Annotated in this window: 202 protein-coding genes, 3 tRNA genes, 3 rRNA genes and 2 pseudogenes (2 of these 210 cut by a window edge); 112 read left to right on the top strand and 98 right to left on the bottom strand. The window is 59.5% G+C overall.

The window, feature by feature from the left end; all coding sequences use genetic code 11:
* The 6 genes from AC0IXS_RS25545 to AC0IXS_RS25520 all read right to left on the bottom strand — a co-directional run.
* Window positions 1-1,146 carry the 5' portion of a TolC family outer membrane protein gene (locus AC0IXS_RS25545; RefSeq protein ID WP_057411216.1) on the bottom strand. 204 nt of this gene lie to the left of the window's left edge, so only the first 1,146 of its 1,350 coding nucleotides appear in the window; it begins with the start codon at window positions 1,144-1,146; the stop codon falls past the left edge of the window.
* 1 nt (window position 1,147) lies between these two features.
* The gene (locus AC0IXS_RS25540; RefSeq protein WP_471826013.1) at window positions 1,148-2,485 is read right to left on the bottom strand and encodes an HlyD family type I secretion periplasmic adaptor subunit; all 1,338 of its coding nucleotides are present in this window, start codon (window positions 2,483-2,485) and stop codon (window positions 1,148-1,150) included.
* Entirely contained in the window at window positions 2,482-4,278 is a 1,797-nt protein-coding gene (locus tag AC0IXS_RS25535) for a type I secretion system permease/ATPase (RefSeq protein WP_471826011.1), read from the bottom strand. Before AC0IXS_RS25535 ends, AC0IXS_RS25540 begins: the two co-directional genes overlap by 4 nt.
* Before the next feature lie 79 nt (window positions 4,279-4,357).
* Window positions 4,358-4,741: a protease inhibitor Inh/omp19 family protein gene (locus AC0IXS_RS25530; RefSeq protein WP_057411228.1), complete on the bottom strand. Its 384-nt coding sequence runs from the start codon at window positions 4,739-4,741 to the stop codon at window positions 4,358-4,360.
* Between the two features lie 57 nt (window positions 4,742-4,798).
* Window positions 4,799-6,238, bottom strand: coding sequence for a serralysin family metalloprotease (locus AC0IXS_RS25525; protein WP_449121378.1), 1,440 nt, complete (start codon window positions 6,236-6,238; stop codon window positions 4,799-4,801).
* 496 nt (window positions 6,239-6,734) lie between these two features.
* Window positions 6,735-7,406 carry a Bax inhibitor-1/YccA family protein gene (locus tag AC0IXS_RS25520; protein ID WP_004884720.1) on the bottom strand — a complete coding sequence of 224 codons (672 nt, stop codon included), beginning with the start codon at window positions 7,404-7,406 and terminating at the stop codon, window positions 6,735-6,737.
* 121 nt (window positions 7,407-7,527) lie between these two features.
* Here AC0IXS_RS25520 and AC0IXS_RS25515 point away from each other — a divergent pair.
* From AC0IXS_RS25515 to AC0IXS_RS25485, 7 genes are all read left to right on the top strand, one after another.
* A tRNA-Ser gene (locus tag AC0IXS_RS25515) sits at window positions 7,528-7,615 on the top strand.
* A gap of 139 nt (window positions 7,616-7,754) precedes the next feature.
* A complete protein-coding gene (gene tusD / locus AC0IXS_RS25510) occupies window positions 7,755-8,147 on the top strand; it encodes a sulfurtransferase complex subunit TusD (protein WP_025993112.1) in 393 nt (130 codons plus the stop codon).
* A gap of 1 nt (window position 8,148) precedes the next feature.
* Entirely contained in the window at window positions 8,149-8,511 is a 363-nt protein-coding gene (tusC, locus tag AC0IXS_RS25505; protein WP_004884708.1) for a sulfurtransferase complex subunit TusC, read from the top strand.
* Window positions 8,511-8,807, top strand: a complete 297-nt coding sequence (tusB, locus tag AC0IXS_RS25500) for a sulfurtransferase complex subunit TusB (protein ID WP_029244548.1) — start codon at window positions 8,511-8,513, stop codon at window positions 8,805-8,807. The genes tusC and tusB overlap by 1 nt, the downstream gene beginning before the upstream one ends.
* Window positions 8,804-9,139, top strand: coding sequence for a TusE/DsrC/DsvC family sulfur relay protein (locus AC0IXS_RS25495; RefSeq protein WP_029244549.1), 336 nt, complete (start codon window positions 8,804-8,806; stop codon window positions 9,137-9,139). Before tusB ends, AC0IXS_RS25495 begins: the two co-directional genes overlap by 4 nt.
* Complete coding sequence (locus tag AC0IXS_RS25490) at window positions 9,136-10,137, top strand: glycosyl transferase family protein (protein ID WP_122668989.1); 1,002 nt, start codon at window positions 9,136-9,138, stop codon at window positions 10,135-10,137. The genes AC0IXS_RS25495 and AC0IXS_RS25490 overlap by 4 nt, the downstream gene beginning before the upstream one ends.
* Window positions 10,138-10,244: 107 nt before the next feature.
* Window positions 10,245-11,243, top strand: a complete 999-nt coding sequence (locus tag AC0IXS_RS25485; protein WP_122668990.1) for a glutathione S-transferase family protein — start codon at window positions 10,245-10,247, stop codon at window positions 11,241-11,243.
* A 46-nt stretch (window positions 11,244-11,289) separates the two neighbouring features.
* Here the strand turns inward: AC0IXS_RS25485 and cysG are convergent, their stop codons facing one another.
* The 6 genes from cysG to ftsK form a co-directional block, all read right to left on the bottom strand.
* Entirely contained in the window at window positions 11,290-12,684 is a 1,395-nt protein-coding gene (gene cysG, locus AC0IXS_RS25480) for a siroheme synthase CysG (protein ID WP_025993118.1), read from the bottom strand.
* Window positions 12,685-13,965 carry a serine--tRNA ligase gene (serS, locus tag AC0IXS_RS25475; RefSeq protein WP_004884697.1) on the bottom strand — a complete coding sequence of 427 codons (1,281 nt, stop codon included), beginning with the start codon at window positions 13,963-13,965 and terminating at the stop codon, window positions 12,685-12,687.
* A gap of 16 nt (window positions 13,966-13,981) precedes the next feature.
* On the bottom strand, window positions 13,982-14,356 hold the full coding sequence (gene crcB / locus AC0IXS_RS25470) for a fluoride efflux transporter CrcB (RefSeq protein WP_057411209.1): 375 nt from the start codon (window positions 14,354-14,356) through the stop codon (window positions 13,982-13,984).
* A complete protein-coding gene (locus AC0IXS_RS25465) occupies window positions 14,356-15,678 on the bottom strand; it encodes a replication-associated recombination protein A (protein WP_057411208.1) in 1,323 nt (440 codons plus the stop codon). Before AC0IXS_RS25465 ends, crcB begins: the two co-directional genes overlap by 1 nt.
* A 19-nt stretch (window positions 15,679-15,697) precedes the next feature.
* Window positions 15,698-16,321 carry an outer membrane lipoprotein periplasmic chaperone LolA gene (gene lolA, locus AC0IXS_RS25460; RefSeq protein ID WP_004884692.1) on the bottom strand — a complete coding sequence of 208 codons (624 nt, stop codon included), beginning with the start codon at window positions 16,319-16,321 and terminating at the stop codon, window positions 15,698-15,700.
* Window positions 16,322-16,390: 69 nt separating this feature from the next.
* Window positions 16,391-18,793, bottom strand: a complete 2,403-nt coding sequence (gene ftsK, locus AC0IXS_RS25455; RefSeq protein WP_050562187.1) for a DNA translocase FtsK — start codon at window positions 18,791-18,793, stop codon at window positions 16,391-16,393.
* 479 nt (window positions 18,794-19,272) lie between these two features.
* Here ftsK and aat point away from each other — a divergent pair, with 479 nt between their 5' ends.
* The 3 genes from aat (at window position 19,273) to infA (ending at window position 21,039) form a co-directional block, all read left to right on the top strand.
* Window positions 19,273-19,962, top strand: a complete 690-nt coding sequence (gene aat / locus AC0IXS_RS25450; protein ID WP_122689808.1) for a leucyl/phenylalanyl-tRNA--protein transferase — start codon at window positions 19,273-19,275, stop codon at window positions 19,960-19,962.
* 49 nt (window positions 19,963-20,011) lie between these two features.
* The gene (locus tag AC0IXS_RS25445; RefSeq protein WP_122668993.1) at window positions 20,012-20,719 is read left to right on the top strand and encodes an arginyltransferase; all 708 of its coding nucleotides are present in this window, start codon (window positions 20,012-20,014) and stop codon (window positions 20,717-20,719) included.
* Window positions 20,720-20,820: 101 nt separating this feature from the next.
* A complete protein-coding gene (infA, locus tag AC0IXS_RS25440; RefSeq protein ID WP_093113882.1) occupies window positions 20,821-21,039 on the top strand; it encodes a translation initiation factor IF-1 in 219 nt (72 codons plus the stop codon).
* A gap of 113 nt (window positions 21,040-21,152) precedes the next feature.
* Here infA and clpA read toward each other — a convergent pair whose 3' ends face one another.
* Together clpA and clpS are read right to left on the bottom strand one after the other, a co-directional pair.
* Window positions 21,153-23,426, bottom strand: coding sequence for an ATP-dependent Clp protease ATP-binding subunit ClpA (gene clpA / locus AC0IXS_RS25435; protein WP_122418458.1), 2,274 nt, complete (start codon window positions 23,424-23,426; stop codon window positions 21,153-21,155).
* A gap of 30 nt (window positions 23,427-23,456) precedes the next feature.
* On the bottom strand, window positions 23,457-23,819 hold the full coding sequence (clpS, locus tag AC0IXS_RS25430; RefSeq protein WP_004884680.1) for an ATP-dependent Clp protease adapter ClpS: 363 nt from the start codon (window positions 23,817-23,819) through the stop codon (window positions 23,457-23,459).
* 222 nt (window positions 23,820-24,041) lie between these two features.
* Here clpS and cspD point away from each other — a divergent pair, with 222 nt between their 5' ends.
* Window positions 24,042-24,311, top strand: coding sequence for a cold shock domain-containing protein CspD (gene cspD, locus AC0IXS_RS25425; RefSeq protein ID WP_057411226.1), 270 nt, complete (start codon window positions 24,042-24,044; stop codon window positions 24,309-24,311).
* Window positions 24,312-24,393: 82 nt separating this feature from the next.
* Here the strand turns inward: cspD and AC0IXS_RS25420 are convergent, their stop codons facing one another.
* Together AC0IXS_RS25420 and AC0IXS_RS25415 are read right to left on the bottom strand one after the other, a co-directional pair.
* A complete protein-coding gene (locus AC0IXS_RS25420; RefSeq protein ID WP_057411206.1) occupies window positions 24,394-24,624 on the bottom strand; it encodes a hypothetical protein in 231 nt (76 codons plus the stop codon).
* A 26-nt stretch (window positions 24,625-24,650) separates the two neighbouring features.
* Window positions 24,651-25,000: pseudogene (locus AC0IXS_RS25415) on the bottom strand (isocitrate/isopropylmalate family dehydrogenase); the annotation flags it as partial.
* 439 nt (window positions 25,001-25,439) lie between these two features.
* Between AC0IXS_RS25415 and AC0IXS_RS25410 the strand changes: the two are divergent.
* From AC0IXS_RS25410 to nuoN, 22 genes are all read left to right on the top strand, one after another.
* The gene (locus AC0IXS_RS25410) at window positions 25,440-27,665 is read left to right on the top strand and encodes an NADP-dependent isocitrate dehydrogenase (RefSeq protein ID WP_057411205.1); all 2,226 of its coding nucleotides are present in this window, start codon (window positions 25,440-25,442) and stop codon (window positions 27,663-27,665) included.
* Between the two features lie 135 nt (window positions 27,666-27,800).
* A complete protein-coding gene (locus AC0IXS_RS25405) occupies window positions 27,801-28,247 on the top strand; it encodes an NUDIX hydrolase (RefSeq protein ID WP_004884674.1) in 447 nt (148 codons plus the stop codon).
* 60 nt (window positions 28,248-28,307) lie between these two features.
* Window positions 28,308-29,438 carry a tRNA 2-thiouridine(34) synthase MnmA gene (gene mnmA, locus AC0IXS_RS25400; RefSeq protein ID WP_057411203.1) on the top strand — a complete coding sequence of 377 codons (1,131 nt, stop codon included), beginning with the start codon at window positions 28,308-28,310 and terminating at the stop codon, window positions 29,436-29,438.
* Entirely contained in the window at window positions 29,438-30,058 is a 621-nt protein-coding gene (hflD, locus tag AC0IXS_RS25395) for a high frequency lysogenization protein HflD (protein WP_029241633.1), read from the top strand. The genes mnmA and hflD overlap by 1 nt, the downstream gene beginning before the upstream one ends.
* Before the next feature lie 130 nt (window positions 30,059-30,188).
* Window positions 30,189-31,559 carry an adenylosuccinate lyase gene (gene purB, locus AC0IXS_RS25390; RefSeq protein ID WP_025993065.1) on the top strand — a complete coding sequence of 457 codons (1,371 nt, stop codon included), beginning with the start codon at window positions 30,189-30,191 and terminating at the stop codon, window positions 31,557-31,559.
* Window positions 31,560-31,620: 61 nt separating this feature from the next.
* The gene (locus AC0IXS_RS25385; RefSeq protein WP_004884664.1) at window positions 31,621-32,787 is read left to right on the top strand and encodes a ribosomal protein uL16 3-hydroxylase; all 1,167 of its coding nucleotides are present in this window, start codon (window positions 31,621-31,623) and stop codon (window positions 32,785-32,787) included.
* Window positions 32,780-33,202, top strand: coding sequence for a GNAT family N-acetyltransferase (locus AC0IXS_RS25380; RefSeq protein ID WP_004884663.1), 423 nt, complete (start codon window positions 32,780-32,782; stop codon window positions 33,200-33,202). Before AC0IXS_RS25385 ends, AC0IXS_RS25380 begins: the two co-directional genes overlap by 8 nt.
* Before the next feature lie 185 nt (window positions 33,203-33,387).
* Window positions 33,388-34,119, top strand: coding sequence for a secretin N-terminal domain-containing protein (locus AC0IXS_RS25375; protein ID WP_025993063.1), 732 nt, complete (start codon window positions 33,388-33,390; stop codon window positions 34,117-34,119).
* 529 nt (window positions 34,120-34,648) lie between these two features.
* Window positions 34,649-35,974 (top strand): isocitrate lyase, encoded by a 1,326-nt coding sequence (gene aceA / locus AC0IXS_RS25370; protein ID WP_029241631.1) that lies wholly within the window; start codon window positions 34,649-34,651, stop codon window positions 35,972-35,974.
* A 453-nt stretch (window positions 35,975-36,427) separates the two neighbouring features.
* On the top strand, window positions 36,428-36,841 hold the full coding sequence (locus AC0IXS_RS25365; RefSeq protein WP_002554011.1) for an NADH-quinone oxidoreductase subunit A: 414 nt from the start codon (window positions 36,428-36,430) through the stop codon (window positions 36,839-36,841).
* A 10-nt stretch (window positions 36,842-36,851) separates the two neighbouring features.
* Complete coding sequence (locus AC0IXS_RS25360) at window positions 36,852-37,526, top strand: NuoB/complex I 20 kDa subunit family protein (RefSeq protein ID WP_004884656.1); 675 nt, start codon at window positions 36,852-36,854, stop codon at window positions 37,524-37,526.
* A 74-nt stretch (window positions 37,527-37,600) separates the two neighbouring features.
* The gene (nuoC, locus tag AC0IXS_RS25355; RefSeq protein ID WP_057411199.1) at window positions 37,601-39,382 is read left to right on the top strand and encodes an NADH-quinone oxidoreductase subunit C/D; all 1,782 of its coding nucleotides are present in this window, start codon (window positions 37,601-37,603) and stop codon (window positions 39,380-39,382) included.
* A 2-nt stretch (window positions 39,383-39,384) separates the two neighbouring features.
* On the top strand, window positions 39,385-39,882 hold the full coding sequence (gene nuoE / locus AC0IXS_RS25350; protein ID WP_004884646.1) for an NADH-quinone oxidoreductase subunit NuoE: 498 nt from the start codon (window positions 39,385-39,387) through the stop codon (window positions 39,880-39,882).
* The gene (gene nuoF / locus AC0IXS_RS25345; RefSeq protein ID WP_004884644.1) at window positions 39,879-41,237 is read left to right on the top strand and encodes an NADH-quinone oxidoreductase subunit NuoF; all 1,359 of its coding nucleotides are present in this window, start codon (window positions 39,879-39,881) and stop codon (window positions 41,235-41,237) included. Before nuoE ends, nuoF begins: the two co-directional genes overlap by 4 nt.
* Before the next feature lie 139 nt (window positions 41,238-41,376).
* Window positions 41,377-44,094 (top strand): NADH-quinone oxidoreductase subunit NuoG, encoded by a 2,718-nt coding sequence (gene nuoG, locus AC0IXS_RS25340; protein WP_004884643.1) that lies wholly within the window; start codon window positions 41,377-41,379, stop codon window positions 44,092-44,094.
* Window positions 44,091-45,098, top strand: coding sequence for an NADH-quinone oxidoreductase subunit NuoH (nuoH, locus tag AC0IXS_RS25335; protein ID WP_004884642.1), 1,008 nt, complete (start codon window positions 44,091-44,093; stop codon window positions 45,096-45,098). The genes nuoG and nuoH overlap by 4 nt, the downstream gene beginning before the upstream one ends.
* Before the next feature lie 11 nt (window positions 45,099-45,109).
* Window positions 45,110-45,658 (top strand): NADH-quinone oxidoreductase subunit NuoI, encoded by a 549-nt coding sequence (nuoI, locus tag AC0IXS_RS25330; protein ID WP_004884641.1) that lies wholly within the window; start codon window positions 45,110-45,112, stop codon window positions 45,656-45,658.
* Window positions 45,659-45,668: 10 nt separating this feature from the next.
* Window positions 45,669-46,178 (top strand): NADH-quinone oxidoreductase subunit J, encoded by a 510-nt coding sequence (nuoJ, locus tag AC0IXS_RS25325; RefSeq protein WP_004884640.1) that lies wholly within the window; start codon window positions 45,669-45,671, stop codon window positions 46,176-46,178.
* Window positions 46,175-46,483: an NADH-quinone oxidoreductase subunit NuoK gene (gene nuoK, locus AC0IXS_RS25320; RefSeq protein WP_002554020.1), complete on the top strand. Its 309-nt coding sequence runs from the start codon at window positions 46,175-46,177 to the stop codon at window positions 46,481-46,483. The genes nuoJ and nuoK overlap by 4 nt, the downstream gene beginning before the upstream one ends.
* The gene (gene nuoL, locus AC0IXS_RS25315; RefSeq protein ID WP_471825997.1) at window positions 46,480-48,333 is read left to right on the top strand and encodes an NADH-quinone oxidoreductase subunit L; all 1,854 of its coding nucleotides are present in this window, start codon (window positions 46,480-46,482) and stop codon (window positions 48,331-48,333) included. Before nuoK ends, nuoL begins: the two co-directional genes overlap by 4 nt.
* A 39-nt stretch (window positions 48,334-48,372) precedes the next feature.
* The gene (nuoM, locus tag AC0IXS_RS25310; protein WP_004884638.1) at window positions 48,373-49,905 is read left to right on the top strand and encodes an NADH-quinone oxidoreductase subunit M; all 1,533 of its coding nucleotides are present in this window, start codon (window positions 48,373-48,375) and stop codon (window positions 49,903-49,905) included.
* Between the two features lie 7 nt (window positions 49,906-49,912).
* Complete coding sequence (nuoN, locus tag AC0IXS_RS25305) at window positions 49,913-51,382, top strand: NADH-quinone oxidoreductase subunit NuoN (RefSeq protein ID WP_004884637.1); 1,470 nt, start codon at window positions 49,913-49,915, stop codon at window positions 51,380-51,382.
* 57 nt (window positions 51,383-51,439) lie between these two features.
* Here nuoN and AC0IXS_RS25300 read toward each other — a convergent pair whose 3' ends face one another.
* The 7 genes and pseudogenes from AC0IXS_RS25300 to AC0IXS_RS25270 all read right to left on the bottom strand — a co-directional run bounded on the left by AC0IXS_RS25300 (window position 51,440) and on the right by AC0IXS_RS25270 (window position 56,994).
* Window positions 51,440-52,504, bottom strand: a complete 1,065-nt coding sequence (locus tag AC0IXS_RS25300; protein WP_122411401.1) for an AI-2E family transporter — start codon at window positions 52,502-52,504, stop codon at window positions 51,440-51,442.
* Between the two features lie 95 nt (window positions 52,505-52,599).
* Window positions 52,600-53,355: a methyl-accepting chemotaxis protein gene (locus AC0IXS_RS25295; RefSeq protein ID WP_424481793.1), complete on the bottom strand. Its 756-nt coding sequence runs from the start codon at window positions 53,353-53,355 to the stop codon at window positions 52,600-52,602.
* A 102-nt stretch (window positions 53,356-53,457) separates the two neighbouring features.
* Window positions 53,458-54,189 (bottom strand): annotated as a pseudogene (locus AC0IXS_RS25290) (cache domain-containing protein); the annotation flags it as partial.
* A gap of 204 nt (window positions 54,190-54,393) precedes the next feature.
* A complete protein-coding gene (locus AC0IXS_RS25285; protein WP_025993057.1) occupies window positions 54,394-55,716 on the bottom strand; it encodes a sensor histidine kinase in 1,323 nt (440 codons plus the stop codon).
* A complete protein-coding gene (locus tag AC0IXS_RS25280; RefSeq protein ID WP_057411193.1) occupies window positions 55,713-56,381 on the bottom strand; it encodes a response regulator transcription factor in 669 nt (222 codons plus the stop codon). Before AC0IXS_RS25280 ends, AC0IXS_RS25285 begins: the two co-directional genes overlap by 4 nt.
* Window positions 56,381-56,686, bottom strand: a complete 306-nt coding sequence (locus AC0IXS_RS25275) for a PepSY domain-containing protein (protein ID WP_004884624.1) — start codon at window positions 56,684-56,686, stop codon at window positions 56,381-56,383. The genes AC0IXS_RS25280 and AC0IXS_RS25275 overlap by 1 nt, the downstream gene beginning before the upstream one ends.
* The gene (locus AC0IXS_RS25270; protein WP_057411192.1) at window positions 56,686-56,994 is read right to left on the bottom strand and encodes a PepSY domain-containing protein; all 309 of its coding nucleotides are present in this window, start codon (window positions 56,992-56,994) and stop codon (window positions 56,686-56,688) included. Before AC0IXS_RS25270 ends, AC0IXS_RS25275 begins: the two co-directional genes overlap by 1 nt.
* Before the next feature lie 216 nt (window positions 56,995-57,210).
* Between AC0IXS_RS25270 and queD the strand changes: the two genes are divergently transcribed.
* Window positions 57,211-57,567 carry a 6-carboxytetrahydropterin synthase QueD gene (gene queD, locus AC0IXS_RS25265; protein ID WP_004884620.1) on the top strand — a complete coding sequence of 119 codons (357 nt, stop codon included), beginning with the start codon at window positions 57,211-57,213 and terminating at the stop codon, window positions 57,565-57,567.
* Between the two features lie 121 nt (window positions 57,568-57,688).
* Here queD and rrf read toward each other — a convergent pair.
* The 5 genes from rrf to AC0IXS_RS25240 all read right to left on the bottom strand — a co-directional run bounded on the left by rrf (window position 57,689) and on the right by AC0IXS_RS25240 (window position 62,905).
* Window positions 57,689-57,804 (bottom strand): 5S ribosomal RNA (rrf, locus tag AC0IXS_RS25260).
* A 151-nt stretch (window positions 57,805-57,955) separates the two neighbouring features.
* A 23S ribosomal RNA gene (locus AC0IXS_RS25255) occupies window positions 57,956-60,848 on the bottom strand.
* A gap of 227 nt (window positions 60,849-61,075) precedes the next feature.
* Window positions 61,076-61,151 (bottom strand) — tRNA-Ala (locus tag AC0IXS_RS25250).
* 44 nt (window positions 61,152-61,195) lie between these two features.
* Window positions 61,196-61,272 (bottom strand) — tRNA-Ile (locus tag AC0IXS_RS25245).
* Between the two features lie 96 nt (window positions 61,273-61,368).
* A 16S ribosomal RNA gene (locus tag AC0IXS_RS25240) occupies window positions 61,369-62,905 on the bottom strand.
* Together the 16S, 23S and 5S rRNA genes with 2 tRNA genes alongside form the textbook arrangement of a ribosomal RNA operon.
* Before the next feature lie 651 nt (window positions 62,906-63,556).
* Between AC0IXS_RS25240 and rhtA the strand changes: the two genes are divergently transcribed.
* Window positions 63,557-64,444 (top strand): threonine/homoserine exporter RhtA, encoded by an 888-nt coding sequence (gene rhtA / locus AC0IXS_RS25235; RefSeq protein WP_057409644.1) that lies wholly within the window; start codon window positions 63,557-63,559, stop codon window positions 64,442-64,444.
* A 172-nt stretch (window positions 64,445-64,616) separates the two neighbouring features.
* Complete coding sequence (locus AC0IXS_RS25230) at window positions 64,617-64,931, top strand: hypothetical protein (RefSeq protein ID WP_057409625.1); 315 nt, start codon at window positions 64,617-64,619, stop codon at window positions 64,929-64,931.
* 24 nt (window positions 64,932-64,955) lie between these two features.
* Here AC0IXS_RS25230 and AC0IXS_RS25225 read toward each other — a convergent pair whose 3' ends face one another.
* Both AC0IXS_RS25225 and AC0IXS_RS25220 read right to left on the bottom strand, forming a co-directional pair.
* Window positions 64,956-66,764, bottom strand: coding sequence for an aminopeptidase P family N-terminal domain-containing protein (locus tag AC0IXS_RS25225; RefSeq protein ID WP_471825993.1), 1,809 nt, complete (start codon window positions 66,762-66,764; stop codon window positions 64,956-64,958).
* A gap of 57 nt (window positions 66,765-66,821) precedes the next feature.
* Window positions 66,822-68,000: a cysteine desulfurase family protein gene (locus AC0IXS_RS25220; RefSeq protein WP_057409627.1), complete on the bottom strand. Its 1,179-nt coding sequence runs from the start codon at window positions 67,998-68,000 to the stop codon at window positions 66,822-66,824.
* Window positions 68,001-68,965: 965 nt separating this feature from the next.
* Between AC0IXS_RS25220 and AC0IXS_RS25215 the strand changes: the two genes are divergently transcribed.
* From AC0IXS_RS25215 to ssuE, 16 genes are all read left to right on the top strand, one after another.
* Complete coding sequence (locus AC0IXS_RS25215; protein WP_057409628.1) at window positions 68,966-69,766, top strand: hypothetical protein; 801 nt, start codon at window positions 68,966-68,968, stop codon at window positions 69,764-69,766.
* A 45-nt stretch (window positions 69,767-69,811) separates the two neighbouring features.
* On the top strand, window positions 69,812-70,933 hold the full coding sequence (locus tag AC0IXS_RS25210) for a DegT/DnrJ/EryC1/StrS family aminotransferase (RefSeq protein ID WP_057409629.1): 1,122 nt from the start codon (window positions 69,812-69,814) through the stop codon (window positions 70,931-70,933).
* A 5-nt stretch (window positions 70,934-70,938) separates the two neighbouring features.
* Window positions 70,939-72,453: a lipopolysaccharide biosynthesis protein gene (locus tag AC0IXS_RS25205; RefSeq protein WP_471825991.1), complete on the top strand. Its 1,515-nt coding sequence runs from the start codon at window positions 70,939-70,941 to the stop codon at window positions 72,451-72,453.
* 3 nt (window positions 72,454-72,456) lie between these two features.
* Complete coding sequence (locus AC0IXS_RS25200; RefSeq protein ID WP_057409631.1) at window positions 72,457-73,398, top strand: glycosyltransferase family 2 protein; 942 nt, start codon at window positions 72,457-72,459, stop codon at window positions 73,396-73,398.
* Window positions 73,388-73,840, top strand: a complete 453-nt coding sequence (locus tag AC0IXS_RS25195) for a low molecular weight protein-tyrosine-phosphatase (protein ID WP_471825990.1) — start codon at window positions 73,388-73,390, stop codon at window positions 73,838-73,840. The genes AC0IXS_RS25200 and AC0IXS_RS25195 overlap by 11 nt, the downstream gene beginning before the upstream one ends.
* Complete coding sequence (locus AC0IXS_RS25190) at window positions 73,841-76,057, top strand: polysaccharide biosynthesis tyrosine autokinase (protein WP_471825988.1); 2,217 nt, start codon at window positions 73,841-73,843, stop codon at window positions 76,055-76,057.
* Window positions 76,058-76,101: 44 nt separating this feature from the next.
* Entirely contained in the window at window positions 76,102-76,890 is a 789-nt protein-coding gene (locus AC0IXS_RS25185; RefSeq protein ID WP_057409634.1) for a WbqC family protein, read from the top strand.
* A 5-nt stretch (window positions 76,891-76,895) separates the two neighbouring features.
* Window positions 76,896-77,408: a transcription/translation regulatory transformer protein RfaH gene (gene rfaH / locus AC0IXS_RS25180; RefSeq protein WP_057409635.1), complete on the top strand. Its 513-nt coding sequence runs from the start codon at window positions 76,896-76,898 to the stop codon at window positions 77,406-77,408.
* Window positions 77,409-77,538: 130 nt separating this feature from the next.
* Window positions 77,539-78,540 (top strand): glycosyltransferase, encoded by a 1,002-nt coding sequence (locus AC0IXS_RS25175; RefSeq protein ID WP_057409636.1) that lies wholly within the window; start codon window positions 77,539-77,541, stop codon window positions 78,538-78,540.
* On the top strand, window positions 78,537-79,787 hold the full coding sequence (locus AC0IXS_RS25170) for a glycosyltransferase family 4 protein (protein ID WP_137203303.1): 1,251 nt from the start codon (window positions 78,537-78,539) through the stop codon (window positions 79,785-79,787). Before AC0IXS_RS25175 ends, AC0IXS_RS25170 begins: the two co-directional genes overlap by 4 nt.
* 88 nt (window positions 79,788-79,875) lie before the next feature.
* A complete protein-coding gene (locus AC0IXS_RS25165) occupies window positions 79,876-81,252 on the top strand; it encodes a hypothetical protein (RefSeq protein ID WP_471825985.1) in 1,377 nt (458 codons plus the stop codon).
* A gap of 18 nt (window positions 81,253-81,270) precedes the next feature.
* A complete protein-coding gene (locus AC0IXS_RS25160) occupies window positions 81,271-82,386 on the top strand; it encodes a glycosyltransferase family 4 protein (protein ID WP_057409639.1) in 1,116 nt (371 codons plus the stop codon).
* A 73-nt stretch (window positions 82,387-82,459) separates the two neighbouring features.
* Window positions 82,460-83,680: a glycosyltransferase family 4 protein gene (locus tag AC0IXS_RS25155; protein ID WP_057409640.1), complete on the top strand. Its 1,221-nt coding sequence runs from the start codon at window positions 82,460-82,462 to the stop codon at window positions 83,678-83,680.
* 12 nt (window positions 83,681-83,692) lie between these two features.
* A complete protein-coding gene (locus AC0IXS_RS25150; RefSeq protein ID WP_122689908.1) occupies window positions 83,693-85,102 on the top strand; it encodes an undecaprenyl-phosphate glucose phosphotransferase in 1,410 nt (469 codons plus the stop codon).
* A gap of 163 nt (window positions 85,103-85,265) precedes the next feature.
* Complete coding sequence (locus AC0IXS_RS25145; RefSeq protein ID WP_122410370.1) at window positions 85,266-86,354, top strand: polysaccharide biosynthesis/export family protein; 1,089 nt, start codon at window positions 85,266-85,268, stop codon at window positions 86,352-86,354.
* Window positions 86,355-86,826: 472 nt separating this feature from the next.
* Entirely contained in the window at window positions 86,827-87,408 is a 582-nt protein-coding gene (gene ssuE / locus AC0IXS_RS25140; RefSeq protein ID WP_057409643.1) for an NADPH-dependent FMN reductase, read from the top strand.
* 223 nt (window positions 87,409-87,631) lie between these two features.
* Here ssuE and AC0IXS_RS25135 read toward each other — a convergent pair whose 3' ends face one another.
* The 3 genes from AC0IXS_RS25135 to AC0IXS_RS25125 all read right to left on the bottom strand — a co-directional run bounded on the left by AC0IXS_RS25135 (window position 87,632) and on the right by AC0IXS_RS25125 (window position 89,648).
* Window positions 87,632-88,240 (bottom strand): LysE family translocator, encoded by a 609-nt coding sequence (locus AC0IXS_RS25135; protein WP_057409741.1) that lies wholly within the window; start codon window positions 88,238-88,240, stop codon window positions 87,632-87,634.
* A 134-nt stretch (window positions 88,241-88,374) separates the two neighbouring features.
* The gene (locus tag AC0IXS_RS25130) at window positions 88,375-88,656 is read right to left on the bottom strand and encodes a hypothetical protein (protein ID WP_004887062.1); all 282 of its coding nucleotides are present in this window, start codon (window positions 88,654-88,656) and stop codon (window positions 88,375-88,377) included.
* Window positions 88,657-88,754: 98 nt separating this feature from the next.
* On the bottom strand, window positions 88,755-89,648 hold the full coding sequence (locus AC0IXS_RS25125; protein WP_004887059.1) for a LysR family transcriptional regulator: 894 nt from the start codon (window positions 89,646-89,648) through the stop codon (window positions 88,755-88,757).
* Window positions 89,649-89,774: 126 nt separating this feature from the next.
* Here AC0IXS_RS25125 and AC0IXS_RS25120 point away from each other — a divergent pair, with 126 nt between their 5' ends.
* From AC0IXS_RS25120 to AC0IXS_RS25110, 3 genes are all read left to right on the top strand, one after another.
* Window positions 89,775-90,476, top strand: a complete 702-nt coding sequence (locus AC0IXS_RS25120; protein ID WP_025994722.1) for a CoA transferase subunit A — start codon at window positions 89,775-89,777, stop codon at window positions 90,474-90,476.
* 59 nt (window positions 90,477-90,535) lie between these two features.
* Window positions 90,536-91,192 carry a CoA transferase subunit B gene (locus tag AC0IXS_RS25115; protein WP_471825980.1) on the top strand — a complete coding sequence of 219 codons (657 nt, stop codon included), beginning with the start codon at window positions 90,536-90,538 and terminating at the stop codon, window positions 91,190-91,192.
* 227 nt (window positions 91,193-91,419) lie between these two features.
* Window positions 91,420-92,838, top strand: a complete 1,419-nt coding sequence (locus tag AC0IXS_RS25110) for a short-chain fatty acid transporter (RefSeq protein WP_029241263.1) — start codon at window positions 91,420-91,422, stop codon at window positions 92,836-92,838.
* 16 nt (window positions 92,839-92,854) lie between these two features.
* Here the strand turns inward: AC0IXS_RS25110 and AC0IXS_RS25105 are convergent, their stop codons facing one another.
* The 4 genes from AC0IXS_RS25105 to AC0IXS_RS25090 all read right to left on the bottom strand — a co-directional run bounded on the left by AC0IXS_RS25105 (window position 92,855) and on the right by AC0IXS_RS25090 (window position 95,549).
* A complete protein-coding gene (locus tag AC0IXS_RS25105) occupies window positions 92,855-93,346 on the bottom strand; it encodes a MarR family winged helix-turn-helix transcriptional regulator (protein WP_471825977.1) in 492 nt (163 codons plus the stop codon).
* Between the two features lie 121 nt (window positions 93,347-93,467).
* On the bottom strand, window positions 93,468-93,788 hold the full coding sequence (locus AC0IXS_RS25100; RefSeq protein WP_025995610.1) for an antibiotic biosynthesis monooxygenase family protein: 321 nt from the start codon (window positions 93,786-93,788) through the stop codon (window positions 93,468-93,470).
* Complete coding sequence (locus tag AC0IXS_RS25095) at window positions 93,785-94,507, bottom strand: CTP synthase C-terminal region-related (seleno)protein (RefSeq protein ID WP_471825975.1); 723 nt, start codon at window positions 94,505-94,507, stop codon at window positions 93,785-93,787. The genes AC0IXS_RS25100 and AC0IXS_RS25095 overlap by 4 nt, the downstream gene beginning before the upstream one ends.
* Before the next feature lie 109 nt (window positions 94,508-94,616).
* Window positions 94,617-95,549, bottom strand: a complete 933-nt coding sequence (locus AC0IXS_RS25090; RefSeq protein ID WP_471825972.1) for a 2-hydroxyacid dehydrogenase — start codon at window positions 95,547-95,549, stop codon at window positions 94,617-94,619.
* A 321-nt stretch (window positions 95,550-95,870) separates the two neighbouring features.
* Between AC0IXS_RS25090 and AC0IXS_RS25085 the strand changes: the two genes are divergently transcribed.
* On the top strand, window positions 95,871-97,025 hold the full coding sequence (locus tag AC0IXS_RS25085) for a glycerophosphodiester phosphodiesterase (protein WP_088235526.1): 1,155 nt from the start codon (window positions 95,871-95,873) through the stop codon (window positions 97,023-97,025).
* Between the two features lie 53 nt (window positions 97,026-97,078).
* Here AC0IXS_RS25085 and AC0IXS_RS25080 read toward each other — a convergent pair whose 3' ends face one another.
* Window positions 97,079-99,268: a TonB-dependent receptor gene (locus AC0IXS_RS25080; protein WP_471825970.1), complete on the bottom strand. Its 2,190-nt coding sequence runs from the start codon at window positions 99,266-99,268 to the stop codon at window positions 97,079-97,081.
* A 450-nt stretch (window positions 99,269-99,718) separates the two neighbouring features.
* On the opposite strand from AC0IXS_RS25080, the gene pssA reads away from it, so the two are divergent.
* Window positions 99,719-101,062 carry a CDP-diacylglycerol--serine O-phosphatidyltransferase gene (pssA, locus tag AC0IXS_RS25075; protein WP_122667768.1) on the top strand — a complete coding sequence of 448 codons (1,344 nt, stop codon included), beginning with the start codon at window positions 99,719-99,721 and terminating at the stop codon, window positions 101,060-101,062.
* Window positions 101,063-101,118: 56 nt separating this feature from the next.
* On the opposite strand, the gene AC0IXS_RS25070 is transcribed toward pssA, so the two are convergent.
* Genes AC0IXS_RS25070 through ku form a run of 3 tightly spaced genes read right to left on the bottom strand, consistent with a single transcriptional unit; the run spans window position 101,119 to window position 105,705 of the window.
* On the bottom strand, window positions 101,119-102,105 hold the full coding sequence (locus tag AC0IXS_RS25070) for an aldo/keto reductase (protein ID WP_471825968.1): 987 nt from the start codon (window positions 102,103-102,105) through the stop codon (window positions 101,119-101,121).
* A gap of 43 nt (window positions 102,106-102,148) precedes the next feature.
* On the bottom strand, window positions 102,149-104,749 hold the full coding sequence (ligD, locus tag AC0IXS_RS25065) for a DNA ligase D (RefSeq protein WP_449122004.1): 2,601 nt from the start codon (window positions 104,747-104,749) through the stop codon (window positions 102,149-102,151).
* A 20-nt stretch (window positions 104,750-104,769) separates the two neighbouring features.
* On the bottom strand, window positions 104,770-105,705 hold the full coding sequence (ku, locus tag AC0IXS_RS25060; protein WP_069144403.1) for a non-homologous end joining protein Ku: 936 nt from the start codon (window positions 105,703-105,705) through the stop codon (window positions 104,770-104,772).
* A gap of 273 nt (window positions 105,706-105,978) precedes the next feature.
* On the opposite strand from ku, the gene ssuD reads away from it, so the two are divergent.
* Entirely contained in the window at window positions 105,979-107,118 is a 1,140-nt protein-coding gene (gene ssuD, locus AC0IXS_RS25055) for an FMNH2-dependent alkanesulfonate monooxygenase (protein WP_025995890.1), read from the top strand.
* Entirely contained in the window at window positions 107,118-108,224 is a 1,107-nt protein-coding gene (locus tag AC0IXS_RS25050; protein WP_081021833.1) for a sigma-54 interaction domain-containing protein, read from the top strand. The genes ssuD and AC0IXS_RS25050 overlap by 1 nt, the downstream gene beginning before the upstream one ends.
* A 65-nt stretch (window positions 108,225-108,289) precedes the next feature.
* Here the strand turns inward: AC0IXS_RS25050 and AC0IXS_RS25045 are convergent, their stop codons facing one another.
* On the bottom strand, window positions 108,290-109,696 hold the full coding sequence (locus AC0IXS_RS25045) for an FAD/NAD(P)-binding protein (RefSeq protein ID WP_122573737.1): 1,407 nt from the start codon (window positions 109,694-109,696) through the stop codon (window positions 108,290-108,292).
* Window positions 109,697-109,742: 46 nt separating this feature from the next.
* A complete protein-coding gene (locus tag AC0IXS_RS25040) occupies window positions 109,743-110,312 on the bottom strand; it encodes a helix-turn-helix domain-containing protein (RefSeq protein ID WP_057408505.1) in 570 nt (189 codons plus the stop codon).
* Window positions 110,313-110,417: 105 nt separating this feature from the next.
* Between AC0IXS_RS25040 and AC0IXS_RS25035 the strand changes: the two genes are divergently transcribed.
* The 7 genes from AC0IXS_RS25035 (at window position 110,418) to AC0IXS_RS25005 (ending at window position 117,580) form a co-directional block, all read left to right on the top strand.
* A complete protein-coding gene (locus tag AC0IXS_RS25035) occupies window positions 110,418-111,341 on the top strand; it encodes a DMT family transporter (protein WP_025993050.1) in 924 nt (307 codons plus the stop codon).
* Between the two features lie 157 nt (window positions 111,342-111,498).
* A complete protein-coding gene (locus AC0IXS_RS25030; protein ID WP_057408506.1) occupies window positions 111,499-114,417 on the top strand; it encodes a monovalent cation/H+ antiporter subunit A in 2,919 nt (972 codons plus the stop codon).
* Window positions 114,417-114,761 (top strand): Na+/H+ antiporter subunit C, encoded by a 345-nt coding sequence (locus tag AC0IXS_RS25025; RefSeq protein ID WP_004883771.1) that lies wholly within the window; start codon window positions 114,417-114,419, stop codon window positions 114,759-114,761. Before AC0IXS_RS25030 ends, AC0IXS_RS25025 begins: the two co-directional genes overlap by 1 nt.
* Window positions 114,758-116,443 (top strand): monovalent cation/H+ antiporter subunit D, encoded by a 1,686-nt coding sequence (locus tag AC0IXS_RS25020; RefSeq protein ID WP_004883772.1) that lies wholly within the window; start codon window positions 114,758-114,760, stop codon window positions 116,441-116,443. The genes AC0IXS_RS25025 and AC0IXS_RS25020 overlap by 4 nt, the downstream gene beginning before the upstream one ends.
* Complete coding sequence (locus AC0IXS_RS25015) at window positions 116,440-116,928, top strand: Na+/H+ antiporter subunit E (protein ID WP_004883773.1); 489 nt, start codon at window positions 116,440-116,442, stop codon at window positions 116,926-116,928. The genes AC0IXS_RS25020 and AC0IXS_RS25015 overlap by 4 nt, the downstream gene beginning before the upstream one ends.
* Window positions 116,925-117,203 carry a K+/H+ antiporter subunit F gene (locus AC0IXS_RS25010; RefSeq protein WP_004883774.1) on the top strand — a complete coding sequence of 93 codons (279 nt, stop codon included), beginning with the start codon at window positions 116,925-116,927 and terminating at the stop codon, window positions 117,201-117,203. The genes AC0IXS_RS25015 and AC0IXS_RS25010 overlap by 4 nt, the downstream gene beginning before the upstream one ends.
* Window positions 117,200-117,580 (top strand): Na+/H+ antiporter subunit G, encoded by a 381-nt coding sequence (locus AC0IXS_RS25005; RefSeq protein ID WP_471825962.1) that lies wholly within the window; start codon window positions 117,200-117,202, stop codon window positions 117,578-117,580. The genes AC0IXS_RS25010 and AC0IXS_RS25005 overlap by 4 nt, the downstream gene beginning before the upstream one ends.
* A gap of 18 nt (window positions 117,581-117,598) precedes the next feature.
* Here AC0IXS_RS25005 and AC0IXS_RS25000 read toward each other — a convergent pair whose 3' ends face one another.
* Window positions 117,599-118,066, bottom strand: a complete 468-nt coding sequence (locus AC0IXS_RS25000) for a hypothetical protein (protein ID WP_122689570.1) — start codon at window positions 118,064-118,066, stop codon at window positions 117,599-117,601.
* A gap of 434 nt (window positions 118,067-118,500) precedes the next feature.
* Here AC0IXS_RS25000 and AC0IXS_RS24995 point away from each other — a divergent pair, with 434 nt between their 5' ends.
* Window positions 118,501-118,737, top strand: a complete 237-nt coding sequence (locus AC0IXS_RS24995) for a DUF2789 domain-containing protein (RefSeq protein ID WP_004883777.1) — start codon at window positions 118,501-118,503, stop codon at window positions 118,735-118,737.
* A gap of 45 nt (window positions 118,738-118,782) precedes the next feature.
* Here the strand turns inward: AC0IXS_RS24995 and AC0IXS_RS24990 are convergent, their stop codons facing one another.
* The 15 genes from AC0IXS_RS24990 to AC0IXS_RS24920 form a co-directional block, all read right to left on the bottom strand.
* Window positions 118,783-120,267, bottom strand: coding sequence for a T6SS phospholipase effector Tle1-like catalytic domain-containing protein (locus AC0IXS_RS24990; protein ID WP_057408509.1), 1,485 nt, complete (start codon window positions 120,265-120,267; stop codon window positions 118,783-118,785).
* A 276-nt stretch (window positions 120,268-120,543) separates the two neighbouring features.
* Window positions 120,544-122,121, bottom strand: coding sequence for a methyl-accepting chemotaxis protein (locus AC0IXS_RS24985; protein ID WP_471825961.1), 1,578 nt, complete (start codon window positions 122,119-122,121; stop codon window positions 120,544-120,546).
* Window positions 122,122-122,302: 181 nt separating this feature from the next.
* Window positions 122,303-122,707, bottom strand: a complete 405-nt coding sequence (locus AC0IXS_RS24980; RefSeq protein ID WP_004883780.1) for a TraR/DksA family transcriptional regulator — start codon at window positions 122,705-122,707, stop codon at window positions 122,303-122,305.
* A gap of 302 nt (window positions 122,708-123,009) precedes the next feature.
* The gene (locus AC0IXS_RS24975; protein WP_025993042.1) at window positions 123,010-124,035 is read right to left on the bottom strand and encodes an ABC transporter permease; all 1,026 of its coding nucleotides are present in this window, start codon (window positions 124,033-124,035) and stop codon (window positions 123,010-123,012) included.
* Between the two features lie 60 nt (window positions 124,036-124,095).
* Window positions 124,096-125,673: a sugar ABC transporter ATP-binding protein gene (locus AC0IXS_RS24970; RefSeq protein WP_471825959.1), complete on the bottom strand. Its 1,578-nt coding sequence runs from the start codon at window positions 125,671-125,673 to the stop codon at window positions 124,096-124,098.
* Window positions 125,674-125,735: 62 nt separating this feature from the next.
* Window positions 125,736-126,665: a sugar ABC transporter substrate-binding protein gene (locus tag AC0IXS_RS24965; RefSeq protein ID WP_025993040.1), complete on the bottom strand. Its 930-nt coding sequence runs from the start codon at window positions 126,663-126,665 to the stop codon at window positions 125,736-125,738.
* Between the two features lie 78 nt (window positions 126,666-126,743).
* On the bottom strand, window positions 126,744-126,914 hold the full coding sequence (locus AC0IXS_RS24960) for a hypothetical protein (protein WP_155516685.1): 171 nt from the start codon (window positions 126,912-126,914) through the stop codon (window positions 126,744-126,746).
* A 237-nt stretch (window positions 126,915-127,151) separates the two neighbouring features.
* Window positions 127,152-128,171 carry a Gfo/Idh/MocA family protein gene (locus AC0IXS_RS24955; protein ID WP_137203314.1) on the bottom strand — a complete coding sequence of 340 codons (1,020 nt, stop codon included), beginning with the start codon at window positions 128,169-128,171 and terminating at the stop codon, window positions 127,152-127,154.
* A gap of 83 nt (window positions 128,172-128,254) precedes the next feature.
* On the bottom strand, window positions 128,255-129,265 hold the full coding sequence (gene iolG / locus AC0IXS_RS24950) for a bifunctional inositol 2-dehydrogenase/D-chiro-inositol 1-dehydrogenase (RefSeq protein ID WP_471825957.1): 1,011 nt from the start codon (window positions 129,263-129,265) through the stop codon (window positions 128,255-128,257).
* Between the two features lie 57 nt (window positions 129,266-129,322).
* Entirely contained in the window at window positions 129,323-131,260 is a 1,938-nt protein-coding gene (iolD, locus tag AC0IXS_RS24945) for a 3D-(3,5/4)-trihydroxycyclohexane-1,2-dione acylhydrolase (decyclizing) (RefSeq protein WP_471825955.1), read from the bottom strand.
* 37 nt (window positions 131,261-131,297) lie between these two features.
* A complete protein-coding gene (locus AC0IXS_RS24940) occupies window positions 131,298-132,125 on the bottom strand; it encodes a TIM barrel protein (RefSeq protein WP_057408513.1) in 828 nt (275 codons plus the stop codon).
* A 32-nt stretch (window positions 132,126-132,157) separates the two neighbouring features.
* On the bottom strand, window positions 132,158-133,660 hold the full coding sequence (locus AC0IXS_RS24935) for a CoA-acylating methylmalonate-semialdehyde dehydrogenase (RefSeq protein WP_122667776.1): 1,503 nt from the start codon (window positions 133,658-133,660) through the stop codon (window positions 132,158-132,160).
* 26 nt (window positions 133,661-133,686) lie between these two features.
* Complete coding sequence (iolB, locus tag AC0IXS_RS24930; RefSeq protein WP_025993035.1) at window positions 133,687-134,496, bottom strand: 5-deoxy-glucuronate isomerase; 810 nt, start codon at window positions 134,494-134,496, stop codon at window positions 133,687-133,689.
* 13 nt (window positions 134,497-134,509) lie between these two features.
* Window positions 134,510-135,409, bottom strand: coding sequence for a myo-inosose-2 dehydratase (iolE, locus tag AC0IXS_RS24925; protein WP_043304454.1), 900 nt, complete (start codon window positions 135,407-135,409; stop codon window positions 134,510-134,512).
* A gap of 45 nt (window positions 135,410-135,454) precedes the next feature.
* The gene (locus AC0IXS_RS24920; protein WP_057408516.1) at window positions 135,455-137,392 is read right to left on the bottom strand and encodes a bifunctional 5-dehydro-2-deoxygluconokinase/5-dehydro-2-deoxyphosphogluconate aldolase; all 1,938 of its coding nucleotides are present in this window, start codon (window positions 137,390-137,392) and stop codon (window positions 135,455-135,457) included.
* A gap of 265 nt (window positions 137,393-137,657) precedes the next feature.
* Here AC0IXS_RS24920 and AC0IXS_RS24915 point away from each other — a divergent pair, with 265 nt between their 5' ends.
* A complete protein-coding gene (locus AC0IXS_RS24915; RefSeq protein WP_004883792.1) occupies window positions 137,658-138,566 on the top strand; it encodes a MurR/RpiR family transcriptional regulator in 909 nt (302 codons plus the stop codon).
* 62 nt (window positions 138,567-138,628) lie between these two features.
* Here the strand turns inward: AC0IXS_RS24915 and AC0IXS_RS24910 are convergent, their stop codons facing one another.
* Genes AC0IXS_RS24910 through AC0IXS_RS24900 form a run of 3 tightly spaced genes read right to left on the bottom strand, consistent with a single transcriptional unit; the run spans window position 138,629 to window position 141,680 of the window.
* Window positions 138,629-139,639 (bottom strand): lysylphosphatidylglycerol synthase domain-containing protein, encoded by a 1,011-nt coding sequence (locus AC0IXS_RS24910; RefSeq protein ID WP_004883793.1) that lies wholly within the window; start codon window positions 139,637-139,639, stop codon window positions 138,629-138,631.
* Entirely contained in the window at window positions 139,636-140,898 is a 1,263-nt protein-coding gene (gene clsB / locus AC0IXS_RS24905; protein ID WP_057408517.1) for a cardiolipin synthase ClsB, read from the bottom strand. Before clsB ends, AC0IXS_RS24910 begins: the two co-directional genes overlap by 4 nt.
* The gene (locus tag AC0IXS_RS24900) at window positions 140,895-141,680 is read right to left on the bottom strand and encodes an endonuclease/exonuclease/phosphatase family protein (RefSeq protein ID WP_004883795.1); all 786 of its coding nucleotides are present in this window, start codon (window positions 141,678-141,680) and stop codon (window positions 140,895-140,897) included. The genes clsB and AC0IXS_RS24900 overlap by 4 nt, the downstream gene beginning before the upstream one ends.
* 185 nt (window positions 141,681-141,865) lie before the next feature.
* Between AC0IXS_RS24900 and AC0IXS_RS24895 the strand changes: the two genes are divergently transcribed.
* Window positions 141,866-142,324, top strand: a complete 459-nt coding sequence (locus AC0IXS_RS24895) for a hypothetical protein (protein WP_320470996.1) — start codon at window positions 141,866-141,868, stop codon at window positions 142,322-142,324.
* 184 nt (window positions 142,325-142,508) lie between these two features.
* The gene (locus AC0IXS_RS24890) at window positions 142,509-143,048 is read left to right on the top strand and encodes a cytochrome b (RefSeq protein WP_471825951.1); all 540 of its coding nucleotides are present in this window, start codon (window positions 142,509-142,511) and stop codon (window positions 143,046-143,048) included.
* A 55-nt stretch (window positions 143,049-143,103) separates the two neighbouring features.
* Here AC0IXS_RS24890 and AC0IXS_RS24885 read toward each other — a convergent pair whose 3' ends face one another.
* From AC0IXS_RS24885 to psrA, 3 genes are all read right to left on the bottom strand, one after another.
* Window positions 143,104-143,844 (bottom strand): S-methyl-5'-thioinosine phosphorylase, encoded by a 741-nt coding sequence (locus AC0IXS_RS24885; protein ID WP_025993439.1) that lies wholly within the window; start codon window positions 143,842-143,844, stop codon window positions 143,104-143,106.
* Window positions 143,845-143,853: 9 nt separating this feature from the next.
* A complete protein-coding gene (gene nagZ, locus AC0IXS_RS24880) occupies window positions 143,854-144,864 on the bottom strand; it encodes a beta-N-acetylhexosaminidase (RefSeq protein WP_025993438.1) in 1,011 nt (336 codons plus the stop codon).
* Between the two features lie 91 nt (window positions 144,865-144,955).
* Complete coding sequence (gene psrA / locus AC0IXS_RS24875) at window positions 144,956-145,675, bottom strand: transcriptional regulator PsrA (protein WP_057408521.1); 720 nt, start codon at window positions 145,673-145,675, stop codon at window positions 144,956-144,958.
* Window positions 145,676-145,945: 270 nt separating this feature from the next.
* Between psrA and lexA the strand changes: the two genes are divergently transcribed.
* Window positions 145,946-146,554 (top strand): transcriptional repressor LexA, encoded by a 609-nt coding sequence (gene lexA, locus AC0IXS_RS24870; RefSeq protein WP_004883801.1) that lies wholly within the window; start codon window positions 145,946-145,948, stop codon window positions 146,552-146,554.
* A gap of 9 nt (window positions 146,555-146,563) precedes the next feature.
* On the top strand, window positions 146,564-147,034 hold the full coding sequence (gene sulA / locus AC0IXS_RS24865) for an SOS-induced cell division inhibitor SulA (protein ID WP_004883802.1): 471 nt from the start codon (window positions 146,564-146,566) through the stop codon (window positions 147,032-147,034).
* 28 nt (window positions 147,035-147,062) lie between these two features.
* On the opposite strand, the gene AC0IXS_RS24860 is transcribed toward sulA, so the two are convergent.
* The 7 genes from AC0IXS_RS24860 to AC0IXS_RS24830 form a co-directional block, all read right to left on the bottom strand.
* Entirely contained in the window at window positions 147,063-147,296 is a 234-nt protein-coding gene (locus AC0IXS_RS24860) for a hypothetical protein (protein ID WP_025993436.1), read from the bottom strand.
* A 64-nt stretch (window positions 147,297-147,360) separates the two neighbouring features.
* Window positions 147,361-147,882 (bottom strand): DUF6586 family protein, encoded by a 522-nt coding sequence (locus tag AC0IXS_RS24855; protein ID WP_004883803.1) that lies wholly within the window; start codon window positions 147,880-147,882, stop codon window positions 147,361-147,363.
* Between the two features lie 94 nt (window positions 147,883-147,976).
* Window positions 147,977-150,589, bottom strand: coding sequence for a type I DNA topoisomerase (gene topA / locus AC0IXS_RS24850; protein WP_057408522.1), 2,613 nt, complete (start codon window positions 150,587-150,589; stop codon window positions 147,977-147,979).
* A 113-nt stretch (window positions 150,590-150,702) separates the two neighbouring features.
* Window positions 150,703-150,939, bottom strand: a complete 237-nt coding sequence (locus tag AC0IXS_RS24845) for a DUF1653 domain-containing protein (RefSeq protein WP_004883805.1) — start codon at window positions 150,937-150,939, stop codon at window positions 150,703-150,705.
* 122 nt (window positions 150,940-151,061) lie between these two features.
* A complete protein-coding gene (gene fadA / locus AC0IXS_RS24840; protein WP_004883806.1) occupies window positions 151,062-152,237 on the bottom strand; it encodes an acetyl-CoA C-acyltransferase FadA in 1,176 nt (391 codons plus the stop codon).
* A 22-nt stretch (window positions 152,238-152,259) separates the two neighbouring features.
* Window positions 152,260-154,407 (bottom strand): fatty acid oxidation complex subunit alpha FadB, encoded by a 2,148-nt coding sequence (fadB, locus tag AC0IXS_RS24835; protein ID WP_004883807.1) that lies wholly within the window; start codon window positions 154,405-154,407, stop codon window positions 152,260-152,262.
* Window positions 154,408-154,997: 590 nt separating this feature from the next.
* Window positions 154,998-155,435: a hypothetical protein gene (locus AC0IXS_RS24830; protein ID WP_057408524.1), complete on the bottom strand. Its 438-nt coding sequence runs from the start codon at window positions 155,433-155,435 to the stop codon at window positions 154,998-155,000.
* 125 nt (window positions 155,436-155,560) lie between these two features.
* On the opposite strand from AC0IXS_RS24830, the gene AC0IXS_RS24825 reads away from it, so the two are divergent.
* On the top strand, window positions 155,561-156,001 hold the full coding sequence (locus AC0IXS_RS24825; protein ID WP_004883809.1) for a universal stress protein: 441 nt from the start codon (window positions 155,561-155,563) through the stop codon (window positions 155,999-156,001).
* 62 nt (window positions 156,002-156,063) lie between these two features.
* On the opposite strand, the gene AC0IXS_RS24820 is transcribed toward AC0IXS_RS24825, so the two are convergent.
* Window positions 156,064-157,974, bottom strand: coding sequence for an ATP-binding cassette domain-containing protein (locus tag AC0IXS_RS24820; protein ID WP_122689568.1), 1,911 nt, complete (start codon window positions 157,972-157,974; stop codon window positions 156,064-156,066).
* 203 nt (window positions 157,975-158,177) lie between these two features.
* Between AC0IXS_RS24820 and AC0IXS_RS24815 the strand changes: the two genes are divergently transcribed.
* Window positions 158,178-160,106, top strand: a complete 1,929-nt coding sequence (locus tag AC0IXS_RS24815) for a transglycosylase SLT domain-containing protein (protein ID WP_137203317.1) — start codon at window positions 158,178-158,180, stop codon at window positions 160,104-160,106.
* A 218-nt stretch (window positions 160,107-160,324) separates the two neighbouring features.
* Here the strand turns inward: AC0IXS_RS24815 and AC0IXS_RS24810 are convergent, their stop codons facing one another.
* Both AC0IXS_RS24810 and AC0IXS_RS24805 read right to left on the bottom strand, forming a co-directional pair.
* Complete coding sequence (locus tag AC0IXS_RS24810; protein ID WP_137203276.1) at window positions 160,325-161,134, bottom strand: MOSC domain-containing protein; 810 nt, start codon at window positions 161,132-161,134, stop codon at window positions 160,325-160,327.
* A gap of 93 nt (window positions 161,135-161,227) precedes the next feature.
* Window positions 161,228-162,157, bottom strand: coding sequence for a chemotaxis protein CheV (locus AC0IXS_RS24805; RefSeq protein WP_004882618.1), 930 nt, complete (start codon window positions 162,155-162,157; stop codon window positions 161,228-161,230).
* A gap of 578 nt (window positions 162,158-162,735) precedes the next feature.
* Between AC0IXS_RS24805 and AC0IXS_RS24800 the strand changes: the two genes are divergently transcribed.
* From AC0IXS_RS24800 to AC0IXS_RS24790, 3 genes are all read left to right on the top strand, one after another.
* Window positions 162,736-163,167 (top strand): hypothetical protein, encoded by a 432-nt coding sequence (locus tag AC0IXS_RS24800; protein WP_057411148.1) that lies wholly within the window; start codon window positions 162,736-162,738, stop codon window positions 163,165-163,167.
* Between the two features lie 400 nt (window positions 163,168-163,567).
* On the top strand, window positions 163,568-164,458 hold the full coding sequence (locus tag AC0IXS_RS24795) for a sensor histidine kinase (RefSeq protein ID WP_057411149.1): 891 nt from the start codon (window positions 163,568-163,570) through the stop codon (window positions 164,456-164,458).
* Window positions 164,455-165,117, top strand: coding sequence for a response regulator (locus AC0IXS_RS24790; RefSeq protein ID WP_057411150.1), 663 nt, complete (start codon window positions 164,455-164,457; stop codon window positions 165,115-165,117). Before AC0IXS_RS24795 ends, AC0IXS_RS24790 begins: the two co-directional genes overlap by 4 nt.
* Here AC0IXS_RS24790 and yegS read toward each other — a convergent pair.
* Complete coding sequence (gene yegS, locus AC0IXS_RS24785; RefSeq protein ID WP_057411151.1) at window positions 165,101-166,033, bottom strand: lipid kinase YegS; 933 nt, start codon at window positions 166,031-166,033, stop codon at window positions 165,101-165,103. The genes AC0IXS_RS24790 and yegS overlap by 17 nt on opposite strands.
* Before the next feature lie 519 nt (window positions 166,034-166,552).
* On the opposite strand from yegS, the gene AC0IXS_RS24780 reads away from it, so the two are divergent.
* The 11 genes from AC0IXS_RS24780 (at window position 166,553) to AC0IXS_RS24730 (ending at window position 180,858) form a co-directional block, all read left to right on the top strand.
* A complete protein-coding gene (locus tag AC0IXS_RS24780; RefSeq protein WP_004882624.1) occupies window positions 166,553-167,989 on the top strand; it encodes an undecaprenyl-phosphate glucose phosphotransferase in 1,437 nt (478 codons plus the stop codon).
* A complete protein-coding gene (locus tag AC0IXS_RS24775; RefSeq protein WP_057411154.1) occupies window positions 167,989-169,446 on the top strand; it encodes a mannose-1-phosphate guanylyltransferase/mannose-6-phosphate isomerase in 1,458 nt (485 codons plus the stop codon). The genes AC0IXS_RS24780 and AC0IXS_RS24775 overlap by 1 nt, the downstream gene beginning before the upstream one ends.
* Before the next feature lie 153 nt (window positions 169,447-169,599).
* Window positions 169,600-170,376, top strand: a complete 777-nt coding sequence (locus AC0IXS_RS24770; RefSeq protein ID WP_057411155.1) for a polysaccharide biosynthesis/export family protein — start codon at window positions 169,600-169,602, stop codon at window positions 170,374-170,376.
* Between the two features lie 17 nt (window positions 170,377-170,393).
* The gene (locus tag AC0IXS_RS24765) at window positions 170,394-172,385 is read left to right on the top strand and encodes a GumC family protein (protein ID WP_191957779.1); all 1,992 of its coding nucleotides are present in this window, start codon (window positions 170,394-170,396) and stop codon (window positions 172,383-172,385) included.
* The gene (locus AC0IXS_RS24760; protein WP_471825943.1) at window positions 172,385-173,563 is read left to right on the top strand and encodes a glycosyltransferase; all 1,179 of its coding nucleotides are present in this window, start codon (window positions 172,385-172,387) and stop codon (window positions 173,561-173,563) included. The genes AC0IXS_RS24765 and AC0IXS_RS24760 overlap by 1 nt, the downstream gene beginning before the upstream one ends.
* A 1-nt stretch (window position 173,564) precedes the next feature.
* Window positions 173,565-174,878, top strand: a complete 1,314-nt coding sequence (locus AC0IXS_RS24755) for a cellulase family glycosylhydrolase (protein WP_057411158.1) — start codon at window positions 173,565-173,567, stop codon at window positions 174,876-174,878.
* Between the two features lie 2 nt (window positions 174,879-174,880).
* Window positions 174,881-176,104, top strand: a complete 1,224-nt coding sequence (locus tag AC0IXS_RS24750; RefSeq protein WP_137203272.1) for a glycosyltransferase family 4 protein — start codon at window positions 174,881-174,883, stop codon at window positions 176,102-176,104.
* The gene (locus AC0IXS_RS24745) at window positions 176,088-177,188 is read left to right on the top strand and encodes a glycosyltransferase family 4 protein (protein WP_471825941.1); all 1,101 of its coding nucleotides are present in this window, start codon (window positions 176,088-176,090) and stop codon (window positions 177,186-177,188) included. Before AC0IXS_RS24750 ends, AC0IXS_RS24745 begins: the two co-directional genes overlap by 17 nt.
* Complete coding sequence (locus AC0IXS_RS24740) at window positions 177,188-178,603, top strand: O-antigen ligase family protein (RefSeq protein ID WP_449125967.1); 1,416 nt, start codon at window positions 177,188-177,190, stop codon at window positions 178,601-178,603. Before AC0IXS_RS24745 ends, AC0IXS_RS24740 begins: the two co-directional genes overlap by 1 nt.
* Window positions 178,600-179,421 (top strand): acyltransferase, encoded by an 822-nt coding sequence (locus AC0IXS_RS24735; protein ID WP_057409349.1) that lies wholly within the window; start codon window positions 178,600-178,602, stop codon window positions 179,419-179,421. The genes AC0IXS_RS24740 and AC0IXS_RS24735 overlap by 4 nt, the downstream gene beginning before the upstream one ends.
* 15 nt (window positions 179,422-179,436) lie before the next feature.
* A complete protein-coding gene (locus tag AC0IXS_RS24730) occupies window positions 179,437-180,858 on the top strand; it encodes a lipid II flippase MurJ (RefSeq protein WP_122667794.1) in 1,422 nt (473 codons plus the stop codon).
* Between the two features lie 231 nt (window positions 180,859-181,089).
* Here the strand turns inward: AC0IXS_RS24730 and AC0IXS_RS24725 are convergent, their stop codons facing one another.
* Complete coding sequence (locus AC0IXS_RS24725; protein ID WP_057409347.1) at window positions 181,090-181,986, bottom strand: LysR family transcriptional regulator; 897 nt, start codon at window positions 181,984-181,986, stop codon at window positions 181,090-181,092.
* Between the two features lie 126 nt (window positions 181,987-182,112).
* Between AC0IXS_RS24725 and AC0IXS_RS24720 the strand changes: the two genes are divergently transcribed.
* Window positions 182,113-183,273 carry a TDT family transporter gene (locus AC0IXS_RS24720; RefSeq protein WP_122689560.1) on the top strand — a complete coding sequence of 387 codons (1,161 nt, stop codon included), beginning with the start codon at window positions 182,113-182,115 and terminating at the stop codon, window positions 183,271-183,273.
* Here AC0IXS_RS24720 and AC0IXS_RS24715 read toward each other — a convergent pair.
* Entirely contained in the window at window positions 183,270-184,184 is a 915-nt protein-coding gene (locus AC0IXS_RS24715; RefSeq protein WP_122689559.1) for a LysR family transcriptional regulator, read from the bottom strand. The genes AC0IXS_RS24720 and AC0IXS_RS24715 overlap by 4 nt on opposite strands.
* 145 nt (window positions 184,185-184,329) lie before the next feature.
* On the opposite strand from AC0IXS_RS24715, the gene AC0IXS_RS24710 reads away from it, so the two are divergent.
* Both AC0IXS_RS24710 and AC0IXS_RS24705 read left to right on the top strand, forming a co-directional pair.
* Window positions 184,330-185,262: a hypothetical protein gene (locus AC0IXS_RS24710; protein WP_471825938.1), complete on the top strand. Its 933-nt coding sequence runs from the start codon at window positions 184,330-184,332 to the stop codon at window positions 185,260-185,262.
* Between the two features lie 58 nt (window positions 185,263-185,320).
* Window positions 185,321-185,656 carry a DUF7693 family protein gene (locus tag AC0IXS_RS24705; RefSeq protein WP_449121991.1) on the top strand — a complete coding sequence of 112 codons (336 nt, stop codon included), beginning with the start codon at window positions 185,321-185,323 and terminating at the stop codon, window positions 185,654-185,656.
* Here the strand turns inward: AC0IXS_RS24705 and rtcA are convergent.
* Genes rtcA through AC0IXS_RS24690 form a run of 3 tightly spaced genes read right to left on the bottom strand, consistent with a single transcriptional unit; the run spans window position 185,630 to window position 188,732 of the window.
* Window positions 185,630-186,655, bottom strand: a complete 1,026-nt coding sequence (gene rtcA, locus AC0IXS_RS24700; protein ID WP_471825936.1) for an RNA 3'-terminal phosphate cyclase — start codon at window positions 186,653-186,655, stop codon at window positions 185,630-185,632. The genes AC0IXS_RS24705 and rtcA overlap by 27 nt on opposite strands.
* Window positions 186,652-187,458: a nucleotidyltransferase domain-containing protein gene (locus AC0IXS_RS24695; RefSeq protein WP_471825934.1), complete on the bottom strand. Its 807-nt coding sequence runs from the start codon at window positions 187,456-187,458 to the stop codon at window positions 186,652-186,654. The genes rtcA and AC0IXS_RS24695 overlap by 4 nt, the downstream gene beginning before the upstream one ends.
* A gap of 47 nt (window positions 187,459-187,505) precedes the next feature.
* Window positions 187,506-188,732 carry an RtcB family protein gene (locus AC0IXS_RS24690; RefSeq protein WP_057409341.1) on the bottom strand — a complete coding sequence of 409 codons (1,227 nt, stop codon included), beginning with the start codon at window positions 188,730-188,732 and terminating at the stop codon, window positions 187,506-187,508.
* 248 nt (window positions 188,733-188,980) lie between these two features.
* Between AC0IXS_RS24690 and rtcR the strand changes: the two genes are divergently transcribed.
* The 4 genes from rtcR to AC0IXS_RS24670 all read left to right on the top strand — a co-directional run bounded on the left by rtcR (window position 188,981) and on the right by AC0IXS_RS24670 (window position 193,198).
* Complete coding sequence (rtcR, locus tag AC0IXS_RS24685; RefSeq protein WP_137203266.1) at window positions 188,981-190,594, top strand: RNA repair transcriptional activator RtcR; 1,614 nt, start codon at window positions 188,981-188,983, stop codon at window positions 190,592-190,594.
* A gap of 286 nt (window positions 190,595-190,880) precedes the next feature.
* The gene (locus tag AC0IXS_RS24680; RefSeq protein WP_043304406.1) at window positions 190,881-192,095 is read left to right on the top strand and encodes an aldose 1-epimerase family protein; all 1,215 of its coding nucleotides are present in this window, start codon (window positions 190,881-190,883) and stop codon (window positions 192,093-192,095) included.
* A gap of 165 nt (window positions 192,096-192,260) precedes the next feature.
* Entirely contained in the window at window positions 192,261-192,938 is a 678-nt protein-coding gene (locus tag AC0IXS_RS24675) for a type 1 glutamine amidotransferase domain-containing protein (protein ID WP_025994546.1), read from the top strand.
* 119 nt (window positions 192,939-193,057) lie between these two features.
* Window positions 193,058-193,198: a hypothetical protein gene (locus AC0IXS_RS24670; RefSeq protein ID WP_004882646.1), complete on the top strand. Its 141-nt coding sequence runs from the start codon at window positions 193,058-193,060 to the stop codon at window positions 193,196-193,198.
* On the opposite strand, the gene AC0IXS_RS24665 is transcribed toward AC0IXS_RS24670, so the two are convergent.
* The 3 genes from AC0IXS_RS24665 to AC0IXS_RS24655 form a co-directional block, all read right to left on the bottom strand.
* Entirely contained in the window at window positions 193,199-194,134 is a 936-nt protein-coding gene (locus AC0IXS_RS24665) for a LysR family transcriptional regulator (RefSeq protein WP_122667801.1), read from the bottom strand.
* A gap of 67 nt (window positions 194,135-194,201) precedes the next feature.
* The gene (locus tag AC0IXS_RS24660; protein ID WP_137203265.1) at window positions 194,202-195,431 is read right to left on the bottom strand and encodes a cyanate transporter; all 1,230 of its coding nucleotides are present in this window, start codon (window positions 195,429-195,431) and stop codon (window positions 194,202-194,204) included.
* A gap of 107 nt (window positions 195,432-195,538) precedes the next feature.
* On the bottom strand, window positions 195,539-196,654 hold the full coding sequence (locus tag AC0IXS_RS24655; RefSeq protein ID WP_057410795.1) for an MBL fold metallo-hydrolase: 1,116 nt from the start codon (window positions 196,652-196,654) through the stop codon (window positions 195,539-195,541).
* Between the two features lie 220 nt (window positions 196,655-196,874).
* Between AC0IXS_RS24655 and AC0IXS_RS24650 the strand changes: the two genes are divergently transcribed.
* Both AC0IXS_RS24650 and AC0IXS_RS24645 read left to right on the top strand, forming a co-directional pair.
* The gene (locus AC0IXS_RS24650; RefSeq protein WP_057410796.1) at window positions 196,875-197,495 is read left to right on the top strand and encodes a TetR/AcrR family transcriptional regulator; all 621 of its coding nucleotides are present in this window, start codon (window positions 196,875-196,877) and stop codon (window positions 197,493-197,495) included.
* Between the two features lie 30 nt (window positions 197,496-197,525).
* Window positions 197,526-198,989 (top strand): N-acyl-D-amino-acid deacylase family protein, encoded by a 1,464-nt coding sequence (locus AC0IXS_RS24645; RefSeq protein ID WP_471825930.1) that lies wholly within the window; start codon window positions 197,526-197,528, stop codon window positions 198,987-198,989.
* A gap of 15 nt (window positions 198,990-199,004) precedes the next feature.
* Here the strand turns inward: AC0IXS_RS24645 and fahA are convergent, their stop codons facing one another.
* Both fahA and hmgA read right to left on the bottom strand, forming a co-directional pair.
* A complete protein-coding gene (fahA, locus tag AC0IXS_RS24640; protein ID WP_057410798.1) occupies window positions 199,005-200,291 on the bottom strand; it encodes a fumarylacetoacetase in 1,287 nt (428 codons plus the stop codon).
* The gene (gene hmgA / locus AC0IXS_RS24635) at window positions 200,291-201,595 is read right to left on the bottom strand and encodes a homogentisate 1,2-dioxygenase (protein WP_122667806.1); all 1,305 of its coding nucleotides are present in this window, start codon (window positions 201,593-201,595) and stop codon (window positions 200,291-200,293) included. The genes fahA and hmgA overlap by 1 nt, the downstream gene beginning before the upstream one ends.
* Before the next feature lie 135 nt (window positions 201,596-201,730).
* Between hmgA and AC0IXS_RS24630 the strand changes: the two genes are divergently transcribed.
* On the top strand, window positions 201,731-202,519 hold the full coding sequence (locus AC0IXS_RS24630) for an IclR family transcriptional regulator (RefSeq protein WP_057410252.1): 789 nt from the start codon (window positions 201,731-201,733) through the stop codon (window positions 202,517-202,519).
* A 40-nt stretch (window positions 202,520-202,559) separates the two neighbouring features.
* Here AC0IXS_RS24630 and hppD read toward each other — a convergent pair whose 3' ends face one another.
* The 3 genes from hppD to glcC all read right to left on the bottom strand — a co-directional run bounded on the left by hppD (window position 202,560) and on the right by glcC (window position 205,310).
* Window positions 202,560-203,636, bottom strand: coding sequence for a 4-hydroxyphenylpyruvate dioxygenase (gene hppD / locus AC0IXS_RS24625; protein ID WP_057410251.1), 1,077 nt, complete (start codon window positions 203,634-203,636; stop codon window positions 202,560-202,562).
* A gap of 143 nt (window positions 203,637-203,779) precedes the next feature.
* Window positions 203,780-204,415, bottom strand: a complete 636-nt coding sequence (gene maiA / locus AC0IXS_RS24620; protein ID WP_057410250.1) for a maleylacetoacetate isomerase — start codon at window positions 204,413-204,415, stop codon at window positions 203,780-203,782.
* A gap of 127 nt (window positions 204,416-204,542) precedes the next feature.
* A complete protein-coding gene (gene glcC, locus AC0IXS_RS24615; RefSeq protein WP_057410249.1) occupies window positions 204,543-205,310 on the bottom strand; it encodes a transcriptional regulator GlcC in 768 nt (255 codons plus the stop codon).
* A gap of 295 nt (window positions 205,311-205,605) precedes the next feature.
* On the opposite strand from glcC, the gene glcD reads away from it, so the two are divergent.
* The 5 genes from glcD (at window position 205,606) to AC0IXS_RS24590 (ending at window position 212,171) form a co-directional block, all read left to right on the top strand.
* Window positions 205,606-207,105 carry a glycolate oxidase subunit GlcD gene (glcD, locus tag AC0IXS_RS24610; RefSeq protein WP_471825927.1) on the top strand — a complete coding sequence of 500 codons (1,500 nt, stop codon included), beginning with the start codon at window positions 205,606-205,608 and terminating at the stop codon, window positions 207,103-207,105.
* The gene (glcE, locus tag AC0IXS_RS24605; protein WP_471825925.1) at window positions 207,105-208,163 is read left to right on the top strand and encodes a glycolate oxidase subunit GlcE; all 1,059 of its coding nucleotides are present in this window, start codon (window positions 207,105-207,107) and stop codon (window positions 208,161-208,163) included. The genes glcD and glcE overlap by 1 nt, the downstream gene beginning before the upstream one ends.
* 3 nt (window positions 208,164-208,166) lie before the next feature.
* Window positions 208,167-209,393, top strand: a complete 1,227-nt coding sequence (glcF, locus tag AC0IXS_RS24600; RefSeq protein ID WP_471825923.1) for a glycolate oxidase subunit GlcF — start codon at window positions 208,167-208,169, stop codon at window positions 209,391-209,393.
* Window positions 209,394-209,423: 30 nt separating this feature from the next.
* On the top strand, window positions 209,424-209,831 hold the full coding sequence (locus AC0IXS_RS24595; protein WP_004882661.1) for a heme-binding protein: 408 nt from the start codon (window positions 209,424-209,426) through the stop codon (window positions 209,829-209,831).
* Window positions 209,832-209,987: 156 nt separating this feature from the next.
* Window positions 209,988-212,171 (top strand): malate synthase G, encoded by a 2,184-nt coding sequence (locus AC0IXS_RS24590; RefSeq protein ID WP_471825921.1) that lies wholly within the window; start codon window positions 209,988-209,990, stop codon window positions 212,169-212,171.
* A 123-nt stretch (window positions 212,172-212,294) separates the two neighbouring features.
* Here AC0IXS_RS24590 and AC0IXS_RS24585 read toward each other — a convergent pair whose 3' ends face one another.
* Together AC0IXS_RS24585 and gntR are read right to left on the bottom strand one after the other, a co-directional pair.
* Window positions 212,295-213,224: a YncE family protein gene (locus AC0IXS_RS24585; protein WP_193557055.1), complete on the bottom strand. Its 930-nt coding sequence runs from the start codon at window positions 213,222-213,224 to the stop codon at window positions 212,295-212,297.
* A 346-nt stretch (window positions 213,225-213,570) separates the two neighbouring features.
* A complete protein-coding gene (gene gntR, locus AC0IXS_RS24580) occupies window positions 213,571-214,587 on the bottom strand; it encodes an HTH-type transcriptional regulator GntR (protein ID WP_471825919.1) in 1,017 nt (338 codons plus the stop codon).
* 282 nt (window positions 214,588-214,869) lie between these two features.
* On the opposite strand from gntR, the gene AC0IXS_RS24575 reads away from it, so the two are divergent.
* The 6 genes from AC0IXS_RS24575 to AC0IXS_RS24550 all read left to right on the top strand — a co-directional run bounded on the left by AC0IXS_RS24575 (window position 214,870) and on the right by AC0IXS_RS24550 (window position 219,889).
* The gene (locus AC0IXS_RS24575) at window positions 214,870-215,358 is read left to right on the top strand and encodes a gluconokinase (protein ID WP_122503037.1); all 489 of its coding nucleotides are present in this window, start codon (window positions 214,870-214,872) and stop codon (window positions 215,356-215,358) included.
* Window positions 215,359-215,461: 103 nt separating this feature from the next.
* Window positions 215,462-216,814 carry a GntP family permease gene (locus AC0IXS_RS24570; protein WP_029243774.1) on the top strand — a complete coding sequence of 451 codons (1,353 nt, stop codon included), beginning with the start codon at window positions 215,462-215,464 and terminating at the stop codon, window positions 216,812-216,814.
* Between the two features lie 590 nt (window positions 216,815-217,404).
* Window positions 217,405-217,593 (top strand): carbon storage regulator CsrA, encoded by a 189-nt coding sequence (gene csrA / locus AC0IXS_RS24565; RefSeq protein WP_002554157.1) that lies wholly within the window; start codon window positions 217,405-217,407, stop codon window positions 217,591-217,593.
* Between the two features lie 249 nt (window positions 217,594-217,842).
* The gene (locus tag AC0IXS_RS24560) at window positions 217,843-218,622 is read left to right on the top strand and encodes a hypothetical protein (RefSeq protein ID WP_122689542.1); all 780 of its coding nucleotides are present in this window, start codon (window positions 217,843-217,845) and stop codon (window positions 218,620-218,622) included.
* Complete coding sequence (locus tag AC0IXS_RS24555; protein WP_057410241.1) at window positions 218,622-219,041, top strand: phage holin family protein; 420 nt, start codon at window positions 218,622-218,624, stop codon at window positions 219,039-219,041. Before AC0IXS_RS24560 ends, AC0IXS_RS24555 begins: the two co-directional genes overlap by 1 nt.
* Window positions 219,038-219,889 (top strand): DUF3618 domain-containing protein, encoded by an 852-nt coding sequence (locus AC0IXS_RS24550; protein WP_122667814.1) that lies wholly within the window; start codon window positions 219,038-219,040, stop codon window positions 219,887-219,889. The genes AC0IXS_RS24555 and AC0IXS_RS24550 overlap by 4 nt, the downstream gene beginning before the upstream one ends.
* 82 nt (window positions 219,890-219,971) lie before the next feature.
* On the opposite strand, the gene AC0IXS_RS24545 is transcribed toward AC0IXS_RS24550, so the two are convergent.
* The 5 genes from AC0IXS_RS24545 to AC0IXS_RS24525 all read right to left on the bottom strand — a co-directional run bounded on the left by AC0IXS_RS24545 (window position 219,972) and on the right by AC0IXS_RS24525 (window position 224,890).
* Window positions 219,972-220,211, bottom strand: coding sequence for a DUF465 domain-containing protein (locus tag AC0IXS_RS24545; RefSeq protein ID WP_057410239.1), 240 nt, complete (start codon window positions 220,209-220,211; stop codon window positions 219,972-219,974).
* Between the two features lie 57 nt (window positions 220,212-220,268).
* The gene (locus AC0IXS_RS24540; RefSeq protein ID WP_122667815.1) at window positions 220,269-221,207 is read right to left on the bottom strand and encodes a ketopantoate reductase family protein; all 939 of its coding nucleotides are present in this window, start codon (window positions 221,205-221,207) and stop codon (window positions 220,269-220,271) included.
* A 92-nt stretch (window positions 221,208-221,299) separates the two neighbouring features.
* Complete coding sequence (locus tag AC0IXS_RS24535) at window positions 221,300-222,697, bottom strand: pyridine nucleotide-disulfide oxidoreductase (protein ID WP_122667816.1); 1,398 nt, start codon at window positions 222,695-222,697, stop codon at window positions 221,300-221,302.
* Between the two features lie 706 nt (window positions 222,698-223,403).
* Window positions 223,404-223,682, bottom strand: coding sequence for a DUF1652 domain-containing protein (locus tag AC0IXS_RS24530; RefSeq protein WP_004882673.1), 279 nt, complete (start codon window positions 223,680-223,682; stop codon window positions 223,404-223,406).
* 725 nt (window positions 223,683-224,407) lie between these two features.
* Entirely contained in the window at window positions 224,408-224,890 is a 483-nt protein-coding gene (locus AC0IXS_RS24525) for a GNAT family N-acetyltransferase (RefSeq protein WP_057410236.1), read from the bottom strand.
* Between the two features lie 439 nt (window positions 224,891-225,329).
* Between AC0IXS_RS24525 and AC0IXS_RS24520 the strand changes: the two genes are divergently transcribed.
* From AC0IXS_RS24520 to AC0IXS_RS24510, 3 genes are all read left to right on the top strand, one after another.
* On the top strand, window positions 225,330-226,274 hold the full coding sequence (locus AC0IXS_RS24520) for an alpha/beta hydrolase (RefSeq protein WP_163033353.1): 945 nt from the start codon (window positions 225,330-225,332) through the stop codon (window positions 226,272-226,274).
* 95 nt (window positions 226,275-226,369) lie between these two features.
* Window positions 226,370-226,810 (top strand): GNAT family acetyltransferase, encoded by a 441-nt coding sequence (locus tag AC0IXS_RS24515; RefSeq protein ID WP_191954363.1) that lies wholly within the window; start codon window positions 226,370-226,372, stop codon window positions 226,808-226,810.
* A gap of 141 nt (window positions 226,811-226,951) precedes the next feature.
* Entirely contained in the window at window positions 226,952-229,024 is a 2,073-nt protein-coding gene (locus AC0IXS_RS24510; protein WP_471826295.1) for a TonB-dependent siderophore receptor, read from the top strand.
* A 39-nt stretch (window positions 229,025-229,063) separates the two neighbouring features.
* Here the strand turns inward: AC0IXS_RS24510 and AC0IXS_RS24505 are convergent, their stop codons facing one another.
* Together AC0IXS_RS24505 and AC0IXS_RS24500 are read right to left on the bottom strand one after the other, a co-directional pair.
* Window positions 229,064-229,642, bottom strand: coding sequence for a hypothetical protein (locus AC0IXS_RS24505; protein ID WP_122436247.1), 579 nt, complete (start codon window positions 229,640-229,642; stop codon window positions 229,064-229,066).
* Between the two features lie 14 nt (window positions 229,643-229,656).
* Window positions 229,657-229,820 carry the final stretch of a hypothetical protein gene (locus AC0IXS_RS24500; RefSeq protein ID WP_025994571.1) on the bottom strand. Its footprint extends 442 nt past the window's final position, so 164 of the gene's 606 nt are visible here — the last part of the coding sequence; its start codon lies beyond the right edge, outside the window; it ends in the stop codon at window positions 229,657-229,659.

The following is a 229,820-nucleotide window of genomic DNA, read 5'->3' as shown; positions in this document are numbered from 1 at the left end:
CTCGACCAGCGCCTGCGCCGACACCAGCGCCTTTTGATAGGCGCGCAGTTTATTCACCCCGGAAGTAGACGCATTGAATTGCCGACGCAGTTCGATCAGGGTTTCCCGGGTCTTGCCTTCCAGCTCGTACTCCGCCTGCGCCCTCACGCTGTTGGCCTGACGCACCGAAGCGCTGGTTCCGCCGCCTGCGTACAGCGGCAGGCTGACCTCAATGCCCACCGTGTTGGTGTCGTACCGCTGGTTATAGGTATTGCCGCTGTCGGACTCGTTCTGGCGAATGCTCGCGTAGGCATTGACCCGTGGCAGATGCCCGGCGCGGTTACGCTCTACTTCGTAACGAGCCACTTCCAGCGCCTGACGTTGGGAGGCAAGAATCGGACTGTTCGCCATCGCAAGCGCATGCCACTCGCTGTAGCTCGACGGTTCCAGCACCATGGCCTGAAAACTGTCCCTGAGCGGATCCAACTGCTCAATGGAGATCGCCTGTTCACCCAGTAGCGCGCCCAGTTCACGCAAGGCGGCATCCTGCTCATCGCGGGCCTCGATCTGTTCGGCAATCGCAAGTTCGTTGCGCGATTCGGCTTCGAGAATGTCGGTACGAGTACCTTCGCCTTGCTGAAACATCTGTCGGTTCTGTTCGAACTGGCGCTCGAAAGCCTGTTGCTTGGCCTGGGCGATATTGATCTGGTCCTGAGCGAACAATGCCTGGGTGTAGGCCGTCAGAACCCGAACCAGCAGTTCCTGACTTTTGCCGCGAAAGGTCTCGTCGGCAAACAACGCCTGAGCGACGCCTTTGCGGTAATTAGCGTAGGCCTCGTAATCGAGCAAGGGCTGCTGGATCGTGAGGCTGGAACCGAAACTGTTGTAATGACGATGATCGGTGGTGTCTTCACGCCCGCCCTTCAAGGTCGCTTTGGAGTCGTTACGCCCCTTGTTATAGTTGTACGACACTCTGGGCAGCAGGCCTGCGCGGCCAATGGCGCGATTTTCCAGCCCCGCATCACGCTCCTTCAGCGCACCCAGAAAAACCGGATCATTGCGCAGCGCCTGCTCGTAGATCTGAAACGGCCCCAGGGCATGGCTTGCGGGAGAGACGCAGAGCAACAGGGCTGCCAGCGCGGCAGCCTTACGGGTCAAAAGGATCATCCTATTCCTCGGTCAACGCGGAGCCGGCACGATCCAGCAAAGGTTTGAACAGATAATTGAGCAGCGAACGCTCGCCGGTGCGCACGAACATTTCTGCGGGCATACCGGGCTTGATCACCAGACCGTTGAGCTTCTCCATCACCGCATCACTTACAGAGGTGCGCAGGACGTAATAAGGCTGACCGGTTTTCTCGTCTTCCAGTTGGTCGGCCGATATGAGACTCACCTCGCCCGTTACCCGGGGCGTGCTGTTCTGGTTGAAGGCTGTGAACAGAATGTCTACGGGCAGATGACTGCCGACCTTGTCGATCAGGTTGACCGGCAAGCGGCCTTCGACTTCGAGCCGGGTGCCTTGCGGAACAATTTCCAGCAGCGTCTGACCGGCGCGCACCACGGCGCCTTCCGTGTGCACGCCAAGGTTCACGGCAATGCCGTCAGCAGGCGCTAGAATCTCGCTGTGCTGCAGACTGAAACCTGCCGAGGCCAGTTGTTGCTCAAGGGTCAGGGTTTTGACCTGCGCGTCGGCCCACTGCGTGCGCACCTCTTTCTGGTATTCCTCACGCTGTTGCTGCAGGCGCAGCCGTGACTCGACGATGCCCTGCTCGATCCGCCCGGTTTCCCCGGTGTTCTGCGCCATTTCCTGCTGGACCTGGGACAACTGGCGCTCGTATTCCAACAAGCGGTTGCGCGGAATGAAGCCGTTTTGCGCCAGCGGTTGCAGGTTGCTCAACTGCTGGCGCAACGAATCGGCCTGTGCCAACAGATCAGAGCGCGCCCGACGCATGCCGGCCAGTTGCGCGCCTGCACCTTCGATGCTGGCTTGCAGCCCGGCCTGTTCACGCGCAAGGGCCTGCCTGCGGCTGCTGAACAACTGGCGCTGCCCTTCGAGCACCATTGCCAGCCGCGGATCAGGATCCTGTCCATGCCCGGCAGCGATCAGCTCCGCAGGAAAGTTCACCTCGCTCAGGTTATCGCGTTCACTCTGCCAGCGCGCCAGACTTGCCCAGGCCATGCGGTACTGGGCGCGCAGCGACTGCACATCTGCTTCGACCTGAGTCTGATCCAGACGAAACAGCGGCTCGCCTTCTTTTACAGCCTGTCCTTCAGTGACCAGAATCCGGCTCACTACGCCGCTGTCCAGCGACTGCACCGCCTTGCGCTTGCCCGATACCACCACCGTGCCCTGCACTGCGATGCCTTGATCCAGTGGCGCAAGACTTGCCCATAAAAAGAAACTGCCGGCACCGACGAGCGTCAGCAGCCAACCGGCACGGGTAAAGAACTGCACGCTGCGTTCCTTGCCCGGAACGGCGTAATCGTTGAGGAGTGGGCTGCTCATGCTTCGGACTGCCTGTTCTGTGTGCCGTACTGGCGGCTCATGGAAAGCCCGACGGCCGGACGCGGTGATGACGGTGGTTGCGGTTGCACGGAAGGTTGCGGCTGAGGAGCCTGCCCGGACAGGGCCTGAAGAACCTGTGCGGTAGGCCCGAACGCTTGCATACGTCCTTCGTTGAGCACCAGCAATTGGTCGGTTTGCGACAAGGACGCGGTTCGATGGGTGACCAGCACCACCGTGCAGCCACGAGTCTTGAGTTCACCGATTGCTCGGGTCAGTGCGGCCTCGCCTGCGGTATCCAGGTTGGAGTTGGGTTCGTCGAGCACCACCAGCTTCGGTTCGCCATAAAGCGCGCGGGCCAGTGCCACCCGTTGCTTCTGCCCGCCGGACAAGCCGCCGCCGTCGTCGCCCAGGCGCGTGTCGTAGCCCTGCGGCAGACGCAGAATCAGCTCGTGCACACCCGCCAGTTGCGCCGCAGCCACCACCTCACTGGCGTCACCCTCACGGAAGCGCGCGATGTTCTGCGCCACGGTGCCGCTGAACAGTTCGATGTCTTGCGGCAGATAACCGATGTAAGGCCCGAGCGCTTCGCGATCCAGACGGTGCATGTCGGCACCGTCGAGTCGCACCGTGCCACCGAGCACAGGCCAGATGCCGATCAACACACGCGCCAGGGTCGATTTCCCGGAACCGGACGCCCCCAGCACGCCGAGCACTTCGCCAGCTTTCAGCTGAAAATTGACCTGATGCAAGGTCGGCACGGTCACACCCGGCGGCGCGGCGCTGACCTGTTCGAGCCCCAGTTGACCGCGTGGCACCGGCAACGCCATGCGTTGTGCGGGTTCGGCATAGGTCTTGAGCAACTGATCCAGCCGTCCATACGCCAGACGCGCCGAACTCCATTGTTTCCAGACGGCAATCAGTTGATCGATCGGACTCAATACCCGCCCCATGAGGATCGAACCTGCGATCATCATGCCGGGGGTCATCTGGCCACGAATGACCAGAAACGCACCGAGGCCCAGTACCAGCGACTGCAGACACAGACGCAACGCCTTGCTGATCGAACTGATCACCGCCCCGGTATCACTGGCGTCATTCTGACGAGCCAGAAAACGCCCGTGGACATCGAACCAGCGTCGGCGCAAGGCATCGAGCATGCCCATGGCCTGGATCGCCTCGGCCTGCTGCAGATGACGGGTCGCCAGTTGCGAGGACTGCTGCGAAAAACCGCTGGCTTCGCCGAGAGGCTTGCGGGTCAACCATTCGTTCAGACAGGCCAGCGCCACCAGCAACGCGGCGCCTACGGTGGCCAGCAGCCCCAGCCAGGGATCGAAGAGAAAAATCACCGCCAGATAGATGGGAAACCAGGGCGCATCGAAAAACGCGAACAAAGCCGGACCGGTCAGAAACTGGCGAATGAATGTCAGATCACCCAGAGCCTGGCCTGCCTGACGTTGCCCCGCATGCAGATTGCTTTCGAAGGCCGCCTGATAGACGCGCAGGTTGAAGCGACGCTCCAGCTCACTGCCGATGCGGATCACCACAAAGCTGCGGATCATTTCCAGCAGGCCGATGAAGGCAAAGAAGCCGACCACCATCAAGGTCAACATGACCAGCGTGGTCTGATTCTGGGAGGTCAGGACGCGGTCGTAGACCTGCAACATGTAAATGGATGGAGCCAGCATCAACACGTTGATCAGCGCGGTAAAACAACCGACGCCGATCAGCGCGCGTTTGTAGTGCCCCAGGGCTTTATAAAGCGGAGGGTGGGCACCCAACGGCAACGCACTCATGATTCTTCCTTGAAGGCCGCGTTCGCAGCCGGGTGACATCGGTAAAAGTTATCGGTTTACGAATCCGTACGGCACAGCCCTACTCGACCAGGCGCGCCAGTGTGAGCAGGTCGCCTCCAGGCAACCGGGCCTGATACAGCTGATTGCCCATGTGGTTGAAATGGATCAGACCGGAGCCTTCCTTGTCGGTAAACGCCAGCCCGTCAGGCGTGGGAAACCATCCCGTTGGCGTATCGCTCAGCCAGCGCGAGGCGCAGGCCGGGTCTCCGCCCAATTGCGGCGCGTCGGTATTGAGTTGCAACTCACACACCTCGCTCGGCCGGGCCTGAGCGAACAGTCGCCACTTGCCGCTGAGTTCAGCGGGGCTGGGTAACTTCAAACTCGTCGCCATACTGACTCCAGAAATCGCTGCCAGCAGCGCAACGGCTGCCGCAATGTTTCGAAAAAGGTGATGGATGATCATGATGGCCATATTCCAGAACATGGGCGGCTCATGCGAGCCACCCATGAGTACTACTGTTTACACCACGATATCGGTGGCAACCGCCTGGCCGACAGTGCCGACCAGGAAGTCAGCGACGCCTTGACCGGTGAAGTCAATGGCGAGGCTGCCCAGATTGGTGCTCTGGGTGTAGCTCAGGATCGCTTCGCCCGCATGACCGCTGAACGCGTTCACAAACTGCAGCGAGGTCAGCGACGAGATGGCCGACACGTCGATCTTGTCCTGACCGCGGGTGAAGTCACGGATCGTGTCTTGCGCTGCCCGATTGGAATCGGAACTGGCACCGAACACGAAAATGTCCGCGCCCGCGCCGCCCCACAGGGAGTCAGCACCGCCACCGCCGTAGATGATGTCGTTGCCGGCACCGCCCTTGAGGTCGTTGGCCGCAGCATTACCGACCAGCAGATCGTTGCCCGATCCGCCCACGGCGTTTTCGACAAGAACGCCCTTGGCGATGGAAACGTTGCCCACCATACCGCCGACGTCCGAGAACGACGCTTCGTTGAGGTTGATTTTCTGGTTCTGAGTGAAACCGGAGAAATCCAGCGTGTCCTTGCCGCCGCCATCCCAGACCGAAAACACCACCTTGGAAGAGGCGGAGGTTGCGCTGTAGAAATCACGACCGGCAGTGGAGTTGAAACCGTACACCGTATCACCGGCACGGGTGCTCATGTTGGCACCGTAGAGTTGCTGGATGGCTGCGATATCATCCATCAACGGCCCCGACGAATAGGTCGGCGAGCCGCCCTTGACGAAGTTCTGATCGGTGTTCGACTCACTCCAGTAACTCATGACGCTGTAGCCACGCGTGTCTTCTGCGTAGCTGACATCGTTATAGGTCGGGTTGCCTTCGCCGGCGTTGTAATCGCCAGGGTGAGACAGGCCCAGGGAGTGGCCGATTTCGTGGGTCAGTGTCTGGCGACCGTAATTGCCGTTGTCTGGCGTCAGGTTGACCGTGTAGGAGTTATTGGTCAGGTACCAGGACTGGCCATCGTACCGGCTGTTGCCGCTTGGCAGGTAAGCGAAAGCCGCTCCGCCGCTGCTGCCGTCGCTGTAGTTGCCGAAGGTCATGTGCCCGTCACCGCCGGAAGCGGCCTGGGTGAACGTAACCTTGGCGACATCCGCCCAGGATTGCATCGACAACACAGCTTGAGCCTTCTGCTGCGCGTTGAATGCACTGAAGGTCCCAAGCGACGTATCAAACCCGGAAGGTCGAGCCGTCAGGAACGTATAGGTGAGATTGATGGTGCCGTTGCCGTCACGATCCACCCATGCAGCGTCGTCGCGGAGGATGTAGTCAGCAGCTTGATCGACAGAATACGACGGTTTGCCATTGATCGTGAGATTGCCACCGCGATCGTAGGTATGGACAAAAGTATCGATCTGGTTGAACGTCGAGCTTCCGGTTGCCGCCAGTTGCACGGCCGAGAGAGCAGCATTTTCTTTAACTTTCGACATGTCACTTCCTTGTCTACAGATAGAACAGTTTGATACGACAGCCTCCCTCGGGTAGCGAGAGAGTCCTGTCACTCGCTTTTGAAGCGTAAGCAAACTGACACATTTGGAAATCCTGTGTCTATCCCTCGACGATGATGTCAATTAGCCAAAAGCAGGAAAATGCCTACAGACGCTGGGGAATAACCTGATAATTATTTTAGTGATATGCCAATGCGCCATAAGCCGCTGAAAGACTTGTAACAACCTTGATAAATATGACCGATCGGTCATGGATTTTTTGATCGAAGGGTCAGGGATTTTCACAGCGTATCAAGGCTGACCTGGACCCTTCCGGAAGGTGCTTGAGGTTCGAGTGCCCTGCTCTTCAGCGGGACCAATCGCCCACTTTCCGATTTCACAAAAGCAAACGCCCCGACAAGTCGGGGCGTTTGTTTATTGCGTGGCAAACCTTGTGTTCATTCAGCAGAAGCAAACCTCTATGAGCGACAAGCCGTTATCAGTCGTCGCGGCTCATGATGCCGAAGATCTGCAGCAGGCTGACGAACAGGTTGTAGATCGAAACATACAGGCTGACCGTGGCCATGATGTAGTTGCGCTCGCCGCCATTAATGATGGCGCTGGTCTGGAACAGAATGCAGACCGACGAGAACAGCACGAAACCGGCGCTGATCGCCAGCTGCAGGCCACTGATCTGGAAGAACATGCTGGCCAGCACCGCACCCAGCAGAACAAAGAAGCCTGCGGTGATGAAGCCACCCAGGAAACTCATGTCCTTGCGAGTGATCAGCACGTAAGCCGAAAGACCACCGAACACCAGCGCGGTCATCGCAAACGCAGAGCTGACCACTTCAGCGCCGCCCGCCATACCCAGATAACGGTTAAGGATCGGGCCCAGCAGGAAACCCATGAAACCTGTCAGGGCGAAGGTCGAAACCAGACCCCATACCGAGTCACGGAGTTTGTTGGTCAGGAAGAAAAGGCCGTAGAAACCAATCAGCACCACGAAAATGTTCGGGTAGCCGACGCGCATCTGTTGAGCCATGAACGCCATGACACCGCTGAATGCGAGGGTCAGGGCCAGAAGACCATACGTATTGCGCAGGACACGACTAACCTCTAGCTGGTCGGCCTGCATGCCGGTTTTAAGGGCGTAATCCTGTTCGCGCATTGCGAAACTCCTTACTGATGAAATGTTGAGTTGCAAAGATCATAACAGAGGCGCTGCAACTGGCTAGTCAGAGAGTTTGACAGCTTGTTTCATTCCGGTATTATGGCGCCCGCAACGAAGTGGAGGTATGGCCGAGTGGTTTAAGGCAGCAGTCTTGAAAACTGCCGACTGTAACAGGTCCTAGAGTTCGAATCTCTATGCCTCCGCCATATTTGGTAGCGCAAAGCCCTGATCATTCAGGGCTTTGTCGTTTCTGGGGTTTGGCCAGCGCGCCTTCATCGTCCGCAAACTCACACCCCCGCCCTCGAATTCTTTATCATTGCGCATGTTTTGCTGGCAGAGCCGACAATGAAATTCGCCATCTCCCTTTTTTCTGCAGGCCATGCGCCCTCTTCCCGGCGTGCGCTGCTGTTTGCCCAGGCGGTGCTTGCGGGCGGGCACGAGATTGTCCGGCTGTTCTTCTATCAGGACGGCGTGCATAGCGCGTCGGCCAATGCCGTTACGCCTCAGGACGAACAGGATGTGCCGCGTCAGTGGCGCGACTTTATCGTCGAGCACCAACTCGATGGCGTGGTGTGTATCGCCGCTGCGCTGCGTCGCGGCGTTCTGAATCAGGAAGAAGCCGAGCGTTATCAGCGCCCCGCGGCCAACCTGCTGGAGCCGTGGGAGTTATCGGGGCTGGGTCAGTTGCATGACGCCGTGCAATCGGCAGACCGACTGATCTGTTTCGGAGGGCCTTGAAATGCCCAAGTCACTTTTGATTGTCAGCCGCCAGTCGCCTTGGTCCGGGCCCGGCGCGCGTGAAGCGCTGGACATCGTGCTGGCGGGCGGTGCATTCGATCTGCCCATCGGTTTGCTATTTCTGGATGACGGCGTGCTGCAGCTGCTGCCGCAACAGAGCGCAGCAGCCTTGCAACAGAAAGACCTGACGGCCAATCTCAAGGCATTGTCGATGTTCGGCGTTGAAGACCTCTATGCCTGCGCGCAGAGCATTGCCGAGCGCGGCGTCCCGAGCGATGGCCTGGATGACGACATCTGCCTGCTGTCCGGCCGGACCGAGCTGTCGGCCTTGTTCGAGCGCTATGACCAAGTGATTACGATCTGATGAGCACTTTGCACGTTCTTTCCCATTCCCCCTTTACCGACAACCGTCTGGACAGCTGCCTGCGTTTGCTGGGCGACAACGACGGCATTCTGCTGTGTGGCGACGCCACCTACGCCCTGACGCCGTCGAGCCCTGTTTCGCAGAAGCTGCAGCAGACCGGTTCGCAATCGCTGTTCGTACTGGACGAAGACCTCAAGGCCCGTAACCTCCCGTTGCCAGCCGGTATTGTCAGCGTGGATTACGCAGGCTTCGTCGAGCTGTCTATCCGTTTTGACAAAGTGAACACCTGGCTATGAAACAGTTGATCGTCGCCGGGCGCACACTGGAACTCGACAAGGACGGGTTCCTCACGGACCTGAACGACTGGTCAATGGACATCGCCCATGCACTGGCTGGCGAGGAAGGCCTGACGCTGACGCCTGAACACGTCGAGATCCTCGAACTATTGCGTGGCTTTTATGCAGAGTTTCAGCTGTCTCCGGCGACCCGGCCACTGATCAAATACACCGCATTGAAACTGGGTGCTGAAAAGGGCAACAGCATGCACCTCAATCGCCTGTTCAACGGCACCCCCGCCAAACTTGCCGCCAAGCTGGCGGGCCTGCCAAAGCCGACCAACTGCATATGAACGACTACGCCCCGCTTGTCACCGAAACACCTGAAGAACATCCTTTTGCCCAGTTCGTCCGCATCCTGGGCAAAGGCAAACGTGGCGCACGCAACCTGACGCGCGAAGAAGCGCGCGAGGCCATGGGTATGGTGCTTGATGAAAAGGTCGAGGACACCCAGCTCGGCGCTTTTCTGATGCTGCTGCGCCATAAAGAAGAAAGCCCGGAGGAACTGGCCGGTTTCACCGAAGCCGTACGCGAACGCCTGAATGCGCCACCGATCACGATCGACATCGACTGGCCGACCTACGCAGGCAAGAAACGTCACCTGCCCTGGTATCTGCTGGCCGCCAAGTGCCTGTCCCAGAACGGCATCAGAATCCTGCTGCACGGCGGCGGTGCTCATACGGCCGGTCGGCTGTACACCGAACAGTTGCTCGGCTTGCTGAATATTCCGCTGTGTCGCAGCTGGTCGTCGGTCGAAACAGCGATGGCGCAGGGCAATCTGGCGTTCATGCCGCTCGCTGATTGGGCGCAGCAACTGCAGCGCATGATCGATCTGCGCAACACGCTTGGGCTGCGCTCGCCGATTCATTCGCTGGCGCGGATTCTCAATCCGTTGCAGGCACGCTGCGGGCTGCAAAGCATTTTCCATCCGGGTTATCAGAGCGTTCACCGTGATGCCAGCAGCCTGCTGGGTGACAACGCCATCGTGGTCAAGGGCGATGGCGGAGAGATCGAGATCAACCCGGACACCATCAGCCATCTGTACGGCACGACCGGCGGACAGCCCTGGGATGAGGAATGGCCAGCCCTCTCGCCGCGACGCCATATCAAACCCGCCACGCTCGACCCGGCGCAACTGGTCGGTTTGTGGCGCGGCGAACTTGAGGACAGTTACCCGCAACTCGCGCTGATCTCGACCATGGCCCTGGCGTTACGCGGCCTCGGCATGGCGCGTGATGAAGCGTTTGTGCAGGCGCAGACATTCTGGGAGCGCCGCGACAAGGTTCTGTGACCGATCGGCTTTATCGATAATGATCGGTCAGAATTTGCGTTTTTCGGTCGAACCGATGTCACTAGACTGATCTCCAAGATGTACTAATTCAAAATGGGGATTCAGACATGGGCCTTCTGGTCGAAGGACGCTGGCAGGACCAGTGGTACGAAAGCAGCAAAGACGGTGCCTTCCAGCGCGAAAACGCCCAGCGTCGTAGCTGGGTTACAGCCGACGGAGCACCGGGACCGTCAGGCGATGGCGGTTTCCAAGCACAGGCAGGCCGCTACCATCTGTATGTTTCCCTCGCCTGCCCATGGGCGCATCGCACGCTGATCCTGCGCAAACTCAAGGGACTGGAGAGTCTGATCGACGTTTCGGTAGTCAGTTGGCTGATGCTGGAAAACGGCTGGACCTTTGATCAGCAGAAAGGCTCCAGCGGCGATGCCCTCGACAACCTGACCTTCCTGCATCAGCGCTACACCGCGGATGACCCTCAATACACGGGCCGGGTCACCGTGCCAGTGTTGTGGGATAAACAGCAGCAGCGCATCGTCAGCAACGAGTCGGCGGAGATCATCCGCATGTTCAACTCGGAATTTGATGAACTGACCGGCAACCGCCTGGATTTCTATCCATCAGCGCTGCAGGCGACTATCGACGAGCTCAACGAACGCATCTACCCCGCCGTCAACAACGGCGTGTATCGCGCAGGCTTTGCCACCTCGCAGCATGCCTACGAAGAAGCGTTTGATGACGTATTTGCTGAACTGGGCGAACTGGAAAACCTGCTGGGCGAGAAGCGCTATCTGGCAGGCGAGCACCTGACCGAGACCGACGTGAGGCTCTTCACTACCATCGTGCGCTTCGACGCGGTTTATTACAGCCACTTCAAGTGCAACCAGCGGCGTATCGCGGACTACCCGAACCTCAGCAACTGGCTGCGCGAGCTGTACCAGTGGCAGGGTGTCGCCGAGACGGTGAATTTCGAGCACATCAAAGGCCACTATTACGCGAGCCATCGCACCATCAATCCGACCGGGATCATTCCCAAAGGCCCGGCATTGAACCTTGAGGCCAGCCACGATCGTGAACGGCTGTCCGGCATGGGCGTCTGGGAAAAGTAATACATGTGAAGATGGATAGCCCGAACGGGCTATCCATTAACTGCAATCAGACGGTCGCCTGATTGCCTTCGAACCAGGCCAGCTTTTCACGCAGCTGAACCACTTCGCCAATGATAACCAGCGTCGGCGCATGCACTTCGTGCTCGGCCACCAGTTGAGGCAGGTTGGCCAGCGTGCCCGTGAACACTCGCTGATTGGTCGTGGTGCCCTGTTGAACCAGCGCCGCTGGCGTGTCCGCAGAACGACCATGCCTGATCAGTTCCTGGCAGATCACCGGTAAACCGATCAATCCCATGTAGAACACCAGAGTCTGAGCAGGAGCCACCAGATCGGACCACGGCAAATCGGTGGAGCCATCCTTGAGGTGACCGGTGATGAAACGCACCGATTGCGCGTGATCGCGGTGGGTCAACGGAATACCGGCGTAGGCCGCACAACCGCTGGCGGCTGTAATACCGGGAACCACCTGAAACGGAATGCCGTGGGCAGCCAGTTCTTCGATTTCCTCGCCACCACGGCCGAAGATGAACGGATCGCCGCCTTTCAGACGAACCACCCGCTTGCCCTGCTTGGCCAGATCGACGAGTTGCTTGTTGATCTGATCCTGCGGTACGGCATGTTCGGAACGGCGCTTGCCGACATAGACCCGTTCCGCATCACGACGGCACAGATCGAGAATGGTCGGCGCCACCAGACGGTCGTAGAGCACCACGTCCGCCTGCTGCATCAGGCGCAAGGCCTTGAACGTCAGCAAGTCAGGATCGCCAGGACCTGCGCCCACCAGATAGACCTCGCCGGTTTCCGCTGGCGGCTCGCCTGCGATCTTGGCGATCAGCAGGCGCTCAGCCTCTGCGCCCTGCCCGGCCAGTTGTCGATCGGCAATGGCACCCTGAAAGACATCTTCCCAGAACGCACGGCGCTGCTGCACGTTCGGAAACAGCCCTTTGACCTGATGACGGAAGCGCGCAGCCAGACCGGCCAGTTGCCCGTAGGTCGAGGGAATCCAGGTTTCCAGCTTGGCGCGGATGAGTCGCGCCAGCACCGGCGCATCGCCGCCACTGGACACGGCAATCACCAGCGGTGAGCGGTCGACGATGGCCGGGAAGATGACCGTGCACAGCGCAGGTGCATCCACCACGTTGACCGGCACGCAACGCGCACGGGCATCGTGGGAAACCTGAGCATTGAGCGGTTCATCGTCGGTCGCGGCGATGATCAGCACGCAACCGTCCAGATCATCTTCGTGATAGCCACGCAGAATCAGCTCACCGCCGCTCTGGACGACCAGTTCGCGCAACTGGCTTTCGATTTCCGGTGCGACGACTCGAATAACGGCCCCCGCCTCGAAGATCAGCCGGGATTTGCGCAGGGCGATTTCACCGCCGCCGACCACCAGCACGCGACTGCCACGCAGGTTATGGAACAGCGGCAGAAATTCCATTTAACCGATGACCTCAAGGCCGCCCATGTAGGGCTTGAGAACGTCAGGCACACGAATCGAACCGTCTGCCTGCTGATAGTTTTCCAGCACCGCGACCAGCGTACGCCCTACCGCCAGACCGGAGCCATTCAGCGTATGCACCAGTTCCGGCTTGCCGGTTTCCGGGTTGCGCCAGCGAGCCTGCATGCGACGCGCCTGGAAGTCCCCGCAGTTGGAGCACGAGGAGATTTCACGGTACTTGTCCTGGCTCGGAATCCAGACTTCAAGGTCGTAGGTCTTCACGGCGCTGAAACCCATGTCGCCGGTGCACAGTGCCAGTTTGCGGTAAGGCAGCTCCAGCAGTTGCAGCACGCGTTCGGCGTTGCCGGTCAGCGATTCAAGGGCGGCCATGGACTCGTCCGGCGCGACGATCTGCACCATCTCGACCTTGTCGAACTGATGCTGGCGAATCATGCCGCGAGTGTCACGGCCCGACGCGCCCGCTTCGCTGCGGAAACATGGCGTGTGGGCGACGAATTTCATCGGCAGCTGTTTGGCGTCCAGAATCTCGCCCGACACGATGTTGGTCAGCGACACTTCAGCAGTCGGAATCAGGTAAAGATCGGCTTCGCCTTCACGGGAGATCTTGAACAGGTCTTCTTCGAACTTCGGCAGTTGACCAGTGCCCTGCAGCGCAGGCGCCTGAACCAGATAAGGCGTGTAAGCCTCTTCGTAGCCATGCTCGTTGATGTGCAGGTTGATCATGAACTGGGCCAGCGCACGATGCAGTCGTGCGATAGGGCCACGCAGCAGGGCAAAACGCGCGCCGGACAGCTTGGCGGCGGTTTCGAAATCCAGCCAGCCGTATTGTTCGCCCAGTGCGACGTGGTCCTTGACCTCGAAATCGAAACGGGTTGGCGTGCCCCAGGTGCTCACCTCGACGTTGCCGTCTTCATCGGCGCCTACCGGAACCGATTCGTGTGGCAGGTTCGGGATATTGAGTACCAGCGCGTCCAGTTCAGCCTGAATGCCGTCCAGTTCGACCTTGCCTTCGCTCAGCTCGGTGCCCATGCGCTCGACATCCGCCATCAAGGGCGCAATGTCTTCGCCACGCTGCTTGGCCTGACCGATGGATTTGGAACGGGCGTTACGCTCGGCCTGCAACTGTTCGGTGCGGGTCTGCACAACCTTGCGCTGGGCTTCCAGCGCTTCAATACGGGCCACGTCCAGTGTAAAGCCACGGGAGGCCAGGCGATCCGCTACGTCCTGAAGTTGAGTACGTAACAGTTTGGAATCGAGCATATCGTTCTCTCGTCTATCAAAGTCTGGTCAGGGACAGGCCAACCCAGGTTGCGAGCAGCCCGCCGAACACGCTGATACCGGCATAGCCCAGGGCCAGCGGCAGTTGCCCGCTTTCCAGCAGGCGCAGCGTATCCAGTGAAAAGGATGAAAAGGTCGTCAGACCCCCTACAAAACCGACGATCAGGCCGGCTCGAATTTCGACGGGCACTTCAGGGCGCAGCAGAAACAGCCCGTACAGTATGCCGATGATCAGGCAGCCGACGATGTTGACCGCCAGCGTCGCCGTATAAAAATAGCGCGGCCAGTGGGCACTGACCCAGGTACCTGCCGCGAAGCGCAATAATGTACCAGCGATACCGGCGATCGACACCGCAAGAATGGTCTGAATCACTACTTTCTCCGCTTGCGGGGGCTGGCTTCATCCAGCGCGTTCAGGTGCCTGAGCTTTTCGCCGATCTTGAGTTCGAGTCCACGAGGTACCGGCTGGTAATACTGGCGCGGTTCCAGCTCGTCAGGAAAGTAATCTTCGCCTGCGGCGTAGGCATCGGGCTCGTCATGGGCGTATCGGTATTCTTCGCCATAGCCGAGTTGCTTCATCAGCTTGGTCGGTGCATTGCGCAGGTGCAACGGAACCTCGAGCGACCCGTGCTCGGACGCTTCGCGCATGGCGCTCTTGAACGCCATGTACACCGCGTTGCTTTTAGGCGCGCAGGCCAGATAGACAATGGCCTGAGCGACCGCCAGCTCGCCTTCCGGACTGCCGAGGCGCTCCTGAACATCCCAGGCCGACATGCACAGCGGCAAGGCGCGTGGATCGGCGTTGCCGATATCCTCGCTGGCCATGCGCACGACACGGCGCGCCAGGTACAACGGGTCACAGCCGCCGTCGATCATACGCGCGAACCAGTACAGGGCAGCATCCGGGTTGGAACCGCGAATCGACTTGTGCAGCGCGGATATCTGATCGTAGAACGCTTCACCGCCCTTGTCGAAACGACGTCGGCTATCGCCGAGCAGGCTTTGCAGCAATTCGGTGCCGATCTCACTGCCATCTTCGGCCAGATCGGAAGCATTCTCCAGTAGATTGAGCATGCGACGCCCGTCACCGTCGGCGGCCGCCATGAGAATCGCAAAGCCTTCATCGCTCAAGGTCAGCTGACGTTGACCCAAACCGCGATCCTCGGTCAACGCGCGATGAACCAGCTTGCGCAGTGCGGTTTCGTCGAGGCTCTTGAGCACATAGACCCGTGCTCGGGACAGTAAAGCGTTGTTCAGCTCGAAGGACGGGTTCTCGGTGGTCGCACCGATGAAGATCAGGGTGCCGTCTTCGACATACGGCAGAAACGCATCCTGCTGTGACTTGTTGAAACGGTGCACTTCGTCAACGAACAGGATCGTGCGTCGACCGTACTGGCCTGCCTGCTGCTTGGCGACCTCGACGGCCTGGCGAATTTCCTTTACCCCGGCCAATACGGCGGAAACCGTTTCGAAGTGTGCGTCCGACACCTTGGCCAGCAGCCGGGCGAGCGTGGTCTTGCCCACGCCCGGCGGCCCCCAGAAGATCATGGAGTGCAGCGCGCCCTGCTCCAGTGCCTCGCGCAGAGGCTTGCCATGAGCCAGCACATGCTCCTGACCGACGTATTCGTCCAGATTGGTCGCACGCAGACGTGCGGCCAGTGGCTGGGCGATGGGTTCACGGCTAAACAGGTCCATGGTTCGGAATCAGGCCTTCTTACTCTTGAATGACATCAGCACCCTTGGGAATCTGGAACTGAAACTTGCTGGCAGCGATAGGCTCGTTGGCCTTGACGCCGGTGAACAGGATATTGGTGCGCTGGCCGACGCTGTCGACCAACTGCATGTCGTTGATGATGCCGTTACGGAACGACAGGCGCAGGCTGTCGAACAGCGTGTCCTTGGTCTTGGGCTTGAGCACGAAGTCGATCACGCCGCCCGCTTCCTTGGCGGTGATGTCAAAGCTTTCGCTGATCTTCGACACGTCACCGGACAGCAGCAGCGCCGGGGTCTGGGTCAGGCGCTGATCGAGGGTCTTGATGGTGACCTGCTCGAGATCCGGGTCCCACAGCGAGACTTTCTTGCCGTCGGACACCATCAGTTGTTCCTGAGGTGCGTCAGTGTGCCAGTTGAACAGGCCGGGGCGTTGCAGCGCCATTTCACCCGTGGTTTCCTGCAATTGGGTGCCGCCACCATCCAGCGTCAACTGGGAGAAGCGTGCGGTCAGGGTGCGGGAGTTTTCCAGCAACTGGGTCAGGCGTGTCACGTCCTTGCTGTCTGCATGGGCGGGGATCACGGAAAAAGTCAGCGCGGTTGCCAGCAGCATGCGGATAAGACGCATGGAATTCCTCTTTGCAGTCATTGGATGTCACGACAGCGGGCAGAACCCGCTGTCGACGCAGTTTTGCAATCAGTCACGCATCGGGCCGGGCGCAATGACTTCACGGGAGCCGTTGGTGTTCATGGACGTCACGACACCCGCCATCTCCATCGCCTCGATCATGCGCGCCGCGCGGTTGTAGCCAATCTTGAGCTTGCGCTGTACAGCGGAAATCGACGCACGACGACTCTCGAGTACGAATTTGACGGCTTCGTCGTAGAGCGCATCACTTTCGCTGTCCTCACCGCCTTCACCGCCACCGCCATCGAAGCCGCTACCGGCCTCTTCGACGCCAGCCAGAATATCGTCGTTGTAGTCCGGGGTGCCGCGCAGTTTCCACGCTTCCACCACGCGGTGCACCTCTTCGTCGGAAACGAACGCACCGTGCACACGAATCGGCAGGCTGGTGCCCGGAGGCATGTACAGCATGTCACCGTGGCCCAGCAGCTGCTCGGCGCCGCCCTGATCGATGATGGTCCGTGAGTCGATCTTGCTCGACACCTGGAACGCCATGCGCGTCGGGATGTTGGCCTTGATCAGACCGGTGATCACATCCACCGACGGCCGCTGGGTCGCGAGGATCAGGTGAATGCCCGCAGCACGGGCCTTCTGGGCGATACGGGCAATGAGTTCTTCAACCTTCTTGCCGACGATCATCATCATGTCGGCGAATTCGTCCACCACGACCACGATGGTCGGCAGTTTGGTCAGCAGCGGCGCTTCGTCATGAATGCTTTCACGCTTGTACAGCGGATCCGCCAGCGGCTCGCCGGCGTCCTGAGCGTCCTTGACCTTCTGGTTGAAGCCCGACAGGTTACGCACGCCCATCTTGGCCATCAGCTTGTAGCGACGCTCCATCTCGGCCACGCTCCAGCGCAATGCGTTGGCAGCGTCCTTCATGTCGGTCACCACCGGACACAGCAGGTGCGGAATGCCTTCGTAGATCGACAGTTCCAGCATCTTCGGGTCGATCATGATCAGCTTGGCATCATCCGGCCCGGACTTGAACAGGATCGACAGGATCATCGCATTCACGCCCACCGACTTACCGGAACCGGTCGTACCCGCCACCAGCAGGTGCGGCATCTTGGCCAGGTCGGTAATGACCGGTTTGCCGCCGATGTCGTGGCCGAGCGCCAGCGTCACCGGGGACTTGGCGTTGTCATATTCCGGCGTCGAAAGAACCTCGGAGAAACGCACGATCTGGCGGTCCTCGTTGGGAATCTCGATACCCACGGTGGTCTTGCCGGGAATGACCTCGACCACACGTACGCTGGTCACTGCCAGCGAACGCGCAAGGTCCTTGGCCAGGTTGGAAATACGGCTGACCTTGACGCCCGCGGCCGGCTGGATCTCGTAGCGAGTGATCACAGGACCCGGATGAATGGAATCCACCGTGACCTCGACACCGAACTCCTTGAGCTTGATTTCCAGCAGATGCCCCACGGCCGCCAGGGACTCGGGGGAATAATTGAGCTGCTTCTTCTCCGCCGGATCAAGAATCGAGATCGGTGGCAGGGTGCCTTCGACTGCGCTGTCAACGAACAGCGGGGCCTGCTTTTCCTTCTGCACGCGCTTGCTGGGCTCGGGCGGACGCGAAGGTGCAGGAGCAATGACCGCAGGCACATGCTTTTCACGCTCGGTCATGTGCTTGCTGAGGGACACTTCACGCTCGATGATCCGCTCGCGGGCCTTGGCCTGCTCACGGCGATCGGACGCCGCAGGCGCGACCACGTCATTGACCTGCATATCGACTTCACGCAATTGCGCGACCATTTGCTTGCGCTCGACACGGGCAGCCCACCAGCGATTGGCGGCGCCCTGAAACAGCTCGAACAGGTCCAGGGTGATCTTGCCGGTCACGTCCATCACCTTGAACCAGGACAGGTCGGTGAACACGGTCAGACCAAACAGGAATAGCGCGATGAACAGCAAGGTGCTGCCCTGGATGTTCAGTGCCTTCTTGGCCAGGTCGCCCAGGACTTCACCCAGCACACCACCGGCAGAACCGGGAAAGCCTGCTGCGAAGTGAAAGTGTATGTGCGCCAGCGCAGCACCTGCCAGGACCAGAAACACCAGACCGATCAGGCGCCAGGAAAACAGCCAGCCGCTCCACTGCCAGGGTTCGTGACGATGACGAAACACCTGCCAGGCCTTGATGGCCAGCAGCAGCGGAAAGATATAGGCGAAGTAACCCAGCACCATGAACAGGATGTCGGCACAGAACGCACCGGCACGCCCGGCAGCATTCTGCACTTGCGCGGCGCTGCTGGTATGGCTCCAGCCCGGATCGCTCTGATCGTAGGTCAATAACGCCATCATCAGGTACAGGCACAGGGCGCCGAAGGCGATCAAAGCACCTTCCTTGAGCCGGTAATGCAGTTGCTGTCGCCAAAGCGGAACAGCGCTGGGTGCTGGTGTGGATTTCTTCAAAACGCTTTATTTCCTGCGCTGGAGCGCGAACATCTCGTTGATTGACGTTGAACGGCTGCCGTCGGCACCGGCTGCGCCCTGATAAAAAAGGCCACAGCCCGCTGTGAGGCCTGATCGAGAACCGTTTGAATGATAATGCGCAAAGCTGGCATTGTAAGGCCTTAGAGGCCTTGAGGTCTGTACGAAAACTCGCTTGACCGGTTTCATGCCTGATAAAAAAGCCTGCGTAGAGGTCGACCATCTTCATGGATCGCCGACAGCGTTCAATTTGAGCATGCATTTTCTTTTGTGACAAAGGCTTATGGCAGGATTCTGCCAACAGCCCGCAACACAGCGCTCATGACCCCGCCATCCTTTGCGCGCCCTACCGCAAGCAGCCGACAAGCGCCATAATGACGACCGCTTGTGACCGCGTTTGCCGCACGGAGTTGCAAACACGCATCGCATGCGCCCTCCCCTTCCGAAAAGTCGTGATGCCCATGCTGACCTGGTTACAACGCAACAGCCTCGATTTTCCACCACTGGACAAAGCCCTTCGCGAGCCAAACGGACTGCTCGCTGCCGGTGGAGACCTTTCTGCCGACCGCCTGATTCGCGCCTACCGTCACGGCTGCTTTCCGTGGTTTCAAGACGGCCAGCCCATCCTGTGGTGGTCGCCCGACCCGAGAACCGTGCTGCTGCCTGAAGAGCTGCACGTCTCGCGCAGCCTCGGCAAGATTCTGCGCCAGGCTCGCTACACCGTCACCTTCGACCAGGACTTCGCGGCCGTCATACAAGCCTGCGCTGCACCTCGCAGTTACGCCAATGAAACCTGGATAACCCGTTCGATGCAGGACGCCTACCTTGAGCTGCATCGCCGCGGACACGCCCACAGCGTCGAGGTCTGGGAAAACGATGTTCTGGTCGGCGGCCTTTATGGTCTGGCGATGGGGCAACTGTTTTTCGGTGAGTCCATGTTCAGCCGCGCAGACAACGCTTCCAAGGTCGGATTCGCCACGCTGGTGGAACGCCTGCAAGCCTGGGGCTTCGTTCTGATCGACTGCCAGATGCCGACTCAGCACTTGCACAGCTTCGGCGCCCGCTCGATTCCACGGCAGGCCTTTGCCGATTATTTGAACCGTCATCTGGATCAACCGACTAACGCAGACTGGTTGCCTAGGCGAGTTTGACAGGCTGGCATACACTCATGATTAAAGGTTTTTCGACAAGGGGGCGATCATGACGGAGCTGGCGCGGCTTAAGTTTTATGCCACTCAACCCCACACCTGCAGTTACTTGCCTGAAGAGCAGGCGACGACGCTGTTTCTGGACCCCAGCCAACCCATGGATGTTCAGGTTTATGCCGACCTGTCCGATATGGGTTTTCGCCGTAGCGGCGATCACCTTTACCGCCCTCACTGCCAGAACTGCAGTGCCTGCGTGCCTGCACGCATCCCCGTAAACCTGTTCGTGCCCGACCGCCAGCAAAAACGCATTCTCAAGCGCAACGCCGACATTCAGGTGCGCAGTACCAAGCCGGTTTTTACTCAGGAATACTTCGACCTGTATCAGCGCTACATCGAACAGCGGCATGCCGATGGCGACATGTTTCCACCGAGTCGCGATCAATTTTCGACGTTTCTGGTGCGTGACCTGCCGTTCTCACGCTTTTATGAGTTCCGCCTCGAGGGTCGTCTTCTCGCAGTGGCGGTGACTGACCTGCTGCCCAACGGTCTTTCTGCGGTCTATACGTTTTACGAACCCGATGAAGAACGTCGCAGCCTGGGCCGTTATGCGATCTTGTGGCAGATAGCCGAAGCCGCGAGGCTGCAGTTGCATGCGGTGTATCTGGGCTACTGGATAAAGAACTGCAAAAAGATGAATTACAAGACGCAATATCGCCCTATCGAGCTGCTTACCAATCAAAGATGGGTCACTCTGTATTGAACCCCTTGGCTTAAACAGGTTTTTTCGGGCACAATGCACGCCGCTTTTGCCTGGCGCCACTTGCACCGGGCCACTCATTTGTATACCGAGGGCTTTACTGCATGTCGAAAGAAGACAGCTTCGAAATGGAAGGCACTGTCGTCGACACCCTGCCCAACACCATGTTTCGCGTGGAGTTGGAAAACGGGCACGTCGTAACCGCGCATATCTCCGGCAAGATGCGCAAGAATTACATCCGTATTCTGACCGGTGACAAGGTGCGTATAGAGTTGACGCCCTATGACTTGAGCAAAGGGCGTATCACCTACCGCGCTCGTTAATCAGGCATCAACAAAAACGCCCGGCATATGCCGGGCGTTTTTGTTTCTGACAATTGCGGACAATCCGAACAGATCCGGGACTGCGCCCGTTTCCGGGCGCATCCCCTACTGCATCACGCCATCTCTGCCGTGGTTTCGTAGTCGAACGTGATCTCGCCGTCCTTGATGTCGATGTGAACCACACCACCGTGCTCTGACAATTCGCCGAACAGAATCTCTTCGGCCAGTGGCCGCTTGATCTTGTCCTGAATCAGGCGAGCCATTGGTCGAGCGCCCATCGCCGCATCGTAGCCACCCTGCGCCAACCAGCTTCTGGCCGCGTCGGAAACTTCGAGCAGAACACGTTTGTCTTCCAGCTGCGCCTGAAGCTCGGTGAGGAACTTGTCCACCACGCTCTTGATGACTTCGTGACTGAGACGGCCAAACTGGATGATCGTGTCGAGACGGTTGCGGAATTCCGGCGTGAAGCTCTTCTTGATCACTTCCATCGCATCGGAAGAGTGATCCTGATGAGTGAAACCGATCGAAGCCCTCGCAGCCGATTCAGCACCGGCGTTGGTGGTCATGATCACGATCACGTTACGGAAATCGGCCTTGCGCCCATTGTTGTCGGTCAGCGTACCGTGGTCCATGACCTGCAGCAGCAGGTTGAAGACTTCCGGGTGCGCCTTCTCGATTTCATCGAGCAACAGCACGCAATGCGGCTGACGCGTGATGGCCTCGGTCAGCAGACCGCCCTGATCGAACCCGACGTAACCCGGAGGCGCGCCGATAAGACGTGAAACGGTATGCCGCTCCATGTACTCGGACATGTCGAAACGAATCAGCTCGACGCCCAGCGCCTTGGCCAGCTGGCGAGCCGCTTCGGTCTTGCCCACACCGGTCGGACCTGCGAAAAGGAACGAGCCGACTGGCTTGTCCGGCGACTTGAGGCCTGCACGGGACAGCTTGATGGCGGTAGATAGCGAATCAATTGCTGCATCCTGACCGAACACCGTGAGCTTGAGATCGCGCTCCAGATTACGCAGCAATTCCTTGTCGGAACTGTTGACGTGTTTCGGGGGAATACGCGCGATCTTGGCGACGATGTCCTCGACCTGAGGCACTTCGATCCTTTTGACCCGTTGCTCCACTGGCTGCAGACGCTGGTAGGCGCCCGCCTCATCGATCACGTCGATAGCCTTGTCAGGCATGTGACGGTCATTGATGTAACGCGATGCAAGCTCGGCAGCGGCGCGTAGCGCCTCATCACTGTATTCGATGCTGTGATGCTGCTCGAAACGCCCCTTGAGCCCTCTCAGGATGCCAATGGTGTCCTCGACCGAAGGCTCGGACACATCGACTTTCTGGAAGCGGCGTGCAAGCGCTCGGTCCTTCTCGAAAATCCCGCGGAATTCCTGGAAAGTGGTCGAGCCGATGCACCGTATATCACCCGAGGACAGCAATGGCTTGAGCAGATTCGACGCGTCCATGACGCCGCCGGATGCCGCACCCGCACCGATGATGGTATGGATTTCGTCGATGAACAGGATGGCATGCGGACGCTTGCGCAGTTCATTGAGCAGCGCTTTAAAGCGCTTCTCGAAATCGCCACGGTATTTGGTACCGGCCAGCAATGCACCCAGGTCGAGCGAGTAGACGACACTGCTGGCAAGCAGGTCAGGAACCTGATTGTCGACAATGCGCTTTGCCAGACCTTCGGCAATCGCCGTCTTGCCGACGCCAGCTTCGCCGACCAGCAAGGGGTTGTTCTTGCGACGACGCGCCAGGATCTGTGCGACACGCTCGACTTCGCTTTCGCGGCCGACCAGCGGATCGATGCGCCCCTGCCGGGCCAGTTCGTTCAGATTGCTGGCATAGGCATCCAGAGGATTGCCAGAGGAAGATGCTTCACCGCCCTCGTCGTCCTGCATATCTTGCTCACCTTCAGAAGAGTGTTCGCCATGCCCTGGAACCTTGGAGATCCCGTGGGCGATGTAATTGACGACATCAATCCGGGCAACGCTCTGCTGCTTGAGCAGAAACACGGCCTGGCTTTCCTGCTCGCTGAAAATCGCAACCAGCACATTGGCACCGGTCACTTCACGCTTGCCGGAGCTCTGTACGTGGAAGACTGCGCGCTGCAGGACGCGCTGGAAACCTAACGTCGGCTGGGTTTCGCGATCCTCGTCATGGACAGGGATCAGTGGAGTGGTGGAGTCGATAAACTCCTGCAGATCATGCTTGAGCTTATCGAGGTTTGCGCCGCAGGCACGCAAGACAGTGGCTGCAGCCTCATTATCCAATAAGGCCAGCAGGAGGTGCTCGACCGTCATGAACTCATGACGTTTTGAACGAGCTTCCTTGAAGGCCAGATTGAGGGTGACTTCGAGCTCACGGTTTAACATAGCTTCACCTCATACCCAAGTGGTCGGCGATTAACCGTCCTTCTCGATCTCACAGAGTAGTGGATGCTGGCTCTCCCTGGCGTATTGATTGACCTGCATTGCCTTGGTCTCGGCGATGTCGCGGGTAAACAATCCGCAGACTGCCCGTCCCTCTGTATGGACGGCCAGCATGACCTTGGTAGCCAGCTCACGATTCAGGTTAAAAAACACCTCGAGCACTTCAACGACGAAATCCATCGGGGTGTAGTCATCGTTAAATAAAACCACCTTGTACATCGGTGGCGCCTGCAGGGTCGGCTTGGCGTCCTGCACTGCGATGCCAGCCGAGTCGTCCTCGTGTGATTGCGGACCATCCTGATTGAATGTTAGTCGAATCTTGCTGAATGCATGCATGGAAAGAAACGTTCGTGGTAAAGGGCGGATTGAGCCTGAGTCGCGATCTGACCAGTTTTGAATTGGACTGCCGCATGACCTTGACTATCAGCTAAACGGTGTTACAAACAATAGAGCCCACATTGGGTAAAAAGGGTCCGCGCAGTCAACCAAAATTTTTTAGGTCAGGCGGATTGAGGTGGATGATACTCCAGACGGAGTCCTTTGCAGAGGGATATGGCTATGCTCAGTGGTAAAGTCAAGTGGTTCAATAATGCAAAAGGCTATGGATTTATCCTTGCCGACGGCAGGGATGAAGATCTGTTCGCTCATTACTCGGCTATCCAGATGGATGGATACAAAACACTCAAGGCGGGCCAGCCGGTCAGCTTCGAGATTATCCAGGGCCCGAAGGGTTTGCATGCAGTCAATATAACCACGGTCACGGCAGGCGTCAGCGCTGCGATCGAGGGTTCGAATGCAACCCAGAAAGCTTCAAATGTGCCAGCCTAGGGCGAACCACCACAAACGCCAGCCATAGGAGGCAGCCGGTTCTGAAGTGATTGAACCGGCCGTTTCTGATAGCTGGGGCGGTCTAAATGTGCTCGATGAGCGCATCGCCGAACGCTGAGGAGGACAACAACGTTGCGCCCTCCATCAACCGCTCAAAGTCATAGGTCACCGTTTTAGCGGAGATTGCGCCGTTGGTGCCTTTGATGCCCCCCGCCTCCACACATCCATATTTCGGCCGATAGAACCACCGACCCGGATTGACCTGGTCCTTGCCCTCCTGTCCGGGAGCAGCACCTCGCGCGACCTCGAACATCGCAACGGTGTCCGACAGACTGGTGCCCGGCGCAACTCAACATTGAGCGAGCATATGCCGCCGCCCACAGGCGTGGTCAGCGGTCCCTTGATGGACACAACGTATTCCCTGACTGTGTCGAGGGCTTCATCAGACAGCCAGGTGTCGGGCCTTCTCTCCTGCATAGACTTCCATCCAGGCAATACTGCGCTCGCCGTCTTACGTTTTCTCAACAGCCGCATCCACGAACTTGATCATCACCGGACTGATGTCGACACCGATTCCGTCACCTTATATATAAGAAATGATCGGTATGTCGGTTACGCTCAGGGAGTGATCGGGGTTGATCGTTATCTTTTCGCCCACCATCTGGAATGCTTATTCTCTGGTATTCCATGACTGACTCCGTTTTCGGGTCTGTCTGGACTGCGTGACAGGCAATGAGCTTAGCCACGCCCGCTGCCACCCGCAAACCGAAGCGCCCGTGGAGACCTCATAAAACGCCCGAAAACATTGACCCAGAGCGGTTTCTTTCGACCAACGGCGAATATTCATTATTCGATAGCACGCATAGCATTAATGCTTGGCGCCAAGGGTTTGATATACTGCGCGCCGTGACCGCAGAGTCATAAAGGCTGACCCGTCTGAACCAGACCTCTCAGCCTTACAGATGCGCCGGACTGAAGCTCGGCCCGGCAGCTTGACGCTCGACTGATGCACCCAACATCACCGCGAATAAACCTCGACCCAGGCTCATGACTGAACTGTGAGCAGAGTGCATACCCTGCGCGTATCGAGATTTTGTGCATGCTCAGCAAAACAGAGAGTTAATACGAATGTCCAACCGCTCGAAGATCATCTATACCTTCACCGACGAAGCTCCGGCCCTCGCCACCTATTCGCTGCTGCCCATTATCGAAGCGTTCACCGCCTCCTCCGATATCGACGTGGAAACGCGTGATATCTCCCTGGCAGGCCGCGTTCTTTCCAGCTTCCCGGAGTCGCTTGGCGCCGATCAACAAGTGCCGGATCATCTCGCCGAGCTCGGCAAACTGGCCACCACGCCAGAAGCCAACATCATCAAATTGCCCAACATCAGTGCTTCGGTTCCGCAGCTGAAAGCGACCATCAAAGAGCTTCAAGATCAGGGTTTCAAGATTCCCGACTACCCTGAAGCACCGACCACTGATGCCGAAAAAGAAACCCGCGCACGCTACGACAAGGTCAAGGGCAGCGCTGTAAACCCGGTTCTGCGTGAAGGCAACTCCGACCGTCGCGCGCCACTGTCGGTCAAGAACTACGCTCGCAAGCACCCGCACAAGATGGGCACCTGGTCTTCCGACTCCAAGGCCCACGTTGCCCACATGAGCAACGGCGACTTCTACGGCAGCGAAAAAGCCGCCCAGATCGAAGCGGACAACACCGTCAAGATCGAACTGGTCGCTCAGGATGGCACCACCACGGTCCTGAAAGAAAAAACCGCCGTGAAAGCGGGCGAGATCGTCGACTGCTCAGTCATGAGCGCCAAGGCACTGCGCAGCTTCATCGCCGCTGAAATCGAAGACGCCAAGAAGCAGGGCGTACTGTTCTCGGTGCACCTGAAAGCCACCATGATGAAGATCTCCGATCCGATCATGTTCGGCCAGATCGTCGACGAGTTCTACAAGGATGCGCTGACCAAGCACGCTGACACGCTGAAGCAGATCGGCTTCAACCTGAACAACGGCATTGGCGACCTGTACGACCGTATCGGCGCCCTGCCCGCCGACAAGCAGGCCGAAATCAAGGCCGACATCGACGCGGTCTACGCCGTGCGTCCACAGCTGGCGATGGTCAACTCCGACAAGGGCATCACCAACCTGCACGTACCGAGCGACGTGATCGTCGATGCATCCATGCCTGCCATGATCCGTGACTCCGGCAAGATGTGGGGCACCGATGGCCAGTTGCACGATGCCAAGGCCGTGATCCCGGACCGCTGCTACGCCACCATCTATCAGGCAGTGATCGAAGACTGCAAGAAGAACGGCGCATTCGATCCGACCACCATGGGCAGCGTACCGAACGTCGGCCTGATGGCTCAGAAGGCCGAAGAGTACGGCTCGCACGACAAGACCTTCCAGATCAATACCGACGGCGTAGTCCGCGTGACCGACAGCCAGGGCAATCTGCTCATGGAGCAGAAGGTCGAGACCGGCGATATCTGGCGCATGTGCCAGGCCAAGGACGCACCGATCCAGGACTGGGTCAAACTAGCCGTCAACCGCGCTCGCGCAAGCAACACTCCAGCCATTTTCTGGCTCGACGCCTCCCGTGCGCACGACAGCGTGATGATCGAGAAAGTACGTCAGTACCTGCGTGACCACGACACTTCGGGCCTGGACATCCAGATTCTGTCGCCGGTCGAAGCCATGAAGCTGACCCTGGAGCGCACCCGCGCCGGCAAGGACACCATTTCGGTAACCGGTAACGTACTGCGCGACTACCTGACCGACCTGTTCCCGATCATGGAACTGGGCACCAGCGCCAAGATGCTGTCGATCGTCCCGCTGATGAATGGCGGCGGCCTGTTCGAAACCGGCGCTGGCGGTTCGGCACCGAAGCACGTTCAGCAGTTCGTGGAAGAAAACTTCCTGCGCTGGGATTCGCTGGGTGAGTTCCTCGCCCTGGCTGCTTCCCTGGAGCACCTGGGCAACGCCTACAACAACCCGAAAGCACTGGTTCTGTCCAAGACCCTCGACCAGGCCACTGGCGAGTTCCTGGACCGCAACAAGTCGCCTTCACGCAAGGTCGGCGGCATCGACAACCGTGGCAGCCACTTCTACCTGACCCTGTTCTGGGCACAGGCGCTGGCCGCTCAGAATGACGATGCAGCCCTCAAGGCGCAGTTCGCTCCGCTGGCCAAGACCCTGACCGACAACGAAGAAAAAATCGTTGCCGAGCTCAATGCGGTTCAAGGCAAGCCAGTGGAAATCGGTGGCTACTACTACGCCAACGCCGAGAAGACCAGCAAAGCCATGCGCCCAAGCGCAACCTTGAACGCAGCCATCGCCGCGTTGTAAGAGGCAACCCGGGCGACGCCATCCAGCGTCGCACCCTGAAAGCCCCGGCCATGCGCCGGGGCTTTTTCGTTAAAGCGAAGAGCAGGCTCCAGCCCCTATACTTCGCGCTTCATTCCTCTCTTGAAGGAGCCCTGTATGGATTGGCAAGCCCACGTTACCGTCGCCACGATTGTCGAGGATCAGGGGCGATTCCTGTTCGTCGAAGAGATAAAGGGCGGTCGCAAGGTGCTGAATCAGCCCGCAGGCCATCTTGACCCGAACGAAAGCCTGCAGCGCGCAGCTGTTCGCGAAACGCTGGAAGAGACCGGCTGGGATGTCGAACTGAGCAGCGTAGTGGGGATTTACCTCTATACGGCGCCCAGTAACGGCGTGACCTATCAGCGTATCTGCTTTGCCGCCAAGGCTTTGCGCCATCACCCTGACTACGCACTCGATGACGGCATCGTCGGCCCGATCTGGCTCACTCGCGACGAACTGCTTGCCGAGCAGGACCGCTGGCGCAGCGAACTGGTACTGCGTTGCGTGGACGACTATTTGAATGCCGAACGATTCAGTCTCGACCTGCTGCGCGACAAGGCGTGAGACTGGACGCCCTCAGCCTGATAGAATCGCGTCCTTTTCAAGGCCACCCATTGAATCCCTATGCGTGATCCAGCTCCCTCCAACTCAGAAATGAAGCGCGTGATCGTCGGCATGTCCGGCGGCGTGGACTCTTCCGTTTCCGCCGTACTGCTCATGGAGCAGGGTTATCAGGTGGAAGGCTTGTTCATGAAGAACTGGGAAGAAGACGACGGAACGGAATATTGCACCGCCCGCGAAGACCTGGCCGACGCCCAGGCTGTGTGCGACAAGATCGGCATCAAGCTGCACACCGCCAACTTCGCCGCCGAGTACTGGGACAATGTATTCGAACATTTCCTGGAAGAATACAAGGCCGGGCGCACCCCCAACCCGGACATCCTCTGCAACCGGGAAATCAAGTTCAAGGCCTTCCTCGACTACGCCCTGATGCTGGGTGCCGACCTGATTGCCACCGGCCATTATGTACGCCGCCGCGATATCGATGGCCGCACCGAACTGCTCAAGGGTCTGGACCCGAACAAGGACCAGAGCTATTTCCTGCATGCCGTGGGTGGCGAACAGATCGCCAGAACCCTGTTCCCGGTCGGTGAACTGGAAAAGCCGGAAGTGCGCGCCATCGCTGAAAAGCATGGCCTGGCGACCGCCAAGAAAAAGGATTCCACCGGGATCTGCTTTATCGGCGAGCGTCGCTTCACTGATTTCCTGCGCCAGTACCTGCCTGCCCAGCCCGGCGAGATCAAGACCACCGAAGGTGAAGTGATCGGTCGCCACAGCGGCCTGATGTACCACACCATCGGTCAGCGCCAGGGCCTGGGCATCGGCGGCCTGAAAGACGCCAGCGATGATCCGTGGTACGTGCTGATCAAGGACCTGGAACATAACGAGCTGATCGTGGGCCAGGGCAATGATCACCCATGGCTGTTCTCCCGGGCGCTGGTCTCGTCAGAGATCTATTGGGTCAACCCCATCGACCTGAGCAGCCCGCGCAAGCTGACCGCCAAGGTCCGCTATCGCCAGGGCGACCAGCATTGCACGCTGGAAAAGACCGCTGATGGCTATCGCGCCACGTTCGACGAGCCGCAACGTGCGGTCACACCCGGCCAGTCCGTCGTGTTCTACGAGGGTGAAATCTGTCTGGGCGGTGGCGTAATCGAAGTCGCCGAACCCTGGACCAGCAAGGACAAGCGTTGATGACCCCGACTCAGGAACAACTGACCGCCCTGGGTGGCGTGTTCCAGGCCGCCGTACTGGTCGACCGGATCGCCAAGACCGGTCAGGTCAGCGAAGCGGCGATGAGCTGCATGATCGGTAGCCTGCTGGTGATCGACCCAAAGGACACGCTGGACGTGTACGGCGGCGACGACCTGAACCTGCACGAAGGCTATCGCGCCATGGTCAGCGCTCTGGAACGCGACCCCGCGACGCTGCAACGCGAGCCGTTGCGCTACGCCCTGGCCATGCTGGGCCTGGAGCGCCAACTGGCCAAGCGTGACGACATGCTGGAAGTGATCGGCAAGCGGATTCCGGTGATTCAGTCCCAGGCCGAGCACTTTGGCGTGGCCCACGAGAACGTGATCGCTGCTACCGGCGCTCTGTATCAGGACACGCTGAGCACATTGCGCCAGCGTATTCAGGTGCACGGCGACATGCGCAACCTGCAGCAACCCAACAACGCATCGAAGATTCGCGCCCTGCTGCTGGCCGGGATTCGCTCGGCACGGCTGTGGCGGCAGGTTGGCGGTCATCGCTGGCAACTGGTCTTCAATCGACGCAAGCTGTTGAAAGAACTTTACCCATTGCTGCACGGCTGACCGCCGCGCTGCAATGACCCTCACCACCACAGGCATGGTGCGATCTACGCTGGTCAGTCCGCCTCAGTCGGACTGATTTTTCATGTATGATACGCGCCCTTTTCGTTGCCCGACTGTCCGAGAGCACCCCATGCAGCTTTCTTCGCTCACCGCGGTTTCCCCTGTTGATGGCCGCTACGCCGGCAAAACCCAGGCTTTGCGCCCTATTTTCAGCGAATACGGCCTGATCCGTTTTCGCGTGATGGTAGAAGTGCGCTGGCTTCAGCGTCTGGCGGCTCATCCGCAGGTCACTGAAGTGCCGGCATTCTCCGCGCAGGCCAACGCCATCCTCAACACGCTGGCCGAAGACTTCTCTGTGGAACACGCCGAGCGCGTGAAAGAGATCGAGCGCACCACCAACCACGACGTGAAAGCCGTGGAATACCTGCTCAAGGAACAGGCCGCAAAGCTGCCCGAACTGGAAAACGTCAGCGAGTTCATCCATTTCGCCTGCACCAGCGAGGACATCAACAACCTGTCCCACGCCCTGATGCTGCGCGAAGGCCGCGACACCGTCATGCTGCCGCTGATGCGCCAGATCGCCGATTCCATCCGTGAGCTGGCCATCCGTTTCGCCGACGTGCCAATGCTGTCGCGCACCCACGGCCAGCCAGCCTCCCCCACTACGCTGGGCAAGGAACTGGCCAACGTCGTCTATCGACTGGAGCGCCAGATCGCACAGATCGCGGCAGTGCCATTGCTGGGCAAGATCAACGGCGCAGTGGGCAACTACAACGCTCACCTGTCGGCCTATGCCGATATCGATTGGGAAGCGAACGCGCGCGCGTTCATCGAAGACGAACTGGGTCTGGGCTTCAACCCCTACACCACTCAGATCGAGCCGCACGACTACATCGCCGAGCTGTTCGATGCCGTTGCACGCTTCAACACCATTCTGATCGATTTCGACCGCGACATCTGGGGCTACATCTCCCTGGGTTATTTCAAGCAGCGCACCATCGCGGGCGAGATCGGCTCTTCGACCATGCCGCACAAGGTCAACCCGATCGACTTCGAGAACTCCGAAGGCAACCTGGGCATCGCCAACGCACTGTTCCAGCATCTGGCCAGCAAATTGCCAATCTCCCGCTGGCAGCGCGACCTGACCGATTCCACCGTGCTGCGCAATCTGGGCGTAGGTTTTGCCCACAGCGTGATTGCCTACGAAGCCAGCCTCAAGGGCATTGGCAAGCTGGAACTGAACGAACAGCGCATCGCGGCTGATCTGGACGCCTGCTGGGAAGTCCTGGCCGAGCCGATCCAGACGGTCATGCGTCGCTATAACATCGAAAACCCGTACGAAAAGCTGAAAGAACTGACACGCGGCAAGGGCATCAGCCCCGAAGCGTTGCAAACTTTCATCGACGGCCTGGACATGCCTGCCGAAGCGAAGGCCGAGCTGAAGAAGCTCACCCCCGCCAATTACATCGGCAACGCGGCAGCTCAAGCCAAGCGCATCTGACACGCAAGACAATTTGCACACGCCCGGCTGTGCCGGGCGTTTTCATTTCAAGGGCTTACACATGAATCCTGATATTCCTCTTCAACTTCTGGGCGGCATCAGCGCGCGCGTCTTCATGCGTGATTACTGGCAGAAAAAGCCATTGCTGATCCGTCAGGCATTGCCGGACTTCCAGAGCCCGATCGATGCAGACGAGCTGGCCGGTCTGGCCCTGGAAGAAGAGGTCGAGTCGCGACTGGTCATCGAAAAAGGCGAGCGTCCCTGGGAGCTGCGTCGCGGCCCGTTCGCCGAAGACGAATTCAGCAAACTGCCTGAGCGCGAGTGGACGCTGCTGGTCCAGGCAGTGGATCAGTTCGTTCCGGAAGTCAGCGAACTGCTGGAGCACTTCCGGTTCCTGCCAAGCTGGCGTATCGACGATGTGATGATCAGCTACGCCGCACCCGGCGGCAGCGTCGGCCCGCATTTCGACAATTACGACGTGTTCCTGCTTCAAGGCCACGGCAAGCGGCACTGGCAGATCGGCCAGATGTGCGACTCCGACAGCCCTCTTCTGCAACATGCAGACCTGCGCATTCTTGCCGACTTCGAAGCGACCGAAGAATGGACGCTGGAGCCGGGCGACATGCTTTACCTGCCGCCACGTCTGGCCCACTGCGGCGTGGCCGTGGACGACTGCCTGACCTACTCGGTCGGCTTCCGCGCCCCTGGGGCAGCCGAAGTGCTGACCCACTTCACCGACTTCCTCAGCCAATTCATCACTGATGAAGAGCGCTATACCGACGCCGACGCACAGCCGGTCAGTGATCCTCACCAGATCCAGCATGACGCACTCGACCGCCTCAAGGCTTTGCTGGCCGAGCACATGGGCGACGAGCGCCTGCTGCTGACCTGGTTCGGCCAGTTCATGACCGAGCCACGCTACCCGGAACTGGTGACCGGCCCGGAACTGGCCGAAGAAGACCTGCTCGACAGCCTGGAACAGGGCGCAGTGCTCATTCGCAACCCGAGCGCACGCCTTGCCTGGTCGGAAGTGGACGATGATCTGCTACTGTTTGCCAGTGGCCAGAGCCGCCTGTTGCCGGGCAACCTGCGCGAACTGCTCAAACTGATCTGCGCTGCCGATGCACTGCACAGCGAAAACCTTGGCCAATGGTTGGCCGATGACGAAGGACGCAATCTGCTTTGCGAACTCGTAAAACAAGGAAGCCTGGGATTTGCCGATGAATAAAGTCACCGTATCTGTTGCAGACTGGCAGAGAAAAAACGCCGATATCAGGCGCATCCGCGATGCGGTCTTCATCGCCGAGCAATCGGTTCCGCCAGAACTCGAGTGGGACTCGGAAGACATGGACGCCGTGCACTTCCTGGCATCAGAGGGCGATTACCCGATCGGCACTGCCCGCCTCCTGCAGGATGGTGAAATTGGTCGACTGTCTGTGCTCAAGGACTGGCGAGGCCTGAAAGTCGGCGAAGCGTTGCTGACCGCTGCGATCAATGAGGCCGAGAAGCGCGGCCTGAAGGAGCAGAAACTCAGTGCTCAGGTTCAGGCCATCGCGTTTTACGAGCGCTTTGGCTTCACCGTGGTCAGTGACGAGTTTCTCGAAGCAGGACTGCCACACGTGAATATGGTACGCCAGGCCTGAGCACCAAGGTATGTAGGCGTTAAAAAGCGCACTACAAAAACATGACGCCCCGATTTTCCTGTTCCAGCCGGACTATGCTGGAACACAAATGTCGGGGCGTTTTGCCATCTGGACATTCAGCTTGCCCGCCGCAGGCCGACAACATGGCACACTCATGCTTTACGCAATCATTGCGGAGACTGGACATGTCAGGACGTACCCTGCTCGCCTCGCTGCTGATCCTATTCAGCACCTGCACACTCGCGGCGACGGAAGTCGTGCCGCTCAATTACCGGACCAGCGCCGATCTGCTGCCCGTTGCCAAGTCTTTTCTGGGCCAGGACGGCACGGTCAGCGCCTATGGAAACCAGCTTGTCGTCAACGCCGATTCGCGCAAGATCGAAGAACTTCGCACCTTGATCTCGCAACTCGACACAGCGCCGAAGCGCTTGCTGATCAGCGTGGACACCAGCGAAAACGCCTCGCGCAGCGCCAATGGGTCCCGGGTCATCAACTATGGCACAGTCAGTCGTGAAGGCGGGGTGCAACAGATACAGGCCACCGAGGGTGCGCCAGCGCTCATTCAGGTCGGACAAAGCGTGCCCTTGACCACCTCGTCAACCGACTCCTATGGCTACGCGCAGAGCAATACCGAATACCGCAACGTGACTCAGGGTTTTTACGTCACCGCCAGCGTCACAGGCGAGACAGTGCACCTGAACATCAGCACCAACCGCGACCGGATGAGCCAGGAGCGGCCTGACGCCATCAAGGTACAAAGCACTGACAGCCAGGTCAGCGGTCGCCTCGGCGAATGGATCACGCTGGCCAGCAGCAGCGACCAGTCGATGGCCGACCAGAACGGCGTCGCTCAACGCTATTCGACCCAGGGTCGGGACGACATGGTACTGCGCGTGATGGTGCAAACCCTCGAATAGCCTGCGCATGCCTGAAACCCAGCACCTGCGGGGCTTTTAATGACCGGCCGGTCGCTTTCAAACAGATATGTAGTGATTTCTAAAAAGCACTACAAATCGTTTGACGGGTCAAAAATCGCGAGGCATGATTGCCTCGCTCCCGCTGATCAGAGGCCCTGAACAGGCCTTCGAATCGCCGCTCTGACTCACCCACTAGAGCCGATTCGTGTCCGCACCGCCCACAAGGCAGTTTGACGAGGTTGCGACTGGAACGAAGTTGTCCCGAGGGACGGAAGCGTAAACGGTAACCCGGCAAGGCTTTTTGGTGACGCACAACGGCATCCACGAGCCAGACTGTCCACTTGACTGAGTCATGCCCGGCACCCTGCTCTCTCTCCTCGAGCCATCGTTCACCCATCGCAATCCGTTAACCGGCGGCCCGATCCAGGGTTTCCTGTCAGCGAGCAGCCATCTACCGTGCCTTCGATAAACAAGGCGTTTTGGCGGAGCAGGACTTTCCAACAAGACCTACTTCTAGAGGTTTATCTCCATGGCACTGACACGCGAACAACAAATAGCGGCTCTCGAGAAAGACTGGGCTGAAAATCCGCGCTGGAAACACGTGACCCGTACCTATTCCGCCGCCGATGTGGTCCGCTTGCGTGGCTCGGTTCAACCGGAACACACCCTCGCAAAAATGGGCGCTGACAAGCTCTGGAATCTGGTCACGCAAGGTGCCAGGCCATCCTTCCGGCCTGACAAGGACTTCGTCAACTGCATGGGCGCGCTGACCGGCGGTCAGGCGGTTCAGCAGGTCAAGGCCGGCATTCAGGCGATCTACCTCTCCGGCTGGCAGGTTGCCGCCGACAACAACTCCGCCGAATCCATGTACCCGGACCAGTCGCTGTACCCGGTTGACTCAGTGCCGACCGTGGTCAAGCGCATCAATAACTCGTTCCGCCGTGCCGACCAGATCCAGTGGAAAGCCGGCAAGAACCCGGGCGATGAAGGCTATATCGACTACTTCGCACCCATCGTGGCAGACGCAGAAGCCGGTTTCGGCGGCGTACTGAACGCCTACGAACTGATGAAAAGCATGATTGAGGCCGGTGCTGCAGGTGTGCACTTCGAAGACCAGTTGGCCTCGGTAAAAAAATGCGGCCACATGGGCGGCAAGGTATTGGTGCCCACCCAGGAAGCCATTCAGAAGCTGGTGGCTGCCCGCCTGGCTGCCGACGTTGCTGGCGTGCCGACCATTATCCTGGCCCGTACGGATGCCAACGCGGCAGACCTGCTGACCTCGGACTGCGACCCTTACGACAAGCAGTTCGTAACCGGCCAGCGCACGCCGGAAGGTTTCTACAAGGTACGTGCCGGCCTGGATCAGGCGATCTCACGCGGCCTGGCCTACGCGCCATACGCCGATCTGATCTGGTGCGAGACTGCCAAACCGGATCTGGACGAAGCACGTCGCTTCGCCGAGGCGATCAAGAAGGAATACCCGGACCAGTTGCTGTCCTATAACTGCTCGCCTTCCTTCAACTGGAAGAAGAACCTGGACGACTCGACCATCGCGAAATTCCAGCGCGAGCTGTCGGCGATGGGCTACAAGCACCAGTTCATCACGCTGGCGGGCATCCACAATATGTGGCACAGCATGTTCAACTTGGCGCATGACTACGCCCGCAACGACATGACCGCCTACGTGAAACTGCAGGAGCAGGAGTTCGCTGACGCCGCCAAGGGCTACACCTTCGTGGCCCACCAGCAGGAAGTGGGCACCGGCTACTTCGACGACATGACCACCGTGATCCAGGGCGGCGTGTCATCGGTCACCGCCCTGACCGGCTCGACTGAAGAAGAACAATTCCACTGATCCACCCGGCAACGCGCTCTATGAAAAAACCGCCCCAAGGGGCGGTTTTTTTATTCCAGGGCATCGATGCGCGGTATTGATCCGGGACAATGTAAGCCGCTGTGCGCAATGCGATAAATCTGCAGACGTTTAATCAACTCATGGCGTAACTATGGCAAGCAGAACTTACAACGCCCCTCAAATGATATCAATTATCATTCAAATTGCGTTTCATTCATTTTCGACCGGTTGATACATAATGGGTGAAAAGCCCTGTAACGCCCACCTGGCAGGCCTTACAGCCTCTCAAAGGGCTTATAGCCGATTGATTCGTTGAATAAATTTGATGTAGAAAATTTACTTGCCAACTGTTTGCACATAAAATCATCGCGTTGACTGCTCTGCGACATTTCGTCACTGCCTCGACTCTTTATCAAGCACAGAGACCTTTGCTCTCTAACAAGGACTGCCAGCATGCCCGAATCGACAGGATTGATTGCCCACAACTGGGGCTTCGCCATTTTCCTTTTGGGTGTTGTCGGCCTTTGCGCCTTCATGCTCGGTCTCTCCAGCCTGCTCGGAAGCAAGGCGTGGGGCCGCAGCAAGAACGAACCTTTCGAATCCGGCATGTTGCCTACCGGCAGCGCGCGTCTGCGTCTCTCCGCAAAATTCTATCTGGTCGCGATGCTTTTCGTGATCTTTGACATCGAAGCCCTTTTTCTCTTTGCCTGGTCTGTGTCCGTCCGCGAAAGCGGCTGGACCGGATTCGTCGAAGCTCTCGTTTTCATAGCAATTCTGTTGGCAGGTCTTGTCTACCTATGGCGGGTTGGAGCACTTGATTGGGCTCCTGAAGGTCGTCGTAACCGGCAAGCGAAGCTGAAACAATGAGGCTTTGGCGATGCAATACAATCTTACAAGGATCGACCCGGACGCTCCTAACGAGCAGTACCCCATCGGCAAGCGGGAAACCGTTTCCGATCCGTTAGAAGATCAAGTCCACAAAAACATTTTCATGGGCAAGCTTGAAGACGTGCTGAACGGTGCGGTCAACTGGGGGCGGAAAAACTCCCTGTGGCCTTACAACTTCGGCCTGTCGTGCTGCTATGTGGAAATGACCACCGCCTTCACGGCTCCTCACGACATCGCGCGCTTTGGCGCCGAGGTTATCCGGGCTTCGCCACGTCAGGCGGATTTCATGGTAATCGCCGGTACGCCTTTCCTGAAGATGGCACCCATCATTCAGCGTCTGTACGAACAGATGCTTGAACCGAAGTGGGTCATTTCCATGGGCGCCTGTGCCAACTCCGGTGGCATGTACGACATCTATTCCGTGGTTCAAGGTGTGGACAAGTTCCTCCCCGTGGATGTCTACGTGCCCGGCTGCCCGCCCCGCCCCGAGGCATTCCTGCAAGGCCTGATGCTGTTGCAGGAATCCATCGGCCAGGAGCGTCGCCCACTTTCCTGGGTCGTCGGTGATCAAGGCGTCTATCGCGCCGACATGCCGTCGCAAAAGGAACAGCGCCGCGAACAGCGTATTCAGGTCACCAACCTGCGCAGCCCCGACGAAGTCTGATCCAGCCCGTTCTTCTTATAAAAAAGACAGGAACCGGGGTTGATTCTGTACGTTGACCGAAGTGATTGAGACCTATGACTGCAGACAACGCTCTGTACATCCCGCCTTACAAGGCTGACGACCAAGACGTCGTCGTTGAACTGAACAACCGTTTTGGCACCGAGGCCTTCACGGCCCAGACGACTCGCACCGGCATGCCTGTGCTGTGGGTCGAGCGCGCCCGACTGGTGGAAATCCTGACGTTCCTGCGTCAGGTGTCCAAGCCCTATTCCATGCTCTACGACCTGCATGGCGTGGACGAGCGCCTGCGCACTCACCGCCGCGGACTGCCGGGCGCCGACTTCACTGTGTTCTATCACCTGATGTCGATAGAACGTAACAGCGACGTCATGCTCAAGGTAGCGCTGTCGGAAGGCGACCTGAGCGTGCCGACCGTCACCGGTATCTGGCCAAACGCCAACTGGTACGAGCGTGAAGTGTGGGACATGTTCGGGATCGATTTCCCGGGCCACCCGCACCTGACCCGCATCATGATGCCGCCGACCTGGGAAGGCCATCCGCTGCGCAAGGACTTCCCCGCGCGTGCGACCGAATTCGATCCCTACAGCCTGACGCTGGCCAAACAGCAACTGGAAGAAGAAGCAGCGCGCTTCAATCCGGAAGCCTGGGGCATGAAGCGTTCCGGCAAGAACGAGGACTACATGTTCCTCAACCTGGGCCCGAACCACCCGTCGGCCCACGGTGCGTTCCGTATCATCCTGCAGCTGGACGGCGAAGAAATCGTCGACTGCGTCCCGGACATCGGCTATCACCACCGTGGTGCCGAGAAGATGGGCGAACGCCAGTCCTGGCACAGCTACATCCCTTACACCGACCGCATCGATTACCTCGGCGGGGTGATGAACAACCTGCCGTACGTGCTTTCGGTCGAGAAACTGGCCGGCATCACCGTGCCTGATCGCGTCAACGTGATTCGTATCATGATGGCCGAGTTCTTCCGTATCACCAGCCACTTGCTGTTCCTGGGTACCTATATCCAGGACGTGGGCGCGATGACCCCGGTGTTCTTCACCTTCACCGACCGTCAGAAGGCATACACGGTGATCGAAGCCATTACCGGTTTCCGTCTGCACCCGGCCTGGTATCGCATCGGCGGTGTTGCACACGACCTGCCACGCGGCTGGGAAAAGCTGGTCAAGGACTTCGTGGACTGGCTGCCAAAGCGCCTCGACGAATACACCAAGGCGGCATTGCAGAACAGCATCCTCAAGGGCCGTACCGTTGGCGTCGCTGCCTACAACACCAAAGAAGCGCTGGACTGGGGCGTTACCGGCCCAAGCCTGCGTGCCACCGGCCTGGACTTCGACCTGCGCAAGGCTCGTCCTTATTCGGGCTACGAGAACTTCGAGTTCGAAGTCCCGCTGGCAGTCCATGGTGATGCCTACGACCGTTGCATGGTGCGCGTGGAAGAAATGCGCCAGAGCATCAAGATCATCGACCAGTGCATGCGCAACATGCCGGCCGGCCCGTACAAGGCGGATCACCCGCTGACCACGCCGCCGCCCAAAGAGCGCACCCTGCAGCACATCGAAACCCTGATCACGCACTTCCTGCAGGTTTCGTGGGGCCCGGTCATGCCGGCCAACGAATCCTTCCAGATGATCGAAGCGACCAAGGGTATCAACAGTTATTACCTGACGAGCGACGGCGGCACCATGAGCTACCGTACCCGGATCCGCACCCCAAGCTTCCCGCACCTGCAGCAGATCCCTTCGGTGATCAAAGGCAGCATGGTCGCGGACTTGATCGCGTACCTGGGTAGTATCGATTTCGTTATGGCCGACGTGGACCGCTAAGCATGAACAGCCCGCTTATCCAGACAGACCGTTTCGCGCTGAGCGAAACAGAGCGCTCGGCCATCGAGCACGAAATGCATCACTACGAGGACCCGCGCGCGGCGTCCATCGAAGCCCTGAAGATCGTTCAGAAGGAACGTGGCTGGGTGCCGGACGGTGCGATCTACGCCATTGGCGATCTGCTGGGCATTCCTGCCAGCGACGTCGAAGGCGTGGCCACTTTCTACAGCCAGATTTTCCGTCAGCCGGTCGGACGCCACATCATTCGTGTCTGCAACAGCATGGTGTGCTTCATCGGCGGCCACGAGTCAGTGGTCGACGAGATCAAGACTTCGCTCGGTATCGGCCTGGGTCAAACCACCGAAGACGGCCGTTTCACCCTGCTGCCCGTCTGCTGCCTGGGCAACTGCGACAAGGCCCCGGCCGTGATGGTCGATGACGATACTTTCGGTGACGTACAGCCTGCTGGCGTTGCCAAGATGCTGGAGGGTTACCTATGACCATCACGTCCTTCGGCCCTGCGAACCGCATTGCGCGCACCGCAGAAACTCACCCGTTGACCTGGCGTCTGCGCGATGACGGCGAACCCGTATGGCTTGACGAGTACCAGACCAAGGATGGCTACGCGGCAGCGCGCAAGGCGCTGCTGCAGCAGTCAGCCGACGAAATCGTCCAGTCCGTCAAGGACTCCGGCCTCAAGGGTCGCGGCGGCGCAGGCTTCCCCACCGGCGTGAAGTGGGGCCTGATGCCCAAAGACGAATCCATGAACATCCGCTACCTGCTGTGCAACGCGGACGAAATGGAGCCCAACACCTGGAAGGACCGCATGCTGATGGAGCAACTGCCCCATCTGCTGGTCGAGGGGATGTTGATCAGCGCCAAGGCCTTGAAAGCCTATCGCGGTTACATCTTCCTGCGTGGCGAATACGTCACCGCAGCCAAGCACCTGAACCGCGCCGTGGCCGAAGCCAAGGCAGCGGGTCTGCTGGGCAAGAACATTCTGGGCACGGGCTTTGATTTCGAACTGTTCGTGCACACCGGCGCCGGTCGCTACATCTGTGGTGAAGAAACTGCACTGATCAACTCCCTGGAAGGCCGTCGCGCCAACCCGCGTTCCAAGCCGCCCTTCCCCGCTGCCGTGGGTGTCTGGGGCAAGCCGACCTGCGTGAACAACGTTGAAACCCTGTGCAACGTGCCGGCCATCGTCAACAACGGTAACGACTGGTACAAATCGCTAGCCCGCGAAGGCAGCGAAGACCATGGCACCAAGCTGATGGGCTTCTCCGGCAAGGTCAAGAACCCTGGCCTGTGGGAGCTGCCATTCGGCGTACAGGCCCGCGAGCTGTTCGAAGACTATGCCGGTGGCATGCGCGACGGCTTCAAGCTCAAGTGCTGGCAGCCAGGCGGCGCCGGTACCGGTTTCCTGCTGCCTGAACATCTGGATGCCCAGATGTACGCCGGTGGCATTGCCAAGGTTGGTACGCGGATGGGTACCGGTCTGGCCATGGCAGTCGATGACTCGGTGAACATGGTTTCGCTGCTGCGCAACATGGAAGAGTTTTTCGCTCAGGAATCCTGCGGGTTCTGTACGCCATGCCGCGACGGTCTGCCATGGAGCGTGAAGATGCTGCGTGCGATCGAGAACGGTCAGGGCCAGCCGGGCGATATCGAAACCCTGCTGGGTCTGGTCAATTTCCTCGGCCCTGGCAAGACCTTCTGTGCACACGCACCAGGAGCCGTCGAACCGCTGGGCAGTGCGATCAAATACTTCCGTTCCGAGTTCGAAGCCGGTATCGCACCCGCACGACCTGACACGCTGACACCCGGCAAAAGTCCGACCATGGTCGGCGCATAACAAGACACACCGGACGGCGGACTTTTCAAGGCCGCCGTCCTCGTACCTGCTGACGCCCTGACGGGCTGAACGCTGCAGGTACTACCGAGATTCCATTAGCCACGCCTGCTGACAACGGGCCAACGAAGATCTTTGAACCATGGCTACTATCCACGTAGACGGCAAAGCCCTCGAAGTCGATGGCGCAGACAACCTGTTACAGGCTTGCCTGTCGCTGGGCCTCGATATTCCCTATTTCTGCTGGCACCCTGCCCTGGGCAGCGTTGGCGCCTGTCGCCAATGTGCGGTCAAGCAGTACACCGACGAGAACGACACGCGTGGTCGTATCGTGATGTCCTGCATGACGCCAGCCACCGACAACACCTGGATTTCCATCGAAGACGATGAATCCAAGGCGTTCCGCGCCAGTGTCGTCGAATGGCTGATGACCAACCATCCGCACGACTGCCCGGTCTGCGAAGAAGGCGGTCACTGCCACCTGCAAGACATGACGGTGATGACGGGCCACAACGAGCGCCGTTATCGCTTCACCAAACGCACCCACCAGAATCAGGAGCTGGGGCCGTTCATCGCGCACGAGATGAACCGCTGCATCGCCTGCTATCGCTGCGTCCGTTTCTACAAGGACTACGCGGGCGGCACGGATCTGGGGGTTTACGGCGCGCATGACAACGTCTACTTCGGTCGCGTTGAAGACGGCACGCTGGAAAGTGAATTCTCCGGCAACCTCACCGAGGTCTGCCCGACCGGTGTTTTCACCGACAAGACCCACTCCGAGCGCTACAACCGCAAGTGGGACATGCAGTTCTCGCCAAGCATCTGCCATGGCTGCTCCAGCGGTTGCAACATCAGCCCGGGCGAGCGTTATGGCGAACTGCGCCGCATCGAGAACCGCTACAACGGCTCCGTGAACCAGTATTTCCTGTGCGACCGTGGCCGCTTCGGCTATGGCTACGTCAACCGCAAGGATCGTCCTCGCCAGCCACTGCTCGCCAACGGTCAGGTCAAACTGAGCCTGGACGAAGCACTGGACAAGGCAGCCGATCTGCTGCGCGGGCGCAACATCGTGGGCATCGGCTCGCCACGCGCCAGCCTGGAAAGCAACCATGCCCTGCGCGAACTGGTGGGTGCCGAGCACTACTACAGCGGCATCGAGGCCGGTGAGCTGGAGCGTATCCGTCTGATCCTCAAGGTGCTGAACGACAGCCCGCTGCCGGTTCCTACCCTACGGGACATCGAAGATCACGACGCCATCTTCGTCCTGGGCGAAGACCTGACCCAGACCGCTGCCCGTATGGCACTGGGTCTGCGTCAGGCCGTCAAGGGCAAGGCCGAAGACATGGCTGCCGCCATGAAAGTCCAGCCATGGCTCGACGCTGCCGTGAAGAACATTGGTCAGCACGAGCTGAACCCGCTGTTTATCGCCAGCCTGGCTGAAACCCGTCTGGACGATGTGGCCGAAGAGTGTGTGCATGCTGCGCCGGATGATCTTGCCCGTATCGGTTTCGCTGTTGCCCACGCACTGGATGCCAGCGCGCCGGCCGTCGAAGGCCTGGACAGCGAAGCACTGGAACTGGCACAACGCATTGCCGACGCCCTGCTCGCTGCCAAGCGTCCACTGATCATTTCCGGCAGCTCGCTGGGTTCGACCGCACTGATCGAAGCCGCCGCGAACATCGCCAAGGCCTTGAAGCTGCGCGACAAGCAAGGCTCCATCAGCCTGATCGTGCCGGAAGCCAACAGCATGGGTCTGGCCATGTTCGGCGGTGAGTCGGTTGACGCTGCGCTGCAAGCCGTTATCTCCGGCAAGGCCGATGCGATCGTGGTGCTGGAAAACGACCTTTATCGCCGCGTCGATGCCTCGCTGGTTGACGCTGCACTGAGCGCCGCGAAAGTGGTGATCGTTGCCGATCATCAGAAAACGCCGACTTCCGATCGTGCCCATCTGGTTCTGCCCGCTGCCAGCTTCGCCGAAGGCGACGGGACGCTGGTCAGCCAGGAAGGCCGCGCCCAGCGCTTCTTCCAGGTGTTCGATCCAACCTACCTGGATGCCAGCATCATGATCCATGAGGGCTGGCGCTGGCTGCATGCACTGCGTGCGACCCTGCTCAACAAGCCGGTGGACTGGACACAACTCGACCATGTCACCGAAGCCTGCGCCAGCAGCTCTCCGCAACTGGCCGGTATCGTCAATGCCGCACCGTCAGCTTCGTTCCGCATCAAAGGCCTGAAACTGGCTCGCGAGCCCCTGCGTTACAGCGGTCGTACGTCCATGCGCGCCAACATCAGCGTTCATGAACCGCGTACTTCGCAAGACAAGGACACCGCGTTTGCCTTCTCCATGGAAGGTTATTCGGGTTCTGCCGAGCCGCGCCAGCAAGTGCCGTTCGCCTGGTCTCCGGGCTGGAACTCGCCACAGGCCTGGAACAAGTTCCAGGACGAAGTCGGCGGTCATCTGCGTGCTGGCGACCCGGGCACACGCCTGATCGAAAGCAAGGGCGATGGTCTGTCCTGGTTCGCCAGCGTTCCTCGTGCTTTTGCACCAGAGCGTGGCACCTGGCAGGTTGTGCCGTTCTTCCACCTGTTCGGCAGCGACGAAACCTCGTCCCTGGCCGCACCGGTTCAAGAGCGCATTCCACAGGCCTACGTGGCACTGGCCAAGTCGGAAGCGGATCGTCTGGGCGTCAACGAAGGTGCGCTGATCTCGCTCAATGTCGCGGGTCAGACTCTGAAGTTGCCGCTGCGCATCAACGAAGAACTCGGCGCCGGCCTGGTTGCACTGCCGGCAGGTCTGCCGGGCATTCCTCCGGCAGTGTTCGGCAAATCCGTTGACGGTCTGCAGGAGGCAGCGCAATGACCTGGTTCACCCCTGAAGTGATTGACGCAATCATCGCGGTCGTCAAGGCCATCGTGGTGTTGCTGGCCGTCGTTGTCTGCGGTGCGTTGCTCAGTTTCGTGGAACGTCGCCTGCTGGGCTGGTGGCAGGACCGTTACGGTCCGAACCGCGTCGGCCCGTTCGGCATGTTCCAGATCGCTGCCGACATGCTGAAAATGTTCTTCAAGGAAGACTGGACGCCACCGTTTGCCGACAAGGTGATCTTCACCCTGGCACCGGTCGTGGCCATGAGCGCCCTGCTGATCGCGTTCGCCGTGATCCCGATCACCCCCACCTGGGGCGTGGCGGATCTGAACATCGGCCTGCTGTTCTTCTTCGCCATGGCCGGTCTCTCGGTCTATGCAGTGCTGTTCGCTGGCTGGTCGAGCAATAACAAGTTCGCCCTGCTGGGCAGCTTGCGTGCCTCGGCGCAGACCGTGTCCTATGAAGTGTTCATGGGCCTGGCGCTGATGGGCATCGTGGTACAGGTCGGCTCGTTCAACATGCGCGACATCGTCGAATATCAGGCGCAGAACCTGTGGTTCATCATTCCGCAGTTCTTCGGCTTCTGTACGTTTTTCATCGCAGGCGTGGCAGTGACTCACCGTCACCCATTCGACCAGCCGGAAGCCGAGCAGGAACTGGCCGACGGTTACCACATCGAATATGCCGGCATGAAATGGGGCATGTTCTTCGTTGGCGAATACATCGGCATCATTCTGATCTCGGCGTTGCTGGTGACCCTGTTCTTCGGCGGCTGGCACGGCCCGTTCGATATCCTGCCATCGCTGGCCTTCTTCTGGTTCGCCTTGAAAACCGCGTTCTTCATCATGCTGTTCATTCTGTTGCGCGCTTCCATTCCGCGCCCACGTTATGACCAGGTCATGGACTTCAGCTGGAAATTCTGTCTGCCGCTGACCCTGATCAATTTGCTGGTGACTGCTGCGATTGTGTTGTTGAACACACCGGCAGGCTCGGTTCAGTGAGGATTTGACCCATGTTCAAATATATTGGCGACATCGTTAAGGGTACTGGTACCCAACTGCGCAGCCTGGTGATGGTGTTCGGTCACGGCTTCCGCAAACGCGACACCCTGCAATACCCCGAGGAGCAGGTTTACCTGCCGCCCCGCTACCGTGGCCGGATCGTCCTGACGCGCGACCCCGATGGTGAAGAGCGCTGCGTGGCCTGTAACCTGTGCGCCGTGGCCTGCCCGGTGGGCTGCATTTCGTTGCAGAAGGCGGAGAAAGAGGATGGCCGCTGGTATCCGGACTTCTTCCGCATCAACTTCTCACGCTGCATTTTCTGCGGTCTGTGTGAAGAAGCCTGCCCGACCACCGCAATCCAGCTTACGCCGGACTTCGAGATGGCCGACTTCAAACGTCAGGATCTGGTGTACGAGAAGGAAGATCTGCTGATCTCCGGCCCCGGCAAGAACCCCGACTACAACTTCTACCGCGTTGCAGGTATGGCCGTCGCTGGCAAGCCTAAAGGCTCCGCGCAGAATGAAGCCGAGCCGATCAACGTCAAGAGCTTGCTGCCTTAAGGAAGTAAAGATGGAATTCGCTTTCTATTTCGCATCCGGTATCGCTGTCGTGTCCACCCTGCGGGTGATCACGAACACGAATCCGGTGCACGCCCTGCTCTACCTGATCATTTCGCTGATCGCCGTCGCCATGACGTTCTTCAGTCTTGGCGCACCGTTCGCCGGTGTTCTGGAAGTCATCGCCTACGCTGGCGCGATCATGGTGCTGTTCGTGTTCGTGGTCATGATGCTCAACCTTGGCCCGGCCTCGGTCGAGCAGGAACGTACCTGGCTGAAACCGGGTATCTGGCTCGGCCCCGTCATCCTCGGCGTGCTGTTGCTGGCGGAGCTGCTGTATGTGCTGTTCGCCAACCAGACCGGCGCTGCCATCGGTCACACCACGGTCGACGCCAAGGCGGTCGGTATCAGCCTGTTCGGGCCTTATCTGCTCGTCGTGGAACTTGCCTCGATGCTGCTGCTTGCAGCTGCAGTCACGGCATTCCACCTGGGCCGCAACGAGGCGAAGGAGCCAAGCCAATGAATGCTATCCCTCTGGAACACGGCCTGGCGGTTGCCGGTGTCCTGTTCTGCCTCGGCCTGGTCGGCCTGATGGTGCGACGCAACATTCTCTTCGTGTTGATGAGCCTCGAGATCATGATGAACGCCTCCGCTCTGGCGTTCGTCGTTGCCGGCAGCCGCTGGGCGCAGCCGGATGGACAGGTCATGTTCATCCTGGTGATCAGCCTTGCAGCCGCCGAGGCCAGTATTGGCCTGGCGATCCTGATGCAACTGTATCGCCGCTTCCACACGCTCGATATCGACGCTGCCAGTGAGATGCGCGGATGAATCTTCTCTTTCTGACTTTTGTATTTCCCCTCATCGGTTTCCTGCTGCTGTCGTTTTCACGCGGTCGCATTTCGGAAAACCTGGCAGCGCTGATCGGCGTGGGCTCCATCGGGCTCTCGGCCATCGTTGCGGTCTGGGTCATCTGGCAGTTCAACGTCGCGCCGCCGGAAGGTGGTCACTACACCCAGGTGCTGTGGCGCTGGATGGATGTGGATGGCTTCCAGCCCAACTTCGCGCTGTATCTGGACGGCCTGTCCGTCACGATGCTGGGTGTAGTGGTTGGCGTAGGCTTTCTGATCCACCTGTTCGCGTCCTGGTACATGCGCGGTGAAGCGGGCTACTCGCGCTTCTTCTCCTACACCAACCTGTTCATTGCCAGCATGTTGTTCCTGATCCTGGGCGACAACCTGCTGTTCATCTACTTCGGTTGGGAAGGCGTAGGCCTGTGCAGCTACCTGTTGATCGGTTTCTATTACAGCAACCGCAACAACGGCAACGCAGCCCTCAAGGCGTTCATCGTGACCCGCATCGGCGACGTGTTCATGGCCATCGGCCTGTTCATCCTGTTCCAGCAACTGGGTACGCTGAACGTTCAGGAGCTGCTGGTAAGGGCGCCGGAGCACTTCAAGGTCGGCGACTTCTGGATCGTACTGGCGACGCTGATGCTGCTCGGTGGTGCTGTCGGTAAGTCCGCACAGCTGCCACTGCAGACCTGGCTGGCGGACGCGATGGCCGGTCCTACCCCGGTTTCGGCACTGATCCACGCCGCAACCATGGTAACGGCCGGTGTCTACCTGATCGCCCGTACCCACGGCCTCTTTGCTCTGGCTCCGGACATTCTGCATCTGGTGGGCATCGTCGGTGGCGTCACACTGGTACTGGCGGGTTTCGCAGCGCTGGTGCAGACCGACATCAAACGTATCCTCGCCTACTCGACCATGAGCCAGATCGGCTACATGTTCCTGGCGCTGGGCGTCGGCGCATGGGAAGGCGCGATCTTCCACCTGATGACGCACGCGTTCTTCAAGGCGCTGCTGTTCCTCGCATCGGGTGCCGTGATCGTTGCCTGCCACCACGAGCAAAACATCTTCAAGATGGGCGGCCTGTGGAAGAAACTGCCACTGGCCTACGCCAGCTTCATCGTCGGTGGTGCCGCTCTGTCTGCCCTGCCGCTGCTGACCGCTGGTTTCTACTCCAAGGACGAAATCCTCTGGGAAGCGTTCGCCAGCGGTAACAACGGTCTGTTGTACGCCGGTCTGGTCGGTGCGTTCATGACCTCGCTGTACACCTTCCGCCTGATCTTCATCGCGTTCCATGGTGAAGCCAAGACCGAAGCACACGCGGGTCACGGCATCGCTCACTGGCTGCCACTGTCGGTGCTGATCGTGCTGTCGACCTTCATCGGCGCGCTCATCACGCCCCCGCTGGCCGGTGTACTGCCGCAAAGCGTCGGTCATGCCGGTGGCGAAGCCAAGCACAGCCTGGAAATTGCCTCGGGTGCCATCGCACTGGCGGGCATCCTGCTGGCGGCACTGCTGTTCCTCGGCAAGCGTCGTCTGGTGACGGCCATTGCCAACAGCGGCCCGGGCCGTTTCCTGTCAGCCTGGTGGTTCGCCGCTTGGGGCTTCGACTGGATCTACGACAAGCTCTTCGTCAAACCTTATCTGGCGATCAGTCATCTGCTGCGTAGCGATCCGTTCGACCGCACCATCGGCTTGATCCCACGTCTGGTCAAAGGCGGTCATGACACCATGAGCCGTACCGAGACCGGCCAGCTGCGTTGGTATGCTGCCTCGATTGCCGTGGGTGCCGTTCTGGTACTCGGTGCCGTCATTCTGGTTGCGGTCTGACATGAACCTTGCGAATTTGCGAAAGGAATTGAGCCCGTCATGATTCTGCCTTGGCTAATCCTGATCCCCTTTATCGGCGGCCTGCTGTGCTGGCTGGGTGAGCGCTTCGGCCCTACCCTGCCGCGCTGGATCGCGCTGCTGACCATGACCCTCGAACTGGCCCTGGGCCTCTGGCTCTGGGCCACCGGCAACTTCGGCTACGCGCCTGTGCCCGGTGCGGATCCGACCTGGACCCTGGAATTCCACCAGCCGTGGATCACCCGTTTCGGCATCGACGTACACTTGGCGCTTGATGGCCTGTCGTTGCTGATGATTCTGCTGACCGGCCTGCTTGGCGTGCTGTCGGTGCTCTGCTCCTGGAAAGAGATTCAGCGCAAGGTGGGCTTCTTCCACCTGAACCTGATGTGGATCCTGGGCGGTGTGGTTGGCGTGTTCCTCGCCATCGACCTGTTCATGTTCTTCTTCTTCTGGGAAATGATGCTGGTGCCGATGTACTTCCTCATCGCGCTCTGGGGTCACAGCTCGGCAGACGGCAAGAAGACCCGTATTTACGCTGCGACCAAGTTCTTCATCTTCACTCAGGCCAGCGGTCTGATCATGCTGGTGGCGATTCTGGGTCTGGTGCTGGTGCACTTCAATCAGACCGGCGTGATCACCTTCGCCTACGCCGACCTGCTGAAAACCAAACTGGCACCGGGTACCGAGTACATTCTGATGCTGGGCTTCTTCATCGCTTTCGCGGTGAAGCTGCCGGTCGTGCCGTTCCATTCCTGGCTGCCGGATGCACACGCCCAGGCGCCGACAGCGGGTTCCGTCGATCTGGCGGGCATCCTGCTGAAGACCGCTGCCTACGGCCTGCTGCGTTTCGCGCTGCCTCTGTTCCCGAATGCCTCGGCAGAGTTCGCGCCGATCGCAATGACGCTCGGTCTGGTCGGCATCTTCTACGGTGCCTTCCTGGCTTTTGCACAGACCGACATCAAGCGTCTGATCGCGTTTTCCAGCGTCTCGCACATGGGTTTCGTACTGATCGGCATCTACTCCGGTAGCCAGCAGGCTCTGCAAGGCGTCGTCGTACAGATGCTGGCGCATGGTCTGTCGGCCGCTGCACTGTTTATCCTCAGTGGTCAGTTGTACGAGCGCCTGCACACGCGTGACATGCGCGAGATGGGTGGCCTCTGGTCGCGCATCGCCTACCTGCCGGCCATCAGCCTGTTCTTTGCAGCCGCCTCCCTGGGTCTGCCGGGCACCGGTAACTTCGTCGGTGAGTTCCTGATCCTGCTGGGCAGTTTTGTCAGCTCGCCATGGGTCACGGCCATTGCCACCTCCGGTCTGGTATTCGGTTCTGTCTACTCGCTGATCATGATCCACCGCGCCTATTTCGGCCCGTCCAAATCGGACGAGATTCTCAAGGGCATGGATGGACGGGAAATGATCATGGTGCTGGGCCTTGCCGTGTTGCTGATCGTGCTCGGGGTCTTCCCGCAGCCGATCCTCGACACCTCGGCAGCGACCATGCACGGCGTGCAGCAATGGCTAGGCACTGCCTTCACTCAACTCGCTTCGGCCCGGTAAGAGCGCTATGGACCTGACGATTCAACACTTTATTGCGCTTGCGCCGCTGCTGATTACCAGTCTCACCATCGTTGTGGTGATGCTGGCAATCGCGTGGCGCCGCAATCACTCGCAAACCTTTCTGCTTTCGGTAGCGGGTCTGAACCTGGCCCTGCTTTCCATTTACCCGGCCCTGAAAGTCGCCCCGCTGGCGGTCACACCGCTGCTGCAGATCGACAACTTCGCCTGCCTGTACATGGCGATCATCCTCGCCTCTACCCTGGCCTGCGTCACCATGGCACACGCCTATCTGGGCGACGCCAAGGTCGGGTATCCGGGCAACCGCGAAGAACTCTACCTGCTGATCCTGCTGGCAGCCGCTGGCGGTCTGGTTCTGGTGAGCGCTCAGCATCTGGCTGGCCTGTTCATCGGTCTGGAGCTGTTGTCGGTGCCGGTCTACGGTCTGGTGGCCTATGCCTTCTTCAACAAGCGCTCGCTGGAAGGCGGCATCAAGTACATGGTGCTGTCGGCTGCGGGTTCGGCCTTCCTGCTGTTCGGTATGGCGTTGCTGTACGCAGAAGCAGGCTCGCTGAGCTTTGAAGGTATCGGCAAGGCCATCGCTGCGACCGGCATGCCGAGCCCGATTGCCAGCCTGGGTCTGGCGATGATGCTGGTCGGCCTGGCATTCAAGCTGTCGCTCGTGCCCTTCCACCTCTGGACGCCAGACGTCTACGAAGGTGCTCCGGCTCCGGTTGCTGCGTTCCTGGCCACCGCCAGCAAGGTCGCGGTGTTCGCCGTACTGGTGCGCCTGTTCCAGATCTCGCCGGCCGCGAGCAGTGGCGTGCTGCAGGACGTGCTGGCAGTCATCGCAGTGGCTTCGATTCTGGTCGGTAACCTGCTGGCACTGACTCAGACCAACCTCAAACGTCTGCTGGGTTACTCCTCCATCGCGCACTTCGGTTACCTGATGATCGCCTTGGTTGCCAGCAAAGGCATGGCGGTCGAAGCCATCGGTGTTTATCTGGCGACCTATGTGCTGACCTCCCTGGGCAGCTTCGGTGTGATCACCATGATGTCGTCGCCTTACAGCGGTCGTGATGCCGATGCGATGTTCGAATACCGTGGTCTGTTCTGGCGTCGTCCGTACCTGACTGCTGTCATGACCCTGATGCTGCTGTCGCTGGCGGGTATTCCACTGACGGCTGGCTTCATCGGCAAGTTCTACATGATCGCGACGGGTGTCGAGTCCCAGCTGTGGTGGCTGGTTGGTGCACTGGTACTGGGCAGCGCCATCGGCCTGTTCTACTACCTGCGCGTCATGGTCACGATGTACCTGGTCGATGCCAAGCTGCCGCGTCACGACGCAGCCTTCAACTGGGCGCAGCGCACCGGTGGCGTCATGCTGCTGGCCGTGGCGATCCTGACCTTCGTGCTGGGTGTCTATCCGCAACCGTTGCTGGATCTGGTGGTCAACGCAGGCATTCACATGCCGGGCTGATTGCCTGAACATAAAAAACCCTGCTATCGAGCAGGGTTTTTTTCGCCTTCAATAAACCTAGCCCGGCAATCGAACCGGTTTCTTCGCACCGCTGAACAGGCCCCAGGTGGAGATGAACAGCGCTGCAATCAATGGACCGATCACAAAGCCATTCAGACCGAATACCGACATCCCGCCCAGCGTAGAGATCAGAATCAGATAGTCCGGCATCTTGGTGTCCTTGCCGACCAGAATCGGACGCAGCACGTTGTCTACCAGGCCAATGACAAACACGCCGAAAAGACCCAGTACAACGCCCTGCCAGATCATGCCACTGAGCAGGAAGTACAACGCAACAGGCGCCCAGACGATCCCCGCCCCCACCGCTGGCAGCAAAGACAAAAAGGCCATGATGACGGCCCAGAGCAAAGCGCTCGGGATATCCAGCGCCCAGAAGATGAACCCGCCCAGCGCGCCCTGCGTCACCGCCACGACCACGTTGCCTTTGACCGTTGCACGCACGACACGGGTGAATTTGAGCTGCAGACGACGCTTCTGCTGCTCGGCCAGCGGAACCGCGTTGCGCATCTTGCGAACCAGTTCGTGGCCGTCGCGCAGAAAGAAGTAGAGCAGGTAGAGCATGATGAAAAAACTCACCACGAAATCGAAGGTTCCCTGCCCGAAACTGAAGGCCTGAGTCGCCAGATACTGGCTGCCCTGCATAGCGCCTTTGGCGATCTTGTCACGCAGTCCCTCAAGGTCGCCCATGCCAAGCCGGTCAAGCAACGCCTGCAGCGAGTGCGGCAACAGGGTCTTGAACTCAGCCAGATAGCCCGCGATATCCAGTTGCCCGGTCTCGACGTTTTTATAGAGCGTGGTGCCTTCCTGAACCAGCAACGCACTGATGATGATCACCGGCAGAATCGCGATGACCAGACAGATCATCAGCGTGCACAGGGATGTCAGGTTGCGTGACCAGCCAAATCGAAGCAACAGCCTGCGCTGAAGCGGCGCAAAGATGATGCCGAGGATAACGGCCCAGAATACCGCGCCGTAGAACGGCAGCAGAATCCAGACGAAGGCGATGGTCACCCCCACCAGTAGCAGAAGTAGTGTCTTGTATTGCTGTACGGTTTCGTTCATGTCCAGTCCATGTCAGTAGACCGCGCATTGCGCGCGGTCTAGCTGTTAGTCAGCGGACAAACGTACGAGTGCCATGGGAAACGATGACGGCCGGGTCAAACCCGAAATTGGCCAACCAGTCCACCCAGACGTGAACCCAGTTCAGCAAGACTGCGCGACGTCTGCGCACTTTGCCGGGTTTCGTCCGCCACGCTTTCGACCGCTCCGGCGATCTGGTGGACACTGCGATTGATTTCTTCCGCCACGGCCGTCTGCTCTTCAGCCGCGCTGGCGATTTGAGCGTTCATCGAATTGATGGTCGCAATCAGCTCGCCGATGGTGCCCAGCGATAGCCCGGCCTCGTTAGCCTGGGTCGACGTCCCGTCACCCGCTTCGCTGGAGCGGCGCATGGCCGAGACGGCTTCTTGTGTACCGAGCTGCAGACGGTCGATCATCCCCTGGATTTCCTGCGTGCTCTGCTGAGTACGGCTGGCAAGCGCTCGCACCTCGTCTGCGACTACGGCAAAGCCACGACCGGCTTCCCCTGCCCTTGCAGCTTCGATGGCGGCATTGAGGGCCAGCAGGTTGGTCTGCTCGGCAATCGAGCGAATCACACCGAGCACACTGACAATCGAGGAAACGTCCTGCTGCAGGCTGTCCAGCGATGTACCGCTCTTGCGGATGTCGTCCACCAGTGCATGAATCTGCCGGATGCTGCCATCGACGACACGCTTGGCGGTGCGCCCCTGCTCATCGGTCTGCTGAGCGGCCACCGAAGCACCCTGCGCGCTCTTGGCGACCTCTTGTGCGGCGGCTGACATCTCGTTGATGGCGGTGGCCACTTGATCGGTCTCGTGGCGCTGACGCTCCATTGCGCTTTCTGAACGCTGCGCCTGCGACGACACTTCACTCACCAGCCCATTCAACTGCCCGGTCATTTCAGTGACCTGCCGAACCATCCCATGGATCTTGTCCACGAAACGGTTGAAAGACGTAGCAAGCTCACCCAGCTCATCATTGCTGGTCACCGCCAGACGACGTGTCAGGTCACCTTCACCTGCGGCGATGTCATCAAGGTTGTCCTTCATCAGGCGCAACGGACGCAACAACGTGCCGGTCAGCAGCATGCCGGCGACACTGATGACCACCAGGACCAGCAACGTAATGCCGAGGATGCTGTAGAGCATCTCCTGCAAGCGTGCTTCAACGTTCTGCCTGACGACGGCAACCTGAGCATCGATGCCGTCCAGATTGACCGCAGAGCCTACCACCAGATCCCATTTGGGCAGGTACTCGGTGTAACCGATCTTGGGCACTGGTTCGGTCTTGCCGGGCAGCGCCGAGGAATACATCACGTAATGGGTCCCCGCCTTGCCGACGGCAACCAGTTCGCGATTGAGGTAGACCCCATTCGGATCGCGCACGTCATTGAAGCTCTTGCCCAGACCGTCGGGATTGGTACTTCTGAAAATACGGATGACCTGGGAGTCGTAACCGAAGAGATAGCCATCCTTGCCGTAAGAGACTGCGGAGAGCAGCTTGATAGCCGTAGCCCTCGCGGTTTCGTCACCGGGAGCGGACGCCTCGTAAAGGGGTTTGATGGCAGTCATTGCAATAGCGACGTAGTTTTGCAGGGTGCTCTTGGCCTCGGAGAGCAGGCGCTCTCGCGTGTCGCTGACTTCTCGGTCAGCCTGCTGGTGCAACATGAACACGGTGGTCGCACTGATCACCAGCCCGAACATCAGAACCGGCAGTATCGCCAGTGACAGCACCTTGGCTTTCAGACTAAGACGCATAGGATTGGCCTTATGGTTATTTTTATAAAGTCAGGTATACCCCTCTGTTATCGGCGGCAGTGTCTGAACATTAAGACCTGTCCTGATTTTCTGTCAGGCTGAGCTGAAGACGCTTCAGGGGGCGGTTCGCTCGGGAAGATCAATCTGTACCCGCAGTCCATGCAGTGGGCTATCGAGCAACTGCAGCTGGCCACCCCAGGCTTCCACGATGTCACGAACAATACCCAGACCGAGACCGTGTCCGGTAATCTGCTCATCCAGACGTGCGCCCCGGCTGAACACCTCTGCGCGTCGAGACTCCGGAATACCGGGACCATCGTCGTCAATCAATAAGCGAAAGCCCTGATCCTGACGCAGGATGTCCAGTTGCACCTCGCTGTCTGCCCACTTGCAGGCGTTATCCAGCAGATTGCCCAGCAACTCGAGAATGTCTTCCCGGTCCCAGGGCAAGTACATGCCGCCTTGCACCTTGTTGACCAGATCCAGATGACCGCCGTGGATCATGCCTAGCGTGGAGAAAAGTCCGGGCAACTCGGCGTCGCAATCAAAGCGCGCGCCAGGCAGCGCGTCACCGGAAAGCCGGGCGCGGTTGAGCTCGCGTTCCAGACGCAGTCGAATGTTTTCAAGCTGTTCCTGAAGAGTCTTGCGCAGCGCCGGGTTGTGGTCGAGTTGATTACTCAACGCAAGACTGAGCAGCACCGCCAAAGGGGTCTTGAGCGCATGCCCCAGGTTACCCAGCGCATTGCGCGAGCGTTTGAGGCTATCTTCGGTGTGGGCGAGCAGATGGTTGATCTGGGCAACCAGCGGCTCAAGCTCCAGCGGCACATGTTCGTCCAGCTGTGAGCGCTGACCTTGCTGAAGTTGCGAAATCTGTTCACGAACGGTTTCCAGCGGCCTTAACGCTCTGAAGACAGTTACACGCTGCAGCACCAGAACCAGTATCAATGCGGCAAGCCCCAGACCCAGACCGATCTGCTGCATTCGGCGGAAACTGGCTTTGACCGGTGTGTAATCCTGAGCCACGGTGATCGAGATCTTCTTGCCGAACTTTCGGTATTCCGCGGTCAGCATCAGCAACGACTGACCTGTCTGGCCCAGTTCAAAGTTGGCATGCAAACCGACAGGGCCCGACTCGGGCAATTCGAAATCCCACAGCGAACGAGACCGCCAGTGGCCTTGCGGCAGATCCATACGGAAGTAGTGTCCGGACAGTGGACGCTGATAGGCACCTGAAAGACGATGATCATCCAGTTGCAGACCCGCCGGTCCGCGAACCAGCGCGACGAGCAGGTTCTCGCTTTCGTTACGCAGACCCGATTCCAGATAGCGCTGCAGGCCCAGTTCGAAGAGCCAGAGGCTGGTCTGCGCCATGACCAGTCCCACGACGACCATGACGGCAATCAGGCCCAGGCTCAACCGCCGCTGTATGGACTTCAACCGCCTGCCCCACCATATACATAACCCTGCCCACGTCGCGTTTCGATCACGCCTCGTCCCAGTTTGCGACGCAGGTGGTTGACGTGCACCTCGATCACATTGGAATCACGCTCGTTTTCACCATCGTACAAGTGCTCGGAAAGATGGCTTTTGGAGAGGATCTGCTCGGGATGCAGCATGAAGTAGCGCAGCAAACGAAACTCGGCCGACGTGAGCTGGATATCAGCACCACCAAGCGATACGGATTGCCGCCCCTCGTCCAGCTTCAGGCCTGCCGCTTCCAGCGTGGGCTGGTTGGCCAGCCCGTGAGAGCGGCGCAACAGTGCCTGAATGCGCAACTGAAGTTCTTCAGGATGGAAGGGCTTGGTCAGGTAGTCATCTGCGCCGGCTTTAAGCCCTTCGATGCGCTCGGACCAGGAGCCGCGAGCAGTGAGTATGAGCACCGGAATGGCAAGTCCACCGCTTCGCCATTGCTCAAGTACCTCAAGGCCGGGCATGCCGGGCAAACCCAGATCAAGAACGATGAGATCATAAGGCTCGCTGGCCCCCTGATAGACCGCATCACGCCCATCAGCCAACCAGTCAACCGCGTAGCCTTGCCGCCCGAGTGCGGCGATGAGCTCATCCGCCAGAGGCACGTGGTCTTCAACCAGTAACAGCCGCATCAATCTTCCTCGTCTTTCAGCAGTCGGCTATCGCGAGCATCGAACTTCAGCTCACGAACAACGCCCTGCGGGGTCAGCAATTCGAATTCGTACACGTATACATCATGCTTTTCTTCAAGCTCGGCCTCGAGCAGCTTGGAGCCCGGGTGAAGACCCAATGCATGCTCGATGAACTGCTCAAGAGGCAAGATGACGCCCTGCTGTCTCAGCCTCAGGGCTTCATCCTGATTCAGATCTCTGGCATACGCAAAGGAACAAACCAGGCTCAGACCAAGGATTGCGCAGAGAGGCTTGTCGACATTCATTAATTATCCTGATGATTCCGGAAGACGTAACCTGTGACGGCATCTATTTCGACGTCCCACTCAACGTTTTTAGCGTCCAGCAGCTCGACTTTGTAAACATACCTGCCGTACTGGTTCTTAAGCTCTGTGTCGATGATCCTGGCGCCTGGATGCGTGGACAGTGCCTGGGCATCAAGGTGTTCGTAAGGCTGAAGCGTCCCCGCACTGCTCAGTCGCAAGACCTCGTCGGGATCAATGTTGCGTGCGTGGATCATACAGGCAGTCATTGAAAGCGCTAAGGCAGTCAAGAGTGTGATCGGCATTTTCATTATTGGAAGGCTCCATGGCGGCCGATGCTTTTATGGCAACCATCATAACGCCGGGAACTTAATTCAAACTGAACAACTATGGCTAGGAGCCATCACCTTGAGGCGTTCAAACCGCCCTTCCCTCTCCACGATCATGGAGTTTCAAACCATTGCTGTTAAACTCGCGTACTGCATTTGTCGCATAAGCGATCGCCATTTTCCTAGAGCTAATACATTTTGGAAATCTTTAAAGAGTTTACATTTGAGTCAGCCCACCGCCTCCCACACGTACCGGAAGGCCACAAGTGTGGACGCTTGCATGGGCATTCCTTTCGCGTGGGCATTCACCTGGCAGGCAAGGTAGATCCGCACACGGGATGGATACGGGACTTCTCTGAAATCAAGGCGATCTTCAAGCCTTTGTACGAGCGCCTCGATCACAACTACCTCAACGACATCCCAGGCCTTGAGAATCCGACCAGCGAGAATCTGGCGAAATGGATCTGGAATGAACTGAAACCTCTTCTACCTGAACTCTCGGCGGTTCGTATTCACGAAACCTGCACGAGCGGGTGTGAGTACCGCGGAGAGTGATATCAAAACCACCTTGAACAGGTGGTTTTTTTTGCCCTGAATATAGAGGCGTCAGAGATATTTTCAGCGCCAAAAGACAAAACCCCTCACCGCGTAAGCGATGAGGGGTTCTGGAATTTAATCTTGACGATGACCTACTCTCACATGGGGAAACCCCACACTACCATCGGCGATGCATCGTTTCACTGCTGAGTTCGGGATGGGATCAGGTGGTTCCAATGCTCTATGGTCGTCAAGAAATTCGGGTACCGAAGCGTGCCGGATGGCGCGCTTCAGCAAAATGGGTATGTGATAAAGGTGTTGTTTGTGACGCAAACTTTCGGTTCGTGTCGTCTTCACAGCCACCGCAATCTGTGCTCAATCGAGTCGCAGATTGCTTGGGTGTTATATGGTCAAGCCTCACGGGCAATTAGTATTGGTTAGCTCAACGCCTCACAGCGCTTACACACCCAACCTATCAACGTCGTAGTCTTCGACGGCCCTTCAGGGAACTCAAGGTTCCAGTGAGATCTCATCTTGAGGCAAGTTTCCCGCTTAGATGCTTTCAGCGGTTATCTTTTCCGAACATAGCTACCCGGCAATGCCACTGGCGTGACAACCGGAACACCAGAGGTTCGTCCACTCCGGTCCTCTCGTACTAGGAGCAGCCCCTCTCAAATCTCAAACGTCCACGGCAGATAGGGACCGAACTGTCTCACGACGTTCTAAACCCAGCTCGCGTACCACTTTAAATGGCGAACAGCCATACCCTTGGGACCGGCTTCAGCCCCAGGATGTGATGAGCCGACATCGAGGTGCCAAACACCGCCGTCGATATGAACTCTTGGGCGGTATCAGCCTGTTATCCCCGGAGTACCTTTTATCCGTTGAGCGATGGCCCTTCCATACAGAACCACCGGATCACTAAGACCTACTTTCGTACCTGCTCGACGTGTCTGTCTCGCAGTCAAGCGCGCTTTTGCCTTTATACTCTACGACCGATTTCCGACCGGTCTGAGCGCACCTTCGTACTCCTCCGTTACTCTTTAGGAGGAGACCGCCCCAGTCAAACTACCCACCATACACTGTCCTCGATCCGGATAACGGACCTGAGTTAGAACCTCAAAGTTGCCAGGGTGGTATTTCAAGGTTGGCTCCACGCAGACTGGCGTCCACGCTTCAAAGCCTCCCACCTATCCTACACAAGCAAATTCAAAGTCCAGTGCAAAGCTATAGTAAAGGTTCACGGGGTCTTTCCGTCTAGCCGCGGATACACTGCATCTTCACAGCGATTTCAATTTCACTGAGTCTCGGGTGGAGACAGCGCCGCCATCGTTACGCCATTCGTGCAGGTCGGAACTTACCCGACAAGGAATTTCGCTACCTTAGGACCGTTATAGTTACGGCCGCCGTTTACCGGGGCTTCGATCAAGAGCTTCGCTTGCGCTAACCCCATCAATTAACCTTCCGGCACCGGGCAGGCGTCACACCCTATACGTCCACTTTCGTGTTTGCAGAGTGCTGTGTTTTTAATAAACAGTCGCAGCGGCCTGGTATCTTCGACCGGCGTGGGCTTACGCAGTAAATGCTTCACCCTCACCGGCGCACCTTCTCCCGAAGTTACGGTGCCATTTTGCCTAGTTCCTTCACCCGAGTTCTCTCAAGCGCCTTGGTATTCTCTACCCAACCACCTGTGTCGGTTTGGGGTACGGTTCCTGGTTACCTGAAGCTTAGAAGCTTTTCTTGGAAGCATGGCATCAACCACTTCGTGTTCCAAAGGAACACTCGTCATCAGCTCTCGGCCTTGAGACCCCGGATTTACCTAAGATCTCAGCCTACCACCTTAAACCTGGACAACCAACGCCAGGCTGGCCTAGCCTTCTCCGTCCCTCCATCGCAATAACCAGAAGTACAGGAATATTAACCTGTTTTCCATCGACTACGCTTTTCAGCCTCGCCTTAGGGACCGACTAACCCTGCGTCGATTAACGTTGCGCAGGAAACCTTGGTCTTTCGGCGTGGGTGTTTTTCACACCCATTGTCGTTACTCATGTCAGCATTCGCACTTCTGATACCTCCAGCAAGCTTCTCAACTCACCTTCACAGGCTTACAGAACGCTCCTCTACCGCATCACCAAAGGTGATACCCGTAGCTTCGGTGCATGGTTTGAGCCCCGTTACATCTTCCGCGCAGGCCGACTCGACTAGTGAGCTATTACGCTTTCTTTAAAGGGTGGCTGCTTCTAAGCCAACCTCCTAGCTGTCTAAGCCTTCCCACATCGTTTCCCACTTAACCATGACTTTGGGACCTTAGCTGACGGTCTGGGTTGTTTCCCTTTTCACGACGGACGTTAGCACCCGCCGTGTGTCTCCCATGCTCGGCACTTGTAGGTATTCGGAGTTTGCATCGGTTTGGTAAGTCGGGATGACCCCCTAGCCGAAACAGTGCTCTACCCCCTACAGTGATACATGAGGCGCTACCTAAATAGCTTTCGAGGAGAACCAGCTATCTCCGAGCTTGATTAGCCTTTCACTCCGATCCACAGGTCATCCGCTAACTTTTCAACGGTAGTCGGTTCGGTCCTCCAGTCAGTGTTACCTAACCTTCAACCTGCCCATGGATAGATCGCCCGGTTTCGGGTCTATTCCCAGCGACTAGACGCCCTATTAAGACTCGCTTTCGCTACGCCTCCCCTATTCGGTTAAGCTTGCCACTGAAAATAAGTCGCTGACCCATTATACAAAAGGTACGCAGTCACCCAACAAAGTGGGCTCCCACTGCTTGTACGCATACGGTTTCAGGATCTATTTCACTCCGCTCTCCGCGGTTCTTTTCGCCTTTCCCTCACGGTACTGGTTCACTATCGGTCAGTCAGTAGTATTTAGCCTTGGAGGATGGTCCCCCCATATTCAGACAAGGTTTCTCGTGCCCCGTCCTACTCGATTTCATTGCAAAGAGACTTTCGCGTACAGGGCTATCACCCACTATGGCCGCACTTTCCAGAGCGTTCCGCTACTCTCAATCCAACTTAAGGGCTGGTCCCCGTTCGCTCGCCACTACTAAGGGAATCTCGGTTGATTTCTTTTCCTCAGGGTACTTAGATGTTTCAGTTCCCCTGGTTCGCTCCATACACCTATGTATTCAGTGTAAGGTAACTGTCTTATGACAGCTGGGTTCCCCCATTCAGACATCTCCGGATCACAGTCTGTTTGCCGACTCCCCGAAGCTTTTCGCAGGCTACCACGTCTTTCATCGCCTCTGACTGCCAAGGCATCCACCGTATGCGCTTCTTCACTTGACCATATAACCCCAAGCAATCTGGTTATACTGTGAAGACGACATTCGCCGAAAGTTTGTTCTCACAAACTTTACCTTAGCCTGTTCACCACCAGTGAAAGTGGTCAACAGTCTATTTCTTTCTATCACATACCCAAATTTTTAAAGAACGATCTAATCAAAGACTAGAAATCAACATTTAGCCTTCATCCGAAGGAAATGCTCATTTCTAAGCTTTACAGAAGCAGTAAATGGTGGAGCCAAGCGGGATCGAACCGCTGACCTCCTGCGTGCAAGGCAGGCGCTCTCCCAGCTGAGCTATGGCCCCGTAACCGGGTGTCGTACGCGCTCTGACCAATTTCACCAGGTAACTGGTGGGTCTGGGCAGATTCGAACTGCCGACCTCACCCTTATCAGGGGTGCGCTCTAACCAACTGAGCTACAGACCCAATATAGGGTGTGCAAAGCAAAAGCTGCTTCTAATCGTCTTCTTCAATGAATCAAGCAATTCGTGTGGGTGCTTATGGTGCAGCTGAGTCGTCGATTAAGGAGGTGATCCAGCCGCAGGTTCCCCTACGGCTACCTTGTTACGACTTCACCCCAGTCATGAATCACACCGTGGTAACCGTCCCCCCGAAGGTTAGACTAGCTACTTCTGGTGCAACCCACTCCCATGGTGTGACGGGCGGTGTGTACAAGGCCCGGGAACGTATTCACCGCGACATTCTGATTCGCGATTACTAGCGATTCCGACTTCACGCAGTCGAGTTGCAGACTGCGATCCGGACTACGATCGGTTTTGTGAGATTAGCTCCACCTCGCGGCTTGGCAACCCTCTGTACCGACCATTGTAGCACGTGTGTAGCCCAGGCCGTAAGGGCCATGATGACTTGACGTCATCCCCACCTTCCTCCGGTTTGTCACCGGCAGTCTCCTTAGAGTGCCCACCTTAACGTGCTGGTAACTAAGGACAAGGGTTGCGCTCGTTACGGGACTTAACCCAACATCTCACGACACGAGCTGACGACAGCCATGCAGCACCTGTCTCAATGCTCCCGAAGGCACTCCTCTATCTCTAAAGGATTCATTGGATGTCAAGGCCTGGTAAGGTTCTTCGCGTTGCTTCGAATTAAACCACATGCTCCACCGCTTGTGCGGGCCCCCGTCAATTCATTTGAGTTTTAACCTTGCGGCCGTACTCCCCAGGCGGTCAACTTAATGCGTTAGCTGCGCCACTAAAATCTCAAGGATTCCAACGGCTAGTTGACATCGTTTACGGCGTGGACTACCAGGGTATCTAATCCTGTTTGCTCCCCACGCTTTCGCACCTCAGTGTCAGTATGAGCCCAGGTGGTCGCCTTCGCCACTGGTGTTCCTTCCTATATCTACGCATTTCACCGCTACACAGGAAATTCCACCACCCTCTGCCCTACTCTAGCTTGCCAGTTTTGGATGCAGTTCCCAGGTTGAGCCCGGGGATTTCACATTCAACTTAACAAACCACCTACGCGCGCTTTACGCCCAGTAATTCCGATTAACGCTTGCACCCTCTGTATTACCGCGGCTGCTGGCACAGAGTTAGCCGGTGCTTATTCTGTCGGTAACGTCAAAACAATAACGTATTAGGTTACTGCCCTTCCTCCCAACTTAAAGTGCTTTACAATCCGAAGACCTTCTTCACACACGCGGCATGGCTGGATCAGGCTTTCGCCCATTGTCCAATATTCCCCACTGCTGCCTCCCGTAGGAGTCTGGACCGTGTCTCAGTTCCAGTGTGACTGATCATCCTCTCAGACCAGTTACGGATCGTCGCCTTGGTGAGCCATTACCTCACCAACTAGCTAATCCGACCTAGGCTCATCTGATAGCGCAAGGCCCGAAGGTCCCCTGCTTTCTCCCGTAGGACGTATGCGGTATTAGCGTCCGTTTCCGAGCGTTATCCCCCACTACCAGGCAGATTCCTAGGCATTACTCACCCGTCCGCCGCTCTCAAGAGAAGCAAGCTTCTCTCTACCGCTCGACTTGCATGTGTTAGGCCTGCCGCCAGCGTTCAATCTGAGCCATGATCAAACTCTTCAGTTCAAACATCTAACTGGGTTTTGAGAAAACCCTAAACTTGGCTCAGCAATCGTTGGTTACATCTTTGATTTCTCGCGGAGTAACTTGGGTTGCTGATAATCTGTTGACTTCAGTCTGACACCACAAGCACCCACACGAATTGCTTGATTCAGTTGTTAAAGAGCGGTGGGTTGAGCCTTTCGTCTCAACCGAGGCGCGCATTCTACAGCGTCCTCTGTAACTGTCAAGCGATTATTTTCTGAAGTTTTTCAAGTTTCCTTATCAACTTCAATCACTTGCGCTTCGATCAACTCTGCGTTGCTCGTCAGCGGGAGGCGAATTCTACAGCGTTACAACCGCGTGTCAAACTCTTTTTTCTCGCCGCTGCCGATTCAGACAAACTCGACCTACTTCCTCGCTGACCTCATTCGATAAACCCTTGTAACTCATTGAATCTCAAGGCTTTTTCGTTTCCGTCTGCGCCGGAAGTGGGGCGAATTATAGACACCTCAACGAGCGCGTCAACCGTTATTTTCAAAACCCTGGAAAATAGATATCCAACGTCGCTGCTATATAGAAGGGAATACTCAGATGCGCAATATATTGCCCAAAAGGCGATTATTCAGCATCATGTGCATGCCTCACTTCACCGCCCTGACAGGACGCTTTACCGACATGTCTGCCAAACCCAGTAACATCGCACCTCTTTTATTCCCTCTGGGGTTGCTGATCATCGCAATGATATCAATCCAGAGCGGTGCATCTTTGGCCAAGAGCCTTTTCCCGGTAGTCGGCGCCCAGGGAACGACCGCGCTGCGCCTTATCTTTGCCAGCCTGATTCTTCTATTAGTACTGCGGCCGTGGCGCGCGCGCCTGACGGCGAAGTCGTTGCGCACGGTAATGCTCTACGGTATTTCGCTGGGGAGCATGAACATGCTTTTCTATATGTCATTGCAGACCGTACCGCTGGGTATCGCCGTCGCACTTGAATTCACGGGACCACTGGCCGTGGCCCTGTGGGCCTCACGCAAGTTGATCGATTTCCTCTGGGTGGCCTTGGCTGTGATCGGCCTCCTGCTGCTCATCCCCATAGGAGAGTCGAGTGCAAGCATTGATCTACTCGGAGCAGGTTATGCGCTGGGGGCTGGCGTCTGCTGGGCGGCCTACATCCTGTTCGGACAGAAAGCCGGCGCAGACAACGGCATTCAGACCGCAGCGTTGGGCGTCACTATCGCAGCCCTTTTCATAGCGCCCATCGGCGTGGTGCATGCGGGAGCCGCCTTGCTGGATGTTTCGCTTATCCCCGCCGCACTGGGCGTCGCCGTTCTCTCGACTGCCCTGCCCTACAGCCTGGAGATGGTTGCACTGACCCGAATGTCGGCACGCACCTTCGGCACGCTCGCCAGCCTGGAACCGGTATTTGCGGCGCTGTCAGGGCTGATTTTTCTTCATGAGGATCTGTCGCTTACCCAGTGGCTGGCCATCGGCGCAATCATCGTGGCCTCGATTGGAGCGACGCTGGGCTCGACACCGACCAAACCCCAGCTGGTGCCCGCGGACTGAACGTCTTTATCAGGAACCAGTCACAAGGCACTGGTAATTGTCACGCGCTTGAGCCATGTTTAGGCCGTAGCCCATCTCATTTTCGAGATCGGTCTGCGTGTCATCTACGAAACGCATAATAAGAAACTCAGGCACGTAAGGCGCTCAAGTAATGGTTTGCTTAAGGAAAGGAATGAAATTCATCTTTATCGCGGTGGCCGTTCTGGCCATGGCGGGTTGTGCGGCAACCTCGAAACCCGTCAAGCAGACCAAGCGCGGGATTCACATCAACTGCTCCGGGCTTTCATCGTCCTGGGCCAAATGTTACGAACTCGCGACCAATACCTGCCAGTCAGGGACCTTCAGGGTCATCGCCAAGTCGGGTGACGCAGAGGCAGAGCCAGAGGATTACCCGTTCGGCCTCAATCCGGCCGGCTACACCAGTCGCAGCATGATCATCGTCTGTAAAAAAGGCTCATCGCTGAGCAATGAGTTGCCGAAGTCCTGAGACTGCGGCAACCGACACCCGCAATCAGATCGCAGCGGTTCGCGCCTGCAGCCACTGCAGCGCAGCGCCTTCAAGCAGCGGGCTTAAACGTTGATTGACGTGCGCGTGGTAGTCATTGAGCCACTGCCGCTCTTCAAGACTCAGCATCGAAAGCTCGATGCATCGCGTATCGATCGGGCAGAGGGTCAAGGTTTCGAACTTCAGAAACTCACCGAACTCGGTCTTTCCCGCTTCCTGGTTGATCACCAGATTCTCGATACGCACGCCCCAGCGTCCCGGCCTGTAGGTTCCCGGCTCGATTGACGTGATCATGCCCGCAAGCATGGCTGTCTGTGGGGTGGCCGGTGCCTGATAAGCGATGACTTGCGGCCCCTCGTGTACGTTCAGGAAATAGCCGACTCCATGACCGGTGCCATGCCCGTAGTTGACGCCCTCGGTCCAGAGCGGTGCACGGGCAATGGCGTCCAGCAGAGGCGAAAGAATGCCCTTGGGGAAATGTGTACGCGAAAGCGCGATGACGCCTTTCAGCACGCGGGCGCAATCCTGCCTCTGCTCGAGGGAAGGCGTGCCTATCGCGACCATACGGGTGATATCTGTCGTGCCGCCCAAGTATTGTCCGCCAGAGTCGATCAGCAACAGGCCGTCACCTTCGATCTGCGCGTGTTCGGCTTCGGTGGCCCGGTAATGCGGCATGGCACCATTGGCATTGAAGCCTGCGATGGTTGCGAAACTGGCAGAGATGTAACCCGGACGGCGTTCGCGCGCCGCAGTCAGTTTCTCATCGATGGTCAGTTCGCTGACCGGCTGATGCCCCAGCGCGCTGTCCAGCCAGGCGAAGAACTCACAGAGCGCTGCGCCATCCTGTTCCATGGCCTGACGAATATGCCCAGTGTCGGCCTCGGTCTTCTGCGACTTCAGCAAGGTGCTTGGATTCAGCCCTTCGACCAGGGTGACTTCGCTGTCCAGATAATCCAGCAGCCCGCAGGTTACACGAGCCGGGTCGACCAGCAACCGTGCCGACTTTGGCAGCTCACGCAACGCGGCACCGATTTGCGTGTACTCCATCAGGTTGACGCCATCCTGCTCCAGATGGCGACGGACCTCGGCACTCACCTTCTTCGAGTCGACAAACAATGTGACGCTTTGCGGGCCAATCAGGGTGAAGGAGATAAACACCGGATTGTACGAAACGTCGGAACCACGCAGATTGAACAGCCAGGCAATGTCATCCAGCGTCGGAACGAAATGCCAATCCGCGCCCTTTTCGCTCATCGCCTTGCGAACCAGATTCAGTTTGTCGCGGCGCGAGACCGATGCCTGGGGCGGCAGATGTTCGTAGACCGGGCTGACCGGCAACGCCGGGCGATCCTGCCAGAGTTCGATGAGCAGATCGATGTCGGTCCGCAACCGGGCACCGCACGCATACAGCTTGCTCGCCAGGGTGCGTGAAGACGCCACCGCCAGCACAGCTCCGTCAACCGCAACCACAGTCTCGGCAGTCGCCTGATCAGCGAGCCATTCAAGTGGCCCTTGCTGACCGGGAATCAATTTGACCAGTTCGATGCCACTGCCGGCCAGTTCCTTGGTTGCCTGCTCCCAATAGCGACTGTCCGCCCACACGCCAGCGAAACTCTGGGTAATGATCAGCGTGCCCACGGAGCCGTGAAAACCCGACAACCACTGGCGCCCTTGCCAGTAACCGGGCAGATATTCGGAGAGATGAGGGTCTGCCGACGGCACCAGATAGGCATCGATGCGCTCCCTGCTCATCAAGGCGCGTGTTAGCGCCAATCGTTCTGCCACGGTGTTACTGGCGCTCGCTTGCGTACTCATTGGTTCTCCTGCTGACCGAAAATGGCGGCTATCACCCGTCAGATAATGGAGCACTCCTCAAGCGTGAGCAACCGCCCAGAAAGCAGGCTGGATGACGCTTGCACGAATCGCCTCGGCGGCACGGCGGATATCCTGCTCGCGGGTAAAGCGCCCGATGCTCAGACGGATGGTCTGACTGGCTGCCTGAGGGCTAAGGCCCAGTGCAAGCAGTACGTGCGAGGGGGTATTTTTGGCTGAATTGCACGCCGATGTCGAAGAGAACGCGAGGTGCTGCGCCAGTGCAGCGGCATTCAAATCATGGTTACCAAATGTGAGGCTCAGCGTGTGGGCAATCCTTTTTGAAGGACTGCCATTGATACAGAGACCGGGAATACCACTCAGTTGCTCGAGAAGCAGGCCATTAAGGCGCTCGATTTCGGGGATTTCCTGGCCAAACGTCTCGCCTGCCAATGCAAACGCAGCGCCCATACCCGCAATCTGATGGGTGGCCAGAGTACCGGAACGCAACCCGGACTCATGTCCACCGCCATGAATCTGCGCCAATACACGCTGCTCCGCGCGAGGGCCGACGTACAAGGCACCAATGCCTTTGGGGCCGTAAATCTTGTGAGCGGAAAATGACATCAGGTCGACCGCAAGGCTGCCCAGATCAATCCCGATCTTGCCCGCGCCCTGTGCCGCATCGACATGCAGCAACGCGCCGTGACCGCGAACCCGCCGACCGATCTCGGCGACGTCATTGACCGTCCCCAACTCATTGTTGACCAGCATCAGTGACACCAGAAAGGTGTCCTCACGCAAGGCAGCACTGACGGCATCGGCGCTGATCAGACCATCGGCATCAGGCGCCAGGTACGTGACGGTGAAACCACCTGCCTGCAGCTGCTGCGCCGTATCGAGCACAGCCTTGTGTTCGATCTGACTGGTGATGATGTGCCCGCCGGGCTTGCCAAGGCGCCCTGCCCGTTCCTGAGCGACACCCTTCAGGGCCAGATTGTTGGACTCTGTCGCTCCGGAGGTCCAGATGATCTGTGAGGCCTGGGCACCCACCAGACCTGCGACCTGTTGACGGGCGTTCTCAACAGCAAGGCGAGCACTCCGTCCGAAGCCATGGGAACTGGAAGCGGGATTCCCGAAATTGCCCGAGAGCCCCAGACAGTCGACCATCACCTTGATGACGCGCTCGTCGACAGGCGTGGTGGCGGCGTAATCGAAATACAGGGTTGACTCTTTCATGACGGTTCCTCTGACTGGCGCGGCCTGTGCGATGCAGCATTCGAACTCGCTAAAGGGTCATCGCAACCAGGCCTGTAAGGTCATCATGCACGATTCGATATAGAACCAAAAATTATCAATTGATATTTATATATTCTTTTTATGAATATAAGACGCATCGCAGACTGCGATCCGGAGATTGATAGAGGGTCGCCACCGGCGTAGGCCGCTCTGCCATCTGTCCGATACCGCCGGGGCTTTCAGAAAGTTCGGCAGCGCGCTATGCCCAGGCGCATCTTCCACTCCCGCAAAACGCCCCACTTGACTGCACTCACCGTCACTTCAGGCACACACCAATAATAAAACCCGCTTTATCGTCAATTGAGACAACTGCAAACAGTGATTAATTTGAGTCAGTCTTCGATCACTGCGTTGACAGGAATCACGCACTGTAAAGACGCCTGAAAACTGTCAATTCACAGGCTTAGCATAATGTTTGTTTTTTGACGCCCAATAAAATCAACGGGTTAATAATTGCGTGAAACCATTTATCAAAAATTTAACAGAAAGCTGACGAAATAATTTGACAGAATCGCTGACGCTACCAATATATAGCACTGTCAGGCACCTCCTGGTTTGTACGCTAATGCCACAGTGCACTGCGCTGGATGTTGTCAAGCTGTCGCTATTTGTTGTTCTGCCCGCGAAGTTAGTTGTTTCCACAGTGCCTTATCGGCGCTGGTGGATGTCTGTTGACTCATAAAAGCCTTGAATTTACTGAGCGCGCTCGGTGTGGCGGTAGCATTGCCTGAAGCAATCTGCCACGTGCCGTCGGTTCAAGAAGTGTCGCGTGGGCATTCGTTGGATAGATGTAGAGCATGGATCGCATGATTCGGGCGGTAGCGTGCCCGATAGACCGTTTTTCCACTCAGCAGCCAGTTGTATGTATTTGGTTGTCCGCCTCCCCTGAACCGAGGTGCCACTGAATGCCCTGCCTACCCGATTTCGATACGCAACATATTCAACACTTGGCCCAGGACATGGATACCCAGGGTTTCGCACGATTAAAGAACGTACTCAACGACACCGACCTTGAGCAACTGAGAGCCTTTACCGACCGACAGGCTTCGCAGCACCCCGGTGAGTACTTCGCCTATCACGGTGAAACAGCATTGAGTGAAAGTCTGTTGGCCAGTCTGTGGTCGACGCCTGAATTCAAACACCTGCTGGGCCAGCTTTATGAGCATGGCGCGCAGCGGCAAAGCATCAGCGATCAGATCTTTCCTGTGTTGCGCTGCGTTCAGGGCGAACAGGGGTTGCGTGAGTCCAATTGCTTTCACTACGACGCCAGTCTGGTGACCGCGCTGATTCCGATCTACATCCCGACCGAGGGCGAGGAATGCGGCGACCTGATGCTGTTTCCCAATCTGCGCAACGTCCGCCAGCACATCGCGCTCAACATCATCGAGAAGTCGCTGCTGCAAAACCGCCTCACGCGCTGGGCCATGCGGGTTGCGATCAGGCACGAATGGCTCAAGCCCAAGGTACTGAAACTGCAGCCCGGCGATATCTACCTGTTCTGGGGTTATCGCACTCTGCACGCCAATCAGGCCTGCGGCCCGGGTCTTAAACGTGCCACGGCGATCTTCCATTTCGGTGACCCACACAGTGGCAGCCGGGTGACCCGCCTGATTCTCGACCATACCCAGCAACGGGCTGCACGCGTCAGCGCGCAGACCGGCATTTCGCCTCCTGAAACCGATACACGGCAATCGCCAATGCTCTGAATCAACCCTCGCTACACAGTGATACACAGGAACATGGAGGCTTCGATGATTAACGTGACCAAGACTTACCTTGGTGATATCGACAAGTTCAAGCGGTATGTCGAGGGGATCTATGCACGCGGCTGGCTGACCAATCACGGTCCGCTGGCCGGCGAGCTTGAAAACAGACTCAAGGAATACCTGGGGGTCCGGCACATCATCCTGACCAATAACGGCACGCTCGCCCTGCAGGTGGCGTACCGCGCGCTGGGCCTGAGTGGCAGTGCAGTGACGACGCCGTTCAGCTTCGTGGCGACCAGCAGCTCGTTGCAGTGGGAAGGCATACGGCCGATCTTTGCCGATATCGACCCCGCCACCTGGAACATCTCGCCCCGGCACATTGAAAGCCGTATCGAAGAAGACACCACCGCAATCGTCGGCACCCATGTGTTTGGTAATCCGTGCGCGGTGGACGCAATCGAGGAGATCGCACGCAGGCACAAACTCAAGGTTGTGTATGACGGTGCCCATGCGTTTGCCGTACGTCACGCCGGTCAGTCAGTGCTCAACCGGGGTGATATCAGCACGCTCAGTTTTCATGCGACCAAGCTGTTCCACACGATCGAAGGCGGCGCGATCATCACCAATGATGACGAACTGGCCAGACGCGCGTACCTGTTGTGCAATTTCGGTATTGCTGACGTCGACAAGATTGACGGCATCGGCATCAACGCCAAGCTCAACGAGTTCTCGGCGGCCATGGGTCTGTGCATTCTGGACAACATCGAGAACATCCTCGAAGAACGTGCCGAGATTGCCCATCGCTACACCTCGCGGCTTGAAAACTATCTGGACCTGCAGGAAACACAGGCCGACAGCGAGCTGAACCACAGCTATTACCCGATCGGCCTGCGTGACGAACAGGCGCTGCTGGAGGTGCGGTCGGCGCTCAACCTGCGCGAGATCAACCCTCGGCGCTACTTCTATCCGTCGCTCGACACCCTCGAGTACCTGCAACCGCAACCAGGACAGCCCGTCTCCCGCGCGTTGAGCGAGCGCGTGCTGTGCCTGCCGATCTACCCCGGTCTGCTCAAGGACGACCAGGACCGGATCATCCAGACCCTGCTCGAATCCTGCAGCCTGGACCGCCTGAGTTACCAAAGCCCTGTCATTGCCCAGGTCATTTGATAGACATGTCCAGCAAACGGTCCGTGATTCGCAACACCGCCCTGAACTACGTCGGTCAGGCCTACGTCCTGCTGGTCGGAATTCTGATCCTGCCCTTCTACCTCGGCCATCTTGGCGCCGAAGCCTATGGACTGATCGGGTTCTTCACCGTGCTGCAGGCATGGCTGCAACTGCTCGACGCAGGATTGTCACCCAGCCTGGTGCGTGCCGTGGCTCATGGACAGGGAGCGCCTGCCAGTGAACATGCGGCGGGCCGTCTGCTGCGTTCCTTCGAGCTGATGTTCCTGCCGATGGCGATCATCAGTTGCACGACGATCTACCTGGCCAGCTCGTGGATTGCGACACATTGGCTCAACGCCAATACGCTACAACCACAGACGCTGATCAACTGCATCGGCCTGATGGGAGTGGTGATTGCGCTGCGGCTGTATTCGACCCTGTACAAAAGCGGTATCCAGGGCCTTGAGCAGCATGCCTGGCTGAATGCGGTCAACGTGTTGATTGCCACCCTGCGCTATTTCGGCGGCCTGGTGCTGGTCAGCCAGTTCTCGCAGGACCCGCAGGACTTCTTCGAATTTCAGGTCGTCGTGGGGCTGATCGAAGCCTTGATCTTCGCGACCCGGGCCTGGCAGCAGATGCCGGTTGCACACTGGTCCAACGGTTTCGACTGGCAACGGGTCAGGCCGATCCTGCCCTTCGCGGCGAGCATGTCGCTCAGCGCGGTGTTGTGGATCGTGCTGACCCAGATGGACAAGGCGTTGCTGTCCAGTCTGCTGCCGCTGGACCAGTACGGTTACTTCTCGCTGGTGGCGTTGATGACCACCGGCATCATGATGCTGACCAACCCGCTGGTGCAGACCCTGCTGCCGCGCCTGACCGTACTGATGGCCGAAGGCAGACGCGACGACATGCACACCCTGTTTCTGGCGGCCCACCGTTTCGTCTGCACCTTTCTGTTTCCACTGGCGGCAGTCATTGCGCTGCATGCCGAACCGCTGGTGCTCGCCTGGACAGGCGATGCCGACGCCGCGCGCTGGAGCCGGCCGATCCTGAGTTGGTATGCGCTGGGCAGCGCGATCATGGCGGCCAGCGCCTTTCAGTTCTACCTGCAGTACGCCTACGGCCAGATGCACCTGCACCTCTGGTACAGCGTCATTTCAGCCGTCATCACCGTGCCGACCCTGTTTCTGGCCATTCACTTTCAAGGCGTATACGGCGCGGCGCTGGCCTGGTTCTTTCTGCGTGCAGCGTCGTTCGCCATCTGGCCGATGATCGTCCATCAACGTCTCGCACCGGGCATTCATGGCCAGTGGCTGCGCGACATCCTGCGCATCAGCGTGATGACTGCAGCGGGCCTTTTCATCAGTCAGCCGGTGTTCGACCTGATCGCCGGTCAGAGCCGCACCAGCCTGTTTCTGGCCTTAGCGACGAGCGGCTTCATCACCCTTGCGCTGGTCGCCGCGAGCTACAAGCCACTGGCATTGAAGATTTACATCTTGTTCAGCAAACCGAGTACATGAGCCATGGATGTCACTGCAAAAAAAGCCGGCACGACGCGTCCGGAGCACCAGCCGCCGCTGCTGAGCATCGTTTGCCCGGCCTACAATCAGGAAGCGTTCATCGCCCAGACGCTGGATGGCTTTCTGTCCCAGCAAACCTCGTTCAGCTACGAGATTCTGGTCCACGACGATGCGTCCACCGACGGCACGGCCCGCATCATCGCGCAGTACACCGAACGCCACCCAACGATCATCCGGGCCTTCTATCAACAGACCAACCAGTACAGCCAGGGCATTCCCTGTGTACCGAATCTATTCGCCAAGGCGCGTGGGCGTTACATCGCCTACTGCGAGGCCGACGACTACTGGACCGACCCGCGCAAGCTGCAACTGCAGGTGGACTTTCTTGAGAGTCATCCCGACTACGTCATTACCTACCACGACGCGTTCGCATTCGACGAGAACGGCCAGTACGGCATTCAGCTGCAAGGCGATCTGCGCGCCGACGCCACCAGCCTGGAGCTGCAGAAGGCGCGCCGCATTTCGACCCTGACCACCTGCTTTCGCAACGTGTTCAGCGCCATGCCACCCGAACTGCACATTCGCATCGCGCCGTTGAACGACCTGTGCTGGTGGTCGCTGCTGGGTGCCTACGGCAAGGGCAAGTTCATTGCCGAGATCAAGCCGGCTGCTTACCGATTGCATCCGGGCGGCGTGTTCTCGATGCGCAGCGACAAACGCAAGTTGCACATGAGTCTGCAGACTTGCTCGAGCCTGGCCAACTACTACAACCGACTGGGCAACCAGGCGCTGTACGAATACTTCCTGATGCAGACGGTCTGCCTGTCGCTGTCGGCGCTGGAGCCGCGCCACAAGCTGCAGACGCTGTTGATGGTGGCGCGCAACTTTGCCGTCAACCTGAGCAAACGGCTCTGGTCGGCCACCGGCAAAGCCCATGTTCAGTAACGTGCTGGTGGTGTGCGTCGGCAACATCTGCCGCAGCCCGATGGCTGTCGCGCTGTTGCGTCACCGCCTGGCAGCCCCGGAAGTGCGCATTCAGTCGGCAGGCATCGCCGCCCTGTCCGGCTCGGCCATGGATCCGCTGGCCAAGGCCGTCCTGCAGTCGCATCAGGTGCCGACCCGCCGCCATGAGGCGCGACAGGTGAACCGGCATCTGCTGCATCAGGCGGACCTGATCCTGCTCATGGAGCAGGCGCATTTTTCGCGAATTCTCAAGCTGGCGCCGGAAGTGCGCGGCAGAACCTTTCTGCTCGGCAAATGGCGGCAGACGCTGGAAATAGCAGACCCGTATCGACGACCCAAGTCAGCCTTTGAAAAGACCTATCAGCATCTCTCGCGATGCATCGATGACTGGCTCCCCCATCTTCAGTTAGGAGAAACAAGATAAATGACCGTCATGAACCGTCCCTCCCTGGACTACTACCAGGACACCCGGATCGATCTGGCAACTATCTTGCGCATGTTGTTCGATCACAAGGCCTTGATCATCTGGACTGTCAGCCTGTTTTTCCTGGCCGGGCTTGCGTATGCGATTCTCGCCACGCCGGTGTTTCAGGCCAGTGCGATGATTCAGATCGAGCCGAAGAAAGTCGGCATCGAGGGCACACCCGAGGTCAACAACAAGCCGTCGTCGGTGTCCCAGGCCACCACTGAAATCGAGCTGATCAAATCCCGAGCCCTGCTTGGCAAGGTGGTGGACGACCTGAAACTGAATCTGGTCCAGACGCCCGATTTCTTTCCGGTCATCGGTCCCTATCTCTATCGCACGTTCAAGCCTGAATACGAAGGTGCGCTGGCCGAGCCGCTGTTCGGCCTGACCCAGTACGCTTGGGGCGGCGAGAAAATCCATGTCTTCCAGCTGGAAGTACCCGAAGCCCTGCTGGGCGAAAAGCTGACGCTGGTGGCAGGCACCCCCGGCCAGTTTTCGCTGTATGACAGCGATCACAACCTGTTGCTCAGTGGCGCCATCAACCGGATCGTCGAGGGTAACGGCGTAAAGATTCAGGTCGCTGCCTTGCATGCGCACCCTGGCACCGAATTCACCATTTCGCGCCAGCGAACCCTGACCTCGGCACTGATCTACCAGAATCGCCTGAAGATCACCGAAGCAGGCAAGGATTCGGGAATTATTTACCTGTCCATCGAGGATCAGGACGCCGACAAGGCCAACAAGATTCTGGACGAGGTGAGCCACCTCTATGTGCGCCAGAACGTTGAGCGCAGCTCGGCCGAAGCCGCACAGCGCCTGCAATTCCTGCGCTCGCAACTGCCCATGGTGCGCAAGCAGCTGGAAGAGTCCGAAGTGGCCCTGAACAACTTTCAGACCAGTGCCAAATCGGTGGACCTGAGCATCGAGACCAAAGGCGTGCTGGATCAGGTGGTCAAGCTGGACTCGATGCTGTCGGAACTCAAGCTCAAGCGCGTCGAGATCGAACGGCTGTACACCCAGGAACACCCGACCTATCGCAGTCTGATGAGTCAGATGAGCCAGCTTGAACAACAGAAACAGGGCCTGCTGAAGAAGATCGAGGCCCTGCCGATGACGCAACAGGAACTGCTGCGTCTGACCCGCGACATGCAGGTCACCAGCCAGACCTACACCCTGATGCTCAACAAGAGCCAGGAGCAGGACATTCTGCGCGCAGGAAGCATCGGTAACGTGCGGGTTATCGACAACGCCGATACCAACGTCGAAAGGCCGGTCAAGCCGATGAAAACCCTGGTTGTGCTGCTGGCCACGCTGGTCGGGGCACTGGTAGCGGTGACCATCATCTTTGTTCGCCAGGCCTTCTACCGCGGCGTGGAAAGCGCCGAGGTCATCGAAAACAGCGGCATGCCGGTGTATGCGTCGCTGCCCTACTCTCGCCAGCAGGACCGTCTGGAGAAAACCACCAAGGGCGGCGGTGCGCCCAAGGAATCAAAGCTGCTGAGCATTGCGGCGCCCAATGAACTGGCTATCGAGTCCTTGCGCAGCCTGCGCACCAGCCTGCATTTCGCGATGCTCGAAGCGCGCAACAACGTGCTGATGATTTCCAGCCCGTCGCCCGGCGCGGGCAAGTCGTTCGTGTCCAGCAACCTGGCGGCGATCATTGCCCAGACCGGCAAACGCGTACTGCTCATCGACGCCGACATGCGCAAGGGCTACCTGCACCGGATCTTCGGCCTGCAACCCAAACACGGTCTGTCCGACACCCTGGCTGCCCGATTGAAATGCACCGAGGTCATCAATCACACCCAGATTCGCCATCTGGACTTCATCTCCTGCGGCTTCGCGGCGCCCAACCCTTCCGAACTGCTGATGCACGACAACTTCAACAAGATGCTCACCGAGCTGTCGCCGTTGTACGACCTGATCCTGGTAGACACCCCGCCCATCCTCGCGGTAACCGATGCCACGCTGGTCGGTCGTCAGGCGGGCACCTGCCTGCTGGTCGCACGCTTCGGCATCACCACGCTCAAGGAAATCGAGGCCTGCAAACGCCGGCTCGGCCAAAACGGCATTCTGATCAAAGGCGCCATCTTCAACGCCGTAGTCCGCAAGGCAACCACCTCGGACTACGACTGCGCGGCGTATGGCTACAACTACCACCCCGTCAACAAATGAACGCCCCGGAAAACGCTCTCTTCAAGCCCTAAAAGGAATTAATCATGGCCAGAACCGTAGCAATGATGCAGCCCTACCTGTTTCCCTATCTGGGCTACTTCCAGTTGATCGCAGCCGCTGATGTCTTCGTCCTGGGCGACGACCTGCAGTACATCCGGGCGGGCTGGGTAAATCGCAACCGGATCCTGAGCAACGGCCAGGCCCGACTGATCACCTTCCCGCTGAAGAAGGATCACTTCGAGCTGCCCATCATGCAGCGCAGCCTGATCGACAATTTTTCCGACGAAGCCAGTCGGCTGATCAATGTCATCGCTCAGAACTATCGCCGGGCGCCGTACTTTGCGCAGGTGATGCCGTTGCTGGAGCGACTGATCCGCCATCCGCAATACAACCTGGCGCTGTATGCGGAAAACACCCTGCGTGAGCTGTGCGCTTATCTGCAGATCGATACGCCGATCATTCGCGGCTCCGACCTGAGGATCAACCAATGCACCGACAGGCAGGATCGGGTGATCCAAGTCGCACACGCGCTGTCCGCCACCTCGGTGCTCAACCCGCTGGGCGGCATGCAGCTTTACGACCGCGACCGCTTTGCCCGCAACGGTCTGCTGCTGCGCTTTTTCTCCATGCGTCCCGTCACGTACCCGCAACTGGGCCAGCCCTTCGTCAGTGACCTGTCGATCATTGACGTGCTGATGTTCAACAGTCTGGAACAGGTGCAGGCGCTGCTGAACCAGTGCACGACCCACGATCTGCAGGTTGCCAACGATCCGTTCGTGCGGATCGGTCAGGACCCAACACTTCTCCCTTCCTCGCAACTGGCAGCGGAGTGAGTCCCATGTCCTTATCCGAACGTCCCGCCCGCTGGTATCTGATCCAGACCAAACCCCGCCAGGAAGCCCGTGCCGAGGAGCACTTGCAGCGCCAGCATTTCGAGTGCTACCGGCCACTCAAGTCGGGGGAAAGAAAGCGTAGCAACCGGACTTCGGTCGAAGAGGAACTGTTCCCGGGCTACCTTTTCATCCGCATGGATCAGGTGCATGACAACTGGTACCCGATCCGCTCGACACGTGGAGTGGCACGCATCGTCACCTTCGGCGGACACCCGGTGCCGGTGCGTGACGAGTTGATCGAGCAGATCCGCCAGCGGTTGTCTGCACCGGCGCCAAGAATGGTGTTTACCCAGGGCGAGCCGGTGCTGATCAAGGCGGGTGGTTTTTGCGACGTCGAAGCCATCTTCCTGGCCAACGACGGCACCGAACGTGCCGTGATCCTGCTCAACATGCTGCAACGTCAGCAGAAAGTCGTGCTGCCAATCAGCAGTCTGGCGCGGATGGAAGCGCGGGCTTGAGGCTTCGCGCAATGCGGCAATGACTGCAGGTCTTGCGGCAGACATCGCCTCGTATCAACAACAAGTGCCTGCCAACCACTCACACCACGACCATCGGCAATCCCCTTCACGCCACCACCGGATACAGACCATGACCCACCGGACCACTCTGGTGACGCTCACCTATGGTGATCGTTTCAACTATCTGCACACGCTGGTCAGCCGTTCGCTGGAAAGCCCGCTGATCGAGCGGGTCATCATCGTCAGTAACGCTTCGGTCGCGCCGCTGCAGAATCTGAGCAGCAAGTGGCCCGGTCAGGTCGAAGTCATCCGGCTGGAACACAACACCGGTTCGGCACACGGTTATTCAGTCGGCATCCAGGCCGCGCTGGATGCCGGGGCCGAATACATCTGGCTGATGGATGACGACAACGCACCTACCATCAACGCCATCGAAGTGCTTCACCATCATCTCCACCAGCGAGAAGTCATCGATGGCCGGGACAAGACGGCGGTGCTCGGATTTCGTCCCACGCATCAGGCTGACATTGCAGCAGGCGTACCCCGACGATTCGCGGTTCAACTGAGGTCCAGCTTCTTCGGTTTTCACATCGCCCAGCTGCCTTACAAGATCTGGCGCCGTCTGCCCTGGGGCAAGCCTGCGGCCGATCACACTGTGCCGCAGACCGTGCAGTTGCCCTTTGCCACTTACGGCGGATTGCTGGCCCATCGCAGCCTTTACATCAAGATCGGCCTGCCGCTTGAAGCGCTGAAGCTGTACGCCGATGACAGTGAATACACCTGGCGGATCACCGCCGGTGGCGGGCGGATTTATCTAGTGCCCGAGGCGCTGCTTGATGATCTGGAAGACTCCTGGAACATCAAGGCGCGTACCCGCAATGTCTACGAAAACTATTTGCTGGCCGGCTCGGATCTGCGCGCTTATTACGGCGCACGCAACCAGGCCTGGTTCGATAAAAACGTCTGGGCGTCGTCCCCTCTGCTCTACCGAATCAACCGCTGGGTGTTTTTCTGCCTGCTGCGCGTGATCGCCAGGCGTTGTGATGCCGGACAGCGTCTGAGCCTGATCGAGCAGGCCATCAACGATGGCGAGGCTGGCGTGCTGGGCCTCAACAGGTCATATCCTCTATGAAAATTCTCTTTATCAGCAGCCTCTACGCACCCGACATCGGCGGCGGCGCGGAAATCATTTTGCAGCGCACCGTCGAAGGACTACAGAAACGCGGCCATAGCGTCGCCGTACTGGCCACCACCGATCAGCCGGGATTGCACATGACGGCGGTCAACCAGATCAAGGTCTATCGCGCCGGTCTGCATAACCTGTACTGGCATTTCACGGCGCAGCGGCCCGGCCGTCTGATCCGACTCGGCTGGCACCTGCGTGACCGCTACAACGTGGGCATGCGCGAGTACGTCAGTCAGGTCATGGAAATGGAGCAGCCGGACCTGGTGGTGTGCCATAACCTGACCGGCTGGTCGGTCTCGGCGTGGGATGAAATCACTGCGTCAGGCCGCCCCATCGTTCAGGTGCTTCATGACCTCTATCTGCTCTGCCCCAGCAGCACCATGTTCAAGAAAGGCCACAGCTGCCAGCGTCAATGCGTGATGTGCAAACAGTTTCGCAAGGGCCATGACGAGCGTTCAGCCCAGGTCAGCACCGTGGTAGGCGTCAGCCAGTACATGCTCGACACATTGCAGGCCCAGGGTTATTTCAAGGGCGCCAAAGGCTACGTGGTGCACAACGCAAGCCCCATCCCGATGGCCCTGCCACAGCAGCGCATTATTGATCCGCAAACGGCAGAGCCGACCAACGCGCCATTGCGCTTCGGCTATCTGGGCACCCTGTCGGATTCCAAGGGCGTCGGCTGGCTGATCGATCAATTCCAGCATCTGCCATTCAACGCGACGTTGCAGATCGCCGGACGCGGACAGATCAACGATGAGAAACGCTTCAAGGCCATGGTGACCTCACCGAACATCAGTTTTGTCGGTTACCAGAAGCCCGAAGCGTTCTACAGCCAGATCGACGTGGCGGTGGTGCCGTCCATCTGGAACGAGCCTTTCGGCATGGTGGCGGTGGAGGCCTGCGCCTATTCCCGTCCGGTCATCGCCAGCCGCATGGGTGGATTGACGGAAATCATCCAGGACCAGCTCAACGGTCTGTTGTGTAGCCCGGACGATCCCGATTCGCTGGGGCTGGCGATGCTCAAGCTGCACCAGCAGCCCAGCCTGCTGGCGCGCCTCAGTGCCCAGGCGCGCAACAGCGTCGCGTCGCTGCTGAACCTGGACCTGATGCTGGATCAATACGAAACGCTTTTTGCCCAGACCGTGCTGGACAGCATCACGACACCCGACCAGCGTCAGTACAACCCTGTCTAGGGTCGGGCCATTCACGGCGCAGTGACCTTCATCGCCACGTGCTCCGCCAGACCTTGCGGCGCAGCGTGCTTCCCGACTGAGACAAGACATGTCAAAGCCACCCGCACCCCGTCGACGACGATCATTGACGGTCTTTCTGCTGGGGCTGTTCACCAGCCTTTTCGCCACGGGCGAGGAACAATTCATCATCGGCGTCGACACGCAACTGATGAGCAGCGACCGCCTGCCGACACAGGCGCTCGATTTGCTGGAGCGCGCAGGCGTCAACTCGGTACGCGACAGTGCCTACTGGACCCATGTCGAACCCAGGCGCGGTTTTCTGCGCATCGATCCGCTCTGGCAGGCCTACCTGAACAGGGTTCGCCAGCATCACTTGAGGCCGCTGCTGATGCTGGGTTACGGCAGCCCCTTTTATGACAACCACGCAAAACCGCGTCATCCCGTCGTGCGCCAGGCATTCGGCAACTACGTGAGTTTCGTCACACAGGAACTGGCCAACCGGGTCGATCTTTACGAAATCTGGAACGAGTGGGACCGGGAAAACCCAGTCGATGCCTGGGCGGCGAAGGACTACAGCACGCTGGTCGAGGAAACCGTGGTCCGCATCAGAGCACAGAAAAAGCCGGTCACGATTCTGGCCGGCGCCGTCACCAGCCTGGGGATGGAGCTGGGGTTCGCCGAGCGACTGATTCAGAACGGCCTGCTCAATCAGGTGGATGGGCTGTCCTTGCATCCGTATGTGTATTGCCGGACCGAACAGCGCCACACACCCGAGCGCTGGATTGCCTGGCTGCGCTGGGTCAATGCCGACCTGCGCGCGCTGGCGACCCGTCCGGTGCCGTTGTACCTGACCGAGATGGGCTGGCCGACCGGCACCAGTGAATGCAGCGTCAGCGAACAGCAGCAGGCCGCCTTTCTGGCCCGCAGCTTTTTCCTCGCCCGAACGCTGCCGGAGATCAAGGGGCTTTGGTGGCACGGACTGATCGACAGCGGCACTGACAATGACGACCCGCAGCAGAACTTCGGCCTGCTCAGGAAAGACCTGAGCGCGAAGCCTGCCTACGCGACGCTCAAGGCCATCAGCAGGACCTTGCTGGATTACCGGTACGACGCCGAGAGAAGCCAGGAAATGGATTCGACTTACCTGCTCAGGTTCAACCGCGGGCAGGAACAGATTCTGGTGGCCTGGACCACCGGCGCGGCGCGCCTGACCCATGTCGAAGCCAGCAGCGTGCAGCGCGGCAACGTTGAAATGATCGACAGCGGTCGGCCGGAAAAGGGCCGCTTCGAGACCGATACGCCCTGGAACTGCGCCGACGGCCGCTGTTCGGCCCAGGTCCGGATCGACGAATTTCCAAAAATCATCAGCCTGGGCATAAGGCCTGCGCTGTTCGCCCAACAAGAACGGGATCGAAGGTCGCACGGCCTTCAAAAAAGCACCCGCATTCACCCTACATCACCATGACCTTGCAGGATGCTTGAGATGATCTTTATCAATTCACGGTTTCTCACCCAGGACGTCAGTGGCGTTCAGCGTTATGCCGAGCAGATCTGCATGGCGCTGAAAAAGCTGCGCAGCGATCTGGTGTTCGTCGCGCCTCACGGCATCAAACTGCATGAAAGTGCCAAAGCGCTGAACGTACAGTGCATCGGTCATAACAAGGGTCATCTCTGGGAGCAGATCGACCTGCCGCTGTACCTGCGGCAGCAGAAAAATCCGCTGCTGATCTCCATCAGCAGCACCGGCCCGATGTTCTACCGCAACCAGATCGCCACCCACCACGACATCAATTACGTACGTTTTCCGCAGAGCTATACCCGGCTCTTCCGACTGGCCTACCGCACCATCACCCCGATCCTGCTATCACGCATCAAGACCCTGGTGACCAGCAGCAGTTTCTCCAGAGGCGAGATCTCGCAGTTTTACGGGTTCCCCGAAAACAGGGTGCTGATCGTGCCGGCGGCGGTGAGCAACAGCTTCCGGCCATGCCCCGTGCAGCCCGATGCCCCGAAATACCTGCTGGCGGTGTCCTCGCCCGCCGCGCACAAGAACTTCAACCGCATGATCCAGGCCTTTCTCAGCCTGCGGGATCATAACGACCTGCAGTTGCACATTGTGGGCGCCGCCACCGGCATCTTCGCCGACCCCAACCTGCAACGCCTGGCCTGCCGTGATCCACGTATTCGGTTTCTGGGGCGGCTCAGCGACGCCGAATTGATCGAGCAGTATCAGGGTGCGACCGCGTTTGTGTTTCCGTCCTTGTACGAAGGCTTCGGCATACCGCCGCTGGAAGCCCAGGCGTGCGGCTGTCCGGTACTGGCCGCCAACGCTGCCTCAATCCCGGAAGTGCTGCAGGCCAGTGCGCTGTATTTCGATCCGCTGGACGTCAGCCACATGGCGGCGGCCATGCACCGGGTACTGGTCGACGCCCCGCTGCGCGATGCGTTGCGCCTGCACGGGCTGAACAACGTGAAACGCTTTTCCTGGGAATTGTCCGCGCACCGCCTTTCCCAGCGCATCGATGCCTTGATGGAACCTGAACCGGCGCTGCTCGGCAAACAGCGCATCAGTCCCGAATCCTCTTCAAGCAAACCCTGAACCAATAACAGCAACGTCAAGACGCGCCCTGTCGCGCCTGCAGTAGAGCGAGCGAATACAGCAAGGAATCTCCATGAGAATTGCGATCGTCCACGACTGGCTGGTGACCTACGCCGGTGCCGAGCGTGTGCTGGCTTCACTGATCAATATCTGGCCCGAAGCAGATCTGTTTGCCGTGATCGATTTTCTGAGTGATGAGGACCGCGCTCACTTGCACGGCAAGGTCGCCACCACCACGTTCATCCAGAACCTGCCAAACGCGAGAAAACGCTACCAGCGCTATCTGCCCCTGATGCCGCTGGCCATCGAGCAACTGGATCTGTCCGGTTACGACCTGATCATCAGCAGCAGCCATGCCGTGGCCAAGGGCGTGCTGAGCGGGCCGGATCAATTGCACATCAGCTACATCCATTCACCGATTCGTTATGCCTGGGACCTGCAACACCAGTACCTGCGCGAAGCGGGGTTGAACACCGGCATCAAGGGCCGACTGGCGCGGCTGATACTGCATTACATCCGCCTGTGGGACCAGCGCACCTCGGCCGGTGTGGACGCGTTCATTGCCAACTCGGGGTTTATCGGCGCGCGCATCTGCAAGGCGTATCGACGCGAATCGACGGTCATCTATCCACCGGTTGATACCCTCGGCTTCACCGCCAACGGCACGCGTGGCGACTTCTATTTCACCGCCTCGCGCATGGTGCCCTACAAGCGCATGCCGATGATTGTCGAAGCCTTCGCTGCCATGCCGGACAAACGTCTGATCATGATCGGCGACGGGCCTGACCTGGCCAAGGCGCAGGCCATCGCGAGCCGGGCACCCAACATTACGCTGATGGGTTTCCAGCCGGCGAGCGTCCTGATCGAACACATGCGCACGGCAAAAGCCTTCGTGTTCGCGGCCGAAGAGGATTTCGGCATCAGCCCGGTGGAAGCCCAGGCCTGCGGCACACCGGTGATCGCCTTCGGCAAGGGCGGTGCACTGGAAACCGTTCGCGGGCTGGATCATCCACATCCCACCGGGGTGTTCTATCCGCAGCAGACGGTTGAATCACTGATCGCAGCGGTCAACGAGTTCGAAAGCGCGCAGGCGCGAATCACCGTACAGGCCTGTCGCGCCAACGCCGAGCGGTTCTCTATCGCCCGCTTCGAGCAGGAAGTCAAAGCCTTCGTCGACGACCACCTGGCCGCCGCGCACCTGTCCCGCCTGCCCGCGCAGCCCTGGACACCCCAGACCTCGCAGAGTCTTGCCAGCGAGTTGCCGTCCCGAGTCGTTCCCATCAAATCCGTTTGAGCGAGCACCGTCATGCGCACCTCCGTTCGCGGCATTCTGCATGCCCATCAGTCAGCGCTGTCGGTCGCCCACCGCCTGCTGGATCTGGCAGTCATCGTACTGATCGGGTACTGCCAAAGCCGACTGGCAATGATCGACAGCACCGAGGCCTGGCTGCATATCATTCTGGCTGTACTGGTGTTTCATTGGGTCGGCGAGTACCACCAGCTTTACGGCTCCTGGCGCGGCGAGCGCATCCTGCGCGAGCTGACCAAGGTGTTCAATTACTGGGCGCTGACCTTCATCAGTCTGTTGTCGGTGGATTATCTGCTGCTCAACCGGGACAACCTGCCGGATGACGGGCAGATGACCTGGTTCGCGCTGGTGCTGGCGATCCTGTGTGGTTATCGCCTGCTGATCCGCCTGCTGTTGCACAGCCTGCGACGCCACGGGTTCAACACCCGCCGTGTGGCGATTGTCGGCACCGGTCAGGTCGGCGAGCGGCTGGCCCAGTCGATTTCCAGCGCGCCCTGGATGGGCCTGAATCTGCTGGGCTTCTACGACTCGAATCCGCAGCAGATGAACCTGAGTGCCACTGGCAGACGTGTGCCGGTGCTCGGCGATCTCGAGCAACTGGTCGAGGACGCCCGTCAGGGCCGGATCGACAAGGTGTACATCACTCTGGCGTTCAGTGCCGAACCGCACCTGCGCGAACTGATCACCGGCCTCAGTGACACCACCGCCTCGGTGTACCTGATACCCGACGTGTTCATGTTCGAGCTGTTGCATGCGCGCAGCGAAAGCATCAACGGGCTGGCCAGCATCAGCATTTTTGACTCGCCCATGGACGGCGCCTGGAGCGTGGTCAAGCGTGCTGAAGACATCCTGCTGTCCAGTCTGATTCTGGTGCTGATCGCAGTTCCACTGTTGTTGATCGCCCTGGCCATCAAGCTGACGTCGAAAGGCCCGGTGCTGTTTCGCCAGCGCCGTTACGGGCTGGACGGCCGACCCATCATGGTCTGGAAATTCCGCAGCATGAACGTTCAGGAAAATGGCGACGTGGTGCGCCAGGCCACACGCAATGACACACGAATCACGCCGCTGGGTGCGTTCCTGCGCCGCACGTCGCTGGACGAACTACCGCAGTTTTTCAATGTGCTGCGCGGCGACATGTCCATCGTCGGCCCGCGTCCGCATGCCGTGGCCCACAACGAGCAGTACCGCAGGCAGGTCAGCGGTTACATGTTGCGCCACAAGGTCAAGCCGGGCATCACCGGCTGGGCGCAAATCAACGGCTGGCGTGGCGAGACCGACACGCTGGACAAGATGCGCAAACGGGTCGAGTTCGATCTGGAATACATCGAGCACTGGTCGATCTGGCTGGACCTGAAAATCATTCTGCTGACGCTGTTCAAGGGCTTCTTCAACAAGAACGCCTTCTGACATTCCATTGACTAGACGACGGCTCCGGCAGCCTTTGCCCGGAGGGAGGTATGTGCGCGCGCTAAAAACGATCACGACGTGGACCGGTGCTGCTGCCGGTAGTGGAAATGGACGTAACGAAATCATTCAGGTGCAAGACGCACCTTCACGAAGGAACACACCCATGAATCGAAGCCTGGCTGTCCTGCTGCTCTCCTCCCTGATCCTGCAGGGGTGCGTATTCGCTCCCGGCCAACACATGACACCCGGCGATGTCACCACCAGCGACCCGGACGAACCCAAGGCGCAACTGGTCGATATCAGCCCGAAAACCCTGCAGCAACAGCAGCAGAACACCGCTACGGACGCCAAGGCTTTACCTGCCGAATTGTTGAATTACAAGACCCCGGAATACATTGTCGGGCCTGGCGATACGCTGCTGGTGACCGTCTTCGAACACCCCGAGCTGACCGCGCCCGGTTCGCAGGATCAACTCGACGCCAACACCCGCGAGGTGCTGAGCGACGGCACACTGTTTTTCCCGTACGTCGGCAGGATCCGCGCGGGCGGCAGGACCGTCAGCCAGATTCGGGAACAACTGCGCATGGGCCTTGCGCCGCAGTACACCGAGGTCAAGGTCGACGTAAAAGTGCTGCGCTACAACAGCCAGCGCGTGCTGCTGTCCGGCTCGTTCAAAAGCCCTGGCCCGCAGTCGATCACCAACATTCCTTTGAGCCTGGTGCAGGCCATCAGCGTCGCAGGCATCGACCTGACCGACGCCAACCTGGCAGGCCTGACGCTGCGCCGTGATGGCCGTGATTACCTGATCGACATCGACTCGCTGAACCGCAAAGGCTCGCAACTCAGCAAGGTCTTCCTCAAGGATGGCGACTACCTGCACCTCAACAGCGCCTCCAAGAACAAGATCTATGTGTTGGGTGAAGTGCGTAATCCGCAGGTGATTTCGTTTGCCACCACCAACGTGACCCTGCTCGAGGCGCTGGGCAATTCCGGCGGCCTGAGTCCGGACAGCGCTGATGGCGACGCGGTGTATGTGATCCGCGGCGCAGAGAACTTCGCCAATGCACCGTCCACCGTGTATCACCTGAACGCCAAGAAGCCTACGGCCTACCTGCTGGCCGGACAGTTCGAACTCAAGGCTCAGGATGTGGTGTTCGTAGGTCCGGCCAACATCACGCGGTGGAGTCGCTTCATCAGCCAACTGCTCGGCTCGGCCAGCGTGGTACAGACCGGGGCCGCCTTCCGTAACTGATCTGCTCGACGTTCAAACCTTCTCCCTGCCACTTCGGTTGCAGGGATTTTTTTGCCTGCGGTTTGGCTTTTTGTAGTGTTGACAGTGATCGTGCCGATGCTCTGCGTGAGTGTTCAAGAGCGGACGCGGAGCGTCCTGGGCGGCGTTACCACGCTGGAGCGTGGGAACGATCATCAATGGCCTGCGACCTGATCGTGCCGATGCTCTGCGTCGGCATGCAGCCCGTGACGCTCCGCGTCACACATGTCACAGACTGCGGATTCATTGAATCCAGGCACTGGGTTCAAGTCACCTTAAGTGTTGCTGGCGCAACAGCTGTTCAACAGTTGCCCGGCTTTTCAGCAGCCAGTGCACGGGGCGCTTTCAAGAGGAAAAGACCATCGGCCCAGCGTTTCAGGGGCATAAGCCACTGCACAGCGCGCTGGCACACAAGCTGCTTTACAGCCTTACGCTTATCGCAAGGAATTCCCGCATGCTCGTTGTTTCACTGTCAGGCAGTCCCTCCCCAAAATCCCGTTCAGGCGTTGTGCTGGCTCACGCTGGCCGCTGGTTGCAAAGCCACGGCGTCGGTGTGACCACGTTGCGCATTCGTGACTTCAACGCCGAAGATTTGCTGTTCGCGAAATTCGACAGTCCGCAAGTACTGGAATTTGTCGAAGCGGTCCGGCAGGCCGATGGTCTGCTGATCGGCACGCCGGTCTACAAGGCCTCGTTTTCCGGCGCGCTGAAAACCCTGCTCGACCTTCTGCCCGAGCGCGCCCTGCACGGCAAGGTGGTCTTGCCACTGGCAACCGGCGGCAGCATCGCGCATATGCTGGCGGTGGATTACGCCTTGAAGCCTGTGCTGTCAGCGCTCAAATCCCAGGAAGTGCTGCACGGCATCTTCGCCATCGATACCCAGATCACTTATGGCGACAACGAGGAAGGCGGCACGCTGGACGAAGTCCTCACCGAGCGCCTGAACGAAGGGCTCGAGCACTTTTACCTGAGCCTGCAACACCGGCTTCAGGCACGGCACAAGGCGGCGGGTGGGCATTTGCAGCTGGCGTTGTGATGGGCTGATTTTTTCTCTCGCAGCACAACACAGGACGGTGGGAGGCCTTCATTCTGCGTCCCATTCGAGCGCGGACACGGAGCGCCCTGAGCGGCATTCCCACGCGGAGCGTAGGAACGATCAGCGTGATCTCAAGCACGCCGATCATGCCCATGCTTGTGCTCACTCACTGCGACCACGGACTCTGGGAACGATCAGCAACTGCGGGCAATTCAGAGCAGGCTCAATGCTCGATGAACAGTGGATACAACGACGCCACCAGCAACGCAGCCATCGCGCCATTGAAGATCCGCAGTCCGACAGGATCGCGCAGTACGTTGCGCAGCAGGCTGCCGAAGCCGGCCCAGATGCCGACGCTTGGCAGGTTGATCAAGGCGAATACGCCCGAGATGATGACCACGTTGGTGAAGTAGCCCTGCATCGGCGTGTAAGTACTGATCGCGCCAATCGCCATGATCCAGGCCTTGGGGTTGACCCACTGGAACAGTGCCGCGCCCATGAAGCTCATCGGCTCGCCGCGGCTTTCGCTGGAGTCGGAGGCCGGGCCGGAGGTGGCGATTTTCCAGGCCAGATAAAGCAGATAGGCAGCGCCCATGTATCGCAACAGGGTGTAGAGCGTCGGCCAGGCCTTGAACACGCTGCCCAGACCAAAACCCACCGCCAGGACCAGAACGAAGAAACCGATGCTGATGCCCAGCATGTGTGGCAGCGTCCGGCCGAAACCGAAGTTGACGCCCGAAGCCAGTAACATCATGTTGTTGGGGCCGGGGGTCACCGAAGTGACGAAGGCAAACAGCGCAAAGGCCAGCAGTAGATCCAGAGAGAACGGCATGACGCGATCCAGGTGTCTGTGAAGCTGTGAGTCGGGTACTCACCCTATCGAAAGATCGACAGCAAACACATGGACAGTTAAACGAAGTTTCTTACCATACAGTTTGAACAGAGTTCTAGTTCGGGCCCTGACTGTTATCCCTGAGGATTCTGGCTCAGTGTGCCGCGATCAACGCTGATTTCACCCTGATTGTCGAACTGACGAACCTGCTGGATCTGCGGGTCTGCAAGGAGCTGGGCCTTGCGCGCCTCATACTCTTCAAAGGACAGACCACGACGATTCAGGTCTTCCATCGCCAGTTGATGGCTCTCTTCGACCGAGTAGGGGCGCAATTCGACCGCATGGTGAGTCGAGCAACCGGAGACCAGTGCGACGGTGAATGACAGAACAAGAGCAAGGGCAAGTAAACGGTTCATGGCGGGCCTCCAGGCTGGCTTCATTTCGGGAATGAAGCAAGGTTACGCCCCGGCCCTTCACGGCAAAAATCAACTGCCGTGATAGTGGCTATCGACTTTCACGCCCCCTGTTCACGGGCATGCTCGATCAACACCTCGCGCAAGGCCTGAGCCGCTGCCGACAGCTTGTGATCAGCCAGCATCATCAACCCGATACGCCGCTCGATACGCGGTTCCACCAGCGGCACGCAACACGCGCCAAGCTCCTGCATCTGTTCAATGCACAGCGAAGGCACCGCGCTGACACCCAGACCGTTGGCGACCATGCGCCCGATGGTCGACAATTGATGACTCTCGAACGCCACTGACAGCCTGCCATGTCGCGACTCAATGGCGTGCTCCAGCAGCAGGCGCACGGCTGACGGGCGCTGCAGGGCGATGAAGTCCTCGTTCAACAGCTCGGCCCATGACACTTCAGCGCGTCCGGCCAGCGGCGATTCCGTGGAGACCACGGCCACGAATCGATCCATGTAGAACGGCGTGAACGACAGCGCGTTGCTCGATTCCGGCTCGAAACCGATGCCCAGCTCGACCCGGCGATGGCGCACCATTTCCAGGACCTGTTCGTTGACCACGTCATGCACCGCCACGTTGACCCGAGGATAGCGGCCTCGAAAGGTCTTCAAGGCACCGGGCAGGAGGTTGCCTGCGAACGACGGCATGGCCGCGATGGACACGCGTCCCATCTGCAAGGTGAAACGCTGGCGCAGCAATTCTTCGGTATTGTCCCAGTCAGCCATCAGTTGGCGTGCCAGCGGCAACAGCGTCTCGCCCTCGGGCGTCAGGCTGACATTGCGCGTGGTGCGCGTGAGCAACTGGCCGCCAAGGTCTTCCTCCAGACTTTTGATCGTCAGGCTCAGGGCCGGTTGGGACAGGTTCAGCCGCTCGCCCGCCTGCGCAAAACTCAGGTACTGCGCCACGGCCAGGAAAGCGCGAAGCTGCTTCACGTTCATATATTTATCTTTCTTATCAATCGATCAGAAAAACAAAATTAACAAATCATTGCAGCCGAGAGAAGATGCAATCAACCCGATCCTCCGGCAACACGTGCCGGTCACAACTATAAAAGGCGGATCATCATGGCTGGACTCGACAAGCGAGTGGCAACTTACGAAGAGGCCCTCGCTGGCCTGACCGACAACATGACTGTGCTCTGTGGCGGCTTTGGCCTGTGCGGCATCCCGGAAAATCTGATCGCGCAGATCAAGCGCATGGGCATCAAGGGCCTCACGGTCGTTTCCAATAACTGCGGCGTCGATGGTTTCGGTCTGGGCATCCTGCTCGAAGACCGCCAGATCAGAAAGATGATTTCCTCCTACGTGGGCGAGAACGCCCTGTTCGAACGCCAGTTGCTGAGCGGCGAACTGGAAGTCGAACTGACCCCGCAAGGCACCCTTGCCGAAAAACTCCGCGCGGGCGGCGCAGGTATTCCGGCGTTCTACACCGCCACCGGTTACGGCACACCCATTGCTGAAGGCAAGGAAACCCGCCAGTTCAATGGCCGCAATGTGATCCTCGAAGAAGCCATCACCGGCGATTTTGCGTTGATCAAGGGCTGGAAGGCTGACCATTTCGGCAACGTGATCTATCGTCATACCGCGCAGAACTTCAACCCCGTGGTCGCCACCGCAGGCAGGATCACCGTGGTCGAAGTCGAGGAAATCGTCGAACCCGGCGTGCTGTTGCCGACCCAGATCCACACCCCCGGCATTTATGTCGACCGTGTGATCCAGGGCACTTTCGAAAAACGCATCGAGCAGCGCACCCTCAGAAAATCCTGAGGGCAACAGGCGCTTCACGAAGCAGGAATCGGCACACAACAACAAAGAGAATTCAGACCATGGCACTTTCCCGCGAACAAATGGCTCAGCGCGTCGCCCGCGAACTCAAGGACGGCTATTACGTGAATCTGGGGATCGGCATTCCGACGCTGGTCGCCAACTATGTCCCGACGGACATCGACGTCATGCTGCAATCGGAAAACGGCCTGCTGGGCATGGGCGAATTCCCCACCGAAGACACCATCGACGCCGACATGATCAACGCTGGCAAGCAGACCGTAACGGCACGCATCGGCGCATCGATTTTTTCGTCCGCCGAGTCCTTCGCCATGATCCGTGGCGGCCATGTGGACCTTACGGTGCTGGGCGCTTTCGAGGTGGATGTCGAAGGCAACATCGCCTCCTGGATGATCCCCGGCAAGCTGGTCAAGGGCATGGGCGGCGCGATGGATCTGGTGGCCGGTGCCGACAACATTATCGTGACCATGACCCATGCATCCAAGGACGGCGAATCCAAACTGCTGCCCCGCTGCAGCCTGCCGCTGACGGGTGCGGGTTGCATCCGCAAGGTGCTGACCGACCTGGCCTACCTGGAAATCGAAGACGGCGCGTTCATCCTGCGCGAACGCGCGCCTGGGGTCAGCATCGAAGAAATCGTCGCCAAGACCGCCGGCAAACTGATCGTACCGGATCATGTGATCGAGATGACGTTCTGATGGTGTAACTGCCAGGTATCCGCGTCTCATCAGGTGCGGACGCGGAGCGTCCTGAACGGCATTCCCGCGCGGAGCATGGGAACGATCAATGTGAGGCTGAATTGATCGTGCCAACGCTCCGCGTGGGCATGCATCCCGTGACGCTCCGCGTCACATTCTCAAGCGCACACCTAACGTCGCATCCCTCCAAAAAACATCCAATAATAATGACAACAGGACGCCCTCAGATGGCCGCCAACCTCGAAGAAAGCCGCTCCGCCCGATTTGCCCTGCGCTGCGCCGCATGGGCTGAACGCTGGTTCCCCGACTCCTGGGTCTTCGCCGCACTGGCGGTGGTGATCGTTACCCTGGCAACGCTGGCCATCGGCGCAAGACCTGCCGAAGCGGCCAAGGCGTTCGGTGACGGATTCTGGAGCCTGATCCCGTTCACCATGCAGATGGCTTTCGTCGTGATCGGCGGCTATGTGGTGGCCAGTTCGCCGCCTGCGGTCAGGCTGATCGACCGACTGGCGCGCATCCCGCGCAATGGCCGTTCGGCAGTCGCCTGGGTCGCACTGATTTCAATGCTCGCGTCGTTGCTCAACTGGGGCCTTTCCCTGGTGTTCGGCGGTCTGCTGGTACGCGCCCTCGCCCGTCGCACCGATCTGCGCATGGACTATCGCGCAGCCGGTGCAGCAGCCTATTTGGGGCTCGGCGCAGTCTGGGCACTGGGTTTGTCTTCTTCGGCAGCACAGTTGCAGGCCAACCCGGCCAGCCTGCCACCGTCGATCCTGGCAATCACCGGCGTCATTCCTTTCACTGAAACCATTTTCCTCTGGCAGTCCGGCGTGATGCTGGCGGCGCTGGTGGTCATTTCCCTGATCGTCGCCTACGCCACCGCGCCCGGCCCGAACAGCGCCCGTGACGCAAAGGCCTGCGGCGTGGACCCGGCCTTCAACCTGCCACCGCTGCCTGCCCGCTCACGTCCCGGTGAATGGCTGGAATACAGCCCGCTGCTGATCATTCTGATGGTGCTGTTGGGCGCAGGATGGCTGTTCAACGAGTTCTCGACAAAACCTGCGATCACCGCAATTTCCGGGCTGAACACCTACAACTTTCTGTTCATCATGCTCGGTGCGCTGCTGCACTGGCGGCCACGCAGCTTTCTGGATGCCGTGGCGCGAGCAGTACCAACCACCACCGGCGTGCTGATCCAGTTTCCGCTGTACGGCTCGATTGCCGCACTGCTGACCACGGTCAAGGGTGGCGATGCGCAGACACTGGCGCATTACATCTCGACGTTCTTCACCAGCATCGCGTCCCACGACACCTACGCCATATTGATGGGCGTGTACTCGGCAGTCCTCGGGTTCTTCATCCCGTCGGGCGGCGGCAAGTGGATCATCGAGGCGCCTTACGTGATGCAGGTCGCCAATGAACTGCAGTATCACCTGGGCTGGGCGGTGCAGATTTACAACGCCGCCGAAGCCTTGCCGAACCTGATCAACCCGTTCTACATGCTGCCGCTGCTGGGCGTGCTGGGTCTGAAGGCACGGGATCTGATCGGCTTTTCGTTCGTGCAGTTGCTGGTTCATGCGCCGCTGGTGCTGTTCCTGCTGTGGGCGCTGGGCACGACACTGACCTACACGCCACCGGTCATGCCCTGACAGCAGACAGGCCGACTTACGCGCACTCGTAGCCATAGTCGGCCGCTGCAACCTGCGCCAGCAAGGTGCGCAGTTCCAGTGCCAGTTCGGGTCCCAACGCAGTTTCATAAGAGCGCTGGGCCTGTTCCCACAACGTCTGGGATTCCAGCAGTTTCTCGACACCGGCCTGCGTCAGGCGTACCAGACGGCTGCGCTTGTCGTTCGGGTCGACATCCACCGACACCAGCCCTTCACGCTCCAGTGGCTTGAGATTCTGCGCCAGCGCTGAGCGGTCAATGACCAGAATCGTTGCCAGTTCGGTCATGGTCGGCGCCTGATTGCGGGCGATCTGCATCAGGATCGAGCGTTGCGTAGAACGCAGGCCGCACGGCGCCATGACGGCGTCGTACAGCTGACAGATACGTCGGCTCGCCCTGCGCAGACTGGTGGCATGGCAGATCACCTGCGCGGGAACATCCAGGCCTTCCGGAATGCGTAGCGTGCCGTTCGGGGTCAGGTCGTGATTCATAAGGGCTCCCGTGTTGAGAGCCCAATGCTGGCATATCCCCGCAAATTGAAACAGCACCTTGGGTCGCATTCACTGATTCAGCGTCTTTACGCAGCGCTGCGCCGTATCAGATTGAATCGCTTCAGAACGAATAGTCGCGCTCGACCTTGCACACCCGCGTCGTGAACGCCTGATACCAGCGAGTGCGGCCCTGTTCGCGCACCTCGGCATGCTCGGCATGAGCCTTCCAGGCTCGAATCGCGGGCTCATCAGCCCAGTACGACACGGTAATGCCCAGGCCGGTTTCGTCACGCGCCGACTCCACCCCGAGAAACCCGGGCTGTTGCCGGGCCAGTTCGATCATCCGGTGCGCGGCCGCACCATAATCCTGCCCGTCATCAGCACTGCGCAGTGATGTAAACACCACCGCGTAATAAGGCGTGGGGAAACGCGAGGCGATCATCGGGCGTTACCCCTGCACGCCTGAACGAACGCCTTGACCAGCGCTGGCGTCCTGCCCAGCAACGCGGCGCGCTCGGGCTGAAACAACGTGGCGACGAAAAACGGATGGCCTTCCAGCTCCATGCTGCGCACTTCACCTTCCGGACCTCGCCCGCTGATTTTCATCGCAGCGCCGAAAACCTGCTGTTCCAGCCCACGCAGCAGGCCGTAACGACAGTGATAACGCTCCTCTATTTCCAGCCTGCCGTAGGCCCGGGCAATCAATGTGTCCGGCAACAGATGAATCGACGAAAGTGCATCGACCAGTGAGCAGCTCAGCGGCGCAATGATCGCATTCGGGGCGTCAGGGGCCGATTCAGCGTGTTCGGCATCGCTCCAGCCCAGACCGTTGCGGGCAAACTCCAGCAACGCATGCTGAAAACCGCCGCAGGTACCAAGAAACGGAATGTGCTGTTCGCGCGCCAGACGAATCGCCGTCATCGCGCCCTGCATGTCCAGATAAGGGCTGCCCGGCACGCACCACAGGCCGTCGAACGCTGTCAGCCGCTCTCCATTTCCAATCTCAGGCGTTGGCAACCATTCTGCCTCGACCTTCACCTGTAACGCTTCGCCCGCCATCTGCAAGGCCTGAGGTATCGCCTGATGCGCCGCGAATTGCGTATTGAAGTCTCCTACCAGACCGATTCGCACGATTTTGCCTGCCCCGTTCACTACGTCCATGCCCTGCTCCCTTGTCGATGTCATGCATTATGGGCAGGACTATAGACAGGCATCAGCGCAAGCAGAATGGGCGATCAGGCAAGCCATCCGTGCAGCCACGCACGACTTTTCAGCTGTGAACAGGCGTCAGCACCGGCTTGCCAGCGAAGAAGGCCAGCAGGTTGTCATTGACCATCTGCACGCTGTCTTTGGAGGCCTCGGGCGACAGGCCTGCCACGTGTGGCGTCAACACTACATTGTCCAGGGTCTTGAACACGTCGGGTACGCGCGGCTCGTCGTCGAATACATCCAGTGCCGCTCCAGCAATCTTCTGCTCACGCAGTGCCGCTACCAGAGCGTCTGTGTCGACGACACTGGCGCGGGCGATATTGACCAGAAAACCCTGCGGCCCCAATGCCGCCAGCACCGAGGCGTCCACCAGATGTTGGGTGCTGCTGCCGCCCGGCGTGGCGATGACCAGAACGTCCGACGCTTCGGCCAGCGCCTGCACCGAGGCGTGCCAGGTGTAATCGCAGTCGGACCGCGCCTTGCGATTGTGATAACCGATGCCGATGTCGAAAGCCGCAGCGCGCCGGGCAATCGCCAGCCCGACCGCGCCCAGCCCGATGATGCCCAGACGCTTGCCCGCCAGCGAAGGACGCACCACCTTGCGCCATTCGCTGCGGCGCACCGAGGCGTCAGCCTGGGGAATGTCACGCACCAGCGAAAGCAGCAGCGCCAGCGCATGATCGGCCACGGTGGACGCATTCACCCCGGCGCCGTTGGTGACAGTGATGCCACGTGCTTCGGCCGCTGGCAGGTCGACCTTTTCATACCCCGCGCCGCTCACGCAGATGATGCGCAGGTTGGGCAAGGCATCCATCTCTTGGGCGAAGAAGCCCAGCGGGCCACGCGTCACGACTGCGCTGATGGCAGGCCTGTGTGCGGCAATCGCTTCGGCGCGCTGCTCGGCTGTCGGTGCGCGAATCAGCTCGAAACCACTATTTTCCAGAATCGGCAGATAGGTATCCAGATTCTCGACCAGCACCAATACCGTTGTCATGCCCACTCCTGCCTGATGATCAAAACCCTGACAGTAACCCGAGTCGACGCGCTTGAGGAGTGACATTTTCCGAATACGCAGCCTGCGTTCATACAGCCGTCTCATTCGGCGCACAGACTGTGCGCCAGCCGTAGTGCGCCATGCAGCGATGACGTTGCGCTATCGTTGGGTGCCGTCAATGACATTCAGGACGACATCGTGCAACCGGGAACGACACTCCACTTGCCGTATCGAAAGCGATGTTGTTAATGCTTCAGGGTGCGCCTCTGTCGAACGGTACGAGGCGATCAACTGTTTTCTCCATTTAGGAATCATCAGCCCATGCAAGGATTTTCCACTTTCCGGTTCACCCGAACGCCACTGGCTCGACTGCTGGCTGCCACTGCCATCGCTGGTGTGATGCTGTCGTCAGGCGCAGCATCGGCAGCCGATGCGCCGGGCAAGGTGTTGAGTGAAAAACTGGGACTGCCATGGCCCGCAGTGGTGGCTCACCGGGGCGCCTCGTTCGATGCGCCGGAAGAAACCATCCCGGCCTACACCCTGGCGCGGGATCTGGGTGCGGATTACCTGGAGATGGATATCCAGCGCACCAAAGACGGCGTGCTGATCGCCTTGCATGACGATGTGCTGGAGCGCACCACCAACATTGCCGAGGTCTTTCCGAACCGTGCCAAGGACCCAGTCAGCACGTTCACGCTGGCCGAGCTCAAGCAATTGGATGCCGGTTCGTGGTTCAACAAGGCCTACCCGGACCGCGCCCGTGACAGCTACACCGGTCTGCAGATTCTGACACTGGATGAGGTGATCGACATTGCCGAGGGCGGCGTAAACAAGCCGGGGCTGTACATTGAAACCAAGGTGCCGTCGCAGTTTCCCGGCGTCGAAGCCGACCTGAAGAAAGTCCTGGCCAAACGCGGCTGGCTGGCGCAACGCCCCGCCGCAGAGCCGGGGCATGTGAACGTCGCGCACATGCCGGGCCGTGTGGTGTTGCAGACCTTTGAAAAGCAGAGTCTGGAACTGCTGCAGAAAGAAATGCCGAAGGTGCCGAAAGTCATGCTGCTGTGGATCGGCAAAGGCTCCATCGAACCCAAGTCCGATGTGGCCTTCAAGGATTCAGGCATGAAGGACAAATCCAGCTATTACGCGACCCAGGAGGTCAAGTCGCCGGAAGAGTTCGAGAACTGGATCAACTGGGCCAAGGCGCATGGCGCCATCGGCACCGGCCCGTCGTCGCAACTGGCCAAGGGTGGCGACCAGAGCTACATGGACCTGGTCAAACCCTGGATGAACAACCTGACCCACGAGAAAGGCATGGTGATCCACCCGTATACCGTGGATGACCCGGCTGACTTCAAGCGCATCAGCCAGGACGGCGCGGACGGCTTCTTCACCAATCGCACCGCCGAGTTGTTGAAGTTCTATGGCCGTCCGGCCAAGGAAAGCATCGACACGATCCTCAAGCGCAACGGCTACTGATGAGGTAACAGACCGGCTGACCGGGTCATGGGACACGGTCAGCCGGTCGTCGATCAGAAGTCGATGGTGCCCGACACTTTCAAGGTGCGTGGCTCACCCTGCGTCAGGTAGCCGCCGTTGGTGGACGCCCAATAATCCTTGTTCATCAGGTTTTCGACGTTGGCGCGCAGAGTGATGTCTTTCTGCGCGACGTTGAAGGTGTAGCGTGCGCCCAGGTCGAAGCGGTTCCAGGTCGGAATGCTCAAGGTATTCGAAGCGTTCAGGTACTGACCTCCGGTGCGCAGCATGCGTGCGTTGATGGCCGCGCCTTCGATGCCCGGAATGTCCCAGTCTGCTCCGGCGTTGAACTGGAAGGTCGGCACACCCACTGCATCGTTGCCATCGTTGCTGCCGCCTGCGGTCCCGCTCAATTCAGTGTCCATCAGGGTCAGACCCGCCAGCAGGCGCAGTCCGCTGACCGGCTCACCGAACACATTCATTTCCACACCCTTGTTGCGCTGCTCGCCATCGCGAACATAACGGGTGCCGCTACCTTCCTGAACCCGATAACCATCGGCCGGTTGCTCGATGCGGTACACGCCCAGACTCGCGCCGAAGGTGCCCATGTCCAGTTTCACACCGGCCTCGACCTGCTTGGAACGCGCAGGCGGAAATATCTCGCCCGGATTGATCGTCACGTTGCCCGGCGCGGTCGGCCCCTGGGCCAGGCCCTCGATACGGTTGGCATAGAACGACACGTAGCGCCACGGCTTGAACACCACCCCATAGATGGGCGTAGTAATTGCCTCGTCATACAGCGAAGTGCGCGGGCCGCTGCCATAGGCATAACCCTGGACGCGCAGTTGCTGACGACGCAGCCCCGCCGTCACCAACAGACGATCGTCGAAGAAACCCAGCGTGTCGGAGAACGCTGCGCTGCGCATGCGGCTCTTGCCGGTGATGCCGGGGTCGTTCAGGTCGCCGGCGGTGAGACCGGTCAGCGCAGGACGCGTGGTGGACACCGGATCGTAAAGGTTGCTGTTGATGCTACCGCCGCCGAACAGGTACGCGTTGCGCTGCTCAGTCCAGATCCCTGACAGACCGAAGTTGACCTTGTGGCTGACAGGGCCGGTCTGCAGGTTGCCGTTGATGCCCGCCATGGCAGTCTTGTTGTCTTCATCATGAGGGATGAAAGACGGCGTCGCCGTGATGTTTCCAGCTGCATCGTTGATGGTCGGGGATCCATAGATACCGGTTTCACGGGTGTGTTTGGCACCGGCAGCGGCATACAGCATCCAGTCATCGTTGAGGTCGTACTCGACCCGGCTCATGCCGAAGGTGTCTTCGGTTTCGGTCCAGGTCCAGTTCGGTGCGTAGTTGGTATCGGCGTCCGGCGCGTGGGGCACGCTGGTCAGGCCGCTGCCCACGAACACAGTGTTGCGGCTCTGATTGATGCGCTGTTTCTGGTAAGCGAAGTCGCCAGATATGCGGAAATTGTCGCCGCGATAATCAAGGCCCAGCGCGAACAGCTTACTGCGATGTTCTTCGTCTTCGACGCCGGTTTCACCTTCGCGCTGGGCCAGGTTCAGGCGTGCGCCGAACCGGTTGTCCTCACCAAAGCGCTGACCCAGATCCAGATGCTCGCCAACCCGACCGTCGCTGCTGATGTCCGTGGTGAAACGACGTGTCGGTGTGTCCTTGGCACGCTTGGGCTGCAGGTTCACGCCACCGCCGATGCCGGAACCGGTTGGCGTCACGCCGTTGATGAAGGCATTGGGGCCTTTGAAGACTTCGACACGCTCCAGCGCGTCGGTCGAAATGATCTGACGAGGCAGCACGCCATAGAGGCCGTTGTAGGAAATGTCGTCGGTATTCAGCGCGAAACCACGGATCACAAACACCTGCGAGGCGTTGGCGTAGCCGGATGACTGGCGAACCGAGGCGTCATTGAGCAACACGTCGCCGATGTCTTCGGCCTGCTGATCCTCGATCAACTGCTCGGTGTAGCTGGTCATGCTGAAAGGCACGTCCATGATGTCCGAACTGCCCAGTACGCCAAGCTGCCCACCACGAGCCACCTGCCCACCGGCGTAAACGGGCGGCAACGCCTGAGGAGCGATCTTGTCAGCGCTGATCGCAGTTTCGCCCAGCACCATGGGGCCGCCTGACGAGGCAGACGTGTCGGTAGCGGCCCAGACGGGAAGACCCAAGGAACAGCCAAACGCAATCAGCGTCAGGCGCAAAGGAAATGGCGAGGTGTGCATGGAGATGTCCTGCTGAACGATAAAGTAGGCCGGGCAGTGTCCTTCCGTGACTGCGCCCTATTGTGTGAATGCGAAATGCTATCAGGTGTTACTGGGAACGGTTATCGTTTATTTGTGTGCAAGCGGATACAGAGTGGGTTTCACGACGAAAGGCGGACGCAGAGTGTTCTGAGAGGCGTTACCACGCTGGGAACGATCAGAGATCTCAAGCACGCTGATCGTGCCGATGCCCTGCGTCGGCATGCAGCCCGTGACGCTCCGCGTCACGAATGGCACAGACTGCGGGTCAGTCCGTCGAGCGCTCGATTTGCGCCATCGTTTCAGAGAACCCGACGAGACCAGGAAACGCCTTGAAACGCATGGTCACAACATGAAACAGGACACTGGCGGCGACCTGATGCGTTGTGTGGTGTAAGCTCAGCCGCTGTTGGTTATCCCATCGAGAGGCCTATGCAGTCCAACTTCCGACGCTCGACCCTGGCGGCGCTCCGCGGTTTTGCCCTGCCGGGCGATGCGATCTCCATCGTCCCCTCTGCCGCCGACTATCGGCGCTGCCTGCTGGAAAGGATCGCTTCGGCGACCCGTCGCATCTACATCATCGCGCTGTACCTTCAGCAGGATGAGGCGGGCCAGGAAATCCTCGATGCCCTTTACGCTGCCAAAACTGCCCGCCCGGCGCTGGAAGTGGTGGTGCTGGTCGATTGGTTTCGGGCGCAGCGCGGCCTGATCGGTGCCGGACGCCAGCCGGGCAACTCGACCTGGTATCAGGCACAGAATCTGGAGTACGACCAGGAAGTACCGATCTACGGCGTACCGGTCCAGACCCGCGAGCTCTTCGGCGTGTTGCACCTCAAGGGCAGCGTGATCGATGACTGCGTCGTCTACAGTGGCGCCAGCATCAACAACGTCTACCTGCACAAGCTCGACAAGTACCGGCTGGACCGTTATCACCTGATCGAGAGCGCACCGCTGGCAGACGGCTTCGTGGATCTGGTGCAGCGCGAAATACTGCCTTCACCGGCCGTGCATCGCCTGGACCTGCAATCTCCGCCCAGTTCACGCAGCCTGCGCGGCGAGATTCGTGCCTTTCGCAGCAACCTCAAACGTGCGGCCTACGACACCTCCTCGGGCGAAAAGGAAAACGGTGAGTTTCGCGTCGTGCCGCTGCTGGGCGTCGGTCCGCGCAACGGTCTGAACCGCACCATCTGCGACCTTATCGCTTCCAGCAAGATCCAGCTGACGATCTGTACGCCCTACTTCAATCTGCCGGTGGCCGTTACCCGCGAAATCAATCGGGCTCTCAAGCGCGGTGTGAACGTCGATATCATCATCGGCGACAAGACGGCCAACGACTTTTTCATCCACCCGGACGAACCGTTCAAGGTGATCTCTGCCCTGCCCTATCTGTATGAGATCAGCCTGCGACGTTTCACCCAGAAGCATCGCAAGGCCATTGCCCAGCACCGTTTGAACGTGCACCTGTGGAAGCATGGCGACAACACCTTTCACCTCAAGGGCATCTGGGTCGATCAGCGTTACACCCTGCTGACCGGCAACAACCTGAACCCGCGCGCGTTCAACCTCGATCTGGAAAACGGCCTGCTGATCGATGATCCACAAGGTCAGTGGACTGCACCGCGAGAAGCAGAGATCGCCCACCTGATGCGCAACACCCAACGCGTCAGCCAATACGACGAACTGGACACGCTGGCGAATTACCCCGAAGGGGTGCGCAAGTTTTTGCGCCGCGTGAGTCGTGTCAGAGTCGAGCGTCTGCTGTACCGGATTCTGTAGAAGACGCTGACGGCACAGGACGGTGTTCGCGATGTTGTTCGCGGACACCGTTGCGATTAACCCGCCAGGGCAATCAACTGCTGACGCTGCGCATCGGTCAGGGTCGGGCCAAACCCGGCGCCGACGTTCTCGGCCATGTAACGGGGGTTCCCGGTGCCGGGAATCACACAGGTAACAGCGGGGTTGGCCAGCAGAAATTTAAGCGCCAGTTGCGGCCAGCTGTTTACTTCGACCTGGGCAGCCCAGCCAGGTAAAGGCTTGTCCTTGAGGCGCGACAACAGTCCGCCACCACCAAACGGCCGGTTGCAGATCACCGCCACACCGCGCTCCCTGCACAGCGGCAGGATCCGTTTCTCGACGTCACGGTCGTCAAGCGCGTAATTGATCTGCAGAAAATCCAGCGGCTCGCTCTTGAGCACCGCTTCCACGTCAGCGTAAGCGCTCGAGGTGTAGTGGCTGATGCCGATGTAGCGAATGCGACCCTGTTCCTTCCAATCGCGCAATGTCGGCAGATGAGTCTTCCAGTCCAGCAGGTTATGAATCTGCATCAGGTCGATCCGGTCAGTCTGCAGCAGCTTGAACGACTCCTCCATCTGCGCGATACCTTCGCTACGTCCCCGCGTCCAGACCTTGGTTGCCAGAAACGCAGGGGATCGAGGCTCGTGGATCGACAGCAATTCCCCGGTGGTCTGCTCGGCGCGCCCGTACATGGGCGAGCTGTCGACCACACTGCCGCCTGCCGCGAACAACGCGTCGAGAACCGGGCGCAACTGCTTGTAGGCCGGGCTGGAAGTGGCCACATCAAAACCGCGATAGGTGCCAAGGCCAACGACAGGCAGCGGTTCATTGCTGGAGGGAATCGCTCGGGTCAGCATGGTCTTGCCTCCGGATGTCAGTTTTGGGGGAAGTGATGAAGGGTCGGACGGCGATGGCAGCGTCGGCGGTTTCTGGTCACCGGCAGCGGTGTCGAACACCAATGCGGCGCCTACACCTGCCGCCAGGGTGAGCAGTCTTCTGCGGGTCAGGTGATGGGGTGGCGTCATGACGTTCTCCTTATCTGTCCTGCACGTGTTTTATTTTGAGTGTTCAGGACCGCTTGGCCCCCAACTGCTTCCACATCTTTTGCGTGATTCTCTGCCGGTTACGGTAACCCTCCCACGGATCGCCTTTCAATTCACGCAGACGTTGCTCCAGATTGGTGACGTCCCATTGAGCCGAAGACGTAAGGCCCGCCAGTTCATCGAGCGCTATCGGCACCGAAACGGGAAGCCCGGGCCGGGCACGAACCGAATAGGCGGTGACAGTGCTACCGCCGCGGCTGTTGCGCAGGTAGTCGACGAAAATGCGACCGACGCGGTTTTTCGGGCCCATGGTGGCGGTGAAACGCTCGGGCAGCTGTTGGGTCACGAACTCGGCGATGGCTTTGGCGAAGCCTTTGACCGTGTCCCAGTCAGCGTGCCGGGCGAGCGGCACGATAATGTGCATGCCTTTGCCACCGCTGGTTTTCAGAAAGGCCTCAAGCCCGAGTTCTTCAAGCACCGCCAGCACCATTTGTGTGGCTTCGATCATGCTGCGCCAGGGCAAGACCGGATCCGGGTCGAGGTCGAGCACCAGATGGTCAGGCGTTTCGATGCGGTCGCTGGTCGACCCCCAGGTATGAAACTCGATGGCGCCCATTTGCGCGGCACCGACCAGGGCCTGAACCGTGTCGATTTCCATCAGCGCGGCGTGGCCCGGATCAAGCTTGCGATCCAGTTGCCGGATATGGGGAATCGCCAGGCGCTCGGAGTGCTTCTGAAAGAACTGCTCGCCGTCGATACCCTCGGGGCAGCGCAGCAGCGCGACGGGACGATTGTTCAGATACGGCAGGATCCAGTCGGCAATCGATTCATAAAACTGGGCCAGTTCGATCTTCTGCGTACCGCTCTTGCTGTCGATCACTCGATCCGAATGGCTGATGCCGACACTCGCGACATTGACCTTGCCTCGCGCCGTCTTGCTCGCAACTGGAGTCTGCGCAGCCTTCGCTTTAGCACCCTTGGCAGCTTTGGGGCGGCTGGCAATATCGGCTGGCTGAGGGTACTCACGCACCACCTCACTGGCGGGTTTGTCGCTGCGCAATCCTACGAAAGCGGCCTGACGCAGAATACCTTCCCGAGTCCACTCCGCGAACTCGGCCTCGCAGATCAGTCGCGGTTCTACCCACTGCACACCCCGCGCCTGTGCCGAGGTGAGCTTCTTGTCGAGCGGCGAGGTATCGCGCTCCAGCGGCTGTAACTTTTCGTGCAACTGCTTGAGGGTCTGGCTGGTGAAACCGGTGCCGACCCGCCCTGCATAGACCAGACCGTCGTCATCATTGACCGCCAGCAGCAAGGCGCCGAACGCCGACCGACTGCCCTGCGGCGCGGTGTAACCGACGATCACGAACTCCTGACGCAGCCGACATTTGAGCTTGATCCAGTCGGCGTTGCGCTTGCTGACATACGGACTGCCGGCCCGTTTGCCGATCACGCCCTCCAGCCCCATCGCGCTGGCGCTTTCGACGATGTCCTTGTGCCCCGAGCGAAACGCATCGGAGAAACGCAACAGACGACTGCGCTGTTTACCGAGCACCTGTTTGAGCGCATCGCGGCGCTGCTCGATGGGCACCTCACGCAGGTCCTCACCAGTCAGATACGGCATGTCGAACAGGTAATAGAGAATGTCCTTGCTGCGACCGTTTTCAAAGGCATTCTGCAACGCCTGAAAATCCGGCAGCCCCTGGTCGTTGAGCACCACGACTTCGCCATCGAACCAGGTGTCCTGCAGTTTCAGCGCCTTGATCGCCTTGGCCAGCTCGGGCAGCCGCTCGGTCCAGTCGTGGCCGTTGCGGGTAAAAAGCCGCACGTCATCGCCCTGAATACGCGTCAGGATGCGATAGCCGTCGAACTTGATCTCATACAACCACTCGCCTGCAGGGGGGGCGTCCACCAGCGTGGCAAGTTGCGGGGTAAGCAATTCGGGAAGCGCGGCCTTTGCCTTGGTACGGGAAGACGTGCGGGAAGGTTTGGCCGGTGCAGTATCGGTTTTGGTCTTTGTCGACCGGGGTTTGGCCTTCGACGCCGGAACCCGTCCAACGCCGACGTGAGCACCGCTGATCACGCTCTGCGGCTGTTTCTCGGTGATGTCGTATTCGTCGGCAGGCCGGGCGACCGAATCCTTTTCCTTGATCAGCAGCCACTGCTCCTTGCTGCCGCTGCCCTTGAGCCGGGTACGCACCAGCGCCCAGTCTCCGGTGAGCTTTTCGCCGATCAGCGTAAACTTGAGTTTGCCCGCTGCGTAGGTCTTGCGCGGATCGCCGTGAGGTTCCCAGACGCCACGGTCCCAGACAATGACGTCGCCACCGCCGTACTGTCCCTTGGGAATACTGCCTTCGAAACTGGCGTAACCCAGCGGGTGATCCTCGACATGCACCGCCAGGCGTTTCTGGGTCGGATCAAGGCTCGGCCCCTTGGGCACCGCCCAGCTTTTGAGCGTGCCGTCCAGTTCCAGCCGAAAGTCGTAATGCAGGTGGCTCGCGTCGTGCTTCTGAATGACGAAGCTCAACGCATGAGCCTTTGCCGAGCGCTTTTTGCTGCCCGCCTCGGCAGGCTCCGAGGTGATGTCGAAGTTGCGTTTGCGCGTGTATTCGCTGACAGGCTTGGCCATGGTCAATTTCCCCGTACGGCTCAGGAGGCCTTGCTGGTTTTCTTGCGAGCCGGCGCACGGCGCTTGGCGGGTTCTTTGGTGGCGGACGCTTTGGACTTGGCGGATTCGCTGGCGGACGCCTTGGCCTTGGCCGCAGGTTTGCTCGCCTTGCTCTTGCTGGCGCCGCCCTTGCCCGCCAGGCTGCGGCGCAACAGGTCGGTCAGATCGATGACATCGGCGCTCTTGCGCTCTTCCTCGCCCTGATCGGTTTCAAGGTCCTGGATCTTGCCCTCTTTTGCCTTGGTTTCGACCAGTTGCATGATCTTGTCCTGAAAAGTGTCGCGGTAGTCTTCCGGCGTCCAGTCGGCACTCATGTCCTTGACCAGACGCTTGGCCATGTCGCGCTCGCTCTTGTTCAACTGCACGTCGGTGACCGCATCGCTCAGGTCCAGATCATCGAGCTCACGCACATCGGCCGGCCAGCGCAGGATCACCATGACCAGCGCCGAAGCCAGCGGCATGACGGCAGCCAGATGCTCCTTGGTGTGCAGCACCACATTGGCCAGCGCCACTTTTTTGGTGTCGTGCAACGTCTCGCGCAGCAGGGCGTAGACTTTTTCGCCGCGCTTGTCAGGGGTCAGAAAGTAAGGGGTGTCGATGTTCTGCAAGGGAATCTGCTGGCTGTCGACGAAGCCGAAGATATCGATGGTTTGCGTGGACTTGGGATGCGCAGCACGGATCTCCTGCTCGCTGAGCACCACGTAACGGTCTTTCTCATACTCGACGCCCTTGACGATGTTCTCGCTGGAAACTTCCTTGCCGGTGACCTTGTTGATGCGCTTGTAGCCCACCGGGTCCATGCTGCGCTTGTCGAGCCAGTCAAAATCGACGCCTTTCGATGATGTCGCCGAAATCAGTGCCACCGGTATATGCACCAGCCCGAAACTGATCGCGCCCTTCCAGATTGCCCTTGCCATTGCCTGACTCCCTCAGAACTTAGAAAGGTGACAGGCCGGGGTGGGCAAAGTTTCGGCCGGCAGACGAGCGCCAGAGCGGTGTAAGCGAGGCACCTGAACGTCTGACTTTTATTTATATAACCTAAGAATCTAAAAATATGGATTAACGTTCTTTTACGGAATAAATCTGAGTGTCTATAAATGGCGTCACTTCGAGGCGCTGTTGACCTGCTGTCCGGGATCCAACAGTTGCCTTCAACGACTCTGACCCGGCTGACCACTCAAGGATTTGTCATGAACGTTTTCTGGTTTCTTCCGACTCACGGCGATGGCCATTATCTGGGCACGACCAAGGGCGCGCGCCCGGTCACGCTCAATTACCTCAAGCAGGTGGCGCAGGCGGCTGATGATCTGGGTTACTACGGCGTACTGATTCCCACCGGGCGCTCATGCGAAGATTCCTGGGTAATCGCCTCGGCGCTGGTGCCGCTCACTGAAAAGCTCAAGTACCTGGTGGCGATTCGTCCGGGCATCATTTCTCCGACAGTGTCGGCGCGCATGGCGGCAACGCTGGATCGACTGTCCGGCGGACGCTTGCTGATCAACGTCGTCACCGGCGGCGACCCGGACGAGAACCGGGGCGATGGCAGCTTCCTCGATCACAGCGAGCGCTACGAAGTCACCGACGAGTTCCTGAAGATCTGGCGTCGGGTCCTGCAAGGCGAAGCCGTCGACTTCGAAGGCAAGCACCTGCGCGTGCAAAACGCCAAGGCGCTCTACCCGCCGATCCAGAAACCCTATCCGCCGTTGTATTTCGGTGGTTCCTCCGACGCGGCCCACGACCTGGCTGCCGATCAGGTCGACGTTTACCTGACCTGGGGCGAGCCTCCAGCCGCCGTCGCCCAGAAGCTGGCCGATGTGCGGGAACGGGCGGCACGCAAGGGCCGGACCGTGAAGTTCGGTATTCGCCTGCACGTCATCGTCCGCGAGACCAGCGAAGAAGCCTGGAAAGCGGCGAGCACGCTGATCGAACACATCAGTGATGAAACCATCGCCGCAGCGCAGAAATCCTTCTCGCGTTTCGACTCCGAAGGACAGCGCCGCATGGCTGCCCTGCACGACGGGCGTCGCGACAACCTGGAAATCGCCCCGAACCTGTGGGCAGGCGTCGGTCTGGTGCGTGGCGGCGCTGGTACCGCATTGGTAGGCAACCCCGAAGAAGTAGCGGCACGCATCAAGGAATACGCGGACCTGGGCATCGAGAGCTTCATATTTTCCGGCTACCCGCATCTGGAAGAAGCCTATCGCTTTGCCGAACTGGTGTTCCCGCTGCTGCCGGAGCCGTACGCCAGCCTGGCGGGACGCGGCATCACCAACCTGACCGGCCCGTTCGGCGAGATGATCGCCAACGACCTGCCGCCGCAGGCCAAGTGATGTCGGTGCAACTGCTGACCCTACCGCACTCGCCTGCGCTGGCCACCTCGATCAGGGCCACGGCGCAGGTGTTCGAAGACCCGAAATCCAGAGCCCTGCTGGAGCATGTCAGGCAGGTGGCTCCCAGCGACGCCAGTGTGTTGATCATTGGCGAAACCGGCACCGGCAAGGAACTGGTTGCCCGTCATGTCCATGCACTCAGCGCCCGCCGCGACAAGCCATTCGTGGCGGTCAACTGCGGAGCCTTTTCCGAAAACCTGATCGAGGCCGAGCTGTTCGGTCACGAGAAAGGTGCCTTTACCGGTGCTATCGGCACCAAGGCAGGCTGGTTCGAAGAGGCCAATGGCGGCACGCTGTTTCTCGACGAGATCGGCGATCTGCCCATGAGCCTGCAGGTCAAATTGCTGCGCGTGCTTCAGGAGCGCGAAGTGGTGCGTCTGGGTTCGCGCAAGAGTATTCCGATCGATGTGCGGGTGCTGGCGGCCACCAACGTGCAGCTAGAGAAAGCCATCAACGCCGGACACTTCCGTGAGGATCTTTACTACCGACTGGACGTGGTCAATCTGGAACTGAGCCCGCTGCGGGACAGGCCGGGGGACATCCTGCCACTGGCGCTGCATTTCATTCAGGTCTACAGCCAGCGTCTCAGGAACGGCCCGGTCAGGGTCAGCCCGGAAGCCGAGCACAAGCTGAAAACCTACAGCTGGCCCGGCAATATCCGCGAGCTGGAAAACGTGATTCACCACACCCTGCTGGTTTGCCGTGACGGGGTGATTCAGCGCGACGACCTGCGCATGTCCAACCTGCGTATCGAACGTCAGGATGAATACGCTCAGCAGGAAGAGACCCCGGAACAGTTGCTGAACCGGGCATTCCAGACGCTGTTCGAAGAACAGGCCGGTGCCCTGCATGAAAAAGTCGAGGACGCACTGCTTAGAGCGGCGTATCGATTCTGCCATCACAATCAGGTGCACACCGCCAGCCTGCTGGGCCTGACACGCAATGTCACACGCACCCGGTTGATCCGAATCGGCGAACTGGCCGTCAACAAGCGCAGACCGGGTGAGGCCCTGCAGGGAGACCGGATGCTGCACCTCTCCGTGTGACCGGACCTTCGCTCAAGGACGAGCCATCACCTGTCCCATGATCCGAAAGCTGCCAAGCGACGGACTCAGTCTGCCAGATGAATGGCCAGTGCCTTGGCCTGACTCGCCACATCGTTCACAGCGGTACTCTCCCACCACATCCCGCGCAACGGCGGGCCCATGGCGAACAGGCGTGAAGAATAACGGCCTTGTGCATCACGCACGGCGCCGCGGGAATCGGCTGCGATGCCCAGCGCCAAAGGCCCCGGCTGGATCAACCCTCTGGCCAGCAGTTGACGCGGTAGAGCACGATTAACGCGACGCCAGTCGTATTCGATGCCGGTGGAATTGATCAACGCATCGCCAGTGATTGATGATGGCTTATCATCGCCTCGGTAACGCAGCGTAATCTGCACTTGACCTGACGCCAGGGTCGAGACTCCCTGTAACGATGCCGCATGGATGCTCAGTCGCCCTTCCTTCAAGAGCCGCGCGACCAGTGCCGCACTTGGCGGCGGCGAGCGATGATGATGACTCTCCCACCAGGGCCGCACGTGACGGACGAACTGACGACGCTGCCTGTCGTTGGCCTGGTTCCACAATCGCCCAATGTTGGCGCGGACCGTGTCCAGCGGTGCCTGCCAGTCGATACCGCTCTCGATGGCCAGTTCACATTGCTCGCGGACCTTGCGAATCAACTGCCGGGTGGTGCGGATGCCGTGATCCTGGCCGAGAAAATCCGGCCATTCGGGCGGCTGTCGCCGCACATGGGGTAACAGTCCATGACGGGAATAGACTTGAATCGGCCCCCGGTGCCCTGCCTGTTCGAGCGATACCACGGCGTCCACCATTGTTAGCCCGGAACCAATGATCAACACACGTGCCTTGGGATCGAGCTCGCGCATGATCTTGACGTCCCACGGATCGAGCGCTGCCGCATTGAGCCCGCTCGACTCGCGCTGCGGTGTACGCGACGCCGCATACATGCCAGTCGCCAATACGGCGAAGTGCCCTTGCAGTACGCGGCCATCGGCAAGCGTGGCAGACACGCCAGCGGCCTGCTCCTGGATATCCACGACTTCGCCGTGCACGTGCTCGACGGACGATCCTCGGGTCGCACCCAGTGCCTGGGCTTCCCTCAAGCGCTGCTGAACATAGAGTCCGAATACTCCGCGTGGTGGAAACAGCTCGGCGACCGGCACCCGTTGCGCGGCTGCCTCGGGCCAGCCGCCGTTGGCAAGGTATTCGGTGAGCCAGCGCGTCAGATCATCAGCGTCATCCGCGTCGGCACTCATGCGGGCGGCATTGCCATTGAGCGTGTGGCCGATCTCCGTTGCACTGTAAGCCTCACCGCGGCCCAGCTCTTCACGGGTTTCGACAATCCGGATTCGACGCTTTCCGGGTATGCGCAGCAATTGCACGGCCAGCATGGTGCCGCTCAGCCCGCCGCCGACAATCAGGATGTCGGCGGTCGGGTTATGGTCGTCGATCATCGAACGTGGCCTCTGGCGAATGTTGCAATGAATGGAGGTCGGTACGTTAAAGCACCACATTGCGCACAAAGCGCAGCGTGACGTTACCTTCGTTGCAATAACGGTGCGGCTGACTGCTGGGGAACATGTAGAACTCGCCGGAGCCGACCTTTCGAGGTTCGATTCCATCGGAAAACCGAATGGTCAGATCCCCTTCAACGACATAGACCTGCTCGCTCCAGCCTTCCGGGTCGGCGTCGGCTGCATACAGGTCGCCGGGCGCCAGGCAGAACTCCCACAACTCGACTTCACGCCGCGCATTGGCCTTGGCCAGCAGAACGGCCTTGCTGCCGTGAAGCGTACCCGCCCAGGCGAGTTCATTGATACGGCTGTGGTCGCGGATGTCTGGTGCCTGAATCAAGTCGCTGAACGCCACTTCCAATGCTTCGGCAACCCGATCCAGGGTCGCCAGACTGACGTTCCTTTCACCGGCCTCGATGGCCACCAGCATGCGCCGACTGACGCCTGACCGTTCTGCCAGAGCCGTCTGACTGAGGTCGGCCGCGTTGCGCAGGCGTCGCACGTTCTGACTGACATGCTGCAGTACCGGCGCGCGCTGGGAATTTTCTTTGTCCATGGGAGTGCTCATCCGAATCCGTTGCGCATTATACTGCACACTTTCGCGACGCCATTGTGTGTCGACCCGCTTGTCACAAGCAAGGCCGTGGGATCTGGAGCCGACATGAAGTCTATCAGCCGTACACCCCGTATCAGCAAGGCGGAAGCCGTCCTCATCTTCATCACCATGCTGTGGGGTGGCACCTTCCTTCTCGTGCAGCACGCCATGACGGTCAGCGGTCCGATGTTTTTCGTCGGCCTGCGCTTCGCGGCCGCCGCCATGATCGTCGCGCTGTGCTCGATGAATGTCATGCGCGGGCTGACGCTGCTGGAGCTCAAGGCCGGTGTCCTGATCGGCGCCGCAATCATGCTCGGCTACGGCTTGCAGACCATTGGCCTGCAGACCATTCCCAGCAGTCAGTCGGCGTTTATTACAGCGCTCTACGTGCCGTTCGTACCTTTGCTGCAATGGCTGGTACTGGGGCGGCGTCCGGGTCTGATGCCGAGCCTTGGCATCGTCCTGGCCTTCACCGGCCTCATGCTGCTTTCAGGTCCGCAGGGCGCTTCGCTGCACATGAGTCCGGGCGAGATTGCCACCTTGATCAGCGCGGTGGCCATTTCCGCTGAAATAATCATGATCAGCGCCTATGCCGGCAAAGTCGACGTGCGGCGGGTCACCGTGGTGCAACTGGCGACCGCCTCGATCCTGGCGTTCCTGATGATCGTTCCGACCCAGGAACAGCTGCCGGACTTTTCCTGGTTACTGGTATTCATCGCCGTAGGGCTCGGTGCTATGAGCGCGGTGATTCAGGTCGCGATGAACTGGGCTCAGAAAAGCGTTTCGCCAACCCGGGCAACAGTGATCTATGCCGGTGAACCCGTGTGGGCGGGCATTGTCGGACGACTGGCTGGTGAGCGTTTGCCGGGCATTGCCCTGCTGGGCGGGGCCCTGATTGTGCTTGGGGTGATTGTCAGTGAAATGAGGCGTCGTCCAACCACCGTCGCCCCGATGGCCGTCGAAGAGGAAGGCGTGGAAAAAGCGGACTGAAAACACAGGCTGATGCTGCAATTGAAATCAGACCCGGCCAGGATGGCTGACAAAACGCTATCAGACACTTTTTGTAGGAAATTCGAAAAACTGTCCCTTTGGTCTCGAAGTGTCTGGCACGTATGATGCTTGATATTTCCCCGCAGATTAGAAGCCTATGTCCCTGATAGTTCTACTGCTTCTGCCTTTCATCGGCAGCTGTCTGGCGGCGTTTTTGCCGCACAACGCGCGTAACGCGGAATCCCTTCTTGCAGGTCTCGTCGCCCTGATCGGCGCGGTTCAGATGGCCTTGTGGTTTCCGCAGATCGCAGACGGCGGTGTCATCCGCGAAGAGTATTTCTGGCTGCCGAGCCTGGGGTTGAATTTCGTCCTGCGCGTCGATGGCTTCGCCTGGTTGTTTTCCATGCTGGTGCTGGGAATCGGCGCACTGGTGTCGCTGTATGCCCGTTACTACATGTCACCGGACGATCCGGTGCCGCGCTTCTTCGCATTTTTCCTGGCTTTCATGGGCGCCATGCTCGGGCTGGTGATGTCCGGCAACCTGATTCAGATCGTGTTTTTCTGGGAACTGACCAGCGTATTCTCGTTCCTGCTGATCGGCTACTGGCACCATCGCGCGGATGCCAGACGCGGTGCCTACATGGCGCTGATGGTCACCGGCGCAGGCGGTCTGGCCTTGCTGGCGGGGATGATGATTCTGGGTCATATCGTCGGCAGCTACGATTTGGACCGTGTTCTAGCCTCCGGCGACGCCATCCGTGCCCATGCGCTGTACCCGGTCATGCTGACTCTGGTCCTGATCGGCGCACTGAGCAAAAGCGCGCAGTTCCCCTTCCATTTCTGGCTGCCTCACGCCATGGCCGCGCCAACCCCGGTGTCGGCGTATCTCCACTCGGCGACGATGGTCAAGGCGGGCGTATTTCTCATGGCACGCCTGTGGCCTGCCCTTTCAGGCACCGAACAGTGGTTCTGGATCGTCAGCGGTGCCGGAGCCTGCACCCTGATTCTCGGCGCTTATGCCGCGATCTTCCAGAATGACCTGAAAGGCCTGCTGGCCTACTCGACCATCAGTCACCTTGGCCTGATCACCCTGCTGCTGGGCCTGAACAGCCCGCTGGCTGCCGTCGCTGCGGTGTTTCACATTCTCAACCACGCCACGTTCAAGGCCTCGCTGTTCATGGCGGCGGGCATCATCGACCACGAAAGTGGCACCCGGGATATCCAGCGACTCAGCGGGCTTATAAAGCTGTTGCCCTATACCGCGACGCTGGCCATGGTCGCCAGCGCCTCAATGGCCGGCGTACCGCTGCTCAACGGATTCCTCTCCAAGGAGATGTTCTTCGCCGAAACCGTGTTCATTTCCGCCACTGCCTGGGTCGAAATCGCACTGCCTGTCGTGGCAACCATCGCCGGTGTATTCAGCGTGGCCTATTCATTGCGCTTCACCGTCGACGTGTTCTTCGGACGAATCGCCAAAGACCTGCCGCACATGCCCCATGAGCCGCCACGCTGGATGCGTGCGCCGGTCGAGTTTCTGGTGCTGGCCTGCATCATCGTCGGCATCTTTCCATCCCAATCGGTCGCACCGTTGCTGGCGGCTGCCGCCCAACCGGTGGTCGGCGGAACCCTGCCCGAGTACAGCCTGGCGATCTGGCACGGCTGGAACGCGCCGATGATCATGAGTCTGGTGGCAATGGCCGGCGGTATCCTTTTGTACCTGCTGCTGCGCAACTCACTCAAGACCGACCGTTTTCCTGTTCCGCCGCTGGTAGGCCGCCTGAACGGCAAACGCTTCTTCGAACGCAGTCTGGTGGTCGTGATGCACTGGGCGCGGCGCTTCGAGCGCAAGGTCAGCACGCGCCGGCTGCAGCCGCAGTTGTTCCTGCTGGTGCTGGCGGCCGTGATGGGCGGCTTCATTCCGATGTACTTCAGTGGTCTGACCTGGGGGGATCGTCCGAAGATTCCGGGCTCCGGCGTGTTCGTGACACTGTGGTTGATTGCGATTGTCTGCGCGCTCGGTGCGGCATGGCAGGGCAAGTATCACCGCCTGGCAGCACTGGTCATGGTCAGCGTCTGCGGCCTGATGACCTGCATCACCTTCGTATGGTTCTCCGCGCCTGACCTGGCGCTTACCCAACTCGTTGTCGAAGTCGTGACGACTGTGCTGATCCTGCTCGGCCTGCGCTGGTTGCCACGCCGTAACGAAGACGTCGCAGCCACCAGCACCCGACTCAGAGCCCGCACCCGCCGGATCCGCGACTTCGTGCTGGCGGTAATGGTCGGCCTTGGCATGGCGATCCTGTCCTATGCCATGCTGACCCGCCAGACACCCAACGCCATCTCCTCGTTCTACCTCAGCCGTGCCCTTCCGGAAGGCGGCGGCACCAACGTGGTCAACGTCATGCTGGTGGACTTCCGCGGCTTCGACACCTTTGGCGAGATCACCGTGCTGGCCGCTGTCGCCCTGACAGTCTTCGCCCTGCTGCGTCGTTTCCGCCCGCCCAAAGAGAGCATTCCATTACCTGCCCAGCAGCGTCTGCTGGCACGCGACGTGGTCACCGACCTGATCAACCCGCGCAGTGCGAGCGACACCGCTCTGGGCTTCATGATGGTCCCCGCCGCGCTGGTACGCCTGTTGCTGCCGATCGCCTTCATCGTGTCGATGTACCTGTTCATGCGCGGCCACAACGAGCCGGGCGGCGGTTTCGTTGCCGGGCTGGTCATGTCGGTGGCGTTCATTCTGCAGTACATGGTCGCCGGCACGCAGTGGGTCGAAGCGCAGATGAGCCTGAGGCCCTTGCGCTGGATGGGCACCGGCCTGCTGTGCGCCGTGCTTACCGGAGCAGGCTCGATGGTGCTGGGTTATCCGTTCATGACCACCCACACCGCGCATCTGCATCTGCCGATTCTGGGTGATATCCACTTCGCCAGCGCATTGTTCTTCGACGTCGGCGTCTATGCCGTGGTCGTGGGGGCGACGCTGCTGATTCTTACCGCGCTGGCTCACCAGTCGGTTCGCAGCCATCGCCCGACCCCGTTGCCCAAGCCTGTCGCCAACCCGCAAGGAGCCCTCTGATGGAAGAAGTCATCGCAATTGCCATCGGTGTTCTGGCCGCGTCAGGTGTGTGGCTGATGCTGCGCCCGCGTACCTTCCAGGTCGTGATGGGCCTCTGCCTGCTGTCCTATGGCGTGAACCTGTTCATCTTCAGCATGGGTAGCCTGTTCATCGGCAGGGAGCCGATCATCAAGGACGGTGTTCCCCAGGACCTGCTCAACTACACCGATCCCCTGCCCCAGGCACTGGTGCTGACGGCCATCGTAATCAGTTTTGCCATGACCGCGCTGTTTCTGGTGGTGCTGCTGGCGTCCCGAGGCCTGACCGGCACCGACCACGTTGATGGCCGGGAGCCCAAGGCATGAGTTGGCTGAATCAACTGATCATTGCCCCCATCCTTCTACCGCTGGCGACGGCCGGGCTGATGCTGTGGCTGGGCGAGAAACGTCGCCCACTCAAGGGCCGTATCAACCTGTTTTCCAGCATGCTCGGGCTGGGTATATCCGTCGTGCTGCTGTTCTGGGTCCAGGACACCGGCAGCACCGGTTCGATAGGCGTGTACCTGCCGGGTAACTGGGGCGTGCCGTTCGGCATCGTACTGGTGGTGGATCATCTGTCGGCCATGATGATGGTGCTGACCGGCATTGTCGGTGTCTGCGCCCTGCTGTTCGCCCTGGCCCGCTGGGACCGGGCTGGAGCCAGTTTCCATGCACTGTTCCAGATTCAGCTGATGGGCCTGTACGGCGCCTTCCTGACCGCTGACCTGTTCAACCTGTTCGTGTTTTTCGAGGTCCTGCTCGCAGCCTCCTACGGTCTGATGCTGCACGGTTCCGGCCGTGCCAGGGTCACCTCGGGGCTTCACTACATCTCGATCAACCTGCTGGCCTCGTCGCTGTTTCTGATTGGCGCCGCGCTGATCTACGGGGTGACGGGTACCCTGAACTTTGCAGATCTCGCGATCAAGATCCCGCAAGTATCCGAAGCCGATCAGGGTCTGCTGCACGCCGGGGCCGCGATTCTGGCCACCGCGTTTCTGGCCAAGGCTGGCATGTGGCCCTTGAACTTCTGGCTGGTCCCCGCCTACTCCGCCGCCAGCGCTCCGGTTGCGGCGATGTTCGCGATCATGACCAAGGTCGGCATCTACACCCTGCTGCGTCTGTGGACACTGCTGTTTTCAGGTCAGGCGGGTGCGTCGGCGTTCTTTGGCGGCGACTGGCTGATTTACGGCGGCATGGCAACCATCGTCACGGCAGCCATTGCAATCATTGCGGCCCAACGACTGGAGCGCATGGCCAGCCTGAGCATTCTGGTCTCGGCAGGCATTCTGTTATCGGCCATCGGCTTCGCGCAGCCAAGCCTTACTTCTGGCGCGCTGTTCTATCTGGTCAGTTCCACACTGGCCCTGAGCGCGATGTTCCTGCTGGCCGAGCTGGTCGAGCGCTCGCGCTCGGCCAACGAGATTCCACTGGAAGAAGACGCCGACCAGTTGCCACGCACACTGGAGTCACTGCATCCACCGCCCGGCACCAACCTGGACGAAGAGCAGAAAGTCGTGGTCGGGCAAGTCATCCCGGTCACCATGGCATTCCTGGGTTTGAGCTTCGTGATCTGCGCGCTGCTGATCATCGGCATGCCGCCGCTGTCCGGCTTCATCGGCAAACTGACCCTGCTCAGCGCGCTCATGAATCCGCTCGGCCTGGACGTCGCACAGGACGAAGCCCTGTCGACGCCTGCCTGGATGCTGATCGCACTGCTGATTTTCTCGGGGCTGGCTTCGCTGATCGCCTTCTCCAGACTTGGCACCCAACGATTCTGGACGCCATACGAACGCCCTTCGCCGATCCTGCGTCGCAACGAATGCCTGCCGATCATCATCCTGCTGGGCCTGTGCGTTGCCCTGACGTTCAAGGCCGAACCATTACTGCGCTACACCCAGGACACGGCAGCTGCCCTGCATGAACCCAAGCAGTACGTGCAGTCGGTTCTGGCAACGCGTCCGGTGCCAGGCCCCAACAGCAACGCTGGCGCGCCGGAGGTACAGCCATGAAGCGCCTGTTCCCCGCCCCCGTTTTTTCTCTGGCCCTGTGGGCGTTGTGGCTGGTGCTGAACCTGTCGATCAGTCCGGGGCATCTGTTGCTGGGTGCGGTGCTGGGCTTTCTGGCACCGTTGCTCATGGCGCCGCTGCGACCGTTGCCGGTGCGCATTCGCAAGCCGGGCGTCATCCTCAAATTCCTGCTGATGGTCGGGTGGGATGTGGTGGTCTCAAACTTTCAGGTCGGCGTGAGTGTCTGGCGACTCAAGCGTCGTCCGCCGCGCTCGGCCTTCGTCCGAATACCGCTGGACCTGCACGACGCCCACGGCCTCGCTGCGCTGGCGATGGTGACCACAGTAGTACCCGGGACTGTCTGGTCGGAACTGGCGCTGGATCGCAGCGTGCTGTTGATGCATGTCTTCGATCTTGAGGACGAGGCGCAATTCATCGAGCACTTCAAGACCGTCTATGAGCGCCCCTTGATGGAGATTTTCCAATGAGTGCCCTGCTCGACACTGCCATTCTGATCAGCCTGCTGATCTTCGCCCTGTCCATGGTCATTACCCTGATCCGGCTGATCAGAGGACCGTCTGCCCAGGACCGCGTACTGGCGCTGGACTACCTGTACATCACCGCGATGCTGATGATGCTGGTGCTGGGTATCCGTTATGCCAGTGACACGTATTTCGAAGCCGCCATGCTGATCGCATTGTTCGGCTTCGTTGGCTCGTTTGCCCTGGCCAAGTTTCTGCTGCGCGGAGAAGTAATCGAATGACTTCACTACCGATGAACGTGCCTTTCTGGGCCGAGGTACTGACTGCCGTGCTGTTGATTGCCAGCAGTCTGTTCACACTGACCGGAGCACTGGGGCTGCTGCGCCTGAAGGACTTTTTCCAGAGAATGCACCCGCCTGCCCTGGCTTCGACACTGGGTGCCTGGTGCGTCGCGCTGGCCTCGATCGTCTACTTCTCCGCACTCAAGTCGGAGCCGGTGATTCACGCCTGGCTGATCCCTGTCCTGCTGGCGATCACAGTCCCTGTGACCACACTGCTGCTGGCGCGAACCGCGCTGTTTCGCAAGCGCATGGCCGGCGATGACGTACCGGCGGAAGTCAGCGGCGGACGCAACGACGGCGAGTCCGCTGGCGGATGACGAGCGCAGTCGCCAGCGTTATTCGCTGGCTTTGAATGACAGTTCGCCCTTGCGCCATTTTGCAGCCTTGCCGACAGCCGTCTTGAGCGTCTTGCTCATGCCGGACTGAAGCTGTTCAGCGGCGGCAAAGACCATGAACACCGTGTGACCTTCCTTGAACACAATGCCGTGACCTTCAGCGGTATCGACAAACGCGTAATCGCCCAGTCCGTAGACGGTCAGTTTGATTTCACGGAATCTGATTTCGAACTTCCCACCCTCACGGCTCGGCAATACAGAGGCGCGAAAATGATCACCAACCTTGAGTTCAAGGCGCGGTTTGTCATCGACGACCATGGCGGACTCGGTGTCGATCTCTGCGATGTAGATGCCTTCGGCCGACTGTTCGGTGACATAGACAAAACGTGATTGAAACTGCTTGACCAACTGTGCCCGCAGATCGCCGAGCACGAATAACGCGTGCGTATCCAGGTTGCTTACAGCCAAAGTACAAACCCCCAACGTGATAAATGATGCTGCCCGGTATGCGGGCAGTTAAAAGTCGTTCATCCGTGTTGCCGCATGGCGCGACCAAGACCTGCTGACGCGCTGCACTGCGGGATGCCAGGCAGGCCACCACGTACCCTGTGCAGGCTGGCGACGGATTCTACCGGCTCACAGCGTCAACGGGATATATACCTTTTGTACAAACGATGTCGCACAGGCGTCACCTGCGATGAACCCGAGACGCCGTGGACACGTAAGGGGTACCTGATTCTCACTGAGGAGTGACTCGTCGCATGTATGAACATAGCACTTGCCTTGCGTATAAGAAAAGTCGGCTCATCTCTACGCAAAAATGCATCGAACTCTTGTCCGGGCAGACCACTCCGATGCAGGACCAATGACTGTACGGGGTTCGCCCTCGTCGAGGAGATGACATGGAATTGCCCAACCCTGACCTGCCAGGCCTGTTCGCCCAATTGGGTCTGGATAATGACGAGAACAGTATCGATGCCTTTGTTGCCCAACATCGACTGCCCGATGAGGTGAAACTGATCGACGCCGAATTCTGGACTCCCCAACAGGCAGCATTCCTCAAGGAAGAGCTGCGCGCCGATGCCGAGTGGGCACCTGTGGTCGACGAACTGAACGTACTTCTGCACAAGCAACCCTGACCGAAAAAAGAGTGATGCAGATCAGACTGCATCACTCTCCCAGGCTTATTGAGGATAGCCATGCTGTCCGACATTGGGATGCAGCACCCGTCCGCCTGGCTCCGGCGCATGCACGAACACCGCGTCACCCAGACTGCCCAGCCTGCCTATCGCCGCGCTCCAGTGCGCCGAATGATGAATGTAGCGCCAGCGAAGAATTTTCTCTTCATCGTCGCTCAGCGTGTATGGATCCCCCCGCGCATAATCGATCAGCTTGCAGGCAATGCCTTCAAGTTCGGGCGGCAGTTTGAGTTCCTGCACGATGGGAATCGGTTTGAACGGTACGCCCTCGTCACAGGCCAGTGCATGCATGACGCGCAGATGCACCCGTGACAGATGACCGAACACCTGACGCCGCAGACAGACAGCAATAACCGTCGAACGCCCCCCGAAAGATCCCCTGCCGCGAGACCGGCACTGCTCATCACACACCTGAACCTGCAGCGACGCCTGTGTGTCCAGCGGATCGATCCAGCGCTCTGCATCCATCTCGCTCAGCTCGGTCTGCGCCTGCAGCCATGCCGACGTCGATTCGTGCAGATCGTCCGCGTACAGCGTGCTGACACGTGGCCGGGTCAGCATTACGCTTTCCTCCATCTGCGGCAGGTAACCGCCGCCGATGTCGGCATGCGCGCCCGGCAGCACGATTTCTCGCGGCCACACCGGTCTGATGCTGTTCAGCGCAAAATTGCGGCGCAATTCATCACGGGCCACCAGATGCAGGACCTGCTGTGCGCAATCGGGCGGCAGGTAAAGGTTGACGCGTCGATTGGCCGAGTCACTGACGTTGCCCAGATCCTTGAGGCTACCGATAGCAGCCACGGTATCGAACAGACCAACCACCTTGATCCGCACGCTGCCGTTTTTCCAGCTGAAGTCTTCGCTCAACCGAACCTTGCGACTGCCGAGCACAGGCTCAAGCAGGCCTGCGGACTGTTTGAGCACTTCGTTGACGAAGTGCCTGGCTGACGCGGCGCCCCGACTGAACCCAAAGACATCCAGTTCGATCGCCTCGATGACGCACCCCGGATTGAGTTGCGGGAACGCTCTGAGGCGCGAGTCCAGCTTTCTGATCGCTCGCTCCACCTTGGCCACCACGCCCGTGGGCCCACGACCGAAACTCTGGCCCGGCCAGAGCGAATCGCGACTGCCCGATGTCGTTCCCGCGCCACTGACATAGATCGGCCAGTAAACCCGTAGTCCACCCCCATCATTGGCGGCAATCTGCTGATCACGATAGAGATCGACCAGCCGGGCGATATTGGTCAGATCATTGCTGTAACTGCTGGAAGGGTCGGAATGGCGACCTGCACATTCCCTGATATGCCGTTCGCCATTGACTTCCATAAGCGCCTGACAGTCCGCGCCGATCCGGCTATTGAGTCGGTTATTGCCTGTTCCGTCGAAGAAAACGCCTGCCCGTATGGTGACGCGCAGTGCAGCCGCGTCCGAAACGGTAGCTTCTTCTTTAACATTCCCTGTATTTTTCATCCTGTTTCCGTCCTTAGATGTTCCCTGTAGCGGCGATTGTCAAATCAACTATTTACGCCGTTGATTCAACTAGCTTGCTCAGCCCATACGAACAGTCAAGTCACGGAAAGACTTTTCAGAAACTTCCTACAACAATAAAACACGCACACTAAATCAGGGCAAACAAACCCGATAAAAATAGAGAAACAATATTTTTATATATCAACCACCGCAGTAAACATATTCAAACTGTTTGCCGCCCTTTTGAACGCTATTCAACCGCAAGTGAGTTATCCGTCACTTCAAGGCTGCGGCTTCAGGCTTGTAGCCCAGTCTCAGTCCACCCCAATGCCTGCCCTTGACCATGATCGGCACCGAGAGGTCATGCATCAGCTCACCGGTGTCGCGGGTGTAAGTCTGCAGCAGCACCGGCTGTTGATGACTGCCGCAACGGATGCCGGTGCGATCATCGAATTTGCGCTTGCTGCGGTTGCGGGCGTTGTCGACAGCAGGGTCGCCGGTCAAGGGCTGGTTGAAGGCATTGTTATGAGTCGGTACGTAACCCTGTTGCGTGCAGGCGATGGCGAACACCAGCCCTTCATGCCGCGACAGCAACGGCTCCTGCACAGCGGGCAGGACCTGATCGGTATAGCGGTCGAACCGGGTATTGAAACGCGTCGGCAACGTATTCGGGATGGGTTTGTACTGCCGGTCGAACAGATCATCGAGGCTGACGGTGCCCCGCTCGATGTCGGCTTCGAACTTCGCCGCGATCTGCTGCGCGCCCTCGCGGGCCAGATCGTAGATGCGCTGGTGGTAATCATCCAGGCCGACCTGTGCCAGACGCTGACTGATCGTTTCGGCCTGCCCCTCCATCTGCACGGCCGCCAGAGCCAGATGCCGGGTCTGCTCGTCGCTGACGGCCAGATCGCCGCGCATGCGCTCAACGGCCTCGAACAGGCCGGCCAACTGGTCCTGATTGGTCTGCGCGCCATGGGCAATTTCACCCACCTGGCTCTCCACCTCGACCGCCAGACGCGCGATGCTGTCAAGGTGCTCACCGGTCAGTTCCACCTGCTGAACGCCACTGTCCAGATCCGCTGACAACTGGCGAATCTGTTCGACCACCTGGGTGGTGCGTTGCTGGATATCGGCAACCATCTGCCCGACTTCCTGTGTGGCACTGGCGGTACGACCGGCCAGCCCGCGCACCTCATCGGCCACGACGGCAAACCCGCGCCCGTGCTCGCCGGCGCGTGCGGCCTCGATAGCGGCGTTGAGCGCCAACAGATTGGTCTGGCTGGCAATGGACTGAATCACCATTGTCACGCGCTGGATTTCCTCGCTGCGCTGATTCAATGCCTCGATCAGTTCACGGCTCTCCACCGCTCCCTGACTCAGGCGGTGCATGCGCTGAATGGATTCGTTCAAAACCACGCTGCCCGCATCACTGCGCTGACGGGCCTGGCTGGCCGCGCTGAGGGCCTGTTGGCTCAACTGGGCCGTCTGCCGTTCTGTCGTGATCATGACGTCGGCGCTGCTCACCACCTGTTCCGCAGCATCGAGTTGCGACTGCACCCGGCCTGCCAGTTGACGCACGGAAAACGCAACTTGCGCAGCGGATAGCGCGTTATGGCTGGTGGTTCGAGACAGATCGCGGGTCAGATTACCGATGGCGCTGTCTTCAGACACGACCGCGGGGCGAAGGGCGTTGGCAGGCAGCAGACGTGGCAGCCAGATAACCAACAGGGCGACCGGCACGGCAAGGTAAAGGGAGACGCTGACAAAATTGATCGCCGCCAACAGCAGGCACAGCGCGAGCGTCTGTATAACGGGCACCCAGGACCGGTTTGCCACGAAAGCGTTGTCGGACATGCTGCATCACCCCAAGCGTTTATTTATCGTTGTTTGTCCTCATTAAACGCCAGAAACCGGCCATCTGCCATGAGCCATTGGTGGTAAGGGCAATATTCCTTTCAATAAAACGCAGGCACAAGAAAACCGGGAGGCAATCGCTTGCCTCCCGGTTTCGTGACACCTGCCCGCTGCCTGTGAATCAGGCCTGGCGCTGGTGCTTGTCGATCTGCTCGTGGCGCTCTTGCGCTTCGATGCAATACTTGGTCGTCGGGCTGATCAGCAGGCGTTTCAGGCCGATCGGCTCACCACTGTCATCACACCAGCCAAAAGTGTCTTCAGCGATACGCGACAGCGCCATTTCCAGCTGCGGCAGCATGCGCTGATCACGATCGATCACGTTCACCAGCCAGTGACGCTCTTCTTCCACAGAAGCAGCATCGGCGGGATCGGCAGGGGTATCCAGGCTCTCGATAGCGATGCGGCTTTGCTCGATTCGCTCGTGGATTTCGACCTTCATGTTCTGCAACAGCTCGACGAAGAAAGCGTGCTGCTCGGCGTTCATGTAGTCATCGGCCGGCATGGCCAGCAACTTTTCCTTTGTCATTGATTTCTCTATAAAAAAACGTGCATTGAGGAGCGGCTCAACGTTGCCGTACAAGCGCCATGATCTCCAAGCGCCACCTGGCACTCAATTTACGAGGGGCGGCAGTCTAAGGCCGCCTCGCGCACTCGGCAACACAATTGAAGTCTTTTGGCCAACAATTGCGCGGCAGCCCCTGAAAACCGGGCACCAAGCCTGTATTACGCTGGGTCGGATGAGGGTCTGACCGACACAGAACCAATCGGTTCCAGCTACCTTATAACGCACAAAAGGGCCTCGAAGGCCCTTGTGTGCGCAGGTTGCTGTCAGCGCTTGGTCTTGCGCTTGTTGCGATACTGGTCGATGACCACAGCTACCACAATGATCAGTCCCTTGATGATGTCCTGAACGTAGGCGTCCACCCCGACGAACGTGAACCCGCTGGCCATGACGCCGAGGATCAGTGCGCCGATCACCGTACCGGTGATGCGCCCCACCCCGCCCGCCAGACTGGTGCCACCAATCACCGCAGCGGCGATGGCGTCCAGCTCATACGACATGCCCATCCCGGCCTGTCCGGTTGCTGCCCGCGCCGACGCCACGACACCGGCAAGGCCGGCCAGCAAACCGGCGATGCTGTAGACAATGACCAGATGACGCTTGACGTTGATCCCGGAAGTACGGGCCGCCTGCATGTTGCCGCCGATGGCATAGGTGTACTTGCCGTACTTGGTGTAGCGCAGTGCAATGTGGAAGATGACCGCGACCACCAGAAAGATGATCACCGGCATCGCGCCCTGGCCAATGGCGGTGTAGGAGTCCGACAGCATGCTCACTGGCTGGCCTTCGGTGTAGAAGCGCGCCAGCCCGCGGGCCGACACCATCATGCCGAGGGTCGCGATGAACGGCGGAATGCCGGTGATGGCAATGATGCTGCCGTTGATCGCACCGGCCAGCAATCCGACCCCCAGCCCGACCACCACCGGTATCCACACCGGCAGATCGGTCAGCGAAGGAAAGACCGCACGGGAAAAATCCGAGGTCTGCGCAAGGCTGGCGGCAACCATCGCCGACAACGCCAGTACCGATCCTGAAGACAGGTCAATGCCGGTGGTGATGATCACCTGCGTCACGCCAATGGCCAGCAGACCAATGATCGACACCTGCAGGATCATCAGCACCAGCCGCTGCGAATTGAGCAGAAAGCTCTGATCGCGGACGATCCAGCCGAACAGTTCGAAGATCAGACCAATGCCGATCAGGACCAGAAAAATGCTCAGTTCGGTCGGCAGTCGCCGTTTGTTCTTGGTCGGCGCCAGGGCCGGCTTGTTCTGCAAGATAGCGTTGCTCATGGTGTTACCCTCTTGTTCTTGTTCTGGCGTGTTCTTCTGGCCGAGGCCAGCCCTGCGAACTCAATGGACTCGATGTCCGGAAGCCAGATGCATGACTTTTTCCTGAGTCGCTTCACTGCGCGGCAGGATCCCCATCATTTCGCCTTCGTGCATGACCATGACCCGATCGCTCATGCCCAACACTTCGGGCAATTCCGAGGAAATCATGATGACCGCCATGCCTTCGCTGGCCAGAAAGGCGATCAGGCGGTAGATCTCGGCCTTGGCGCCCACGTCGATACCGCGGGTCGGCTCGTCGAGAATCAGAACTCTGGGGTTGGTCATCAGCCAGCGGGCCAGCAGCGCCTTCTGTTGATTGCCGCCGGACAGCGTGTCGATGCACTGTTCCAGCGACGGCGTCTTGACCCGCAGCTTCTTGCACATGTCTTCGCACAGCGCCCGCAAGGCCTTCTGTTTGACGAAGCCATTGCCCGCGTAATTGGCCAGTACTGCCATTTCCATGTTTTCCATCACTGAAAGGCAGGGAAACAGTCCGGTCAGTTTCCGATCCTCGGTCAGCAGCGCAAAACCCAGCCCAATGGCCTGATGAGGATCGCCGATGCGCACCGCTGCGCCATCGTATTGAATTTCTCCACCGTCGCTGGGCGTGATGCCGAACAGGGTCTCCGCCACATTGGTACGGCCCGAGCCCATCAGCCCTGCAATGCCAAGAATCTCACCGGCATGCAGATCGAAGGACACGTCCTTGAAAATGCCATCCAGGCGCAGATCACGTACCGACAGAAGCAGATCGCCGATCGGTTTTTCACGTTCCGGGAAAAGCTGGGTCAACTCGCGACCGACCATCATCGAAATCAGGCTGTCGCCGTCCATGCTTTCGGCGCGCTGCAGGCCGATGTAGCAACCGTCACGAAACACCGCCACTTCGTCTGCGATCTCGAACACTTCATTCATCTTGTGGGTGATGTAGATGATGCCCTTGCCCTGCGCACGCAGGTCGGAAATGATCGAGAACAGATGCGCGACTTCGGTTTCGGTAATGGCCGAGGTGGGCTCGTCCATGATCAGTACATCGGAGTTATAGGAAACCGCCTTGGCAATCTCGACCATCTGCCGCTCGGCGATGCTCAGATTGCCCACCAGCTCTTCCGGGTCCAGCTTGATGCGCAGGCGTTCGAGCAGTTCGGCGGTGCAGCGGAACATTTCCCGGTGGTCGATCATGTGCAGGCCGTTGAGTTGCTCACGGCCGATCCAGATGTTCTCCGCAATGCTCATGAACGGCATCAGGTTCAACTCCTGATGGATCATGGCAATCCCGGACTGCAGGGCCGACAGCGGCGTGTCGAACGTGACGGGCTTGCCCCGCAGGCGAATTTCGCCTGCGTCGGGCTGATAGATACCGGCAATGATTTTCATCAGGGTCGATTTGCCGGCACCGTTCTCACCCATCAGCGCCAGTACGCTGCCGGGACGGACCCGCAGTTGCACATCGTTGAGTGCAATGACGCCTGGAAAACCCTTGCTGATATTGCTGATTTCCAGCAGATAAGGCGGTTGGGCATTCAGGGCATCGTGACCTGCACTACCGGAGGAATCGCGCTGGGCGGGCGTGGGGGTGGCAGTCGCTGAACCGGGCATGGTGACAAGCTCCTCAAGCGACAGGGCCGGTGCGCAGGATCCGCCCGGCCTGTCGGCTGTTCTTATTTGAAGGTAACGACGTTTTCAGGCGTGATCAGGCGGTACGGAATGACGATGGTCTGAGACTCCAGGGTCTCCTTTTTCGCCAGCTTCACGGCTGCATCGATAGCGCCGTTGGCCTGACCCTTGGCATCCTGAAAGACCGAGACCGTCAGGTCACCCTTGGTGATCGCGTTGAGCCCGTCGGGCGTGCCGTCCACACCGGCCACGAAGACCGAGCCCTGCTTCTTGCCAGCCTGCTTCAGGGCCATCGCCGCACCGATTGCCATTTCATCGTTGTTGGCGAGTACGGCGTTGAAATCCCGGCCCTGGGTAATCCAGTCATTGGTCAGGTCCATGCCCTTCTGGCGCGACCAGATGCCGGTCTGTTCCTGATCGATCTTGATGCCGGGGTATTTTTTCAGCACTTCCTTCACGCCGTCGGTACGGCCTTTCGTGGAGTTGTTGGCCAGATCGCCCAGCAGAATCATCACGCTGCCCTTGCCGCCCATTTTTTCGGCGATGTATTGCATCTGCAGCCGCCCGGCCTCGACATCATCGGAGGTCACGGTGGCAACGCCTGCAGGCAGTTTGGGATCATCCGGGCGGCGGTTGACGTAGACCAGCGGGATGCCGGCAGCGACCGCAATCTTGGTGATTCTGGCGGTGGCGGCGGTGTCCACCGGGTTGACGATCAGGGCGTCGACTTTCTTGCCGATCAGTTCCTGGACCTGATCGAGCTGCTTGTTCACATCAGCCCGGGCGTCGACAAACTGCAGCGACACGCCATCGGGCATGGTCTTGGCCTTGGCGCTCATGTCTTCGCGCAGGTAGGTCAGCCAGGTGTCGTCGAACTGCGACATGGCAACGCCCACCTTGATATCAGCCAGGGCGGCACCGCTGCCGAGCATCAGCGCCAGGGCCATTGCGGTGAAACGAATCGGGGTCTTCATGAAGGTCTGTCTCCAAATTCTTGTTGTTGTTCGGACTTGGTAACGACGTAGCGATGAAGCTATCAAGCAAGGCGTGACTTATCGGGGCAGGCGCACGCCGGTCGCGCCGGGAATGCAGAACAGCAACGCATCCTTGTGGCGCACACACATGCCGCTTGCGACGAGGGTCAGGAAGCGCTCCATGAGTCGGATCCAGAATGCAGGGGGTGCAGAACGCTTGGCGGGTACGCCAGAGGTGGGGGTTTTCATCGACAGTACCTATCTTGTTTTTGTTGGCTTGCTACCTGTGACGTTCAGACATGTCTGACAGCCCAGAGGGTTCGATAGTCGGTAACCTGAAAACGACTCTATTGGAAAATATTTTCCAATTCAACTGATTTTAGAATTTATTCTGTTTTTTCTTTTGTCAGCCCGGAAATGCCAGAAAGCCCGACTCCCTGATGGGTGCCGGGCTATCCGAATGCATCTATTCATCCACTCAAAACGTTACAGAACCACGACGCGTCCCTCACGTGAACTCAGACGTGCCGCGTCCATGACCTGGGCCGACGCAACGGCATCGTGCGGATCCACCGGTAGCGGACCCTGTCCGTGGACCGCGTCCTGCAACTGGCGATAGAACGCCAGCCAGCATCCACGCTCGGAAGGCACCCGTTCACGATGATCGCCCTGCTCGAACCAGCCCCAGCGTCGATGTTCCTCGACGCCCCAGCGCTCGCCTTCGGAGCGCGGAGTCAATCCGGCAAACGCGGCGTCTTCCTGACCGTCCAGCCCTTCGACGCTGTAACAGCCCTGTGAGCCGCTGACCCTGAAGCGCGGCCTCGGGGTGTTCTGCAGACAACTGCCGGACAGGTGCGAAACCACACCACTGGCATGGGTCAGCGCGACGAAGAAGGTATGGTCCAGCTCACGCTCAGTGCCTGCGAACTGCAGTTCGGCGTACACCCGCTCCACCGGCCCGAAAAGCACCAGTGCCTGATCCACCAGGTGACTGCCCAGATCGCGCAGCACCCCGCCGCCGCTCGCCTTGCCCACCGAGCGCGGCGAATAGCGTTCGATACTGGACTCGAAACGGCTGATCGTGCCCAGCACCTGGTTGTCGATCAGCTTGCGCACCGTCAGAAAGTCCGAATCCCAGCGTCGGTTCTGATAGACGCTGAGCAGCACGCCACGCTGTTCGGCGGCTTCCACCAGTTCACGGGCCTGCGCGGCATCGTTGGCAAACGGTTTATCGCTGACCACGCCCACGCCCAGCTCGATGGCTTGCAGTATCAATTCACGACGTGATGCCAAGGGCGTGGAGATCACCACCACATCGACACCGGCCTTTACCAGTTCAGCCAGCGTGTCGAAGGTGGCGACGCCGGGATGATCATTGGCCACTTCCTGCCTGCGCTCGGGTGACCGGGTGACGACCCCCACGAACGTCGCGCCTGGCAAACTCGAAATCAGCGTTGCATGGAAGTAGCGTCCTCCCTTGCCGTAACCCACCAGTCCTGTTCGCATGGCATTCTCCTGTCCAGCAATAGCCTGGCAATGGTTCAAAACAGGCGCCGCTGATAAAGCGGCGCTTTCACGTCAGCCTCCGGTCAGTTGTAAAACACCGGGCGTTGTTCCAGGCTGATCGGCACGATCGCCCCGCTGCCCTGCGCCTGGACGCAGGCATCGGCGGCGACGGCGGCGCAATAGCCATCCCAGGCCGAAGGGCCCGTGAATGTGCCAGCAGTGACGCCATCAATGAAAGCCTGCAACTCGACGTCATAGGCGGCGATGAAACGGTCCTTCCAGTCCATCAGGATCGCGTTGGACAGTTTGGCCTCGCTGCGCAACTGCACTTGCGACGGCTCGGGCAGTTTGGCAATGCCGGTTTCGCCGACCACTTCGCACTGAATGTCGTAGCCATACTGGCAGTTGACGAAGACCTCCACATCGATACGTGTGCCACGCGCGGTTTCCAGCATCACGATCTGCGGGTCGCGCATGTGAGCCAGCGCCTTGCTGGTCTTGCGCGGGAAGACCACTTGCACCGAGACGTAATCGTCGTTGAGCAACCAGCGCAGCACGTCAAGTTCATGGATCAGCGTGTCGGTGATCGCCATGTCGGTCTTGTAGTTCTCGCCGACCCGCGGGTTGCGGTGCGCGCAGTGCAGCATCAACGGCTCGCCGATCTGGCCACTGTCGATCACCGCCTTGAGGGCGCGATAGCCGTGGTCGTAAGGCCGCATGAAACCGACCTGCACCAGACGCCTGCCCCCTGCGATTTCGGCTTCGACGATGTGTCGGCAACCTGCCGCCGTGACCGCGAGCGGTTTTTCGCAAAACACCGGCTTGCCCGCTGCAATGGCGGCCAGCACGTACTCTTCATGGGTGGCGCCCCATGAGCAGACCAGCACCGCTTCCACGTCGGGCGCGGCGATCAGCGCATGGCCGTCGGCGTACACCTCGGCACTGATGCCCAGGTCGCTGACCACTTTTGCGGCCTGCTCCAGATTGATGTCGGTGACGGCCACCACCTGGCTGCCGATCAAAGCCTTGCTGCAACGACGGATATGATCCTGACCGATTGCGCCTGTACCGATCACACCTAGTTTCAAAGTCATTTCACTGTCCTGTATGAATGATTGTTCTTGTTTGAAGGTCTGCAAAAACGCTTTTGATCAGTACTGACGGGCCTTGGCCAGTTGCTGGTTGAGCTTTTCGTACACTTGGGCCGTGGTGCCGGTGGTCGAAACCTCGGCCACTCCGACCCGCCACCACGACAGGTATTTGTGAATCATGGTCTTGGGCAGGACCTTGATATCGATCAGGGTCGAGACGGTCTGACGCTGCGCATCCGCCAGCGCTTCGTACAACTGTTCGGCGGTACTGACCTTGTAGGTCTTGCAGCCATACGCCGCCGCGCTCATGGCGAAATCCACCGGCACGAAATCGCCGTCGAGCTGGCCGGTCTCTTCGTTGCGGAAGCGGAACTCGGTGCCGAAGCTGTTCATGCCGTGCTCCATCTGCAGGTTGTTGATGCAGCCGAACGTCATGTTGTCGAGCAGCACGATGTTGATCTTGCGCCGCTCCTGAATCGAGGTGGCCAGCTCGGAGTGCAGCATCATGTAGGAGCCGTCCCCCACCAGCGCGAACACCTCCCGCTGCGGCTGAGCGAGCTTCACACCCAGCGCGGCGTTGACCTCGTAACCCATGCAGGAGTAACCGTATTCGACGTGATAGGTATCGACGCCGGTGCTGCGCCAGGCACGCTGCAAGTCACCGGGCAGGCTGCCCGCCGCGGCGACGATCACCGCATCGGCTGGCAGGTTCTGATTGAGAATGCCCAGCACGCGGCTCTGGGTCAGGCACGATCCGGTCAGCTCGATGAAATCGCGCAGCACGGCCGGATCCATGTGGTCGTTGATTTCCGGGACGAAATCCTCAGGCTGATATTCCACGGCATACACGCGGTCGACTTCGGCATCCAGTTCGGCCCTGGCCGCTCGTGGTGCGTCGCCCCAGGCAGCCCGATAATCGCGGCTTTCCAGTTGTCCGGTCAGCGCCTGCAAGGCCACCTGCGCATCAGCCAGCACTTGCACACCGTCCAGCTTCTGCACATCGAAGGCGCCGACGTTGAGGTTGAGGAACTGCACGTCCGGGTTCTGGAACAGCCATTTGGACGCGGTGGTGAAATCGCTGTAGCGGGTGCCGACGCCGATGATCAGGTCAGCTTCCTTTGCCAGCCGATTGGCCGCGATGGTGCCGGTTTCGCCGATGCCGCCCATGTTCAACGGGTGCGCCGAGACGATGGCGCTCTTGCCCGCCTGGGTTTCAGCGAAGGGAATACCGAAGCGTTCGGCAAAAGCCTGCAGGGCCTGCGCAGCCCCGGAATAGCGCACGCCCCCGCCGCATATAAGCAGCGGCTTGCGCTTGCCGACGAGCAACGCCAGCGCGTCGCCGAGCATTGCCTGGCTCGGCGGTCGACGGTCGATGCGGTGCACGCGTTTCTGCAGGAAGCTGTCAGGGTAATCCCAGGCTTCGGCCTGTACATCCTGTGGCAGTGAAAGCGTCACGGCGCCGGTGTCTGCCGGATCGGTCAGTACGCGCATGGCATTGAGCGCTGCGCTCATCAGCTGCTCGGGACGGTTGATGCGGTCCCAGTATTTGCTCACGGCCTTGAACGCGTCGTTGGTGCTGATGCTCAGGTCATGAAATTGCTCGATCTGTTGCAGCACCGGGTCCGGCTGGCGGCTGGCGTACACATCACCGGGCAGCAGCAGCAACGGAATACGGTTGGCCGAAGCCGTGGCCGCTGCCGTAATCATGTTCGCCGCACCCGGCCCGACCGACGAGGTACAGGCGTAGATCTTGCGACGCAGGTTTTGCTTGGCAAAGCCGATCGCCGCGTGGCACATGCCCTGCTCATTGCGGCCCTGATGGACGACCAACTCGCCGCTGTCCTGTTCCAGTGCCTGGCCCAGGCCAAGCACATTGCCGTGACCAAATATGGTGAACACGCCAGCGACGAATTTGCTCTGCACGCCATCGATTTCGACGTACTGGTTATCAAGAAACTTCACCAGAGCCTGAGCCATGGTCAGTCGGGTAGTACTCATGCTCGCACCTTGTTGTTGTTTGAGGTGGAAGGTGTTTTCAGCCCGCCGCTACAGCGCGAGACAGGTGGCCCATGCTTGCCGACATTGCCTGAGAGATGTCGTCCAGCGCATGCACGCTCTCGGCAAACGGCTCGAAGGACAGGTAGCCGGTGTAGCCGCCGCCCAGCAGGCGTTCGATCTGTGAGGCATTGCCAAGAATATCCGCCTCGCCCACCAGCACCCGATGCCCGTCGCGAATGCTGTTGAGCGGCGCATCTGCATCTTCGACGCCAGAGATGTGCACCAGTCCGGTCAGCTCCGGAAACAGCTCGACCTCACCCGCAAGATGGTGGTGAAAGGTGTCATGGACCAGACGAAACACATCCAGCCCGCCCACCTGTTTGATTGCATCGACCGCCTGACGCTTGAGGCGCAACGAACACTCCTCGAACCCCAGCGGCTCGACGAAGCCCAGAAGACAATGCTCGCGCAGGATCGGCGCCAGCGCCGTCAATGCGGTGCGCAGGGCCGAGGCACGTTGTGCGGCACTGCGCGGGTCGGCACGGTCGTTGAATGGACACAGCACCAGCCCCTCGGCACCACAGTCACGGGCGTACTGCGCGAGCTTCGTCACCTGGGCATGGCGCTCATCGTTCCAGACGTCGAACGGATACAGCGCATTGATCGACAGGACGCGCACACCTTTTGCGGCGCACTGCTCACGCACCACCTGTGGCGGCGTGCCGTCCTCGATCTCGATGCCCTTCAGGTCGTTGCGAATTTCGATGGCATCGGCCCCGAGGCTGACCGCCATATCAAGAAAATCAACCAGTGACAGACGCGGTGCGACCATTCGGTTGAGGGCAAAACGCAGGGGTTGGCTCATTGTTTTTGTTCTCCACTTCCCGTTGAAGAAAACTACTTGGCGGTCGGCATGCTGAATTCAGGGCCCTTGGCGATACTGTCCGGCCAGCGCTGCATGACACTTTTGTAGCGGCTGTAGAAGCGCAGGCCTTCTTCGCCGTAGGCATGGTGATCGCCGAACAGCGAGCGCTTCCAGCCACCGAACGAATGCCAGGCCATCGGCACCGGAATCGGCACGTTGATACCGACCATGCCGACCTTGATGGAACGCGCGAACGCACGCGCCACACCGCCGTCGCTGGTGAAGCACGAGACGCCGTTGCCGAATTCATGAGCGTTGATCAGCTCGACCGCACTGGCGAAATCAGGTGCATGCACGATGCCCAGCACCGGTCCGAAAATTTCTTCCTTGTAGATCTGCATGTCGGGCGTGACGTTATCGAACAACGTCGCCCCGACGAAGAAGCCCTGCTCGGCACCCGGCACCTTGAAGTTGCGCCCGTCGACGATCAGTTTCGCGCCCTCCTTGACGCCTTGGTCGATGTAGCCTTCGACCTTGGCCTTGTGCACGGCAGTGACCAGCGGCCCCATGTCCGAATCGGCGTTCATGCCGTTGCCGACCTTGAGCTGGTCGATGCGCGGCAGCAGTTTGTCGATCAACGCCTGACCCACCTCACCCACGACAACCGCGATGGAGATCGCCATGCAGCGTTCGCCAGCGGAGCCGAAGGCAGCGCCAATCAAGGCATCGGCGGCCTGATCCAGATCGGCATCGGGCATCACGATCATGTGGTTCTTCGCACCGCCCAGCGCCTGGACGCGCTTGCCGTGCGCCGTGCCCTGCTGATGGATGTACTCGGCAATTGGTGTCGAACCGACGAAGGACACCGCTTCGATATCAGGGTGCTGCAACAGCGCATCGACCGCGACCTTGTCGCCCTGCACCACGTTGAACACGCCATCGGGCAGACCGGCTTCCTTCAGCAGGCGCGCCATCAACAGGCTGGCCGAAGGATCACGCTCGGACGGTTTGAGAATGAAACAGTTGCCGGTGACGAGCGCCATGGGAATCATCCACAGCGGCACCATGACCGGGAAGTTGAACGGCGTGACACCGGCGCAGACGCCCAGTGGCTGGCGCAGGTTCCAGTTGTCGATGCCGCCACCGATGTTGTCGCTGAAATCGCTCTTGAGCAGGCTGGGAGCACCGCAGGCAAATTCGACGATCTCGATACCGCGCACCACTTCGCCACGCGCATCGGACAGTACCTTGCCGTGCTCACGGCAGATGATCTGCGCCAGCTCGTCATGATGACGGTCCAGCAATTCCTTGAACTTGAACATCACGCGGGCGCGGCGCAGTGAAGACTGATCGGCCCAGGCCGGGAAAGCCGCTTTCGCTGACGCAACCGCTTCATCGACGGTCTTGAGGCTGGCCAGCGCCACGCGTGCCTGAACATTGCCGAGCGCCGGATTGAATACGTCGCTGTAGCGTTCGCCATCGCCGTTGTGCACCTGCCCGTTGATGTAGTGGCCGATCACCGGTGAATCGCTCATCTGACTGACTCCATATAAAGAGAGAATTAAAGTTCCAGCAGCCAACTGTGCTGCGGATCGTTATGGAACTGCCACGCGCGGGTCGGACCGGCCATCACGTTGAGGTAATAGGATTCGTAGCCATAAGGCACGGTGACCGGGTGATAGCCCTTGGGCACGACCACCAGATCGCTGTTTTCCACGGCCATGGCCTGATCGATGCTGCGGTCGTCGGTGTAGACGCGCTGGAACACGAACCCCTGAGGCGGATTGACCTGGTGGTAATAGGTTTCCTCGAGAAAGCTCTCGTGAGGCAGGTTGTCCAGGTCATGCTTGTGGGGCGGGTAGCTGGAGGAATGGCCGGACGGCGTGCGCACTTCGACAACCAGCAGCGAATGAGCGACTTCGGTGTCCGGCAGGATGTCGCACACGTAACGGGTGTTGGCGTTCTTGCCGCGCACGCTGCGCTTCATGCTATCGGGTGTGATCAGCCGCGCTGGGGCGCGCTTCGTGCGGTCGCCGGGCGCTTTGCAAACCGCCAGATGGGCCGGCCCCAGCGCAGTGAATTGTGCCTGGCTGTCAGGCGGCAGGTAGACCGCAAACGGCGATTTCTCTTCGAACACCGAGTGTCGGTCACCGATGTTTTCCCAACTGAACGCACCCTGCCCCGGCGCTTCGCCGCTGACACTGGCATGTCCGGTGAGCAGCACCACACACAATTCATGATCACCGGCATTCAGCGGTAGACGGTCCCCGGCCTCGAGCCGGTAGGCGGAGAAGCCCACGTACTCGAGTGCGCCCTCAGGTAGCGCAACGATGTCTCGACCCTGAGCTTCGCTTTTGATCAACAGATTCATTGTCCAGTCCTCCTTATCGAGCATCGGCCAGCAATTGGCGCAGCGTGTCATAGCCTTTTTTGGCATAGACGTAGCTGGGCGCGACGGCTGGATCCTGTTCGGCCTCGACTACCAGCCAGCCTTTGTAATCGGCTTGCAACAGCACCTTGAGCAACGCCGAAAAATCAATATCACCATCACCCGGAACCGTGAACGTGCCGTTGATGATGCAGTCCGGAAAACTCCAGAGATTATTGCGCGCCAACTGCACGACCGGCTTGCGAACGTCCTTGAAATGCACATGGCAGACGCGGTCGATATGGCGGCTCAGCACGTCGAGCGGCTCGCCACCGCCCATGTAGCAGTGACCCGAATCGAACAGCAGTCCCACTTCGCTGCCGGTCAACGCCATCAGGCGATCGATGTCCTGGGGGGACTCAACGTAGGCGCCCATGTGATGGTGGTACGCCAACCGCACACCTTGCGACAGCGTGAACCGGGCCAGCTCGGTGAGCTTGTCGGCGTAGTCACGCCACGCTTCATCGGTGTGAAAGCGCGGTCGTTCGACCAGAGGAATACGCTGCCCCTGAATCGAGTCGGCCACCTCGCCATAGACCAGCACCGAGGCGCCGTTTTCGGCAAGCAGTTGTACGTGAGAGGCAATGGCTTCGATTTCTTCGGCCACCGAGCGACGGGCCAGACGACTGGAGTACCAGCCGGACACCAGCGCCAGGTCGTAGGGCCGCAAGACATCGCCGACGCCCTTGGCGTCCCTGGGAAATTTGCCGTTGAGCTCGAAGCCTTCGTAGCCGATGGCCTTGCCTTCACTCAGCGCAGTACTGAGCGGCGTTTCGCCACCCAGCGCTGGCAGGTCATCGTTGCTCCAGGAAATCGGGTTGATGCCGATGCGGATATTGGATACGGAAGCGGGCATGGCTGGACCTTTTTGTTGTTATCACGGCGTCAATGACGTTTGAATTCAGGCGCGGCTTTCGCGCCAGGATTCAATCAACCAGTTGAACGTGCTCTGTACCCTGGCCACCAGGGTCGCGTCATCGATCTCTCCGGCCATCCAGGCCCGGCTCGGTTCGCGAAAGATCGTCCGGCCGACGGCAAAACCCTGGCAGGTGCGGCTGTTGCGTGCAGCGGCAAATCCCTCCGCCAGACTTTCGACCGGCGCATTCAAGCCCAACAGCACCACACCACGGCAGTACGGATCACGCTCTTCGATCAAGGCATCCAGCTGCTGCCAGACTTCGGCAGTCTGTGCTTCGATCTTCCACCAAGCAGGATAGATGCCCAGGTTGTAGAGGCGCTTGAAGGCCCGCAGCATTACGTCGGGATAGGTCGAGGGGTGATCTTTCGGCGGGATGATTTCCAGCAGCAGCTCGTGCCCGCTGACCTTGGAAGCCTCGTACAGCGCCTTGATCTGCGCTTCCTGTTCCAGGCGCAGCATCGGTTCGTCATCGGGGTGGTATTGCACCAGGCACTTGATGATCTGCTCTTGCGGCCAGTTGATCAGGTTGCTCCCAATCGAGCGGCCATGTTCGAACGCCAACGGCCTGGAGCCCTGAATTTCGACCGGACGCGCCACCCACCAGCCACGACCGGTGGCGGCATTGAGCGCATCCTGACCGAAACGCTGGTCGGCCAGCAGTCCCACATCAGCCTCGACACCGCGGTTGCGCAGATCGTGTTCGACCCGCTCCACCGCCTGCACGAACAGTTGCTTGATCCTGCCGATACTGCTCAGGTCGCGGCCCGCCTGTTGCGCCAGTTCGACCAGTTGCCCGCGGTGATCGAACGCAAAAATGAATAATTGCTTCCACTGTTTGCGTGGGATGCTGACCTGATGCAGCCGCTGCAGGCCGATATCCTGGTCCGGCCGGGTAATCGGTTCCGGACTGTTGAACAGGTAATCCAGCTCGGCAGGCGTGGGCATGGCCGGGGCGCAGGCGTGACGGGACACTACCAGCCCGCCACAGGCGTTGGCCAACTGACAGCAGCGTTCGTCACTGGCGTCCTTGAGCCAGCCGCTGAGGAAACCGGACATGAAGGCGTCGCCCGCCCCCAGCACGTTAAGCACTTCGACCCTGACGCCGGGATAGATCGCACCGTCTTCCAGACGCGCCGGAATCGCACCATGAATCACCGTGCAGCCTTGCGGACCGAGCTTGACCACCAGCGTGGCAGCCGTGTGCTCGCGCACCGTGCGCAGGGCGCTCAGCAAATCAGTCGCACCGCCGGCAATCAGGAATTCTTCTTCTGTGCCGACGATCAGATCGAAACGCGGCAGGATGCGCTGCACATGCTGGCTGACGTTCTGATCGGCAACAAAACGCGTCTCCCCGTCGGCCTTGCCGGCCAACCCCCACAGCACGGGGCGGTAATCGATATCCAGCACCCGATGGACCTGATGCTTTTCGGCATAGTCGAGGGCCTGGATACTGGCCTTAAAGACCTGATCGGTAGAGAAATGCGTGCCGGTGATCAGCAGCGCCTTGCTGGAGGCGATCTGCCCCTCGTCGATGTCTTCGGCGCGCAGGGCCATGTCGGCGCAATTTTCGCGGTAGAACACCAAGGGAAATGTTTCGCGATCTTTCAAGCCGAGCAGCACCATCGCGGTCAGCCGCTCGGGGTCGCGCTTGATAGCACTGACATCGCAGCCTTCGCGAGCCAGGGATTCAACCAGAAAGCGCCCCATATGGTCATCGCCGACCCGACTGAGCATGGCTGATTTCAACCCCAGCCGCGCGGTGCCGAACGCGATGTTCGCCGACGAGCCGCCCAGGTATTTGGCGAAGCTTGAAACGTCTTCGAGGCGGGCACCCACCTGCTGCGCATAAAGATCGACGCCCAGGCGTCCAAGACAAATTAGATCCAACTGACGCCCGGTAGCAAAGCGTGTCTGGCCCATGGTGGCTCCTGTTATTTTTATCAGCCTGCAAGGCGCGTATCAGGTACACGCCGTGCCTTGTGAATGCAGCCTAAAACGTCCTGACGGATCAATCAATATTTATTCTATAATTTTTTTTTGTGGAATATTTTTTCCATAACCCGTCGCAAGTGCTGGCACAATGGGCAGGCAGGTGCGATATAGTTCCAATCCTGCCAAAAGCAGCCTTTATTGTCGGGGCTTCGCTACACGCCAATGCCTCGGAAAAACGTAAGAAGGATTGACTATGAACAGCACCGACCAGCCGTCTCTGCCAGAGGCTAGCGTCGACCTGCCACCGACCAGCGCCGAAGGCCTGTTGCGGCTGATCACCGACGAGTACGATGCCCTGCCCCGTCAGCTCAAACGCATTGCCAGCTACATGAGCCAGCAGAGTGACCGGATCATGGTTGACCGGATCAGCGATATTGCGCGGGAATGCGAGGTCCACCCGTCAGCCATCGTGCGCTTCTCGCAGCGCTTCGGGTTCAGCGGTTTCAGTGAGATGCAGGCGTTGTTTCGCGAAGCCTACACGCACAAGACCACGCCGGTGCAGAACTACCAGCAGCGTATTCGCAGCATGATTGCCAACAAATCGCACAAGGCCAGCGGCGGCGACCTTGCCCGCGAGTGCGTGAACGCGACCCTGTCCGGGCTGGAACGCCTGGGTGCGGAACTCGATGATGAGGAATTCGAAAAGGCGGTGGATCTGGTCGTCAATGCCGACAATATCTACGTCGTGGGTGTACGCCGTTCCTTCGCGGTCGCCGACTATCTGGTCTACAACCTGCAGCACACCAACAAACGCATCCACCTGATCTCGGGACTGGGGGGCAGCTACCGTGAGCAAATGCGCAGCGTACGGGCCAACGATCTGGTGATCGCCATCAGCTTCACGCCGTATGGCAAGGAAACCCAGCATTGCCTGCGCATCGCCCAGCACCATCAGGCCAAGACGCTGATCATCACCGACAGCAATCTCTCGCCTCTGGCCAAACGGGCCAACTCGGTGCTGCTGGTCAACGAGGGCAGTTCGTTCGCCTTTCGCTCACTCAGCGCCACCCTGTGCCTGTGTCAGGCACTGTTCATCGCAGTGGCGTATCGACTTGAGTTGAAAGTGGACGAGATACACGAGCAGGTGGGATTCGATGACTGACGAGGCGCGCGACACGGGGAAGTAAAGCCCGTCAACACGGCCTTTTATCTCCCCCGCCAGGTTCAGGATTTGGCTTCCTCTCCCATACGCTGCTGATTTCTTTCGCCCATTTTCTTCGCACGCTTTTCCAGCACCAGGTACACCACCACGGCCAGCAACAACGGCAACAGAAAGTAGATCGCACGGTATCCGATCAGCGCAGCCAGCAGGCTGCCCTTGGAGAACTCGTGTGAAAGCAGTGTGATGAATACCGTTTCCAGCACACCAAGCCCGGCCGGAATGTGGGTGATCACGCCTGCGATACTGCTGATCAGCAGTACGCCCAGAATCGCCGGATAGAAGGCTTTCTCCGGCAACAGGATGAAGATCACCGCAGCCATCAATGACCAGTTCAAGGCACCGAGACTGGCTTGCATCAGGGCCTGCTTCATCGAAGGCAGGTTGAATTCCTGATCACGAATCTTCCACGAGCGACGTTTGGAGAAACGGCACGCCGCCAGGTACGCAAAGCACACCGCCAGCAGACCGAAACCGATCAACTGAAGCGTGTCAGTGCCGATCGACCATTCCTTGGGCAACGACAGAAAGCGCATGGAAAACACGAAACCCGCCAGCAGCATGTAGCCCAGCCAGTTGGTGATCAGGCTCAGGCTCAGAATGCGCGTGATGGTCGCCACGTCCAGCCCAAGCCTCGAATACAGTCGATACCGCAAGGCAATCCCGCCCACCCAGGAACTCAGGTTGAGGTTGAAGGCGTAACAGACAAATGTCACCGGGACGATCTGCTTGATCGACAGCTTGTGGCGCGTGTAATAACGCGCCAGAACATCGAAGCCGCAATAGGTCAGGTAGCTGAGCAGCGCCACGAAGGCCGCCATCAACAGCGTGCTGAGCTTGTAGGATTGCAGCGCCTGCTTGACCTCCTGCCAGTCCAGGTTCTTGACCAGCAGGAACAGCAGTACCGGCACGGCGATGAAGAAAAACAGATTGAATGCCCGTTTCGCCCACTTCCACTTGTCACTTTTCTTGTCACCCTTTGCTCCCTGCGAGGATGCGCTGGCTGCCTGCGTCATGATGTCTTCTCCTGATCCAGCTCGTGGTGCGCCTGTTGCTGCTCAATCACCTTGGCCTCCGGCACCACATCTTTCGCCCGCAACGGTTTCAGGCGCATGCCATGGACCGGGAACAGACCGGCGATTGCCGGAAACCTGCGCAGGAAAAAGAAGCTCAACACAATCATCGGAGCGCGCCACCACTGGCCACGCGCTGCGCCCTTCAGACTCATCTGGGTGCTGTGCGCTGCGGCAAGTTCCATCAGATGCGTCTGCAGCCGATCATTGAGCGACTGATCGCGGATGAACAGGTTGGCTTCCAGGTTCAGCGCCAGACTCAACGGATCGAGGTTGCTGGAACCGACGGTGGACCAGTCCTGGTCGATCAGCGCGACCTTGCCGTGCAACGCACGCTGTTTGTACTCATGAATGATCACGCCGTCGCGCAGCAGATAGGTATAGGTCAGACGCGAGCAGACCCGCACGAAGGGCATGTCCGGCTTGCCCTGCAGAATCAGCGTGACCTTGACGCCGCGCCGCGACGCGTTGCGCAGCTCGCGCAGGAAGCGGTAGCTGGGGAAGAAATAGGCGTTGGCCAGCGTGATACGCTGCTTCGCCTCGCGAATGGCCTCAAGGTAGCGCTCTTCGATGTCCGTCGTGTGCTCGGCATTGTCGCGCTCGGCCAGCAGCATACGGGCGTTGCCAGCCGGCTCCAGCTTGAGCGGGATCGGCGTCAGCCTGGCGCGTACCGCATCGCTGAGCATGTTCACAGCGCTGCGATGAATGTCCTGAATGATCGGCCCGCGTACCAGCACGGCATAATCCTGCTTGGCCGTCAGACCGGTGTCGGTCATGTGATCGACGCTGTAATTGATGCCGCCGATAAAACCGATTTCACCGTCGATCACCACCACCTTGCGATGCAAGCGGCGAAACAGGTTGGTGCGCATGCCCATGAACCGCGGGCGTGGGTCGAACAGCTGAATCTGGACGCCCGCATCGATCATCGCTCTGACGAACGCGGAGCTGAGGTCGGACGTGCCGTAGTCATCGACGGTGATTACAACCTTCGCGCCATTTCTGGCTGCTTCGATCACGGCCTCCTGCAGGCCGACGCCGATCCGGTCCTCGAAAATGATGAAGGTCTCGATCAGCACTTCAGTGCGAGCGGCACGAATGCATTCGAACACCCGGGTAAAGAAATCCTCACCGTTTATCAGCAACTCCACCGAGTTGCCGTCGCGCCACTGTTCTTTGCTGCGGCCAGCCGTGTTGCTCATAAGGTCACCTCCACCGCCAGCGGTGCATGATCGGAAAGATGAGACCAGGGTCGATTGGAAAGCACCTTGGGCCTGTGGGTCGTGGCGTTGCGTACGTAGATCCGGTCCAGCCTCAACAGTGGCCAGCGCGCCGGAAAGCTCTTGGCCGGTGCACCGAAGCGCTCAACGAAGGCTTCATGCAACCCGGTTCCCTGCAACAGGGCGTCGGCACGCTGACGCCAGTCGTTGAAATCTCCGGCAACGATCACCGGCTCTCCATCGGGCAGACGGCCCATCAGCTCGGCAAGCAAACCGAGCTGCTTGCGCCGATGGCTTTCGAACAGGCCGAGGTGCACACAGACCGCGTGCACATGACCATGATTCGGCACATCGAGAATGCAATGCAGCAGTCCGCGCTGCTCCGTACCGTCAATGGAGATGTCGAGATTCTCGTGGCTCACGATCGGGTATTTGGAGAGCAGCGCATTGCCGTGGTCGCCGTCCGGGTAAACCGCGTTACGCCCGTAGGCGAAGTCACTCCACATGCTGTCAGCCAGAAACTCGTACTGCGAAATGGTCGGCCAGTCCTTCACGTTCCGGGCATGACTCTGATGCTCGCCGTGCACTTCCTGTAGAAACACCACATCAGCCGACACGCTGCGCACCGCTTCACGCAATTCGGGAAGAATGAACCGACGATTGAAAATGCCGAAGCCCATGTGCATGTTCATGGTCAGTACATTCAGGGAAATGCTGGCCGATACCGGCGTAGCCTGGCCGACGGGCGTATTGGCACTGGTCAAGACTGACTCCTGGATAGATATTCAACGTATATGAAGCCACCCGTTGGCACAGGTTCCATTGCTGAACGGCAATGCCATTCCTTTGCCATATCCGCCCACTCGTCGAGCCTGGAGGAACTTTGGTCATCCGGCCCATTCGGATTTTTTCAACAGCAGTGGGGAAATCCGTATCGAGGAACCGCACGATGTCCAGGTCATGGATCAAGTCGTGGAAAGGAAGTTGCGTCATTCTGGCAGCGTGTCTGCTTTACACAGGTATCGCTCGGGGAGAGGCCTGTGACGTCACGACAACCTCCTCCAGCCCGCAGGTCCCTGTCGTTCAGGGCCATACCTGCTATGAGTTTCAACGCATGCCGCCCGGCAGTATCGACTGGTCGTGCAGTAATGAAGACAGGGGCTCAAGACCCCGGCAGAAACGGAAGGTCTCGGCGTGCCCTGAAAAACCGATAGCGTCCTGTAGCGCGACACTTACGCAGGAAGCACTGGCCAACGAGCAGTCGACCAGCAAGGAACCGGGAAAGGCCACACTGGATATTCCGAACGACGCAAAAGTGATCACCTGGTACTACGATCTTCCGGAGCAGGCTCAGGCCCGAATCGACTGCGAACAGGCCGGGGGGACATTCAGTTACCCGTTGAAATAGCGGGGAGGCACAAGGCTTGCTTATGAAGATCCATCGGAAGGACTCGCGTCAGGAAACCAGCATCCTGACAGCGCATGGGCACAGGCACCTGCGCTGCCGATGAACGCATTGCCGCTGACAGACTCTTACGCTGTGTGCCAAATCCGAGGCACACTGCCGAAAAATGCGACAAGGAATTCAGAACGTGCATGCAACGACCTCCCAACGCTACACCTTTAAAGCCCGCTGGCTGCACTGGGTCATGGCCGCGCTGATCGTGCTGGCCTATACGCTGATTCTCAGCCGCAGTCAGTTCGGCAAGGGTTCGGAATATCGCCTGCTGGTCGTGCAGAGCCATTTCTGGGTCGGTCTTCTGATCCTGACGCTGGCATTTTTCCGCGTTGCCGAGCGACGTCGTCATCGGCCACCAGGTATCACCCCGCCACTTGAAGGCGCGTTACGTGTGGCCGCAACGGTCTCGCATTACGCGCTGTATGCATTTCTTTTCATTCAGCCCGTGCTGGGCCTGCTGACGGTGATGGTGGAAAAAGGCGCCCTGCCCGTCCCGCTCACTGACCTGCAGATACCCTGGCCATTCGCGACTTCGGATCGTACGGCGGAATATTTCGAGGACCTGCACAAACTGCTGGGTTCGATTTTCTACTACGTGATCGCACTGCATGTGGTGGCAGCGATCTGGCACCACCTGGTGCGCAAGGACAATACCCTCAAGCGCATGGTCTGACGGCACGTCAGGGCTTTCGCCGAAAGCCCTGATACTGCGCAGACCAAATGTGGGCCTACTGCGCCGACAGCACCCGCGCCAGCGTTGCCTTGACCTTACCCATCCCGTCACGCAAGGCCTGCTCGATTTCAGCCATGGTGATGACAGCGGTCGACTTGCCTGCCGCCGGATTGACCACCAGCGCAAGACACGCGTAATCCAGCTCCAGCTCGCGGGCCAGCGCCGCTTCCGGCATACCGGTCATCCCGACGATGTCGCAGCCGTCACGCTCCAGCCGAATGATCTCGGCCACGGTTTCCAGACGAGGACCCTGAGTGCAAGCGTATACCCCACGATCACTGAACTCGCAGCCTTCGGCCGCAAGCGCTGCAACCAGCCGGACGCGCAGCGCTTCGCTGTAGGGATAGCTGAAGTCGATGTGGGTAACCTGTTCCAGGTCGTCGGCGAAGAAGGTGTGCTGACGGCCACTGGTGTAATCGATCAGGTCATGGGGCACGCAAAAGTGCCCGGTGCCCATCGCAGGATGAATGCCACCCACTGCGTTCACGGCCAGAATCGCTTCGGCGCCGGCCTGCTTCAAGGCCCAGATATTGGCGCGGTAGTTGACCTGATGCGGCGGCAGGCGGTGCGGATGGCCATGACGCGCAAGAAACATCACTTCACGCCCGGCGTACTCGCCCATCTGGATTTCGCCGGACGGCGCGCCGTAAGGCGTGTTCATGGGCAGAGACTGACGAATGTTCAGCCCTTCGAGCTGGGTCAGGCCGGTGCCACCGATAATCGCGTAAACAGTCATTGCTAATCCTTAGTCGATCAATTGGGCGCTGCGCAGTGCAGCAAGCGCGGCAAGCCAGCGTGGATCCTGTCGGTACTCGGTGCTGGCAACGGCATTGCCACGCATGCGGGCGATACGCGCCGAAGGCTTCACCTTCATGCGCTGCGCCGCGCTGAGCGCCAGCTCTGCGGCCGCACGGTCATTGCACACCAGCCCCATGTCGCAGCCCGCGGTCAACGCGGCTTCGATACGGCTTGCCGCATCGCCGACCACGTGCGCGCCCGCCATCGACAGGTCATCACTGAAGATAACCCCGTCAAATTTCAGTTCGTCGCGCAGAATGTCCTGCAGCCAGCGGCGCGAAAAACCGGCCGGCTGCGAGTCGACTTTCGGGTAGATAACATGCGCCGGCATGACCGCCGCCAGTTGATGACTCAGACGTGCGAACGGCACCAGATCATTGGCGCGTATCTGCTCCAGGCTGCGCTCATCGGTGGGGATCGCAACGTGAGAATCGGCCTCCGCCCAGCCATGACCAGGGAAATGCTTGCCGGTGGCCGCCATGCCCGCTGCGTTCATGCCGCGAATGAATGCGCCTGCCAGAAGGGCCGCGCGCTCGGGATCGCCCTCGAAGGACCGCGTGCCGACGACTGCGCTGCGCTGATAATCCAGATCCAGCACCGGGGCGAAACTCAGGTCCAGCCCTACTGCCAGCACCTCGGTCGCCATCAGCCAGCCGCAATGCTCCGCCAGAAGCTCGGCATCGCGCTTTTCAGCGATGGCGCGCATCGCCGGAAGGCGCACAAACCCCTGACGAAGACGCTGGACGCGCCCGCCCTCCTGATCCACTGCAAGCAACAGGTCGGGCCGAATGGCGCGAATCGCGGCACTCAGTTCACGCACCTGACGGGGATGCTCGATATTTCGAGCGAAGATGATGAGACCGCCCACTTCGGGCTGACGCAGAAACTGACGGTCTTCGCTGGTCAGCCAGGTACCGGCGACATCGACCATCAGGGAGCCTTGCAGGCCAGAACTCATAGAAAAACCCTTACACACCAGTGCCCGATTACAATGCGGGCATGGTGCTTGATCCTGAAGCCCTGTGCAATGCGAAGGACCTCAGCGATGCTCAGGCCTTGGCGGCGACAGGTGCAGGCGTGCTGCTGCTCTTGATACGCGGCTTGAGCTGAGCGGCGATCATGGCGGAATCGGTCACCCCTGTGTCCGCACGCATGCCGGCAGCCAGGAAAGGCACCATCAGGCGCATGACCTGCTCGATCGAGGTATTGACGCCGAAATCGGTTTCGGCAATGGCACGCAGGGCCTTGATGCCGGACATGCTGAACGCCGCAGCACCCAGCATGAAGTGCACGCGCCAGAACAGCTCGATGGGCGGGATACGCGGTGCGGCTTCGTTGACCAGCGTCATGTAGCGGCGAAAGACCTTGCCGTACATGTCTTCGAGGTAGCGTCGCAAGTGGCCCTGGCTCTGACTGAATGCCAGCCCCAGCAAACGCATGAAGATGGAAAGGTCATTGCCACTGCGCGGCTGCACGACCAGCGCCTGTTCGACCAGAATCTCGAGCAGTTCTTCAAGCGTGGGCTTGTGCTCGGGCTTCGCCTGACGACGCTCCAGTTCGCGTTCAAGGCTGACGCAGAAAGGCCCCAGAAAACGCGAGAACACCGCCTGGATGAGCGCTTTCTTGGACCCGAAGTGATAATTCACCGCAGCCAGATTGACAGAGGCCTTGCTGGTGATGAGACGCAGCGAGGTTTCAGCGAAACCCTTTTCTGCGAACAACTGCTCCGCAGCATCAAGAATGCGTTCAACGGTTTCCGACTGTGCCATGGCTCTCTGCCTAACAAACGAACGTTTGAAACATACGTATCATACGCCCTGATTGTCAAGCAAACGCGTTCATTTTGTGGCCGGACAGTCACGAATTCATGGATTAAACGATGAAGTGTCCGGCATTCAGGATGGTCGTTGCATCACTCGCGCACGTGACAAGCTGGTGCTTGTCGTAACCGCTCAGCGGTGAAAACGAAATAGTCGATTGCCATTGCGCTTCCACTGTATATAATCCCAGTCACTGTATAAAAAGACAGAGCGCTCGACATGATTAAACTGACGCCACGCCAGGCCGAGATCCTGGGCTTCATCAAACGCTGTCTCGAAGACAACGGCTTTCCCCCGACACGTGCGGAAATCGCCCAGGAGCTGGGCTTCAAGTCGCCGAACGCCGCTGAAGAACATCTCAAGGCGCTTGCCCGCAAGGGCGCAATCGAAATGACCCCGGGCGCATCACGCGGCATCCGCATTCCCGGTTTCGAAGCCAAACCTGACGAAAGCAGCTTGCCGATCATTGGCCGTGTTGCTGCCGGTGCACCGATTCTGGCGCAGCAGCACATCGAAGAATCCTGCAACATCAACCCGACCTTCTTTCATCCAAGCGCCGACTATCTGTTGCGCGTGCACGGCATGAGCATGAAGGACATCGGCATTCTCGACGGCGATCTGCTGGCGGTGCACACCACGCGTGAAGCCCGCAACGGCCAGATCGTTGTTGCCCGGATCGGCGATGAAGTGACCGTCAAACGTTTCAAGCGTGAAGGCAGCAAAGTCTGGCTGCTGGCTGAAAATCCGGAGTTCGCGCCTATCGAGGTCGATCTCAAGGATCAGGATCTGGTGATCGAAGGTTTGAGCGTCGGCGTCATTCGCCGCTAAGGAGACGTTATGCAGTTCCATCAAGCACCGCATTCGCAATTACCGCTGTTCGAGGCGTTCATGGCCCAGCCCATCGCCCCGATGATCACGGATATCGTCGAAACGCCCTGGAGCAATGAGCCTGAGCCTTTCAGCGAACTGTCCTTGCGCGGTGCTGCAGGGAACTGCATGAACCTGCTCGCCCCCATCCTTCGCGAGCTCAGTCAGGATGACGATGCACGCTGGCTGACCCTTATTGCGCCGCCGTCGAACCTGACCCAGGCCTGGCTACGCGATGCCGGCCTGAACCGGGAAAGGATTCTTCTGCTTCAGCCACGCGGCACTCAGAGTGCACTGGAATTGACGCGAGAGGCGCTACGGCTGGGACGCAGCCATACTGTGGTGAGCTGGATCAACCCACTCAGCACGTCGTCGCGCCAGCAGTTGATCGGTGCAGCGAGGATCGGTGAAGCGCAAAGCCTGAATATCAGACTGGGCTGAAGGCCCGGTCACTGATCAGCCGGGCCGATCAGTGCAGAACGTGGGGCCCGTCATCCTTTTCGACTTCGCCTTCGGCCAGGCGACCGGCCATTTGCACGCCAACGCTCAGCATGGCCTTTGCAACCTCGACGTGCTGACCCTGCATGAACGCCTTGGCATCGGCCGAGAAATCCAGCGTGACCAACGAGCCCTCGTCATCAGCGCGACGCAGTTCAATGCGACCGTCAGGCAGTTCGACAATTTCAAGAAAAGAGGTAGGCATCAGTACAGTTACTCCGCAATAGGCTGGCATTGTAACAGCCTGCCAGCCCTTCCATCATTGCTTTTCAGCACTCGCTCAAACCTTCACGGAAACGCACTGCAAGGCTTTTCAGCTGTTGGCGCCAGCTTTCCAGTTCTTCGCGGGTCAATTCCGGCTCCGGCTCGGCATCCAGATTCACTGCAACAATCATCGGCTGGGTCACGTCACCCTTGGGTTTGACGGGAGCACGCGGCGGCTGAAATAGCGCGTTGTAAGCCGCCAGCAGTCTGGCCAGCCAGGTCTCGCGGTGCTGAGCCAGCTCAACCAATTCAGCCATCTCCGGGATCGCAATAGCGTCTAGCACTTCCTGAGTCAGCAATTGCTCTGCACGCGGCGCGCTGGCCTGAGGCAGGCGGTAATAGCCTGCAATCTCGTGGCACAGCCCCAACAAGGCACCGTACAGATGAAACAGCACCGATTCGCGCTCGGCCTGCTGCAACGCCTGCGCATTGATCACCTGACCGTTCTCGGCCTTGCCCAGCGCTTCGAGCGCCAGCCCGGCGAAATAAATCTTCTGGTTGGTACGGGTATAGAGTTCATGAGCCATGGCAACACTCTCCATCACAATCGAATAAGACCAGCATAGCCCGACCGCATTGCCTTGGAAGAATGTCCGGCACGTGGGTGCCGGACATCAAGGATCAACGCTTGTCTTCGACCTTCCAGGCACTGCCGTCGTAGAACGCACGCCAACCGGTAGGCTTGCCTTCAACCTCGGTCTGCACGTACTGCTCCTTGGTCTTGCGGCTGTAACGGATCACCGACGGACGGCCATCCGGATCCTTCTTCGGCGCTTCACAGAGGAAGTGATACTTCGGATCGATTTCGTCCTTGTGCGGCGCGATTTCGATCACCAGTGGTGCACGGGTCTCACGATTTTTCGGGAACTGACTGGCCGCCAGGAACAACCCGGAAGCGCCATCACGCAGGATGTACGTGTCATCCACCTTGTCGCACTTGAGCTCCGGCATTTTGACCGGATCCATCTTCGGCGGCGCCGCGTCACCGCTTTTGAGCAGCTTGCGGGTGTTCTTGCACTCAGGGTTGGTGCAGCCGAAGAACTTGCCGAAACGGCCGGTCTTGAGCTGCATCTCGCTGCCGCACTTGTCACATTCCAGGCTCGGACCTTCGTAGCCCTTGATCCGGTAGGTGCCCTTCTCGATCTCGTAGCCGGTGCAATCCGGGTTGTTACCACAGATGTGCAGCTTGTGATTCTCGTCCAGCAGATAGGCATCCATGGCCGTGCTGCAGATCGGGCAGCGATGCTTGCCGCGCAGAACCCTGGATTCGGACTCGCCCTCGTCGTCCTCGGCGATTTCGTCACCAGGCGTCAGGTTGACGGTAGCCTTGCAGCGCTCCTTGGGTGGCAGGCTGTAGCCCGAGCAACCGAGGAACACGCCGGTGGAGGCGGTACGAATCTGCATCGGACGACCACAGACCTTGCACGGAATGTCGGTCATGACCGGCTGGTTGGCGCGCATGCCGCTGTCCGGCGCTTCGGCCACTTCCAGCTTTTTGCGGAAGTCACCGTAGAACTCGTCCAGCACGTTTTTCCAGTCGCGTTGCCCTTGGGCCACGTCGTCGAGGTTTTCTTCCATGCCGGCGGTGAAGCCATAGTCCATAAGGTTGGCGAAGCTCTCGGAGAGGCGACCAGTGACGATGTCACCCATCTTTTCCGAATAGAAGCGGCGGTTGTGCAGCGCTACGTAGCCGCGATCCTGAATGGTCGAAATGATCGCTGCGTACGTCGATGGACGGCCGATACCGCGCTTTTCCATTTCCTTGACCAGGCTCGCTTCGGAGTAACGCGCTGGCGGCTTGGTGAAGTGCTGGGTCGGATCGAGCTTGTTCAGCTTCAGGGTTTCGCCCTGCGCCATGTCCGGCAATACATCGTCGTCGCCAGGTTTGGCCATCTGCGGCAAGACGCGGGTATAACCGTCGAACTTGAGAATGCGGCCCTTGGCACGCAACTCGAAATCGCTGGCGGCAACACTGACGGTGGTCGACAGGTATTGCGCAGGCGGCATCTGGCAGGCCACGAACTGGCGCCAGATCAGTTCATACAGGCGCTCTGCGTCACGCTCCATGCCCGACAGCTTGGACGGGTGCATGTTGACGTCGGAAGGACGAATCGCTTCGTGAGCCTCCTGTGCGCCTTCCTTGCTGCTGTAGACGTTTGGCGATTCCGGCAGGTACTTCTTGCCGAACTCGGTTTCGATGTAATCGCGCGCCATGCTCACCGCGTCGGCCGACAGGTTGGTCGAGTCGGTACGCATGTAAGTGATGTAGCCCGCTTCATACAAGCGCTGGGCCATCATCATGGTCTTCTTCACGCCGTAGCCCAGACGATTGCTCGCTGCCTGCTGCAGGGTCGAAGTGATGAACGGCGCCGACGGCTTGCTGCTGGTCGGCTTGTCTTCACGCTTGATGATGTTGTAGCTGGAAGCCTTGAGCTTCTCCAGCGCGGCCATGGCCTGCGCTTCGTTCAACGGTTTGAAGGCTTCGCCGTTTTCACGGGCGACTTCGAAACGCACGTTGGCGCCCTTGGCAGTGCCCAGGTCGGCGTGAATCTCCCAGTATTCTTCGGGATTGAACGCACGGATTTCACGCTCGCGCTCCACCACCAGCTTCACGGCCACCGACTGAACACGGCCTGCCGAAAGACCGCGGGCGACTTTCTGCCAGAGCAGCGGCGAAACCATGTAACCGACCACGCGGTCCAGGAAGCGACGCGCCTGCTGGGCGTTGACCCGTGCAATATCCAGCTCGCCCGGTTTGGAGAAGGCTTCCTGGATGGCTTTCTTGGTGATTTCGTTGAACACCACACGCTTGAAGCGGCTATCGTCGCCGCCAATGGCTTCGCGCAGGTGCCAGGCAATGGCTTCCCCTTCGCGGTCCAAGTCCGTCGCGAGATAGATGGTGTCGGCATCCTTGGCGAGCTTGCGCAGCTCTTCGATCACCTTCTCCTTGCCGGGAAGGATTTCGTACTTGGCTTTCCAGCCATGCTCCGGATCGACGCCCATGCGTGAGACCAGCTGGCGCTGCGCCTTTTCTTTCGGCGTCAGTACCGGGCCCTCGCCTGCGGCGGCCTTGCCACGCTTGGCGGCAGGCTCTTTGGCAGCACTGGCCGAACCGCTGGTGGGCAGGTCTCGGATATGGCCGATACTCGACTTCACCACGTACTGGTTGCCCAAATACTTGTTGATGGTCTTGGCCTTAGCCGGGGATTCCACGATGACCAGCGATTTGCCCATGGATCAGAAAATTCCTGAATACTAGATGAAAGACAATGACGAGCTTGTAAAGGCCACGCTATATATAGTGGCTACAAGGTGAGGTCAAGCACAGCCTGTTGTGAATTTGCGCGTCACGAACCCGAAAACAGGCTCGGTTCGGCCTGAACCAAAGCAAAGCGCGGGACTTGCTCGCCGTCAACCTCGACGGACTCCAGGAACATATCCAACGGACGAACCCACATGCCGAAATCGCCGTAGAGCGCCTGATAGAACACGACGTCTTCTTCGGTTTCAGAATGCTTCGCCACACTGAATACCCGGTATTCCGGACCTTTATAGTGGCGGTAGAGCCCTGGTTGCAGTTGCATGGTGCAGCCCTCGTGAAACGGGTTCAAAACAGAAACACAGCCTTAACATTGGGGTTAAAACCGCTTTTTCAAAAATACAAAAGCCGGGGCATCAAGCCCCGGCTTGCATCACGTCAGGCAGATCAGACGCGTTCGAAAACGGTCGCGATACCCTGCCCCAGTCCGATACACATGGTGGAAACCCCGAGGTTGCCGCCATTCTGCTTCATGACATTGAGCAAGGTGCCGGAGATGCGCGCACCGGAACATCCAAATGGATGGCCCAGAGCGATGGCGCCGCCATGCAGGTTAACCTTCTCGTTCATCTTGTCGAGCACTTTCAAATCTTTCAGCACGGGCAGAGCCTGTGCAGCGAACGCTTCGTTGAGCTCGAAGAAGTCGATATCGGCGATGCCCAGGCCTGCACGCTTGAGTGCTTTCTGGGTCGCAGGTACCGGGCCATAGCCCATGATTGCAGGGTCCACACCGGCAACGGCCATCGAGCGGATCACCGCCATTGGCTGAATACCGAGGTCCTTGGCACGCTGCGCCGACATCACGATCATGCATGACGCACCATCTGTGATCTGCGAAGACGTGCCCGCTGTCACGGTGCCACCTTTCGGATTGAATGCCGGCTTGAGCGCCGCCAGACTTTCCAGGGTGGTGTCCGGACGAATGGTTTCATCGTAGTCGAAGACCTTGAGGAAGCCGTTCTCGTCATAACCCTGCATCGGGATGATCTCGTCCTTGAACTTGCCCTCCAGCGTCGCCTTGTGGGCGAGCTGGTGGGAGCGCAGGCCGAAGGCATCCTGTTGCTCGCGGGTAATGCCGTGCATCTTGCCGAGCATTTCTGCGGTCAGGCCCATCATGCCCGACGCCTTGGCGGCATACAGTGACATGTGCGGGTTGGGATCGACGCCGTGCATCATGCTGACGTGGCCCATGTGCTCCACGCCGCCAATGACAAAGACATCGCCATTACCCGTCATGATCGCCTGCGCAGCGGTGTGCAGCGCGCTCATGGACGAACCGCACAGGCGGCTCACGGTCTGGGCGGCAGAGGTGTGCGGGATCTGGGTCAGCAGCGACGCCATGCGCGCGATGTTCCAGCCCTGCTCCAGGGTCTGGTTGACGCAGCCCCAGATCACGTCCTCGACTTCCGCCGGGTCGATCTTGTCGTTACGCTCCAGCAGCTTGCTGATCAGGTGCGCAGACATGTCTTCCGCACGGGTATTGCGGTGCATGCCGCCCTTGGAGCGGCCCATCGGGGTGCGACCGAAGTCGACAATCACGACGTCTCTTGGATTCAAGCTCATACGTTCATTCCTCAGAAGGCGCTTAACCGAAGAAGCTCTGGCCGTTGCGGGCCATCTCACGCAGCTTCGCGGTCGGTTGATACAAGGCACCCAGCTCGGCATATTGGTCAGCGAGGGCAACGAATTCGGCAACACCGATCGAGTCGATGTAACGCAGCGCACCGCCACGGAATGGAGGGAAACCAATACCGTAGATCAGGCCCATGTCGGCTTCGGCGGCGGTTTCAACGATACCGTCTTCCAGGCAGCGCACGGTTTCCATGCACAGCGGGATCATCATCCAGTTGATGATGTCTTCATCGGTGACTTCACGCTGCTCGAAAACGATCGGCTTGAGCACGTCCAGCACTGCCGGGTCGTTGACCTTCTTCGGCTTGCCTTTCTTGTCCATCTCGTAGGCGTAGAAGCCCTTGCCGTTCTTCTGACCGAGGCGATTGGCTTCGTACAGCACATCGACGGCAGAACGACGGTCGTCCTTCATGCGGTCCGGGAAGCCTTCGGCCATGACGTCACGACCGTGGTGGCCGGTGTCGATGCCGACCACGTCCATCAGGTAGGCAGGGCCCATCGGCCAGCCGAATTTTTCCATGACCTTGTCGATGCGCACGAAGTCGACGCCAGCGCTGACCAGCTTGGCGAAACCGCCGAAATACGGGAACAGCACACGGTTGACCAAGAAGCCCGGGCAGTCGTTGACCACAATCGGGTTCTTGCCCATCTTCTTGGCGTAAGCGACGGTAGTGGCAACCGCTTCTTCGCTGGACTTCTCACCACGGATCACTTCAACCAGCGGCATCATGTGCACCGGATTGAAGAAGTGCATGCCCACGAAGTTTTCCGGGCGCTTGAGCGCCTTCGCCAGCAGGCTGATGGAAATCGTAGAGGTGTTCGACGCCAGAATGGTGTTTTCACCCACCTGCGCTTCGACTTCAGCCAGAACGGCCTGTTTGACCTTGGGGTTCTCGACCACGGCTTCAACAACCAGATCGACGTTGCCAAAGTCACCGTAGGACAGCGTAGGACGAATCGCATTGAGCGCTTCAGCCATCTTCGCAGCCGTCAGACGGCCCTTGTCGACGCGGTTACCCAGCAGTTTCGACGCTTCGTTCAGACCCAGTTGAATGGCCTCTTCACGAATGTCCTTCATCAGGATCGGCGTCCCTTTGACGGCCGATTGGTACGCGATGCCGCCACCCATGATGCCAGCGCCCAGTACGGCCGCCTGCTTCACGTCTTTTGCGATTTCGTCGTAACCCTTGGCTTTCTTTTTCAGTTCCTGATCGTTCAGGAACAGGCCGATCAGACTCTGCGCAGCAGAGGTCTTGGCCATTTTCACGAAACCCGCAGCTTCGATCTCCAGCGCCTTGTCACGACCGAAGTTCGCGGCTTTCTGGATGGTCTTGATCGCTTCGACCGGTGCCGGATAGTTGGGGCCGGCCTGACCTGCGACAAAACCCTTGGCGGTTTCGAATGCCATCATCTGCTCGATGGCGTTGAGCTTGAGCTTGTCCAGCTTGGGTTGACGCTTGGCCTTGAAATCGAACTCGCCGGAAATGGCGCGCTTGATCAGGTCCAGCGCCGCAGCCTGAAGTTTTTCAGGTGCAACGACTGCATCCACAGCGCCGACCTTGAGAGCGTCTTCGGCGGCGTTTTCCTTGCCCGACGCAATCCATTCGATGGCGTTGTCGGCACCGATGATGCGTGGCAGACGAACCGTGCCGCCGAAACCCGGGTACAGACCCAGCTTGACTTCCGGCAGGCCGATCTTCGCAGTGCTCGACATGACGCGGTAATCGGCCGCCAGGCACATCTCCAGACCGCCGCCCAGCGCGATGCCGTTGATAGCAACGACTGTCGGCACGCCAAGGTCTTCGAAATCACTGAAGATCCGGTTGGCTTCGAGGTTGCCGGCGACCAGCTCGGCTTCGGGCAACTTGAAGTTGTCGACAAACTCGGTGATGTCAGCGCCGACAATGAATGCGTCTTTGCCGCTGGTGACGATCACACCTTTGACCGACGCGTCAGCCTTGACAGCATCCACTGCCTGACGCAGTTCGTTGAGGGTGAGACGGTTGAACTTGTTGACGGACTCACCCTTGAGGTCGAAATTCAATTCGACGATGCCACTTTCAAGAGCCTTAACCGTGATGGCTTTACCTTCGTAAATCATCAACTGATCTCCACAATATGGAAGCTGAACAATACCCGCCGAACCTTAACGTTCAGCGGGACTACGACGTCGCCGTCGATGAACACGCCAAATCACACGTACATCCGCTGCGACGAGGTAGCCAGGATTCTGTCAGAGCCGTCTGACGACCAAACGCTCATTTCATACGCCCGTTTGATTTGGGTACGCACACCATCAGGCAAAACCGGATAATTGTCAATTCGCCAAAACACCCATAAAAACGGCGGATTGGAAAAGGCACAAGCGATTCCTGACCAGCAAACCGATGTTTGATTTGCCACCATTCAACAAAGTGATAATGCGAAGATCAGCTCAAAGCCCGCAGATTCTGCACCGTTGAGGCTCATTTGAGAGATGCGTCGAGAAAAACGCGACAAAAGGGAGCAGAAGGTCTAGAGTCAGCGCACTGCGCCACAAGAGGCCCGCGATGATTGCGATCACGGGTGCGCAGCGGTGATAACCGGCATTCAGCTACTGGGTGCCGGCATACCAGGAATTATCGGCCTGCCTGGCCAACCCCGGCCCGATGTTGTTATCGGGCTTTTTATTGCCTGCGATTCGGTGGGTATTCAGGCCAGCGCCTTGAGCACGGCATTAATACGCTGCAACACATCTGCCTCTCCCCGCTCGGCCCAATACACCGCAATCATTTGCGAATCCGCCTCGACCTTGAAGACATCAGCCGGCAGCGTGCTGAAGTGCGTCAGCAATGCGACGTCCTCGCAGGGCTCGCGCCAGCGGTTGACCCAGATTCCCGGCTCCGTCTGCCAATAGGTCCAGACATCGGGCTTCGAGCTTCTGCGTGGCCGATGGTACTGCGCGCAGGGGCTGGGCGGCTGCCTGGGGAGCCAGTGAGGCCACTCCTGGGGCGCAAGCTGCATGGCCATGCCGATACGCCGTGCTTCCATGCGCAGTGCCATTCTGCCGCTCTGATGCCGCGACGGACGCAACCACACAAGTGGGCTCAACATCACACAAATGATTGACAGGACTATCCAGACCGTCATATTTCTTGCCCCCGCCCGATTCAGGCTAAACAACAATTTGAAAACAGTGGCTTGCACGGGGTCTGCCCAGATGCGAACGAAAGAGCCATACTCACCCTATCGCAACCCTCTCGGAGGACACCCTCATGTCGTATCAACATATTCTGGTTGCCATTGACCTAACCGACGAATGCAGTGCGGTGCTCAAGCGTGCACTGGAGCTGGCAAAAGAGAGCAATGCGAAGCTGTCCACGGTGCATATCGTCGAACCGATGGCGATGGCCTTCGGGGGCGACGTTCCGATGGACCTGTCTCAGCTGCAACAACAGCAGTTCGATCAGGCCAAGGAAAAACTGGAAAAGCTGAAGATCACTCATCCTGACCTGAGAGCCGGCGAAAGCCATCTGGTGTATGGACAGCCGCGCCAGGAAATTCACCAACTCGCCAGCAAGCAGGACTGCGACCTGATCGTTATAGGCAGCCATGGCCGTCACGGCCTCGCGCTACTGCTCGGTTCAACCGCCAATGACGTGCTGCACGGCGCACCGTGCGATGTGCTGGCGGTACGTCTCAAGAAGTCCGAATAACCTCGGCATGAAAGCGAAAAGCCCGGACATGATCCGGGCTTTCTGCTTTTAACGTCAGAGGATCACTCGTCCAGCTCGGCCCAGCGCTCCAGCAAGGCATCCAGCTCGCCTTGCAGGCTTTCCATCTGCGCCAATGCCGCGGTGGTCTGCTCGGCTGGCTGCTGGTAGAAGCCCGGCGCAGCCATTTCAGCCGTCAGCGCAGCCATCCTGCCCTCAACTTCGTCGATCTGACCCGGCAAGGCTTCCAGCTCACGCTGGTGCTTGTAGCTGAGTTTTTTCTTGGCGACCGGCATTTCCTGAGCGGCTACCGGGGCAGCCTGGACAACGGCACTGGCCAGCTCGGCCTTGCCCGACTTGGTATCCGCCACGCCCAGCAGGCGCGGAGAGCCGCCCTGACGCAGCCAGTCCTGATAGCCGCCCACGTATTCGCGAACCTTCCCTTCACCTTCGAATACCAGCGTGCTGGTGACGACGTTGTCGAGGAATGCCCGGTCGTGGCTGACCATCAGTACCGTGCCCTTGAAGGTCAACAGCACTTCTTCGAGCAGTTCCAGGGTTTCCACGTCCAGGTCGTTGGTCGGTTCGTCGAGGACCAGCAGGTTGGCCGGCTTGCTGAACAGCTTGGCCAGCAACAGACGGGCACGTTCGCCACCCGACAGCGCTTTCACCGGCGTACGGGCGCGCTGAGGGCTGAACAGGAAGTCGCCCAGATAGCTCAGTACATGACGACTCTGACCATCGATATCGATGAAATCGCGACCTTCTGCGACGTTGTCGATCACGGTCTTTTCCAGATCGAGCTGGTGGCGCAACTGGTCGAAGTAAGCAACGTCCAGACGCGTACCGACTTCAACCTTGCCGCCGGTCGGCTGCAGGTTGTCGAGCATCAGCTTGAGCAGCGTGGTCTTGCCGGTACCGTTGGCACCCAGCAGACCGATACGGTCTTCGCGCTGCAGGACCATGGAAAAGTCCTTGATCAGCATCGGGCCACCCGGGTGCGCGAAGCTGACATTGTCCAGCACCATCACCTGCTTGCCGGATTTCTCGGCAGTGTCGAGCTGAATGTTGGCCTTGCCGGTGCGCTCGCGACGCTCACTGCGTTCGACACGCAACTCTTTCAGCGCGCGTACACGGCCTTCGTTACGGGTACGACGGGCCTTGATGCCCTGACGAATCCAGACTTCTTCCTGGGCCAGACGCTTGTCGAACAGCGCGTTGGCGGTTTCTTCGGCCGCCAGCGCCGCTTCCTTGTGGATCAGGAAGCTGGCGTAGTCGCCGTTCCAGTCGATCAGGCCGCCGCGATCCAGTTCCAGGATACGGGTCGCCAGATTCTGCAGGAATGCCCGGTCGTGCGTGATGAACAGCACGGCGCCCTGGAAATCCTTGAGGGCTTCTTCAAGCCAGGCGATTGCGCCGATATCCAGGTGGTTGGTCGGCTCGTCGAGCAGCAGCAGATCGGGTTCGGACACCAGCGCCTGAGCCAGCAGGACACGACGGCGCCAGCCGCCGGACAGCTCGGCGAGGGTTTTGTCGGCAGGCAACTGCAGACGGCTGAGGGTGCTTTCGACCAGTTGCTGCAGACGCCAGCCATCACGGGCCTCGAGGTCCTGCTGCACATGCATGAGCTTGTTGAGGTCTTCCTCGGTCACGCAGTTCTGGGCCAGATGGTGGTATTCGGCGAGCAAGGCGCCGACGCCGTCCAGACCTTCGGCTACGACGTCGAACACTGTCCGTCCGTCGGCTACCGGCAATTCCTGGGGCAACTCGCCGATCTTGAGGCCGGGCGCACGCCACACAGCGCCTTCGTCGGGCTTCTGAACGCCTTTGACCAGCTTCAACATGCTGGATTTGCCAGTGCCGTTGCGACCAATGATGCACACCCGCTCACCACGGGCGATCTGCCAGGACACCTTGTCCAATAACGGCATGGCGCCGAAAGCAAGGGACACATCGCTGAATTTGAGCAGGGTCATGAGCTTCTCCAAAAACCGGGCGCGCATTCTACCTGAGATAGCCGGTGGATGTCGGGATTCGTCGCGCAGGCGGTCGTCACGTGCCTTCCTTATACCCGCTAATTATTTCTTCATGAGTCAAGCTCGTCGGCAGTGCTTTCACGATGAGCTGGCAAAAGGCTAAGCTAGCGACACTTTTCACGACTCATCTGCTCGGAAGTCTCATGCGCAGTCGTTTGTTCAGCTTTCTATCGTGCCTGCTCCTCTCCGCCACTGCCGTCCAGACTGCTCACGCGGCAGACCTTACCCAACAACGCAAATATTACGACGAGGCCAAGCGGGCTCTGGCCAAGGGCGACCTGGGCCCCTACCAGATGTACAGCGCCGTGCTCGCCGACTATCCGCTTGAACCGTATCTGGAATACGACGAGTTGACGGCGCGCCTGAAGACTGCCAGCAACGCCGAGATCGAGAAGTTTCTCGCCGAGCACGGTGATCTGCCACAGGCCAACTGGATGAAGTTGCGCTGGCTGCGCTGGCTGGCCGAGCGAGGCGACTGGCAGCCGTTCGTCAAGTATTACGATCCGAAGATGAATTTCGTCGAGCTGGACTGCCTTTATGGCCAGTACCAGTTGAACAACAACAAGCGCGCCGAAGGCTACGCCAGTGCCGAGAAGCTGTGGATGACCGGCAAGACCCTGCCGGCTGCCTGCGACGCGTTCTTCGCGCAATGGGCTGCGGCAGGTCAGTTGACCGAGCAGAAACGCTGGCAGCGCGCCAAGCTGGCAGCACAGGGCCGCAACTACACCCTGGCCAATACGCTGGTCAACAGCCTCAACTCGCTGGCCCCGCAGGGCAAACTGCTGGTTGCGGTGGCCCAGAAGCCGGAGATGATCAATAACCCGGGACAGTTCCTGCCGGTGGATGAAGCCATGTCTGACGTCGTAGGCCTCGGCCTGCGTCGACTGGCACGTCAGGACCCGCAGAAAGCCCTGGCGATGCTGGACAGCTACGCCATCACCATGCACTTCTCACGCGAAGAGCAGGTGGAAATCGCCAAGGAAATCGGCCTGACCCTCGCGCGCCGCTACGATGACCGTGCCCTTGAGGTCATGACCAAATATGACCCGGACCTGCGCGATAACACGGTGACCGAATGGCGCATGCGCCTGCTGCTGCGTCTGGGCCGCTGGGAAGATGCCTATGAGCTGGCGCGCCGTCTGCCCAAGGATCTGGCCAGCACCAACCGCTGGCGTTACTGGGAAGCACGTGCGCTCGAACTGGCCCAGCCCAACAGCCCGCTGATTCCCGCGCTGTACAAGGACGTGGCCAAGGAGCGCGACTTCTATGGCTTCCTGGCCGCCGACCGCACCCAAAGCCCTTACCAGCTCAACAACAAACCGCTGGTCCTCAGCCAGGCGCTGATCAACAAGGTTCGCAACACGCCGGGCGTCCGTCGCGCGCTGGAGTTTCATGACCGTGGCGAAATCGTCGATGGTCGACGCGAGTGGTACCACGTCAGCCGCCATTTCAATCGCGATGAAATGGTTGCCCAGGCCAAGCTGGCCTACGACCTGAAGTGGTATTTCCCGGCGATTCGCACCATCAGCCAGGCGCAGTACTGGGACGATCTGGATATCCGCTTCCCGATGGCACACCGCGACACGCTGGTTCGCGAAGCCAGGATCCGCGGCCTGCATTCCAGCTGGGTGTTTGCAATTACCCGTCAGGAAAGCGCCTTCATGGATGACGCGCGTTCAGGCGTCGGTGCCAGCGGTCTGATGCAGCTGATGCCCGCCACCGCCAAGGAAACCGCTCGCAAGTACAGCATCCCGCTGGCCTCACCCCAGCAGGTGCTCGACCCGGACACCAACATTCAACTCGGTGCCGCCTACCTGAGTTCGGTGCACAGCCAGTTCAACGGCAACCGTGTGCTTGCCTCTGCAGCCTACAACGCCGGTCCAGGCCGCGTACGCCAGTGGCTCAAGGGCGCCAATCACCTTGCCTTCGATGTCTGGGTCGAAAGCATCCCGTTCGACGAAACCCGTCAGTACGTGCAGAACGTGCTGTCGTATTCGGTGATCTACGGCCAGAAACTCAATTCGCCGCAGCCGCTGGTGGACTGGCATGAACGGTTCTTTGATGATTTGTGAGGTGGGGCGCTCATCGTAGGATGAGATACCTGCCTCGACACTGATCGTGCCCGCGAAAGTGTATGACTGAATGCGTAACCGTGGGAACGAGCGCATGTTTCAAGCCTACTCTGATCGTGCCCATCGCTCCGCGTGGGCATGCATCCCGTGACGCTCCGCGTCACAAATGGCACAGATTGCGGATTCGGTGAGGCGGACGCAAGGCTCAAGTCACCCTTTCACTCCAACACCTCCACCTCCATACCCACCTCAAGCTCGCCCGGCCCAACGCTGACCATGTTCTGCCCGAACATCACATTGCCTTCAACTTCACGATAGGTCTTCAAGGTCGCGAAGGGTTCGCGGTCAGGACTGCGCTCGCCGGAAGCCGGGTCGATCGTGGTAAGGATGCAGCGAGCACAGGGCTTGAGCAGTTCGAATTGCATGTCGCCGATGCGGATACGTTTCCAGTTGTCTTCGGCGAAGGCTTCTGCGCCTTCAATCACCAGATTGGGCCTGAAGCGCAGCATCTCCACCTCCCTGCCCAGCCTGGCAGACAGATCGTCGAGCGAGCCCTGACCGATCAGCAGGAGCGGAAAACCGTCGGCGAAGTTGACACGATTATCGACCGACCCGTAGCCGCCGGGGAGCCAGCGGGCACGTTCGACCGGCATGTAAACCATGCGCGTCGGCTTGCCGATGAAGCGACTGACCCAGTCGGCCGCCTCTTCGCCCGCGTCAGGCACCTGCAGCGAGTCGCGCCAGACAGTCACGCCGCGCAGGTTTTCCTGCTCATCGATCGGAACGGCGACATCAAGCGGCGCAAAGCCAGGTGCATCGAGTGTCACCCCTCCGTCGGCATTCCACAGCACCGACAGCTGTGACATGTGCGACACCGCGCGTTGGGTCAGAAAACGCCCCGTGCCCTCGTCAACCAGCATCCAGCGTCGGTCACCCGCCAGCCCCAGACCGTCGAACGACGCCCGTTGCAGGATTTCCGCCTTGCAGGATTTGAGAGGAAAACGATAGAGCGCGCGCAGACGTAGCATGAACGGTTCCTTGGGTGGCTCGAAAAGCTTTGACGTGAACGGCAAAGCTTATACGAACAGGAACCTTACAGGCAGTCCGGGTAAGGCGGTGAATCAGTGAGTCAGCATCATCAGGCGCTCACGCACCACTTCCACCAGCTTGTCGGGCTGGAACTTGGAGAGGAAGTTGTCGCAGCCGACTTTCTTGACCATCGATTCGTTGAAGCTGCCAGACAGCGAGGTGTGCAACACGATGTAAAGCGCGCGCAGACGCGGATCGTTGCGAATCTCGGTGGTCAGACGGTAACCATCCATTTCCGGCATTTCGGCGTCGGTGAACACCATCAGCAGTTTCTTGTGCACGTCCTCACCGGCGTCAGCCCAGCCCTTGAGCATGTTCAGCGCCTTGAGCCCGTCACTGGCAACGTGGAGCTTAAGGCCCAACTGCGACAGGGTATCGCGCAACTGCGCCAGGGCAACCTTGGAGTCATCCACCAGCAGTACTTCGCGACCGCGCGCGCCCTCGAGCACCGGATCTTCAAGCTTCTCACGGGACACCTTGGCGTTGTAAGGGACGATCTCGGCGAGCACTTTCTCGACATCGATGATTTCCACCAATTGATCATCGACCTTGCTGATCGCGGTCAGGTAATGCTGACGGCCTGCACTGGCAGGCGGCGGCATGATCGCATCCCAGTTCATGTTGACGATGCGATCCACACCGCCCACCAGAAACGCCTGAACCGAGCGGTTGTATTCGGTCACGATAATGGTGCTGCCGGGACCCGGCACCAGAGGCCGCATGCCGATGGCCTGGGACAAATCAATCACCGGCAGCGTCTGACCACGAAGGTTGACCACTCCGCAGACGAAGGAATGTCGTTGCGGCATCAGGGTGAGCTTGGGGAGCTGCAATACTTCCTGAACCTTGAACACGTTGATCGCGAATAACTGCCGACCGGCTAGGCGGAACATGAGAATTTCCAGGCGATTCTCGCCCACCAGCTGTGTGCGTTGATCTACTGTGTCGAGAATGCCAGCCATTTTAGCTCCTGAAGCGTTGGTCACGATGAGTCTGCTTAACGTGTATCGGCTGAAACGAGCCGGACCTTAATGGCGATGAAAGGCCAATTTCAAGCATTGATGTCACATTACCATCATGCTTTACTGATGTCCCATTCCAAAAAGTGTCCGCACGACAACAGACTCGCGCCTGACGCTACCTCCCTATAAACAGGGTCGATACGCTCGATCCTAGGTGTTGCCCTGAATGTCTATCGGGGAAAGCCTGATATGATCACTATCTCATTGCCACTATTGTGACGCCATTCTCATTGCACGAAGGGAGTCAGGCTTGTGTTCGCGTTCCAGTCCTTGCAATCGACCAGCCCCGTCAGGACCGACGTTTCGCTGGAAAGGGTCACCATTGCAGACGAAGCAGCGCGGTTTTGCGTCCCGACCACAGGATTGGATCCATTCCTATCGTCCTCTGACGCACATCAATACGCCATCGCTGAGATACATTCCGAAACGCCCTACAGACATTCAGATGAAATCGACATTAACTGTCAGCCATTCGCGGCGGGCGAAAGTTCGCTGTCCATGATGTGTGGAGATACAGGATGCTGAGCAGTAACGAATGGCAGCAGAAACATGAACAGTTTCTGGCCGAGTCCCAGGCGCTTTTGTATAAATCGGAAGAATGCCTGTCACACCTTGAGCTGATCGGCGGCGATGAAGACGCAATCAATTGTCTGCTGGCCTCACTGCTGGCGCTGACCGACAAGGCTGATGACGCATCCGTTCAATGTGTGGCGGACTTTACCCGGCGATTGCGTTGCCTGCTTGATGATGCCGATGCGGCCAACGGACTGTCACAGGAAACACTGGCGACGGTCAAACGTTGCCTGACCCTTATTTCATGGCAGTTGGAGCTCCTCGACCCCAATACCGGAGAGCTGATCATGGACAATGAAGAACAGCAGGAACTGTTGGGCAGACTTGCCGCTCTCTCGGCCTGCTCAGACAACGCTGTGGACGCTGCACGCGAATAAGCAGGACAAAACGCCGCCCTTCTTTCAATGAAAAGATAATCCCCTCTTAGCAGAAGGCATGGCACTTTGATCAAGCGTTCACATCCTCTCCGGTCGACACTGAGACTTATACGCGAATATTCCGTGAATTCACTGACCCTGAAGGCAGATCATTCCGTCGGCGCACTTCGTAGCCAGACACTTGGCTCGCGCGCATTCAGGTAAGATTGTCCGACACCCATGACGTGCCGTTCACAGACGTGACGGCGGACATGACTGCAGGTTTGACTGGAACGGAATCAAAAGTGTCGAGTTCAATTTCCTTGAATATACTCAAACAGTCAGCTGATCCTGCGAACAATACTACTTTGACATCACGCTATCTGATAATTGGCTATGTCTATTAATGGCGCGAATCGATATGGATGCCGTCGTCCAGTCTTTCAGGTCGGTTTTTGATACGACCAACCGGGTCAAGTGGGTCATAGTCGCGCTCTGTGCCAGCGCAGCGCTGGGTAATACGGTGCTGTTTATCCGCTCTTCGGATTTTCCGGCAAGCCTGCTGGCGCTCAACCTGATCACCTTTGCCAGTACCTGTGTCTATCTTTGGCGCACCAGCCGTTTGATACAGCTGCAACCGCAGGAACTGGCGCAGCGAATGCTGCATGTTCAGGAAACCGAGCGGCAACGCCTGAGTCGTGAACTTCATGATGACATCGGCCAGATGCTGACCGGCGCTCAGTTGCAACTGGCCTGGTTGCAACGTCGACTGCCTGCCGAATTGAATACTCATGCCGGGCAGCTTGAGGCAACCCTTGCAGAAACGCTGGGCAAAGTTCGCGACCTTTCCGCCATTCTCAATCCTCGCCAGTTATCGAGCCTTGGGCTTGAAGGCGGATTGCGCGCCCATCTGGTAAGCGCTCTTGCCAACAGCCAGACCCACTGGAGCCTGGTGTGCAAACAGCGTCTGAACGGAATACCCGAAGAGATGGCCGTCGCGGCCTACCGCATCTGTCAGGAAGCGGTGACCAACATGTTGCGCCATGCGCAGGCGAAAAATCTGTTGATACGTTTCGAACGTCAACCTGCCGGGCTTTCGCTACTGATCGCCGACGACGGGACGGGCTTCGAGCCTGCCGCACAACCGCGGACCGAAGGCAATGGCCTGGCCGGTATGCGTGAACGTGTCATGTTGCTGGACGGGTTCTGGTCGCTGCACAGCGGCCCGGGACTGGGTACTCGAATAGAAGTCATGTTTCCCTGGGCGCCCCGTTCGGACGAGCGCGCCCGTTTACACAAGAAAACACAATGACCTGCAATCTGTTACTGGTCGACGACCACTCACTGATCAGAGCGGGTGTACGCGCTCTGGTCTCGGACATTCCCGGCTATGCCATCGTCGGGGAAGCGTGCGACGGCAGTCAGTTGTCGGGGCTCGCGCAGCGCCTCAAGCCGGATATCATCCTGCTGGACATCGGCATGAAGGACATGAACGGGCTGGACGCACTGGAGCATCTGGTCCAGGTACAGCCGGACTGCAAGGTTCTGATTCTGTCGATGCACACCGAGCCGGACATCATCATGCGCGCGCTGGAAGCCGGCGCTCATGGCTATCTGCTAAAGGACGCCACGGCGACCGAGCTGGAGCAGGCGCTGAAAGCCTTGCGCAACGGCGAGCGCTACCTGAGTCCGGCCATCGCCCATACCGTGATCAACCGGGCCTTGCAGAGTCAGCGCACCGGTAAGCCCGAGTTGCCGCAGGAGAAGTACAACCTCACAGCTCGTCAGCTGGAAATCCTGCGCCTGATCGTGAGAGGCAAGTCCACTCGCGAGATCGCCAGCGGCCTGAATCTGAGCATCAAGACCGTGGAAACTCACCGCTCACAGATCATGAAGCGGCTGCAGATATTCGATGTGGCCGGACTGGTGCTGTTCTGCGTCCGGGAGCGAATCATCAGTCTGGACGATTGAGCTGCGGCGCAGTGTCCGATACCTTCGAGAGCACCGGCGAATCATCTGGAAGGTGCACCTTGAGCGCTGCAGGCCGTGCCTCGAACCGCAGATCTTCGCCAGACAGCGGCTCGCCGTCCAGATTGATTTCCAGTCCCTGGGCAGACCTGAGTTCAACCCACGGCAGACGCGCGCGAACGAACATGTTGTCGAAGCCAAGTCCGCCTTCCAGCAGGCTCCTCAGCGTGCCTACCACCTCCTGAGGTGCAGGCAAAATGCTGATGTCCAGCAGGCCATCATCGGCCATCGCCGTTGGACACAGCACATGCCCGCCGCCCGCCTGCCGACCGTTGCCGATGCCCAGCGCGAGAAGATCGCCACGCCAGTGAAAGTCCGGCCCGATCAGTTCGCCGTGAGCGGCATGCAGCTCGCTGAACCGGGTAAGCCCGGTAAACAGGTAAGCGGCGCCCCCCAGCACCTTTTTTAGGTCTTCCGAGGTATTGGCGGTCACCTGGCTGCCGAAGCCTCCGGTGGCCATGTTCAGGAACAGCTTGCCACCCACTTCGCCCAGATCGACGGCGCGCGGCGTGACGTCCATCAGCTCCAGCGCACGGTCTACCTCAAGCGGCACGCCGGCAGCCCGGGCGAAATCATTGGCGGTACCCAGTGGCAGGATAGTGAGGCTGGTATCGGTTTCCGGTGCCTGCGCCAGGGCTTCGGCGATGTCGCGCAATGTGCCGTCGCCGCCGCCTGCCACGATATGGCGGTGCCCGGCGGCCAGCGCTTCGCTGACCAGACGCTGGGCATCGCCTCCCTCCCAGGTCAAACGCACATCAAGGTCCCAGCCTTGCCTGCGCTTTTCGGCGACGCCATTTCTTACCTCTTCATTGAGCGACTGCTTGCCGTGAAGAATGAGCATAGCCCTGCGTTGTGTCATGAAACCCCCTCTGGTGAACGGTACGAGTACCACGTATGAGCGACGCTTTTGTTTGCCAGCGCCTGACTGCATTTGGCACAGCGCAGGGTTGTGACCCCGCCGAATTGAAAAAAGCCCGTCCAGATGAATATTTTTTTGATCCTCTTGACAGAGGGTTTACGCCCGTAGATCCGGAGGTAAGTCAGCTTGCCTTTCTAATAGCCACTCGCCTGCACCGTTCATCACAACATTGGTCCTCCCCCTTTTCAGTTTCATGAGCTTTACTACAGCGAAACCCTCCGCTTGAGTGTTTTCACTCACAAACGGCTGAAATTTCTCACGTTAATACGGGCACCTGCCGATATACACAAAGTGGTAGCTACAAATTGCAGGCTCAAAAACCGTCAGTTCGACAACTTATTGGCTACGCTTCAGCAAACTCCGTAAAGAAGGTGTTTTTTTGACTCTGCGCTTGAACGACACAGCTCATACGAAGATTCGGCACGGGTGCCGTGGGGTTACAGGAAGTAGGGGAGCTTTATGAGGTTGCAACCGGTAGACAGCCTGTCGCTCACTCGCACCAGTCTGGTGGAGTATTTTCTATTCGGTATCCGCATCGCGCATGCGCTCGCCTGCATGCTCCCCGGCCTGCTGCTGGGTGCGTTCATGCCGGACGGTGTGATGGAAAAACCTCAGAACTACCTGGCGATGCAGGTCTTCTTCGGCATTGTCGTGGTGCTGATCTTTCAGGCCATGGGCGTGTATTCGGAGGCGCTGTTCAGCAACGCCCTGCGCCTTCGCTCGATCGTGATCGCCTGGTCGGCGTCGTTCGGCCTGCTGCTGTTCATGCAACGCACCCTCGGTCTGTTCGGCAACCTCTCCAACGAACATCTGGTTTTCTGGTATGTGGCCAGCCTCTTCCTGTATTGCGTCATCCGTCTGCTGATGCTGGCACTGTTCAAACACCAGATGCGCAAAGGCGTGTTCCTGCAGAACGCCGTGATTCTGGGAGCCACCGAAAACGGTATGCGTCTGGCCGAGTACCTGCTCCAGCATCAGGACATCCGCTCGGGCGTGATGGGCTTCATCGATGACCGAATCGGCCGCATGCCCAAGACCGTCGCCAACCTGCCGCTTCTGGGCAACACCAGTGATCTGGAACGCTTGATCCGCGAAGAGAAAGTCACTCAGGTCCTGGTAGCCCTGCCCTGGACCGCCGAAAACCGCATGGACCACATCATTCACGAGCTGCGCCGGTTTCCGGTCAACGTGCTGCTGGTACCGGACATGGTCGCGTTTCGTCACAGCCACAACCGCATCACGGAAGTGGCCAAACTGCCGATGTTCAATGCCTCGGACGTACCGCTCAACGGCTGGTCTCCCTTCATCAAGCGCGCCGAGGACATTGTGCTGTCCTCACTGGCGCTGCTCGCGCTGTCACCGTTCATGCTGCTGGTCGCACTGGCGATCAAGCTCGACTCACCGGGTCCGGTGTTCTTCAGGCAAAAGCGCTACGGCTACAACAACCGCCTCATCGAGGTATTCAAATTTCGCTCGATGCATCAGCACCAGGCCGATGCAACGGCGGAACAACAGACCACCCGGGGCGATGCCAGGATCACCCGGGTCGGGCGTTTCATCCGCAAGACCAGCCTGGATGAGCTGCCACAGCTGTTCAATGTGGTGGCAGGCAGCATGTCGATGGTGGGCCCGCGCCCCCATGCGACGGCAACGAAAGCGGCAGGCATTCTTTTCGAGCAAGCGGTGAAGGAGTACACGTCGCGACATCGAGTCAAACCCGGCATCACCGGACTGGCTCAGATCAACGGCTATCGTGGGGAAACAGACACCGTGGAAAAAATCGAAAAACGCGTCGAGTTCGATCTTGAGTACATAGAAAACTGGTCCGTCTGGTTCGACCTCTACATCCTTATGCGCACTGTTCCGGCAGTGCTCTTCACTCGTGAGGCTTATTGATGAGCACCCTCATTCCCTGCATCATCGCCGGCGGCTCCGGCACCCGTTTGTGGCCTGTCTCCCGTGAAGCCATGCCCAAGCCGTTCATGCGCCTTCCCGACGGCGAAAGCCTGCTGCAGAAAACCTTCAAGCGCGCGGCCGCCCTGCCCCATGTCGAGCGCCTGCTGACAGTGACCAACCGGGAAGTGTATTTCCGTACGGTCGATGACTACCGACAGTTGAACAAAAGCAAGGTCCGGCTGGACTTCATCCTCGAGCCTTTCGGGCGCAACACTGCCGCTGCCATTGCTGCGGCCGCCGTGCACGTCACCCGCTTGTACGGAGGCGACGCACAGTTGCTGGTGCTGCCTGCCGACCATCTGATCACCGATATCGAAGCCTTTTCCCGCGCCGTATCGGCTGCGCAAGAGCTTGCCTCGCAAGGCTGGCTGGTGACGTTCGGCATTCTGCCGACCAAGCCGGAAACCGGTTTTGGTTATATCGAGAAAGGTCAGTCGCTCAATGCCGACGCGTACCAGGTTGCACGTTTCGTCGAAAAACCCGATGCGGCGAGCGCCCAGGGTTATCTGGACGGCGGCCTGCACCTGTGGAACGCGGGAATGTTCTGCCTGCGCGCCGATGCGGTTTTGCGCGAGCTGGAAACCCACGCGCCGGATGTGCTGAGCGCCGTCAGGGCCTGCCTGGAGCTAAGCGTAAGCAAGGAAGGAAACCGGGAATTGCAGGTCGAACTCGACAGCGAATCGTTCGGCCTGGTGCCGGATATTTCCATCGATTACGCGCTGATGGAGCGCTCCGACAAGGTGGCGGTCGTGCCCTGTGAACTTGGCTGGAGCGACATTGGCTCATGGGAAGCCGTGCGCGAACTGAGCGGTGCCGACGCCCACGGCAACCAGTGCAACGGCCAGACCGTGCTGCACGACGTGACCAATTGCTACATCGATTCGCCCAAGCGGCTGGTCGGCGGTATCGGTCTGGACAACCTGATCATCATCGACACCCCGGACGCGCTGCTGATTGCCGATGGCACACGCACTCAGGACGTGAAGGTCATCGCTCAGGAGCTCAAACGTCAGGGCCATGATGCCTATCGCCTGCACCGCACGGTCACTCGCCCCTGGGGCACCTACACCGTCCTGGAAGAAGGCAAACGTTTCAAGATCAAGCGCATCGTGGTCCGTCCGCAGGCGTCGCTTTCGCTGCAGATGCACCACCATCGCAGCGAGCACTGGATCGTGGTGAGCGGCATGGCGAGGGTCACCAATGGCGAACGCGAGTTCATGCTCGACACCAACGAGTCGACCTTCATCAAGCCCGGTTTCACCCATCGACTGGTCAACCCCGGCGTCATTGATCTGGTGATGATCGAGGTGCAGAGCGGCGAGTACCTGGGCGAAGACGACATTGTGCGCTTTACCGACGTCTATGGGCGCGTGCCCGAACAGGCGGTGAAAATCTGATCACGCTTCACACGGGCAAGGCCGCTGATGGCGGCCCCGCTTTACTCGACATTGAGGACTGGACCCACCCGAAACGAACCTGGCTGTAACCCTACACATGATTTTATTACCCGAAAGGGAGCCGTATTCGTGCATGACAGGAGTTCAGGATAAATGAAACGCATGATGCTGATCGTCAGCCTATTGCTGCTTGGCGCTTGTAACACCCCCTCAAGGGTCGGTCTGCCCGACGATCCGGCGCAGATCGAAGCAGGCCAGGCAGCCGGCAGGGCACTGGCGGGCAAGCCGTTGCCACCGGAGCGCATCCGCCCCGGTGACACCTTGCGCATCGTGCGTAATACCGGAGAGTCGCCGTCCATCTCGGCGTTCACCGCCAACTCGATCTATGAGCTGACGCTGTTTCAAGTGCTCAACGACGGGACGTTTTCCTATCCGTATATCGGCACCGTCAAGGCAGCCGGTCTGACGCTCCAGCAACTCAACGACCTGCTGGAAAGCAAGCTGCAGAACGTCTATCGCGAAACGGCCCTGACCATCAATATTGCCCAGTCACCGGGCAATACGGTGTTCGTGGGCGGCGCGGTGCGCAACTCGGTGACCCTGCCGGTCAACGTGGCCACCAGTCTGGCCCAGGCGATTGTCGGTGCAGGCGGGGTCGCACTCGATGCCGATGCGTCTCAGGTAGCCCTGCTGCGCCAGGAAGACGACGGCCTCTACAAGACCTATTTCTTTGACTACAGCAAGTTTCTCTGGGCAAGCGCAGGCGGCCCCACGGCGCCGGTTCTGCTCAAGCGCGGCGACATCGTGTTCGTTCCCAAATCCACAGTCGGCAACAAGGTTGACGGCGTAACCCTGTACTTCAACCAGTTGATTCCTTTCGCGAAGTCGATCGGGCTGGGTCTGAACTACGAGCTGCGCAACAACAATTAATTGTCAGGGAAACAGACATGATCAATATCCGCTCATTTCGCGACCTGCTGCGCCTGCTGTTCATTTTCAGGCGTGAGGTCAAGATGACCGTAGTGGCGACCTTCGTCGTCGTGCTGCTGGGTGCCTTGCTGCTGCCCAACCGTTACGAATCCACCGCATTGCTGCTGGTCAAGCCCGGCCGGGACAGCAGCACGGTGCCCATCGAGCTGTCCAACCGCCAGGCCATCGTGGTGCCCAGCGCACTGCGCGACCCTTTGCTGGACGAGGAGCGCATGCTGACGGGACGCCCGATCATGCGCAAAGTATCGGAAAAATACCTGGCTGAACTGTCTCGTGCCGAACCCGAAACCGGTGTTCTGGCGTCGATCAAGAACGGTCTGAAAAGCGTCGTCGGCGCGGTCGTGGGCGCCGGTCGCAGCGTGCTGCAATTCATCGGGCTGGTCGAAAAACGCACCCAGGCCGAACGCATGGCCGAAGACCTGGAAAAGAACTTCAAGGTCCGTCACGAGCCTGGCTCGTCGGTCATGGAGCTGACGTTTACCTGGAACGACCCGACCACCGCGCAGACCGTGCTCAAGACCTGGATCGAAGAGTATCAATTGCAGCGCACCAAGACCCTGGGACGCGTCAGCCTGTATACGTTCTACGAATCGGAAGTGAAGAACACCGGTGACAACATCATTTCGTACAAGAAGCAGATTCAGAACTACCTGAACCAGCTGAGTGCCGTGAGCATTTCCCAGCGTCTGGCCGACACCTCGCAAGGTTTGAATGATCTGCGCACCGAGCGCAACAACACGACCCGAGCCATTGCTTCCACCAAGGCCGGGCTGGACCTGCTGAAGAAACAGCTGGCCGCACAACCCAAGACGGTGTCCGCCGGACGCGAACTGACCCTCAACCCCAACCGCCAGGACCTGCAGAACCGCATCAACGGCAAGGAAGTCGAGCGTCAGGAACTGTTGCGTTCGTTCAAGGAACAGGCGCCGCCGATCCGCGCAGTGAACGAGGAAATCAACAACCTCAAGAAATTGCTCAACGAACAGGACGCCACGGTCCAGCGTTCGGAAAGCATCACGCCCAACCCGATCTACAACCGCATGCAGAACGTGTATGCCGACCAGCAGACCAGCTTCGCCCGTCTGCAGACCCAACTGACGCAGCAGAATACCCAGATCGCCCAACTGGAGGCCGACCGTCAACAGGCCCTGAATCTGGAGCCGGAGCTTTCGCGCCTGCAGAACGAGCTGGATGCCGCCGAGAAAAGCTACGCGCTGTACACCGACAGCCTGGAAAAGGCGCGCATCGACCGTGAGCTGGACAACAGCCAGATCAGCAACATCGCGACCATCGAAGAAGCGACCTACAACCCCAGCCGTGTTTTCCCGAAAAGCCTGCTGATGGTGCTGCTCGCCTTCCCGCTCAGTCTGGTGGTCGGCGCGCTGGCCCTGTACTTCTTCTACCTGCTTGATCAACGCATCCATGACGGCGACAAGATCGAGAGCACCTTCAAAGTGCCGGTGTGGACCACCCTCCCCGATCTGGAACACGCTCAGGAACGCAGCGCTGCGTTTATCTCCAACCTGCACCGGATATACGGCATCCTGCCGCTGGATCAGGTGGATGAAAAAGGCCTGACGCTGGGATTCACCTCTGTGAAAGCGGGCGCCGGGGTATCGTTCGTGATCGAGCGCCTGGCTGCGCTGCTGATCGAGCAAGGGCATCAAGTGCGTACCGAAAATCGTGCGCCTGCACGGCCGGGCGAGATCGTGCTGATCAACGCCTCCGGGGTATCGACCAACCAGGAAGCGTTCGTGCTGTTGCGCAATGCCGATCTGATTCTGCTGGTGGTTCGGGCCAAGGACACCACGGTGCCGATGCTCGAAGACACCTTGCACAACCTCAATACCGCGTTCAAGAAAGTCGACGGTGTCATCATCAACCGTCGGCGCTTTGAAGTACCCGAGAACGTGTTGAAATTTCTCAAGCGTATGGGGAGTCGTGGCTGATGCGTATTGCCTTGCTCGCCCCGCTGCCGCCCGAGCAGAACGGCATCGCCGACTATGCGGGCCATCTCAGGCAGGCCCTCGAAGCACTGGGCCTGCAGGTGGTGACACCGTTGCAGGGCGTCGGCAACGATCCGCGCGCCGCCACACAACGCGTGGCCGAGGTCGACTGGAGCGCCATCGACGTGGTGCACGCCGAACTGGGTGGCGGTCGGCTGGCCGAGTTCCAGGCGTTGCGCGCCTTGCAACGGCGCTTTCCAAAACTGCCGCTGACTGCCACCGTGCATGACCCGGAGCGTTTGGTCTGGCGTCGGGAAAAGCTGCCCTGGCCATTGTCGATTGCCAGTGGGATGCGCTCTCCACTGCCGGAAATGGCCACCGTGCTGGCCGATCCGTTGTGCCTGCATGAAGAACGCCAACTGGCCCGGCACATGACCCGCCTGGTGACACTGACCCAGGCAGGCAGCCAGAGCCTGCGCCAGCGCATGGGCCTCAAGCCCGCGCAGATGGAAGTCATCAGCCACGGCAACATGGACATCGCTCCGGCGCCGTTACCGCCGATGAAACCGCTGCGCCTGCTGTACTTCGGCTTCATCTATCGCGGCAAGGGCATCGAAGACCTGCTCGATGCACTGGCCGGTGTTTTTACCGAGAAACCGGCCTTGCGCTCGACCGTACGCCTGACCCTCGCGGGCGGCAGCGAGCCGGAGATGGCGTTCGGTCCGTCCGGCAGCTATCTGGAGCAGTTGCGGCTGCGCATCCGCCAACTGGGTCTGGTGGACCTGATCGACTGGCAATTGGACCTGCCTGCCGAAGAGATTCCACAGGTCATCCAGGCTCATCATGTGATGGTCCTGCCGTACCGCGAATCGAGCAAACTCAAGGTGCTGGGCAAATTGCGCGGGACCAGCGGCGCCCTGTCGTGGGCCGTGGCCTGCGGTCGCGGCGTGATCACCTCCAACGCGCGCTCGTTCGCCGAAGAGGTGTCGCACGGTAACGGCATGATCTATCCGCAAGGCGATGTTCAGGGGCTTGCCGACGCCCTGGTGAAAGCCTGCACCAACCCGGAGCTGATCGCCCAATGGGCCGAAAAGGCATCACTGATGGGTAGGGCTAGAGTCTGGAGCCACACCGCCGAGCGATTCCAGAGCGTATTTCGGCAAGCCTGCGAGGTGCATTGAGATGGCGCATCGTTCAACCATCCTGCGGTCCGTGGCCGCGGCCCTGATCAGTGCCACGCTGGCGACCGCCAGTCAGGCCGCGACCGTCCTGAAAGCACCGAGACCTGTGGTCTGGCAGGACTTTCTCGGCGTCAACGTGCAGTTCCAGTACTTTGCGCCGGACATCTATCAGCAACAGATGGCGCGCCTCGACGAACTGGGACTGAACTGGGTACGCCTGACCATTCACTGGCCCGTCATCGAACCGCAGAAGGACAAGTTCGCGCTGTCGGAGCTGGACGCGGCGATGGAGGCAATCAAGGCGCATCACTACAACACGCTGGCCTATCTGGTGGGCTCTGCGCCTTTCGCCAGCAGCGCACCGCCCGGCGCGACGGGTCGTGACCAGTATCCACCCAAGGATTTTTCCACCTTCGCCGCGCGCATGGTAAGCCTTGCCCAGCGTTACCCGCAGGTGAACAACTGGCAGGTGTGGAACGAGCCGAATATCGTCTGGCTGCCCAAGGAAGACCCGGCAGCCTATGGCCGGTTGCTGACCACCACGGCCCAGGCGCTGAGGGCCGCGCTGCCGGAAAAAACCATCGTGACCGCGGGCATGGCGTACTACAGCCAGATGCACAGCACGCCGGGCTACATGCTGCAAAGCCTGCTCGATGGAGGGCTGGGCACCCAGAACATCGTGGCGGCCTACCATCCGTATTCCGAATACCCCGAAGGCGATTCGGTCCCGGACCGGGATTTTCTGGTGCGTGCCAATGCCATGAACAACCTGCTGCACAGCAACGGCGTCAGCCAGGTGTGGGCCACCGAGTGGGGCTGGTCGAGCTATGACGGCCCGGTGGAAATGCAACGACTGATCGGCACGTCCGGTCAGGCCGACTACACCCTGCGTCGTCTGGCCCTGATGAGCGCTCTGGATTTCCAGCGCATCTTCCTGTTCAACCTCAGCGACCTGGACGAGCGCGCCTCGGCCCGCGATCAGGGCTATGGCCTGCTGGATCTGCAGGCCAGCCCCAAACCTGTTTACACCGCACTGAAGAACTTTCTGACCATTACCGGGCCGCGCCTTACACCGACTGATCCGCCCGCCGTCAGCCAGGTGCCCGATGACCTGTACGCCGTGGCCTGGAGTCGTGAAGACGGCAAACATCTGCTGATGGTCTGGAGCGCCTCAGGCGTCAGCCTGACCTTTCCCGCCATCAACGACGCCATCGTGCATGACCCGCTGACCGGCAGCCGGATTCCCTTGTCCGCCACAAAGGGCATCACCCTGGCGCTCAAGCCGACCCTGCAAATCCTGGAATGGAAGCCTTGACCATGCGGATACTCTGGACGCTCCCGTACCTGCCCTGGCCCACCACCAGTGGCGGCAAGACCCGGGAATATCACCTGTTGCGCAATCTGGCCGCACGCGGTCATCGCATCACGTTGCTGGTGCAGTCCAAGACGGCGCTGGATGACGCCTGCCGCTCGGCACTCGAGCCCTGGCTGGAGCGTTTGATTGTCATTGAACGGCGCCCTTTGCACAGCCTCAAGACCCTGATGGCCGTCGCACTGGCCAAGCCGCCGATGCTCGCCAGCGTCAATGGCTATGCGCCAAAACTGGAAAAAGTATTCGAAGAACTGCTGCTCGAAGACTGGGACGTGATCCAGCTTCAGCACACCTATGCCTTTCAGCCGTTCGAGCAGGCGCTCAAGCGTTCAGGCAAACCGTTCGTGCTCACCGAGCACAACGTCGAATCAGACCTCGGTGCCGCCAGTTACGAGCGCATACCGCGCTGGGCCAATGCATTCGCGGTGTATGACCGCTGGCGTTACCGCCGCTGGGAAACCCGCGTGTTCCGTCAGGCAGGCGAACTGGTAGCCGTGACCGAAGACGATGCCAAGGCCCTCTCACGCCTGAGCGGCAAGGCGACTTCCTTCGTGGTCAATAGTGTGGATTGCGGTTACTACGCCAGCGTGCATGCCGACCGCACGAGCCGTCGCCTGCTGTACATCGGCAATTACGAATACGGCCCTAATATCGACGCCATCGAATGGGCGCTGGACGAGATCATGCCGCAGGTCTGGGTCAGATCGCCCGACGTGCGCTTTGCCATCGGCGGTTTCGCGATGCCTGAGTCGTGGCGCGAGCGCTGGCCGGACCCACGCATCGAATGGCTCGGATTCGTGCCGGACCTGCGCGCGTTGCAGACCACCACGGCCATCTTCTTCGCACCCCTGCGTCAGGGTGGCGGTTCGAAACTCAAGACGCTGGAATCGATGGCGGCCGGACTGCCCATCATCACCACCAGCCAGGGCGTTTCCGGTCTGGCTGTCACCAATGGTGAGCACTATCTGGGCAGCGAAGAAGCCGCAGGGCTGGCAGCCCTGATCATCGACAACATCGAAAAGCCCGTGCACCTGGACAGGATCGGCGAAGCCGCACGCGTCTACGTGCGCTCCCGCCACGACTGGTCGGTCTCGGCGTCACAGCTGGAAGTCATCTACACCCGACTCACGCACACAGGCAAGGATCGCGCTCATGCGTATAGGACTTGATTACCGCGCAGCAGCCGGTTACCCCGTCAGCGGCATCGGCCGCCAGAACTTCGCGCTCGAAGAAGCCTTTCGCGCCCATCCCGATGTTCAACTGCAACTGTTCGGCGTGGCACCTTACGACCACCCGATCCGGCGCCTGATCCATGCGCCACGGTGGGCCGCTGCGCTGAATTCGGTGCACCGGATCCCGGACCGGCTGCGTTTCGAGGGCGTGTTCCTGCCGCGTGCCCTGCGCGATGCAGAGATCCAGATCTACTTCGCCAACATCAATATGGGACTGCCACTGGGCCGCAAACCGGAGGGCCTGCGTTACGTGCTGCAGTTGCACGATGTGTTTCAGATCACCCAGCAGAACAACCATGGATCGCGGCTCAAGGCGCGCATTTACCGCCTGACCGATTACCTCTCGATTGCCCATTCGATCCGGGTCGCCGATCAGGTCTGGCTGCCGTCGAGCTACACGGCGAGCGAAGTCCTGCGCCTGTTTCCCAAGGCACGCGACAAGATTCGCATCGTGCCGCTGCTGGTCGAGGGCTTCAAGGGCGAGGCAGCCGATATCGGTTCACTGAGACTGCCGCAGCGCTACTGGCTGTGCGTGGGCACTCGTGAGCCGCGCAAGAACATCAAATGGTTCGTCGATGCCTGGCAGACGGCGCGCATGCAGTTCGTCGACACCCCGGATCTGGTGCTGGTCGGTGGTGACGAACCCTTGACCGAGGCCCAGCGTCAGCTTCAGGGTCTGCACGTACTGACCGGCTTGAGCGACGCCGAACTGCACGCCGTTTACCGTGACGCGGATCGTCTGTGGCAACCGTCGCTGTGCGAAGGCTTCGGCCTGCCGGTCATTGAAGCGTTGAGTGTTGGCACCCGCGTGGCCGTCGCGACCGGCTCGTCGCTGGATGAAATCTCGCCGCCCGACAGCCCGCACTTCTCGCCCTCCGACAGCGCCAGCCTGATTCACCTGATGGGCACGTTGTCCAACGCCCCCGCAGAAGATCCCGAGGTCTCGAAAGCCTGGGCAGCCCGCTACAACCTTGATGCCTTCTGCAAGCAGGTGCATGCAACGCTGGAGGAGCTTCGCTGATGCCGATGGCCATGCCCATAGGACTGTTCTTCAGTCTGCTGTTCGGCGTGATGATCTGGATGCTGCCGGTACCGTTCGTGTTGTTGGCAGCCGTCGGCGCCGCCTCGGTCATCACCATCATCAGACGCCCGGTGCGCGGGCTGCTGCTGTTTGGTGTGATCGCGACGTTCATTCCCTACTCCACGGTACAGATCGGCATCCGCACCACGGTGTCCGAGGCCTTGATCATGCTGACCTGGGGCAGCTATCTGCTGCAGGCCGTGATCCAGCACCAGGCCCGGATCCCGAAGATGCTGCGCACCGAGCGGCTGCTGGTGGCGCTGATGATGTTCAGCGCGTTCCCGTTTCTGATCGGTGAACTGACCGTGGTGGCTGAAGGTAACGGACCGATCAATTGGGTGCGCTGGCTGTTCAACCTGTCGGTCCTGTTTCTGGTGCCGCGCCTGCTGGTGGACCTGCAGACACTGGAAAAACTCGTCATCGCCCTGCTCGGCGGCACCCTGATGCTGTTGCTGCTTTCGATTCCGATCTACGTCTTGAGCGGTTCGGCGCTGAGCATCACGCCCGTCCTCAGGGTCATGGGCTACAGCGGTGCCGATGTGCTGGGCGAGGCCTTGCTGTCGCTCTCCAGCCGAATGGGCTCGCCATGGATGCACCCAAACGTGGCTGGCGGCGCACTGGCGATGCTGTTGCCGCTGGCGTTCTGTTTCGGCATGACCCGCACCGGCTCTGTCCGCATGCTGGGCCTTTCGGTTGCAGCGCTGGGTGCCCTCGGGCTGTTGCTGACCGGATCACGCGGCGCGCTGGTGAGTCTGATCATCGTCATGCTGTGGATGACCCGTCGGCGCATTCCCCATCTGGGGAGGATACTGATGGGCGGTGCGGCGGCAGGCGTGGTCCTGATGATGTTCTATCCGCCGCTTCAGGACCGGCTGATGAGCCTGTTTTCCGACGACGACACCAGCACCGCGATCCGCTTCCTGGAATACAGCCATTTCCCGGATGCGATGGCCACCTTCCCGTTCGGGATCGGCTTCAAGACCGACCCGCCGGTCCTCGGTTACACCGACTTCGGGATCTCCAACCTGTGGCTGAATTTCATCTACAAGATGGGCCTGCCGGGCATGCTGCTGTTCATCGCCATAACGGTCAGCTGGTGGAAGGAAGTGCGTCCGCCAGCCGGCCGGATCGTGCTGACCCCGGAAAACGCGATCAACCTTGGCTGCATGACCGGCGTGCTGGCTGCCCTGTGCAGCGGCCTGTTTGACCACTACTTCAGTTTTACCAGCGTACTGGTCGCGCTGTTCTGGCTGTTCATCGGCATCAGCCTGCACGAAAGCAGGCGCCTGCGTGCCACAGCCGCCAGACCGCAGCCATCCCCCGTCGCCTTACCCGAGCAGGGAGCCGCCACATGAAACATCGCATGATGCACTCGCACAATCTGCGCGACGCATTGCCTGATTACGCCCGCAAGATGGGTGTGCCGCTTGAAGAGTTGCAGACCACCTACCAATGGATGCTGGACAACGAAGTGTGTTTCGAGACACGCATCAAGGACACCACCCTGTCGTTCATCTGCTACCTGAACATCGAACCGCGGATCGAGCCGCCGCTGGCCCGGCGTTTTTATCGCCTGCTGGCCAGCGAAACCCTCGGTGCGCTGATCCCGTTGTACGGCATCAACTGGCCGACCCTGCGCGACCGGATGCTGCGCACCTGGGAGCAGGTGTACAACATCCTGATCTGCAAGATCCCCAGCCACACCCTGCGCCTGTTCTGGCTGCGCATGGGCGGGGCGAAGATCGGCAAGGGTTCGACGGTATGGCGCAACACCGAAGTGCTGGGCGTGGACAGCCTGCGTATCGGCAACGACACCACGGTGGGCTGGCATTGCCAGCTGGATGCACGCGGTGGCCTGGTGATCGGTGATCACGTCACCATCGCGTCCCATGTCCTGATCATCGCTGGCGGGCACGACCTCAACGAGCCCGAATTCTGGGCCGTCGGCGGCCCGGTGTGGATCGGTGACTACGCGTGGATCTGCAGCCGCGCGCTGCTGTCGTTCGGTGCCAACATTGGCGAAGGGGCTGTGGTCGGCGGCAATAGCGTGGTCTCCAAGCCAGTACCGCCCTATGCCATTGTCAGCGGGCCGAATGCTGAAATCAAAGGCGAGCGCGCACGCAACCTCAACTACAAGGTGGGCGGCAAAGGCCTGTTCACCCTGTTTCACTGACAGGCACCCACGACGATGCTGGGTTCGACACTGTGGCTGACGCTGGCCACCCTCACCGGGCTGGCCGCAGGCTTCGCCCGCGAGTGGCTGCTGGTTGCCGCCTGGGGTGCTGGCGGTCAGAGCGATGCTTTTCTGGTGTCGATGTTTCTGCCCGAAGCCTTACGCATGTCACTGGCCGCCGGATTGTTCAGCGCCGCTGCGCTGCCGCTGTATCAGCAACGCTCGGCGGACGGGCAACAACGCTGGCTGGGCGCAATGGTGCCGCGCCTGACGCTGGCGGGCGTCCTGCTCAGCGCTCTGCTGGCGCTGGGTGCCGGTCTGCTGGTGCGCCTGATCGGGCCGGGGCTCGATGCAGACGGATACGCCCAGGCGAGCAGCGGACTGCGCTGGCTGGCCTGGTGCGCGCCTGGTTTTATGCTGCACGGCCTGCTCTGTGTACCGCTGCAGGCGCGCTCGCGCTTTGTGCTGGCCGGGCTGGGTTCATTGCTGTTCAACCTGCCGCCGGTCATCTATCTCGCCACATTGAGCCACGCTGCCACGCCCACAGGATTGGCGAGCGCCTGTGTGCTGGGCAGTCTGCTGATGCCGGGCGTGCTGTTGCCGAGCCTGTATCGCTCCGGCTGGCGGCCCTGGCAGTGGCAGGCCGAAGCGGGCGTGGTACGTGAACTGTTGCAACGCATCGGGCCGCTGTTGAGCAGTAACCTCGCGAGTCAGGGCCTGGCGCTGCTGGAAAGGATGGTCGCATCGCTGCTGGGTGAAGGCGCCGTCACCTGGGTCAATCTGGCGCGCAAACTGATCAACCTGCCCCTGATCGCCTTGATGAGTCTGAATCAGGTGTTGCTGGGATTGATGAGTGGCAGCGCGGGCGATCAACGCCTCTGCCTGCTGAAACGTGGACTGGGCAGCGCCACCCTGCTGACCCTGCCTGCTGTCGCCGGTCTGATCGGCGCAGCGGGCGCTCTGGTCGTGCTGCTGTTGCCCAACCAGACCCATGACGGTCCGCTGCCAGGGTTGCTCGCATGGTTCGCCGTGCCGCTGATGTTCGGGGCCTGGAATGCGCTGTTGGCGCGTTACGCCTACGCCGCCGGTGACACGCGCCTGCCGCTCAACTGTGAACTCATCGGCAGCCTGTCCAACGCCGTGCTGCTGGGCGTGCTGCCCTTGATATTCGGCCTGACCGGCATCGCCATCGCCGCGCTGGGCGGCGCGCTGGTGACCGGCGTGCTGCTGATGCGCCGCCAGTCGCTACTGAGCGCTCTTCCGTGGCGCAGCCACTGGCTGCTGGCTACGGGACTGATGGTCGTAGCTGCGCTGGTGCTGCATCCGTTGCAGAACACCTGGCTGCAACTGGGGCTCAGCGCTGCGTATGGCATGCTTTTGCTGATAGGTCTGGCGCTGTGGCTGAAGCCGTGGCGGGTCGTGACTGATCAGGCCTGAAACAGCGCTTTCACTGGGTAAACACCTAACTGTGGGAGGCGGCTTGCCGGCGATCTGCCGGGAACCGGCAGCAAAACCTGCACACGCGGTGTGCCGGATGCACCCTGGGGCCGCTGCGCAGCCCATCGCTGCCGTCGTAACCTCCGAGAGCTCCCACGCCCTTCGGGCAGAAGCAGGTGTGCGTGCATTTCAGTAAATTACAGCGTTTGACAAGAGGCGGGTTTCCCCGCATTACGCCTCACCCGCCGATTCGCTGCACTGCTCACTGAATCGCTGCAGGCTGGTCGAGACAAACTTGTCGCGATGACGAATCAGGAAGAACCGGCGGGTCAGCGGTGGCAAGGGGCTGTTGAGGATCTGCAGCTCGCCGCTCGCCAACAGATCAGCCACCACGCGGCGGGACAGGCAACTGATGCCGATCCCTTGGGCCAGAGTGCGTTTGATCGCTTCGGAGCTGCCCATCTGCCGCATGTCTTCCAGGTCGTGAAGGTGCCTGAGCAACAGATGTTCCACTTCGCCACGCGTCCCCGAACCCGGCTCGCGCAGCAGCCACTCGGCGTGTTGCAGGTCACTCAGCGACACCTGTTTCTGCACGGCCAGCGGATGATCACGCCCGGCAACGATGACCATTTCATCGACCAGCCAGGGTTCGGCGATCAGCTCGGGCAGATGACACGGCGCCTCGATCATCCCCATGTCGATCTCGAATTGCGCGACCTTGCGGGCAATCAGAGCGCTGTTGCCGATGTCCATGTCCACCCGCAACGAAGGCGCCGAGGTGCGCAGCGCCGCAACGATCTGTGGCAGCACGTAGTTGGCGATGGTGCTGCTGCAGCCGATCCGCAACCGGGTGTTCAGACCGGCATCGGGCAACAGAAAGCTGTCTTCGATCTGCTGGGCGCTTTCCAGCATCTGCCGGGCCTGAGGCAGCAAGGCGTGACCGTTGTCATTCAGGACCAAACGCTTGCCGACCCGATCGAATAGCCGGGTGCCCAGCGCGCTTTCCAGCTCGTTCAAGGCCGCGCTGGTCGCCGATTGTGAAAGCGATACGGCAAGACCTGCGCCAACGGTACTGCCGTGCTGGGTGACAGCGCAGAAGATTTGCAACTGACGCAGGTTGAGTTTCAAGCGACGACTCCCGAATACAGATCAACCTGAATAACAGGTAACTGGAACCGAGATTACCCGTTTAGAGAATTGTTCGCACGCCCGTAAACTGACGACATACACCCAGGCCGTCAGCAGGAGAACATCATGAGCAGGCTTGCAACCGTTATCGAGGGTATCGCCCCCCTCGCCTCGTTATCGAGCCCGCGCGAAGCTGTCAGGCAATTCACCCCCAACTGGTTCGCCGTGACCATGGGCACCGGGGTTCTGTCTCTGGCGCTGGCGCAACTGCCCGGCGACATCGCATTGCTGCGCAATGTGGGCGAAGCCCTATGGTTCTTCAATATCGGCCTGTTCGTGCTGTTCAGCGTGATGTACGCGAGCCGCTGGTTGCTGTTCTTCGATGAAGCGCGGCAGGTGTTCGGTCATTCGACGGTCTCGATGTTCTTCGGCACCATTCCCATGGGTCTGGCGACGATCATCAGTGGTCTTCTGGTGTTCGGACCCGATCGCTGGGGCGCTGGCGTGATTCCGGTGGCCGAAGCCCTGTGGTGGCTGGATGTGGCAATGGCCATGGCCTGCGGCGTACTGATTCCGTTCATGATGTTCACCCGCCAGGAACACAGCATCGAAAAGATGACCGCTGTCTGGCTGCTGCCCGTGGTGGCGGCGGAAGTTGCCGCTGCCTGCGGCGGTCTGCTGACACCGCACCTTACCGACACTGCGTCGCAATTCACGGTGCTGATCACCAGCTACGTGTTGTGGGCCTACTCGGTGCCGGTGGCGCTGAGCATTCTGGTGATCCTGTTGCTGCGTCTGGCGTTGCACAAACTGCCCCACGAAAGCATGGCCGCCTCGAGCTGGCTGGCGCTGGGGCCTATCGGGACAGGCGCGCTGGGCATGCTGGTAATGGCCAATGACGCGCCTCAGGTGTTCGCCGCGCACGGCCTGGCGTCGGTCGGCGAAGTAGCCGCAGGGGTCGGCGTCATCGTCGGCACGCTGTTCTGGGGCCTCGGCCTCTGGTGGATGGCGTTGGCTGCATTGATCACGCTGCGTTATTTCAAGGCCGGCATCGAGTTCAACCTAGGCTGGTGGGCCTTTACCTTTCCGCTTGGTGTGTATGCGCTGGCGACGCTGAAACTGGGTTCGACCTTGCAACTGGGCTTTTTCGACCAGTTCGGCATGGCGCTGGTCGCCCTGCTGGGGCTGATGTGGACGCTGGTTGCAACCCGGACAGTGGCAGGCGCATGGCGAGGCCATCTGTTCGTTTCACCTTGCATTGCCAGGTGCCAGAACAGCCCGCGTTAAAGGTCCATCTGCCGGGGCACTGAACAGACCTCTTTGAGGGTCTGGCGCAGCCAGCGGTGCGCCGGGTCCTTGTCGAAGCGCGGGTGCCAGGCCTGATTGACCGATACGGTTTCCAGCGCCAGCGGAATGGCAAACGCGCGCATCTTCAGGCCCAGTCGCTTCAGGCCCCAGAGCACCGGCTCGGGCAACGACAGGATCAGGTCAGACTCGGCCACTCCGAAAATCGCCGAGTGGAAATGCGGCGTGATCAGCGCGATACGCCGCTCCAGTCCCAGCTCTGCCAGCGCCGGATCGATCGGTCCGCGTGCAAGGCCTCTGCGAGACACGCTGACGTGATCGAACCCGGCGAATCGCTCGGGTGTGATCGGTCCGTCGAAGATGGGATGCCCTTCACGTGCCAGACCGCAGAAGCGAGTGTTGAACAGGGTCTGAATCTTGATCTCCGGACCGAAATTGAGCCGTGACGAGATGTACAGGTCGATTCTGCCTTCGCGCAGCGCGTCATCGTCGTCAGCCCCCTCAGGCACGAAGCGCAGGGTGCAGCCGGGCGCACCGATGCGGATAGCCTCCAGCACATGGGCACCGAACGAGCCGAAGAACACGTCGTTGGAGCGCACGTTGAAACAGCGCTCCAGGGTGCTCATGTCCACTTCATCGCGGGCCTGAAACACCTGAGCGGCCTGTTCGACCAGTTCGCGCACCTGCGCCTGCATGGCCAGCGCACGCGGCGTCGGCACCAGCCCACGACCGGCACGCACCAGTACCGGATCGCCGGTGGCCTCACGAATCCGCGTCAATGTGCGACTCATGGCTGCCGGGCTGAGGTGCATGCGCCGCGCCGCGCCCACGACGCTGCCTTCGTCGAGCAACGCATCAAGGGCGATCAACAGGTTCAGGTCGGGCAACTGCATGGGGCTATCCGCTGGCAAGGTGCGCTGATGATAGCGCGACTGGCCCGCTGCGGCAGACTGCGTGTAGAGCCCCGCCGGGCATATTCCTTGAACTTAAGCGGTCGCTGGAACGCCTCATTCAGACACTTCAGCGCAGAGCCTACTCATGCACACCTCACACTTCGCCGACAACCACGGCGCGCGCGACCAGCGCATCGTCATCAATACCTACACCACGGTACTGCGCAGACCCGGCGTACCTCACGAACTCTTCGCCACTTACTGGCGTGACGTGCACGGCCCGCTGTGCGCGCGCCTCGACGGCCTTGGCTGGTACGTGCAGCATCACCTGTCCCGCGAACAGGACGCCCACCTGTGGCCGATCATCGAAGGCGTCAAGCCACTGGAAGGCTACGTGCTGGATGGCGGCGTGGAGATCGGTTTTCTATCGGCCGAAGACCAGCAGCGCTTCCAGAAAGCCAGTGCGATTCTGTTTTCCGATGAACAGAACATGTTCGAGGAAACCCTGGCCTATGACGTGCCGGACGGTTCAAGCACGCTGATGGACCGTCTGCCGGAACCTTCGCCCAACGAAACCTCGACTCTGGATCGTTTGCACCTGCACTTTCATTTGAATCGCGACAACCTTGCAGCTGCGCGCGAAGCCATCGACACCCTGGCTCGCGATCTGGCCGGTCTGGACGAGGTGCTCAAACTGCGCCTGCACCTTGCGCAGCCCTACGACAACGAGCAGCCCGCGCCCCCTGCGCCGGACGTCGCCCATTACGCCAGCGAACCGCGCCTGAACATCGTGTTCATGGAAATCACCTTCGAATCGGCCTGGACCCGACGCACCTGTTACGCCAGCGAACGCTTCAAGGCCATCACCCATGGTATAGGCGCCCACGTCAGCCACATCACCCCGTTTGCCGTCAGCGGCGTCTACACCTACGTACGTGACGGGGTCATGACCACGGCGGGTATCCGGGGCAGTCGCCAGGCCGAACTGATTCGCCAGCTGGGGGCTATCAACCAGACGCAGCCTGAAGTCGAGACACTGTTTGGTGCCGCCCCAGCCGATGAAACGCCAGCAGAGTGACAGCAGGACGACCGGCTTTTATGCTGGTCGTCCCTTTTCAACCTGATCGCGAACGCCCATGCCACCCACTCCAACCCTGAGCGCCCGCGAGGTTTATCAGTGCCTGAAAGAGGCAACGCTGGGCGTTCGCTCACTGCGCCGCCTCGATGATTGCGAGTCAGACCTGCTCCGGATCGACATCGATGGCTGGTGCCTGACGCTGGAAATCTCGGGCAACCGCGTGACAGGTTGCCCACACTGCCTGACTCCGGATGGCCGACAGGGATCGGCCGAAGACTGGCCGCGCACGGACCCGGTGAGCCTGCTCAGCGGATGGGAGCAGGCGCAGATCGAGCGGTTGGTGATTCACAGATGTGTGAATGACAACTCAGGCAGCTCGGCATTCGATCAATAGCCGGTGTGGCCACGCTTCATGACAGTCAAAGCGAACCGGGAGAAAGCGCTCGATGACCGCGATATTGCTGAGCAGATGGTCAGTCATGCGCAACGTACTGAAACTGCCGCCGCCCGCCAGCGCCATGGGTAACAGCAACTGGTCAGCCAGATGCTCGGCAACCGCCGAATCGCTGTGCAGCCATTCGACCGCCTTCACGATTGCACGATCAGCCACGGCTTCGGCACGCAGGTTCGACTGGCCAAACGCACTGAAGACCTCGGTGACCTGTTCACACTCAACGACCAGCGACAGCGCGTTGCCAGGCCCCTGCTCCGGGTCCAGCACAACCGTATGCAACTGCGCAGGTGCCATCGACAGGCGTTGACCGACTCGGGCCAATTCACGCATCGCCACCTGTTCAGGCAGACCCGCAGACAGTGCCGTGGCATGACGGCCGACTTCTGTTCCCCGGTCGTACAGATGCAAGGCTGTCAGCCGGGAAGGCTTGATCATGGCCTGCACCTGCCCGCCTCCTGCGGGAACGAATCCGTGGCGAAGCAGCTCAAGCTCCACTTGCGCGCCCATACGCCTCAGCTGTGGCAGCCACGCACGCTGCAGAAAGTCCACCGCAGGCGCCATGGGGTTATGGGTCCCGCCGCTGATCGACACCCGGCTGGGTTCGCACGACAGCAACAATGCCGGCAAGAGCGTTTGCAATACCAGTGTGCAACTGCCCGCGCTGCCGATTGCAAACTCATAATCGCCTGCTCGCACCTTGCCCGGCTCGAACCATAACGCCTGAGAGCCCAATTCGGCACCGCTCACCTGCGCCTCACAGATCCTGGCCGCAGCCAGAACAGCCGTGAGGTGCTGACGCAGCAAACCCGGCCGGCTGCGTTGGCCACGGATGTGATGGATGTGCAGCGCACGGCCAGTGATCATGGACAGGCTCAAGGCGCTGCGCAGTACTTGCCCGCCTCCGCTGGAGCCGTCCAGCTCGATAACATCCCTGTTCATGTCCGACTCCCTGCGTAATGCGCGACGGTCTCCCTCAGGTACTGATCGAGCAACCCGCTGTCGCCATGCGTCCTCGGCAATAAGGGCACATTGCGTTCCAGTTCGGCCGCGATGAACGCATGCAGCGCGGGACGCCGTGGTCCGTAGGCAGCCTCGTCGGCACTGCGCTTGAGCACCAGCAATTCAGCCACTTCGTCGAGCAGCAGCGGGTCGTCGACCGTGCTCAACAGATCAGCGAAGGTCATGGGCGGCCTGCCTCGGCCCTGGTCGATCCAGCGCACCGCCAGCAAAGGCCGCAGCACGTAGAAGTACTTCTTGAAACGCACGCTCTCGCCTTGCAGATAACCACGGAAATTCTTCCTGGCCATCGACAGGTAATGGTTGCGCGCGGCAGGCGGGCTGTAGAACGCTTCAGCCAGCGCCCGCAGACGTGCGGTTGCCTCGCTTTCGCTGCGATACACCAGCGGTGAGTCGAGCCATTCGAGCAGCGTCGGGTTGGACTTGCGCAATAACCCGAGGGTCTTGCGCAGCTCCCAGCCACTGACATCCAGTTCGTCATCCAGCGGACGCTCGATCACGTCACGACCCGCGTCGACCTGAACGAACCATTCCGGCTTCTCGACATACACGAAGCGAACGTCGTAATCGCTGTCGGTGGAGGCGAAGCCCCAGGCACGACTGCCTGATTCACACGCGTACAAGACCGTGACATTGCGCTCGCGCTCTATGCGCGTCAGCTCATCCAGCACCCGTGCGCGCATGGTGTCATCAAGCGGATGCGCTTCTGTAGATTCCCTTTTCATTTCCCGTTATTCCTTGGCAGACGGAGCATCCTGCGCTCCATCTGTGATTAGCCTTTCACACACACCACTTGCCGCAGCGTGTGCATGACTTCCACCAGTTCTCGCTGTGCATGCATGACCTTGTCGATGTCCTTGTAGGCCATCGGAATCTCATCGATCACCGCAGCATCCTTGCGGCACTCCACATGGGCTGTGGCACTAATCTGATCCTCGACCGTGAACATGTCCTTGGCCCGGGTACGGCTCATGGTACGACCGGCACCGTGGCTGCAGGAGCAGAATGACTCCTCGTTGCCCAACCCGCGCACGATGAAACTCTTGGCGCCCATGGAGCCCGGGATGATCCCCAGCTCGCCCTTTTTGGCCGACACTGCGCCTTTGCGGGTGACCAGGACGTCCTCGCCGAAATGCCGCTCTTTCTGCACATAGTTGTGGTGACAGTTGACTGCCTCCAGCGCGACCTCAAAGGGTTTACTGATAATCCTGCGGGCAGCCTGAACCACAGACTGCATCATCAATTCACGGTTCTGCCGGGCAAACTCCTGAGCCCAGCCAACTGCCTGAACGTAATCATCGAAGTGCTGACTGCCCTCTTCGAAGTACGCCAGGTCACGATCCGGAAGGTTGGCGATGTGCTGACGCATGTCCGCCTGCGCCATCTGGATGAACAGCGTACCGATTGCATTGCCAACGCCACGTGAACCGCTGTGGAGCATGAACCAGACCCGGTTGGCTTCATCCAGGCAAACTTCGATGAAGTGGTTGCCCGAACCCAGTGTGCCCAGATGCTGGCGGTTGTTGCTTTTGACAAGTCGCGGGTATTTGTCGGTCAGCGCCTTGAAGCCTGGCGCCAATGCTTCCCATGCCCGATCGGCCTGTTGCGGAATATCGCCCCACGCGCCCTTGTCCCGACCGCCACGTGTCGAGGTTCGACCATGAGGCACAGCCTGTTCGATGGCGCTGCGCAGACCGGCCAGGTTGTCCGGCAGATCGCTGGCCGTCAGCGACGTACGCGCAGCAATCATGCCGCAACCGATATCCACCCCGACTGCGGCAGGAATGATTGCCCCCACCGTAGGGATAACGCTGCCAATGGTCGAACCCTTGCCCAGGTGCACATCGGGCATGACCGCCAGGTGCTTGAAGATGAACGGCATGCTGGCCGTATTCATCAATTGCTGACGCGCCTCGTCCTCAACCGGCACGCCCTGGGTCCACATTTTGATGGGTTTGCCGTTGGCGACTTCCAGTAACTGGTAGGTGGTCTTTTCCATGTTCTCTACTCTTGTCATGCCGAAGGTTCGGCGCATTACCTGGCGGCGTTCGTTTCATGAAGCCGGTGTTTTTCATAAATAAGCTATTGCAGCGGCCGTGCCAGACTAGAGAAGGATGATCTAATTATTTTTAACTCACTGTTTTTTAACGATTATTTATTTTATTCATGTAGCAGCTGTATTTGAACGAGACAGATCTGCCATAAAATTCTATTATTTTTTATCGTTTTTTATCTCAAGGTATAAAGATGTCTTCCAGACGCACCGTCGCAATCGGCTTTATCGGCGCCACGCTCGATCGCGTGGGCAAAGGTGCGAATCGCTGGAATCATTGGCGACCCAGTGTCAGCCTGTGTCAGCAGGACGACATGCTGATCCATCGCCTGGAGCTGATTCACGGCATCGATGCCAGGGACGTCAGCCTGGCGCAGCGGGTGGCCGACGATATCCGCCAGATTTCACCGGAGACCGACGTACGTCTTCACCCCATGCACCTGAAAAATCCATGGGACTTCGAGGAGGTCTATGGCGCCCTGCACGACTTCACCACCGCGTACGCGTTCGACACCGACCACGAAGATTATCTGGTGCACATCACCACCGGCACTCACGTTGCGCAGATCTGCTGGTTCCTGCTCACCGAAGCCCGGTATCTGCCCGCCCGGCTGATCCAGACATCACCCTCAAGACGCCGCGACCCGAGCGAACCCGCCGTCGGCACGCACACACTGATCGACCTCGACCTTTCACGCTACGACCGGATTGCATCGCGATTCGCCAGCAAACGCCTGGAAGGCCTGGCCTTCCTCAAGTCCGGTATCGCCACGCGCAATCCGGCCTTCAATCGCTCAATCGAACAGATCGAACGCGTCGCCGTGCGCTCGAAAGCCCCCATGTTGCTGATCGGACCCACCGGCGCAGGCAAATCATTTCTGGCCAGACGAATTTACGAACTCAAACGCAGCAGGCATCAGGTTCAGGGGCGCTTTGTGGAAGTGAACTGCGCAACCCTGCGAGGCGACGGCGCCATGTCGGCGCTGTTCGGCCACGTCAAAGGCGCGTTCACGGGTGCCCAGAATGCACGCGACGGTCTGCTGCGTTCGGCGGACGGCGGCATGTTGTTTCTGGATGAAATCGGTGAGCTTGGGGCCGACGAGCAGGCCATGCTGCTCAAGGCCATCGAGGAGAAACGGTTTTTCCCCATGGGCTCGGACAAGGAAGTGGACAGCGATTTCGTGATCATCGCAGGGACTCACCGCGACCTGCGCGAACGCGTTCTGCAGGGCCTGTTTCGAGAAGACCTGTATGCACGAATCAATTTGTGGACATTCCAGCTACCGGGCCTTGCCGGGCGTCGCGAGGACATCGAGCCCAACATCGATTTCGAGCTTGAGCGTCATGCTCAGGAACTGGGCAGCATGGTGAGTTTCAATCAGCAGGCACGCAAACGCTACGTAGCCTTCGCCTGTTCCGCCGAAGCCGTCTGGCTGGGTAACTTCAGAGAACTGTCGGCCTCCATTACCCGCATGGCCACGCTGGCAGACAGCGGTCGCATCGATGAAGATCAGGTCGCAGAGGAGATCGACCGACTGCGTTACGCCTGGGGCCTGAGTCAGGCGGACGAAATAACCACGGCGCTGCTCGACGACGACCTTGAACTGGATCTTTTCGACCGACTGCAACTCAACGCCGTGATTGAAATCTGCAAGGGAGCCGACAGCCTGTCGAGCGCGGGACGACGATTGTTCGGCGTATCGCGGCTGAGCAAGGCCAACCCCAATGACGCAGACAGACTGCGCAAATACCTCGGGCGCTTCGGGATAGAGTGGAAGCAGATTCGGGAATCCGCGCTGCCCGGCTGAAAAAGCCGCATGACAGGGACTGCGCGGCCAGCTTGCTTGAGCAATGCTGACAATAGCCTGTCGCTATGCCGCATGATGAAGGATTGCAGGCGCTATCTTTTTCTGACCGACTTTAAATTCCTGACCGTTAAAACGCGCCTGCACATGAAATCTGCACGGCCCGCAGAAACCTGCCTAAATTCTACTCCACAGCGCCCACGACTTTGGCTAGACTCCGCTGACTGCTGAAACGTTTAATCCAGTCCAGCACACCCATAATTCCAATAAGTCAGAAGGACACACCCTCATGAAAACCCTTCCCCTGCTGGTGGGCCTCAGCGCCCTCTCCCTCGCCTCCAGCGCTTTTGCCTGGGACTACGTTCTGCTCGATACCGACAAGCCTGCGCAGAACCAGCAGATCACCAGCAAGCAACTGGGCGTCAAGACCGACAAGCCGTTCACTATTACCCTGCGAACCCTGCATGGCGGTCGCCAGGAAGGCGTGAGCATCATTGATATCGACAACGGCACCATGAAGCTCTCGGTGGTGCCCACGCGTGGCATGAACGTGCTGCAGGCCTCGGTCGGTGACGTGCGCATGGGCTGGGATTCACCGGTCAAGGATGTGGTCAACCCGGCGTTCATCGAACTCAATGGTCGCGGCGGGCTGGGCTGGCTGGAAGGGTTCAACGAATTGGTGACCCGTTGCGGCTACGAATGGGTCGGCCATCCAGGCATGGACAACGGCGAGCTGCTGACCCTGCACGGTCGCGCGGCCAATATCCCGGCCAGCAAGGTGACGCTGCACATTGACGAGAAGCCGCCTTACGCGATCCGCCTCAAGGGCGAACTCAAGGAGCAGGCGTTCAAGAAGGTCGACTTCTCGGTGCAGACCGAACTGGTCACCGAGCCAGGCAGCACACGCTTCTCGCTGAACGACACGCTGACCAACAACGGCGACTATCCGAAGGAATATCAGGCGCTGTACCACAGCAACTTCAGCACGCCGTTCCTGGAACAGGGCGCGCGCTTCGAAGCGCCGGTCAAGCAGGTATCGCCGTTCAACGAAAAGGCCAAGGGTGATCTGGGCGACTGGCAGACCTATCGCGGGCCGACCCCGGATTACGACGAAACCGTCTACAACATCGTGCCGTACGGCGATGACAAGGGCGACACTGTCACCGTTCTGCACAACAAGGCAGGCAGCCTGGGCGTGGCGGTAGGCTTCAACACCCAGCAATTGCCAGTGTTCTCGCTGTGGAAAAACACTGACACCAAGGGTCAGGGCTATGTGACCGGTCTTGAGCCTGGCACCAGCTTTTCCTATAACCGCCGTTTCCAGCGCCCGCTGAATCTGGTGCCGACCATCGAGCCGAAAGCGCAGCGTCAGTTCCAGATCAGCTACAGCCTGCTGGCGGACAAGGGCGCCGTCGACAAGGCCTTGGGTCAGATCAAGACCATCCAGGCAGGCCGCGAGACCGAAGTGCGCCAGGAGCCGCTGGTGGACCTGACCAAGGAGTGATCGCTCGCGCCTGACGCAGGCAATCAGCGCTGCTGCATGACGAGGCCGGATCTCGACGCATTACTGTCGAATCCGGCCTTGTTTCATTCACGTTCAGCATTGCGCACAACACTTGGCGCTTTCGCCTGTCTACACCCTCTCAATCCCTCAATGACGAGCACATTCATGAAAATCCTGATGGTTCTGACTTCACACGACCAACTGGGCGATACCGGCAAGAAAACCGGTTTCTGGCTCGAGGAATTTGCAGCGCCCTACTACATCTTCAAGGACGCAGGGGCCGAAGTCACCCTGGTGTCGCCTGCAGGTGGACAGCCGCCGCTGGACCCCAAGAGTGATGAGCAAGACGCACAGACCGCCGAAACCCAGCGTTTCCGTGAAGACTCCGCTGCCCAGCAGGCGCTCGCCAATACGGGTCGCCTGGCTGACGTGAAGGCCGACGACTTCGACGCAGTGTTCTACCCCGGTGGCCATGGTCCGCTGTGGGATCTGGCCGAAGATCCGAAATCCATCGCCCTGATCGAAGCGTTCGCCAAGGCCGACAAACCCCATGCGCTGGTGTGCCATGCGCCCGGCGTGCTGCGCAAGGTCCGTGCAGAAAATGGCGAGCCGCTGGTCAAGGGCCGTCGCGTCACCGGCTTTACCAACAGCGAAGAAGAAGGCGTCGGCCTGACCAACGTCGTGCCGTTTCTGGTCGAAGACATGCTCAAGGAACTGGGCGGCGACTATTCGAAGACCGATGACTGGGGCGTCCATGTCATCACCGACGGCAAGCTGGTGACCGGTCAGAACCCGGCCAGCTCGGCTCAGACGGCCAAGGATCTGATTACCCTGTTGAGCTGATCACGCCGACCCGGCCCTCCACTGCGCAGGCGGTCGCCGGGTCGTCATCACGATAAATCGAATCTTGGGCGCGCCACGTTGACCAATACCGAGAGAGTCCATTCATTCGGAGGCAGGTCATGACTCAGGAATCAGAACGCGAAGACCTCGATCACAAGCCGGAAAACGCCGGCAAAGTGGGCGAGAAGAACAAGCAGCTCAATGAAAAGGGCGAGCAGCCACGGCCTGCAACCGAGCCTGATCCGCAGAAAGACCGCTGATCAGAGCAGACCCTGCTCGGCGCACACCTTGACCACCTGTTCGCGGAACCAGCCGTTGGCTTCGTCCTGATCGGCGTGGGCGCTCCAGACCATGTCCAGGCTGAAGCCCGGCAGGTCAGGTGGCAACTCGTAAACGGCTATCCAGGGCTCGTTGCACAAGAGCGTCTGGATGCGCCGTGGCAATACCAGTATGAAATGTGTACCTTCCAGCAACTGCAAGGCTGCCCGGTAACTGTTGGCCCTGGCCACAATGTGGCGCTCCAGGCCTTTGCTCTGAAGCCAGCCATCGACCATGTTGGTGTCCGAGGTCCACGGCGTCGGATAGACGTGATGCCTTGAGGTGAACGTCTCAAGGTCGATCAGCGCGCTCACTGGTGCCGACTGGCTATCCATTACGCAGACCAGATCGTCTTCCAACAGCACTTGGGCAATCAGGCTGTCGGGCACCCGGTGAAACCCGGGACCGAAACACAGCGCCAGATCGAAACGGCCGTCAATGAGCCGCTCGACTGGCAAGTGCCTGTCCAGTTTCTGAACGTTGACCGCCACCGAGAAGCCCGCAGCGACGAAACCGCGCAACAGATGCGGCAGCACCAGCAGTTCAAAGTATTCAGGAGCGCAGACCGTGAAGGTGGTTTGCCCGCTGCTCGGGTCGAACAACTTCAACCCGTCATGGCAGAGGTTGACCTGGTGCAGTATCTGCTGCACGTGGCCGTGCATGGCAATGGCCTTGCGGGTTGGACGCATGCCGTTGCGGGTGCTGATGAACAGGTCATCCTCGAAATTGGCCCGCAGCTTCTTGAGGCAGTAACTGACTGTGGACTGGCTGACATTCAGCGCCTCCGAGACCAGCGTCAGGTTGCGCTGCTCGAAGACCGAGACGAAGATCATCAGGTCCTGCATGTCCAGCTTTCTGAGGGCATTACTGTTGAGCATCGAGTCATCTCGTTGGCACTGCGATCAAGGACCGGATCAGCACCAGCAAGATAACATCAAAACGCAATCAGGCCGTCTTACCTTCAGCACTACCGGCATGTGCTGACGATTCGTGCAGGTGTCGGGCGTAGTGTCGCGGATCAAGACGCACAACCATCAGCAGCATCACAGCGACCAGCCCGATCAACGACCACCACGCGCCTGCGAAACTGCCGGTCACGTCACGAATCACGCCAGCCAGCAAGGGTGACAGGCCGGCGATCAGATAACCCACACCCTGGACGAACGCGGTCAGACTGCCTGCCTGCTGCGGGTCATCGTAGTGATCCATGGAGACGATCAGGCTCATGGGGAACAGGCCCCCGATGCCCAGACCCAGCAGGCCGGTCCACAGCAGGCTCAGTTGCTGCGGCATCAGGATAAGACCGACGAAGCCCGCCATGATCAGCCCCAGCAGAACTGCCAGCACCAGACGCTTGTCGCGACTGCGATTGGCCAACGCTGGCGTCACCAGACCCGACACCACTTCCATCAGGGTCATGAAGCCCAACAACAGTCCAGCGTCCTGCTCACTCCAGCCATTTTCAAGGTAATACGGTGCCAGCCAGGCCAGGGCACAGGTGTAGGACGCAGTGCCCAGACCAAAAAAGACGCCCAACATCCAGGCCCTCGGCATCCGCGAAAACGCCTGTTTGCGAGGTGCTGCGGACGATACGCTGCTCTGGAACGCATGACGTTGAACCACCCAGAAACACAACGCCAGCAGCGCCAGCGCAGCCCAGATCGCCAGGCCGAACCGCCAGTTGCCGCTGAGACTCAGCATCAGCGGACTGAAAGACGCGGCAATCGCCGCGCCACCCATGATCGCCGTGACGTAAAGGCCCATGCACAACGAGACATTGTCCTTGAAGCGTGACTTGATCAGCGCTGGCATCAACGCCTGAATCATCGCGATGCCCAGCCCCGCCAGCACAGCGCTGAAGATCAGTTCAACCGCAGAGTCGAGAAACAGCCGCGCCAGTGTCGCCACACCGATCAGCGCCAGCGAGACCGTGATGGTCCGATAGGAACCGACACGAGTGGCAATGCCCATGCCGACGAACATTGCCAATCCCATGGCCATGACCGGCAGCATGGTCAGCAGTGAAGCCATGCCGAATCCCAGCGAAATGTCCACCCGGATAGCCGACAACAATGGGCCGACCGCTGCCATCGAGGGGCGCAGGTTCAACGCCACCAACACGATGGCGACCATCAACCAGACACCTTGAGAAGCTGACCCGCGAGCACCTTGCATATCATTATCTTCCTTTTAAAGAAGTGATGATTAGGCCGGGGTGAGTGACACGGGGCAAATCAAAAAACAGGCAGCGCTATCGATAAATCAGTTCGAACCTTTGACGATCAGGCGCTCTGGCGACGGCAACTGCAGGCTGCGACATGGCCTTCATGCGCGGCTTCAGACGCGGATTGCGGCGAAGTTTCAGACGTGGCGACCTCATCGACAGCCATCCACCAGGTCATCCCGCGGCAGGGATAATCCAGGTAGTACGGCTGGCCCATCATGGGCGTGGTGATGGTCACGTTCTGCTCCCAGGCCAGGGCCAGAATCCGGTCGAACGGCTCGTGCCAGGCGTGCATCGACAGGTCGAAGGTGCCGTTATGGATCGGCAACAGCCAGCGACCGCGCAGGTCAAGGTGCGCCTGCAACGTCTCTTCGGGCTGCATATGCACCTGGGGCCATTCCACGTTATAGGCGCCGGTTTCCATCAGGGTCAGGTCGAACGGGCCGTATTGTTCGCCAATGGTCTTGAAACCATCGAAGTAACCGCTGTCGCCGCTGAAGAAAATCCGTTGCTGATCGTTGATCATCACCCAGGACGCCCACAACGTCTGATTGCTGTCGCGCAAGGTACGCCCCGAGAAATGCTGGGACGGAGTGGCGACGAACTCGATGCCCTCCACTTCCGTGGACTGCCACCAGTCCAGTTGTCGCACCTTGTGCGCGGGCACACCCCATTCGATCAGCGTATCGCCCACGCCCAGCGGCGCGATGAAATGCTCGGTCTTTGCCATCAGCGCCTTGATCGCCATACGGTCCAGGTGGTCGTAATGGTTGTGCGAAAGGATGACGGCAGTGATCGGTGGCAAATCCTCCAGACTGATCGGCGGCTGGTGAAAGCGCTGCGGTCCGGCCCATTGCACCGGCGACGCCCGCTCGGCAAACACCGGATCGGTCAGAAAGAAGCGGTTGCGCAGTTTCAGCAGAACAGTGGAATGCCCGAGTCGGTAAACCGTGTTGTCCGGCGCGGCCAGCAGTTGCTGACGCGACAGCGGCTGTACCGGCACCTTGCCCGCCGGACGGGTGTCCTTGGGTTTGTTGAACGCCTGATCCCAGAAAATGCCCAGCGTTCGAACGAGGCTGAACGGTTTCATCGGCGCATGATTACGATAACGCCCCTCGTGACGAGACAGGACGGGCAGTGAAGAGACATCCGTTTTCTGGTGGGTCGTGGCCATGGTTTGCTGACTCCCTGGGACAGGTTGAGGCTCAGCCGTGCAAAAGTGTCTGCTATTACGTTGCAGGAGTCTGATGTCAAGCATGTGGCATCGACAACATCGCTTCAAATGTGTAACAGTGCATTACACTACACGGTGTAGTTTTAAGCTTGCATGATCCACCGCGACAAGTAAACTGCCGAGTGTAATTTTTCTCTAAACGCACGTTTGAAGCGAACCTATGACAGCTCCCATGCGCCTCACCGATCAGAAACGCGAAGCCATCGTCCTGGCAGCCATTGCCGAGTTCGGTGACCGTGGTTTCGAGGTCACCAGCATGGACCGCATCGCCGCGCGGGCCGAGGTTTCCAAGCGCACGGTCTACAACCACTTTCCCAGCAAGGAAGAGCTTTTTGCCGAGATCCTCCAGCGTCTCTGGAACTGCTCTCCCCCGCAGTCAGACGTGGTGTATCACGCCGATGTCGGTCTGCGCGAACAGTTGAGTGATCTGTTGACGGGCAAAATGCGCACCCTCAACGACAGCAGTTTTCTGGACCTCGCACGGGTCGTGGTCGGAGCAACCATCCATTCGCCCGAGCGCGCCCAGGTCTGGCTGGCGCGCATCAACGAGCGCGAGGAAACCTTCAGCGCCTGGATTCGCGCCGCGCAGAAGGACGGACGACTGAAGCCGGTCGATCCGGGCTTTGCCGCCACGCAGGTGCACGCGTTGCTCAAGTCGTTCGCGTTCTGGCCGCAGGTGACCTTTGGCGCCGCCCTGCTCAGCCCGGAAAAGCAGAACGAAATCGTCGAGTCGACCTTGAATCTGTTTCTTGGCTGGTACGAAAAGCCAACCGAGTCCTGAAGGGCCGCGAAAAGCACCCCGGAGACTGACATGCTGTACGACTTGCTGATCCGTGATGCATTTGTGATCGACGGTAGCGGCGCAACCGGTTATCGCGCCGACGTCGCCATCCATGACGGACGCATCCTGCGCATCGGCGCACTTCAGGACGTCTGCGCAACCGAAGAAATCGATGCTCATGGTCTAGTCCTGACACCCGGATTCATCGACGTGCACACCCACGATGACACCGTGGTAATCCGCAAGCCCCAGATGCTGCCCAAGATCAGCCAGGGCGTGACCACCGTCATTGTCGGCAATTGTGGTATCAGTGCTTCGCCGGTCAGCCTGGCCGGTGACCCACCTGATCCGATGAACCTGCTCGGGCCAGCCCGCGAATTCGTCTACCCACGCTTTGCCGATTACCGTGCCGCCGTGCAGGCCGCCCGGCCAGCTGTCAATGTCGCGGCCCTGATCGGTCACACCGCCCTGCGCAGCAATCACATGAAGGACCTGCTGCGCACCGCCAGCGCGGGCGAGATCAGCGCCATGCGCGAGCAACTGCGTGACAGCCTGGCAGACGGCGCGCTGGGGCTGTCCACCGGACTGGCCTACGCATCGGCCTTCAGCGCCGAGACCGACGAAGTCATGCAGCTTGCCGAAGAACTGACGACCGTCGGCGCTGTGTACACCACGCATCTGCGCAGCGAGTTCGAGCCGGTGCTGGAGGCCATGGACGAAGCGTTTCGCATTGGACGTCATGCACAGGTGCCAGTGGTGATTTCACACCTCAAATGCGCAGGCGCGGGCAACTGGGGGCGCAGTCCACAACTGTTATCAGCCCTGGAAAACGCTGCCGCCAGTCATCCGGTGGGCTGCGACTGTTATCCCTATGCGGCCAGTTCCTCGACGCTGGACCTCAAGCAGGTGACCGATGCGTTCAGAATCACGATCACCTGGTCCACACCGCACCCTGATCAGGGAGGACGTGACCTGACTGATATCGCCGCCGACTGGAATCTCTCTCTGGAAGAAACCGCACGCCGGTTGCAGCCTGCGGGCGCTGTGTATTACGGGATGGACGAGGCTGATGTGGAACGCATCCTCAGCCATCCGCTGACCATGATCGGCTCTGACGGCCTGCCGGAAGATCCCTTTCCGCATCCGCGCCTATGGGGCGCGTTCCCCAGGGTGCTCGGGCATTTCAGTCGCGACCGCAAACTGTTCGAGCTGCACACCGCCGTGCACAAGATGACCGGACTTTCGGCTGCGCGCTTCGGACTGCTGCAGCGCGGTTTGATACGTGAAGGTTATTGGGCGGATCTGGTGTTGTTCGACCCGCAGCGCATCAGGGACGTTGCCGATTTCAAGGACCCACAACGCGCCGCCGAGGGCATCGAGCGCGTCTGGGTCAACGGCCGATTGAGCTACGCCGACGGTGTCGGGCAGACCGAACGATGGGGGCAGTTTCTGCCCCGCACCGATTCGCTGGTGGATGGCTTCAAGGCGGGTTGACCACTGGCGCATTGATCAACCGACGATGCTGCCTCGGCACTCACCGAAGCCGATCGATACCTGCCCTGCACGATGACAACGTGCCCGCAGAATCACTTCATCGCCGCGTTCCAGAAAGCGTCGTTCCTCGCCATTGGGCAGGGCTACCACCTGTTTCCCGCCTTCGGTCATTTCCAACAGACTGCCGAACTGCCCCGGCTGCGGGCCGGACAAGGTGCCGGTGCCGAACAGGTCACCCGGCTGCAACTTGCAACCGTTGACACTGTGATGCGCCACCATCTGCGCTACGGTCCAGTACATGTTCAGCGAATTGCTCACGGCCAGACGATGGGGCTGCGCGCCAGCGGCTTTCATTTTCTCCGTCAGCAGCAGGACTTCCAGTTCGATGTCCAGTGCGCCGCCCTGTTGATCCGTCTGATCGAGCAGATACGGCAACGGCTGAGGATCGCCTTCGGGACGCGCCGGCTGGGCGCTGCGGAAAGGCTCCAGCGCTTCCGCTGTCACCACCCAGGGCGAAATCGTGGTCGCGAAACTCTTGGACAGAAAAGGCCCCAGCGGCTGGTATTCCCAGGCCTGAATGTCGCGTGCCGACCAGTCGTTGAGCAGACAGAACCCGGCGATATGTTCGCTCGCCTGCCCGATGTCGATGGCCTCGCCCTGCTCGTTGCCCGGGCCGATCCAGACCCCCAGTTCCAGCTCGTAGTCCAGACGCTTGCAGGGACCGAAGGTTGGTACGTCCTGGCCCGCCGCAAGGGTCTGGCCATTCGGGCGTTTGATCGAGGTGCCCGATGTGCAGAGAGTCGAGGCCCGACCGTGATAGCCGATGGGCACATATTTGTAATTGGGCAGCAGCGGATTATCGGGCCGGAACAGCTTGCCGACGTTCAGTGCATGATGAATTCCGACGTAGAAATCGGTGTAATCGCCCACCCTGGCTGGCAAATGCATCTTGCAGTCGCTCATGGGCAGCAGCAAATGCTCGGCGTTGGCTTGAGGTGGATTGGCCTCATCCAGGCAGTGCAGCAGCGCTGTGCGCAAGGTCCTGCGCGCATTGGCGCCAAGGGCAAAGAAATCGTTGAGTTGATCGCGGCTGGCGATCCCGGCGACCTCGCGTGCAGGGCCGTCGAAAACACCGGCCTGCACGGCAGCCTGCAGATCAAGAATGCTGTCGCCGATGGCAACGCCGCCACGCGGGCCGGAATCTCCGTGACTGAACACACCCAATGGCAGGTTCTGCAGAGGGAAATCAGCGTGGCCGTTGGCGGACGCCACCCAGCTGCGGCGGTTCGAAGCGGTAGTCATCAGGGCAGTTCCTTGTGGAAGGTCTTGGCCATGCCGTTCCAGCAGGCGTCGTAATCGGTCTGTAGTTGCGGACAGTCCAGCGCATGACGACTGGGGCGCAAGACCTTGCCGGTCTCGAACATGAACGCCATGGTGTTCTCGATCTTGTGCGGCTTGAGCTCGGCGGCGGTCGCTTTTTCTGCCGTGACGTTGTCAGGCCCGTGCGCGCTCATGCAGTTATGCAGCGAAACGCCACCGGGCATGAAGCCTTCGGCCTTGGCGTCGTAGGCACCTTCGATCAACCCCATGAATTCGTTCATCAGGTTGCGATGAAACCAGGGCGGCCGGAAGGTGTTTTCCGCCACCATCCAGCGTGGCGGAAAGATCACGAAGTCAACGTTGGCCTGTCCATGGATAGCACTTGGCGAGGTCAGCACGGTGAAAATCGACGGGTCGGGATGATCGAAGCTGACGGTGCCGAGGGTATTGAAGCGGCGCAGATCATACTTGTAGGGCACGTTGTTGCCGTGCCAGCCGACCACGTCGAACGGCGAGTGATCCAGTTGCGTGGCCCACAGTTCGCCGAGAAATTTCTGCACCAGCTCCATCGGTTCGTCACGTTCCTCGAACCAGGCAACCGGCGCCATGAAGTCCCGCGGATTGGCCAGGCCGTTGCTGCCGATCGGCCCCAGATCGGGCAGGCGTAACGCACAGCCGTGGTTCTCACACACATAGCCACGCGCATCGTCGTCGAGCAGGTGTACGCTGAACTTCATGCCGCGCGGCACTACGGCAATTTCCTGCGGCTCGATGTCCAGCAGGCCCAGCTCGGTAACCAGTCGCAGGCGCCCCTGTTGCGGCACGATCAGCCATTCCCCGTCAGCGTTGAAGAACGCCCGCTGCATCGACGCGTTGGCCGTATACACATACGCACTGACGCCCTCGGCCTGATCCGCTGCCGAGGTGCTGGCCAGGGCGATCAGGCCGTCGAGAAAGTCGGTGGGGTCATCGGGGATATCGAAGGCATTCCAGCGCAAGCGGTTGGGCGTGATCGGCCCCTGCCCGGCTCCGGTGATCTGTCGTGTCATGCGCTGATAGGCAGGATGCGCGGCAGACGGCTTGATGCGATAGAGCCAGCTGCGTCGCGCTTCGTCACGCGATACCGTGAACGCTGTTCCAGACAACTGCTCGGCGTAAAGGCCCAGCGGATGCTTCTGCGGCGAGTTCTGCCCGAAGGGCAACGCGTCGGGCAGCGCTTCGCTGCTGAACTGATTGCCGAAGCCGGTCTGATAGGTCAACGGCTGTTGCGGGAAGTGTGCAGGCATCTGGACCTCTTGTTGTTATGGGTCGAGCGACTGAAAAAGTGTAACAGGAAGCGTAAGGCAATTACGCATAACGTAATTTGAGTTTGCAGGCCGGTCAAGCTATAAAGTTGCCTTCCCAGACCGGCGCATTCCCCCATGACCGAAGAGACCGATAGTCCGGCCAACGGACGCCAACAGAAGGTCCAGGCTGCTGAAGTCGGCCTTGGCGTGCTCAAGGCTCTCGCAGAGCTGTCACCTTCCACACCGCTGTCGAAACTGGCCGAACACCTGGGCATGCCCGCGGCCAAGGTTCATCGCTACTTACAGGCGCTGGTCGCCAGTGGCTTCGCTGAACAGGACACCGTCACCAGCCATTACGGCCTGGGCCGCGAAGCGTTGCAGGTCGGTCTGGCATCGCTGGGCAAACTGGACGTACTGAAAATCGCCGCACCCTGGCTCGCGAATCTGCGCGACGAGCTGAATCAGACCTGCTTTCTGGCGGTGTGGGGCAACAAGGGGCCGACCGTGGTGTACGTCGAGCCGTCGCTGGGTGCGGTGACGCTGGTCACACAGATCGGATCGGTACTGCCGTTGCTCAGCTCGTCCACCGGTCTGGTGTTCGAAAGCTTTTTGGCCGCTGCCGAAACCACGCCGCTGCGCGAGCAGGAAGCTCCGCACCTGAATGCCGCCCAGTTGAAGGAAATCGACCGTCATCTGACGCAGATCCGCACAACCGGCGTACATCAGATTCAGGGTTTGTTGATGCCTGGCATTAACGCCGCATCCTGCCCGCTGTTCACAATGGGCAACAAGCTGGCGGGCGTGATCACTGTCGTGGGGCCGGGCTCGATACTGACCGAGCAGGTGCAGAGCATTGCGGCCACGCGCCTGCTGGAAACGGCAACCGCCATCAGCGAACGCATGGGCGGCTCGATGCCTGTTTGAGCGCAATGCCCGGCGCTGAACGCACCGGGCATCAACCTCATCAATCGGCGGTCAGTACGCCACGCTTGATCTGATCCCGCTCGATGGATTCGAACAGGGCCTTGAAGTTGCCTTCACCGAACCCGTCGTCACCCTTGCGCTGGATGAACTCGAAGAACACCGGCCCCATGAGGGTTTCGGAGAATATCTGCAGCAGCAGACGACGTTCACCGCCGTCGGAAGAACCGTCGAGCAGAATGCCTCGGGCTTTCAACTCATCCTCGGGTTCGCCATGGTTTGGCAGACGACCCTGGAGCATCTCGTAGTAGGTATCCGGCGGCGCCGTCATGAAGCGCATGCCGATGGATTTTAGGGCGTCCCAGGTCTTGATCAGGTCGTCGGTGAAGAACGCGACGTGCTGGATACCTTCGCCGTTGAACTGCATCAGAAACTCTTCGATCTGCCCTGCACCCTTGGACGACTCCTCGTTCAGCGGGATACGGATCATGCCATCAGGTGCAGTCATGGCCTTGGAGGTCAGCCCGGTGTATTCGCCCTTGATGTCGAAGTAGCGAATTTCGCGGAAGTTGAACAGCTTCTCGTAGAAGTTGGCCCAGTACGCCATGCGCCCGCGATAAACATTGTGCGTCAGGTGGTCGATGAACTTCAGGCCCGCACCGACCGGATGACGGTCCACACCCTCGATGAAATTGAAGTCGATGTCATAGATCGAGGTGCCTTCACCAAACCGGTCGATCAGGTAGAGCGGCGCGCCGCCAATGCCCTTGATCGCCGGCAGACGCAGCTCCATCGGCCCGGTGGCGATTTCCACCGGCTGCGCACCGAGTTCCAGCGCGCGGTTGTAGGCCTTCTGTGCGTCCTTGACCCGGAATGCCATGCCGCACACCGATGGACCGTGCTCGGCTGCGAAGTACGACGCCAGGCTGTGCGGCTCGTTATTGAGGATGATATTGATCGCACCCTGACGATACAGGGTCACGTCCTTGGAACGATGGGTCGCCACCTTGGTGAAGCCCATGATCTCGAACACCGGTTCGAGAGTATCGGGGGTCGGCGAGGCAAATTCGATGAATTCAAAGCCCATCAGGCCCATCGGGTTTTCGTAGAGATCAGCCATGTCTGGCTCCTAGCAGGAAAGTGGAAAGCGGAAAAAGATTGCCGTCACAGTCCTGCGGGTGGCGCACACGGAATGCCTCGCACGCTGCGGGCGAGGAAGTCACCGAAAATCAGTTGCAGTCCAAGAATCTTCATAAGGCCAGCCTACTCCGGCTTGTCCGATTGTGCATCAGGGTGCGCCTGTGAAAAGGCCGGATGTTGCAACGCTCGCTGCTCAACCTGACGAATCCTGGGAAAGGCGTCGAGGCCGACATTAAAGCGATGCGCGGCATACAGCTGGGGCAACAGGTAAACATCGGCGATGCCGGGCGTGTCGCCAAAACAGAAAACTTCGCCGTCGATCAACTGCTCTACCGCATCCAGACCTTCGTTGATCCAATGGCCGATCCAGTCTGAAACGACCTGTTCGTTCTGGCCAAGGCTGCGCAATCGGTTGAGCACCGACACGTTGTGCAAAGGGTGGATGTCACACGCGATGATCGCTGCGACGGCACGCTGACGGGCGCGCAGGATCAGGTCACCGACCAGCAAGGAAGGTGTCGGATAGCACTCTTCAAGATATTCGATAATGGCAGGCGACTGCGTGATCACATCGCCGTCGTCCAGGCGCAATGCAGGCACCCTGCCCTGCGGATTGATCGAACGATATTCAGGTGTGTGCTGCTCGCCGCCGTCGCGAATCAGGTTGACCGGAATCGCCACAGGCTCAAGTCCCTTGAGGGCCAACGCAATACGCACCCGGTAGCTGGACGTCGAACGGTAATAAGTGAACAGATCCACCGAAGCCACCTGCTGGAACGCACCTGGCGTTGCCTGTTGTTATTTTAATCGTGTTTTTCGTAATTGATTTACGTATTGCGTAAACTGCGTGATCACTGAACACATGTCAACACACGTCTGTGTTAGCTCAGGTCCAGCCCTCCAGCCGCAGCGTCGCGCGGACCAGCCTTTGCTCTTCATTTTCAATCTCGCGCAGGTTGTCACTGACGCTTTGAATGTGCGCCAGCGCGGCCTTGCGCGCCTGTTCCGGTAGACGGCCGGTGACGGCGTTGTACAGACGGGCATGCTGGCGATCAATCTGGCGCTTCTGTGGCTCCCGGTGATACAGGTTGTTGACCGAGGCAAATACCGTGTTCAACAGAAGATCGGTCAGCGAACGCAGGGTCTGCACCAGCACCGGGTTGTGCGAGGCTTCGCAGATGGCCAGATGAAAGGCGTGATCGAGGCGCGCGTGCTCGCTGGCCGACAGCTCGCTGCCTTGCGCGGCGACCAGTGCGTCGTAGCTGCGGGTGATCAGCACGAAGTCCGCATCGGTGCCACGCAACGCCGCCAGCCGCGCCGACTCGCCTTCCAGCAGGCTGCGCACTTCGAACAGGTCATAGAGCGTGCGCGGCTGTGAGCCGAACAGGTGCATGAGCGGCGAGGTGTGCTGATCGGCATTCATCCGCGCGACGAATGACCCCTTGCCCTGCCTCGTTTCGATGATGCCCCGCGCCCGCAATAGCTTCAAACCTTCACGCAACGCAGTTCGCGACACGCCGAGCTTTTCGGTGAGGCGTCGTTCGGAAGGCAGCAACTGCCCGACCTTCAGCACGCCGTCGACGATCAGCCGCTCGATCCGCTCGCAGACCACGTCTGCGACCTGGGGAGGCCTTGGGGTGGGTTCGTTGTTCATGAGGTCTCCGCTGAAGAAACGCTATCTTTTCTGTGGGAGGCGCTTTCGGTCAGTCAATCACGTGCACCTGATGAGGCGCGGACAAGCCAACTGGTATGACCAGTAAAGCCGAGCTAGAGCAAATCAGTTCAAATACAACACAAGCATTTGATTTATATAGACTAAAAAAACACTATCTGAAATCAGATGCTCAAAAACTGGTTCGACCAGCGCTTTGCGCCATAGACACTACGTCCCATACCCTCAATGATGCAAGTCAACCGTTAGCCCGATAAAAACAATCCTGGGTTGCCTGATGAACATTCTTTACGACGAACGCCTCGACGGCGTGCTGCCTGTTGTGGACAAGCAACAGTTGCTTCACGACCTTCAACAGCAGTTGCCCGATCTGGACATTCTGCACCGTGCCGAAGAGCTGCGGCCCTACGAGTGCGACGGGTTGTCCGCCTACCGCACCACGCCGTTGCTGGTGGTGCTGCCGCGCCATATAGAAGAGGTGCAGACGCTGCTCAGGATGTGCCACGAACGACGCGTGCCGGTGGTGGCTCGCGGGGCTGGCACCGGGCTTTCGGGCGGTGCATTGCCGCTGGAGCAAGGCGTGCTGCTGGTAATGGCCCGTTTCAACCGGATTCTGGAGATCAACCCCGCTGCCCGTCTGGCCCGAGTTCAACCGGGCGTGCGCAACCTGGCCATTTCCCAGGCCGCAGCGCCCCACGGCCTGTATTACGCGCCAGACCCCTCTTCGCAAATTGCCTGCTCCATCGGCGGCAACGTGGCTGAAAACGCGGGCGGTGTGCACTGCCTCAAATACGGGCTGACCGTGCACAACCTGCTCAAGGTCGAAATCCTCACCGTCGAAGGCGAATACATGACGTTGGGCAGCGACGCGCTGGATTCTCCCGGCTTCGACCTGCTTGCGCTGTTCACCGGCTCGGAAGGCATGCTCGGCGTCATCACCGAAGTGACCGTCAAACTGCTGCCCAGGCCGCAAGTCGCCAAGGTGTTGCTGGCAGCGTTCGATTCGGTGGAGAAAGCCGGGTGCGCGGTGGGTGACATCATCGCGGCGGGCATCATCCCCGGTGGGTTGGAGATGATGGATAACCTGGCGATCCGCGCCGCTGAAGATTTCATTCACGCAGGCTACCCGGTCGACGCCGAAGCGATTCTGTTGTGCGAGCTGGACGGTGTCGAAGCCGATGTCCACGATGACTGCGCACGCGTGCGCGAGGTGCTGACGCTGGCGGGCGCCACAGAAGTGCGTCAGGCGAGAGACGAAGCCGAGCGTGTGCGTTTCTGGGCTGGTCGCAAAAATGCGTTCCCGGCGGTCGGCCGCCTGTCACCGGATTATTACTGCATGGACGGCACGATACCGCGTCGTGAATTGCCCGGCGTGCTGCGCGGCATCAGCGAACTGTCCGAACACTACGGCCTGCGCGTGGCCAACGTGTTCCATGCCGGAGACGGCAACATGCACCCGCTGATTCTGTTCGATGCCAATCAGCCCGGCGAGCTTGCGCGCGCAGAGGAACTGGGCGGAAAAATCCTTGAACTGTGCGTCAAGGTCGGCGGCAGCATCACCGGCGAGCACGGCGTCGGGCGGGAAAAAATCAATCAGATGTGCGCGCAGTTCAACAGCGATGAGCTGACCCTGTTTCATGCAATCAAGGCCGCCTTCGACGCCAGCGGCTTGCTCAACCCCGGCAAGAACATCCCGACGCTGCATCGCTGTGCAGAGTTCGGCGCCATGCATGTGCATGCCGGACAACTGCCCTTCCCTGATCTGGAGCGCTTCTGATGATTGCACAGGACAGAGACGCCAGCGCCAGCCTGCTCGATCAGGTCAGCCAGGCCCTGCACGACGCCACACCACTGCGCATTCAAGGCGGCAACAGCAAGGCATTTCTCGGCCGTGAAGTGTCAGGCGAGGTGCTCGACACTCGTCCTCACTGCGGCATCGTCAGTTACGACCCGACCGAACTGGTCATCACCGCGCGTGCCGGTACTCCGTTGAGCGAACTGATGCAGACGCTTGAAGATGCCGGTCAGATGCTGCCCTGCGAACCACCGACCTTCGGCAATGCCACGTTGGGCGGCATGGTCGCGGCCGGGCTGTCCGGCCCGCGTCGCCCCTGGAGCGGGTCGGTGCGCGATTTCGTACTGGGCACCCGTGTGATCACCGGCCATGGCAAGCACCTGCGCTTCGGCGGCGAAGTGATGAAGAACGTTGCGGGCTACGACGTCTCGCGTCTGATGGCAGGCAGTATGGGTTGTCTGGGCGTGCTGACCGAGGTGTCGCTCAAGGTGCTGCCAAGGCCGCGCCTGTGCAGCAGTATTGCGCTGGAAATGGACAGCGCCCGCGCGCTGACGAGCCTGACGGAATGGGGCCAGCAGCCGATGCCGATCAGCGCCGCCAGCCATGATGGAAAGGTATTGCGCCTGCGTCTTGAGGGCGGCGAAGGCTCGGTGGCCGCTGCACACGACAGACTGGGTGGCGAAAAGCTGGAGCCGACCTACTGGCAGGCGCTCAATGAACAGCGCCTGCCGTTCTTCGATGACCCGCGCGCGCTGTGGCGCCTCTGCGTGCCAGCCGATACCGGTGTGCTGGATCTGCCGGGCGAGCAACTCATCGACTGGGCCGGGGGACAGCGCTGGCTGAAATCCGATGCCAGCGGCGAGGCCATTCGCGCCATGCTCATCGCTGTGGGCGGGCATGCGACCTGCTACACGCCGGGGCACCATGACTGCCCGTTCCAACCCCTGGCCACGCCGCTGCTGCGCTACCACCATCAACTCAAAGCCAGGCTGGACCCGCAAGGGATCTTCAACCCCGCCCGACTGTACGCGGAGCTCTGAACCATGCAGACCACCCTGAGCGAACAGGCCAGACAACTGCCCCGCGCCGAAGAAGCCGAACGTATCCTGCGCAGTTGCGTGCACTGCGGTTTCTGCAACGCCACCTGCCCGACCTACCAGTTACTGGGCGATGAGCTGGACGGTCCACGCGGACGGATCTACCTGATCAAGCAGGTGCTGGAAGGCAGTGAAGTCACCGAGAAAACCCAGTTGCACCTGGACCGTTGCCTGAGCTGCCGCAACTGCGAGACCACCTGCCCGTCGGGCGTCGATTATCACAATCTGCTGGACATCGGCCGCGCTGTCGTCGATGCCGCGGTGCCCCGTCCGTTGGGGCAACGGCTGCTGCGTGAAGGCATGCGCAACGTGGTGCCCAACGCAATCCTGTTCAAATCGCTGACCCGCATGGGCACCATGTTTCGCCCGCTGCTGCCGGGTATGCTCAAAGACAAACTGCCAGACACGATTCACCCGACAGGCGTCCGTCCGGTCACTCGCCAGGCACGTCAGGTGTTGATGCTGGAAGGCTGCGTGCAACCGGCGCTGTCGCCCAACACCAACGCGGCCACCGCACGCGTGCTGGACCGTCTCGGCATCAGCGTCACGCCCATCAGCGAAGCGGGCTGCTGCGGCGCAGTGGATTACCACCTCAATGCGCAGGAAGCCGGACTGGACCGTGCACGGCGCAACATCGACGCGTGGTGGCCAGCCATCGAAGACGGCGCGCACAGCATCGTCCAGACGGCCAGTGGCTGCGGGGCGTTCGTCAAGGATTACGGTCATTTGCTGCGCCACGACCCGGCCTACGCCGAGAAAGCCGCGCAAGTCAGTGCAAAGGCCCGGGATCTGGTCGAAGTGCTGCGCGACGAACCTCTGGAAACGCTGGGCATCAAAATCGACACGCGGCTGGCATTCCATTGCCCGTGCACCTTGCAGCATGCGCAAAAGCTGGGTGGCGAGGTCGAACGGGTGCTGACTCGTCTAGGCTTCAACCTGACCGTTGTACCGGATGGCCATCTGTGCTGCGGCTCGGCAGGCACTTACTCGGTCACGCAGCCGGTCCTGGCCCGCCAGTTGCGCGACAACCGCATGAACGCGCTGGAAAGCGGCAAACCTCAGGTGATCGCTACGGCAAACATCGGTTGCCAGACGCATCTGGCGAGCGCCAATCGAACGCCGGTGCGGCACTGGATCGAGCTGATCGATCAAGCACTTAACGGAATCCACTGAACAGTTCCACACCCTTTCTCAGGAGAACACATGAAAATCAAAGCCGTTTTGACCCAGAACGAAGTCAGCCAGATGCTTGTCGCTGCACGCGAAGAAGCCCACACCAATGGCTGGGCGGTGGCGATTGCCATCGTCGACGACGGCGGCCACCTGCTGGCGTTCGAACGCCTGGACGACGCCTCGCCGATCAGCAGCTACATCTCCATCGAAAAAGCCCGCACCTCGGCATTGGGCAAGCGCGAATCCAAGGGCTACGAAGAGATGGTCAACGGCGGCCGCACGGCATTTCTCAGCGCCCCGCTGCTCACCTCGCTGGAAGGTGGCGTGCCGGTGATCGTCGACGGCCAGGTGATCGGCGCGGTCGGCGTATCCGGCGTGAAGGCCGATCAGGATGCCCAGGTCGCCAAGGCAGGTGTCGCGGCGCTGAATGCGGATTGAGGGTCCGACACCTCAAACAGTTCGTTCCCACGCTCCAGCGTGGTAACGCCGCCCAGGACGCTCCGCGTCCGCTCTTGAACGTGACGCAGAGCCTCACAGTATGCATGCCAACGCGGAGCATTGGCACGAACAGAACCTTGACCAAGGACCTTTCCAATGACCGACTTCATCAAATGCCAACGCCTCAAGGTGGCCGTCAATCTGCAACGCTTCGTCGAGGAAGAGGTCCTGCCTGGCACCGGACTGGACCCGGAAGCGTTCTGGGAAGGCTTCGATGCGCTGGTCCATGAACTGGCCCCGCGCAATCGAGAATTGCTGGCCGAGCGTGAGCGCCTGCAGGCCGAACTGGACGCCTGGCACAAGAAGCATCCCGGCCCGATCAGCGACATGCCCGCCTACCGCGAGTTTCTGACCTCCATCGGCTACCTGCGCCCGGTGCCGGAGCAGGTCAAGGCAACGACTTCCAATGTCGATCTGGAAATCAGCGAGCAGGCAGGCCCGCAACTGGTGGTTCCCGCCAGTAATGCCCGCTACGCGCTGAACGCCGCCAATGCCCGCTGGGGTTCTTTGTACGACGCGCTGTACGGTACTGACGCCATCGATACGTCCAACGGCGCCGAAATCAGCGCAGGCTACAACCCGCTACGCGGTGCCAAGGTGATTGTGTTCGCCCGCGAACTGCTCGACGAAGCCGCGCCGCTTGCCAGCGGCAGCCACATCAATGCCCGCAATTACCGCATCGAAGACGGCCAGTTACGCATCGCGCTGGCCGATGGCACCCAGACCGTTCTGCAACAGCCGGAAAAGTACGTCGGTTTTCAGGGCGAGCCAGCCAAGCCTGACGCGATCCTGCTCAAGAACAATGGCCTGCACATCGAGATCCAGATCGACCCACGCCACCCGGTCGGCAGCAGCGATGTGGCCGGAATCAAGGACCTGCTGCTGGAGTCGGCACTGTCCACCATCATCGACTGCGAAGACTCGGTGGCCGCCGTCGACGCCGATGACAAGATACAGGTGTATCGCAACTGGCTGGGTCTGATGAAGGGCGACCTTGCCGCCACACTCGACAAGGGCGGCAAGCCGGTCACGCGCACTCTCAATCCGGATCGGTCCTACAAGGCAGCGAATGGCGGCGAACTCAAACTGCGCGGCCGTTCACTGCTCTTCATTCGTAACGTCGGCCATCTGATGACCAACCCGGCGATCATCGACCACGACGGACATGAGATTCCCGAGGGCATTCTGGATGGTGTGATGACCAGCCTGATTGCACTTCACGACCTCGAACGACGCGGCAACTCCCGCGCAGGCAGCATCTACATCGTCAAACCGAAAATGCACGGCCCGGACGAAGTGGCGTTTGCCGATCAACTGTTCAGCCGGATCGAGGACGTGCTCAAACTGCCTCGCCATACCGTGAAGATGGGCATCATGGACGAGGAGCGGCGTACCAGCATCAACCTCAAGGCGTGCATCGAAGCAGCCTCGGCGCGGGTCGCGTTTATCAATACCGGCTTTCTGGACCGCACCGGCGATGAAATTCACAGCGCCATGCAGGCAGGTCCCGTGCTGCGCAAGGGCGAGATGAAAAACGCGCCGTGGATCAAGGCGTATGAGCGCAGCAACGTACTGGTGGGACTGGCCTGCGGACTGAGAGGACGCGCGCAGATCGGCAAGGGCATGTGGGCGATGCCGGACCGCATGGCGGACATGCTGGAGCAGAAAATCGGCCATCCGCAGTCCGGCGCCACCACAGCCTGGGTGCCATCGCCGACGGCCGCGACCCTGCACGCCCTGCACTATCACCGTGTCGACGTGAGCGCCGTTCAGCAGACGCTCGAACAGGTGAGTCTGGAGGACGTCAGGGAACAACTGCTCAATGATCTGCTTACCATCCCGGTGGTCGCCGATCCGCAATGGACCCTGGAGCAGATTCGCGAAGAGCTTGAGAACAATGCCCAGGGTCTGCTCGGCTACGTGGTCCGCTGGGTCGAACAGGGCGTGGGCTGTTCCAAGGTGCCGGACATCCACGATGTCGGGTTGATGGAAGACCGGGCGACGCTGCGTATCTCCAGTCAGCACATGGCCAACTGGCTGCTGCACAAGGTGGTCGATGCCCAGTACGTGCAAAGCGTGCTGGAGCGCATGGCCAAGGTGGTGGACAAGCAGAACGCCGGGGACGCGCATTACCAAGCCATGGCGAAGGACTTCAAACACTCGTCAGCGTTCAGGACTGCCTGCGATCTGGTATTCAAAGGCTGCGAGCAGCCTGCCGGTTACACCGAGCCGCTGCTGCATGAGTCCAGACTCGCGTTCAAGGACGGGACGCATCCATAGTTCACACGCACTACAGTGCCGAATATTTCTCTGGCCCGTACGCGGTGCCTGGAGAAACATTCGGCGTATGTCTGACGGAAGATAATTGAAGCGCTGGTGACGGCGGGATCGGTGCAGGTAACGCTAGAGCGTGTAGATGGAGATCCAGTTCATATCGGTATGAGTGCTGTACAGGCGGGTACCTGCCCCGTTCAGCACCGAGCCTCCCATGGACGGAAAGAAGGCCACGCAACTGACCGTTCCCTTGACCGTGTCGATTCTGTACACATCGAAGTTGCAGGTATAAACCGCGTACACGTAACGGTCATCCGGCGTAATGCCGATGATGCTGACCGGATAGCCCTGTGCGCCGATTTTCTCGCGGTAGAACATTCTGCATGTGGTCGCATCGACCACGTACACCTCATCAATCCCTCCGACGTACAAACGGGTTCCGTCCGAACTGACTGCCAGTGACCTGGGATCGGTGAAGCCGAGAATGTCGTGCTGCAGGTAACTGACCGTACCAATGGCGGAGACGGCTGTCGTACCAATGCCGTCCGCCAGTGCCGAGGCGTATACACAGTCGTTTCCGGGACCGACGCCGAGTGCCAGCGAGGCGTTGGACAAGGTGCCCAGATCGAAATCGTTGACGACGCTGTAGTGCTCCGTCTCGATCTGGCGGATCAGCCCGCCCGGTGCATACTGGAACGACAGGTAAATGAATCGGCCGTCCAGGCTGCAGACGATCCTGTTGACGCTGCCCGAGGGAATGACCCTGATCACCTCGCGCGTGAGGGTGTTGATCACAAAACACTTGTTATAGCCGGCCGTATAAAGTCGCCTGCCGTCGGGGCTGAGGGTAATATCGCCCGCCCCGGCCCCCTTGATACAGCTCACTACGCTCGATGTCTCGACATCGACCACGCTGATTTCTCTACCGTTTTCATGAGACACATAGAGCGTCTTTTCATCGGGGCTGATGACGATTTCCTTGGGCACGAAACCCAATGGAATGATGCCTGTCAGCCATGCAACGTCCAGCGGTACTCCTGCGCCGTCCGGATCTGCCATGTGGGTAAAAGCGTTTACGTCCTGAGATGCTTTTTTGTGCATGTCACTCACCTGTGAATAGGTCTCGCGAGACCGCCACGATGGGGGGAAAGACAGGAAGGTACGGCCCCATCAACAAACGATGTGGCGACTGTACTTATGCCACTCGGATCCAAAAACCTCAGGTCATTGAATACTGGCCGGGACGGGTTGGGTACTGACAGAAATGACAGTTTGAGGCGGGATGAAAGTGGTGGCAAAAAGCGCTTTTCAGGGTTGAAAGGCAACGCCATCGGGGGCTGGCGTCAACACCGGAGAGGCATAAGCAGGTGGCTCACCATTGGTCAGCAACCTGCTCACGGCTGAATCACGAACTCTCGCGCACCACCAGTTCGAAGCCCAGATCAACCCGTGCCTGCTGGGACACGCCGTCGAGCAAACCCAGCAGCACCTGCGCGGCGCGCTGGCCCACTTCCTGGCGCGGGGTGCGAATGGACGTCAGGCGCGGCACCATGTGCGCCGAGCCCGGCAGGTCGTTGAAACCCACCAGCGAAACCCGTTGCGGAACGGCGACGCCGAGACGCAAGGCCTCCAGTGACGCGCCCTGCGCCAGGTCATCGTTGCAGAAGAAAATGCCGTCGACATCAGGGTGCTCATCCAGCAGCCGGGCGAACAGTTCGCCGCCCAGGCCAATCGACGATGGCAACGGAGTCGTGACTTGCAATCCGGCATCGAACAGGCCGGCGTCTTCCAGAACCTGACGAAAGCCCGCGCCGCGCTGCAGTACGCGCGTATCGAGCTGGGCCGCCATGTAGGCCAGCCGCGTGCGTCCACGGCCGAGCAAATGAAGGGCTGCCTGAGCACCCGCCTGTTCCTGGGAGAAGCCGACACTGTAGGCACCCTGACGAGCATCCAGCTCCATCATGTGCACGCAGGGAATGCCACTGGCTTCCAGCATCTGATGCGATGCAGGTGTGCGGTCAAAGCCGGTGAGCAGAATCCCCCTCGGTCTGTTGACCAAATGGTTGCGCAGCAGCTTTTCCTCTTCTTCCGGGGAATAGTGATAGTTGCCGATCACCACATCCAGGCCGCGAGGACGCAGCACATCCTGAATGGCTTCCAGGGTCTCGATGAACAGTTGGTTGGACAGCGATGGCACCAGCACCACGACCGTCTGGCTGCAGGATGAAGCCAGCGCACGCGCTGCGGGGTTGGCGACATAGCCCAGGCTCTGGGCCGCGGCACGGACCTTTTCCACCAGTTCCGGTGCCACGGTCGTGACACCGCGTAACGCACGGGATGCGGTAATGGGGGAAACCGCGGCAAGGCGGGCAACTTCGTTGAGGGTCGGACGGCCGGTAGAGCGGGAACCAATGCGTATCATGCGTTGCCAACTAACATAGGGGTTGCCAAATGTGTCGAATGCCCCATAAGGTAGCGCTGTCTCATGGACCGTGACAACGCTTTATCGCTGGTTTCACATTTGCCGCCCGCGCCGGGTCGCCACGGAGAACAGCCTCCGATGTGTATTGTTGAACCCAAAACAACGACAAGAACTGGAACAGCTCAGGCTGGACACGATGTCCACCGGACAAAGACAGCGCTGTCTCCAGACGAGGTGCCTACTGTGACAACTGCGAATACTGCTATTTCCGCCCTCGTGGTGATGGGTGTTTCGGGCTGCGGCAAAAGTGCCGTGGGCGCCGAGATTGCTCTCAAGAGCGGAGGTCGCCTCATCGAAGGTGATGCCTTCCACCCACCGGCCAACATCGAGAAGATGAGCGCCGGAACCCCCCTCAACGATGACGACCGTGCCGGCTGGCTGACCCGCCTGGGTGAAGAACTGGTCGCGGCGCTCGCCCGTGGCGAACACCCTGTCCTGACCTGCTCGTCCCTCAAGCTGATTTATCGCCAGCGCCTGCGCGACGCCGTTCCGGGTCTGGGTTTCGTTTTTCTGGAACTGACCAAAGAACTCGCTGCCGAACGTTGCTCGCACCGTCCGGGGCACTTCATGCCCGCAAGCCTGGTCGACAGCCAGTTTGCAACGCTCGAGCCTCCGTACGGCGAACCTCTCACATTGGTGGTCGATGCAACCCAGTCCATCGAAGAGATTGGCACGCAAGCGGCAGCCTGGTGGAAAGACTCCCACGCCTGATAAAGGCGTGAGTGCAAAAGACAGCGCTGTCTTGCACACACGAAGCACTGATGACGCTGGCAGTAGCTGGTAGCACCCCAGAATAATAACCGGAGAGACACCCATGTTCGGTATGACCCACGAGACGTTTCTGCTAGTCGATGCGTTGGTGACCATCGTCGGCCTTGTGCTGCTGATCACCCAATTCAAGGTCCACCCTTTCGTCGCGCTGACCCTGGCGGCTGGCTTCCTCGGCCTGACCTCCGGGATGCCGGTGGAAAAAGTCATGAAATCCTTCCAGGACGGCTTCGGCGGCGTGCTGGGCTTTGTCGGCATCATCCTCGGGCTGGGCACCATGCTCGGCAAGCTGATGGCCGATTCGGGTGGCGCGGATCAGATTGCGCAGACCCTGATCCGCACCTTCGGCAAACAGAAAGTCCACTGGGCGATGATGTTTTCCGCGTTTCTGGTGGGCATCCCGCTGTTCTTCGAAATCGGCTTCGTGCTGTTGATCCCGCTGGTGTTCATCGTGGCGCGTCGCACCGGTGTGTCCATCGTCAAGATCGGCATCCCGTTGCTGGCAGGCCTCTCGGCCGTGCACGGTCTGGTTCCGCCGCACCCGGGTCCGCTGTTGGCCATCGGCATCTTCGGCGCTGATATCGGCAAAACCATTTTCTACGGCCTGATCATCGCGCTGCCGACCGCAATCATTGCCGGCCCGATCTACGGCAAGTGGATTTCCAAATACATTCCCGGCACACCGTCGCAGGAATTGATGGATCAGATCGCCAAGGAATCGAGCACCGAGAACCTGCCAGGTTTCGGCATCACACTGGTGACGATTCTGCTGCCCGTGTTCCTGATGCTGCTCAAGACCTTCGCTGACGTTGCGTTGCCGGAAGGCAACATGTTCCGCATCTGGATGGACCTGATCGGTCACCCGATCACTGCCCTGCTCGCGGCCTTGCTGCTGGCGTTCTACACTTTCGGTGCCGCACGCGGTTTCGACCGTGCAAAGATCATGAAACTGCTGGACCAGAGCCTGGCGCCGGTCGCCGCCATCGTACTGATCGTCGGTGCAGGCGGTGGCTTCAAGCAGATGCTGGTCGCCAGCGGTGTGGGTGACGTGATCGGCCACATGGCGGTGCAGGCGCAGATCAACCCGATCATGCTCGCATGGCTGGTGGCTGCGGTGATTCGCGTGGCAACCGGTTCGGCGACCGTTGCGACCATCACTGGCGCAGGCATCGTGGCACCGGTCGTGGGCCTGATTCCTGGCGTTAACCGCGAATTGCTGGTGCTGGCCACAGGTGCGGGCTCGTTGATCCTGTCGCACGTGAACGACGCAGGCTTCTGGCTGGTCAAGCAGTACTTCAACATGACCGTAGCCGAAACCTTCAAGACCTGGACCGTGATGGAAACCATCCTCTCGGTTGTCGGCCTGATCTTCATCATGCTGCTGTCCATGGCGCTTTAAGCTTAAAACGTCCAGCACCTTTGGGGGCCAGCAGGCCTGCAAAGGTGCAAAACTCACCGCTCTGCCCTTCCGTGTTTCCCTCATGCCCCCCTGATTATCTTCCTGACCCTGCCCGCCCCCTACATAACCTGCGTTTGCTGCCGACAACATGACAGAGCGATTCGATGCGCGTCTGCGAAACCTGTCTGAAAGCTGTTTCCTACGAGCGCCTACAACGCTTTCAGTTGAATTTTCGGAAAGCTCAGGCAATGTTTCAAAGTCATGCCTACGCTTAGGAACAACGCGGGATCAGGCCGCTCAATCGCCTCCAGCACAGTCATGGCAAACCCGATTTGTGCGCCTGATCACGTTACTTTTTAAGTTGCACCAGTAAATACGGGCATTCTCAGGCCAAAACGGGCAGAATTGGCGCACTCGTCGTACCGTGGATGCAAATCCCGATGACAAGAAAATGAACCGAGGGAATTAAATTCACCACCGCAACGTCTTATGACGGATGCATTTGGATGCACTCGGCAACAATCACCACGCAAAGGCAAACGCCAGCCTCTTGAGAGAGGCATTTTCAAGAGGCCATCAAGGAAAAGATTATGTTGATACTCACTCGCAAAGTTGGCGAAAGCATAAATATCGGTGACGAGATCACCGTGACGATTCTTGGCGTTCAAGGGCTTCAGGTCCGGCTGGGCATCAACGCACCCAAAAATGTGTCTGTACACCGTGAAGAGATCTACAAACGCATTCAGGCAGAACTGGCTCCAAACCAGGACCCACAATAATTCCCTCGCCACACCCCCTTATTCAATGCTGATCTGCCCTCGTGGCGGGTCATCAGCCGTACGGCGTCTCTCATGACGCCGTTTTTTATGCCCATCCTTTTTCTGCCCGCTGCGGCACGACCATTTGTCACCCTCTCGGAACATCGCCAAAAAAACACCGGTCGACTCTCTGCAAGCAAGCACATCAATGCCAGCCCGTAGTATGCAGTGAGCCGAGCATTCTCTTTATCTGGGGACAGAAAACGGTGAATGATGATGGTGACTACCAACGAAACTTCCATGAGCGGCAATGCCCATACCGGCAGCACGAGCAGCCAGGATCACCTGCACGGACTGCAGGATGACGATCAGCGCAACGCACATGGCAACACAGAAAATGTCGCCCGACAGGGAGGCGAACACTTCGAGCAGTACCGCGACAGCGCTGCAGAGCAGATAGAGAACCTTGCGCAGAACGCTCAGTCGGCGGCGCAGCAGATTGACAGCAATGACACTTTGGGCCTGTCGGGGTACGTCACTGACATGGCGCAAGCGATGACCCGGCTCGCCGACAACCTGCGCAGCAAGAACGCCGAGCAACTGTTGCAGGATGCAGGCAGGCTCGCCCGGGAAAATCCGGTCCTGTTCATCAGTGGCAGCGTGGCCCTTGGCCTGGGTCTGTCGCGGCTGCTGAAAGCGTCCACCTCTTCGAACGACACGACCTCCGACACGAGCTTCTCTGACAGCTCAATGCCTGGAAGCTCGACAACAGGCACATCGGCATCAGATCTGTCGACATCCGGGTCGTCGAATCAGAGTGATCTGACGGATGTCGATTCGTCTGCCCCTTATGACCCCATCAGCCCGTCGGCGCTGGCCGCCGAAGAGATGGCCGCGACGCATCCCCACGACAACGACGTCGTGCACAGCGCGCGCCCGGGAACAGGGATTCCTGACAGTCCGCCCATGACCGAACTCAACGACGATCTCGACGATGAAGTGACGCGTGACGGCTCGTCCAGGTCCGGTTTGTCCAAAGGAGACGTGTGATGAGTACCCCACCCAATACTCAGCAGGACAGAAATCCTGAAAATGAAACGTCGGTGCTGAGTCTGATCCGCCAGCTGGCGCATGAAGTGCCTGCGTTGGTCACCAAGGAAATGGCACTGGTGAAAGCGGAATTCCGTGAGTCGCTTCAGGCGACCAAGCAAGCAGCCACCACCGTCGGTATGGGTGCCGTCGTGATGCTGGGCGGTCTGATCATGGTGCTCATGGCCGCCGTCTATGCCTTGAGTTACGTCATGGAACCGTGGCTCGCGGCACTGATCGTCGGTGTTGCGGCTCTGGTCATCGGCTTCTTCATGGTTCAGGCGGGCAATAAAAAACTCGACGCTTCGAACCTGATTCCCGAGCGCACCACCAGCACCCTGCAAAAAGACAAGGAAGCCATTCAGAGGAAAGTCTCATGAGCATCGACAGCAGCTTCGACACACCAGAACATTTTGAAGAAGAATCGAAAAAGAGCCCGGAAACCCTGGAGCGGGAAATCGATCAGCAACGCTCCAGCATCGGCAACATCGTCGATGCGCTGGAAAAGAAAATGTCGCCCGGTCAACTGGTCGATCAGGCGCTGGGCTATGTGAAGGACAACGGCGGGGAGTTTTTCGGCAATCTGGGCAACAACGTCAAGGCCAATCCAGTGCCTGCCGTGCTTACCACCGTCGGCGTGCTCTGGATGATGATGGGTAACAATCGTCCGGCAACGGGCGGCTCGTCCAACGGTTCTTCGGTCCTTGGCAGCGTCACAGAGCGCGCTGGCAGCATGGCTGGCTCGGTCAGCGACAGTCTGGGAAGCGCCAAGGCCCGGGTGCAGGAAACCGTGTCGCATATGAAGGACAAGGCCAGCACGATCAAGGACAAGACGTCCCACATGACCCACAACGTGCGCGACACCTTTTCGGGCAGTTCCGGCAGCTCCCACTCGTGGCAGGACGCAGACCTTACTTTCCAGGAGAAACGTGGGCACATGAAGAGCAGTACACGGCAACTGGTCAACGAACAGCCTTTGACGCTGGCGGCCATGGGTATTGCGGTGGGAGCGCTGATCGGTGCCGCGTTGCCTGTCACGACGAAGGAGCAACAGATCGTCAGGCAGGCACGGGAAAAACTGAGGGGTAAAAGCGGTTCTCTGTCTTCATCTTCTTCGCCCAACCCGACCTCCAGCAGCTACAGCAACCTGTCCGGTGCTGAACACGACAGCAACGGCACAGGCGCGTCTTCCGCCAGTGAACGTCCTACATCGCCGGGACTCGGTTGAGGGTGTGATGGAGCACTGAAAACGGCCCCTCGGAGGGGCCGTTTTCATAATTGGCCAGCTGTTGTTCAGGCAGCGAAGCCGTTTATATTTCGGAAAGACGCTGGACGATCCGGTCCTTCACCAGCAGACGCTTTTCCTTGAGTTTCCTCAACGCGTCATCACCGATACCGCCCGCCGACCCTTTTTCGGCATTCAGCACCTCAATATCTGCGCTGTCATAGTCATTGAGCAATTGCTGCAGCCTCGCGTCCTGCCTGCCCCGCTCGGCGACCTCGTCTCGGGTCAAGCTCAAATCCGCGAACAAATCGTGTTTGACTGGCATGAGTAGCACCTCCAAATGACTACTTGAATGCAGGGGTAACCGTGACGATTTCAGACCTCACGGCTGTTCCCGAATACGGCGTGCTTCGTACGCCCTGACATGAGTGCAGGCAACGTCGAGCACCGACAGTTCATTCGAAGCGACACCCAGCGCGTTACGCCTGATCAGCATATCGCCCAGAATCTGTTCGACCTCTGTGGGTGTACCCCGTTCGATGTCTCTCATCATCGAGGCCGTGAGTGTCGAGCCGCGTGCCGTCAACAGCTCAAGCTGACGCTGACGAACCTTTGCATCCGGCGGGTATCCGGCAGCCAGCGCAATCGCCGCGCATTCGGACAGTGCTTTCAGGATCAAACCCTCTCCACCTGCGTCCAGCACATCGCCGATCGATGCGCGCATGCTTGCAGTGATCGCCGCCAGCGTGGCGATGAAACACCATTTGTCCCACATGGCCTGCACAATGTGCTGACTCAGGTTGGCTTCGAAACCCGCATCGGCCAAGGCTTCGGCAACCCTTAGAATACGCGGGGTCAACGCGCCGCTCAGTTCGCCGAATGACAACTGGTGCATCTCGTTCAGATGCAGAATCGCACCGGTCGAGTCGCGGTCTACGGAAATCAGACACTGCCCGCCCAGCACAGCGTCCTTGCCGAAGCGCTCGGTCAGGCGACCAAGATGGGCCATGCCGTTGAGCAGCGAGAGAATCGACGTATCCGGTCCCACTGCAGGCTCGAAAGCGTCCATTGCGGCGTCCAGATCGAAAGCCTTGCAACTGAGCAGGATCAGGTCGAAAGGGTCGGCAAGCCGGTTGGCAAGCATGTAAGGAGGCGACGGGTACTGAAAGTTTCCCTGCGGACTTCGCACCACAAGTCCGTCACGATCCAGCTCTTCCGCCCGGCCTGGCCGGACCAGAAAAGACACCTGACGCCCGGCCTCCAACAGTCGGCCACCGAAATAGCCACCGACAGCCCCTGCCCCAACGATCAAGATACGCATGGCCCTGGATCTCCTGGTTGTGCTGTTCTACAGAACGCTGGCGGCGTTCGAGCACCCTGGTTCAGGGACATTACCCCACACCCCGCCTGCCATCAGGCCTGAAAACGCGGTTCCAGCTGCAGGAACCCGGCCAGACATGAAGTATCGACGGCAGAGGCCTTTTGTTGCAATCGCGTCGTGACGGCCTGAATCACCACCCGACTGGCATCATGATGAAACTGCCAGACGCCATAGATTCGGCCGTCGAACGAAGGCTCGCTGCCCAGCTGAGGATCGGCCCCGAGCCCGGCACCCAGGCCGAACAGGTGAAGCCCCTTCAATCGCCGTCCGTTCTGATCCATCGGGCAGCCCGCCTGATCAGAGTCCAGGCCACCCTTGGTCTCACGCAGGGTGATCAGGCTGCCGTCACCATGGCGCATCACGGGCAACTGCGGTTGATAGCCGGAACACTGCACCACCACACAGGACTCGGCTAATGCGAGTCTGGCCTTTTCGAATGCTCCGGCGGGACCGTCACTGGTCTGCAACAACTGCACACGCACACCGGTTTTACCGATACGACCGTGCTTCAACGCCTCGCGACCAATGTCCAACGCCCGGTAGCGCAGCCCGCCGGAGCGATTGATGCGCCCGGAAACAGGACAGACATCCAGCTGAGAGTCGAACACATAGCCCGCAGCTTCTGCCTGCTCGGCACTTTCGTAAAACAGCCTGATCCGGGTTCGATGGATCAGCGTCAGCTCTTCCAGCCCTGCGAACTCCAGAGCATCGGCGAGGTTCTCCAGCATGGAAAAGGCACTGTGCGAACCGCCGACAACAGTGATACGGCTACCGCTGGCCAGCGCCTGCGCAAACACTTCGCGCAACTGAACCGCATTCATGCGCAGCAGCCGGTCGGCACTCTGGATATTGGTGGCCGGTGACAGTGAAAGCCCCTGTTGCGCAAGACTGTCGATCAGGTGCTGCGGATCCTGACGTCCGCCGAGGTTGAGCACGAGCGTCTGGCAGCGCACGAGTCTGGCGCAGCCTTCCGTCTCTACCGTGAGGCAAAACTCGTCATCCTCGCTGATCACTTCGGTGATGGTCGTGCCATGCCAGACCTTCACCCCGTAGCAGCGCGTCAAGTGCTCCAACACCAGTCGCGAGGCTTCAACCATCAGTTGCCCCACATCCGACAACTGAGGGGCACTTTGGGCCTGACCCCGAATACGCCAATAAGCCGGAGAGTATTCCAATGGCTCGAAAATCTCGCGCAGCGCCGGGTCACGCAGGCAATCGATGAAAACGTCTCCTACCGAGTTGGCAGTGATCCGGTATTGCCCCAGCGCACCGGTACCCGGTCTGTCGCTGGCGTCGATGACCATCAGCCCGCTTGCGGTGATCTCCGCCAACGTGCCGCTTTTCAAGGCATTGAACAGAAACCCCATACCGGCAAGCCCTGCTCCGCCGACGACACAACCGCAGACTGTTTCCAAGGATTTTTCAAACATGATGATGCTCCATCGTCATAGCAAACGTTGGTGCATTCCAGAAGTTCTGGATGATCGAATACCTGGCCATCACTACAAACCAGCGTCCATGCACAATTTAAAAAGAGAACCCAACAACACAATAAACAGCGCACGTGCAGCGTCACCAGAACCCGGCTAAAGGCTCCGCTGTTTTATCAATAAAAATGAGCTGTTACATGCACTGATCGGGACCGCCATCCACTCGACACCCGAACCGCTGGAAAAACAGCGCGCCACGCTACCGCCAAACCTTCGAACGAGATTTAAACACGAGGCGTTAATCAGGAGGGTTTAAGCACAACGAAGCGGGCGGAGTGAAATAATAGTTGCAAAGAAACCACGAAGTGTCAAATAAGCCACTGCACACTGTGGCCCTGCCGCACCCGCCGCAAGTACCTGATTTTAAAAGACTGCACACTTCCACACGATAAAACCATTCATGCAGGTTATCAGGAAGGCGCAACGAACCCGTTTTAATTTTTTCATGACACCCAATAAAACCTACAAAAACCCAGCGCCGACATATTGACTGAATGGGGCAGGACGGGCTGCATGAAATGAACGAAGACCTCAAGCAGGACGAACCCGGATGAGGACGTCCTGCGCTTCAAGAGGAGGATGGCCCGACCTGAGCAGATCGGAACCGGACAGCGGCAAGTAACACGCCACGCCAACGCAGGTGTGATCAGGCCGTACGGTATTGCTTCTGCCGGATACCGTGGTGGTTGGGCTCGTCACGCAACTCGCTGCGCAGTTCCGAGACAAGATTCGATATGTCGCGAAGGCTTTTCAACCTGTGCGCAGAGATACCGGTTACCAGCAATTCAACCCGGCCTGAATCCGGGTCGTTGACCTGCACCGTCATGGAATAATCCGGTGCAATCGTACAGGTACAACGCAACGGTAAAAATGCACTTTCGACGATACTGCGCAGTTCCAGAGTAGACAGTCCACTCGCGATCATTTTTCTATCTCCTTATTGTGTAAGCGCTGCCGGACTCCAGCAGATTACTGCCGCTATTTATAATCAATTAACTGAAACCAGGCACACCCTTGCCTGCCAATTAATTGTCGCCACTTACTTGATCCTTGACACTCTTTATACGCCAGCCTCTATCGACTCGGCAATGTGCAGCGTAGATCACGCCTTGCCGCGACAACTGTGTTTATTTGTAACTAACGTTAGAAAAAACGATTCACTGTAGGCGTTCAAGCGGCGAAAGACATGATCTGCGTCATTAAAGGGATATTGCGCAGGTTTTGACATGATCACGGAGTGACGAACGGTCACCAAACCGATTATGCCTGTTCACTTATGAAACACCTCAAGCACGCTTTTCTGACCGTGCAGGCGGCTTGCACTCGACGTGCGTCACCAAGGGGTAACTTGAGCCATGCGCTCGCCTCACTGAATCCGCAGTCTGTGCCACTTGTGACGCGGAGCGTCACGGGATGCATGGCATGATCGACGTGCCTGAGATCACGCTGATCGTTCCTACGCTCCGCGTGGGAATGCCTCCCAGGACGCTCCGCGTCCGCTCTTGAATGTGGCGCAGATGCGCGCCCAAGCTCCAGCGTTATCCACGTCATGCGCTCGGCTCACTGAATCCGCAATCTGTGCCATTTGTGACGCGGAGCGTCACGGGAGGCATGCCCACGCAGAGCGATGAGCACGATCAGTATCAGGCGTCACTCCACGGATCGGGGCAGACGGAAATGGATCACCGCAACCCGTGCACCTTGCTTGTCACGTCGTTCTTCAATGGCATAAGGACGGAACCCCATACGCGGATAGAACAGCAGGCCCGGAACGTTATGGTTGTAGCAGGATGCGATGAGCTCGGTGGCTTCGTGCTTGTCGAAGGCAATGTCCATCATGCAACTGATCATAAAGCGTCCCACGCCTCTTGCCCTGGCCTTGGGAGCGATGATGACGTTACCCAGCGCACAGCGACCGCGAAAATCACAGCGGGAGAAGTTCGCGTAACCCACCACTTCGCCATCCATTTCGATCACGGTTGAGTCGTAACGGGTTTCCAGCGCGTCCACCAACTGGGCAGGAGTAAAGGGATAAGTAGCCCGGGGGAACATGTAGAACAACTCGTCGGCATTCTGGGGCAGCTCGCAGACGATCGGAATGTCTTTTTCTTCCAGGGGGCGATGTAGAAACATTGAGCGGTAACCTCTTGAAGAAATTGAAGAACCTACAGAGCAGGTTAGCCATGAAACTGTGATTTCGGCGCCTCCAGGCGACAGAAATACAGCGCCCTTGCGCCTACAGCATAATCCGGGGCTATCAAAAAGGGCTAATTCAATACCAAACCGGACTAAAAACGCCTGATTGTCGCGTCGCCCTGAAGCTGGCTGGCGCAAGTCTCTGAATAAACGGGGCGTTCAGGATCGTGAGGTGATCTGTCGCTATCAGCAGATCGCGCCGAGGGGAAACGTCTTGCAAGGTCGTCTCCCCGCTCAAGGCGAACATCATGTCGCGGTCCTTTTCGATCAAACGCCCAAAGGCGCAATATCCTGTAACCGATATTTCCCCTCGGCTATTGCAACGCCTGGACGGAAACGGCATTTATTTCATTTTGTTTACCGGAACACATTCCTCATGCCCTCTTTCTCCCTCGACCGTTTCAAGGCACGGCCTTTCAGATGGTTATGCATGGTCGCGATCATCATCGGCCTGCCAGTCGGCTGCGCGGTGCTGGAGCATAAGGAGCGCGAACTGGTGTTCCGCATAGAGCCGGGCACCGCCAGCTGGTACAGCGGCCTGCCCTCCGATGTTCAGGAGCTGGATCTCAAGGCTGCCGATTTCGGCACCTCGCAGAACATTCATGCATGGTGGTGGCCTGCGCCACGCAAGGACGCACCGGCAGTGTTGTATCTGCACGGCTCACGCTGGAACCTGACGGGCCAGTTGTTCCGCATCGAACAGCTCAGGGCGCTGGGGTTTTCAATTCTGGCCATCGATTACCGGGGCTTTGGCCAGAGCATGGGCCAGTTGCCCTCCGAAAAGACCGTCTATGAGGATGCACGCATTGCCTGGGAACGCCTCAAGCAACTGCAGCCGGACCCGCAACGTCGGGTGATCTATGGTCATTCACTCGGCGGAGCGGTCGCAGTGGACCTGGCTGCGGAACTGGGCCGTGAAGCAGAGAAGGACGAGACGCCAGTGGCAGCACGCGGGCTTATCATCGAGTCCACCTTCACCAACCTGGCAGACGTCGCCACCGCGATCGCCAACACTTCGCTGCCGGTGCGCTGGCTGTTGTCGCAGAAATTCGATTCAGTCGACAAGATCGCCGATATTCACATGCCCGTGCTGATCGTGCATGGCACCGATGATCGCTATGTCCCGGCCCGTTTCAGCAAAGAATTGTTCGAGGCCGCCCGAGAGCCGAAGAACCTGTTGCTGGTGCCCGGCGGCACGCACAACAACAGCATGCGGCTGGGCAGCAAGGCGTACAGTCAGGCCATACAGACCTTACTGAAAACGCCCTCGTCATTGCCTCAGGTCAGTAAAAAGGGCGACATGCAGAAACACGCAGGCTGAAGCCCGACGAAAAACCTGCATACGGCACACATGGACCGATAGACAGCAGTGGCGGCAGGCGCTAGCGTCGGCGTTCCGCATTTCAGGAGTGCGCCATGCATCGCGTTATCGAGTATTCGGACGACCAGCACCGTCAGGCGGTCATCGATCTGTGGACAACCGTATTCAACGACGACGCACCGCACAACCGCCCGGATCTGTCGATCGACATGAAGCTGACCGCGCAAGACCGGCTGTTCTTTGTGGTCATCGTTGAAAGCCGTCTGGCTGGCACACTGCTGGCGGGCTATGACGGCCACCGGGGCTGGCTCTACTTGGTTGCGGTCGATCCCGCTCAGCGTGGACGCGGGCTGGGAACTGCCTTGATCAGGCATGCAGAACAGGCGTTGATCGAGCTTGGCTGCCTCAAGATCAATCTGCAGATTCGTACCAGCAATGAAGGGGTGCAGGCTTTCTATCAGTCGCTGGGATACGTTCAGGAACCTCTGATCAGCATGGGCAAGCGGATCCCTTTTGATCCCGACACAAAAGCGTAGGAGCTCAATACAAAGTACGTCAGACAATTCCCTCATTTACATGAGAATTAATATCAAATTACAATTATTGCTATTAACATCCTGACAGAGCACTTCCTTTTGAGCACCTTCCATCGCCCTCGCCGCCCCGGTCCCTTTTTGCTGTCCGCAATTTCCCTGGCAGTATGGTCTGGCGGTACGGCACATGCCGCAGGCGCAGCAACACTGCCCGCGACGCAAGTATCGGCCGCCACCCAGAGCGAGGAAGGCTACAGCGCAAGCAGCGCCAGTACCGCCAGCAAGAGTGACGTGCCGCTCAAGGAAGAAGCTCAGTCGGTGAATGTGGTGACACCTCAGACCATTGCCGATTACAACGTACGCTCGCTGGACGACGCCATGAAGTTCGTCAGTGGCGTCAGTCAGGGCAATACGCTAGGCAACACCAAGGACTCGCTGGTCAAGCGCGGCTTCGGGACCAATGACGACGGCTCGATCCTGCGTGATGGCGTGCGCTCGGTGGTGTCGAAGAACTTCAGTGCGACCACTGACCGGGTCGAAGTGCTCAAAGGCCCGGCTTCACTGCTGTACGGCGCGATGGAACCGGGCGGCGTGATCAACGTGATCAGCAAACAGCCGCAGTACGTGCAAAGCACAACGTTGAGCGGTTCGGCGTTCAGCGAAGGTGGCGGCAGTTTCGGCGTGGATACCACCGGCCCGCTGGGCGACAGCGGTCTGGCCTATCGTCTGGTTGCCGAACGTCAGAGCGAAGATTACTGGCGCAACTACGGCGTTGATCAGCACACGCTGATTGCTCCTTCCCTGTCCTGGACCGGCGAACGTGCAAGCCTAACGCTGGCTTACGAGTACAACGATTACGTCAGCCCGTTCGATCGTGGCACCGTTTTCAGCGGTGGTCATCCAGCCGATATCAGCTACAACAAGCGCCTGGACGAGAAATGGGCCAACACCGTCGGCATCAGCGAAACCGCAACTGCGCGTTTTGAATACCAGCTCAGCGATGACTGGAAGACCCGCCTGACCTATGGCTGGAACAACGACCGCTACAGCCTTTCCATCGCGCAACCGAGCACCTTGTCCAGCACCGGCGTCCTGCGCCGCCAGGCCAACGGCGGGCATTACGATTATGAAACGCGTTACGCCAGTTGGGATTTCATCGGCAAGCAGCAATTTCTGGGGCAGGAGCATGACCTGCTGATCGGTGCCGAGCAGGAAGACTCCGACAAGTTTCGGGGCAAGACGTACCGAAACACCGCACAGAATGGTTTCAACATCTTCAATCCGGTGTACGGCAGCCTCGCTGAACCGAGCGTGGTCAGCCAGCCGACCAGCAACCTGAGCAATCAACTGACCTCGTCTTCGCTCTATGTAAAAGACAACTGGCACCTGAATGACCGCTGGATTCTGGTACTCGGCGGACGCTACCAGCATTATGACCAGTACATCGCCCAAGGCCTCGGTGCCAGCCGGGCTGTGAATCTGGACAAGAATGATGACGTGTTCCTGCCAATGGCCGGGCTGGTGTTCAAGGTCAACGAAGACCTGTCGCTGTACGGCAACTACAGCCGCTCGTTCGTGCCCAACCAAGACGTGAACGACGACGGCACCACCTTCGATCCGGAAGAAGGTCGCAGCTATGAAGTCGGGGCCAAATATGCGCTCGCGCCAGGCCTGGACTTCAACATGGCGGTGTTCGATATCGAGAAGAAGAACGTCGTCACCCCGACCGGCGTGACGGGTGTCAGCGAGGCGGCCGGCAAGGTCGGTTCAAGAGGCGTGGAGCTGGATGTGACCGGTCGTATCGCCGAGCGCTGGGACATGATCGGTACCTACGCCTACACCCACACCGAAGTGCTGGACGACCCGAGCAACGAAAGCAATCGCCTGAGCCAGGCACCAAAGCACACCGCAAGCCTGTACCTCACGCATCACCTGCAGGTGCCTTCGGGTCTGGGCGACTGGCATGCCGGTGGCGGCGCACGCTACGTAGGTGAGCGCGCCGGGGATGACGCCAACTCGTTCTACATGAGCAGCTACACCGTGGCCGATGCTTTTCTGCGCTGGGATGTGCCGATGGCCGGTTACAAGACCCGCCTGCAGTTGAACGTGGACAACCTGTTCGACAAGCAGTATTACCCATCCAGTACCGGCAGCCAGTTGCAGGTCAACGTGGGTGAACCGCGCACCGCGCGGCTCAGCGCCAGCGTCACCTTCTGATGTTGAAGGGGCTGGAACAGTTCCAGCCCTTCAGCTTGCTCAGATAAGACCTTTACCTGCGGCGTCTTCAAGCGCGCTGCGCGCCAGATCCCTGATGACCTTGTCGCTCGACTCATTGAACGGCAGGGCAAAGATCAGCACCAGGTGCATCCAGGTGGTGAGTTTTTCCTGCTTGCTGACCTGCCCCAGTTTCTTGCCCTCGCCATCGCGGAAGGTAAGCTCCAGCGACAGGGTGTTGTCGACCTTGTTGGGGATCAGGAAGAACGTGAAGCCGGTCAGAAATGCCAGGCCAAGGCTGCCCTCCTCGTGATTGCGCAGGGTTGCCGTGACGTAGAGATCGGAGGGCTCACGCTCGACGCTCACTTTGCTGAAACGCTGACTGCCCTGCAGCTCTTCTTTCAACAACTTTTCCAGCGCAGCGATGTTGGTGCCGCTATTGGCGCGATCTTCGTTCAACGCATATTCGGCCTGCACCTTGAGGTACGCCGCCGGCTTGGCCTTGACGGGCGCTGCCGGGGGCCATTGCGAAGCCTGCGCCAACTCATGGTGCGAATAAGTCATGCAACCTTGCAACGACAGTGAAAACAGCACAGCCAACAGCATCAAAAACTTGTTCATTCGAAATATCCCTTTCAACGAGGCAATTGGCCAGTGGCATCTACAAGCAGCGTTTCGACCAGTTCAGTCAGTTGATTGGCCCCCATTGAAGGATTGAAATAATCGCGGTCCCAGAGCCCGGTGTTCACGTCGCGCTTGAATGTCTTTTGCGACAGCGCCAACTGCTTGCCATGGCTGT

It is taken from the genome of Pseudomonas sp. AC016 (assembly GCF_979253365.1).
Note: the sequence above shows the minus strand (reverse complement) of the source record. Positions and strands in the feature narration are given on the sequence as shown.

What these genes read in the sequence shown, in the direction of transcription:
- nuoH (WP_004884642.1), top strand. Translation starts at nt 44,091, where the DNA reads ATGACCTGGTTCACCCCTGAAGTGATTGACGCAATCATCGCGGTCGTC.
- AC0IXS_RS24590 (WP_471825921.1), top strand. Translation starts at nt 209,988, where the DNA reads ATGACCGACTTCATCAAATGCCAACGCCTCAAGGTGGCCGTCAATCTG.
- AC0IXS_RS24570 (WP_029243774.1), top strand. Translation starts at nt 215,462, where the DNA reads ATGTTCGGTATGACCCACGAGACGTTTCTGCTAGTCGATGCGTTGGTG.
- AC0IXS_RS24985 (WP_471825961.1), bottom strand. Translation starts at nt 122,121, where the DNA reads ATGTCCGACAACGCTTTCGTGGCAAACCGGTCCTGGGTGCCCGTTATA.
- AC0IXS_RS24775 (WP_057411154.1), top strand. Translation starts at nt 167,989, where the DNA reads ATGAGCACCCTCATTCCCTGCATCATCGCCGGCGGCTCCGGCACCCGT.
- nuoI (WP_004884641.1), top strand. Translation starts at nt 45,110, where the DNA reads ATGTTCAAATATATTGGCGACATCGTTAAGGGTACTGGTACCCAACTG.
- topA (WP_057408522.1), bottom strand. Translation starts at nt 150,589, where the DNA reads ATGGGCAAATCGCTGGTCATCGTGGAATCCCCGGCTAAGGCCAAGACC.
- AC0IXS_RS25175 (WP_057409636.1), top strand. Translation starts at nt 77,539, where the DNA reads ATGACCCACCGGACCACTCTGGTGACGCTCACCTATGGTGATCGTTTC.
- AC0IXS_RS25210 (WP_057409629.1), top strand. Translation starts at nt 69,812, where the DNA reads ATGATTAACGTGACCAAGACTTACCTTGGTGATATCGACAAGTTCAAG.
- AC0IXS_RS25375 (WP_025993063.1), top strand. Translation starts at nt 33,388, where the DNA reads ATGTCAGGACGTACCCTGCTCGCCTCGCTGCTGATCCTATTCAGCACC.
- AC0IXS_RS25045 (WP_122573737.1), bottom strand. Translation starts at nt 109,696, where the DNA reads ATGATCGACGACCATAACCCGACCGCCGACATCCTGATTGTCGGCGGC.
- tusC (WP_004884708.1), top strand. Translation starts at nt 8,149, where the DNA reads ATGCCCAAGTCACTTTTGATTGTCAGCCGCCAGTCGCCTTGGTCCGGG.
- rhtA (WP_057409644.1), top strand. Translation starts at nt 63,557, where the DNA reads ATGTCTGCCAAACCCAGTAACATCGCACCTCTTTTATTCCCTCTGGGG.
- hflD (WP_029241633.1), top strand. Translation starts at nt 29,438, where the DNA reads ATGACCCCGACTCAGGAACAACTGACCGCCCTGGGTGGCGTGTTCCAG.
- AC0IXS_RS24795 (WP_057411149.1), top strand. Translation starts at nt 163,568, where the DNA reads ATGGATGCCGTCGTCCAGTCTTTCAGGTCGGTTTTTGATACGACCAAC.
- gntR (WP_471825919.1), bottom strand. Translation starts at nt 214,587, where the DNA reads ATGATACGCATTGGTTCCCGCTCTACCGGCCGTCCGACCCTCAACGAA.
- clpA (WP_122418458.1), bottom strand. Translation starts at nt 23,426, where the DNA reads ATGTTAAACCGTGAGCTCGAAGTCACCCTCAATCTGGCCTTCAAGGAA.
- AC0IXS_RS25160 (WP_057409639.1), top strand. Translation starts at nt 81,271, where the DNA reads ATGATCTTTATCAATTCACGGTTTCTCACCCAGGACGTCAGTGGCGTT.
- glcE (WP_471825925.1), top strand. Translation starts at nt 207,105, where the DNA reads ATGATTGCACAGGACAGAGACGCCAGCGCCAGCCTGCTCGATCAGGTC.
- iolG (WP_471825957.1), bottom strand. Translation starts at nt 129,265, where the DNA reads ATGACTTTGAAACTAGGTGTGATCGGTACAGGCGCAATCGGTCAGGAT.
- AC0IXS_RS25070 (WP_471825968.1), bottom strand. Translation starts at nt 102,105, where the DNA reads ATGACGCCACCCCATCACCTGACCCGCAGAAGACTGCTCACCCTGGCG.
- iolE (WP_043304454.1), bottom strand. Translation starts at nt 135,409, where the DNA reads ATGCCCGCTTCCGTATCCAATATCCGCATCGGCATCAACCCGATTTCC.
- cspD (WP_057411226.1), top strand. Translation starts at nt 24,042, where the DNA reads ATGCTCAGTGGTAAAGTCAAGTGGTTCAATAATGCAAAAGGCTATGGA.
- AC0IXS_RS24920 (WP_057408516.1), bottom strand. Translation starts at nt 137,392, where the DNA reads ATGGGCCAGACACGCTTTGCTACCGGGCGTCAGTTGGATCTAATTTGT.
- AC0IXS_RS24825 (WP_004883809.1), top strand. Translation starts at nt 155,561, where the DNA reads ATGTCGTATCAACATATTCTGGTTGCCATTGACCTAACCGACGAATGC.
- AC0IXS_RS24690 (WP_057409341.1), bottom strand. Translation starts at nt 188,732, where the DNA reads ATGGAAAAGACCACCTACCAGTTACTGGAAGTCGCCAACGGCAAACCC.
- cysG (WP_025993118.1), bottom strand. Translation starts at nt 12,684, where the DNA reads ATGGAATTTCTGCCGCTGTTCCATAACCTGCGTGGCAGTCGCGTGCTG.
- fadA (WP_004883806.1), bottom strand. Translation starts at nt 152,237, where the DNA reads ATGAGCTTGAATCCAAGAGACGTCGTGATTGTCGACTTCGGTCGCACC.
- AC0IXS_RS24860 (WP_025993436.1), bottom strand. Translation starts at nt 147,296, where the DNA reads ATGCCTACCTCTTTTCTTGAAATTGTCGAACTGCCTGACGGTCGCATT.
- AC0IXS_RS24545 (WP_057410239.1), bottom strand. Translation starts at nt 220,211, where the DNA reads ATGCCAGTCAAACACGATTTGTTCGCGGATTTGAGCTTGACCCGAGAC.
- fahA (WP_057410798.1), bottom strand. Translation starts at nt 200,291, where the DNA reads ATGACTACCGCTTCGAACCGCCGCAGCTGGGTGGCGTCCGCCAACGGC.
- AC0IXS_RS24915 (WP_004883792.1), top strand. Translation starts at nt 137,658, where the DNA reads ATGAACAGCACCGACCAGCCGTCTCTGCCAGAGGCTAGCGTCGACCTG.
- AC0IXS_RS24520 (WP_163033353.1), top strand. Translation starts at nt 225,330, where the DNA reads ATGCCCTCTTTCTCCCTCGACCGTTTCAAGGCACGGCCTTTCAGATGG.
- AC0IXS_RS24710 (WP_471825938.1), top strand. Translation starts at nt 184,330, where the DNA reads ATGCACACCTCACACTTCGCCGACAACCACGGCGCGCGCGACCAGCGC.
- AC0IXS_RS24885 (WP_025993439.1), bottom strand. Translation starts at nt 143,844, where the DNA reads ATGACTGTTTACGCGATTATCGGTGGCACCGGCCTGACCCAGCTCGAA.
- AC0IXS_RS25410 (WP_057411205.1), top strand. Translation starts at nt 25,440, where the DNA reads ATGTCCAACCGCTCGAAGATCATCTATACCTTCACCGACGAAGCTCCG.
- AC0IXS_RS24525 (WP_057410236.1), bottom strand. Translation starts at nt 224,890, where the DNA reads ATGTTTCTACATCGCCCCCTGGAAGAAAAAGACATTCCGATCGTCTGC.
- nuoM (WP_004884638.1), top strand. Translation starts at nt 48,373, where the DNA reads ATGATTCTGCCTTGGCTAATCCTGATCCCCTTTATCGGCGGCCTGCTG.
- AC0IXS_RS25020 (WP_004883772.1), top strand. Translation starts at nt 114,758, where the DNA reads ATGAGTTGGCTGAATCAACTGATCATTGCCCCCATCCTTCTACCGCTG.
- AC0IXS_RS24910 (WP_004883793.1), bottom strand. Translation starts at nt 139,639, where the DNA reads ATGACGCAGGCAGCCAGCGCATCCTCGCAGGGAGCAAAGGGTGACAAG.
- AC0IXS_RS25085 (WP_088235526.1), top strand. Translation starts at nt 95,871, where the DNA reads ATGCAAGGATTTTCCACTTTCCGGTTCACCCGAACGCCACTGGCTCGA.
- AC0IXS_RS25380 (WP_004884663.1), top strand. Translation starts at nt 32,780, where the DNA reads ATGAATAAAGTCACCGTATCTGTTGCAGACTGGCAGAGAAAAAACGCC.
- AC0IXS_RS24990 (WP_057408509.1), bottom strand. Translation starts at nt 120,267, where the DNA reads ATGAAAAATACAGGGAATGTTAAAGAAGAAGCTACCGTTTCGGACGCG.
- iolB (WP_025993035.1), bottom strand. Translation starts at nt 134,496, where the DNA reads ATGAATCTGTTGATCAAAAGCGAAGCTCAGGGTCGAGACATCGTTGCG.
- mnmA (WP_057411203.1), top strand. Translation starts at nt 28,308, where the DNA reads ATGCGTGATCCAGCTCCCTCCAACTCAGAAATGAAGCGCGTGATCGTC.
- AC0IXS_RS24560 (WP_122689542.1), top strand. Translation starts at nt 217,843, where the DNA reads ATGATGATGGTGACTACCAACGAAACTTCCATGAGCGGCAATGCCCAT.
- nuoG (WP_004884643.1), top strand. Translation starts at nt 41,377, where the DNA reads ATGGCTACTATCCACGTAGACGGCAAAGCCCTCGAAGTCGATGGCGCA.
- AC0IXS_RS24815 (WP_137203317.1), top strand. Translation starts at nt 158,178, where the DNA reads ATGCGCAGTCGTTTGTTCAGCTTTCTATCGTGCCTGCTCCTCTCCGCC.
- AC0IXS_RS25200 (WP_057409631.1), top strand. Translation starts at nt 72,457, where the DNA reads ATGGATGTCACTGCAAAAAAAGCCGGCACGACGCGTCCGGAGCACCAG.
- AC0IXS_RS24790 (WP_057411150.1), top strand. Translation starts at nt 164,455, where the DNA reads ATGACCTGCAATCTGTTACTGGTCGACGACCACTCACTGATCAGAGCG.
- AC0IXS_RS25495 (WP_029244549.1), top strand. Translation starts at nt 8,804, where the DNA reads ATGAAACAGTTGATCGTCGCCGGGCGCACACTGGAACTCGACAAGGAC.
- ssuD (WP_025995890.1), top strand. Translation starts at nt 105,979, where the DNA reads ATGAACGTTTTCTGGTTTCTTCCGACTCACGGCGATGGCCATTATCTG.
- yegS (WP_057411151.1), bottom strand. Translation starts at nt 166,033, where the DNA reads ATGACACAACGCAGGGCTATGCTCATTCTTCACGGCAAGCAGTCGCTC.
- AC0IXS_RS24730 (WP_122667794.1), top strand. Translation starts at nt 179,437, where the DNA reads ATGCTGGGTTCGACACTGTGGCTGACGCTGGCCACCCTCACCGGGCTG.
- AC0IXS_RS24980 (WP_004883780.1), bottom strand. Translation starts at nt 122,707, where the DNA reads ATGACAAAGGAAAAGTTGCTGGCCATGCCGGCCGATGACTACATGAAC.
- AC0IXS_RS25275 (WP_004884624.1), bottom strand. Translation starts at nt 56,686, where the DNA reads ATGAATGTCGACAAGCCTCTCTGCGCAATCCTTGGTCTGAGCCTGGTT.
- AC0IXS_RS25295 (WP_424481793.1), bottom strand. Translation starts at nt 53,355, where the DNA reads ATGGAGCGTCAGCGCCACGAGACCGATCAAGTGGCCACCGCCATCAAC.
- AC0IXS_RS24855 (WP_004883803.1), bottom strand. Translation starts at nt 147,882, where the DNA reads ATGGCTCATGAACTCTATACCCGTACCAACCAGAAGATTTATTTCGCC.
- lexA (WP_004883801.1), top strand. Translation starts at nt 145,946, where the DNA reads ATGATTAAACTGACGCCACGCCAGGCCGAGATCCTGGGCTTCATCAAA.
- rtcR (WP_137203266.1), top strand. Translation starts at nt 188,981, where the DNA reads ATGTCTTCCAGACGCACCGTCGCAATCGGCTTTATCGGCGCCACGCTC.
- infA (WP_093113882.1), top strand. Translation starts at nt 20,821, where the DNA reads ATGTCGAAAGAAGACAGCTTCGAAATGGAAGGCACTGTCGTCGACACC.
- AC0IXS_RS25040 (WP_057408505.1), bottom strand. Translation starts at nt 110,312, where the DNA reads ATGGACAAAGAAAATTCCCAGCGCGCGCCGGTACTGCAGCATGTCAGT.
- AC0IXS_RS25280 (WP_057411193.1), bottom strand. Translation starts at nt 56,381, where the DNA reads ATGCGGCTGTTACTGGTTGAAGACCACGTGCCTCTGGCGGATGAGCTC.
- nuoL (WP_471825997.1), top strand. Translation starts at nt 46,480, where the DNA reads ATGAATCTTCTCTTTCTGACTTTTGTATTTCCCCTCATCGGTTTCCTG.
- glcD (WP_471825927.1), top strand. Translation starts at nt 205,606, where the DNA reads ATGAACATTCTTTACGACGAACGCCTCGACGGCGTGCTGCCTGTTGTG.
- AC0IXS_RS24780 (WP_004882624.1), top strand. Translation starts at nt 166,553, where the DNA reads ATGAGGTTGCAACCGGTAGACAGCCTGTCGCTCACTCGCACCAGTCTG.
- lolA (WP_004884692.1), bottom strand. Translation starts at nt 16,321, where the DNA reads ATGCGTCTTATCCGCATGCTGCTGGCAACCGCGCTGACTTTTTCCGTG.
- AC0IXS_RS25155 (WP_057409640.1), top strand. Translation starts at nt 82,460, where the DNA reads ATGAGAATTGCGATCGTCCACGACTGGCTGGTGACCTACGCCGGTGCC.
- AC0IXS_RS24515 (WP_191954363.1), top strand. Translation starts at nt 226,370, where the DNA reads ATGCATCGCGTTATCGAGTATTCGGACGACCAGCACCGTCAGGCGGTC.
- AC0IXS_RS25080 (WP_471825970.1), bottom strand. Translation starts at nt 99,268, where the DNA reads ATGCACACCTCGCCATTTCCTTTGCGCCTGACGCTGATTGCGTTTGGC.
- AC0IXS_RS24820 (WP_122689568.1), bottom strand. Translation starts at nt 157,974, where the DNA reads ATGACCCTGCTCAAATTCAGCGATGTGTCCCTTGCTTTCGGCGCCATG.
- AC0IXS_RS25535 (WP_471826011.1), bottom strand. Translation starts at nt 4,278, where the DNA reads ATGAGTGCGTTGCCGTTGGGTGCCCACCCTCCGCTTTATAAAGCCCTG.
- AC0IXS_RS25490 (WP_122668989.1), top strand. Translation starts at nt 9,136, where the DNA reads ATGAACGACTACGCCCCGCTTGTCACCGAAACACCTGAAGAACATCCT.
- AC0IXS_RS24575 (WP_122503037.1), top strand. Translation starts at nt 214,870, where the DNA reads ATGGGTGTTTCGGGCTGCGGCAAAAGTGCCGTGGGCGCCGAGATTGCT.
- AC0IXS_RS25100 (WP_025995610.1), bottom strand. Translation starts at nt 93,788, where the DNA reads ATGATCGCCTCGCGTTTCCCCACGCCTTATTACGCGGTGGTGTTTACA.
- AC0IXS_RS24770 (WP_057411155.1), top strand. Translation starts at nt 169,600, where the DNA reads ATGAAACGCATGATGCTGATCGTCAGCCTATTGCTGCTTGGCGCTTGT.
- AC0IXS_RS24845 (WP_004883805.1), bottom strand. Translation starts at nt 150,939, where the DNA reads ATGCAACTGCAACCAGGGCTCTACCGCCACTATAAAGGTCCGGAATAC.
- AC0IXS_RS24975 (WP_025993042.1), bottom strand. Translation starts at nt 124,035, where the DNA reads ATGAGCAACGCTATCTTGCAGAACAAGCCGGCCCTGGCGCCGACCAAG.
- tusD (WP_025993112.1), top strand. Translation starts at nt 7,755, where the DNA reads ATGAAATTCGCCATCTCCCTTTTTTCTGCAGGCCATGCGCCCTCTTCC.
- AC0IXS_RS24750 (WP_137203272.1), top strand. Translation starts at nt 174,881, where the DNA reads ATGCGGATACTCTGGACGCTCCCGTACCTGCCCTGGCCCACCACCAGT.
- AC0IXS_RS24965 (WP_025993040.1), bottom strand. Translation starts at nt 126,665, where the DNA reads ATGAAGACCCCGATTCGTTTCACCGCAATGGCCCTGGCGCTGATGCTC.
- AC0IXS_RS24695 (WP_471825934.1), bottom strand. Translation starts at nt 187,458, where the DNA reads ATGAAAAGGGAATCTACAGAAGCGCATCCGCTTGATGACACCATGCGC.
- purB (WP_025993065.1), top strand. Translation starts at nt 30,189, where the DNA reads ATGCAGCTTTCTTCGCTCACCGCGGTTTCCCCTGTTGATGGCCGCTAC.
- AC0IXS_RS24810 (WP_137203276.1), bottom strand. Translation starts at nt 161,134, where the DNA reads ATGCTACGTCTGCGCGCGCTCTATCGTTTTCCTCTCAAATCCTGCAAG.
- AC0IXS_RS25220 (WP_057409627.1), bottom strand. Translation starts at nt 68,000, where the DNA reads ATGAAAGAGTCAACCCTGTATTTCGATTACGCCGCCACCACGCCTGTC.
- AC0IXS_RS24995 (WP_004883777.1), top strand. Translation starts at nt 118,501, where the DNA reads ATGGAATTGCCCAACCCTGACCTGCCAGGCCTGTTCGCCCAATTGGGT.
- AC0IXS_RS25190 (WP_471825988.1), top strand. Translation starts at nt 73,841, where the DNA reads ATGACCGTCATGAACCGTCCCTCCCTGGACTACTACCAGGACACCCGG.
- clsB (WP_057408517.1), bottom strand. Translation starts at nt 140,898, where the DNA reads ATGAGCAACACGGCTGGCCGCAGCAAAGAACAGTGGCGCGACGGCAAC.
- AC0IXS_RS25165 (WP_471825985.1), top strand. Translation starts at nt 79,876, where the DNA reads ATGTCAAAGCCACCCGCACCCCGTCGACGACGATCATTGACGGTCTTT.
- AC0IXS_RS25120 (WP_025994722.1), top strand. Translation starts at nt 89,775, where the DNA reads ATGGCTGGACTCGACAAGCGAGTGGCAACTTACGAAGAGGCCCTCGCT.
- AC0IXS_RS24720 (WP_122689560.1), top strand. Translation starts at nt 182,113, where the DNA reads ATGAGCAGGCTTGCAACCGTTATCGAGGGTATCGCCCCCCTCGCCTCG.
- AC0IXS_RS25420 (WP_057411206.1), bottom strand. Translation starts at nt 24,624, where the DNA reads ATGTTCGAGGTCGCGCGAGGTGCTGCTCCCGGACAGGAGGGCAAGGAC.
- AC0IXS_RS24660 (WP_137203265.1), bottom strand. Translation starts at nt 195,431, where the DNA reads ATGCAAGGTGCTCGCGGGTCAGCTTCTCAAGGTGTCTGGTTGATGGTC.
- AC0IXS_RS24935 (WP_122667776.1), bottom strand. Translation starts at nt 133,660, where the DNA reads ATGAGCGATTCACCGGTGATCGGCCACTACATCAACGGGCAGGTGCAC.
- AC0IXS_RS25090 (WP_471825972.1), bottom strand. Translation starts at nt 95,549, where the DNA reads ATGACAACGGTATTGGTGCTGGTCGAGAATCTGGATACCTATCTGCCG.
- clpS (WP_004884680.1), bottom strand. Translation starts at nt 23,819, where the DNA reads ATGCATGCATTCAGCAAGATTCGACTAACATTCAATCAGGATGGTCCG.
- nuoC (WP_057411199.1), top strand. Translation starts at nt 37,601, where the DNA reads ATGACTGCAGACAACGCTCTGTACATCCCGCCTTACAAGGCTGACGAC.
- AC0IXS_RS25050 (WP_081021833.1), top strand. Translation starts at nt 107,118, where the DNA reads ATGTCGGTGCAACTGCTGACCCTACCGCACTCGCCTGCGCTGGCCACC.
- AC0IXS_RS24670 (WP_004882646.1), top strand. Translation starts at nt 193,058, where the DNA reads ATGACTCAGGAATCAGAACGCGAAGACCTCGATCACAAGCCGGAAAAC.
- AC0IXS_RS25225 (WP_471825993.1), bottom strand. Translation starts at nt 66,764, where the DNA reads ATGAGTACGCAAGCGAGCGCCAGTAACACCGTGGCAGAACGATTGGCG.
- AC0IXS_RS24735 (WP_057409349.1), top strand. Translation starts at nt 178,600, where the DNA reads ATGAAACATCGCATGATGCACTCGCACAATCTGCGCGACGCATTGCCT.
- AC0IXS_RS24655 (WP_057410795.1), bottom strand. Translation starts at nt 196,654, where the DNA reads ATGGCCACGACCCACCAGAAAACGGATGTCTCTTCACTGCCCGTCCTG.
- AC0IXS_RS24895 (WP_320470996.1), top strand. Translation starts at nt 141,866, where the DNA reads ATGTCCAGGTCATGGATCAAGTCGTGGAAAGGAAGTTGCGTCATTCTG.
- AC0IXS_RS25445 (WP_122668993.1), top strand. Translation starts at nt 20,012, where the DNA reads ATGACGGAGCTGGCGCGGCTTAAGTTTTATGCCACTCAACCCCACACC.
- AC0IXS_RS25185 (WP_057409634.1), top strand. Translation starts at nt 76,102, where the DNA reads ATGGCCAGAACCGTAGCAATGATGCAGCCCTACCTGTTTCCCTATCTG.
- hmgA (WP_122667806.1), bottom strand. Translation starts at nt 201,595, where the DNA reads ATGCCTGCACACTTCCCGCAACAGCCGTTGACCTATCAGACCGGCTTC.
- AC0IXS_RS25125 (WP_004887059.1), bottom strand. Translation starts at nt 89,648, where the DNA reads ATGAACGTGAAGCAGCTTCGCGCTTTCCTGGCCGTGGCGCAGTACCTG.
- AC0IXS_RS24665 (WP_122667801.1), bottom strand. Translation starts at nt 194,134, where the DNA reads ATGCTCAACAGTAATGCCCTCAGAAAGCTGGACATGCAGGACCTGATG.
- AC0IXS_RS25170 (WP_137203303.1), top strand. Translation starts at nt 78,537, where the DNA reads ATGAAAATTCTCTTTATCAGCAGCCTCTACGCACCCGACATCGGCGGC.
- AC0IXS_RS24740 (WP_449125967.1), top strand. Translation starts at nt 177,188, where the DNA reads ATGCCGATGGCCATGCCCATAGGACTGTTCTTCAGTCTGCTGTTCGGC.
- AC0IXS_RS24555 (WP_057410241.1), top strand. Translation starts at nt 218,622, where the DNA reads ATGAGTACCCCACCCAATACTCAGCAGGACAGAAATCCTGAAAATGAA.
- AC0IXS_RS25465 (WP_057411208.1), bottom strand. Translation starts at nt 15,678, where the DNA reads ATGGACCTGTTTAGCCGTGAACCCATCGCCCAGCCACTGGCCGCACGT.
- nuoE (WP_004884646.1), top strand. Translation starts at nt 39,385, where the DNA reads ATGAACAGCCCGCTTATCCAGACAGACCGTTTCGCGCTGAGCGAAACA.
- ligD (WP_449122004.1), bottom strand. Translation starts at nt 104,749, where the DNA reads ATGGCCAAGCCTGTCAGCGAATACACGCGCAAACGCAACTTCGACATC.
- AC0IXS_RS25110 (WP_029241263.1), top strand. Translation starts at nt 91,420, where the DNA reads ATGGCCGCCAACCTCGAAGAAAGCCGCTCCGCCCGATTTGCCCTGCGC.
- sulA (WP_004883802.1), top strand. Translation starts at nt 146,564, where the DNA reads ATGCAGTTCCATCAAGCACCGCATTCGCAATTACCGCTGTTCGAGGCG.
- rtcA (WP_471825936.1), bottom strand. Translation starts at nt 186,655, where the DNA reads ATGAACAGGGATGTTATCGAGCTGGACGGCTCCAGCGGAGGCGGGCAA.
- AC0IXS_RS25005 (WP_471825962.1), top strand. Translation starts at nt 117,200, where the DNA reads ATGACTTCACTACCGATGAACGTGCCTTTCTGGGCCGAGGTACTGACT.
- nagZ (WP_025993438.1), bottom strand. Translation starts at nt 144,864, where the DNA reads ATGAGTTCTGGCCTGCAAGGCTCCCTGATGGTCGATGTCGCCGGTACC.
- AC0IXS_RS25010 (WP_004883774.1), top strand. Translation starts at nt 116,925, where the DNA reads ATGAGTGCCCTGCTCGACACTGCCATTCTGATCAGCCTGCTGATCTTC.
- AC0IXS_RS25405 (WP_004884674.1), top strand. Translation starts at nt 27,801, where the DNA reads ATGGATTGGCAAGCCCACGTTACCGTCGCCACGATTGTCGAGGATCAG.
- AC0IXS_RS24805 (WP_004882618.1), bottom strand. Translation starts at nt 162,157, where the DNA reads ATGGCTGGCATTCTCGACACAGTAGATCAACGCACACAGCTGGTGGGC.
- AC0IXS_RS24755 (WP_057411158.1), top strand. Translation starts at nt 173,565, where the DNA reads ATGGCGCATCGTTCAACCATCCTGCGGTCCGTGGCCGCGGCCCTGATC.
- AC0IXS_RS25145 (WP_122410370.1), top strand. Translation starts at nt 85,266, where the DNA reads ATGAATCGAAGCCTGGCTGTCCTGCTGCTCTCCTCCCTGATCCTGCAG.
- csrA (WP_002554157.1), top strand. Translation starts at nt 217,405, where the DNA reads ATGTTGATACTCACTCGCAAAGTTGGCGAAAGCATAAATATCGGTGAC.
- AC0IXS_RS25485 (WP_122668990.1), top strand. Translation starts at nt 10,245, where the DNA reads ATGGGCCTTCTGGTCGAAGGACGCTGGCAGGACCAGTGGTACGAAAGC.
- AC0IXS_RS25215 (WP_057409628.1), top strand. Translation starts at nt 68,966, where the DNA reads ATGCCCTGCCTACCCGATTTCGATACGCAACATATTCAACACTTGGCC.
- aceA (WP_029241631.1), top strand. Translation starts at nt 34,649, where the DNA reads ATGGCACTGACACGCGAACAACAAATAGCGGCTCTCGAGAAAGACTGG.
- AC0IXS_RS24940 (WP_057408513.1), bottom strand. Translation starts at nt 132,125, where the DNA reads ATGAGCCAACCCCTGCGTTTTGCCCTCAACCGAATGGTCGCACCGCGT.
- AC0IXS_RS24630 (WP_057410252.1), top strand. Translation starts at nt 201,731, where the DNA reads ATGACCGAAGAGACCGATAGTCCGGCCAACGGACGCCAACAGAAGGTC.
- AC0IXS_RS25385 (WP_004884664.1), top strand. Translation starts at nt 31,621, where the DNA reads ATGAATCCTGATATTCCTCTTCAACTTCTGGGCGGCATCAGCGCGCGC.
- AC0IXS_RS24535 (WP_122667816.1), bottom strand. Translation starts at nt 222,697, where the DNA reads ATGTTTGAAAAATCCTTGGAAACAGTCTGCGGTTGTGTCGTCGGCGGA.
- AC0IXS_RS25300 (WP_122411401.1), bottom strand. Translation starts at nt 52,504, where the DNA reads ATGAACGAAACCGTACAGCAATACAAGACACTACTTCTGCTACTGGTG.
- AC0IXS_RS25130 (WP_004887062.1), bottom strand. Translation starts at nt 88,656, where the DNA reads ATGAACCGTTTACTTGCCCTTGCTCTTGTTCTGTCATTCACCGTCGCA.
- glcF (WP_471825923.1), top strand. Translation starts at nt 208,167, where the DNA reads ATGCAGACCACCCTGAGCGAACAGGCCAGACAACTGCCCCGCGCCGAA.
- AC0IXS_RS24765 (WP_191957779.1), top strand. Translation starts at nt 170,394, where the DNA reads ATGATCAATATCCGCTCATTTCGCGACCTGCTGCGCCTGCTGTTCATT.
- AC0IXS_RS24675 (WP_025994546.1), top strand. Translation starts at nt 192,261, where the DNA reads ATGAAAATCCTGATGGTTCTGACTTCACACGACCAACTGGGCGATACC.
- AC0IXS_RS24540 (WP_122667815.1), bottom strand. Translation starts at nt 221,207, where the DNA reads ATGCGTATCTTGATCGTTGGGGCAGGGGCTGTCGGTGGCTATTTCGGT.
- AC0IXS_RS24650 (WP_057410796.1), top strand. Translation starts at nt 196,875, where the DNA reads ATGACAGCTCCCATGCGCCTCACCGATCAGAAACGCGAAGCCATCGTC.
- AC0IXS_RS24550 (WP_122667814.1), top strand. Translation starts at nt 219,038, where the DNA reads ATGAGCATCGACAGCAGCTTCGACACACCAGAACATTTTGAAGAAGAA.
- serS (WP_004884697.1), bottom strand. Translation starts at nt 13,965, where the DNA reads ATGCTCGATTCCAAACTGTTACGTACTCAACTTCAGGACGTAGCGGAT.
- AC0IXS_RS25035 (WP_025993050.1), top strand. Translation starts at nt 110,418, where the DNA reads ATGAAGTCTATCAGCCGTACACCCCGTATCAGCAAGGCGGAAGCCGTC.
- ssuE (WP_057409643.1), top strand. Translation starts at nt 86,827, where the DNA reads ATGCTCGTTGTTTCACTGTCAGGCAGTCCCTCCCCAAAATCCCGTTCA.
- AC0IXS_RS25230 (WP_057409625.1), top strand. Translation starts at nt 64,617, where the DNA reads ATGAAATTCATCTTTATCGCGGTGGCCGTTCTGGCCATGGCGGGTTGT.
- AC0IXS_RS25030 (WP_057408506.1), top strand. Translation starts at nt 111,499, where the DNA reads ATGTCCCTGATAGTTCTACTGCTTCTGCCTTTCATCGGCAGCTGTCTG.
- AC0IXS_RS24800 (WP_057411148.1), top strand. Translation starts at nt 162,736, where the DNA reads ATGCTGAGCAGTAACGAATGGCAGCAGAAACATGAACAGTTTCTGGCC.
- iolD (WP_471825955.1), bottom strand. Translation starts at nt 131,260, where the DNA reads ATGAGTACTACCCGACTGACCATGGCTCAGGCTCTGGTGAAGTTTCTT.
- AC0IXS_RS25360 (WP_004884656.1), top strand. Translation starts at nt 36,852, where the DNA reads ATGCAATACAATCTTACAAGGATCGACCCGGACGCTCCTAACGAGCAG.
- aat (WP_122689808.1), top strand. Translation starts at nt 19,273, where the DNA reads ATGCTGACCTGGTTACAACGCAACAGCCTCGATTTTCCACCACTGGAC.
- AC0IXS_RS25025 (WP_004883771.1), top strand. Translation starts at nt 114,417, where the DNA reads ATGGAAGAAGTCATCGCAATTGCCATCGGTGTTCTGGCCGCGTCAGGT.
- AC0IXS_RS25520 (WP_004884720.1), bottom strand. Translation starts at nt 7,406, where the DNA reads ATGCGCGAACAGGATTACGCCCTTAAAACCGGCATGCAGGCCGACCAG.
- AC0IXS_RS25115 (WP_471825980.1), top strand. Translation starts at nt 90,536, where the DNA reads ATGGCACTTTCCCGCGAACAAATGGCTCAGCGCGTCGCCCGCGAACTC.
- nuoJ (WP_004884640.1), top strand. Translation starts at nt 45,669, where the DNA reads ATGGAATTCGCTTTCTATTTCGCATCCGGTATCGCTGTCGTGTCCACC.
- tusB (WP_029244548.1), top strand. Translation starts at nt 8,511, where the DNA reads ATGAGCACTTTGCACGTTCTTTCCCATTCCCCCTTTACCGACAACCGT.
- AC0IXS_RS25150 (WP_122689908.1), top strand. Translation starts at nt 83,693, where the DNA reads ATGCGCACCTCCGTTCGCGGCATTCTGCATGCCCATCAGTCAGCGCTG.
- AC0IXS_RS24960 (WP_155516685.1), bottom strand. Translation starts at nt 126,914, where the DNA reads ATGAAAACCCCCACCTCTGGCGTACCCGCCAAGCGTTCTGCACCCCCT.
- AC0IXS_RS24680 (WP_043304406.1), top strand. Translation starts at nt 190,881, where the DNA reads ATGAAAACCCTTCCCCTGCTGGTGGGCCTCAGCGCCCTCTCCCTCGCC.
- glcC (WP_057410249.1), bottom strand. Translation starts at nt 205,310, where the DNA reads ATGAACAACGAACCCACCCCAAGGCCTCCCCAGGTCGCAGACGTGGTC.
- ku (WP_069144403.1), bottom strand. Translation starts at nt 105,705, where the DNA reads ATGGCAAGGGCAATCTGGAAGGGCGCGATCAGTTTCGGGCTGGTGCAT.
- AC0IXS_RS25205 (WP_471825991.1), top strand. Translation starts at nt 70,939, where the DNA reads ATGTCCAGCAAACGGTCCGTGATTCGCAACACCGCCCTGAACTACGTC.
- AC0IXS_RS25365 (WP_002554011.1), top strand. Translation starts at nt 36,428, where the DNA reads ATGCCCGAATCGACAGGATTGATTGCCCACAACTGGGGCTTCGCCATT.
- AC0IXS_RS24955 (WP_137203314.1), bottom strand. Translation starts at nt 128,171, where the DNA reads ATGCGAACAGGACTGGTGGGTTACGGCAAGGGAGGACGCTACTTCCAT.
- psrA (WP_057408521.1), bottom strand. Translation starts at nt 145,675, where the DNA reads ATGGCACAGTCGGAAACCGTTGAACGCATTCTTGATGCTGCGGAGCAG.
- AC0IXS_RS24760 (WP_471825943.1), top strand. Translation starts at nt 172,385, where the DNA reads ATGCGTATTGCCTTGCTCGCCCCGCTGCCGCCCGAGCAGAACGGCATC.
- rfaH (WP_057409635.1), top strand. Translation starts at nt 76,896, where the DNA reads ATGTCCTTATCCGAACGTCCCGCCCGCTGGTATCTGATCCAGACCAAA.
- AC0IXS_RS24585 (WP_193557055.1), bottom strand. Translation starts at nt 213,224, where the DNA reads ATGGCAGATCCGGACGGCGCAGGAGTACCGCTGGACGTTGCATGGCTG.
- AC0IXS_RS24745 (WP_471825941.1), top strand. Translation starts at nt 176,088, where the DNA reads ATGCGTATAGGACTTGATTACCGCGCAGCAGCCGGTTACCCCGTCAGC.
- AC0IXS_RS25195 (WP_471825990.1), top strand. Translation starts at nt 73,388, where the DNA reads ATGTTCAGTAACGTGCTGGTGGTGTGCGTCGGCAACATCTGCCGCAGC.
- nuoN (WP_004884637.1), top strand. Translation starts at nt 49,913, where the DNA reads ATGGACCTGACGATTCAACACTTTATTGCGCTTGCGCCGCTGCTGATT.
- AC0IXS_RS25530 (WP_057411228.1), bottom strand. Translation starts at nt 4,741, where the DNA reads ATGATCATCCATCACCTTTTTCGAAACATTGCGGCAGCCGTTGCGCTG.
- AC0IXS_RS24970 (WP_471825959.1), bottom strand. Translation starts at nt 125,673, where the DNA reads ATGCCCGGTTCAGCGACTGCCACCCCCACGCCCGCCCAGCGCGATTCC.
- fadB (WP_004883807.1), bottom strand. Translation starts at nt 154,407, where the DNA reads ATGATTTACGAAGGTAAAGCCATCACGGTTAAGGCTCTTGAAAGTGGC.
- AC0IXS_RS25135 (WP_057409741.1), bottom strand. Translation starts at nt 88,240, where the DNA reads ATGCCGTTCTCTCTGGATCTACTGCTGGCCTTTGCGCTGTTTGCCTTC.
- AC0IXS_RS25270 (WP_057411192.1), bottom strand. Translation starts at nt 56,994, where the DNA reads ATGAAAATGCCGATCACACTCTTGACTGCCTTAGCGCTTTCAATGACT.
- pssA (WP_122667768.1), top strand. Translation starts at nt 99,719, where the DNA reads ATGCAGTCCAACTTCCGACGCTCGACCCTGGCGGCGCTCCGCGGTTTT.
- nuoF (WP_004884644.1), top strand. Translation starts at nt 39,879, where the DNA reads ATGACCATCACGTCCTTCGGCCCTGCGAACCGCATTGCGCGCACCGCA.
- AC0IXS_RS24645 (WP_471825930.1), top strand. Translation starts at nt 197,526, where the DNA reads ATGCTGTACGACTTGCTGATCCGTGATGCATTTGTGATCGACGGTAGC.
- AC0IXS_RS25015 (WP_004883773.1), top strand. Translation starts at nt 116,440, where the DNA reads ATGAAGCGCCTGTTCCCCGCCCCCGTTTTTTCTCTGGCCCTGTGGGCG.
- AC0IXS_RS24715 (WP_122689559.1), bottom strand. Translation starts at nt 184,184, where the DNA reads ATGCAGTTGCCCGACCTGAACCTGTTGATCGCCCTTGATGCGTTGCTC.
- AC0IXS_RS25105 (WP_471825977.1), bottom strand. Translation starts at nt 93,346, where the DNA reads ATGAATCACGACCTGACCCCGAACGGCACGCTACGCATTCCGGAAGGC.
- AC0IXS_RS24530 (WP_004882673.1), bottom strand. Translation starts at nt 223,682, where the DNA reads ATGATCGCGAGTGGACTGTCTACTCTGGAACTGCGCAGTATCGTCGAA.
- hppD (WP_057410251.1), bottom strand. Translation starts at nt 203,636, where the DNA reads ATGGCTGATCTCTACGAAAACCCGATGGGCCTGATGGGCTTTGAATTC.
- AC0IXS_RS25095 (WP_471825975.1), bottom strand. Translation starts at nt 94,507, where the DNA reads ATGGACGTAGTGAACGGGGCAGGCAAAATCGTGCGAATCGGTCTGGTA.
- nuoK (WP_002554020.1), top strand. Translation starts at nt 46,175, where the DNA reads ATGAATGCTATCCCTCTGGAACACGGCCTGGCGGTTGCCGGTGTCCTG.
- AC0IXS_RS24595 (WP_004882661.1), top strand. Translation starts at nt 209,424, where the DNA reads ATGAAAATCAAAGCCGTTTTGACCCAGAACGAAGTCAGCCAGATGCTT.
- AC0IXS_RS24505 (WP_122436247.1), bottom strand. Translation starts at nt 229,642, where the DNA reads ATGAACAAGTTTTTGATGCTGTTGGCTGTGCTGTTTTCACTGTCGTTG.
- AC0IXS_RS25540 (WP_471826013.1), bottom strand. Translation starts at nt 2,485, where the DNA reads ATGAGCAGCCCACTCCTCAACGATTACGCCGTTCCGGGCAAGGAACGC.
- AC0IXS_RS24705 (WP_449121991.1), top strand. Translation starts at nt 185,321, where the DNA reads ATGCCACCCACTCCAACCCTGAGCGCCCGCGAGGTTTATCAGTGCCTG.
- AC0IXS_RS25525 (WP_449121378.1), bottom strand. Translation starts at nt 6,238, where the DNA reads ATGTCGAAAGTTAAAGAAAATGCTGCTCTCTCGGCCGTGCAACTGGCG.
- AC0IXS_RS24830 (WP_057408524.1), bottom strand. Translation starts at nt 155,435, where the DNA reads ATGACGGTCTGGATAGTCCTGTCAATCATTTGTGTGATGTTGAGCCCA.